The 230,686-nt window shown below is 60.7% G+C and carries 174 protein-coding genes and 2 riboswitches (1 of these 176 cut by a window edge); of the genes, 102 read left to right on the top strand and 72 right to left on the bottom strand.

Translation table 11 applies throughout. The features are described from left to right. Both TX24_RS06090 and TX24_RS06085 read left to right on the top strand, forming a co-directional pair. Window positions 1-893: the 3' portion of an MFS transporter gene (locus tag TX24_RS06090; protein WP_003190917.1), read on the top strand. Its footprint begins 400 nt before the window's first position; the window shows 893 of its 1,293 coding nt (coding positions 401-1,293); its start codon lies beyond the left edge, outside the window; the stop codon is at window positions 891-893. Then, the gene (locus TX24_RS06085) at window positions 890-1,867 is read left to right on the top strand and encodes a bifunctional glyoxylate/hydroxypyruvate reductase B (protein WP_003190915.1); all 978 of its coding nucleotides are present in this window, start codon (window positions 890-892) and stop codon (window positions 1,865-1,867) included. The genes TX24_RS06090 and TX24_RS06085 overlap by 4 nt, the downstream gene beginning before the upstream one ends. Before the next feature lie 472 nt (window positions 1,868-2,339). Here TX24_RS06085 and TX24_RS06080 read toward each other — a convergent pair whose 3' ends face one another. Beyond that, window positions 2,340-3,965 carry a methyl-accepting chemotaxis protein gene (locus TX24_RS06080; protein ID WP_034135476.1) on the bottom strand — a complete coding sequence of 542 codons (1,626 nt, stop codon included), beginning with the start codon at window positions 3,963-3,965 and terminating at the stop codon, window positions 2,340-2,342. A 233-nt stretch (window positions 3,966-4,198) separates the two neighbouring features. Between TX24_RS06080 and TX24_RS06075 the strand changes: the two genes are divergently transcribed. Together TX24_RS06075 and TX24_RS06070 are read left to right on the top strand one after the other, a co-directional pair. Next, a complete protein-coding gene (locus tag TX24_RS06075) occupies window positions 4,199-5,629 on the top strand; it encodes a nucleobase:cation symporter-2 family protein (protein WP_003190912.1) in 1,431 nt (476 codons plus the stop codon). 12 nt (window positions 5,630-5,641) lie between these two features. Continuing rightward, window positions 5,642-6,103 (top strand): LEA/WHy family protein, encoded by a 462-nt coding sequence (locus tag TX24_RS06070; protein ID WP_057709905.1) that lies wholly within the window; start codon window positions 5,642-5,644, stop codon window positions 6,101-6,103. A gap of 56 nt (window positions 6,104-6,159) precedes the next feature. On the opposite strand, the gene TX24_RS06065 is transcribed toward TX24_RS06070, so the two are convergent. Further along, entirely contained in the window at window positions 6,160-7,086 is a 927-nt protein-coding gene (locus TX24_RS06065; RefSeq protein WP_057709904.1) for a carbon-nitrogen hydrolase family protein, read from the bottom strand. A 91-nt stretch (window positions 7,087-7,177) separates the two neighbouring features. On the opposite strand from TX24_RS06065, the gene TX24_RS06060 reads away from it, so the two are divergent. Continuing rightward, window positions 7,178-8,098: a LysR family transcriptional regulator gene (locus TX24_RS06060; RefSeq protein ID WP_057709903.1), complete on the top strand. Its 921-nt coding sequence runs from the start codon at window positions 7,178-7,180 to the stop codon at window positions 8,096-8,098. Here the strand turns inward: TX24_RS06060 and TX24_RS06055 are convergent. After that, window positions 8,070-8,324 (bottom strand): hypothetical protein, encoded by a 255-nt coding sequence (locus TX24_RS06055; RefSeq protein ID WP_003190904.1) that lies wholly within the window; start codon window positions 8,322-8,324, stop codon window positions 8,070-8,072. The genes TX24_RS06060 and TX24_RS06055 overlap by 29 nt on opposite strands. 164 nt (window positions 8,325-8,488) lie before the next feature. Here TX24_RS06055 and TX24_RS06050 point away from each other — a divergent pair, with 164 nt between their 5' ends. Beyond that, window positions 8,489-8,809 carry an ElaB/YgaM/YqjD family protein gene (locus TX24_RS06050; RefSeq protein WP_019817806.1) on the top strand — a complete coding sequence of 107 codons (321 nt, stop codon included), beginning with the start codon at window positions 8,489-8,491 and terminating at the stop codon, window positions 8,807-8,809. Between the two features lie 33 nt (window positions 8,810-8,842). On the opposite strand, the gene TX24_RS06045 is transcribed toward TX24_RS06050, so the two are convergent. Beyond that, a complete protein-coding gene (locus tag TX24_RS06045; RefSeq protein WP_057709902.1) occupies window positions 8,843-9,880 on the bottom strand; it encodes an Ldh family oxidoreductase in 1,038 nt (345 codons plus the stop codon). A 170-nt stretch (window positions 9,881-10,050) separates the two neighbouring features. Here TX24_RS06045 and TX24_RS06040 point away from each other — a divergent pair, with 170 nt between their 5' ends. Beyond that, the gene (locus TX24_RS06040) at window positions 10,051-15,192 is read left to right on the top strand and encodes a dermonecrotic toxin domain-containing protein (RefSeq protein ID WP_057709901.1); all 5,142 of its coding nucleotides are present in this window, start codon (window positions 10,051-10,053) and stop codon (window positions 15,190-15,192) included. Between the two features lie 19 nt (window positions 15,193-15,211). On the opposite strand, the gene TX24_RS06035 is transcribed toward TX24_RS06040, so the two are convergent. Continuing rightward, window positions 15,212-15,481 carry a PepSY domain-containing protein gene (locus TX24_RS06035; protein ID WP_003190899.1) on the bottom strand — a complete coding sequence of 90 codons (270 nt, stop codon included), beginning with the start codon at window positions 15,479-15,481 and terminating at the stop codon, window positions 15,212-15,214. A 148-nt stretch (window positions 15,482-15,629) separates the two neighbouring features. Between TX24_RS06035 and TX24_RS06030 the strand changes: the two genes are divergently transcribed. The 7 genes from TX24_RS06030 (at window position 15,630) to TX24_RS06000 (ending at window position 21,635) form a co-directional block, all read left to right on the top strand. Beyond that, window positions 15,630-16,628, top strand: a complete 999-nt coding sequence (locus tag TX24_RS06030; protein ID WP_057709900.1) for a FecR family protein — start codon at window positions 15,630-15,632, stop codon at window positions 16,626-16,628. Window positions 16,629-16,942: 314 nt separating this feature from the next. Continuing rightward, a complete protein-coding gene (locus TX24_RS06025) occupies window positions 16,943-17,401 on the top strand; it encodes a hypothetical protein (RefSeq protein WP_003190896.1) in 459 nt (152 codons plus the stop codon). Then, window positions 17,401-17,952, top strand: coding sequence for a hypothetical protein (locus tag TX24_RS06020; RefSeq protein ID WP_003190894.1), 552 nt, complete (start codon window positions 17,401-17,403; stop codon window positions 17,950-17,952). The genes TX24_RS06025 and TX24_RS06020 overlap by 1 nt, the downstream gene beginning before the upstream one ends. Before the next feature lie 68 nt (window positions 17,953-18,020). Further along, window positions 18,021-18,755, top strand: coding sequence for a hypothetical protein (locus tag TX24_RS06015; RefSeq protein ID WP_003190893.1), 735 nt, complete (start codon window positions 18,021-18,023; stop codon window positions 18,753-18,755). A gap of 61 nt (window positions 18,756-18,816) precedes the next feature. After that, on the top strand, window positions 18,817-19,497 hold the full coding sequence (locus TX24_RS06010) for a C39 family peptidase (RefSeq protein WP_057709899.1): 681 nt from the start codon (window positions 18,817-18,819) through the stop codon (window positions 19,495-19,497). Window positions 19,498-19,534: 37 nt separating this feature from the next. After that, window positions 19,535-20,278 (top strand): hypothetical protein, encoded by a 744-nt coding sequence (locus tag TX24_RS06005; RefSeq protein ID WP_057709898.1) that lies wholly within the window; start codon window positions 19,535-19,537, stop codon window positions 20,276-20,278. 49 nt (window positions 20,279-20,327) lie between these two features. Beyond that, window positions 20,328-21,635 (top strand): coiled-coil domain-containing protein, encoded by a 1,308-nt coding sequence (locus TX24_RS06000; RefSeq protein WP_057709897.1) that lies wholly within the window; start codon window positions 20,328-20,330, stop codon window positions 21,633-21,635. 626 nt (window positions 21,636-22,261) lie between these two features. On the opposite strand, the gene TX24_RS05995 is transcribed toward TX24_RS06000, so the two are convergent. Next, entirely contained in the window at window positions 22,262-23,584 is a 1,323-nt protein-coding gene (locus tag TX24_RS05995) for a sigma-54 dependent transcriptional regulator (RefSeq protein ID WP_003190886.1), read from the bottom strand. Between the two features lie 344 nt (window positions 23,585-23,928). Here TX24_RS05995 and TX24_RS05990 point away from each other — a divergent pair, with 344 nt between their 5' ends. Beyond that, the gene (locus TX24_RS05990) at window positions 23,929-24,189 is read left to right on the top strand and encodes a hypothetical protein (protein WP_003190885.1); all 261 of its coding nucleotides are present in this window, start codon (window positions 23,929-23,931) and stop codon (window positions 24,187-24,189) included. 66 nt (window positions 24,190-24,255) lie between these two features. Here the strand turns inward: TX24_RS05990 and TX24_RS05985 are convergent, their stop codons facing one another. The 3 genes from TX24_RS05985 to gnd are packed head-to-tail and all read right to left on the bottom strand — an operon-like array spanning window position 24,256 to window position 27,580. Further along, window positions 24,256-25,080, bottom strand: a complete 825-nt coding sequence (locus tag TX24_RS05985; protein WP_057709896.1) for a Cof-type HAD-IIB family hydrolase — start codon at window positions 25,078-25,080, stop codon at window positions 24,256-24,258. Next, on the bottom strand, window positions 25,077-26,600 hold the full coding sequence (gene zwf / locus TX24_RS05980) for a glucose-6-phosphate dehydrogenase (protein WP_003190883.1): 1,524 nt from the start codon (window positions 26,598-26,600) through the stop codon (window positions 25,077-25,079). The genes TX24_RS05985 and zwf overlap by 4 nt, the downstream gene beginning before the upstream one ends. Beyond that, entirely contained in the window at window positions 26,597-27,580 is a 984-nt protein-coding gene (gnd, locus tag TX24_RS05975; protein ID WP_003190882.1) for a phosphogluconate dehydrogenase (NAD(+)-dependent, decarboxylating), read from the bottom strand. The genes zwf and gnd overlap by 4 nt, the downstream gene beginning before the upstream one ends. Window positions 27,581-27,839: 259 nt before the next feature. Between gnd and TX24_RS32110 the strand changes: the two genes are divergently transcribed. The 4 genes from TX24_RS32110 to TX24_RS05960 all read left to right on the top strand — a co-directional run bounded on the left by TX24_RS32110 (window position 27,840) and on the right by TX24_RS05960 (window position 32,637). Beyond that, window positions 27,840-28,016, top strand: a complete 177-nt coding sequence (locus TX24_RS32110; protein WP_153475996.1) for a DUF6026 family protein — start codon at window positions 27,840-27,842, stop codon at window positions 28,014-28,016. A gap of 157 nt (window positions 28,017-28,173) precedes the next feature. Next, window positions 28,174-29,916 (top strand): phosphoethanolamine transferase CptA, encoded by a 1,743-nt coding sequence (locus tag TX24_RS05970; RefSeq protein WP_003190879.1) that lies wholly within the window; start codon window positions 28,174-28,176, stop codon window positions 29,914-29,916. Window positions 29,917-30,044: 128 nt separating this feature from the next. Beyond that, window positions 30,045-32,282 carry a TonB-dependent siderophore receptor gene (locus tag TX24_RS05965; protein ID WP_057709895.1) on the top strand — a complete coding sequence of 746 codons (2,238 nt, stop codon included), beginning with the start codon at window positions 30,045-30,047 and terminating at the stop codon, window positions 32,280-32,282. Window positions 32,283-32,424: 142 nt separating this feature from the next. Next, window positions 32,425-32,637, top strand: a complete 213-nt coding sequence (locus TX24_RS05960; protein ID WP_034135463.1) for a hypothetical protein — start codon at window positions 32,425-32,427, stop codon at window positions 32,635-32,637. 101 nt (window positions 32,638-32,738) lie between these two features. Here the strand turns inward: TX24_RS05960 and TX24_RS05955 are convergent, their stop codons facing one another. The 4 genes from TX24_RS05955 to TX24_RS05940 all read right to left on the bottom strand — a co-directional run bounded on the left by TX24_RS05955 (window position 32,739) and on the right by TX24_RS05940 (window position 37,092). Continuing rightward, entirely contained in the window at window positions 32,739-33,230 is a 492-nt protein-coding gene (locus tag TX24_RS05955) for a GNAT family N-acetyltransferase (protein WP_057709894.1), read from the bottom strand. 165 nt (window positions 33,231-33,395) lie between these two features. Beyond that, window positions 33,396-34,502, bottom strand: a complete 1,107-nt coding sequence (gene zapE, locus TX24_RS05950) for a cell division protein ZapE (RefSeq protein WP_057709893.1) — start codon at window positions 34,500-34,502, stop codon at window positions 33,396-33,398. Window positions 34,503-35,014: 512 nt separating this feature from the next. Beyond that, window positions 35,015-36,418, bottom strand: a complete 1,404-nt coding sequence (locus tag TX24_RS05945) for an MFS transporter (protein ID WP_057709892.1) — start codon at window positions 36,416-36,418, stop codon at window positions 35,015-35,017. Between the two features lie 143 nt (window positions 36,419-36,561). Continuing rightward, complete coding sequence (locus tag TX24_RS05940; RefSeq protein ID WP_057709891.1) at window positions 36,562-37,092, bottom strand: GNAT family N-acetyltransferase; 531 nt, start codon at window positions 37,090-37,092, stop codon at window positions 36,562-36,564. A 323-nt stretch (window positions 37,093-37,415) separates the two neighbouring features. On the opposite strand from TX24_RS05940, the gene proP reads away from it, so the two are divergent. Continuing rightward, on the top strand, window positions 37,416-38,918 hold the full coding sequence (gene proP, locus TX24_RS05935; RefSeq protein WP_003190871.1) for a glycine betaine/L-proline transporter ProP: 1,503 nt from the start codon (window positions 37,416-37,418) through the stop codon (window positions 38,916-38,918). A gap of 53 nt (window positions 38,919-38,971) precedes the next feature. Further along, window positions 38,972-39,478 (top strand): GAF domain-containing protein, encoded by a 507-nt coding sequence (locus TX24_RS05930; protein ID WP_020302594.1) that lies wholly within the window; start codon window positions 38,972-38,974, stop codon window positions 39,476-39,478. Here the strand turns inward: TX24_RS05930 and TX24_RS05925 are convergent. Next, window positions 39,453-40,376, bottom strand: a complete 924-nt coding sequence (locus TX24_RS05925) for an AraC family transcriptional regulator (RefSeq protein WP_003190868.1) — start codon at window positions 40,374-40,376, stop codon at window positions 39,453-39,455. The two genes, TX24_RS05930 and TX24_RS05925, sit on opposite strands and share 26 nt — an antisense overlap. A 163-nt stretch (window positions 40,377-40,539) precedes the next feature. Here TX24_RS05925 and TX24_RS05920 point away from each other — a divergent pair, with 163 nt between their 5' ends. Both TX24_RS05920 and TX24_RS05915 read left to right on the top strand, forming a co-directional pair. Continuing rightward, window positions 40,540-41,562: an alpha/beta hydrolase gene (locus tag TX24_RS05920; RefSeq protein ID WP_003190867.1), complete on the top strand. Its 1,023-nt coding sequence runs from the start codon at window positions 40,540-40,542 to the stop codon at window positions 41,560-41,562. Next, a complete protein-coding gene (locus TX24_RS05915; protein ID WP_057709890.1) occupies window positions 41,559-42,749 on the top strand; it encodes an MFS transporter in 1,191 nt (396 codons plus the stop codon). Before TX24_RS05920 ends, TX24_RS05915 begins: the two co-directional genes overlap by 4 nt. Here TX24_RS05915 and TX24_RS05910 read toward each other — a convergent pair. After that, window positions 42,742-43,563: an AraC family transcriptional regulator gene (locus tag TX24_RS05910; protein ID WP_034135456.1), complete on the bottom strand. Its 822-nt coding sequence runs from the start codon at window positions 43,561-43,563 to the stop codon at window positions 42,742-42,744. The two genes, TX24_RS05915 and TX24_RS05910, sit on opposite strands and share 8 nt — an antisense overlap. A 102-nt stretch (window positions 43,564-43,665) precedes the next feature. Here TX24_RS05910 and TX24_RS05905 point away from each other — a divergent pair, with 102 nt between their 5' ends. Beyond that, the gene (locus TX24_RS05905; protein WP_003190861.1) at window positions 43,666-44,877 is read left to right on the top strand and encodes an MFS transporter; all 1,212 of its coding nucleotides are present in this window, start codon (window positions 43,666-43,668) and stop codon (window positions 44,875-44,877) included. Between the two features lie 122 nt (window positions 44,878-44,999). Here TX24_RS05905 and iolG read toward each other — a convergent pair whose 3' ends face one another. Together iolG and TX24_RS05895 are read right to left on the bottom strand one after the other, a co-directional pair. Further along, window positions 45,000-46,004: an inositol 2-dehydrogenase gene (gene iolG / locus TX24_RS05900; RefSeq protein ID WP_003190860.1), complete on the bottom strand. Its 1,005-nt coding sequence runs from the start codon at window positions 46,002-46,004 to the stop codon at window positions 45,000-45,002. Between the two features lie 43 nt (window positions 46,005-46,047). Further along, on the bottom strand, window positions 46,048-47,073 hold the full coding sequence (locus tag TX24_RS05895) for a LacI family DNA-binding transcriptional regulator (RefSeq protein WP_057709889.1): 1,026 nt from the start codon (window positions 47,071-47,073) through the stop codon (window positions 46,048-46,050). A 123-nt stretch (window positions 47,074-47,196) separates the two neighbouring features. Between TX24_RS05895 and TX24_RS05890 the strand changes: the two genes are divergently transcribed. Genes TX24_RS05890 through TX24_RS05880 form a run of 3 tightly spaced genes read left to right on the top strand, consistent with a single transcriptional unit; the run spans window position 47,197 to window position 50,132 of the window. Continuing rightward, window positions 47,197-48,042: an SDR family oxidoreductase gene (locus TX24_RS05890; protein ID WP_057709888.1), complete on the top strand. Its 846-nt coding sequence runs from the start codon at window positions 47,197-47,199 to the stop codon at window positions 48,040-48,042. Then, the gene (locus tag TX24_RS05885) at window positions 48,042-49,166 is read left to right on the top strand and encodes a phytanoyl-CoA dioxygenase family protein (protein ID WP_057709887.1); all 1,125 of its coding nucleotides are present in this window, start codon (window positions 48,042-48,044) and stop codon (window positions 49,164-49,166) included. Before TX24_RS05890 ends, TX24_RS05885 begins: the two co-directional genes overlap by 1 nt. Window positions 49,167-49,208: 42 nt before the next feature. Beyond that, a complete protein-coding gene (locus TX24_RS05880; RefSeq protein WP_003190856.1) occupies window positions 49,209-50,132 on the top strand; it encodes a sugar ABC transporter substrate-binding protein in 924 nt (307 codons plus the stop codon). Between the two features lie 50 nt (window positions 50,133-50,182). Here the strand turns inward: TX24_RS05880 and TX24_RS05875 are convergent, their stop codons facing one another. After that, window positions 50,183-50,497 (bottom strand): DUF2834 domain-containing protein, encoded by a 315-nt coding sequence (locus TX24_RS05875; RefSeq protein ID WP_057709886.1) that lies wholly within the window; start codon window positions 50,495-50,497, stop codon window positions 50,183-50,185. A 191-nt stretch (window positions 50,498-50,688) separates the two neighbouring features. Between TX24_RS05875 and TX24_RS05870 the strand changes: the two genes are divergently transcribed. Then, a complete protein-coding gene (locus TX24_RS05870) occupies window positions 50,689-52,398 on the top strand; it encodes an amidase (RefSeq protein WP_057709885.1) in 1,710 nt (569 codons plus the stop codon). Between the two features lie 654 nt (window positions 52,399-53,052). Here TX24_RS05870 and TX24_RS05865 read toward each other — a convergent pair. Continuing rightward, window positions 53,053-54,378 carry an aminotransferase-like domain-containing protein gene (locus TX24_RS05865; RefSeq protein ID WP_057709884.1) on the bottom strand — a complete coding sequence of 442 codons (1,326 nt, stop codon included), beginning with the start codon at window positions 54,376-54,378 and terminating at the stop codon, window positions 53,053-53,055. Between the two features lie 86 nt (window positions 54,379-54,464). Here TX24_RS05865 and TX24_RS05860 point away from each other — a divergent pair, with 86 nt between their 5' ends. From TX24_RS05860 to yghX, 3 genes are read left to right on the top strand one after another with little or no spacing between them, the layout of a single operon-like run. After that, window positions 54,465-55,355 (top strand): DMT family transporter, encoded by an 891-nt coding sequence (locus TX24_RS05860; protein WP_057709883.1) that lies wholly within the window; start codon window positions 54,465-54,467, stop codon window positions 55,353-55,355. A 47-nt stretch (window positions 55,356-55,402) separates the two neighbouring features. Continuing rightward, on the top strand, window positions 55,403-55,897 hold the full coding sequence (locus TX24_RS05855; protein ID WP_034135447.1) for a PaaI family thioesterase: 495 nt from the start codon (window positions 55,403-55,405) through the stop codon (window positions 55,895-55,897). Window positions 55,898-55,941: 44 nt separating this feature from the next. Next, window positions 55,942-56,829, top strand: coding sequence for a YghX family hydrolase (gene yghX, locus TX24_RS05850; protein WP_003190845.1), 888 nt, complete (start codon window positions 55,942-55,944; stop codon window positions 56,827-56,829). A gap of 161 nt (window positions 56,830-56,990) precedes the next feature. Here the strand turns inward: yghX and TX24_RS05845 are convergent, their stop codons facing one another. Then, window positions 56,991-57,863, bottom strand: coding sequence for a LysR family transcriptional regulator (locus TX24_RS05845; RefSeq protein WP_057709882.1), 873 nt, complete (start codon window positions 57,861-57,863; stop codon window positions 56,991-56,993). 129 nt (window positions 57,864-57,992) lie between these two features. Between TX24_RS05845 and ampC the strand changes: the two genes are divergently transcribed. The 3 genes from ampC (at window position 57,993) to TX24_RS05830 (ending at window position 60,329) form a co-directional block, all read left to right on the top strand. Further along, window positions 57,993-59,135: a class C beta-lactamase gene (gene ampC, locus TX24_RS05840; protein ID WP_057709881.1), complete on the top strand. Its 1,143-nt coding sequence runs from the start codon at window positions 57,993-57,995 to the stop codon at window positions 59,133-59,135. A 115-nt stretch (window positions 59,136-59,250) separates the two neighbouring features. Further along, window positions 59,251-59,814 (top strand): nicotinamide riboside transporter PnuC, encoded by a 564-nt coding sequence (gene pnuC, locus TX24_RS05835; RefSeq protein WP_003190841.1) that lies wholly within the window; start codon window positions 59,251-59,253, stop codon window positions 59,812-59,814. Next, window positions 59,811-60,329: an AAA family ATPase gene (locus tag TX24_RS05830; RefSeq protein WP_003190840.1), complete on the top strand. Its 519-nt coding sequence runs from the start codon at window positions 59,811-59,813 to the stop codon at window positions 60,327-60,329. The genes pnuC and TX24_RS05830 overlap by 4 nt, the downstream gene beginning before the upstream one ends. Window positions 60,330-60,446: 117 nt before the next feature. On the opposite strand, the gene TX24_RS05825 is transcribed toward TX24_RS05830, so the two are convergent. Both TX24_RS05825 and TX24_RS05820 read right to left on the bottom strand, forming a co-directional pair. After that, a complete protein-coding gene (locus TX24_RS05825; protein ID WP_057709880.1) occupies window positions 60,447-61,724 on the bottom strand; it encodes an ATP-binding protein in 1,278 nt (425 codons plus the stop codon). Beyond that, complete coding sequence (locus TX24_RS05820; protein WP_057709879.1) at window positions 61,725-62,432, bottom strand: response regulator; 708 nt, start codon at window positions 62,430-62,432, stop codon at window positions 61,725-61,727. 157 nt (window positions 62,433-62,589) lie between these two features. Here TX24_RS05820 and TX24_RS05815 point away from each other — a divergent pair, with 157 nt between their 5' ends. Then, window positions 62,590-63,789 carry an MFS transporter gene (locus TX24_RS05815; RefSeq protein WP_057709878.1) on the top strand — a complete coding sequence of 400 codons (1,200 nt, stop codon included), beginning with the start codon at window positions 62,590-62,592 and terminating at the stop codon, window positions 63,787-63,789. On the opposite strand, the gene TX24_RS05810 is transcribed toward TX24_RS05815, so the two are convergent. Then, entirely contained in the window at window positions 63,745-64,347 is a 603-nt protein-coding gene (locus TX24_RS05810) for a MiaE family protein (RefSeq protein ID WP_032892116.1), read from the bottom strand. The genes TX24_RS05815 and TX24_RS05810 overlap by 45 nt on opposite strands. 151 nt (window positions 64,348-64,498) lie before the next feature. Between TX24_RS05810 and TX24_RS05805 the strand changes: the two genes are divergently transcribed. Continuing rightward, a complete protein-coding gene (locus TX24_RS05805; protein ID WP_057709877.1) occupies window positions 64,499-65,362 on the top strand; it encodes a universal stress protein in 864 nt (287 codons plus the stop codon). Window positions 65,363-65,496: 134 nt separating this feature from the next. On the opposite strand, the gene TX24_RS05800 is transcribed toward TX24_RS05805, so the two are convergent. Further along, entirely contained in the window at window positions 65,497-65,964 is a 468-nt protein-coding gene (locus TX24_RS05800) for a DUF1289 domain-containing protein (protein ID WP_003190830.1), read from the bottom strand. A 396-nt stretch (window positions 65,965-66,360) separates the two neighbouring features. Here TX24_RS05800 and acnB point away from each other — a divergent pair, with 396 nt between their 5' ends. Next, complete coding sequence (acnB, locus tag TX24_RS05795) at window positions 66,361-68,970, top strand: bifunctional aconitate hydratase 2/2-methylisocitrate dehydratase (RefSeq protein ID WP_003190828.1); 2,610 nt, start codon at window positions 66,361-66,363, stop codon at window positions 68,968-68,970. Window positions 68,971-69,576: 606 nt separating this feature from the next. On the opposite strand, the gene TX24_RS05790 is transcribed toward acnB, so the two are convergent. After that, the gene (locus tag TX24_RS05790) at window positions 69,577-70,854 is read right to left on the bottom strand and encodes a serine/threonine transporter (RefSeq protein WP_003190826.1); all 1,278 of its coding nucleotides are present in this window, start codon (window positions 70,852-70,854) and stop codon (window positions 69,577-69,579) included. A gap of 415 nt (window positions 70,855-71,269) precedes the next feature. On the opposite strand from TX24_RS05790, the gene TX24_RS05785 reads away from it, so the two are divergent. From TX24_RS05785 to TX24_RS05765, 5 genes are all read left to right on the top strand, one after another. Next, window positions 71,270-71,770, top strand: a complete 501-nt coding sequence (locus tag TX24_RS05785; RefSeq protein ID WP_057709876.1) for a DUF4822 domain-containing protein — start codon at window positions 71,270-71,272, stop codon at window positions 71,768-71,770. A 53-nt stretch (window positions 71,771-71,823) separates the two neighbouring features. Continuing rightward, window positions 71,824-72,270, top strand: coding sequence for a hypothetical protein (locus TX24_RS05780; RefSeq protein ID WP_003190820.1), 447 nt, complete (start codon window positions 71,824-71,826; stop codon window positions 72,268-72,270). Window positions 72,271-72,449: 179 nt separating this feature from the next. Continuing rightward, window positions 72,450-73,403 carry a 2-hydroxyacid dehydrogenase gene (locus TX24_RS05775; protein WP_057709875.1) on the top strand — a complete coding sequence of 318 codons (954 nt, stop codon included), beginning with the start codon at window positions 72,450-72,452 and terminating at the stop codon, window positions 73,401-73,403. A 129-nt stretch (window positions 73,404-73,532) separates the two neighbouring features. After that, window positions 73,533-74,600 (top strand): phosphotransferase family protein, encoded by a 1,068-nt coding sequence (locus TX24_RS05770; protein ID WP_057709874.1) that lies wholly within the window; start codon window positions 73,533-73,535, stop codon window positions 74,598-74,600. 21 nt (window positions 74,601-74,621) lie between these two features. Continuing rightward, on the top strand, window positions 74,622-75,389 hold the full coding sequence (locus tag TX24_RS05765) for an SDR family oxidoreductase (protein ID WP_003190816.1): 768 nt from the start codon (window positions 74,622-74,624) through the stop codon (window positions 75,387-75,389). A gap of 42 nt (window positions 75,390-75,431) precedes the next feature. Here TX24_RS05765 and TX24_RS05760 read toward each other — a convergent pair whose 3' ends face one another. Next, entirely contained in the window at window positions 75,432-77,174 is a 1,743-nt protein-coding gene (locus TX24_RS05760) for a hypothetical protein (protein WP_057709873.1), read from the bottom strand. A gap of 24 nt (window positions 77,175-77,198) precedes the next feature. After that, window positions 77,199-80,519, bottom strand: coding sequence for a calcium-binding protein (locus tag TX24_RS05755; protein WP_244175820.1), 3,321 nt, complete (start codon window positions 80,517-80,519; stop codon window positions 77,199-77,201). A gap of 239 nt (window positions 80,520-80,758) precedes the next feature. On the opposite strand from TX24_RS05755, the gene pdxR reads away from it, so the two are divergent. Beyond that, a complete protein-coding gene (gene pdxR / locus TX24_RS05750) occupies window positions 80,759-82,192 on the top strand; it encodes a MocR-like pyridoxine biosynthesis transcription factor PdxR (protein WP_057709871.1) in 1,434 nt (477 codons plus the stop codon). A gap of 84 nt (window positions 82,193-82,276) precedes the next feature. After that, on the top strand, window positions 82,277-82,678 hold the full coding sequence (locus tag TX24_RS05745) for a cupin domain-containing protein (RefSeq protein ID WP_034135435.1): 402 nt from the start codon (window positions 82,277-82,279) through the stop codon (window positions 82,676-82,678). A gap of 127 nt (window positions 82,679-82,805) precedes the next feature. Here the strand turns inward: TX24_RS05745 and TX24_RS05740 are convergent, their stop codons facing one another. Continuing rightward, window positions 82,806-83,435, bottom strand: a complete 630-nt coding sequence (locus TX24_RS05740) for a DNA-3-methyladenine glycosylase I (protein ID WP_003190809.1) — start codon at window positions 83,433-83,435, stop codon at window positions 82,806-82,808. Window positions 83,436-83,650: 215 nt separating this feature from the next. Here TX24_RS05740 and TX24_RS05735 point away from each other — a divergent pair, with 215 nt between their 5' ends. The 3 genes from TX24_RS05735 to TX24_RS05725 all read left to right on the top strand — a co-directional run bounded on the left by TX24_RS05735 (window position 83,651) and on the right by TX24_RS05725 (window position 86,539). Further along, window positions 83,651-84,976 carry a C4-dicarboxylate transporter DctA gene (locus TX24_RS05735; RefSeq protein WP_169855370.1) on the top strand — a complete coding sequence of 442 codons (1,326 nt, stop codon included), beginning with the start codon at window positions 83,651-83,653 and terminating at the stop codon, window positions 84,974-84,976. A 158-nt stretch (window positions 84,977-85,134) separates the two neighbouring features. Then, complete coding sequence (locus TX24_RS05730; RefSeq protein WP_034135434.1) at window positions 85,135-85,836, top strand: FadR/GntR family transcriptional regulator; 702 nt, start codon at window positions 85,135-85,137, stop codon at window positions 85,834-85,836. A gap of 16 nt (window positions 85,837-85,852) precedes the next feature. Continuing rightward, window positions 85,853-86,539 (top strand): GntR family transcriptional regulator, encoded by a 687-nt coding sequence (locus TX24_RS05725; RefSeq protein ID WP_003190805.1) that lies wholly within the window; start codon window positions 85,853-85,855, stop codon window positions 86,537-86,539. Window positions 86,540-86,722: 183 nt separating this feature from the next. Here the strand turns inward: TX24_RS05725 and TX24_RS05720 are convergent, their stop codons facing one another. Further along, window positions 86,723-91,591, bottom strand: coding sequence for an NAD-glutamate dehydrogenase (locus TX24_RS05720; RefSeq protein ID WP_034135432.1), 4,869 nt, complete (start codon window positions 91,589-91,591; stop codon window positions 86,723-86,725). A gap of 482 nt (window positions 91,592-92,073) precedes the next feature. Between TX24_RS05720 and TX24_RS05715 the strand changes: the two genes are divergently transcribed. The 7 genes from TX24_RS05715 (at window position 92,074) to TX24_RS05685 (ending at window position 99,549) form a co-directional block, all read left to right on the top strand. After that, the gene (locus TX24_RS05715; RefSeq protein WP_057709870.1) at window positions 92,074-92,427 is read left to right on the top strand and encodes a hypothetical protein; all 354 of its coding nucleotides are present in this window, start codon (window positions 92,074-92,076) and stop codon (window positions 92,425-92,427) included. 279 nt (window positions 92,428-92,706) lie between these two features. Next, window positions 92,707-93,666, top strand: a complete 960-nt coding sequence (locus tag TX24_RS05710) for an AAA family ATPase (protein WP_003190801.1) — start codon at window positions 92,707-92,709, stop codon at window positions 93,664-93,666. Window positions 93,667-93,671: 5 nt separating this feature from the next. Further along, complete coding sequence (locus TX24_RS05705) at window positions 93,672-94,604, top strand: DUF58 domain-containing protein (protein WP_034126021.1); 933 nt, start codon at window positions 93,672-93,674, stop codon at window positions 94,602-94,604. After that, entirely contained in the window at window positions 94,601-95,095 is a 495-nt protein-coding gene (locus TX24_RS05700) for a DUF4381 domain-containing protein (protein ID WP_003190798.1), read from the top strand. Before TX24_RS05705 ends, TX24_RS05700 begins: the two co-directional genes overlap by 4 nt. Further along, on the top strand, window positions 95,088-96,176 hold the full coding sequence (locus tag TX24_RS05695; protein ID WP_003190797.1) for a vWA domain-containing protein: 1,089 nt from the start codon (window positions 95,088-95,090) through the stop codon (window positions 96,174-96,176). The genes TX24_RS05700 and TX24_RS05695 overlap by 8 nt, the downstream gene beginning before the upstream one ends. Beyond that, window positions 96,173-97,912: a tetratricopeptide repeat protein gene (locus tag TX24_RS05690; RefSeq protein ID WP_057709869.1), complete on the top strand. Its 1,740-nt coding sequence runs from the start codon at window positions 96,173-96,175 to the stop codon at window positions 97,910-97,912. The genes TX24_RS05695 and TX24_RS05690 overlap by 4 nt, the downstream gene beginning before the upstream one ends. Next, on the top strand, window positions 97,909-99,549 hold the full coding sequence (locus TX24_RS05685; RefSeq protein WP_003190795.1) for a BatD family protein: 1,641 nt from the start codon (window positions 97,909-97,911) through the stop codon (window positions 99,547-99,549). Before TX24_RS05690 ends, TX24_RS05685 begins: the two co-directional genes overlap by 4 nt. A 155-nt stretch (window positions 99,550-99,704) precedes the next feature. On the opposite strand, the gene TX24_RS32275 is transcribed toward TX24_RS05685, so the two are convergent. Further along, complete coding sequence (locus TX24_RS32275; RefSeq protein ID WP_236202761.1) at window positions 99,705-100,022, bottom strand: hypothetical protein; 318 nt, start codon at window positions 100,020-100,022, stop codon at window positions 99,705-99,707. A 562-nt stretch (window positions 100,023-100,584) separates the two neighbouring features. On the opposite strand from TX24_RS32275, the gene TX24_RS05675 reads away from it, so the two are divergent. The 4 genes from TX24_RS05675 (at window position 100,585) to TX24_RS05660 (ending at window position 106,492) form a co-directional block, all read left to right on the top strand. Further along, window positions 100,585-100,836, top strand: a complete 252-nt coding sequence (locus tag TX24_RS05675) for a DUF6124 family protein (RefSeq protein ID WP_003190791.1) — start codon at window positions 100,585-100,587, stop codon at window positions 100,834-100,836. 189 nt (window positions 100,837-101,025) lie between these two features. Next, window positions 101,026-102,267, top strand: coding sequence for an exonuclease SbcCD subunit D C-terminal domain-containing protein (locus TX24_RS05670; RefSeq protein WP_034135427.1), 1,242 nt, complete (start codon window positions 101,026-101,028; stop codon window positions 102,265-102,267). Next, complete coding sequence (locus TX24_RS05665) at window positions 102,264-105,902, top strand: AAA family ATPase (protein ID WP_003190787.1); 3,639 nt, start codon at window positions 102,264-102,266, stop codon at window positions 105,900-105,902. The genes TX24_RS05670 and TX24_RS05665 overlap by 4 nt, the downstream gene beginning before the upstream one ends. Continuing rightward, a complete protein-coding gene (locus tag TX24_RS05660; RefSeq protein ID WP_057709868.1) occupies window positions 105,899-106,492 on the top strand; it encodes a glutathione S-transferase in 594 nt (197 codons plus the stop codon). Before TX24_RS05665 ends, TX24_RS05660 begins: the two co-directional genes overlap by 4 nt. 110 nt (window positions 106,493-106,602) lie before the next feature. Here TX24_RS05660 and TX24_RS05655 read toward each other — a convergent pair whose 3' ends face one another. The 3 genes from TX24_RS05655 to TX24_RS05645 all read right to left on the bottom strand — a co-directional run bounded on the left by TX24_RS05655 (window position 106,603) and on the right by TX24_RS05645 (window position 108,397). After that, the gene (locus TX24_RS05655) at window positions 106,603-106,782 is read right to left on the bottom strand and encodes a hypothetical protein (RefSeq protein WP_003190784.1); all 180 of its coding nucleotides are present in this window, start codon (window positions 106,780-106,782) and stop codon (window positions 106,603-106,605) included. A 156-nt stretch (window positions 106,783-106,938) separates the two neighbouring features. Continuing rightward, window positions 106,939-108,114, bottom strand: a complete 1,176-nt coding sequence (locus TX24_RS05650) for a lactonase family protein (RefSeq protein WP_057709867.1) — start codon at window positions 108,112-108,114, stop codon at window positions 106,939-106,941. Further along, window positions 108,101-108,397, bottom strand: a complete 297-nt coding sequence (locus TX24_RS05645; protein ID WP_003190781.1) for a DUF5629 family protein — start codon at window positions 108,395-108,397, stop codon at window positions 108,101-108,103. Before TX24_RS05645 ends, TX24_RS05650 begins: the two co-directional genes overlap by 14 nt. Window positions 108,398-108,685: 288 nt before the next feature. Between TX24_RS05645 and TX24_RS05640 the strand changes: the two genes are divergently transcribed. Then, window positions 108,686-113,683, top strand: a complete 4,998-nt coding sequence (locus TX24_RS05640) for a dermonecrotic toxin domain-containing protein (RefSeq protein WP_082628753.1) — start codon at window positions 108,686-108,688, stop codon at window positions 113,681-113,683. Between the two features lie 128 nt (window positions 113,684-113,811). On the opposite strand, the gene TX24_RS05635 is transcribed toward TX24_RS05640, so the two are convergent. Together TX24_RS05635 and TX24_RS05630 are read right to left on the bottom strand one after the other, a co-directional pair. Further along, window positions 113,812-116,187, bottom strand: coding sequence for an efflux RND transporter permease subunit (locus TX24_RS05635; RefSeq protein WP_003190777.1), 2,376 nt, complete (start codon window positions 116,185-116,187; stop codon window positions 113,812-113,814). A gap of 18 nt (window positions 116,188-116,205) precedes the next feature. Then, window positions 116,206-117,243 carry a WD40/YVTN/BNR-like repeat-containing protein gene (locus tag TX24_RS05630; protein WP_003190775.1) on the bottom strand — a complete coding sequence of 346 codons (1,038 nt, stop codon included), beginning with the start codon at window positions 117,241-117,243 and terminating at the stop codon, window positions 116,206-116,208. A 430-nt stretch (window positions 117,244-117,673) separates the two neighbouring features. Between TX24_RS05630 and TX24_RS05625 the strand changes: the two genes are divergently transcribed. Both TX24_RS05625 and TX24_RS05620 read left to right on the top strand, forming a co-directional pair. Next, the gene (locus TX24_RS05625; protein ID WP_057709866.1) at window positions 117,674-118,789 is read left to right on the top strand and encodes a Gfo/Idh/MocA family protein; all 1,116 of its coding nucleotides are present in this window, start codon (window positions 117,674-117,676) and stop codon (window positions 118,787-118,789) included. Window positions 118,790-119,167: 378 nt separating this feature from the next. Beyond that, window positions 119,168-121,234 carry a M10 family metallopeptidase C-terminal domain-containing protein gene (locus TX24_RS05620; protein ID WP_057709865.1) on the top strand — a complete coding sequence of 689 codons (2,067 nt, stop codon included), beginning with the start codon at window positions 119,168-119,170 and terminating at the stop codon, window positions 121,232-121,234. Window positions 121,235-121,257: 23 nt separating this feature from the next. Here TX24_RS05620 and TX24_RS05615 read toward each other — a convergent pair whose 3' ends face one another. The 10 genes from TX24_RS05615 to TX24_RS05570 all read right to left on the bottom strand — a co-directional run bounded on the left by TX24_RS05615 (window position 121,258) and on the right by TX24_RS05570 (window position 134,865). Beyond that, on the bottom strand, window positions 121,258-122,961 hold the full coding sequence (locus TX24_RS05615) for an AMP-binding protein (RefSeq protein ID WP_057709864.1): 1,704 nt from the start codon (window positions 122,959-122,961) through the stop codon (window positions 121,258-121,260). Window positions 122,962-122,992: 31 nt separating this feature from the next. Continuing rightward, window positions 122,993-124,291 (bottom strand): acetyl-CoA C-acetyltransferase, encoded by a 1,299-nt coding sequence (locus TX24_RS05610; RefSeq protein ID WP_057709863.1) that lies wholly within the window; start codon window positions 124,289-124,291, stop codon window positions 122,993-122,995. Next, window positions 124,288-125,178 (bottom strand): MaoC/PaaZ C-terminal domain-containing protein, encoded by an 891-nt coding sequence (locus TX24_RS05605; RefSeq protein ID WP_057709862.1) that lies wholly within the window; start codon window positions 125,176-125,178, stop codon window positions 124,288-124,290. The genes TX24_RS05610 and TX24_RS05605 overlap by 4 nt, the downstream gene beginning before the upstream one ends. A gap of 3 nt (window positions 125,179-125,181) precedes the next feature. Continuing rightward, window positions 125,182-126,525 carry a 3-oxoacyl-ACP reductase gene (locus TX24_RS05600; protein ID WP_003190767.1) on the bottom strand — a complete coding sequence of 448 codons (1,344 nt, stop codon included), beginning with the start codon at window positions 126,523-126,525 and terminating at the stop codon, window positions 125,182-125,184. Window positions 126,526-126,678: 153 nt separating this feature from the next. Beyond that, on the bottom strand, window positions 126,679-129,189 hold the full coding sequence (locus TX24_RS05595; RefSeq protein WP_057709861.1) for an acyl-CoA dehydrogenase: 2,511 nt from the start codon (window positions 129,187-129,189) through the stop codon (window positions 126,679-126,681). 263 nt (window positions 129,190-129,452) lie between these two features. Further along, on the bottom strand, window positions 129,453-130,910 hold the full coding sequence (locus tag TX24_RS05590) for an outer membrane protein transport protein (protein ID WP_003190765.1): 1,458 nt from the start codon (window positions 130,908-130,910) through the stop codon (window positions 129,453-129,455). Between the two features lie 132 nt (window positions 130,911-131,042). Further along, the gene (gene praB, locus TX24_RS05585) at window positions 131,043-131,537 is read right to left on the bottom strand and encodes an alkane oxidation protein activator PraB (RefSeq protein WP_003190764.1); all 495 of its coding nucleotides are present in this window, start codon (window positions 131,535-131,537) and stop codon (window positions 131,043-131,045) included. Window positions 131,538-131,671: 134 nt separating this feature from the next. After that, complete coding sequence (praA, locus tag TX24_RS05580) at window positions 131,672-132,166, bottom strand: alkane oxidation protein activator PraA (RefSeq protein ID WP_057709860.1); 495 nt, start codon at window positions 132,164-132,166, stop codon at window positions 131,672-131,674. A 125-nt stretch (window positions 132,167-132,291) separates the two neighbouring features. After that, window positions 132,292-133,572, bottom strand: coding sequence for an alkane 1-monooxygenase (locus tag TX24_RS05575; RefSeq protein ID WP_034135415.1), 1,281 nt, complete (start codon window positions 133,570-133,572; stop codon window positions 132,292-132,294). A gap of 294 nt (window positions 133,573-133,866) precedes the next feature. Further along, on the bottom strand, window positions 133,867-134,865 hold the full coding sequence (locus TX24_RS05570; RefSeq protein ID WP_057709859.1) for an alpha/beta fold hydrolase: 999 nt from the start codon (window positions 134,863-134,865) through the stop codon (window positions 133,867-133,869). Between the two features lie 287 nt (window positions 134,866-135,152). Between TX24_RS05570 and TX24_RS05565 the strand changes: the two genes are divergently transcribed. The 3 genes from TX24_RS05565 to TX24_RS05555 are packed head-to-tail and all read left to right on the top strand — an operon-like array spanning window position 135,153 to window position 138,451. Continuing rightward, complete coding sequence (locus TX24_RS05565) at window positions 135,153-136,691, top strand: flavin-containing monooxygenase (RefSeq protein WP_057709858.1); 1,539 nt, start codon at window positions 135,153-135,155, stop codon at window positions 136,689-136,691. Next, a complete protein-coding gene (locus TX24_RS05560; RefSeq protein WP_034135412.1) occupies window positions 136,688-137,578 on the top strand; it encodes an SDR family NAD(P)-dependent oxidoreductase in 891 nt (296 codons plus the stop codon). The genes TX24_RS05565 and TX24_RS05560 overlap by 4 nt, the downstream gene beginning before the upstream one ends. 15 nt (window positions 137,579-137,593) lie before the next feature. After that, window positions 137,594-138,451 carry a metal-dependent hydrolase gene (locus tag TX24_RS05555; protein ID WP_047710675.1) on the top strand — a complete coding sequence of 286 codons (858 nt, stop codon included), beginning with the start codon at window positions 137,594-137,596 and terminating at the stop codon, window positions 138,449-138,451. A gap of 167 nt (window positions 138,452-138,618) precedes the next feature. Here the strand turns inward: TX24_RS05555 and pepN are convergent, their stop codons facing one another. The 6 genes from pepN to TX24_RS05525 are packed head-to-tail and all read right to left on the bottom strand — an operon-like array spanning window position 138,619 to window position 145,119. Then, window positions 138,619-141,276, bottom strand: a complete 2,658-nt coding sequence (gene pepN, locus TX24_RS05550; RefSeq protein ID WP_034135410.1) for an aminopeptidase N — start codon at window positions 141,274-141,276, stop codon at window positions 138,619-138,621. A 13-nt stretch (window positions 141,277-141,289) separates the two neighbouring features. After that, window positions 141,290-142,120 carry a DUF2797 domain-containing protein gene (locus tag TX24_RS05545; protein ID WP_032892171.1) on the bottom strand — a complete coding sequence of 277 codons (831 nt, stop codon included), beginning with the start codon at window positions 142,118-142,120 and terminating at the stop codon, window positions 141,290-141,292. After that, window positions 142,117-142,377 (bottom strand): YeaC family protein, encoded by a 261-nt coding sequence (locus TX24_RS05540; protein ID WP_003190750.1) that lies wholly within the window; start codon window positions 142,375-142,377, stop codon window positions 142,117-142,119. The genes TX24_RS05545 and TX24_RS05540 overlap by 4 nt, the downstream gene beginning before the upstream one ends. Before the next feature lie 14 nt (window positions 142,378-142,391). Continuing rightward, complete coding sequence (locus TX24_RS05535; protein WP_003190748.1) at window positions 142,392-143,261, bottom strand: rhomboid family intramembrane serine protease; 870 nt, start codon at window positions 143,259-143,261, stop codon at window positions 142,392-142,394. Further along, window positions 143,258-144,232: a metallophosphoesterase gene (locus tag TX24_RS05530; protein WP_420865809.1), complete on the bottom strand. Its 975-nt coding sequence runs from the start codon at window positions 144,230-144,232 to the stop codon at window positions 143,258-143,260. The genes TX24_RS05535 and TX24_RS05530 overlap by 4 nt, the downstream gene beginning before the upstream one ends. Continuing rightward, window positions 144,229-145,119: an NAD(+) kinase gene (locus tag TX24_RS05525; RefSeq protein ID WP_003190745.1), complete on the bottom strand. Its 891-nt coding sequence runs from the start codon at window positions 145,117-145,119 to the stop codon at window positions 144,229-144,231. The genes TX24_RS05530 and TX24_RS05525 overlap by 4 nt, the downstream gene beginning before the upstream one ends. 145 nt (window positions 145,120-145,264) lie before the next feature. On the opposite strand from TX24_RS05525, the gene TX24_RS05520 reads away from it, so the two are divergent. Next, window positions 145,265-146,212, top strand: coding sequence for a DUF1853 family protein (locus tag TX24_RS05520; protein ID WP_057709856.1), 948 nt, complete (start codon window positions 145,265-145,267; stop codon window positions 146,210-146,212). Window positions 146,213-146,326: 114 nt separating this feature from the next. On the opposite strand, the gene TX24_RS05515 is transcribed toward TX24_RS05520, so the two are convergent. The 5 genes from TX24_RS05515 to TX24_RS05495 all read right to left on the bottom strand — a co-directional run bounded on the left by TX24_RS05515 (window position 146,327) and on the right by TX24_RS05495 (window position 154,663). After that, on the bottom strand, window positions 146,327-146,929 hold the full coding sequence (locus TX24_RS05515; RefSeq protein WP_032900580.1) for a vWA domain-containing protein: 603 nt from the start codon (window positions 146,927-146,929) through the stop codon (window positions 146,327-146,329). A gap of 53 nt (window positions 146,930-146,982) precedes the next feature. Continuing rightward, a complete protein-coding gene (locus TX24_RS05510) occupies window positions 146,983-147,987 on the bottom strand; it encodes a magnesium chelatase ATPase subunit I (protein ID WP_057709855.1) in 1,005 nt (334 codons plus the stop codon). Between the two features lie 125 nt (window positions 147,988-148,112). After that, window positions 148,113-151,874, bottom strand: a complete 3,762-nt coding sequence (cobN, locus tag TX24_RS05505) for a cobaltochelatase subunit CobN (RefSeq protein WP_003190739.1) — start codon at window positions 151,872-151,874, stop codon at window positions 148,113-148,115. A 2-nt stretch (window positions 151,875-151,876) separates the two neighbouring features. After that, window positions 151,877-152,938: a cobalamin biosynthesis protein CobW gene (gene cobW / locus TX24_RS05500; RefSeq protein ID WP_020301551.1), complete on the bottom strand. Its 1,062-nt coding sequence runs from the start codon at window positions 152,936-152,938 to the stop codon at window positions 151,877-151,879. Window positions 152,939-153,031: 93 nt separating this feature from the next. Next, window positions 153,032-153,231, bottom strand: a riboswitch (cobalamin riboswitch). A gap of 64 nt (window positions 153,232-153,295) precedes the next feature. Next, window positions 153,296-154,663: a M10 family metallopeptidase C-terminal domain-containing protein gene (locus TX24_RS05495; protein ID WP_057710004.1), complete on the bottom strand. Its 1,368-nt coding sequence runs from the start codon at window positions 154,661-154,663 to the stop codon at window positions 153,296-153,298. Window positions 154,664-154,854: 191 nt separating this feature from the next. Further along, a riboswitch (cobalamin riboswitch) is annotated at window positions 154,855-155,066 on the top strand. Window positions 155,067-155,162: 96 nt separating this feature from the next. Here TX24_RS05495 and TX24_RS05490 point away from each other — a divergent pair. The 4 genes from TX24_RS05490 to cobM all read left to right on the top strand — a co-directional run bounded on the left by TX24_RS05490 (window position 155,163) and on the right by cobM (window position 157,273). After that, window positions 155,163-155,351: a CbtB domain-containing protein gene (locus TX24_RS05490; RefSeq protein ID WP_003190735.1), complete on the top strand. Its 189-nt coding sequence runs from the start codon at window positions 155,163-155,165 to the stop codon at window positions 155,349-155,351. An 11-nt stretch (window positions 155,352-155,362) separates the two neighbouring features. After that, a complete protein-coding gene (locus TX24_RS05485; protein WP_034135405.1) occupies window positions 155,363-156,067 on the top strand; it encodes a CbtA family protein in 705 nt (234 codons plus the stop codon). Beyond that, complete coding sequence (locus TX24_RS05480) at window positions 156,064-156,456, top strand: cobalamin biosynthesis protein (RefSeq protein ID WP_032892183.1); 393 nt, start codon at window positions 156,064-156,066, stop codon at window positions 156,454-156,456. The genes TX24_RS05485 and TX24_RS05480 overlap by 4 nt, the downstream gene beginning before the upstream one ends. A 70-nt stretch (window positions 156,457-156,526) precedes the next feature. After that, window positions 156,527-157,273 (top strand): precorrin-4 C(11)-methyltransferase, encoded by a 747-nt coding sequence (gene cobM / locus TX24_RS05475; protein WP_003190729.1) that lies wholly within the window; start codon window positions 156,527-156,529, stop codon window positions 157,271-157,273. 209 nt (window positions 157,274-157,482) lie between these two features. Here cobM and nfuA read toward each other — a convergent pair whose 3' ends face one another. After that, entirely contained in the window at window positions 157,483-158,067 is a 585-nt protein-coding gene (nfuA, locus tag TX24_RS05470) for a Fe-S biogenesis protein NfuA (protein WP_003190728.1), read from the bottom strand. 215 nt (window positions 158,068-158,282) lie between these two features. Between nfuA and TX24_RS05465 the strand changes: the two genes are divergently transcribed. Both TX24_RS05465 and TX24_RS32785 read left to right on the top strand, forming a co-directional pair. Then, window positions 158,283-162,464 carry an SET domain-containing protein gene (locus TX24_RS05465; RefSeq protein WP_244175817.1) on the top strand — a complete coding sequence of 1,394 codons (4,182 nt, stop codon included), beginning with the start codon at window positions 158,283-158,285 and terminating at the stop codon, window positions 162,462-162,464. After that, entirely contained in the window at window positions 162,356-162,637 is a 282-nt protein-coding gene (locus tag TX24_RS32785; protein ID WP_338059757.1) for an SET domain-containing protein-lysine N-methyltransferase, read from the top strand. Before TX24_RS05465 ends, TX24_RS32785 begins: the two co-directional genes overlap by 109 nt. A gap of 21 nt (window positions 162,638-162,658) precedes the next feature. On the opposite strand, the gene TX24_RS05460 is transcribed toward TX24_RS32785, so the two are convergent. Both TX24_RS05460 and TX24_RS05455 read right to left on the bottom strand, forming a co-directional pair. Next, the gene (locus TX24_RS05460) at window positions 162,659-163,684 is read right to left on the bottom strand and encodes an acyltransferase family protein (protein WP_057710003.1); all 1,026 of its coding nucleotides are present in this window, start codon (window positions 163,682-163,684) and stop codon (window positions 162,659-162,661) included. An 82-nt stretch (window positions 163,685-163,766) separates the two neighbouring features. Then, on the bottom strand, window positions 163,767-166,058 hold the full coding sequence (locus TX24_RS05455) for a fatty acid cis/trans isomerase (protein WP_057709854.1): 2,292 nt from the start codon (window positions 166,056-166,058) through the stop codon (window positions 163,767-163,769). A 166-nt stretch (window positions 166,059-166,224) separates the two neighbouring features. Between TX24_RS05455 and metH the strand changes: the two genes are divergently transcribed. After that, window positions 166,225-169,935: a methionine synthase gene (metH, locus tag TX24_RS05450; protein WP_057709853.1), complete on the top strand. Its 3,711-nt coding sequence runs from the start codon at window positions 166,225-166,227 to the stop codon at window positions 169,933-169,935. Window positions 169,936-170,057: 122 nt separating this feature from the next. Here metH and TX24_RS05445 read toward each other — a convergent pair whose 3' ends face one another. After that, on the bottom strand, window positions 170,058-177,230 hold the full coding sequence (locus tag TX24_RS05445; protein ID WP_057709852.1) for an NEL-type E3 ubiquitin ligase domain-containing protein: 7,173 nt from the start codon (window positions 177,228-177,230) through the stop codon (window positions 170,058-170,060). A 194-nt stretch (window positions 177,231-177,424) separates the two neighbouring features. Here TX24_RS05445 and TX24_RS05440 point away from each other — a divergent pair, with 194 nt between their 5' ends. Then, on the top strand, window positions 177,425-182,257 hold the full coding sequence (locus TX24_RS05440; RefSeq protein WP_057709851.1) for a coiled-coil domain-containing protein: 4,833 nt from the start codon (window positions 177,425-177,427) through the stop codon (window positions 182,255-182,257). A 61-nt stretch (window positions 182,258-182,318) separates the two neighbouring features. After that, window positions 182,319-182,537: a DUF2970 domain-containing protein gene (locus tag TX24_RS05435; protein ID WP_003190718.1), complete on the top strand. Its 219-nt coding sequence runs from the start codon at window positions 182,319-182,321 to the stop codon at window positions 182,535-182,537. Here the strand turns inward: TX24_RS05435 and TX24_RS05430 are convergent. Continuing rightward, window positions 182,534-183,601, bottom strand: coding sequence for an ABC transporter substrate-binding protein (locus TX24_RS05430; protein WP_034135398.1), 1,068 nt, complete (start codon window positions 183,599-183,601; stop codon window positions 182,534-182,536). The genes TX24_RS05435 and TX24_RS05430 overlap by 4 nt on opposite strands. 425 nt (window positions 183,602-184,026) lie before the next feature. Here TX24_RS05430 and TX24_RS05425 point away from each other — a divergent pair, with 425 nt between their 5' ends. The 10 genes from TX24_RS05425 (at window position 184,027) to poxB (ending at window position 197,283) form a co-directional block, all read left to right on the top strand. Beyond that, window positions 184,027-185,685 (top strand): nitrite/sulfite reductase, encoded by a 1,659-nt coding sequence (locus TX24_RS05425; protein ID WP_003190712.1) that lies wholly within the window; start codon window positions 184,027-184,029, stop codon window positions 185,683-185,685. Beyond that, on the top strand, window positions 185,669-186,163 hold the full coding sequence (locus TX24_RS05420) for a DUF934 domain-containing protein (RefSeq protein WP_003190711.1): 495 nt from the start codon (window positions 185,669-185,671) through the stop codon (window positions 186,161-186,163). Before TX24_RS05425 ends, TX24_RS05420 begins: the two co-directional genes overlap by 17 nt. A gap of 222 nt (window positions 186,164-186,385) precedes the next feature. Further along, window positions 186,386-187,609 carry an NADH:flavin oxidoreductase/NADH oxidase family protein gene (locus TX24_RS05415; RefSeq protein ID WP_057709850.1) on the top strand — a complete coding sequence of 408 codons (1,224 nt, stop codon included), beginning with the start codon at window positions 186,386-186,388 and terminating at the stop codon, window positions 187,607-187,609. Between the two features lie 277 nt (window positions 187,610-187,886). Next, on the top strand, window positions 187,887-188,618 hold the full coding sequence (gene icmH, locus TX24_RS05410) for a type IVB secretion system protein IcmH/DotU (protein WP_407071383.1): 732 nt from the start codon (window positions 187,887-187,889) through the stop codon (window positions 188,616-188,618). 36 nt (window positions 188,619-188,654) lie between these two features. Further along, the gene (locus tag TX24_RS05405) at window positions 188,655-191,021 is read left to right on the top strand and encodes a type VI secretion system Vgr family protein (protein ID WP_057709849.1); all 2,367 of its coding nucleotides are present in this window, start codon (window positions 188,655-188,657) and stop codon (window positions 191,019-191,021) included. Next, window positions 191,021-191,896, top strand: coding sequence for a hypothetical protein (locus TX24_RS05400; protein ID WP_057709848.1), 876 nt, complete (start codon window positions 191,021-191,023; stop codon window positions 191,894-191,896). Before TX24_RS05405 ends, TX24_RS05400 begins: the two co-directional genes overlap by 1 nt. A 2-nt stretch (window positions 191,897-191,898) precedes the next feature. Next, window positions 191,899-193,455, top strand: coding sequence for a type VI immunity family protein (locus TX24_RS05395; protein ID WP_057702845.1), 1,557 nt, complete (start codon window positions 191,899-191,901; stop codon window positions 193,453-193,455). Window positions 193,456-193,465: 10 nt separating this feature from the next. Next, entirely contained in the window at window positions 193,466-194,344 is an 879-nt protein-coding gene (locus TX24_RS05390) for a hypothetical protein (RefSeq protein ID WP_057709847.1), read from the top strand. A 1-nt stretch (window position 194,345) separates the two neighbouring features. Beyond that, window positions 194,346-195,422, top strand: coding sequence for a type VI immunity family protein (locus TX24_RS05385; RefSeq protein WP_082628750.1), 1,077 nt, complete (start codon window positions 194,346-194,348; stop codon window positions 195,420-195,422). 136 nt (window positions 195,423-195,558) lie between these two features. Then, window positions 195,559-197,283 carry a ubiquinone-dependent pyruvate dehydrogenase gene (gene poxB, locus TX24_RS05380; RefSeq protein WP_057709846.1) on the top strand — a complete coding sequence of 575 codons (1,725 nt, stop codon included), beginning with the start codon at window positions 195,559-195,561 and terminating at the stop codon, window positions 197,281-197,283. A 122-nt stretch (window positions 197,284-197,405) separates the two neighbouring features. Here poxB and TX24_RS05375 read toward each other — a convergent pair whose 3' ends face one another. Further along, window positions 197,406-197,963 (bottom strand): NADPH-dependent FMN reductase, encoded by a 558-nt coding sequence (locus TX24_RS05375; RefSeq protein WP_003190705.1) that lies wholly within the window; start codon window positions 197,961-197,963, stop codon window positions 197,406-197,408. Window positions 197,964-198,190: 227 nt separating this feature from the next. On the opposite strand from TX24_RS05375, the gene TX24_RS05370 reads away from it, so the two are divergent. Then, complete coding sequence (locus TX24_RS05370) at window positions 198,191-198,427, top strand: hypothetical protein (protein WP_032900575.1); 237 nt, start codon at window positions 198,191-198,193, stop codon at window positions 198,425-198,427. Window positions 198,428-198,476: 49 nt separating this feature from the next. On the opposite strand, the gene TX24_RS05365 is transcribed toward TX24_RS05370, so the two are convergent. Next, on the bottom strand, window positions 198,477-198,815 hold the full coding sequence (locus TX24_RS05365) for a hypothetical protein (protein WP_057709845.1): 339 nt from the start codon (window positions 198,813-198,815) through the stop codon (window positions 198,477-198,479). A 183-nt stretch (window positions 198,816-198,998) separates the two neighbouring features. On the opposite strand from TX24_RS05365, the gene TX24_RS05360 reads away from it, so the two are divergent. Next, on the top strand, window positions 198,999-199,907 hold the full coding sequence (locus TX24_RS05360) for a LysR substrate-binding domain-containing protein (protein ID WP_003190700.1): 909 nt from the start codon (window positions 198,999-199,001) through the stop codon (window positions 199,905-199,907). Between the two features lie 99 nt (window positions 199,908-200,006). Here the strand turns inward: TX24_RS05360 and TX24_RS05355 are convergent, their stop codons facing one another. The 5 genes from TX24_RS05355 to TX24_RS05335 all read right to left on the bottom strand — a co-directional run bounded on the left by TX24_RS05355 (window position 200,007) and on the right by TX24_RS05335 (window position 205,923). After that, the gene (locus TX24_RS05355; protein WP_057709844.1) at window positions 200,007-200,582 is read right to left on the bottom strand and encodes a GNAT family N-acetyltransferase; all 576 of its coding nucleotides are present in this window, start codon (window positions 200,580-200,582) and stop codon (window positions 200,007-200,009) included. 8 nt (window positions 200,583-200,590) lie between these two features. After that, the gene (locus tag TX24_RS05350; protein ID WP_057709843.1) at window positions 200,591-202,846 is read right to left on the bottom strand and encodes an Orn/Lys/Arg family decarboxylase; all 2,256 of its coding nucleotides are present in this window, start codon (window positions 202,844-202,846) and stop codon (window positions 200,591-200,593) included. A gap of 588 nt (window positions 202,847-203,434) precedes the next feature. After that, complete coding sequence (gene dnaQ, locus TX24_RS05345; protein ID WP_164692278.1) at window positions 203,435-204,175, bottom strand: DNA polymerase III subunit epsilon; 741 nt, start codon at window positions 204,173-204,175, stop codon at window positions 203,435-203,437. Between the two features lie 121 nt (window positions 204,176-204,296). Then, window positions 204,297-204,869, bottom strand: a complete 573-nt coding sequence (locus TX24_RS05340; protein WP_047710654.1) for a nuclear transport factor 2 family protein — start codon at window positions 204,867-204,869, stop codon at window positions 204,297-204,299. Window positions 204,870-205,008: 139 nt separating this feature from the next. Then, complete coding sequence (locus tag TX24_RS05335; protein WP_057709842.1) at window positions 205,009-205,923, bottom strand: AraC family transcriptional regulator; 915 nt, start codon at window positions 205,921-205,923, stop codon at window positions 205,009-205,011. Between the two features lie 112 nt (window positions 205,924-206,035). On the opposite strand from TX24_RS05335, the gene TX24_RS05330 reads away from it, so the two are divergent. After that, window positions 206,036-206,986 (top strand): glycerophosphodiester phosphodiesterase family protein, encoded by a 951-nt coding sequence (locus TX24_RS05330; RefSeq protein ID WP_057709841.1) that lies wholly within the window; start codon window positions 206,036-206,038, stop codon window positions 206,984-206,986. 1 nt (window position 206,987) lies between these two features. Here the strand turns inward: TX24_RS05330 and rnhA are convergent, their stop codons facing one another. Both rnhA and TX24_RS05320 read right to left on the bottom strand, forming a co-directional pair. Beyond that, window positions 206,988-207,440 carry a ribonuclease HI gene (rnhA, locus tag TX24_RS05325; RefSeq protein ID WP_003173571.1) on the bottom strand — a complete coding sequence of 151 codons (453 nt, stop codon included), beginning with the start codon at window positions 207,438-207,440 and terminating at the stop codon, window positions 206,988-206,990. Window positions 207,441-207,471: 31 nt separating this feature from the next. After that, on the bottom strand, window positions 207,472-208,230 hold the full coding sequence (locus TX24_RS05320) for a class I SAM-dependent methyltransferase (protein WP_003190694.1): 759 nt from the start codon (window positions 208,228-208,230) through the stop codon (window positions 207,472-207,474). Window positions 208,231-208,295: 65 nt separating this feature from the next. Here TX24_RS05320 and gloB point away from each other — a divergent pair, with 65 nt between their 5' ends. From gloB to TX24_RS05275, 9 genes are all read left to right on the top strand, one after another. Continuing rightward, a complete protein-coding gene (gene gloB, locus TX24_RS05315) occupies window positions 208,296-209,063 on the top strand; it encodes a hydroxyacylglutathione hydrolase (RefSeq protein WP_057709840.1) in 768 nt (255 codons plus the stop codon). Window positions 209,064-209,161: 98 nt separating this feature from the next. Continuing rightward, window positions 209,162-210,562 (top strand): transglycosylase SLT domain-containing protein, encoded by a 1,401-nt coding sequence (locus TX24_RS05310; protein ID WP_057709839.1) that lies wholly within the window; start codon window positions 209,162-209,164, stop codon window positions 210,560-210,562. A gap of 221 nt (window positions 210,563-210,783) precedes the next feature. Further along, window positions 210,784-212,613, top strand: a complete 1,830-nt coding sequence (locus TX24_RS05305) for an extracellular solute-binding protein (RefSeq protein WP_057709838.1) — start codon at window positions 210,784-210,786, stop codon at window positions 212,611-212,613. Further along, entirely contained in the window at window positions 212,610-214,448 is a 1,839-nt protein-coding gene (locus TX24_RS05300) for an extracellular solute-binding protein (RefSeq protein ID WP_034135394.1), read from the top strand. Before TX24_RS05305 ends, TX24_RS05300 begins: the two co-directional genes overlap by 4 nt. Further along, window positions 214,449-215,522, top strand: a complete 1,074-nt coding sequence (locus tag TX24_RS05295; protein ID WP_034135393.1) for a microcin C ABC transporter permease YejB — start codon at window positions 214,449-214,451, stop codon at window positions 215,520-215,522. A 1-nt stretch (window position 215,523) separates the two neighbouring features. After that, window positions 215,524-216,543 carry an ABC transporter permease gene (locus TX24_RS05290; RefSeq protein ID WP_003190688.1) on the top strand — a complete coding sequence of 340 codons (1,020 nt, stop codon included), beginning with the start codon at window positions 215,524-215,526 and terminating at the stop codon, window positions 216,541-216,543. Between the two features lies 1 nt (window position 216,544). Continuing rightward, on the top strand, window positions 216,545-218,146 hold the full coding sequence (locus TX24_RS05285) for an ABC transporter ATP-binding protein (RefSeq protein WP_057709837.1): 1,602 nt from the start codon (window positions 216,545-216,547) through the stop codon (window positions 218,144-218,146). Window positions 218,147-218,270: 124 nt separating this feature from the next. Further along, window positions 218,271-221,729 carry a hypothetical protein gene (locus TX24_RS05280; RefSeq protein WP_057709836.1) on the top strand — a complete coding sequence of 1,153 codons (3,459 nt, stop codon included), beginning with the start codon at window positions 218,271-218,273 and terminating at the stop codon, window positions 221,727-221,729. Between the two features lie 66 nt (window positions 221,730-221,795). Continuing rightward, complete coding sequence (locus TX24_RS05275; protein ID WP_003190684.1) at window positions 221,796-222,671, top strand: AraC family transcriptional regulator; 876 nt, start codon at window positions 221,796-221,798, stop codon at window positions 222,669-222,671. On the opposite strand, the gene TX24_RS05270 is transcribed toward TX24_RS05275, so the two are convergent. Next, window positions 222,613-223,200, bottom strand: coding sequence for a LysE family translocator (locus tag TX24_RS05270; protein ID WP_003190682.1), 588 nt, complete (start codon window positions 223,198-223,200; stop codon window positions 222,613-222,615). The genes TX24_RS05275 and TX24_RS05270 overlap by 59 nt on opposite strands. A 265-nt stretch (window positions 223,201-223,465) precedes the next feature. Between TX24_RS05270 and TX24_RS05265 the strand changes: the two genes are divergently transcribed. From TX24_RS05265 to argE, 4 genes are read left to right on the top strand one after another with little or no spacing between them, the layout of a single operon-like run. Continuing rightward, entirely contained in the window at window positions 223,466-224,797 is a 1,332-nt protein-coding gene (locus TX24_RS05265; protein ID WP_167348418.1) for a flavin-containing monooxygenase, read from the top strand. A 23-nt stretch (window positions 224,798-224,820) separates the two neighbouring features. Continuing rightward, a complete protein-coding gene (locus TX24_RS05260; protein ID WP_057709834.1) occupies window positions 224,821-225,231 on the top strand; it encodes a RidA family protein in 411 nt (136 codons plus the stop codon). Window positions 225,232-225,242: 11 nt separating this feature from the next. Continuing rightward, entirely contained in the window at window positions 225,243-225,920 is a 678-nt protein-coding gene (locus tag TX24_RS05255) for a DUF1028 domain-containing protein (RefSeq protein ID WP_057709833.1), read from the top strand. Beyond that, entirely contained in the window at window positions 225,917-227,062 is a 1,146-nt protein-coding gene (gene argE / locus TX24_RS05250) for an acetylornithine deacetylase (protein WP_057709832.1), read from the top strand. The genes TX24_RS05255 and argE overlap by 4 nt, the downstream gene beginning before the upstream one ends. A 123-nt stretch (window positions 227,063-227,185) precedes the next feature. Here the strand turns inward: argE and TX24_RS05245 are convergent, their stop codons facing one another. After that, entirely contained in the window at window positions 227,186-228,097 is a 912-nt protein-coding gene (locus tag TX24_RS05245) for a LysR substrate-binding domain-containing protein (RefSeq protein ID WP_034135386.1), read from the bottom strand. Between the two features lie 250 nt (window positions 228,098-228,347). Here TX24_RS05245 and TX24_RS05240 point away from each other — a divergent pair, with 250 nt between their 5' ends. Then, window positions 228,348-229,763, top strand: a complete 1,416-nt coding sequence (locus TX24_RS05240) for a purine-cytosine permease family protein (protein WP_057709831.1) — start codon at window positions 228,348-228,350, stop codon at window positions 229,761-229,763. A gap of 286 nt (window positions 229,764-230,049) precedes the next feature. Continuing rightward, window positions 230,050-230,343 (top strand): hypothetical protein, encoded by a 294-nt coding sequence (locus TX24_RS05235; RefSeq protein ID WP_057709830.1) that lies wholly within the window; start codon window positions 230,050-230,052, stop codon window positions 230,341-230,343. Window positions 230,344-230,686 lie beyond the last annotated feature (343 nt).

The raw sequence follows: 230,686 nt of genomic DNA, 5'->3' as shown, positions 1-230,686 counted from the left end.
CCGAACGCTCGCGGGCCAACACTTTCCTGATCCTCGGCAACCCGGTGACCATGCTGTGGATGTCGGTGGTGTCGGGCTACCTGGTGCAGCATTTCAGCTGGCGCTGGATGTTTATCATCGAGGGCCTGCCGGCAGTGTTGTGGGCGTTTATCTGGTGGAAGCTGGCCGATGAGCGTCCTAAGGATGCCACGTGGCTGAGCGACGCCGAAAAGCACAGCCTGGAAACCGCCCTCGCCGCCGAGCAGGTGGGGATCAAGGCCGTGAAGAACTACGCCGAGGCGTTCCGTTCGCCCAAGGTGATCATTCTCGCCTTGCAATTTTTCTGCTGGAGCATTGGTGTGTACGGCTTCGTGCTGTGGTTGCCATCGATCCTCAAGGCCGGTTTGCAGATGGACATGGTCGAAGCCGGCTGGCTCTCGGCGCTGCCGTACCTGGCAGCGGTGATTGGCATGCTCGTGGTGTCCTGGGGTTCGGACAAGCTGCAAAAACGTAAGCGTTTTGTCTGGCCGCCGCTGTTGATTGCGTCGATTGCCTTCTACGCGTCCTACGTGCTGGGCGCCGAACATTTCTGGTGGTCCTACACCCTGCTGGTGATCGCTGGGGCGTGCATGTATGCACCTTACGGCCCGTTTTTCGCCATCGTCCCGGAGATACTGCCGGCCAACGTCGCCGGTGGCGCCATGGCACTGATTAACAGCATGGGCGCCCTGGGCTCGTTCGGCGGCTCGTACCTGGTGGGTTACCTCAACAGCAGCACCGGCTCGCCCGGCGCTTCTTATCTGCTGATGAGCGGCGCGCTGCTGCTTTCCGTGGTGCTGACGATTTTCCTCAAGCCCGGCGCCAGTGACCGCTCGCCGGCGCCAACCCTGGAATTGAAGGTAAAAACCTCATGAAAAAGTCTGTCGTGCTGTACAAAAAACTCTCCGCCCCGCTCATGGCTCGTCTGCATGAGCAGGTCGAGGTCACGCTGATTGACGCACTGGATGAAACCGGCCTGGCCAAGCTGCGCGATGCCCTGCCTACCGCCCACGGCCTGCTGGGGGCAAGCCTGCGCCTGGACGCCCGGCTACTCGACCTGGCGCCCCAGCTGGAAGCCGTGGCCAGCGTCTCGGTGGGCGTCGACAACTACGATATCGACTACCTGACCGAGCGCGGCATCCTGCTGAGCAACACTCCGGATGTGCTTACCGAAACCACTGCCGACACTGGTTTTGCGCTGATCCTGGCCACCGCGCGGCGCGTGGTGGAACTGGCTGACATGGTGCGTGCCGGCCAGTGGAACAAAAACATCGGCCCGGCGCATTTTGGCAGCGATGTACATGGCAAGACCCTGGGCATCATCGGCATGGGCCGCATCGGCGAAGCCCTGGCCCAGCGGGGGCATTTTGGCTTCGGCATGCCGGTGATCTACCACAGCCACTCGCCCAAGCCGGCGGTTGAGGCACGCTTTGGCGCGCAGTACCGCAGCTTGCAGGGCTTGCTTAAAGAGGCGGATTTTGTCTGCCTGACATTACCGTTGACGGCTGAAACCGAGAAGTTGATTGGCGCCGAGGAATTCGCGCTGATGGGGCCAGAGACGATTTTTATCAATATCTCGCGAGGCAAGGTGGTGGATGAGGCGGCGCTGGTGCAAGCGTTGCAGCAACGCACTATCCGCGCGGCGGGGTTGGATGTATTTGAGAAGGAGCCGCTGGATCATGCGTCGCCGTTGTTGCGGTTGAATAATGTGGTGGCTACGCCGCATATCGGCTCGGCCACTCATGAGACGCGGGAGGCGATGGCTAAGTGTGCGGTGGATAATCTGCTGGCGGCACTGGCTGGCGAAAAGCCGGTAAACCTGGTGAATCCAGGGGCATGGGGGCGCTGACACAACACAAGAGCAAATGTGGGAGCTGGCTTGCCTGCGATGACGGCGTGAAAGCCAACGCCTATCTACCAGACAAACCACGATCCAACTGTGCGGGCTTGCTCGCGAAGGCGGCCTGGCGGTCAACACAGTTGGATTGTGTACATATCCATTCCTGCGGTAACGGCTACTTAGGGTTCCGCCCTGACGGCGGCTCACTTTGCAAAAGCGGCAAAGTAAGCAAAACGCTCTTGCCCCACCACTCGGCACCTCGCTTAGGCTCGGTGTGCCCGTAATCCGCCAGTGATTTGGGGGGCCGCCTAAGATCAAAAGCAGATCAAAAGCAAGATCAAGAGCGGCTCGCTTCGCATCGTGGTTACCATTGAGCGCTACAGATACCTATGGTGCGATAACGATAAGCCAACCCATGATGTGCTGACTGTTCGTTTGCTATCGCAGGCAAGCCAGCTCCCACAGGGTTTTGTGGCAGCTGTTAGACCACGAACCTGGCCACCATCCCATTCAAGTCCACCGCCAGCCTCGACAGTTCATGGCTGGCCGCGCTGGTCTGGTTGGCGCCCGCCGCCGACTGGGTGGCCAGGTCACGGATGTTGACCAGGTTGCGGTCCACCTCGCGGGAGACCTGGGCCTGTTCTTCCGACGCGCTGGCAATCACCAGGTTGCGTTCGTTGATCAGGCTGATGGATGCCGTGATCTGTTCCAGTGAGGCGCCGGCTGCGCGTGCCATTTCCAGGGTGGTCTGGCTGCGCTGGTTGCTTTGTTGCATGGACTGCACCGCCTCACCGGTGCCGTTCTGGATGCCGGCGACCATTTTCTCGATTTCCTGGGTCGACTGCGCGGTGCGATGGGCCAGGGCGCGCACTTCATCGGCGACCACCGCAAAGCCGCGTCCGGCCTCGCCGGCACGGGCGGCTTCAATCGCCGCGTTGAGCGCCAGCAGGTTGGTTTGCTCGGCAATCGCGCGGATCACATCCAGCACCTTGCCGATATCCCGGCCCTGAGCGGCCAAGCCTTCAATCATCGCGGAGGTATTCTGTACGTCCTGGGTCATGGTCTGGATCGCGCCGACGGTTTCCATCACCCGATCACGGCCTTCCCGCGCCGCCTGGTTGGACTGCCCGGACGCCTCGGAGGTGGAAACCGCGTTACGCGCCACCTCCTCCACTGCCGCCGTCATCTCATTGACAGCCGTGGCGGCCTGGTCGATTTCATTGTTCTGCTGTTGCAGGCCACGGGACGCTTCCTCGGTGACCGCGCTCAACTCTTCCGCCGCCGAAGCCAGTTGCGTGGCCGAGCCGGCGATGTGCTGGATGGTCTGGCGCAGGCTGGCTTGCATGGTCGACAGCGCACTGAGCAACCGCGCCGGTTCGTCCTTGCCATCGTCCTCGATGGTTTTGCTGAGGTTGCCGGCGGCAATGGTTTCAGCCACTTCCACGGCCTTGCGCAGCGGGGTCACGATGCTGCGGGTCAGCAACCAGGCCAGCAGCACGGTGAGCAACGCCGCCACTATAGAGACCGCCACCACACCGGTGATCGCGCCCTCGTAGCTTTGCCCGGCATCTACGTCGGCTTGCTTGGCGTCGGCCGCATTGATGGCGATCAGCTTGTTCAATTGCTCGCCCATCTGATCGGTGCCTTCCTTGATGCGGCTGTTGATCAGTGCGCGCATCTCATCGACCTTGCCTTGTTTGGACAATGCCACCATCTCAGCCTGGGCCTTGAGGTAATTATCCAGGGTCACGCCAAAGGTCTTGTATAGCGCTGCCTCCTCCGGGCCGGCAGGCAGCGTGGCGTATTTGGCCTGCGCGGTCTTGACCTTGTCAGCCAATACGCCAATACGGGTTTCGGCTTCCTGCAAGGCGGCAGGCTCGCGGTTGACCAGCACGCGAAACGACAGGATGCGCATGCGCAGCACGTTTTCGGTGATGGTGCCCAGGTGAGTCATGCTGGGCAGTTGGTTGGCGCTCATGTCCTGGGAGGCTTGGCGCATTTGCGTCATACGGTTGACCGCAAACACGCCCAGCAGCACCACCAGAACCGCAATGAAGGCAAAACCGATAAACGCGCGAGGGGCAATATTCAGGTGACGGAGGGACATAGGGCTGCTCTCAGAAGTAGTGTTTGCGAGCGTCCTTGCCGCGAAACGATCCGTCAGCGTCAACGCGCTGCCCAGACCTTGGTCACCACTGTTGTCGTTGTAGTGTGGGCCTATGCTTGATATCGGCTGGGCCATGGCTTTAGCGCAGGGTCTTTATAAATATTTTTTTACACTTCAGGCGCCTGGCACTTTCTGGCATCCTGCGCCTCCATTTTCTGACCCGAGCCATCATTTTGTCTGACGCTCAAGCCCCCCGCCCGCGCTATAAATCCGACCTTATGTACGGCCTCGAAGACCGCCCGCACTTCACCGCCGCGATTTTTGCCGCGTTGCAGCATGTGTTGGCGAGTTTTGTCGGCATCATCACGCCCACGCTGATCGTGGGCGGCGTACTGGGGCTGGAAAGCGAAGTGCCGTACCTGGTGAGCATGGCGCTGTTCGTGTCGGGGCTTGGCACCTTTGTACAGGCACGCACCTTCGGGCCGGTGGGCTCGGGGCTGTTGTGCCTGCAAGGCACCAGCTTTTCCTTTATCAGCGTGATTTTGAGCGCAGGCTTCATGGTCAAGGCCCGGGGCGGCGGCACCGATGAGATTCTCTCGACAATCTTTGGCATCTGCTTTTTCGCAGCGTTTATCGAAGTGGTGCTCAGCCAGTTCATCGGCAAGCTGCGCAAACTGATCACCCCGGTGGTGACCGGCACCATCATCACCTTGATGGGCTTGTCGCTGATCAAGGTGGCGGTCACCGACATGGCCGGCGGCTATGGCGCCAGCGACCTCGGCGCGGCGGGCAACATGGGCCTGGCGGCGTTGGTGCTGCTGACCATCGTGGTGCTCAACCGCTTCAACAACCCGTTCCTGCGCCTGGGTTCGATCGTGATCGGTTTGACCCTGGGCTTTGTAGTCGCGTGGTTGCTGGGCCGCGTCGACATGGCCGCTCTGCCCCAGGTGCCGCTGATCAGCGTGCCCGTGCCGTTCAAGTACGGTTTCTCGTTCGACTGGGTGGCGTTTATCCCGGTGGCGGTAATCTTCCTGATTTCGCCCCTGGAAGCGGCCGGTGACCTGACCGCCAACTCGATGATTTCCCAGCAACCGGTCAAGGGCCCACTGTATATCAAGCGTATCAAGTCTGGCCTGCTGGCCGACGGTCTCAACTCTGCGATGGCGGCCACCTTCAACAGCCTGCCGATGGTGACCTTCGCCCAGAACAACGGCGTGATTCAATTGACCGGCGTGGCCAGCCGCTACGTGGCCTACTTCATCGCCGGCCTGCTGGTGCTGCTGGGGCTGTTCCCGATGATCGGCGCGGTGTTGCAACTGATGCCCAAGCCGGTACTGGGCGGCGCGACCCTGATCATGTTCGGCACCGTGGCCGTGGCTGGGATCAAAATCCTCGCCGAAGCAGGCCTGCATCGGCGCAATGTGCTGATCGTGGCGATTTCCCTAGGCATGGGCCTGGGCGTCGCCGCCGTGCCGGAAGTGCTGCGCGAGCTGCCCAAGGCGCTGCACAACATCTTCGAATCGCCGATCACCGTGGGCGCATTCTGTGCAATCCTGCTGAACATTTTCCTGCCCGAAGAGTTCATAGAGCTGGAAGAAGATGAATTCGAGCCGGAGTCCTCTACCCTCAAGGTCATGCAGGACCCGGACGTCACCCCAAAGTAGGAGCATTTCTTTATGCGCAAGCTCATGGTTCTATCGCTGTTGCTGCTGACCTTGAGCGCCTGCGCACTGTTCCCCAACCGCGACCCGGTGAACATCAATGTAGTAGGCATCGAGCCGCTCCAAAGCCAGGACCTGGAAGTACGCTTTGCCGTGAAACTGCGGGTGCAAAATCCCAATGAAGCGGCAATCGACTACAACGGCGTGGCCCTGGACCTGGAGGTCAATGGCCGGCCACTGGCCGCAGGCGTCAGCGATCAGGCTGGCAGCATCCCACGCTTCTCCGAGACCGTGCTGATGGTGCCGGTCAGCGTTTCGGCGTTTTCGGTGTTGCGCCAGACCCTGGGCCTTAGCCAGACCCAAAGCCTGAACAACCTGCCCTACGTGCTGCGCGGCAAATTGGCGGGTGGCCTGTTTGGCACCATGCGTTTTGTGGAGCGTGGCACCCTGGACTTACCGAACACTGCCACCTGGTAAGTGGCTGAAAACCACATGTGGGAGCTGACTTGCCTGCTCCCACAGGTTGATTGCGTTCAGTCAGTGATATAGCGAACGCCTGGCTTGGCGCGCTCGTCGATCACCAATTCAAAAATATCCGGCCTGGCGTAATGCCCCACTACGTCGTAGTCGTAGCGGGCCCGCACCAACTGATCAGTATCGATCTGCGCCGTCAACAAACCCGCTTCGCCCACCAACGGCCCCGCCAGAATATCGCCCATGGGTCCAACGATCACGCTGCCGCCGGCAATCAACGGACGGTCCACCGGCCAGTTGGCAACCTCCACACCCAAGGCTTCAGGCGATGCCTGCACCTGGCAGGCGCTGACCACAAAGCAACGCCCTTCATGGGCAATATGGCGCATGCTCACCTGCCACATGTCGCGCTCGTCCACGGTGGGTGCACACCACACCTGGACGCCCTTGGCGTACATCGCGGTGCGCAGCAACGGCATCATGTTTTCCCAGCACACCGCGCCGCCGATACGCCCCACCGCGGTATCGATCACCGGCAGGGTCGAGCCGTCGCCCTTGCCCCAGATCAGCCGCTCGGTGCCGGTCGGCATCAGCTTGCGATGCTTGGCCACCAGGCCGCCCGAGGGTTCGAAATACAACACTGTGCAATACAGCGTACTGCCACTGCGTTCGATGACGCCCAGCACTAGGCTGGCACCGGTACGCGCCGACAACCCGGCCAGCGCCTCGGTCTCCGGCCCCGGTACGTCGATGGCATTGGCAAAATACCGCGCAAAGGCTTCCCGGCCTTCGGGCAGGCGATACCCCAATTGCGTGCCAAAGCTTTCGCCCTTGGGATAGCCACCCAGCAACGCCTCGGGCATGACCACCAAGTGTGCGCCACTGCGCTGGATTTGCTCCTCATAGGCCAGGATCTGCGCCAGGGTGTCAGCCTTGCCGCCAGGCAAGGCGCCGATTTGCAGGGCTGCGACAGTCGATACAGGCATCAGGCTCACTCCGATAGATAGGGGTTGCCCATTCTCCGGCCAGACTCGATCATGAATAAAGCCCACCTCAGTGCTAAATGATATGAGCCAAATGAATATCGCCCAGGTTGACCTGAACCTGCTCAAAACCTTCGAAGCCCTGCACGACGAGTCCAGTGCCAGCCGTGCGGCGCTGCGCCTGGGTGTGACGCAGTCGGCGATCAGCGCGGGCTTGCGGCGCTTGCGTGAGCTGTACGGCGACCCTTTGTTCGTGCGCACCGGACGCGGCCTGGCGCCCACATTGCGGGCCAACCAGTTGAAACCGGTGATCAGTGAGGCATTGGATCGCTGCCGCCAGAGCCTGGCGATGATCAGCCCTCAAAACCTGCACTACGAGGGGCGCTCGGTGGTGCTGGGGCTGTCGGATGACTTCGAGATTGCCTATGGCCGAAGCCTGATGGAGGCCATCGCACTGCGCCTGCCCAAGTTACGGGTGATCTTTCGCCAGACCTACAGCCAGATCGTCGCCGCCGCCCTGCTCGACCGCACGCTGGACCTGGCCATCACCGCCGGCGGTTTTACCGAGCGCCGGCTGAGCCGACAGGTGCTGGGGGAAGGTGACTATCGTTGCCTGGTAGACCCCCATAGCCTGGCGCCGGGCCAGGAGGTCATCGACCTGCAGGGGTTTGTCACACGCGAGCATGTACTGGTGTCGTCAGGCGGGTTTATCGGCATTACCGATGAAGGCTTGGCGGCGCACGGGTTGCGCCGCCACGTCTGCGCGTCCACCAGCCACTTTGCCGCGCTGCCGTATCTGCTCAAAGGCAGCACCGCAGTAGCAACCATTCCCGGGCATGCGGCCCACGCCATTGCGCAAATGGCCGGCCTGCGCGTGCTGCCCTGCCCGCTGGCGCTGCCGCATTACCCGGTGGAGTTGGGCTGGCGTACCCAAGCTCAGCTGGACCCGTTGCTGCTCAAGGTGCGCGAAGCGATTGTGGCGTGCTTTACTTCGCCGCCGCCATCAGCTTGTTGACTTCACTGCGCACCATGTTGGAAAACTCCGGCGGCGACATGCCGTCGAGTTCGGCACGTACCCATTCGGCCCACTTGCCCTTGCGCTTGGCGCGCTCACCGAACAAGCGTGCGGCTTCGCCCTTGGCCTTGCCCAGGTTGGTTTGCCACAGGTCGTAGAGGCGCGACTTTTCATCTTCCAGCTCGGCGCGTTCGGCGAGGGTCTTGTTGGCGAGATTGAAGCTCATGTTGAATTACCTGCTGCACAAATAGGTGACATCTTACACTGTAGGCCCAACGTTCCCGATCCGGATTTTGCCTCGGATGAGCGCATGGGGAAAAAAACTGCAACTTTTGCCTCCCCCCGATACTCCATTGTTCACTGCCACATCCACCTGCAAGGAGTCACTCAATGGCCCGCAAAACCGCCGCCCAAGCTGTCGAAGATCAAATCAAGGACCAAGCGTTCAGCGAACTGAGCGCGTTGATCGAAGAGTCGGACAAACTGCTCAAAAGCAGCGCATCCCTGGTGGGCGAGGAAGGTGAAACCCTGCGCGAGCAGGTTGCCATCAAACTCAAGCAAGCCCTGGAATCGGTGTCCAATGTGCGTGAACGCAGCAAGCCGGTCGTGGATGCCACCGAGACTTACATCGGTGGGCACCCATGGCAGACCGTGGCCATTTCCGCAGGCTTTGGCCTGGTGGTCGGCCTGTTGCTGGGTCGCCGTAACTGATCCATTCAGGCTGCGCCCCCCGCGCAGCCTGTTTCACCCCGCCGCCAACGCCCTCAACTCGCGCAACGCCTGCGCGTCCAGTTCGATCCCGGTTTCCTGCGACTTCGCCCGCGTACGATGGCGTCGGTCCCCCGGCAATCGACGCAACCCCGCCGCATGCATCTGCCGCACCAGCTCCTGGCTGCGTTTGGCGAAGCTTTGCCCAGCGGTTTTACTCGGGTCGATCACGATCAGAAGCTGGCCTGTCCACGGCGTGCGCGCGCCTGGGTGGTCCGTCCAATCGAATTCAAAAGAGAAGTTGCCGCCCGTCAACGCTGCCGCCAGCAACTCCACCATCATCGACAGTGCCGAACCCTTGTGCCCGCCAAATGGCAACAGTGCGCCGCCTTCCAGAATGGCTTTAGGGTCCTGGGTCGGCTGCCCGAGGCTATCGACGCCCATGCCCGGTGACAACCGCTCGCCTTTGCGCGCGGCGATTTGCACGTCGCCATGGGCGATGGCGCTGGTGGCCAGGTCAAACACAATCGGCGCACCGTCGGCCCGGGGCGCCGCAAACGCGATGGGGTTGGTGCCGAACAACGGACGATCCGCGCCGTGGGGCACCACGCAGGTCATGCTGTTGACCACGCTGAGTGCCACCAGCCCCTCCTCGGCAAACGGCTCGACGTCCGGCCACAGGGCAGCAAAGTGATGGGAGTTATGGATTGCCAGCAACGCGATGCCGGCGCTGCGTGCCTTCTCCACCAGCAACGGGCGCGCCGCCGCCAGGGCCGGCTGGGCAAAACCATTGCCCGCATCGACGCGCACAAAGCCTGAGGCCACATCGGTCACGCTGGGGACGGCGGTGCCGTTGACCCATCCACTGGCCAGCGTCGAAAGGTAACCGGGGATGCGAAAAATACCGTGACTGTGGGCACCGTCACGCTCGGCACTTGCGCAGTTGTGCGCAAGAATCGCAGCAACCTGCGCCGATGTGCCGTGCCGAACGAACACCTGATGAAGTAACTCCTCCAGTTCAGCGAAGCGGATCGAGGCACAAGCGGTGGCAACTGTCGGGGACTGCGCAGACATTTGAAGCTCCGTTTTTATGATTGGAAGGGGCAACGAATGGGACATCCAGACCCTCGATTAAACACCACGCACGCTCTGCGTTGTCAACGTGCGCAGCGCTGAATATTTACCGCCTTGCACCACGGACGCCTGCCTACCCTGTGCTTTTCCTGGCACGCCGGAGACAGGCTGTGGTTCGCTTAACGCCCCCGTATTTCTTCCCTGAGTTTCTCAAACCCCAAGGCAAAGCCTCGCCCACTGCTCGTGAACGTACGCTGGGGCTCACCGCCAAAGACCTTGATTGGCTGTACAACCTTTACCTGGCTACCGACGAGTCTCGGCAGGACACAAGCCGGCATGATCACCCCATGCGTGTTGAAAAGGTCCTGATCAACATTTCCGGCAAGCCCCCCATTCCCCTTGCCGGCGCGTTCGCGATCAGCCCGACACCCGACGCCGCCAAGGCATTGCTCTACACCCCGGATAACGGCATACAGGTCTATGACAGCCACGCTGCCCTGCTGAGCGAATTGATCGAGCAATTGGAAGACCCACTGCAGAGCGCCCCTTTGCTGAGCTACCTGTCGATGGACCAACGCAATGCGCTGGGCGCTGAAACGCCCATGGTGTTGACCACTCAGCTCATCGAAGGTGAAGTCATGCCGGAGCAAGCACGCATGCTCCAGGCCTGCCAGCTGGATAACGTCAAGGCCATGCTCGTCCACCTGCAAAAAACCCCGACCTTGCCTGACATGCTCGACACGCTGCTGAGCGTCATGGCCCGCCCCCATTTCAAACACCTGGATCAACGGGACACACGGGTCAATGTCTTAACCCGCGAAGCTGAGCAAGCAACGCCACGTTGGGTCAACTCGCAGACCTTGAGCGAAGCGCTGCTGCAATTTTATGTGCGTCACAGGTGGCCCAAAGGGCAGATACGCGAATACTCGAACCCAAAACATGACACCACTGGCTTCACTGCCTCCGAACAGGAAGAAGATCACCGGCGTTGGGAGGCCTTGATCGAACAAAGCTCCAGTACTTTCTCGAAGCTGTTGGAAAGCCTGTTGCAGACCTACTGGAATGAAGATATCGACAGCGGCACCTCGCGCGTGGATTTTTTTGCTCAAGGCGTGGCGCAGAAGTTTCGCCTCGATGTGTTGCTCAAGCGCCAGGGCGAGATTATTACCGCCGAGGAAAGCCACGCACTTCAGGCCCTGTTCCTCAGCGACCAAAGCGCCCGCAGCGCCCATGCCGAAAACCTCAGCGTGGAAAAGGTGCGCCTTTATGCCCCTCATCAACATTACGTTGAACCAGCGAGCACCTTGATGATCACCGAGCACCACGCGTACCTCTACACCCAATCGCGCGGGTTACAGGTGCTGGAAAACCTCGACGACCTCAAAGACCGGTTACTGAGCATGCTCAAGGCCGAAGGCTACGAGGACGAATGGCTCAACTTCCTCTCATTGGATGAGCGCGACACGCTGCTCGGCCTGGACCCGATCACCATCGCGGCAAGGCCGATACCCGGCAATGTGTTCGTGACCTTGGTACAAGACATTGCGCGCAAGCAAACGGACAACCTTAACCACGCCCTGGAAATCTACCGGCGCAGCGATGGCCAAGTGGACCTCACAGCCCTGCTGGACAGTGCCCTGGACGTACGTGCCTTGCTGGACAATCAACTGGCCACACTAGAGACCAACGGGCGCTGGAGCTTGCATCCGGTCACCCGTGGTAATGGCCGCCCTACGACCGTCAAGGCCGAGCGCGCCCGGCTGCAGCTTCAGAACCTGCGGGCGATTGAGCGTGCGCTGGCGATGGAGCGCGCGCACCACCCGACCTTACGTAGCATCGTCGCTGACACGCTCAACGCTGAACTGCAACTGCAGCAACAGTCAGTCAAAGCCGAAGAGGTGTTTATCAATACCTACGCCACGCGTGCCCAGGAGCGTGAAGAGCGTGCGACAGTGCAGTCATTGAGCATGCTTGAGCACTTCATTGAACGTCTGGCCCAAGAGGCGCCTGCGGTGCCCTTCTCGTCCAGGACGAAGTTCTATACGCGGGGCGAAGGCAATGTCTTCGTGCAATTGCCAAGCATGACGCTCAAGACGTTCAACACCGTCATCGAGCGCGTCCTGCTGCTGTTTTCCAAGCACGCCATGCGCCAGCAACCCCATGAGTTTCTGGTCAAGACTCACGCCAAACACGCCCACTCGATGCTGGTGGGGTTACGCAGCGAAGCCGAGCTGAGGTCGCTGGATAAAACCCTGGCGCCCACAAGCCAGGCCATTCTCGACACGCTACTTCAGCCCGACAGTCTGTCGCGCTTGACCCGCCATGGCCTTAACGGTTTTTTGCCGGATGCCTATGGCTTGACGCTGGACCTGAACGCCGTCGATACGCCACAACCGCTGGCCAATATTTTTGTCATCACTGAGCGCGGCGGTCTCGACCCGCAGCGCTCGGGCCAGGCGCTGCTCTGGACCCCGCGCCTGGGCTACGAAGTCTTTGCCTGCGTCAGCGACCTGCGCGATGAAATCACCCAACGCCTGGCGCACCCGCTCAACAGCTTGAGCCTGCTGGAGAACCTGCCGTTCTGCTTGCGCGAGCCCCATCAGGCCTTTCGCCAGGGGCCGCTGCAACGTATCGATCAGGACCTTTTGAATGACCGAGTAAACAGCTACAACGACGCGGTCATGGCGGGCGTTGATCACTTGCTATCCATGGGCCTTGGGGCCCGCGCCTTGCAAGACCGGTTGGACGCCGTCATCGAACAGCCGCCGCCCACCAACCTTGGCAGGGCGATCACGCTGGCCGATGCCATGGTCAACCAGCAGGCACTGCCGGTGTGGCTCGGCATGGCGCCGCCTCAGGAGCAAATCCACCAGGCCGAGCTTCTGGAGCAGTACTGCAACAACGCCGGCGAGGAGCACGACTACCTGCATGACATCCAACCCATCCGCGCGTATGCCTTAACCACGCTGACGGCGCTGCTTGAGGCGCGCTTTCCCGGCAAGGGGCTCAACCCCGATGACATCCTGATCCCCACCCATGCGGTGCTCGATGTGAATGTCGACAACCTGACCGACTTTGCCTTGCGGCACTGGCCAAACCTGACGGCGCAACACATCCGCCCGCGCTCACGCACCGCCAAGCCATTACCAAAAGCCCTGGACGCCAGTGCGGTGATACAAATGGTGCGACAGCTGGACCTCAAAAGTGCTTATCAACAACGGGTGCGAAGCCAGCTTGAAACAAAAACCGACGATGCGCGCCAACGCAGACGCCTGTTTTGCCGCCAATTGCCTTGGCAAGCGTTGCAGTGCGCCCACGAACACAGCTTGCAGGAACGCCTTTCCACCCAGGCGTTAAGCCTGGTGCAACAGATTTTCGATATGCCGGACGCCGTGGCCCGCGCCTCACTCAGTGGCGCCAAGGCGATGATTCGACCGCTGGAACTGATCGCCACCGAAGGCGCCAGTACCGCCAAAGTGCTGGGCGTGTACCTGATCGGCCCGCAGAGTCCCGGCGATGGACCATGGGTGCTTTACGCGCCGTACAGCGAACAACATGTGTTCAAGGAATATACGGATGAAACGGCCCTGCTCGATGAGATACAAAGGCCGGGCGCACTGCAGGACTGGGTGCTTATGCACCTGGAAGATCCGCACCAGGCCACTTACCGCCACTTGCTCAAAGACAGTCGCCATCGCCCCTCCGATATCAGCCTGGCCGCATCGCCAGTGGCGGGCAATGTGCTGCATTACCTGTTCAGTGAAAATACATTGATGTTGCTCAAGTTGCTGGGAAGCCAATTCGAAGAAGGCGCCAAGACCTTGTGGGACCATGCGACCCGCTTGTTCGGCAAGGAAATCCCCACGGCGGTACAGTTCATGGCGGGCAAACTCGCCTACCCGCTGGTGGTATGGCGCAGCTACACCTTATTCAAGCGCTCGGCCGACGCCTTGCAACTGCACCAGTGGAAGGCTGCGCTCAAGGATTTCGTCAGGGGCGTGGCGCAGATGGCCGCCCTGCGCAGTGCGCTGGACGGCACCGCCCTTGCACCGCCCACCGAAAAGGAGCGCTCGCTGGCCGAGCTGACAGACACGTCACTGCCCGCCGCCACCACCCTCGACACCTGGCATATCACCAGCCCTTCGCGCACCCGGCTGCAGCCGTTCGAGGCACAGGATGTGGCATTGCAAGACCTGAAAAAAAGCAGGCTCAGCCAGGTGTATGAAGACCGCAAAGCCTCGAAATACTACGTGCCGCTGGCCGGCAAGGTGTATAGCGTCAAGAAAGCCGCACAACGCTGGCGCCTCGCCAACGATGAGCAGGTTGGGCCGTACATCGGTCGCAATACGCAGGGCATATGGGTACTGGAGCTGGGCGACCAAGAGCCGCGCTTCGGCAGGGCTCAGTCATACCTCAAGACATGGCGAAACGAAGCACGGGATATCAATATTGAAGCGGTGGGCATCCGCGATATCGGTGCGTTGACCTACTGGAAAGCCCAAGCCATCACCGAAGCGCTGAACTTTGCGACTTATTACGCGCTGAACTGCCGCCGCAACGTCGCGCAATTCGCCACACAACGCGATCCGAACAGCCGGGTTGGGCGCTTTTTGGGAGAAATGTTCGGTGTCGTCACCCTGACGCCGGACCAGGTTTCGAAAGTCACCAAAATAATCGACGAGATAATCAATGAGCTCACCGACCCCAGCTTGACCGGTCCAAATTCCATGCGTTTTGTGGTGGGCACCAGCCGACAGGATCCCGCATCGGATTATGCGTTCATGATTCCCGCCGACAGAGAGCGAAAACTGTATCTGCTGAGCCGCTTCTTCGACCCCAATCTGGACGTTTATCAGAACCGCTTGCTGGAAAATGTGGCCTTCAACATATCGACGCACGCCAGGGCCAGTACGCTGATTCACGAATTGACGCACTTGAAGCTGGACACCGTAGACATCGCCTACCTGGAGAGCATGCGGCCCTTCCCGGACTTGATCAATATCCAAAGGCCCGGCGCCGCAGTGCTTAAAACCACCCTGGAAGATCTGCGCAGCACGGCGTTATCGACGATGACGCCTGCAACCATGCTGTTCAAGACTCAAGACAGTCTCACCGAGCTGTGGGAGGATTTCCAGCCAGGCTCGGCAATTGAAAAGAAAATTTTCAAGGCGACGGGCGCCAAGACCTTGCAGGACGCCAGGGTCATCTTCATGTCGGTACCTGACAAACGCATTGATACCATCCTGGCCAACGCAGACTCAGTGACATACCTGATCACCCACCTTGGGCGCTACCTGGAGCCGGGAGCCTGAGCGGCCCCCGGCAGGAACATCAGTCTTTCTGGTCACGCAGCACATTGCCAGAAGCGCCATCGATGCGGGCTTCATATACGGTGCCATCGGATTTGCGGCCTTTGACTTCCCAATAGCCATTGTCATCGGCTTCAGCGGCGTAGACTTCAACGTAGCCGGCCTTGGTTTTCGCCACCTCGATGGCTTTTTCAATGGTGATCCAGCCTGCACCCGGCTTGTCGGCCATGGCGGCGCCAGCGCTCAACAGCGCGGAAGTAGCACACAGGGCGATCAAGGTTTTCTTCAACATTTTCGTACTCCATAGTGGACGACAGGTTAATTCCTGATTTTTTAGGCGCACGCAAACAAGAATAAGTTCCAATTGATGTGCAATCGCCATGATGCGGTTCTCGCCGTCTACCTTGGGAGGTTAGAATGTGGGAAATCAGGATGAGTTAATGAGCGAAAAGCCCCTTTCAGAAACCGAATATGACGCCATCACCGACGCCGCTGCGCATTGGTGCATGCGCCTGCATGCTGCAGATTGCACAGCGGGCGAACGTCAGGCTTTTACCCAGTGGCACGATGCTCATCCGCTGCACGCCTTCGAATATGCGGCCATGCTCGAGATCTGGGACGTGGCCGATCTTCTGCCTCGCGAAAAGCCTGACGCGGTGGTGGTGCCCCTCAAGAAGCCGCGCAGCCGCCTGCGTACCTACGCGGTAGCCGCAGCGGTGTGCCTGGCGGCATTGCCGCTTGCCGCCTTCACCGGCTGGGAAGCGGGCTGGTTGCCCAGTTCCTATGAACGCTTCGAAGCCGCCAATGGCTTGAAAAAAGTCACCTTGGGCGATGGCAGCCAAGTGGAGTTGAACCTGGGCACCGAGTTGGTCTACAGCCATTACAAGGACCAACGCCGGGTCACCTTGAAAAAGGGCGAAGCGTTCTTCAAGGTCGCCCACGACAGTAACCACCCGTTTATCGTACGGGCCGGCGAAGGCCAGGTGCGAGTGACCGGCACGCAGTTCAATGTCTGGGAATATGAAGACCAGGTGCGGGTGCTGTTAGTGGAGGGCTCAGTGCAGATTTCCAGCGACGGCGAGCATGCCAGTGTGCCGCTGAGCCCCGGCATGCAAGCCAGTTTCCGCCAGGGTGACGCCACCCCGCAGGTCGCCGCTATTAATCCCGATGACACTGCGCTGGCATGGCGCCAGGGCAAACTGGTGCTCGACAACCTGACCCTGACGGACGCCCTGCCCCTGATCAACCGCTACCTGAAAAAGCCGGTGATGCTCGCCGACGCCAGTACTGGCGCGATTCGCATCGGCGGTATCTACAACATCAACGAGGTCAACAACCTCGTGCCCTCCCTGCCCAAGGTGTTGCCGGTCTACCTGACCCAAAACCAGGACGGCAACCCGGTGCTCAATTCCATTCCGCGTAAAACTCCCAAGGGCTGAGCCCGCTCGCACGAACGGGTACGTTTGGGCCGCGGGTGTCCATTTTTGAAACACCTGCCTCGCCTGCATCGCACGCCGTGTGCGGATTCATGGTTCTGTCACAGGCAGTGTTACATCGCTGAGACAGCGTGAGGTGAGTACAGGCATATCTCAAGCGCTCAGGGCTGTTTCAAAGCTGAAACAGAGTTGCCATCACTTTGCCTCGACTTAAGCCCAACCCCTTGAATAACAACATCTAATAAAAAGCGGCACGCCTCCTGCTCCTTCCCTGATAACGCTGTTTAGGGTCAGCGTGAAGAATAAGGACTGCCGCCGTGAACACACTCACACACGCCTCGTCGATAAACGTACTTCTGATCAGCTGTGTGCTCAGTGCCGGTGTCAGCCTGACGAGCCAGGCAGGTGACGGCGTGATCGTGACCGGGCGCACCGTGCAAGGCCATATGTATGGGCGTACCTCGCTGCCCGACCCCTACCCCAACACTGCCAATGCCAACCCCAGCAAAGAGATCAACAGCGCCCTGACCGGCGAACTCAGCGACAGGGACATTGGCGGCATCAGCAGTGGTTCCAGCCTTGCCCGCACCCTTCAGCCCAATGGCAGCTTGTCGGGCCTGGGCGCCACCCAAAACAGCATGTCGACAATTGGCGCTGGCGCAGCGGCCGGCCACGGTGCGGGCAGCGGCAGCAGCATGGGCGGGCAGATCAGCGACTCGATCCAGCGTGGCATGGCGCCGCTCAACAATCTCGGCAGCATGATGGGGGGCAAGTGATGAAGCGCGCCCTGTTGATAGTCGCCCTGCTGGGCAGCGCCACGGCCATGGCCGACAACACTGCCGTGATCAACAACAGCGGCCAGCAGTACGACGGTGTGCTGTCGGTCAACCAGGCCGCCGGCAACCAGCAACAAATGTCCAACAGTCGCGCCATCGCGCTCGGTGGCCAGGCCACCAACGTCGACATTCAGCGCGTCGACGGCAAGGTCGACCCGTCCCTGAACGCCAAGGCAGCGATCCAGGGCAACTCATTCAGCAGTGGCAACGGTGTGCTGGGCATCAACCAGGCGGCCGGGGCCAATAACCAATCCATCAACGCTGTGCGGATCAGCCTCAACCCTGGCCCGCAGAGCATCGATGACAGCGTCCTGTTGCAACAGAACACGACGACGCTGGCAACCGACTCAGGGCTCACCCCCACCACTGGCAGCCGCCAGGTCGTGACCAGCGACCAGGCCTTCACCGGCAGCCGAGGAGTGACACAGGTGAACCAGAGTGCCGGGGTGGGGAACCGAGTGGCTAACACCCTGGGCATCACTATCAAGTAACCGCTTGGTAGACGTTCGTTAGACCGTACCAACACTTAACCAACTAATTAGAAGCAAGGAGAAACACCATGAAACCTCAAATGGCTCTGAAACCAATGGTTTTCGCTCTCGCCGCACTCATGGCTGCTGCTGCTCAAGCGGGTGGCTGGCATCCAACCCCACAACCCACCGGTACCGTGGCCGCTGTCGTCACCGATGTGCAAAAAAGCGAACACAACAAATTCGACGACACCAACACCGAGAACAACGCATCAGCCGACAACTCGGTAAATAGCAACAGCGGTAATGTCGGGGTCAACGCACAATCAGGTTCCGGCAACCAGGCTGACAACGCCGGCGCCATCTCCAGTGCCAAAGGCGACTTCGCCACCGTGTTTGCCGTGATTGATGTCGACCAAGGCAGCTCGCATAACAACTTCGTCAATAAAGGCACGCAAAACAACGCCTCCCTGGACGGCTCCATCACCGGCAACTCCGGCAACGTGGGTTACAACGGCCAGGCCGGCCAGGGCAACCAGGGTAAAAACAACCTGGCCATCACCACCGCTGACGGCAAGAACATCGCAGCGGCCTCCAACACCGAGCAGAACTCTCTCAACAACAGCTACCTGAACACGGCCGCCAGCAGCCATGGTTATGGCAAGCCTCAATACGTGTCCAACAACGCAAGCCTCGACAACTCGGTTAACCGCAACTCCGGCAACGTAGGTGTCAACCTGCAATCCGGTGCGGGCAACCAAGGCAGCAACAGCCTGTCGATCGGCCAAGGTTGCAGCGTCTGCGCCAGCGGCGTGCGCTTCTGATCCAACGGGGCCTTGGCGACAAGGCCCTTTTTTTTTCCAGTGTCCAACAGGTCATTCGATCATGCGTATCGCGACCCTCACCCTCTTGATGTTGCTCACCGGCACGACCTGGGCAGGCACCATGGCGGTTTCCGCCATGCCCGGTGGTGCGGTGATTTTCAAGAAGGTCGAGAGCATCCGTGAACGCAGGTTCGCCAACCTGGTGGAACAGAAAACCGATTTCAGCTGCGGTGCCGCGGCACTCGCCACCATCCTGCGCCAGGCCTATTGGCTGGACGTCGACGAAGCACACATCATCAAAGGCATGCTGGTCACCGCCGACCAGGACCTGGTACGAACTCAGGGTTTTTCCATGCTCGACATGAAGCGCTACCTCGAAAGCATCGGCATGCGTGCCCGGGGCTACAAGATCGCGCCCGAGACCCTGCTGACCGTGAAAATCCCCGTGGTGGTGCTGCTGGAAATCCGCGGCTACAAGCACTTCGTGGTGTTGCAACGGGCCGACAAGGACTGGGTGTACATCGGCGACCCCGTATTGGGCCACAAGCGCTATTCCCATGACGATTTCGTCAAAGGCTGGAATGGCATTGTCTTCGCCGTACTGGGCGAGGGTTACGACAAGGCCAACGTGTTGCTCGACCCGCCCCTGCCGCTGACCGCCAAGAGCCAGATGAATGAGTTCCGGCCCGTGGGCGATGCCGAGCTGATGGATTTCGGTTTTATCCAGAGCGACTTCTTCTAGAAGCGCAATAAGGGGCAGGACGCCCCAGGAGCAGCAGATGAACACTTCCCGTTGGCTGACGGTCTTGTGTCTGGCCGCCTCAATGCCTGCTTATGCGTCCTCGGGGTTCAAGCCCATCGAACTCAAGGACGCCGAAATGGCCGAGCTGCGTGGCCGTTACGTGATGCCGGGGCGCATCATCAGCTTTGGCATTGTCATGAGCAGCACCTGGACCAATGCCGAAGGTAGCAACATTACCGGCACGGCCAACATGCAGATCGATAAAACCACCATTACTCCTCAGTTCTATGTGCAAACCACCGGCTCGACCGGTACCGGTACCCCTCCCAACACGGGCACCGGCAATGTGGTCGGGGGTGCCGGCCTCGGCAGCGGCCAGGGCGTGACCCAAAGTGTGCGCACCGCCGGCGATGGCAACGCCGCCTACAACAATGTGGGCATCAACGTCGAGAATGGGGTTACCCCCGCCAATAACCTGCAGTCCGGCCAGGTGCTGGTGGCTGGCGGCACAGTGACCGGCGACAGCGCCGCGGGCCGTGTCAGCGTTTCGGCCAACAGTGGCGGCGTGCAGATGGCCATCCAGGCCAATCACAACCAGGGCAACAGCCTGCAACAGATCGGCGCGGGGAACGTGCTGCAGGGCACGGTTTTGACCGGCGATAGCAACCTTGTCAGAAACATCACCCAGATCAATGTCGTGATGAACAATAACGGGCTGAACAACGCCGCGTTGAACTGCAACCTGGATCAACTTAAAGGCCTACGCACGCTCGGTTATTGAACTACGCTGACCCTCGACACTTACGCATTAGAAAAGGACGGCTTATTTCATGCATCGATCGTTATCGCTACGTGCGGTGGTTTGTTTGAGTACGCTCTTGCCCGCATCCGTACTGTATGCCGCGCCAGACGCTGACATCGAAACCCTGAAGAAGGAACTGCTGGAACTCAAGCAACGTTACGACGTGCAGCAAAAAGCTCTGGCGGTGCTGGAGCAACGTGTGCGCCAGGTCGAGGACCAACCGGCAACGCCTGCCCCCAGGCGCCTGGCTAAATCACCTGCCGACTTCAAGAACGGCGCTAACGCTGTCGCGGCCAGCGGTACGGGCGCAGCCGCGGCGTCCGGAGGCGCTGGCGGAGGTGGCAGCTCCTACGGCCAGGCCCTCAAGGACGACTCGGCCCCTGCGCAAAGTGTGAGCAACCTGTACAACGAAGCCAGCGGCTTTTTCGGCAACGGCAAGTTCAGCGTGGAAACCGGCATCACGTATGCCCGTTATGACGCGCGCCAGTTGACGCTCAATGGTTTCCTGGCGCTGGACTCGATCTTCCTGGGCAACATCAACCTGGACCGGATCAAGTCCGACAGCTGGACCCTGGACCTCACCGGGCGCTACAACGTCGACAACCGCTGGCAGTTCGACCTGAACGTGCCGGTGGTGTACCGCGAGTCCACCTACCAGTCGGGCGGCGCCGGCAACGACGCCACGGCCACCTCCGAAGGCTCCGTGACCCGCGACCCGACCATCGGCGATGCCAACTTTGGCGTGGCCTACAAGTTCCTCGACGAAACCCCGACCTTGCCGGATGCGGTGGTGTCCGTGCGCGTCAAGGCACCGACGGGCAAGGAGCCTTTCGGCATCAAACTGGTCAAGCAACCGAACAACGACAACCTCTACGTGCCCGAAAGCCTGCCGACGGGTAACGGGGTCTGGTCTGTTACGCCGGGCATTTCCCTGGTCAAGACCTTCGACCCGGCCGTGTTGTTCGGTTCGTTGTCGTACACCCACAACTTTGAAGACTCTTTCGATGACATCAGCAGTGAAGTCAATCAGAAGGTGGGAGGCAAGGTGCGCCTGGGCGACAGCTTCCAGTTCGGGGTCGGCGTAGCGTTTGCCTTGAACGAGAAGATGAGCATGTCGTTCTCGGTGTCCGACCTGGTGCAACGCAAGAGCAAGCTCAAGCCGGATGGCGGCGACTGGCAATCGGTGGTGTCCAGCGATGCCAACGCCGGCTATTTCAACGTGGGCATGACCATTGCCGCCTCGGATAACCTGACCATCGTGCCGAACCTGGCGATCGGCATGACCGATGATGCGCCGGACTTTACGTTCAGCCTGAAATTCCCGTATTACTTCTGATTGGCTTGCCCGCAGGCGTTGTGTCAGTTGCTGCATCTGTGACTGCACTACCGCTTTCGCAGGCAAGCCAGCTCCCACATTGGCCATGCATTGCCCACAGAATCAGCGCCTGGCACAGATCCCCTGTGGGAGTGGGCTTGCTCGCGAAAGCGGTGTGTCAGTCACTGAATATTTAACTGAACCACCGCTTTCGCAGGCAAGCCAGCTCCCACATTGGCCATGCATTGCCTGCAGAATCAGCGCCTGGCACAGATCCCCTGTGGGAGCGGGCTTGCTCGCGAAAGCGGTGTGTCAGTCACTGAATATTTAACTGAACCACCGCTTTCGCAGGCAAGCCAGCTCCCACATTGGCCATGCATTGCCCACAGAATCAGCGCCTGACACAGATCCCCTGTGGGAGCGGGCTTGCCCGCGAAAGCGGTGTGTCAGTCACTGAGTATTTAACTGAACCACCGCTTTCGCAGGCAAGCCAGCTCCCACATTGGCCATGCATTGCCCACAGAATCAGCGCCTGGCACAGATCCCCTGTGGGAGCGGGCTTGCTCGCGAAGGCGGTATGTCAGCCACTGAAGCTTTAACTGAACCACCGCTTTCGCAGGCCTGCTCCCACGTTGGGTCTACCCGCCCTAGCGGATCTGGTGTTTGTGCAGCAACCGGTAGAATGTCGGCCGGGAAATCCCCAGCACGCGGGCTGCGACACTGAGGTTGTCGCTGTGCCGGTTGAGCACATCGCACAGCGCTTGGCGTTCGGCGCGGTGTTTGTAGTCTTCCAGTGTTGCCATCGGTGCCGAAATAACCTGCTGGCCTTGCAGCCCCAGGTCAACCGCTTCGATCTGCCGCCCTTCGGCCAGCACCAGGCCGCGGCGCACGCGGTTGGCCAGTTCACGCACATTGCCCGGCCACGGGTGTTGCCCCATCGCCACCAAGGCCTCTTCGCTGAAACTGCGCGGGCGCCGCCCGGTTTCCTGGCTATAGAAACGTGAAAAATGGTTGGCCAGCATCGCCACGTCGCCATGGCGTTCACGCAACGGCGCGGTGACCACTTGCAGGACATTCAGGCGGTAATACAGGTCTTCGCGAAACGCGCCCTTCTCCACCGCGGCCTCAAGGTTGACGTGAGTGGCGGCCAACACGCGTACATCCACCGGTATCGGCTGGCTGCCGCCGACGCGTTCGATGTGCTTTTCCTGAAGAAAGCGCAACAAGTTGGCTTGCAGCTCCATCGGCAGATCGCCAATTTCATCGAGGAACAGCGTGCCGCCGTTGGCCGCTTCAATACGCCCGATCTTGCGCTGGTGAGCGCCGGTAAACGCGCCTTTTTCGTGGCCGAACAGCTCGGACTGGATCAGGTGCTCAGGGATAGCGCCGCAATTGATCGCGACAAACGGCTTGGCGTGCCGTTGGGATTGGCGGTGCAAAGTCTTGGCCACCAACTCTTTACCCGTGCCACTGTCACCGCGGATCAACACCGGGGATTCCGTCGGCGCCAGCTTGGACAACAACTTGCGCAACTCACGAATGGGGCGGCTCTCGCCCAGCAATTCGTGGGGCTCATCCACCGGCGCGTAGCCCTTGCCACGCAGGCGCGCCATGCCGAACGCACGGCCCAGGGTCACCTGCACCCGGGACACATCGAAGGGCAAGGTGTGGAAGTCGAAGAACCATTCGCAGACAAAATCGCCGACGTTCTGCAAACGCAGTACATCCTGGCTGAGCACGGCGATCCACTCGGTGCCGCTGCGACCAATCAACTCCTTGACCGCTTCGGGGCGTTCCAGGTGGTCACGTTGCAAACGCAGCAGGCCCACATCGCAGGAGCGCTCACCCACCGCCTCCAGGGCACAGCTGTCCACTTCCCAGCCGGCGGTGCGTAAACCGGGCAAGAGCCCGTGGCAGTCGTCACAGGGGTCGACCACCAGTAAGCGGCGTTGGGGGGGCGTCGCAATCATGACTATTCCTTGGCGCCAAGATTGTTAAAGTTATTTAGAAACAACAGTTTGTGGCGACTGCTGGTAACCCTAGCAAGATCTTGACGCTGACCTTGTACCATTTCGCTATAAGTGTGGGCAAAAAGCCATGCCTGTTTCGTAGCGCGCCCGAAGTTGCCCGCCAGTGAAAGGCTTATTGCGCTTTCAAAACAGCCGCTTACATGACGTCAATCAGGGAAAGTTAAAATTTCTTGCCCTAGCATGTGACCCGCACCCCACCATCGTGCATCAGTACAAGTAACCCACCGCACGGTCAGCCCAACCGCCGGTACTCACTTGAATGGGCATACAGAGAGAAGACCCAAATGAACGCTCCGCTGCGCATCAACGAAGCTCTTTTGATTGCAGACCGTGCTTTCCAGCCCTTTCAGTGCGTGGCCTGGCACGATGGCGTTGGCGCCCTCAGCCTGAGCGTCATCGACCGTACCAACACCCGCATCGGCAGCAAACAGCTGTCCTCCACTGCGTATACCGACCCGGCTCAACTTGAAAACCTATTGTTGCAGGCCCGTGCCGAGCTCGATAAAGAGGGCCACCAGTTGCAACAGTGGGCAATGCCGAAGTAATTGCATGCAGCAACTTCCAGCCCAAGTAAAACTTGAGCTGGAAGTTGTGCAGTCATACGTCAGTCATTAACGTGCGGTGAGAATAAAACGCTCGAACGCCTCGGCAGCGCCGTCCTCGACATTACTGCCGGTGACCACATTGGCCTGGCGCTTGACGGTTTCTTCGGCCTGGCCCATGGCAATCGACAACCCCGCCACATGAAACATCGCCGGGTCATTGCCACCGTCGCCAATCGCGGCCGTTTGCGCAAGCGGCACGCCCAGGTGCTCGGCCAGGGTTTTCAAGGCTTCGCCTTTGTTGGCCAGCATCGCGGTCACGTCCAGGTACACCGGTTGCGAACGCGACACCTGGGCCAACCCCTGCACTTTGGGCTGCAATTGCGCTTCAAGCTCCACCAACAACTGGGTGTTGTTGCTAGCGGCGACGATCTTGTCGACCCGGTCCAGGTACGGCTCGAAACTCTCTACCACCACCGGCCCATAGCCCAAGCCATCAGCTTTGCGCTGCACCATGGGCCCGGGCGGATCACGGCGCAGCCAGTCACCATCGGCAAACACCCAGACTTCCACGTCCGACTCGGCCGAAAACAGCGCCAGGGTGATCAGTGCCGCTTCCGCCGGCAGATGGTGGGCAACCAGGATGCTGCCATCCGGGTTGACCAACGTGCCGCCATTGAAGCCCGCCACCGGCACATCAATACCGAAGGTTTCGATCAAATGCCGCATGGCCTTGGGCGGACGCCCGCTGGCCAGACTGAAAAGCACCCCGGTCTCGCGCATCGCGCGAATGGCATCGGCGGTGCGTTGGCTGAGGCTGTGGTCGGGATGCAATAGCGTCCCGTCCACATCACTGAGGACAAACCGGATGGGATGAATCGTCGCGTCACTCATCCGAGGCTATGCCAAGCGCGGCCATCGCGGGCCAGCAAGGCATCGGCCGCCGCCGGACCATCCTCACCCGCCTTGTAAGCCTGGATACCGTCATCTTGCTTCCACGCATCCAGGAACGGCTGCACTGCACGCCAACCGTTCTCGATGTTGTCGGCACGCTGGAACAGGGTCTGGTCGCCGGTCATGCAGTCATAGATCAGGGTTTCGTAGCCCGTCGACGGCTGCATTTCGAAGAAGTCCTTGTAGTCAAAGCCCAATTCGATATTGGCCATCTCCAGGGTCGGCCCAGGCTGCTTGGCCAACAGGTCGAACCACATGCCTTCGTTCGGCTGGATCTGAATCTTCAGGTAAGTGGGCTTGAGCTCATCGACTTCGGTATCGCGAAATTGCGCATACGGCGCCTGCTTGAAGCAGATCACAATCTCGGTGTCGCGGATGCTCATGCGCTTGCCGGTACGCAGGTAAAACGGCACACCGACCCAACGCCAGTTATCAATCATCACTTTCAGCGCGACGAAGGTCTCGGTGCTGCTGTCGGGCGCGACGTTGGCTTCTTCGCGATAACCGGGCAATGGCTTGCCGGCAATTTCTCCGGCGGTGTATTGGCCGCGCACCGAGTTGGCCCGCGCATCTTCCAGCGACCAGGGGCGGATCGCACCGACCACTTTGGCCTTCTCACCCCGCACCGCGTCGGCACCAAAGGCTGCCGGCGGTTCCATGGCAACCATCGCCAGCAACTGGAACAGGTGGTTGGGCACCATGTCCCGCAGCGTGCCGGTCTTCTCGAAGAAGTTGCCCCGGGTTTCCACGCCGACGGTTTCAGCGGCAGTAATTTGCACGTGATCGATGTAGTGGTTGTTCCAGAACGCTTCGAACAGCACGTTGGAGAAACGGCTGACCAGGATGTTCTGCACCGTCTCCTTGCCCAGGTAATGGTCGATGCGGTAGATCTGCTTCTCGCTCATCACCTTGAGCAGGCAGGCGTTGAGCGCCTCGGCGGTGGCCAGGTCGGAGCCGAACGGCTTCTCGATGACCACGCGGCGAAAGCCATCGTCGGTTTCATTCAACAAGCCGGCACTGCCCAGGCGCTGCACCACCTCACTGAAGAAGCGCGGTGCAGTGGCGAGGTAGAACACTGCATTGCCGGTGCCGCTGTCAGCGATCTTGCTGGCGATATCGGCATAGGTGCTGTCGTCGAGGAAATCGCCCTCGACGTAGCTGATGCCCTTGGCCAATTGCGCCCACAACGCAGGGTCGAGGGCGTTTTCGGCATTGCCCCGGACCTTGCTGGAGGCTTCGGTACGAATAAAGTCTTCGAGTTTCTTGGCAAAGTCCGCATCGCTGATGGCGTTGTGATCAACGCCGACAATACGCAGGCCATCGCCCAGCAACCCGTCGCGGCTCAGGTTGTACAGCGCCGGCATGAGCAGGCGCTTGACCAGGTCGCCATGGGCGCCAAACAGAAACAACGTGGTGGGTGGAGCAGGTTCGGCCTTGGGTTTTTTGCCGTTGGCGGTCATTTTTTGGAAGTCTCCACATGGCCACCAAAGCCGAAGCGCATGGCAGACAGCATTTTGTCACCGTAGGTGCTCTGCTGGCGGGAACGGAAACGCGCGAACAGCGAGGTCGACAACACTGGAACCGGCACCGCCTGCTCCATGGCCGCTTCGATAGTCCAACGGCCTTCACCGCTGTCGGCCACGGAGCCTGAGTAGCCGTCGAGTTTCGGGTCGGTGGCCAGGGCGTCGGCGGTCAGGTCCAGCAGCCAGGACGACACCACGCTGCCACGACGCCAGACTTCAGCGATGTCGCCAACGTTGAGGTCAAAGCGCTGGTCTTCTGGCAGGTTCTCCGAGTTCTTGGTCTTGAGGATGTCAAAACCTTCGGCAAACGCCTGCATCATCCCGTACTCGATGCCGTTGTGGATCATCTTGACGAAGTGGCCCGAACCCGCTGGGCCGGCGTGGATGTAACCCTGCTCGGCACGTGGGTCGGCAGAGGCCGAACGGTCCTTGGTGCGCGGGATGTTACCCAGGCCCGGCGCCAGGCTTTTGAAGATCGGGTCGAGGCGATTCACGGTCTCGGTGTCGCCACCGATCATCATGCAATAGCCACGCTCCAGGCCCCAGACGCCGCCTGAGGTGCCCACGTCCACATAGTGCAGGCCCTTTTCAGCCAGGGCCTTGCCGCGACGCACGTCGTCCTTGTAGTTGGTGTTGCCGCCGTCGATGATCACATCACCGTCTTCCAGCAGTTCGCTCAGCACGTTGATGGTGTCTTCGGTGGGCGCGCCCGCCGGCAACATCACCCAGACAGCGCGAGGCTTTTGCAGGCCGGCCACCAGCGCTTTCAAGTCGGCGACGCCGGTGGCGCCCTCCTCGCTCAGGGCTTTGACGAAGGCTTCGTTACGGTCGTATACAACGGTGGTATGCCCATTGAGCATCAGGCGCCGCGCAATGTTACCGCCCATGCGGCCTAGTCCGATAATCCCCAGTTGCATGTGCTGATGCTCCTAACTTCTAAAAAATGTGTGACATAGTTTATAGCGCAATGAGGCTAATGAGGGTTAGTCCAGAGCGGATCCGTGTAGTTTCATGACAAAAAAGTTGCCATCGTTTCACCATCACCCCGGCAAAAGTCACACGACCACCAAAAATAAAAAAGTTCCCTTGCAGCGAAAAAGAATTCAAACTTGCTTCCGACTGTTGCCAAAAACCTGTTTTGGCACCGCGATCTACCGGCTATTTGCGAGGTAAGCAATGAGCACAGCACAGATGACCCGTCCGCCACAGACCCTCTACGTCACTATCCGTCGCGATGAACTGCGCCAGTTGAAAGACGAGCGTGATCAGTTGCAACAGGAAGTCCTGCGCCTGCGTTCACACCTTCAAGCCCATCTCGATCAGCCGTCGGATGCCAAGCCTGCGCTGTGCTGAAGCCCGCGCCAGTAGCCTTGTAAGGCAATACCTACAGAAAACTCACAAAGTTTTCACACTCCCCTCTTGATACTCCCGTTCCGCGATGCCGCTCACTTCCTGGGCGGCCCGATGTTGCGCGCCTGTGCGCGACAATCTTTTTCTGATGGGGCGCTGGATGGCGATGTTCAAACGCAGCACGACGACTGCGAAAGGCTTTGATTGGGCCGGCCTTGGCTGGTTATTCCTGTTTTTCTGGTATTTCTCGGGTATTACCCAACTTCTTATCCAACTGACCGGCACCTCCGGCTTCAGTGGCTTCCGCCAGGCCTTCTTCATGAGTGCGCTGTGGCTGGCGCCGATGTTGCTATTCCCGCGTCGTACGCGCCTGCTCGCCGCCTTGATCGGCGTGGTGCTGTGGGCTTGCTCTATGGCGAGCCTGGGTTATTTCTTCATTTACCAGCAGGAGTTCTCCCAGAGCGTCATCTTCATCATGTTCGAGTCGAACATCTCTGAAGCCGGCGAATACGCCACCCAATACTTTGCCTGGTGGATCGTGCTGGCGTTCATTGCCCACACCGCCTTCGCCATCTTTCTGTGGACGCGCTTGCGCCCGGTGTACCTGCCGCGCGGTCAGTCGATCGTGGCAGCCATTGCCATCGTCCTGGCAGTGGTGGGCTACCCACTGGTCAAGCAGATCGCCACCAGCGAAACCATGGAATTGGCCATCGACCGTTTCGAAACCCGCATCGAGCCTGCCGTGCCTTGGCAGATGATCGTCGCCTACCGTCGCTACACCGAGCAGTTGGACAACATGCAAGGCATGCTCACCAGTGCGAGCAAGATCCCACCCTTGAACAACCTCAAGGACAGCATGGCCGGCCAGCCGTCCACACTCGTATTGGTGATCGGCGAGTCCACCAACCGCCAGCGCATGAGCCTCTACGGCTACCCGCGCAACACCACGCCGGAACTGGACAAGCTGCGCGACCAGTTGGCCGTGTTCGATAACGTCATCACCCCGCGCCCGTACACCATTGAAGCACTGCAACAGGTGCTGACCTTCGCCGACGAAGAAAACCCGGACCTGTACCTCAAGACGCCGTCGATTGTCAGCGTGATGAAACAGGCTGGCTACAAGACCTTCTGGATCACCAACCAGCAGACCATGACCAAACGCAACACCATGCTCACGACCTTTTCCGAACAGGCCGACGAGCAGGTGTACCTCAACAACAACCGCAACCAGAACGCCCGTCAGTACGACGGCGATGTACTGGCGCCGTTTTCCAAGGCCCTGGCCGATACCGCCGAGCGCAAGTTCATCGTGGTGCACCTGCTGGGCACCCACATGAGCTACCAGTACCGCTACCCGCCAACCTTCGACAAGTTCACCGACCGCCAGGGCGTGCCGGCGGGTGTCAGCGATGCGCAGTTGCCGACCTACAACAGCTATGACAACGCCGTGCTGTACAACGACTTCGTGGTCTCCAGCCTGATCAAGGACTACGCCAAGACCGACCCCAACGGCTTTTTGCTGTACCTGTCGGACCACGGTGAAGACGTGTTCGACTCCGCCGGCCATGACACCTTGGGCCGTAACGAAGGCAAGCCGACTGCGCCGATGTACACCATCCCGTTCATGGCCTACGCCTCGCCAAAATGGCGCGAAAGCCACGACTGGAGCTTTGCCGGCGACTTGCAGCGGCCTTACAGCAGTTCGCAGTTGATCCACACCTGGGCCGACATGGCAGGCTTGAGTTTCGACGAACTGGACCACAGCAAGAGCCTGGTGAGCGACAGCTTCAAGCCACGCCCGCTGTTGATCGGCAACCCTTACGAGACCAAGCAGAAGGCGCTGATCGACTTCAGCCTGATCAAGCCCAAGAAGGCCGACGGCGCCGAAGTGGTGGCCAAGTAAGCCAGGGCCTTGTAACAGAAAGATAACAATCATTCTCGTTTGAGCCTAAAGTTCCGCAGCTCCTTTCGTCTTTGAACCATGCCCTCCCTGCCTGGGGAGGTATCAAAGACGACAAGGAGTCTGCAGTGATGTTCGCGCCCTTCACCCGTTCCATGACCTTCACCCTCGGCCTGTTCAGCCTGGCACTGAGCCCGGATTCGCTGGCCGACACCACCCCCGAAACAGCCCCTACCCAAGCCTTGGAACTGGGCGCGACCACTATCAGCGCCGACGGCCTGGGCTCCACCACCGAGCATACCGGCGCCTACACCACCGGTTCGATGAGCACCGCCACGCGGCTGAACCTCTCCGTCAAGGAAACCCCGCAATCGATCTCGGTGGTCACACGCCAGCAGATGGACGACTTCAATCTTAATACCCTGACGGAGGTGTTGCGCCAGACCACGGGCGTCAACGTTCAGCATTACGACTCCGATCGTGTCTACTACTCCGCCCGAGGCTATGGCATCAACAACTTCCAGGTTGACGGCATGCTCAACACCTTCGGCTACATGAAGACCGACGCCGACACCATCATCTACGACCGCATCGAAGTAGTGCGCGGCGCGACGGGCCTGACCACGGGCGCAGGCGACCCTTCGGCCACCGTCAACATGGTGCGCAAGCGCCCTACCGCGCAGTGGCAGGCCAAGACCGGCATCAGTGGCGCCAGCCATGACAACTACTACAGCTACGTTGATGTGGGCGGCCCGCTGGCGTTCGACGGCAAGCTGCGCGGGCGCAGCGTGCTGGCCTACCGCGACAGTCGGTCCTTTCGTGACAACTATGGGCTGCAGCGGGCAGTGGGCTACGGCATCCTCGAGGCTGATCTTTCCGACGATACCGTGCTGGCCGTCGGCTTTGATTACCAGGACAAACAGGTACAGGGCACCTCCTGGGGCACCGTGCCCTACTGGAACAGCCAGGGCGGCAAGGCCAGGCTACCCCGCTCCACCAACATGGCGGCGCACTGGAGCTCCTGGCCACTGACCGACAAGACCACCTTCGCCACCCTCGACCATCGGCTCGGCGGCGACTGGCACTTGAAGGCCGCCTACACCCATCGCCAGAGCGACACCGATGGCAAGGTGTATTACGGCGGCGCCGGTTTCCCTAACCCCGACCGCAGCGGCATGACAGCCTGGGCCAGCCATATGCGCGGCACCTCGCGCATGGAGGCCATCGACCTCAACCTGGCCGGCAACTACACGCTGCTGGGCCGCGAACACGCGCTGATGATGGGCTATGGCGAAGCCGCCCAACGGGATGTCTCGCCCTTCATGCGCAGCGACCTGCCAGCCAGCTACTACCCCATCCAGGACTGGAAACACATGGGCGACATCGGCAAGTTCACCGACCAGGTGACCGACCTGAAGGGTGAGCACAGCAAGAAGCAACAGAAAGCCGGTTACCTGGCCACGCGGCTGAGCCTAACAGACCGCTTGCACGCCGTGCTGGGCAGCCGTTACGGCAGTTGGGAGCTGGAAAGCGCAGAGCCCAAATACAATGCCAACGACCAACTCACCGCGTCGGGCAAAACCAGCCAGACCCACAATGATATGTGGACGCCCTACGCCGGCCTGCTCTACGACATCACGCCGCAATACACCGTTTACGCCAGCTATACCGACATCTTCAAACCCCAGAACAACCGCGATGCCAACAAGAAGTACCTGGAGCCCGTGGTCGGCAGTAACTACGAAGTGGGCCTCAAGGGCAGTGTGCTGAACGAGCGCTTGAACCTGGCCGCTGCGTACTTCTGGAGCACCCAGGACAACGTCGCCGAGCGAGATGACTCAGTACCGCCCAATCCGGTCACCGGCGAGGAATACTACAAATCCGGCGGCAAAGGTAACAAGGTCAACGGCTTCGAGCTGGAAGCCGCCGGGGAAATCACGCCAAACTGGAATCTGACCGCCGGCTATACCTACACCCATTCGGTCAATGGCTCAGACAAACGCACTAACACCAGCCAACCCTTGAACCTGCTGAAGATCTCCAGCGCCTATCGCCTGCCGGGCGCCTGGCGCAATCTGACGGTCGGCGGCGCCGTGAACTGGCAGAGCGAAACCTACGACTTCAGCAACCGCCCGACCGGGCAGCGCAACAGCGACGGCCGGCCGATCACCACCCGGGCGAAAATCACGCAGCAGGGCTACACCGTGGTCAACCTGATGTCGCGCTACCAGTTCGATGAACAGGTTTCGGCGTCGGTCAACGTGAACAATCTCTTTGATAAGAAATACTACGAGCGCGTTGGTTTTTATAACGGTGTGTATTGGGGCGAGCCGCGTTCCGTCACGTTGGCGCTGGATTGGAAGCTGTAGCCGCGCACATTGAAGTTAACGAAACTGTTAACTTCAACTGCACTTTCAGTTAATTCCCACTTAATAAGATAACGCCATAGTCGCTCCATGATCTGATCACGGAGCGACCGGACACCTATCACTTTTAATTGGGAATACCGCGATGAAAATGTCGACCTTGATGCTGGCCAGCCTGATCACCCTGACCTCCGCCGCCGCCTTTGCAGAGGGCGGTGCAGAACGCTCCAAGGAGTTCTACAACAACTTCAGCTTTATTCAGGAAAAAACCCACGGCAAGGCTGAACAGCAAGTTGCCAGCGCCGATGGCAAGTCGGTTAAATCGGAGACTGTCGATCAGGCACAACCGAACAGTTGATTTAATGCTTACTTAATCCGTAGCACCCTGCGCCATTCTGCTCCGTTGGCGAAGGCTTATTGGGCGCCATTGAATGGCGCCCTTTTTTTGCCGGTTATTTATTACAACGGTTTATGCCAGAACAGCATCCGCCCATGGGCGGGATCAAACACTGAGTCGTCAAACCCGAACTTGCGGTATGCCGACTGCGCCAATTCATTGCCTTCCAGTACCTCGAGGGTGATCTTGCAGCAACCACGCTGCCGGGCGATTTCCTCGACCTTTTGCAGCATCTTCTGACTCAAGCCCAAGCCGCGGAATTGCTCCTTCACCACCACATCGTGGACGTTGACCAAGGGCCGGCAGGCGAAGGTCGAGAAGCCTTCAAAGCAATTGACCAACCCCGCTGGCTCACCTGCGACAAACGCCAGCACGCTGAACGCGTGTGGGCGCTTGGCCAGCTCGGCGGGCAGTTGCTGCAAGAGATCGGCTGGCAGGCTGTGGCCGCCGCCCATCGGATCTTCAGCGTAATGGTTGAGCAGCAGGCCAATGGCGTCGGCGTGCACGGCGTTGGTATAGCTGGCTTGCAGCACCAGGATGTCTGGGGTGTCCATGTCCTTCCTCGATAGCGACAACCAGGGAATCGTTTCCCTTTGAGAGGGGCGATTGTAAGCGTGGAGTCGGCAGTAGATGAAGGAGATACGCGACAAATAGCTGACAGAAAGTGCGAAGGTTGCGCGCACCAAAGCGCGCAATGAGCCCGCAAGCGGCGATTTTTCCTAGGTGGCGAAGCGTTGCAGTTGCATCTCCTGCAGCCGGCTCAGGGTGCGACGGAAAGGAAATTCCAAGTAACCATCGGTGTACAGGTGCTGCAGCGGCACACGGGCTTCGATAAAGAGCGGCACCTTGCGGTCGTAGCATTCGTCTACCAAGGCGATAAAGCGCCGTACGCTGTCATCGTGCACCGACAACTGCGGCAACTCTCGATCCCCAGCCACCACGCGCTCGGCGCCGTCTTCAGTGCCACGGGCAATTCGGCCCGGGCGTTTCTGTGCACTGAGGTTGGGGACGTCTCCCAGCAGGATGGCGCGGAAGCGATCACACAACAGCATGAAATCCATGGCGGCCAGGGGCTGCTCGCACAAGTCGGCATAACGGCACCAAAGCACGGTGTCACTGGCCTGCACCGTCATGATGGAGCGGTGCCCTACGCTTACTGCCCCGCGGATCACGGTTTGCCCTTGGCTCAATTGTTGAAACACCGCCGCCAGTGCCTCGGATTGATTCACCCAATAGCGCTGCATGCCAGCGCCGGGATGCAAGCGATGATCCTCGCCACCGTCCACCGCCACCACCTGCATATGCTGCTTGAGCGCATCGATGCCCGGCAGGAAACGCTCACGGTTAAAGCCATCGGCATACAACTGGTCGGGCGGCTGGTTGGACGTACACACCATCACCACGCCTTCCTCGAACATCACCTGGAACAGGCGGCCGAGAATGATCGCATCCCCGATATCATTCACAAACAGCTCATCGAAGCACAGCACGCGCACGGCCTGGCTCAGCTCCCGGGCCAGCGCCTGCAAGGGGTCATGGGTGCCCGTGAGCTGGAATAAGCGCTGGTGCACCCACGCCATGAAGTGGTGAAAATGCTGGCGCCGCGCCGGCACGCGCAGGCTTTGGTAGAACTGGTCCATCAGCCAGGTCTTGCCGCGCCCCACGGGGCCCCACAGGTACACGCCGGCAATCGGTGAACGCCCTTGGTGCAAGGCCTCGTGACAGGCTTGCAGGGCTTGGACCGCCCGGCGCTGGGCGTCATCGGCGACGAAACCTGGCTGGGTGATGGCGTGTTGATAAGCGGCGAGAGGCGAGTCGAAAGTCATGCTTGCCAGTATGACTGATACACCGGATATGTACTCAGCTTGATCCCGCGACGGCCTGCCAACCGACACCTATCTACCTGGCCCCCCACGATCCAACTGTGGGAGCTGGCTTGCCTGCGATAGTGGCCTGACAGCCTATACCTATCTAACTGACACCCCCGCGATCCAACTGTGGGAGCTGGCTTGCCTGCGATGACGGCCTCACAGTCGACACTGTTATACCGAGTACATATCCATTGCTGCGCTAACGGCTACTTAGGGTTCCGCCCTGACGGCGGCTCACTTTGCAAAAGCCGGGATGCCGGCCCAGGCCAAAGTAAGCAAAACGCTCTGGCCCCACCACTCGGCACCTCGCTTAGGCTCGGTGTGCCCGTAATCCGCCAGCGTGGTTTAACGGGGCGCCTAAGATCAAAAGCAGATCAAGATCAAGAGCGGCTCGCTTCGCATCGTGGTTACCGTTTGCTGCTACAGCCCAAACAGTTGTATCGGGAGCAAGCAGCGTCGCATTAAAGCTACAGATCAGTGATTTCCTTGTGGCGCGGCACCAGCGTCTTCATCACGCTCCAGGCCACCAGGTAAGCCAGGGCGCAGATGGCGAACATGATCATGTAGCCGGTATGGATGTCGTTGATGGACTTGTAATAGTCGAACACCCAACCGCCGATCTTGGTCATGAGCACGCCGCCCAAGCCACCGGCCATGCCGCCAATGCCGACCACCGAGGCCACTGTTTTCTGCGGGAACATGTCGGACACGGTGGTGAATATATTGCATGACCACGCCTGGTGTGCCGAAGCGCCCACGCCGATCAGCAGCACCGGCACCCAGAAGCTGAGGTAACCCAGCGGCTGCGCCAGCAACACCACCAGCGGGAACAGCGCAATCACCAGCATGGCTTTCATGCGCCCGTCATAGGGGGCATCGCCGCGTGCCATGAAGTAGCTGGGGAACCAGCCGCCGCCAATGCTGCCGACCATGGTCATGCTGTACAGCACCGCCAATGGCATCACGATATCGGCGCCTTTCATGCCGTATTGGGCAGACAGGTAGGTGGGCAGCCAGAACAGGAAAAACCACCACACGCCGTCAGTCATGAACTTGCCAAAGGCAAACGCCCAGGTCTGGCGGTAGGTCAACAGTTTGAACCAGGAGACTTTCTTCCCTGAGGTGCCCGTCGGCGCCGGGGTGAACGGCTGTACGGCCTGGTCGCTGCGGATGTAGGCCAGCTCTTCAGGCGACAGACGTTTTTGCTCTTCCGGTTTTTCGTACACGGCGGCCCACACGCCTACCCACACAAAACCCAGCATGCCGATGACCATAAAGGCCGCCTCCCAGCCCCACAGGCCGGCAATCAAGGGGACACAGATGGGCGCCAGGATCGCGCCGACATTGGCGCCGGAGTTGAAGATGCCGGTAGCCAGGGAGCGTTCTTTCTTGGGGAAATATTCGGCAGTGGCCTTGATCGCGATCGGGAAGTTACCCGCTTCGCCAATCGCCAACACCGCCCGTGAAAGCATGAAGCCGGCGATCGACACCGGGATCACCGCCAGGCCAATGGCGCCGCTGACGGCTGCAATACCCTCGCCCATCGGCACCGAAAACGCATGCATGATCGCGCCGGTGGACCAGATACCAATCGCTACTACATAAGCGGCCTTGGTGCCGATCTTGTCGACGAAGCGCCCGGCAAACAGCATGGAAATGGCGTAGACAAACTGGAACACCGCCGCGATGTTGGCGTAATCGGTGTTGCTCCAGCCAAACTGCGTCGAGAGTTGCGGCGCCAACAGGCTGAGCACCTGGCGGTCGAGGTAATTGACCGTGGTGGCGAAAAACAACATCGCGCAGATCGTCCAGCGATAGCTGCCGACCGCCTGGCCGACACGAAGGGCACTGATGGGCTCGTTCAGATTCATGGCATCACTTTTTATTTTTGTTAGGTAGGACATATGTAACGTCATATGTCGTCGTACAACTACGAGTTTTATAGCGAGACGCCCGCGCAGTGTCAATCGCAAAGATTGCCGCTTATCGAGGATTTACGTGGAATAGGAAAATGTCAGGCTTGTACAGTTGTAGGATGACAAACCCGGAGCACCAGGCTGGGCGCTTGACCGGGGACATCCTCCAGCAGGCCAAAACGTTGCATGCCGAGTTTCTCCAGTACGCGGATCGACGCAGCATGATCGGGCCGCACCAGGCCGAAGACTTCTGGTAAAGACAGGGTGTCGAACGCCAGCGCCAGTGCATCCCGCCCCAGCTCAGTGGCATACCCCTGCCCCCAGGCCTCGACGGCCAGGCGATAACCAAGGTTGATGCGCCGCTGCGTCAGGTAGTTAAGTGGCGCAATGCCGCCAAATCCGATGATGTGTTCGGGGCTCTCTTTCCGGGCAATTGCCCACCAGCCGTAACCCTGGGATGCCCATTGCTCCAGCCAGTGATCCAATAGCCGTTGTGCCGCCTCGATGTTGGGCAGCGGGCCGGCAGGATTGAACAAATTGGTCTGTGCATCACCGAAGATCGCGAACAATCGCTGAACGTCTGCGTGCCGTGGTTGGCGGTAGGTGAGCCGCGAGTGGCTGCTGGGCATATGACTGACTTCCCTGTTCTATCTAACAATGACAACCCCCTGTGGGAGCGCTCGAGCTTTAGCGAGGCCGCGATGGCGATAGTTCACGCAACATAAATGCCAACAGTACCGCCGCCTTCGTAGCCTCGCCGGGGCTCGACAACTCCCACATTTGATCTGTTTTGCCGCTAGTTATGCATAGGCCTCGAAAACCGAAGGTTTCATCCCATGCGAGAAAAAATACACAAAGCGGTGAATTATTTCGTGTCCACTTGTATCTGAACTGACAGAGCGGTGCCATCGTAGCGATGGCACCTCCCCTGTTCAGCTTTTGAGTGGCCCGCATGAAACTACGTAAAAAACGCGTCAAACCCATCGGATTGAAAGACATCACCATTGTCGACGACAACAAGATGCGCAAGGCGATCACCGCTGCCGCACTTGGCAATGCCATGGAATGGTTCGACTTTGGCGTCTATGGCTTTGTCGCCTATGTGCTGGGCAAAGTGTTCTTCCCCGATGCCTCCCCCAGCGTGCAGATGATCGCTGCACTGGGCACCTTCTCCGTCCCCTTCCTGATTCGCCCGCTGGGCGGCCTGTTCTTCGGCGCACTGGGCGATAAGTACGGGCGGCAAAAAGTCCTGGCCGCCACCATCGTGATCATGTCCCTGAGCACGTTCGCCATCGGCTTGATCCCCGGCTATGCCTCCATTGGCATCTGGGCGCCGATACTGTTGCTGCTGTGCAAAATGGCCCAGGGTTTCTCGGTGGGCGGCGAGTACACCGGCGCGTCGATTTTCGTGGCTGAATACGCTCCGGACCGCAAGCGCGGCTTTCTTGGCAGTTGGCTGGACTTCGGCTCCATCGCCGGTTTCGTGCTCGGCGCGGGTGTGGTGGTGTTGATCTCCACCGTGCTCGGTGAAGCAGAATTCGAGGCCTGGGGCTGGCGCCTGCCGTTCTTCCTCGCCCTGCCCCTGGGCATCATCGGCCTGTACCTGCGCCACGCACTGGAAGAGACCCCAGCGTTCCAACAGCATGTCGACAAACTTGAACAGGGTGACCGCGAAGGCTTGAGCCACGGCCCTAAAGTCTCGTTCAAGGAAATCGCCACCAAGCACTGGCGTAGCCTGCTGACCTGCATCGGTATCGTCGCGGCCACCAACGTGACCTACTACATGCTGCTCACCTACATGCCGAGCTACCTGTCCCACAACCTGCACTATGCCGAAAACAGCGGCGTGCTGATCATCATCGCGATCATGGTCGGCATGTTGTTCGTGCAGCCGTTCATTGGCTTTGTCAGCGACAAGATCGGCCGCAAGCCGTTCATCATCGCCGGCAGCATTGGCCTGCTGTTCCTGTCGATCCCTGCTTTCATGCTGATCACCAGCGGCAAGACCGGCCTGATCTTCGGCGGCCTGTTGATTCTGGCGGTGGTGCTGAACTTCTTTATCGGCGTGATGGCGTCGACCTTGCCAGCAATGTTCCCCACCCACCTGCGCTACAGCGCCCTGGCCAGTGCCTTCAACGTCTCGGTACTGATCGCCGGTGTCACGCCCACTGCGGTGGCCTGGCTGGTGGAGAGCACCAACAACCTGTACATGCCCGCTTATTACTTGATGGTGTTCGCGGTGGTTGGCCTGATCACGGGCCTGACCATGAAGGAAACCGCCAACAAGCCCCTGCGCGGTGCGGCCCCGGCGGCTTCCGACATGGAAGAAGCCAAGGAGCTGCTGCAGGAGCATCACGACAATATCGAGCAGAAAATCGAAGACATTGACGCCGAGATTGCCGCGCTGCAAACCAAGCGGGAAAACCTGGTACAGCAACACCCGCGTATCAATTAATAACCTGACTGTGCGTGGTCGCGACCTGCGACCACGCCATTGGAGCGTTAAGCATGGTTTCAAGCGTCACCGCCGCACACAGGTTACTCAGCGCAGACGAGCGCGCCGCCATTGCCGAAATTGAAGCAACCACCAACATCCTCAAGCTGGTCACTCGTCTGACCGGGATGAGATTCGCCGGCATCGCCAAGTTCACCGACCAGGAATGGGTGGTGTGTTCGGCCTACGACCCGCTGCAAATGGGCATCAACGTCGACGACGTACTCGACCTTGAAACTACCCTGTGCAGTGAGTTCTGCATCAACCCACACACCCTGTTCATTCCCCAGATCAGCCAGAACGGCCGTTTCGCGTCACGCCCGGTGGTCAAGCAATACGCCATCGAAAGCTACGCCGGCGCGCCGATCTTCCTGCCCGATGGCCGCCTGTTCGGGGCGCTGTGTGCGCTGGACTCACGGGCCATGCTGTTCGACGACCCGAACCTGCCGGAAACCCTGAGCCTGTTCGCCCGGCTGATTGGCTGCATCTTCTACGCTAATTTGACCCCGGCGGATCACTGACACCCGCCCTGCCCCGCAGTGTTGCCATGTCGCGCTTGGGCGGCACCCCGAACAGCCGGCTGTACTCACGGCTGAATTGCGACGGGCTCTCATACCCGACTTTGAACGCGGCACTGGACACATCCTGGTGCTCGTTCAACATCAACCGACGCGCTTCATTCAAACGCAGCCATTTCTGGTATTGCAGCGGGCTCATCGCGGTCAGTTGCCGGAAATGATGGTGGAAGGTCGCCGCGCTCATTTGCACCCGCGCTGCCAGCTCTTCCACCCGCAGGGCGGCGTCGAAATTCAACTTCAGCCAGTCAATGGCCTTGGCAATCCGATAGCCCTGCCCGTCCACCGAGCAGATCTGGCGCAGTCGGCCGGCCTGGTCGCTTTTCAATAGCCGGTAATGAATCTCGCGCTGGATCAATGGCGCGAGTACCGGAATCGCTTCGGGTTCATCCAGCAACGCCACCAGGCGCGCGAATGCGGCCAGCATGCCGTCGGTGACCGTGCCGATCCCCACACCCTTCATGACCGCACGCTCACGCACCGGCGGCAAGCCACCCTGGGCGATCAGCTCGGCGAGCATGCGCAGGTCCAGCTTGAACGTCAGCCCCAGGCACGGCTGCTCGGGGCTGGCCGCCAGCACCTCGGAATTGGCGGGGATGTCCAACGATGTCACCAGGAACCGGGACGTGTCGTAGGGATAGCCCTCGCCGCCCACCCACAACTGCTTCTCGCCCTGGGCCACCAGCACGATGCACGGCTCAACCATGCACACCACCGGCGCAGCGGGTTGCTCACGCCGATAAAAGCCCAGGCCGGGGATCGGCATGGCGTAGTCGCCGGGCGACGGCGTGCGCGAACCAATCGACTGGATCAGCGCGTTCAATGGGGTGGGAGTGGACGTCATGACAGACCCTTTCAATGCTTCATTGCACTTTACCCGCGCAAGTCACGGGCGTCGTCATCTGGCGCTGAAACTCAGAGGATCAGGCAAGTAATCCACTCAAATGCACTACAGAAGCCCTGCCGTCACCCGGAAAATGTGCGGACACTTCACAAGGAACATCCCTATGAAACGCCTCTTGCTCGCCCTGGGTTTGCTGGTGACTTCTCTTTCTTCATTTGGAGCCGATATGTCCAACGGTGCGGATAACTTCTACAGCAGCAACACAGTGACGGCCGAACCTGTCACCTTCAACAATCAATACGGCATGCAGGTCGCAGGCACGCTGTTCGTGCCCAAGCACCTGGCCCCGGGCTCAAAGCACGCAGCCCTTGTCGTCGGCCACCCGATGGGGGCCGTCAAAGAGCAAAGCGCCAACCTCTACGCCACCAAAATGGCTGAACAGGGTTTCGTGACCCTGTCCCTGGACCTGTCGTTCTGGGGCCAAAGCGCCGGCACACCACGCAACGCGGTGTTGCCCGACCTCTACGTGGAAGACTTCAGCGCCGCCGTGGACTTTCTCGGCACTCGCCCACAGGTCGACCGGGAACGCATCGGCGCCATCGGCATTTGTGGCAGCGGCAGTTTCGTGATCAGTGCGGCGAAGATCGATCCGCGTCTCAAGGCAATCGCCACGGTCAGCATGTACGACATGGGCGCGGCCAACCGCAATGGCCTCAAGCACGGCATGACCTTGCAACAGCGCCAGCAGATCCTGCGCCAGGCTGCCAACCAGCGCTATGTAGAATTCCAGGGCGGCGAGACCCTCTACACCGGTGGCACGCCGCAGAGCCTCACGGGCGATCCGATCGGCGACGAGTTCTACGACTTCTACCGTACCCCGCGCGGCGAAGTCACCCCAGCAGGCGCCTCATCGCAAACCACCACCCGGCCGACGCTGACCAGCAACGTCAAGTTCATGAACTTCTACCCCTTCAACGATATCGAGACGATCTCGCCACGCCCGCTGCTGCTGATTACCGGGGCCGACGCGCACTCCCGAGAATTCAGTGAAGACGCCTACCAACGCGCCGCCGAGCCCAAGCAATTGCTGATCATCCCCAACGCCGGCCATGTAGACCTTTACGACCGCGTCGAACTGATCCCGTTTGACACGCTCTCCACCTTCTTCCAGAGCCACTTGCAGTGAGTTCCGTTACCCCTCAACCGCAACGCTGGGGCGCGGTGCTGGCGATGTCGCTGGCGGCGTTTGCCTTGGTCGCCTCCGAGTTCATGCCGGTCAGCCTGCTGACACCGCTGGCGGCTGACTTGCAGATCACTGAAGGCCAGGCCGGCCAGGGCATTTCCGTGTCCGGGGTGTTTGCCCTGCTCACCAGCCTGGTGATCGCGGCGGTTGCCGCGCGGATGGATCGCAAGCGCCTGCTGATGGCCCTGACCCTGCTGATGATCGTCTCGGGCAGCGTGGTGGCGTTCGCACCGAATTACGCGGTGTTCATGCTCGGGCGCGCGTTGATTGGCCTGGCAATTGGCGGCTTCTGGTCACTGTCGGCGGCCACGGCAATGCGCCTGGTCGAGCCCGCCCAAGTGCCACGGGCCTTGGCCATCGTCAACGGTGGCAACGCCCTGGCGACGGTGATCGCGGCGCCGCTGGGCAGCTTTCTTGGCGGCCTGATTGGCTGGCGCGGCGCATTCTTTTGCGTGGTGCCAGTGGCCGTGATTGCGCTGGCCTGGCTGTGGCTGAGCTTGCCGGCGCTCAAGCACAGCGGCACAGCGGCCACCGGCAATGCGCTGCGCCTGCTGAAAAACCCCAAGGTGACCTTGGGCATGTGCGCTGTCAGCCTGTTCTTCATGGGCCAGTTCATGCTGTTCACTTACCTGCGGCCGTTCCTGGAAGGCGTGACCCGGGTCGAGGTGTCCACCCTGTCGCTGATGCTGCTGGTGCTCGGCCTGGCCGGCCTGGCGGGTACGGTGTTGATTGAGCACTTGCTCAAGCGCCACCTGTACCCGACGCTGATTGCCATCCCGCTGATCATGGCCGGCATTGCCCTTGCGCTGGTGGCGTTCGGTGGTTCAGCGATTGTCACCACCGTGCTGTTGGGCTGCTGGGGCCTGGTGGCCACTGCTGCGCCCGTTGGCTGGTGGACATGGCTGGCCCGCGCCTTGCCCGACGACGCCGAGGCCGGCGGGGGATTGATGGTCGCCATCATCCAGCTGGCGATTGCCGCCGGCGCCACCGTCGGTGGTGTGGCATTCGACGTGAGCGGCTATCAGGCCACCTTCGAGCTGAGCGCCGCCTTGCTGGTGATCGCCACGCTGCTCGCTTACCTGGCATCGCGCCGCCCTGCTCATGCGCGCATGGCGAGCGGCACTACTTGAAAAAATGACTCGGCGTTTTGCCAAACTGTTTCTTGAACATGCTGGTAAAAGCGCTGGGGCTTTCATAGCCCAATTCAAACGCCACATCGATGATCTTCTGCCCCACCGCAATGCGTTCCAGCGCCAGCAATAGCCGCGCTTGCTGGCGCCACTGGCCGAAGGTCATGCCGGTTTCCTTGCGGAACAGGCGCTGGATGGTGGTTTGGTCCAACCCCAACCGCGCACTCCAGTCGGCGACGGTGGAGGCATCACTCGGCTCGTCCTGCAACGCCAGGCAGATCGGGCTCAGGCGTGGGTCGGCAGGCTGGGGCAAAGACAGCGGCAAGGCCGGCAGGATAGCCAGTTCATCAAGAATCAGGTGCATGATCCGCGCGTCGCGTGAATCCTCGGCATACGGCGGTTTCAGGCTCACCGAGGCCTTGATCAGTTCACTCAGCAACGGCGAGACCGTCACCGTCTTGGGCTCGGCCGGCAGGTTGGGGAAGCTGTCCGGGCGCACGAACACGCTGCGCATCTGCAGCGTACCCACGCAGCGCAGCGAGTGAACTTGACCGCAAGGCATCCAAAAGCCACGATTGGGCGGCACCGTCCATTGCCTCAGGGCCGAGTACACCACCATCACACCGCCAATGGCGTACAGCAGTTGGTGCTTGTTGTGGCTGTGTTCGGGGATCACCCAGTTTTCGGGGTAATCGGTGGCCGAGCTGATGACGGCCCAGTCGCCCTCATCGATTTCTCGCAGAAATTTATCCAGTGATTTGATCATTTCGCCCTTTTTGCGATGGTTTCTGCCCGAATTGCGCGAGACAGGCATTGGCGCCGAATCTAGCATAAACGCCGAGTCCAGATGGAGTGGCGGTTCACATCACCGCCGCCCACCTCCACGCCTGTCAGCTGCCTTGTACGGAATGCCCGCATGTCCACAGTCACAGCGTCACCCGCCGCACCTTCGACCAGCCCGCAAGTAAGCCCCTTAGTCATGCGCGTCCTGGGCGCCTGTGCCCTGGCGCACCTGATCAATGACTTGATCCAGGCGGTACTGCCGTCGATCTACCCGATGCTCAAGGCCAACTACGGCCTGAGCTTTACCCAGGTCGGCCTGATCACCCTGACCTTCCAGTTGACCGCCTCCCTGCTGCAACCGTGGATCGGCTACCACACCGACCGCCACCCCAAACCCTGGCTATTGCCGGCGGGCATGGTGTGCACCTTGATCGGCATCTTGATGCTGGCCTTTGTCGGCAACTTCCCAGCGATATTGCTCGCGGCGGCGCTGGTGGGTGTGGGCTCATCGACCTTCCACCCGGAAACCTCCCGCGTCGCACGCCTGGCTTCCGGTGGGCGCTACGGCCTGGCGCAATCGACCTTCCAGGTCGGCGGCAACACCGGCAGCGCCTTCGGCCCGTTGCTGGCGGCGGCGATCATCATTCCCTACGGCCAAAGCCACATTGCCTGGTTCGGCCTGTTTGCGGTGTTCGCCATCCTGGTGCTGTACGGTTTGAGCCGCTGGTACCGCCACCACCTCAACCTGTTCAAGCTCAAGCAAGGCAGCCAGGCGACTCACGGTTTGTCCAAAGGCCGCGTGACCTTCGCCCTGGTGGTATTAGCTGTGCTGGTGTTTTCCAAATACTGGTACATGACCAGCCTGACCAGTTACTTCACGTTCTACCTGATCGAGAAGTTCCAGCTGTCGGTAGCCAGCTCGCAGATGTACCTGTTCCTGTTCCTCGGCGCAGTGGCCGTGGGCACCTTTGCCGGTGGCCCCATCGGCGACAAGATCGGCCGCAAAAAAGTTATCTGGTTCTCCATCCTCGGCGCCGCACCATTCACCCTGGCCCTGCCCTACGTCGACCTGTTCTGGACCGCCGTACTCAGCGTGGTCATCGGCTTTATCATCGCCTCGGCGTTCTCCGCCATCGTGGTGTTTGCCCAGGAACTGGTGCCAGGCAATGTGGGCATGATCGCCGGGATATTCTTCGGCCTGATGTTCGGTTTCAGTGGGATTGGCGCGGCGCTGCTCGGGATGCTCGCCGATCATCACGGCATCGAGTACGTGTACAAGCTGTGCTCGTTCCTGCCGTTGGTGGGTATCCTCACGGTACTGTTGCCGTCGACCAAAGGCGTTTGATCGGTTGCTGTAGGAGCGAGCTTGCTCGCGAAAAACTGACAGACGCCGCGTATATCAGGACACACGCGTTATCGTTGACGTTTTTCGCGCGCAAGAACAAGAACTAGGCGTGCCCCTCGCTCCTACAGGTTATGACTGACCCTCACACTGCGCCCGGTCTTCACCGACTCCAGCGCACAATCAGCCAGATGCAACGCATACAAACCATCACGCATACTGGTGGGCAACTCGCGCCCCTCATTCAGCGCATCGATGAACTGCGTCAGCTCATTGCGATACGCATCCGCGTAACGCTCAAGGAAAAAATGCTGCAACGGTTCCAACGCTTCGGTGTGCTCAGCGCTCCAATGGCGCACGGTGCTGGGCCGGTGATTGTCGGTCAGCAGCACGCCGCTGGCGCCGGAAACTTCTACGCGCTGGTCGTAGCCATACACCGCCTGGCGGCAGCAGTTGATATGGCATTGTTTGCCCGAAGCGGTGCGTAGCAAGACCATGACGCTGTCGTAGTCGTCGATCTGCTCCAGGGTCGGGTCCACCAGGCGGCTGGCGAAGGCGCTGACTTCCACGGGTTCCTCGCCGAGCAAATGGCGAGCAGTGTCAAAGTCATGGATGGTCATGTCGCGCAGGATCCCCCCGGAGTGTTCCAGGTAGTCACGCGGCGCCAGGCCAGGGTCGCGACTGGTGATGATCACCTGGCGCACGGCGCCGATCTGGCCGGCGTCCAGCGCCTGGCGCAGGCGCAGCATGTCGGGGTCGAAGCGCCGGTTAAAGCCAAGCATTACCTTGCCGCCCTGGCGCTCTACGGTTTGCGCAGCGCTGCGCGCCTTGGCGATGTCCAGGTCGATGGGTTTTTCGCAGAGCACCGCCTTGCCCTGGGCCACCGCAGCCAGTAACAGGTCGATGTGGGTGTCGGTGGGCGTGCCGATCACCACCGCATCGATGTCCTCGCGGCTCAGCACGGTGGCGCAGTCATACGCGGCCTCGCAGCCCAACTGGGTGCTCAAGGCATCGACACCTGCGCGCCAGGGATCGGCCACCAACACCAGCGTGGCATTGGGATGGGCGGCAACGTTGGCGGCGTGGATCTTGGCGATGCGCCCGGCACCTAGAACGGCGATACGTAGCATGGTCGAACTCCTGGATTATTATTGGATAGGGTGTTTCAGCGCTTCAGTCCGGCAGGTTGAACGGCGTGACGATCTGCACCTGTGACGGCGCAATCGGCCCGGCCTTCCATAGCCGGTGGTATTGCAGGATGTGCAGGAATACGTGGCGGGCATCGATCTGCAGGTTGTGATCAATGATCGCCGCGACTTTTTCTTCGCGCAGCAGTTGGCGGTTTTCTTCGTCAAGGTCGTGGCCGATGAATACCTCCAATGAACGGTCCTGCGCGGCAAACGCGTCGACAATTGCGCGGTTGCCACCGCCGACGCTGTACACCGCCTTCAGCCCGGGGTGCTGGTGCAAGGCTTGGGTCACTCGTTCAAAGGTGCGCTCATACACGCCGTAGCCGCCGCTGATATCCAGTACCCGCAGGTGCTCGGCGCGGCCACGCAGCCAGGCACGAAAACCCATCTCGCGCTCTTCTTCGCCGCGGAACAACTCGCTGCCGATCACCACCGCCACGTCCTGAGGATCGCTCGGCAGCCAGCGCGACATCAGGTAGGCAGCGGTCTGGCCAGCCGTGCGATTGTCCATGCCCACATAGCCGATGCGCTCGCTTTGGGGCAGGTCGGTGACCAAGGTCACCACCGGAATGCCGGCCGCAATCAGCTGCTTGACGGCCAGGTTCACCGCCGGTTCATCCGCAGCCTTGAGCACCACACCCTGGCTGCCCGTGTCGAGGCAGCGCAGCAGTTGGTCGTGCATGGCCTGGGGCTCGATCTCCTCGAACAGGTGAAAACGTGGCGCGATGCGAAACGGTGCCAGGCTGGCCAATTGGCCAACGATCGCCGCCTGCACCGCGGCGCTGAAACGCTGGGGCGTGTGCATGATTACGTCCACATGGAAGGTGCGCCCCACGGCCAAGCCATTTTTTTCCTGGGATTCCAACTCCTCCAATGCCTGCTCAATCCGCCGCCGGGTCTGGGCATGCACGCTGCCGCGCTGGTGCAGCACGCGGTCCACCGTGGCCTTGCTGACGCCAGCCTGGGTGGCGAGTTGCTTGATGGAAAAGTGTTTTGCGCGTTCGAGCATGGGTTTCGCCTGAGGTGTTTTTGAGGTCTTTTTTGGGCGTTACTGAGGTTTCGCAATGCTAGTCTCAGTTTTGCCTGGCGTCGAGCCAGGTCAGCAAAACAATAAAAATCCAGGAGAACCCTCATGCCCCACTCCGATCTTGCGACCTCGTTCAGCGGCCAATACTTTGTCGTAACCGGCAGCACCCAGGGCCTCGGCGCGGCGGTGGCCCATACCCTGGCTCGCCGTGGTGCGGCCGGATTGATTATTTGCGGACGTCGCCGTACCGAGGGCGAAGAGCAGGTGCGCCAACTGGCACAGCTGGATTGCCAGGCATTTTTTGTCGAGGCCGACCTGGAAAAGATCGAGGACTGCCGCGCAATCATCGAAGCGGCGCGCGTCCATTTCGGCACTTTGCACGGCTTGGTGAACTGCGCCGGCATGTCTGACCGTGGCACCATTCTCGACACCTCGCCGGAACTGTTCGAGCGCTTGTTTGCGGTGAATGTGCGGGCGCCGTTTTTCTTAATGCAAGAAGCGCTGAAGCTGATGATCAGCAGCGGTGTTGGGGGCGCGGTGGTCAATATCCAGAGCGTTACCGGTCATGGTGGGCAGTCGTTCTTGAGTGCTTATGCGGCGTCCAAGGGCGCGCTGGCGATCCTGACCAAGAACGTCGCATTCAGTGCCTTGCGCAACCGCATCCGCGTGAATGGCCTGAACATCGGCTGGATGGACACGCCCCACGAGGATCAGATCCAGCGCCAGTACCACGGCGCCCAGGACGGCTGGCTGGCCGATGCCGAACGCACCCAACCGTTTGGGCGCCTGCTCAAGCCCGAAGAGGTAGCGCGCAGCGTGGCATTTCTGCTGTCCACTGAGTCGGGAATGATGACTGGCGCAGTGATCGACCTTGAACAAGGTGTGGTCGGCTGCACCGACAGCAGCACCCCACAACCTCACCAGGCCCTGAGCCTTCCAGGAGGTATGTGATGTCGGCTTTCGTAACCGGCGACGCGGTGCGCCTGGCCGACTTCAGCCGGATCTGTGCGCAGCGCACCAACGCCAGCGACTACCCGCTGTGCCTTGAGGTACAAGGCAATGTGCCGATCTATCAGGCCCACACCTTGCGCAACAGCGACCGCCTGGTCGTCATGAACGAACTGCATCACCTGTTCCGTGACGGGCCCGGCGTAATGGTGGTGCGCCAAGCCTATGAAGACCTGGAAGTGGTGGACCGCCACAGCCAGGTCTTCGACGCGATCTTTGCCCATGAAGCCGCCCAGGGCGTAGCCGCCGATCACTTTGCCAAGGCCGGCAGCAATGGCAGGATCTGGAACGCGCTACAGAAGGCGGCCTTACAGTCCCCCGAATCCTTTGCCGAGTACTACGCCAACCCTCTGCTGGGGTTAATTGCCGAAGCCTGGTTGGGGCCGGGTTTTCAAGTCACGGCGCAAGTCAATGTGGTGCATCCAGGTGGCCAGGCGCAGCAGCCGCACCGAGACTATCACCTGGGTTTCCAGACCAACGATGTGGTCGAACGTTTTCCGCTGCCGCTGCATGCGCTGTCCCAACATCTCACGTTGCAAGGTGCTATCGCACATTCGGATATGCCGCTGGAAACCGGCCCCACCCAGCTGCTGCCCTTTTCCCAGCAGTATGCCTTGGGGTACCTGGCGTGGCGTCGCACGGAGTTTATCGACTACTTCCAGCACCACGCGGTGCAATTGCCGCTGAACAAGGGCGACTTGCTGTTCTTCAACCCGGCACTGTTCCATGCCGCCGGCACCAACCGCACGGCCGATCGCCAGCGCATGGTCAACCTGCTGCAAATCTCCTCGGCATTCGGCAAGCCGATGGAAGCCATCGACCGCGACCGCATGATGCTGGCGGTGTATCCGGTGCTGCTCGCCAACCCCAACCTGGATTCCCGCGCCGTGGTCGCCTGTACCGCAGACGGGTACTCCTTCCCCACTAACCTCGACACCGACCCACCCTTGAGTGGCCTGGCCCCGCAAACCGGGCAACAACTGATGCTGAAAGCCCTCGACGAACGCTGGCCGTGCTCGGACTTCGCCGCCGCCGTGGCGCAGCTGCGGGCCAAACGCCAAGCGTGAACCGCCCTGCTTTGACAACAACAAAAACAACGGAGCACAACCATGAAGAAGCAACTCCTTGCGGCACTGTTAGTCCTTGCGTTCAGCCCTTGGGCGCTGGCGGACATTCGCATCGGCGTGAGCATCGCCCAGGTAGACGACGTATTCCTCGCACAAATGCGCGACTACATGGCCGCCCACGCCAGGGAACTGCCCGATGTCACCCTGCAATTCGAAGACGCCCAGGGCGACGTGGTGCGTCAACTCAACCAGGTGCAAAACTTCACAGCCCAAGGCATGGACGCGATTATCGTCAACGCGGTGGACACAGCGGCCACCCAGAAGATGACGCTCAATGCCCAGCAGGCCAAGATCCCGCTGGTGTACGTCAACCGCCGTCCGGAGTTCAAGGAGGTGCCAGCGGGCGTGGGCTATGTCGGTTCGGACGAGATCAAGGCCGGCGAAATCCAGATGCGCTACCTGGCCGAGAAAATGGGCGGCAAGGGCAACCTGGCGATCATGCTCGGGCTGCTGTCCAACAACGCCACCCATAACCGCACGCTGGGGGTGAAGACCGTGCTAAAGGACTACCCAGACATCAAAATCGTCGAAGAACAAAGCGCCGAATGGCAGCGCGGCAAGGCGATTGACCTGATGAACAACTGGATCGTATCCGGGCGCAAAATCGATGCCGTCGCCGCGAATGCCGATGAAATGGCGATTGGCGCGGCCATGGCTATCAGCCAGGCAGGCATGCAGCCAGGCAAGGACATCCTGGTGGCCGGCAGCGACGGCGGCGCAGCTGGATTGGACGCGGTGAAAAAAGGCCAGCTGTTGGTCACGGTGTACCAAGACAACAAGGGCCAGGCAGTGGGTTCCATCGACCTGGCAGTGAAGATGGTCAAGCAGCAGCCGTACACGGCGGAGCTGACGATTCCTTATCAGCAGATCACCAAGGACAACTACCAAGCGTTCCTTAATCCCTGAAGACCGCGCACTACTCATGGCAAGGGAGCTAGCGCCCTTGCCATACAGGCTTAGTTGAGCGTTCGCCGAGAAAACCCATTAACCACGATATAGAGCAACGGCCCCACCGACACAAACACCGCCGTCAGCACAAAGTACGGCAACACCGAGCCTATCGACCGCCCTCGCCCACGCGCATCCCGGTACATCCACACACACGCCAGCACCGCCATCAGATACAGGTCAATTACCACCTGAGCCGTATCGGGCCGGGACATCAGTTCCCATCCAAATGCCAGCAGTGATTGCTCGGCCGTGAGCATGGTCGCCACCGTATAGACGGTAAATCCCAGCAAGGCCGCCAGGGCGATATAAGGTCTGTGCATGGTCTCTTCCTTGAAGTGCAACGTTAATCAACGCGGCCACCTTAGCGATAAGAGGCTGCCGCTCGCAATCCTGCTGACGTCTTTCCCGAGATGTCCTGCGCGCCGCCTACACGAAGTATGCCGCGCTGGTTTTGTGAAATATCTGTACGTAGACTGCCGCCATACCCCCACTTGAAGGCGGCGAAAAAAACGTGATGCAAGTTACTGAAGTCTCCATTGCCCAATTGCGCGCTGCGCTTGAAGCCGGCCAGACCACGGCGCTTGAACTGGTGCAGGCGTACCTGGCGCGGATCGACGCCTACGATGGCCCGCAAACGGCCACTGCGCTGAACGCCGTGGTAGTACGCAACCCCGATGCGCTCAAAGAAGCCCAGGCTTCCGATGCGCGCCGCGCCAAGGGGCAAACCCTCGGGCCGCTGGATGGTATTCCCTACACCGCCAAAGACAGTTACCTGGTCAAGGGGCTGACGGCTGCATCCGGCAGCCCGGCGTTTGCCAAGCTGGTGGCCCAGCGCGATGCCTTCACCATTGAACGCCTGCGGGCCGGCGGCGCCATCTGCCTGGGCAAGACCAATATGCCGCCGATGGCCAATGGCGGTATGCAACGTGGCGTGTACGGCCGCGCCGAGAGCCCCTACAACGCCGACTACCTCACCGCGCCGTTTGCGTCGGGCTCTTCCAACGGTGCCGGCACCGCCACCGCCGCCAGTTTTGCCGCCTTCGGTCTGGCTGAAGAAACCTGGTCCAGCGGTCGCGGCCCGGCCTCCAACAATGGCCTGTGTGCCTACACGCCTTCACGCGGGGTGATTTCCGTGCGCGGCAACTGGCCGTTGACCCCGACCATGGACGTGGTGGTGCCCTATGCGCGCACCATGGCCGACCTGCTGGAGGTGCTCGACGTCGTGGTGGCCGAAGACCTGGACACACGTGGCGACCTGTGGCGCCTGCAACCCTGGGTACCGATCCCCAGCGTCGCCTCGGTGCGCCCAGCGTCCTACGCGGCCCTCGCCGTCAGCAGCGAAAGCCTGGCCGGCAAGCGCTTTGGCGTGCCGCGCATGTACATCAACGCCGACCCGGAGGCTGGCACCAGCGAAAAACCCGGTATCGGCGGCCCGACCGGACAAAAGATCCACACCCGAGCCACGGTGATCGAACTGTGGCAAGCCGCACGCCAGGCACTGGAAGCCGCCGGTGCCGAAGTGATCGAAGTGGATTTCCCGCTGGTGTCCAACTGCGAAGGCGACCGCCCCGGCGCACCGACGGTGTTTACCCGTGGCCTGGTTTCCAAGGAATTTCTCCACGACGAGTTGTGGGAATTGTCGGCCTGGGCCTTCGATGACTTCCTGCGCGCCAACGGCGACCCGCACCTGAACCGCCTGGCCGATGTGGACGGGCCGAAGATCTTCCCCCACGACCCCGGCACCCTGCCCAACCGTGAAGACGACCTGGCCGCCGGCATGGACGAATACGTGCGCATGGCCCAACGCGGCATCTCCCCATGGGACCAGATCAGCACCGTACCCGATGGCCTGCGCGGCCTGGAACAAACCCGGCGCCTGGACCTGGAAGACTGGATGAACTCCCTTGGGCTCGACGCCGTGTTGTTCCCCACCGTGGCCGATGTAGGCCCGGCGGATGCCGATGTGAACGAAGCGTCTGCCGATATCGCCTGGAGCAACGGCGTATGGGTCGCCAACGGCAACCTCGCCATCCGCCACCTGGGCGTGCCCACCGTCACCGTGCCAATGGGCGTGATGGCAGACATCGGCATGCCAGTGGGGCTGACCTTCGCCGGGCGCGCCTATGACGATTCGGCGCTGTTGCGCTTCGCCTCGGCGTTCGAAGCCACCGGCAGCAAACGCATGATCCCGCCGCGTACGCCACCGCTGGCAGCCCGCTAAACGCGGTCAACCTGTGGCTGGCTTGCCTTAATGCCAGTCAGTTAAGGCTTTTTTGTAGGAGCGAGCTTGCTCGCGAAAAACTCACTGGCGCCGCGTTCATTCAGCAAACACGGGTTATCGTTGACGTTTTTCGCAAGCAAGCTCGCTCCTACAGAATTGGCCGCAGCGCCGACTCCATGTGGGAGCTGGCTTGCCTGCGATGGCGGCCGTTCAATCGACAGAGATGTCACATGTGCGGCAGGTAACCACGATGCGAAGCGAGCCGCCCTAGATCTTGATCTGCTCTTGATCTCGGGCGCCCCGTTAAACCACGCTGGCCGGAATTCGACAGGGATTTGGGGGGTAAACCGGCAGGGATGCCGGTTTAGCCGCCCCGCGCCATGGATGGCGCGTGGCGGCGGCCCCCCAAATCACTGGCGGATTACGGGCACACCGAGCCTAAGCGAGGTGCCGAGTGGTGGGGCAAGAGCGTTTTGCTTACTTTGCCGCTTTTGCAAAGTGAGCCGCCGTCAGGGCGGAACCCTAAGTGGCCGTTACCGCAGCAATGGATATGTACTCGGTATTACGGTGTCGACTGTGAGGCCGTCTTCGCAGGCAAGCCAGCTCCCACACTTTGCCCCTATTTCAAATCAAGCCCTGTGGCCGGGTGTTCGCTCACCACGCCACCACCTTGCGTACTTTCACCAGCGCCTCACGCAACGCCGCCATCGGCACCGAACCCAGGGCCAGGCGCAGCGCGTGGGGCACCTGGGCCGAAACCGCGAACGGTTCAGCGGTTGAAACAGAGATGCCCGCACGCTGCAAGGTCATGGCGACCTGATCGGCGCGGGCATCTTCCGCCAACGGCAGCCACAGAAAGTAGGAGGACGGGTGACTGATGGTCTCCACGCCCCTCAGCACCTGTGCCGCCAACGCCTGGCGAGCTTGGGCATCCGCGCGCTTTTGCGCCTCCAGTTGCGCCACTGTACCGTCTTCGAGCCAGGCCACCGCAATCGCACTCATCACCCCTGGCACGTTCCAGGTGGTGGCCATGATCGTGCGTTCCAGGCCGTTTACCCAAGCCATAGGCGCAGCGATAAAGCCCACACGCAACCCGGTGGCGACACTCTTGGACAGCCCGCCGATATACACCGTGCGCTCCGGTGCAAGATTCGCCAAAGGTGGCGGTGCTTCTTCGGCGAGAAACGCATAGGCGCCATCCTCGATGATCATCAGGTTGTGCTGCCGGGCGATTGCCACCAAGCGCTCGCGCTGCGCCAGGCTCATCACCCAGCCCAGCGGGTTGTGCAGGGTCGGCATGCTGTACACCGCTCGCACCGGGCGCTGGCGACACAGGCTGTGCAGGTGGTCCAGGTCCGGGCCGCAGGGAGTGACCGGGATGGCGACGAGTTCCAGGTGCAGGGTTTCGGCCAGCACCTTGAAACCCGAATAGGTCAGCGCATCCACCGCCACCACATCCCCGGGCTTGAGCAAGGTCATCATGCTCACCGCCAGGCCATGCTGGGCACCGCTGACCACCAGCACCTGCTCGGCTGGCACCGTCAGCCCGCGGTTCAACAAGTGCCGTGCCACGGCGGCGCGCTCGTGCACGCGACCGCCATGGGGCTGGTAGCGCAGCAGCGCCTCCAGATCGCCAGACAGGGCGAGCTGGCGCAACGCCGTGCGCAACAGCTCGGCCTGGCCCGGCAAAGACGGGTAGTTGAAATTCAGATCGAGCACACCCGCCGTAACCGTCATCTGCCCGCTGCCCTGCCCCGGCGGTAAGGCGATTTCACGCACGAAGGTGCCGCGCCCGGTCTCGCCACTGACCAGGCCCATGGCTTCCAGCTCGCTGTACACCCGGCTGGCGGTGACCAGCGCCAGGCCATGCTCGGCGGCCAATTGCCGGTGGGTGGGCAGCCGTGTACCGGGCAGCCACTGGCCGCTGCGGATGGCCTCGGCGAAGGTATCGACCAGCGACTTGTAGCGAGCACGGGGCATAAGGATGTATCCATGACAATTTTTTGATTGTCTTAATCTTCAATCCTAGGATGCCCAGCACGCAACTGCCTTTTCAGGACGCCCCCATGGAACGCACTTCTCCCCTCGGCACTCTGGACAACAGCACCCAGGGTTGGATCAACGGCTTTATCGGCGTGGTGATTTTCAGCGGCTCGCTGCCGGCCACGCGCCTGGCGGTGATGGAATTCGATCCGGTGTTCCTGACCATGATCCGCGCCACCCTCGCGGCGCTACTGGGGTTGTGCCTATTGGGGGTATTCAAGGAAAAACGCCCCACACGCCAGCAATGGGCCCCGCTGGTTATCGTCGCGATTGGCGTGGTGATCGGCTTTCCACTGCTGACGGCCCTGGCCCTGCAGTACGTGACCTCGGCCCATTCCATCGTCTTTATCGGCCTGCTGCCACTGGCCACGGCAGTGTTCGGCGTGCTGCGCGGCGGTGAGCGGCCGAGACTGGTGTTCTGGTTGTTTTCGATCCTGGGCAGCCTGTTGGTGATGGGTTATGCCGTTGCCCAAGGCTTGAGCGCCGCACCCGCGGGCGATGTGCTGATGCTGTTGGCGGTGCTGGTGTGCGGCCTGGGGTATGCCGAAGGCGCCAGGCTGTCGCGCAGCCTGGGCGGCTGGCAGGTGATCTGCTGGGCGTTGGTGGTGTCGCTGCCGGTGGTGGCACCCTTGAGCCTGGTGCTGGCGCCTGCCACCCTCAGCGGTATCAGCCTGCCGGCGTGGCTGAGCCTGGGCTACGTGGCGTTGTTCAGCATGTTGATCGGCTTTGTGTTCTGGTACCGAGGCCTGGCCCAGGGCGGGATTGCCGCAGTCGGCCAGTTGCAGTTGCTGCAACCGTTCTTCGGCCTGGCGCTGGCGGCGGGTTTGCTGCATGAACAGGTCAGCCTGGGCATGGTGCTGGTGACGGTGGCGGTGATCGGCTGCGTGGCCGGGGCGAAGAAGTTTGCTCGCTAACCCCTGGCCTGCTAAATAGAAGCGTCGCCAAACAACAAGGACTCTGCATGCACAGCGCTTCTCTCCAGGACACCACGGCGCCGGAAGGCATCTGCTACGGCTGCGGCAGCAACAACCCCCATGGCCTGCACATCAAGAGCCGCTGGGATGATGATGGCGTACACGTCATTGCCGAGCACCAACCCGAGGCCAAATACAGCGGCTGGCCGGACCTGGTCTACGGTGGCCTGATCGCCATGCTGGTGGACTGCCACTCCAACTGGACCGCCATGGCCTACCACTACCGCGCCGAACAGCGTGAACCCGGCAGCCTGCCGCGCATCGACTGCGTCACCGGTAATCTGGGGATCAAATTCATCAAACCCACGCCCATGGGCGTGCCCCTGGTCCTGCGGGCTCGGGTCGAAGGCGAAGTCGGCCGCAAAAGCCGGGTGGTCTGCGAAGTGTATGCAGGCGGCGTGCTCACCGCCGTCGGCGACTCGGTGTTCGTGCGCGTCGACACCGGGCAACTGGCCGCTGCCGCCCATGGCCGCGAGGTTTGATCTTGGTCTACAGTGACGGCAACCGCTAATCGAGGACTGCACCGATGACTCGTCTGACCGCGAAAGACTTTGCTCCCGAACTGCTGGAACTCTACGACGGCTACGCCCATGGCAAGATCAACCGCCGCGAATTTCTCGACCGCGCTGCACTGTTCACCCTCGGTGGCCTCACCGCTTCGGCCTTGCTCACGGCCCTGAGCCCCAACTACGCCTTGGCCGAACAGGTGAAGTTCACCGACCCGGACATCGTCGCCGACTACATCACCTACCCCTCGCCCAAAGGCAACGGCACCGTGCGCGGCTACCTGGTGCGCCCAGCCAAGGCCGCAGGCAAGCTGCCCGCCGTGGTGGTGGTGCATGAAAACCGGGGCCTGAACCCCTATATCGAAGACGTTGCCCGACGCCTGGCCAAGGCCGGCTTTATCGCCCTGGCCCCGGACGGCCTGACCTCGGTGGGCGGCTACCCTGGCAATGATGAAAAAGGCGTGGCACTGCAACAGACGGTCGACCCGACCAAACTGATGAACGACTTCTTCGCCGCCATCGAATGGCTGATGCACCACGACAGCAGCACGGGCAAGGTCGGCATCACCGGGTTCTGTTATGGCGGCGGCGTGACCAATGCAGCGGCGGTGGCCTACCCGGAACTGGGCGCGGCAGTGTCGTTCTACGGGCGCCAACCCGACGCCAAAGACGTGCCGCGCATCAAGGCGCCGATCATGTTGCATTTCGGTGAGCTGGATACCCGCATCAATGAAGGCTGGCCGGCGTATGAACAGGCATTGCAGGCGGCGGGTACCACGTATGAGGCATTTATCTACAAGGGCGCCAACCACGGTTTTCATAATGATTCGACGCCGCGTTATGACGAGGCAGCGGCGAACCTTGCCTGGGAACGCACTTTAGGGTGGTTCGGCAAATACCTCGCCTAGCCAAGCGCTAACTGTGGGAGCTGGCTTGCCCGCGAAGGCGGTGTATCAGTCGCTGCACCTGTTACTGCACGACCGCTTTCGCAGGCAAGCCAGCTCCCACATTGGGTCTTCGTTGCTTTGGGCATGGCGTTCGCTTAACTGATTGGAAAATCCCTCGCACATCAGGCAACACTCGTCTGCAGCCACCCTTTGAACGCCAACATCGCGGGTGTTTCAGCCCGCGACTGCAAGCGCGTCAGCCAATAGCTGCCGGTGGTGATCCCCACCTCGAACGGCTGGCGGATCACATCGCTCTCCAATTGCCGCGAGAACATCAGGGCTGGCGCCAGTGCTACCCCAGCCCCTTGCAGCGCGGCCTCCATCATCGCCAGCGAGGAGTCGAACACCACGCTGCGCGGCACCCGGGTATCGCCGGGCAAACCGGCGGCCTGGAACCACAGGTTCCACTCATCGGCACGGTAGGAACGCAGCAAGGTGTGCTTCAACACGTCAGCCGGGCTACGCAGTTGTTCGGCAAGCTGCGGCACACACAACACCGTCAACGGTACCTCAAGCAAAGGGCAGGCATCGGTGCCGTGCCAGGCGCCGGCGCCAAAGCGGATGGCATAATCCAGGCCCTCGGCGGCGACATCCACGCGGTTGTTGTGGGTGGACAAGCGCAAGTCGATCAACGGGTAGCGGCTATGAAAATCCGCCAGGCGCGGCAACAACCAGCCCACCGCAAAGGTACCGACCGCCCCCACGGTCAATACTTCACGGTAATGCCCGCCTTCAAACTGATCCAAGGTCAGGGCAATACGGTCGAAGGCGTCACGCAGCACGGGCAGCAGGGATTCGCCTTCGCTGGTGAGCATCAAGCCCCGTGGCAGGCGCTTGAACAGCGTGACGTTGAGTTGTGCTTCGAGGCTTTTGACCTGATGACTGACCGCCGCTTGGGTCACGCATAACTCGATGGCCGCACGGGTAAAGCTCAAATGCCGCGCCGACGCGTCGAAGGCGCGCAAGGCATTGAGCGGCAGATGGGAACGCAACATGACTTGGCCCAAATTTTTCTAATGGCTGGTGCGAGATATCATCGTTTGCCCGCTCCCGGAAATCCACCTACATTTGCCACGCCTGCGCAGGCTCCGATCGTCACTGCCTTACTTACATGGAAGCGAAGCATGAAACACACCCTGAAAAAATATGCGATCTCAGCCTTGTTGCTTGGGGCTGGCAGCTGCATGGCCGCCACCGATATGCGCCAGGTCGTGGACAGCCACGTCACCCCTCTGATGAAACAGCAAGGCATCGCCGGCCTGACGGTCGCGGTCGTCCAACACGGCAGGGTGCAATACTTTAATTACGGCGTCGCCGCCAAGGACACTCAAGCACCTGTCACCGAAAACACCCTGTTCGAAATCGGCTCAGTGAGCAAAACCTTCAACGCCACCCTTGGTGGGTATGCCCAGGCTATCGGCAAGCTCAAGCTGTCGGACATGACCAGCCAACACCTGCCCGTGCTGGCTGGCAGCGCGTTCGATCGCATCAGCCTGCTGCAACTGGCGACCTATACCCCCGGCGGCCTGACGCTGCAGTTTCCGGACGCCGCCGACAGCGCCACCACCATGATGGAATATTTCCAGCATTGGAAACCCACTTATGCGCCGGGGGAACAGCGCCTGTATTCCAACCCCAGTATTGGCCTGTTCGGTTACGCGACAGCAAAAAGCCTGGGCCTGCCGTTCACCGTCGCCATGGAAAAAACCCTGCTGCCCAAGCTGGGCTTGACCAACACCTATACCCGCGTGCCCGCCGACAAGGCCGGCCTCTACGCCCAGGGCTATGACAGCCAGCAGAAACCAGTACGCGTCAACCCCGGCGCCCTGGACTTCGAAGCCTACGGTATCAAGAGCAGCAGCCAGGACCTGGCCCGCTACGTGATCGCCAACATGCACCCGCAAACCCTGGAACAACCGGTGCAGCAGGCCATTGCCACCACTCACGCCGGCTACTACACCGTCAACGGCATGACCCAGGGCCTGGGCTGGGAACGCTACCCCTACCCCATCGCCCTGCAAGCGTTGCTTGACGGCAACTCCACACCGATGGCGATGGAGCCGCACAAGGTTAACTGGCTCAAACCTGCCCAGGCGCAGCCTGCCAACGTGCTCTACAACAAAACCGGCTCCACCGGCGGCTTTGGCGCCTATGTGGCGTTTGTGCCAAGCAAGGACATGGGTGTGGTGATCCTCGCCAACAAGAACTACCCGAATGCCGAGCGGGTGAAAGTGGCGTATGCGATCTTGAGTGCGATGGATAACTGAAGCCGGCAATACCCCCGATGGGCGGGGGCTGACCTTAGCGTTGGCGGTGCACGTTTGAAGATCGCCGGCCTCTAGGTACAATCACCGCCCTCTCCCACTCCCCCAAGGATCCGCCATGTCCGGGCTTGAACTGTTCGCCGCCGCCCTGGGGGTGATCGCCGTCTGGCTGACGGTCAAACAAAACCCTTGGTGCTGGCCCATCGGCTTGGTGATGGTGCTGCTCTACACCTGGGTGTTCTTTGAGGTCAAGCTCTACTCCGACATGCTCCTGCAAGTGGTCTATGCGGCCTTGCAGGTGTATGGCTGGTGGCAGTGGACCCGCGCCGGCGAGGTCAAGCAGGGCCGCCAAGTCACGAGCCTGGGCGTGCCGGCGATCATGGCCAGCCTGGCTGTGGGTGCCGTCGGCAGTCTGCTGCTGGGCGCCGCCATGGCCCACTGGACCGACGCCGCCCAGCCTTGGCTCGACGCCGCGCTCACCGGTTTCAGCCTGGTGGCGCAAATGTGGATGGCGCAAAAACGTGTGCAGTGCTGGGCCTTGTGGATCGTGGTGGATGTGATCTTCGTCGGCCTGTTCCTTTACAAAGGCCTCTACCTCACCGCCGCGCTCTACGCACTGTTTACCGTGATTGCCGTGCAAGGCTGGCGCGAGTGGCGCGCCGACCCGGCGTTGCGCGCATGAAGGTGGTGGTATTGGCAGGCCCCGAATCCAGCGGCAAGAGCTGGCTGGCGGCGCAGTTGCACGCGCACTTCGGCGGGTTGATGGTAGGGGAATATGTGCGCTACTTCATCGATCAGCATCAGCGCGACACCACCCTGGCGGATATCCCGGCCATTGCCCAAGGCCAGTTGGCCTGGGAGGATGCCGCCCGCGCCAAACGCCCCGCGTTGCTGATCCTCGACACCCACCTGCTCACCAACAGGCTCTGGAGCCAGACCCTGTTCGGCGACTACCCCGGCTGGCTGGATGACGAACTTCTGGCGCGGCATTACGACCTGCACCTGCTGCTCTCCCCCGAAGACGTGGAATGGAGTGCCGACGGCCAGCGCTGCCAGCCGGAACTGGCGGATAGGCAGGCGTTTTTCCAGGCCAGTCTGGAATGGATGCAGCAGCACCAACAGCCACTGGTGGTGATTCGCGGGGGCTGGGAACAACGGCGCCAGGCGGCGTTTGCCGCGGTAACGCAGTTGCTGTAGGAGCGAGCTTGCTCGCGAAAAACGTCAACGATAACGCGTGTTTTCTGGATAAACGCGGCGCCTGTGAGTTTTCGCGAGCAAGCTCGCTCCTACAGGATGACATTGGGGCAAGCCCCTTTACTCGGCATACGCCCACGTCATCCGAAACGACGCCCCGCCCCATTCCGAATCCAGCACCTCAACTTGCCCGCCATGCCACTGGCTGACACGCTTGACCAGCGCCAGGCCCAGGCCAAACCCGCCTGTGCGGCGGTCGCGGCTGGCGTCGAGGCGCAGGAAGGGTTCGAATATCTTGGTGCGCCCCTCCAGCGGCACCCCCGGTCCATCGTCGTTGACCCGCACTTCGTAACCGCTGCCAAACTTGACCAGCGACACTTCCACGCGGCGGTCGGCATAACGAATGGCGTTGCGCAGCAGGTTGATCACGGCCCGCGCCATAAAGCGTGGCTCGATCTGGATAACGTCCACCTCGCAGGTGCGCAACGACAGCTGCACCCCTTGCGCCTCGGCCTCCAGGGCCACGGCGCCTATAACACTGTCGAGCCAACTGTGGGCCTCGATATGCTCACGGGTGACCTGGGTGGCGCCCGGCTCAAGGCTGGCATAGGTCAACAGCTCGGAGACCATTTCTTCCAGCTCACCGAGGTCGGCGTACATGTCGTTGATCAGCGCTCGGCTTTGCCGTGGGTCGCTTTGTTGCCTGAGTTGATCAAGCTCGAATGACAACCGCGCAATCGGCGTGCGCAATTCATGGGAGACCGCGTTGGTGAGTTCGCGCTGGTTGGCGATCAAACCCTCGATGCGCTCGGCCATCTGGTTGAAGTGCCCGGCCAGGGAACGCACGGTGGAACGGCTCGGCAGCAGGATGCGCGAGCCCAGGTCGTTGTCACCGAAACGTTGCGCCGCCAGGCGAATGTGCTCCAGGTCGCGCCAGTGTGGGCGCACCCAGAAATACAGAACAATGGCCAGGCTCACGCCCAGGAAGCCGTAGGCCCACAGGTACAACCACTTGGGCTCTTCCGGCAATTTGATTTCGAGCAATTGGGGGCCGTCGTCGATAGGCGCGAGAAACTTCATGAAGTCTTCGCGCACCACCACCTGGCCAGCCGCGAGGAGTTTGTGTTCGCGCTCGCTCAAATCCTGGTTATCACGCTGCACCAGTTTGAGCCGCAAGCCGTAATGCGGTTGCAGTTCGTCCAGGCGTGCCTGGCGGGCCTCTGCCGGCACGGGGCGCAGCTGTTCCACCAAGGCCCACGCCGGTCCGCGCAGGGCTTCACGGTTATAGGTTTCGTTGGACTCGGGCATGTAGGTGTCCAGGCCGAAGTTCACCAGCCAGATCGACCCGGCCAGGCCGAGCGCAAGTATCACGTAAAGGCGCAGATACAAGCGCAGCATCTACACCTCCCACGCGAACGGATTGAACAGGTAGCCCTTGCCCCAGATGGTCTTGATGCACACCGGCTCGCGGGGGTTGTCATTGAGCTTGCCGCGCAGTTTGCTGATGTACACGTCTACGCTGCGGTTCAGCCCATCAAAGGCAATGCCGCGCATGCGGTTGAGGATATCGTCACGGGACAGAACCTTGCCCGAGCTGCTGGCCAGCAACCACAGCAACTCGAACTCCATGGTGGTGAGGTCAATGGTCTCGCCGCCCAGGCGCACCACCCGGCAACTGCGATCAATCGACAAGCGGCCGAACTCCAGAGCGCCGCGCATCGTGGGCTCGGGCACCTGGCGGCGCTGCAACGCACGTAGGCGCGCCAACAATACCGGCGGTTTGATCGGCTTGATCACGTAATCGTCAGCACCGGACTCAAGACCAAGGATATGGTCCAGGTCATCTTCCTTGGCGGTGAGGATCACGATGGGCGTGTCCGACACGTTGCGAATCTCGCGGCAGACATGCAGCCCGCTCTGACCCGGCAGCATCAGATCGAGCACGACGATCTTCGGCTTGAAATCCACGAACGCCGCCAGGGCTTCATCACCCCGGTACACCACCCGTACCTCGAAACCATGCTGCGACAGAAAATGCGAGACCAGCCCTGCCAGCTTTTCATCGTCCTCAACGAGCAGGACCTTGCCCAGACCCAGGTTTTCCATAAGTTCTCAGTGTGGATGCGCGGATTGAAAAAGGGCCATTATAGGTGGCAAGCTGGCCGACAGAAGCCGCTGGCCAGTACCCAGCGAAGAAGCTTCATGCTTTTAAGAGTTTTTAACAAATAGCCTGCACTTTTTAACGCCATTGACAGGGAGTTCCATGCGCAAGGATTACCTGGCGTTCTTCATTTCGCTGTTCCTTTCACGGCTGGCCGACCAGATTTTGCTGTTTATCGTGCCCTTGATCGTGTTCCAGACCACTCAAAGCGTGTCGTGGGCGGGTTTGGCGTTTTTTGTCGAGTCACTGCCGCGCTACCTGGCGTTTCCGGTATGCGGCGCGCTGTGCGACCGGTTTTCACCGGTGCGTATCCTGCATATCAGCCAGGTGTATCGGGCCTTGGCGTGTGTGGTGGCGATGGCGTGCTATGGGCTGTTCGACGGCATCCATTGGCTGGTGATGCTGTCCGCGCTTTGCGGCGTGTTGACCACCCAGGGCATCATGGCGCGGGAAGTGGTGATGCCGCATATCTTCGGGCAGTACACCTATGCCAAGACCTTGTCCTATTCGCAGATCGCCGACCAGGGCGGACTGGTGCTCGGGCCGTTGGTGGCGGCGCTGATGCTGGAAGTCTGGGCGTGGCCATGGGTAGTGCTGGGCGTCGCCGCGCTGTTTGTGCTGGCAGACCTGGCGATGCTGATCTGGCAGCGCAACACCACGGTGGACCTGCACATCCATGAACAACAGCCGGGTAACTGGCTGCAACCCCTGCGCACCGCTTTTGGCCACATCCTCAACCGGGTGGAGTTGAAACGCATCATCGTCCTGGCGGTCGGTGTGAACCTGATGGTCGGCGTGACGCTGGCTACCTCGGCTGCCATGGTCACTGGCCACTACGCAGCGGGCAAAGACGCCTATGCCCTGCTGCAAGCCGCCGGGGCGCTGGTGACAATCGCGATTCTGTTCTACCTGGCGCATTCATCACTGAAGCTGAAGGTACTGGGCGGGTTGTCGTACTCGATGATCACCGTCGGCGCGCTGATCACAGCGCTCAGCCCCGGCGTGTGGGCCTACACGGTGGGGTTCCTGCTGCTGACCGGCTTCGACAAGATGTTCAACGTGTACCTGCGCAGCACCCGCCAACGGGTGATTCCGGTGCAGGACTTCGGCAAGACCGTTGGCGTGATGACCTTGCTCAACAACCTGGCCCAGCCCTTGGCGGGCTTGATGATTGCCGTGTTGGCAGCGCCTTTGGGCACGCCAACGGTGATCCTGCTGCTGGCGGGGATCACCGCCTTGATCGGTGTGGCCGTGGCCTCAGGCTGGCACGCCACTGTGAAAGCGGAACTCGACGTCGGGTGATTCGATCAGGTCCTGCTCGGTGGCCCGCACCCGCTCGATCACCTGGGCGATGTCCTTGGCGTCGCCGTACTGGTAAGCCAGCTTCAAGTAACCCTGGAAGTGCCGCGCCTCGCTTTTGAGCAAGCCGAAATAGAACTTGCCGAGTTCTTCGTCCAAATGCGGCACCAGCGCTTCGAAACGCTCGCAACTGCGCGCTTCGATAAAGGCGCCCACCACCAGGGTGTCTACCAGCTTGACCGGCTCATGGCTGCGCACCACCTTGCGCAAACCCGAGGCATAACGCCCGGCGTGCAGTTGACGCAGCTCGACCTTGCGCTTTTTCATCAGGCGCATGACCTGCTCGTGGTGCACCAACTCTTCGCGGGCCAGGCGCGACATCATGTTGATCAGGTCAACGTGGCCGTAGTACTTGGCCATCAGGCTCAAGGCAGTGCTGGCGGCTTTGAATTCGCAGTTCTTGTGGTCGATCAGCAGGGTTTCCTGGTCGGCCAACGCGGCCTGGACCCAGGCATCAGGGGTGCGGCAGCCGAGGAATTCATGGATTTCGGGCAGGTTCATCGGGCTCACGGGCAAAGGATCACAAAAGGGCGCCGATTATACCGACCCCGCCGCAGACCACCAGCCACCGGCCTTGATGTGTATCAACATGACGGTTGCCGACCAGCAACTATAGTTATTCAACGCCCGCCCTTTTCAGGAGAACCCGACCATGCAAGCCATCCGCAGCATCCTGGTGGTCATCGAGCCCGAGCACTCCGAAAGCCTGGCACTCAAGCGTGCCAAGCTGATTGCCGGGGTGACCGACGCGCACCTGCACTTGCTGGTCTGTGACAAGAAACACGAGCATTCGGCGCTGTTGAGCCTGCTCAAGCAAGGCTTGACGGAAGACGGCTACAGCGTCACCACCGAGCAAGCATGGAACGACAGCCTGCATGAAACCATCATCGATGTGCAGCAAGCCGAAGGCTGCGGCCTGGTGATCAAGCAGCACTTCCTCGACAGCCCGCTGAAAAAAGCCCTGCTGACCCCGGCGGACTGGAAGTTGCTGCGCTATTGCCCAACGCCCGTGTTGCTGGTCAAGACCGCTACTCCCTGGGCGGGCGGCGTGATCCTGGCGGCCATCGACGTGGGCAACACAGACGGCGAACACCGCTCGCTGCACCATTGGATCATCGACCATGGCTTTGATATCGCCAGCCTGGCCAAAGCCAAATTGCATGTCATCAGTGCCCACCCGTCGCCCATGCTGTCGGCGGCCGACCCGACCTTTCAGCTCAAGGAAACCATCGAGGCGCGCTATCGCGAGCAGTGCAAGGCCTTCCAGGCCGAGTTCGACGTGGACGACAGTCACCTGCATATCAAGGAAGGCCCGGCCGATGTGCTGATTCCACACATGGCCCATCAGTTACGGGCGGCGGTGACCATCATCGGCACGGTGGCCCGCACGGGGATTTCCGGCGCGTTGATCGGCAATACCGCAGAAGTGGTGCTGGATGCGGTACAAAGCGATGTGCTGGTGCTCAAACCGCAGACGCTCATGGACCATCTGGAAGAGCTGGCGACCAAGCCCTGACACCGACCTTCAGGCAATGTAGATCAAATGTGGGAGCTGGCTTGCCTGCGATGGCGGTGGGTCAGCTGGCGCATTTGCTCCTGATACACCGCCATCGCAGGCAAGCCAGCTCCCACATTGACCTCGCCAGTCAGTTAACCCAGCGCATCTTTCAAGAACCCCGGCGCGATATAGCGCTGGTAATGCGCCTCGGACAAGATAAAGAACTCGCGATCAATGGCATCGCGCAGTTCAGGCAGCGCCCAGTCGCGAAACTCCGGCAACAGCACCATGCCATAGGCCTCCAGGTTATTGATCACCCGGGCCCCACGGGCGATCAACTGGTAGGCCCAGCAATACTCGGACTGGTGTGGCACAAAGCGAATCTTGCGTTGCTCCAACTGCCCGCGCAGGGTCTTGGGGTCGAAAACCTCCACTTTGCCGGCCATGACCTGCACCAACAGCTGCTCAAGCCTGAGCCAGACCGCGCGCTTTTCTTCTTCGTTATAGCCGTTCCACTGGATCACTTCATGGTGGAAGCGCTTGCATCCACGGCACACGAGATCGCCGTAGACCGTGGAACACAGGCCGACGCAGGGAGTCTTGATGGTTTGGTTGGGCATGGGCAATGACACGCAAATCCGCGAAACAGTGCGCCATGTTAGCCCTTTGTCTAAGGTTGATCACCCAGCAAACTTGAGCAGGCAACTTACCTTTAGATTTTTTTTGCCGTAGAATCACCCGGCCTTGTAAGGCGCCAATAATCCGCTGGAAGCTGTTTTCAAAGCGTCACGAGCACAGTCGTTCCTTCAGAACGGTGTTGGCGCAGGTTCGACCCGGTAGGTCAGAGCCCGCGCCAACCCTCATCAGCTCCGTTCTGCAGGCGTAAAACTTTGAAAGCAGCTTCTGTAAAGAAATGGCGGCAGCGCTGGCTTTGCGGCCCAAAAAGCCCCCGAGCGCATGCGTGCCGTTCATTTCTGGATGAGCGTCCCGTGGGACCACTGATGAGGGTAATAACTGTGCTTGAAGCCTACCGCAAACATATCGAAGAGCGTGCAGCACTGGGTATCGTTCCCCAGCCGCTTAACGCCGAACAAACCGCAGGCCTGGTCGAGCTGCTGAAAAATCCTCCGGCTGGCGAAGAAGAATTCCTCGTTGACCTGATCACCAACCGCATTCCACCAGGCGTTGACGAAGCCGCTTACGTCAAGGCCGGTTTCCTGTCTGCCCTGGCCAAGGGCGAAGCCACTTCCCCCCTGATCGACAAGAAACGCGCTGTTGAACTGCTCGGCACCATGCAGGGCGGCTACAACATCGTGACGTTGGTCGAGCTGCTGGACGACGCCGAACTGGCGCCCGTCGCGGCCGCCCAACTCAAGCACACCCTGCTGATGTTCGATGCGTTCCACGACGTCGCCGAAAAAGCCCGCAACGGCAACGAGCACGCCAAAGGCGTGATCCAGTCCTGGGCTGACGGCGAGTGGTTCCGCAACCGCCCTACCCTGGCCGACAAGATCAGCCTGCGCGTCTTCAAGGTCACCGGCGAAACCAACACCGACGACCTGTCGCCTGCGCCTGATGCCTGGTCCCGCCCTGACATCCCGCTGCACGCCCTGGCCATGCTGAAAATGGCCCGTGAAGGCATCGTGCCGGACGAGCAAGGCAAGACCGGCCCGATGAAGCAGATCGAAGAAATGCGCGGCCAAGGCTTCCCGATCGCCTACGTGGGCGACGTGGTCGGTACCGGTTCGTCGCGTAAATCGGCGACCAACTCGGTGCTGTGGTTCTTCGGCGACGACGTGCCGTATGTGCCGAACAAGCGTGCCGGCGGCTTCTGCTTCGGCAGCAAGATCGCTCCAATCTTCTACAACACCATGGAAGATGCTGGCGCACTGCCAATCGAATTCGACGTCACCAACATGAACATGGGCGACGTGATCGACCTGTACCCGCATGCTGGCAAAGTCTGCAAACACGGCACCGACGAAGTCCTGACCACGTTCGAAATGAAGACTCCGGTGCTGTTGGACGAAGTCCGCGCCGGCGGCCGTATCCCGCTGATCATCGGCCGTGGCCTGACCGACAAGGCACGCGCTGAGCTGGGCCTGGGCCCTACCGACCTGTTCAAGCTGCCTGAAGCGCCTGTCGACACCGGCAAGGGCTTCACCCTGGCGCAGAAAATGGTCGGCAAGGCCTGTGGCCTGCCAGAAGGCAAAGGCGTTCGTCCAGGCACTTACTGCGAGCCGAAGATGACCACCGTGGGGTCCCAGGACACCACCGGCCCAATGACCCGTGACGAACTCAAGGACCTGGCGTGCCTGGGCTTCTCGACCGATCTGGTGATGCAGTCCTTCTGCCACACCGCGGCTTACCCGAAGCCGATCGACGTGACCACCCACCACACCCTGCCTGACTTCATCATGACCCGTGGCGGTGTATCGCTGCGTCCGGGCGACGGCATCATCCACAGCTGGCTGAACCGTATGCTGCTGCCGGACACCGTCGGTACCGGTGGCGACTCCCACACCCGTTTCCCGATGGGCATCTCGTTCCCGGCCGGTTCTGGCCTGGTCGCGTTTGCCGCCGCCACCGGCGTCATGCCGCTGGACATGCCGGAATCGATTCTGGTGCGCTTCAAAGGCAAGATGAAACCTGGCATCACCCTGCGTGACCTGGTGCATGCCATTCCTTACTACGCGATCCAGGCTGGCCTGCTGACCGTAGAGAAGAAAGGCAAGAAGAACGCCTTCTCTGGCCGCATCCTGGAAATCGAAGGCCTGAACGACCTGACGCTGGAACAGGCTTTCGAGCTGTCCGACGCCTCGGCTGAACGTTCGGCTGCCGGTTGCACCATCAAGCTGTCCAAAGAGTCCGTCACCGAGTACCTGAACTCCAACATCACCCTGCTACGCTGGATGATCGGCGAAGGCTACGGCGATGCACGCACCCTGGAACGTCGCGCTCAAGCGATGGAAGCCTGGGTCGCCAACCCGGAGCTCATGGAAGCCGATGCCGACGCCGAATACGCCGAAATCATCGAAATCGACCTATCGGAAATCAACGAGCCGATCCTCTGCGCGCCAAACGACCCGGACGACGCCCGCCTGCTGTCCAGCGTCGCTGGCGAGAAGATCGACGAAGTGTTCATCGGTTCGTGCATGACCAACATCGGTCACTTCCGCGCTGCCGGTAAACTGCTGGAGCAGGTCAAGGGCCAGCTGCCAACCCGTCTGTGGCTGTCGCCGCCGACCAAAATGGACGCGCACCAACTGACCGAAGAAGGCTACTACGGCATCTACGGCAAGGCTGGCGCACGCATGGAAATGCCAGGCTGCTCGCTGTGCATGGGTAACCAGGCACGCGTTGAGCCAAACTCCACCGTGGTGTCGACCTCGACCCGTAACTTCCCGAACCGCCTGGGTGATGGTGCCAACGTCTACCTGGCGTCGGCAGAGCTGGCGGCCGTGGCCTCTACCCTGGGTCGCCTGCCGACCGTCGAAGAGTACATGGGCTACGCGGCGAAACTGGACACCATGGCCAGTGACGTCTACCGTTACCTGAACTTCGACCAGATCGCTGAGTTCCGTAAGATCGCAGCGAGCGCCAACATCCCGGTGATTCAAGCTTAACGGTGTGTTGATGTGAAAAACGCCGCGTATCGCAAGGTACGCGGCGTTTTTTTATGCCTGGAACTAACCATTACTGCCAACACAAAACAAATGTGGGAGCTGCGGCCCCTGTGGCGAGGGAGCTTGCTCCCGTGACGGCCTGACAGACGATGCTGATCTAACTGACGCACCGCGATCCAAATGTGGGAGCTGGCTTGCCTGCGAAGACGGCCTGCCAGCCGACACCATCCACCTGGCCGCCCCCCCCCCCACAATCCAAATGTAGGAGCGGGCTTGCTCGCGAAGGCGGCCTCACAGTCAACGCAGCTGGATTGTGTACATATCCATTGCTGCGGTAACAGCCACTTAGGGTTCCGCCCTGACGGCGGCTCACTTTCGAAAAGCGCGAAAGTAAGCAAAGCGCTCTTGCCCCACCACTCGGCACCTCGCTTAGGCTCGGTGTGCCCGTAATCCGCCAGCGCGGTTTAACGGGGCGCCTGAGATCAAGATCACAAGCAGATCAAGATCAAGAGCGGCTCGCTTCGCATCGTGGTTACCGTTGGCTGCTACAACCTACAAAATTGTGTAGATACCTATGCTGGACAGTCAGATAGACCGCATCAGGGCTCAGGCAAGCAGCGAATACACCAACGCCGTAATGGCAACCAAACCAACCGCAGTCACAAACACATTCGACGCCTGCCCACGGTACTTGGCCATGGCCGGCACCTTGCGGATGGCGTACATCGGCATCAGGAACAGAATCGACGCGATCACCGGCCCACCCAGGGTCTCGATCATGCCAAGGATACTCGGGTTGAGCGTGGCGACGATCCAGCACACCACCAACATGAAGGCTGCGGTCATGCGGTCCAGGGTCTTGGGTGCCGGGCGGCGGCCAGTCTTGACCACCAGGCCCTTGAGGCCCTCGCTGGCGCCGATGTAGTGGCCCAGGAACGACTTGGCAATCGCCACGAACGCAATCAACGGTGCGGCAAAGGCAATCGTCGGGTTATCGAAGTGGTTGGCCAGGTACGACAGAATCGACAGGTTCTGCGCTTTCGCTTCGGCCAACTGTGCGGGCGACAGGGTCAGCACGCAACTGAACACAAAGAACAGCACCATCGCCACCATCAGCAGGTGCGCGCGGGAGAGGATCTGCGAACTGCGCTCCTCGGCGTTTGCGCCGTACTGGCGCTTCTGGTCCACCGCGAAGGCCGAGATGATCGGCGAGTGGTTGAACGAGAACACCATCACCGGAATCGCCAGCCATAGCGTATTGAGCAGCGCCGACGGTGCCGGCACCTCACTGGCGGTGCTGAGAATGCCACCATTCCAGTGCGGCACCAGGTACACGGCCAGGAACAGCAAGGCCACAATAAACGGGTACACCATCAAGCTCATGGCCTTGACGATCACTTGCTCACCGCAACGCACCACGGCCAGCAAACCCAGGATCAACACAAACGCCAGGATGGCCCGGGGCGGCGGCAGGATATGCAGCTGGTGCTCCATGAAGCTGCTGACGGTATTGGTCAGCGCCACGCTGTAGATCAGCAGGATCGGGAAGATCGCAAAGAAGTACAGCAAGGTGATCAGCGCACCGGCCTTGATACCGAAATGCTCTTCAACCACGTCGGTGATGTCGGAACCTTCACGGCCGGACAGCACGAAACGGGTCAGCCCACGGTGGGCAAAGAACGTCATCGGGAAGGCCAGCAACGCCAGGATCACCAGCGGCCAGAAGCCCCCCAGGCCCGCGTTGATAGGCAAGAACAAAGTACCGGCGCCAATGGCGGTACCGAATAGCCCGAGCATCCAGGTAGTGTCCTGGCGGCTCCAGCTTGTGAGCGTTGCAGGTGTCGTTGCATAGCGTTCGTCGACGCTATTGGCCTGATCATTCATCCGGTCGGATCTCCGCATTCACACGGCCAGGACGAGTCAGAAAAACCTGACAGGCAGCGCCCTGACCATAACAAGGGCCGGATTGTCCGGGATTCTCTTGGAGAAGCAAAGACTTAGCTGAGGAATGGTTAGGCGGTGCATCTGTTCAAGGGCGGCTATTCGTAAAGGATCTGGATGACCGAGGTGCCGTACGAACAGCCCTGCTTTTTCCTCTAACACGTCAAACTTACAAGAAGATTCCGACAATAAGTTCAGAACTTGCCCGCTTAAAAGTCATATTCTTAACCCTACAACACCTCAACTGTTTCAGAACCATACACAGGTATTGAGCCTGCACAAATTCACACACTAATATCTTCGCGCACCGATCAAAAATACGACAACACCACTGAATCCACGTTTAAGGAGTTTGATGATGCGAAAACTCACCGCTACTTTTGCCGGCTTATTTTTTGCGGGGTTATTAGGCGCCCAGTCAAGTCACGCGACACCTGTTGATCCCGAGGTGGACATTCGTGCCTTGGCCTCTTCGCCTCAATGGCTGACGACTAAGGTTTATATAGAGGGCGAACCACAAAACGACGTCAAAGCCAAGTACCCCGGCGTGGTTGGCATTTCCATGTGGGACCCACAACGCAATCGTTATGAGTTCTTCTATACCGATACGGGGCGCTCGAAACACCCTGACGGTGGGGGCGGCTATTTTATGGTCACTGGCGACAAACAGACCCACATCCTGGTACCCGACCTGGGCCCTCACCGCACCATCGTCAGAAGGTTGGAAAAACTGGATAACACTGAATTTACTTATTCTCGCGAAGTCCCGCGCGACATGGTAGCAACTAACCCGCCCGTTCGAATCTACGTGGTGCACGCGCCTTACAGCGGGCCGATAAAGACTCAGATGTCAAACTAATCAATTCACTTATCGCCAACCATAAAAATCAATAACAAACGAGGCACTTCAATATGAATATACACACGCACCTGAAGTCAATGTTAATACCCGCACTGTTGGCGGCCACGCTGTTACCCACTGCATCCGAGGTACGTGCTAATGCGGCCCCGACAGCAAAAAATGTCGCCGTCACCTCCGATAACGCAGTGATGTTGACCGTCTTTCTTAAACACGATCAATCCCGACCGCTGAGTGAATTAAAAGCCCAACTGGCCAAGCAGGAATTTCACAAGGTATTCCCGCCCGCAGGTGTAGAAGTCGTCAGCTGGAATATCACCATGGGCATCGGGCAAGTCATCGTGTTGCGCCTGCCGGCGTCGCGTCTGGCGGCGGTCAACCTCGCCATCGAGAACACGGCGTGGGGTGCATACAAGACAGAGTTCTTCCCCACATACGATTTCATGCCGATAGCCCATAGAGAGCAAGCCCAGGCACGGCAGGCGGGGACGGCTGAATAATGGGTGCCCTCAGCTAAGCCACCGAGCTTCCCACGCTTGGATTGCGCAGCTCGCCGCGTATGGCGTTCTGCGCAATAGCCAGTGTTTGACTCATCCAGCATTCTTGCGGGAGGTCAGCGCAATAACGGGTAGGTTCGGTGCATACTCATGCTCTCAAACCCCTCAGGAAGAGCCTTGCGATGCCCACCACTGTTCTGGTCCTGGTTGAAACCATCAACGAATACCTGCAAATCATCGAAAGCAGCGACTTCCATGTGATCCTGGCGCCGACGCCCGCTGAACGTGCCCAGGCGATCAAGACCCATGGTGGGCAGATCCAGGCCGTGCTGACCCGTGGCCCATTAGGGCTTTACGCCGAGGAAATCGCCGCGCTGCCCTTGCTGGAGATTATCTGCGTGATCGGCGCCGGCTACGAGCATGTAGACCTGCAGGCGGCGAGCAACCGTGGGATTGTGGTCACCAACGGCGCCGGCGTGAACGCCCCGTCGGTGGCCGATCACGCCATGGCACTGTTGCTGGCGCTGGTGCGTGGCATTCCCCAGACAGATGCGGCGGTACGGCGCGGCGAATGGCCGAAGGTGATGCGCCCTTCCATCAGCGGTAAACACCTGGGGATTGTCGGGCTGGGCGCGGTGGGCATGGAGATTGCGCGGCGCGCCGCCCTGGGGTTCGGCATGGAGGTGAGTTATCACAACCGCCAACCCCGCGATGACGTGGATTACACCTACTGTGCGACGGCCGTGGAGCTGGCGCGCACCTCGGACTTCCTGGTGCTGGCCACGCCCGGCGGTGCCAGCACTCGCCACCTGATCGACCGCCACGCTCTGGACGCCCTGGGGCCGCACGGTTTTCTGATCAATATTGGCCGCGGCAGCGTGGTGGTGACCGCCGACCTGGTCGCCGCGCTGGAACAGCGACGCATCGGCGGCGCCGCGCTGGACGTATTTGACGATGAACCCGCAGTGCCCGATGCCCTCAAGCGCCTGAGCAATACCGTGCTGACGTCCCACGTGGCCGGGCTGTCCCCGGAAGCGGTCCATGACACGGTGCAGCGCGTCGCTGACAACCTGGTGGAATACTTTGCCGGCCGCCCCGTGCTTACACCGGTAGCCTTGCCAGCGCCGGCAAAATGACCGATCAGGCACGCTGATCACGCTTCAACACGCTAACCTATTAAGCCGCCCCGACCTTGTCGCTGGGCGGGTGTGCGCATTAGATTAGGAAATAGTCCAAGGCCTTTAGAATAAGCAGAAGGGATAAGCATGGCGCTGAACGACCAATCGACCCAGATTCGCCCAGGCGAAGAACTTGATGCCAGCCTGATCGATCCCTACCTCAAGGCCCATATCCCGGGCTTGGATGGCACGCCCACCATCAGCCAGTTTCCGGGCGGTGCGTCGAACCTGACCTACCTGCTGGAATACCCCGGCCAGGAATTTGTGCTGCGTCGCCCACCGTTTGGCCACAAGGCCAAGTCTGCCCACGACATGGGCCGCGAATACCGCATTCTCAACCAGCTTAAAGATGGCTTCCCGTACTGCCCCAAAGCCTATGTGCACTGCACCGATGAATCGGTGATTGGTGCCGAGTTCTATGTGATGGAGCGCGTCAACGGCATCATCCTGCGGTCCGACCTGCCGGCTGAACTGGACCTGGACGCCACCCGCACCGAAGCCTTGTGCAAAAGCTTTATCGACAAATTCGTCGAACTGCACCAGGTCGACTACACCGCCTGCGGCCTGGCCGACCTGGGCAAGCCCGAAGGCTACGTGGCGCGGCAGATTCGCGGCTGGAGCGAGCGCTATGAAAAAGCCCTGACGCCCGATGCACCAAAGTGGGAGGCGGTACGCGCCTGGCTCAACGACAAGATGCCAGCCGATCACCCCACCTCCAGCATCGTGCACAACGATTACCGCTTCGACAACGTGATCCTCGACCCGCACAACCCGATGCAGATCATCGGCGTGCTGGACTGGGAACTCACCACCCTGGGCGACCCGCTGATGGACCTGGGCAACACCCTCGCCTACTGGATCGAGGCCGCGGACCCGGCCCCAGTGCAACTGATGCGCCGCCAGCCGAGCAACGCCCCCGGCATGCTCACCCGCCGCCAGTTTGTCGACTACTACGCCGAGCGCTCCGGCATCCAGATCGACAATTTCGATTTCTATTACACCTACGGCCTGTTCCGCCTGGCCGGGATTGTGCAGCAGATTTACTACCGCTTCTTCCATGGCCAGACCCAGGACAAACGCTTCGCGCAGTTCATCCACATGAACAAACTGCTGGAGCAGATGAGCCTGAATGTCATCGGCAAATCAGCGCTCTGAGTGCAACTACAAGGAACCCTCATGTCCAAGACCAACCTGTTCGACCTCGACGGCAAGATTGCGTTTGTTTCCGGCGCCAGCCGTGGCATCGGTGAGGCCATCGCCAAGTTACTGGCCCAGCAAGGTGCCCATGTGATTGTCTCCAGCCGTAAGCTGGAGGGCTGCCAGCACGTGGCTGATGCGATCATCGCCGACGGCGGCAAAGCCACGGCCATTGCCTGCCATATTGGTGAAATGGAGCAGATCACCCAGGTGTTCGCCGGCATCCGCGAACAGTTCGGCCGCCTGGATATCCTGGTCAACAACGCCGCCACCAACCCGCAGTTCTGCAACGTACTGGACACCGACCTGGGTGCATTCCAGAAGACCGTTGATGTGAATATCCGTGGCTACTTCTTCATGTCGGTGGAAGCCGGCAAGCTGATGCGCGAGAACGGCGGCGGCAGCATCATCAACGTGGCCTCGATCAACGGCATCTCGCCGGGCGTGTTCCAGGGCATCTACTCGGTGACCAAGGCCGCCGTGATCAACATGACCAAAGTATTTGCCAAGGAATGTGCCGCCTTTGGCATCCGTTGCAATGCCCTGCTGCCGGGCCTGACCGATACCAAGTTCGCCTCGGCGCTGGTCAAGAACGATTCGATCCTGAAAATGGCCTTGGCGCAAATCCCGCTCAAGCGCGTCGCCGCCCCCAGCGAAATGGCCGGTGCGGTGCTGTACCTGGCCAGTGACGCGTCAAGCTACACCACCGGCGTTTCGCTGAATGTGGACGGTGGTTTCTTGTCCTGAAGCCAGGCGCCGCCGGTGGCAGACGGGCTGGCCCGTTTGCCATCAGGCACGCACAGCGCTCATATCGATCTTGAACAACACCAGCTTGCCGTCTGGCAAGGTTGCACCAATCACTTTGAACAGCCGTTGACGCCTCAGCGCCTCCTCGACCACCTGTCCGGCGCCTGGATCATTTGCATCCAGCCTGCTTAAAACCCTCGCAACCCAACCATCTTCCATCTGGTAATCAGGATTGACCTTGGCCATGCTGGTGCTGCCGCTTTTGGCATGCTTGACCTCAAGCACATAAACATCATCCGCTGGCCCTTTGAACACCAGATCAAAACCATTCTGACCACCGCCATAAGTTCCACCAGGAATGATTCGATAGCCATCGTTTTCAAGCAGCGCTTGGTACATTTTTTCGTTGGCCTGCCCCCGCAATATATTTTCATCGGTGGTATTCAGGGCCTTCCATTGATCAAGCAGCTGTTGCTCATCTGGGGTCCTCTGCCGTTGGGGATAGTAAAGCTGGTCGTTCTGGAGAACGGCGCCCACATTGATCCCTCCCTCTCGTCGTGGGGCAACGGTGGCCATGCCCTGAAAGGGATCGAACTGCACGATGCCCAGGGGTAATGCTGTGCGCTCGGCCCTGGCGCGCATCCCGAGCAGCAGACGGTCATAGGGATAACCATGGCGCCAGATGTGCGCATCGATCAAGCGATCTCGATACTGCACCGGCGCGTTGCGAATATGGGCGTTGTCGAATGCAATCATCTGCCGCGCATACTGGCGCATGTAGCAGTACGTCTGCTTGTCCATGGTCGACATCAAGCCCTGGCTCATGTCACTGGTAACAGCGCTGTAACCCAGGCGCTTGCGCGCAGCGCTGATGATATCGCCAATACTGTCCAGGCGCATTTCGGGTACCCACGACGCCCGGCTGCCACCGGTATCCAGAAAAATACCGGGCAGGCCGCTTTGTGCGGCAGCGACTAGATGATACTTATTTCTGGCGCTATCGACCTGGATGCGAGCCAGTACATTGCCTATATACAGATAGGTGGCAGCCGGGTCGCCGTGGATCTGAACCATGCCGTCTTCGGCAATGGCGCCACTCACCACCCACTTGCCACGGTCATTAAACCGGTGGAGTTTGCTCATGCCCACCCGATAGTAATCCAACGAAAATTGCGTATCGCCGTAGTAGGTCTGCCCGCCAATGAGATAGTTCTTTTTTCCCGGGATGACAGCCCCTTGCGTTGCGCCCGCACCACTGGCGTCATAGCTGTGCAAATCCCACTGTGGGTCCAGGCGCACGCTTGCAGGCGTGGGACTGGGCATCGACATGGCGCGGGAATGTGTTGCAGGCGTCGAACTTGTCCAGGTGCAAGCTCCAGCCATCCGCTGCACAACAGCAGAGCTGGCCGCCAACTGATAAGGCAAACGTGGGTGATAACCCCCACTTGCCGGGTCGTAGACCACTTGCACTGTTTCTCCGGTGGTCAGGTCGACATAACTGCGACCACCCGCATGACGAACGCCCTCGGCATCCGCGGCGCCAAGCGTATCGCCGGTCACCAGCACAGCCTGCGGCGGCGTAGGCCCTGGCACATCCAAAGCACTTATTTGCGGTATCCCGTACCTATCGGCATCGACGAATTGCGCACGTAGCGTGCCTTGATTAACCGCTGCGGCACTGCGACTCGGCGCGCCGTAATCCCTGACCATAAAGGTGTCGGCACCCGAGCCCACACGCGAGGAAGAACCTGAGGCAGTTCGGGGCGAGTTAGTATTCTGTTGCATGAAAAAGTCCTTTTGAATTGATGCTCACGCAACCCGCGTGAACCGCAGGTCCGACGACGTAACGTTACGCTGGGGTTCCAGGTCCGCTCCCCAACAGTCGCGACCTGCGTCGTAATGAATGCCCGATACCGTACCGTCCTTCAGCGCCAGGCCGATCACACGCAGCTGGCGCACCATCAACGTCGCCCACTGGCGAGAGCGGCGCAGCGCGCCGAACACTGCGTCTACGGTTGCGTATGGCGCAGCGTCCAGTTGCGCCAGATAAACAGCGCCCAGGTCCTGTCGGATGTCGTACTGCTCGCCCTGTTTGGTGTGCACGCTGACCTGTTCCAGCGGCACCGAAGGGTCTGTCATCGGTGGCAGGCTCACAGTCACACTGCCGACCTTCAATGTGTCGTTGGTCAGTACGATATGCCGTTGCTCGATCAGTTCGCCAAGGCTTGCAGTGTTGATTCGCCAAAACGATGCATTCGACTGTTTCGCCAGTGCGCCCGGCGTGGACAGGCAAATTGTTGAACCGGTGCTGGGCACCACTTCATAAGTGGAGGCCCGCCCCAGCAACGCGTACGACTTCTGGTAATGCGGCGGTGCCGGGATCACGATTTTCTGAGGCACCGACTGCAACCAGACACCTTTGGCGCTGTGCGGCCGAAAAAACGGATGGGTGCCTACACGCTTGACCAGAGCCGAACGGCCGTCGAAGGTATTGAAACCAGGCGAAGCACGGTCTTGGGCGTAAGTTTGCTGAGCAGCCTGAACCCGATAGGAGACGCCATCGTTCATGACCAGTTCGAATCGACAATCAAGCTTCAAACTGACCGCAATGATGTTGGACGTCACGTTGGTGCGCGTCGAAGATCGATCGCTGGCGTAGTTGGCGAGAACCAATTGCCCGCCATCGGTGAATGTGAGGGTCAACCTCACATCGCTGTAGGTCAGCGAATCGAAATGACCAACCCGGCGCAAGGTCACACGGTATTCGGCCAAGGCTTGCAGCAGCTCGCGCGACGAGTAATCCACGTACAACATGCAAGCCGTGGTGTCGCCTTTGAGGCGAACAGCCACCTCCTTCCTGCTCGGCCCACGCTCAATGAAACAGCGGCTCGAACGCCCATAGGGCACCACGAACTCTCCGGCGCTCAGCACCTTGTCAATAGTGAGATCCTGGCCACCTCCTCGCACGGCAACCGCGACGCTGACATCTTCCTCGCCAGCCAATACAGGTGTGAGGATCGGCTCAAGCATGTAGCCGTCTTGCGTGACAAACAGCAGGTTGTGCGTGTTCAACCGCCGCTGGCTGTCGCTGCGCGTATACAGCTGCTCAAGCCTGATCACGTGCTGTGGCAGTTCGCCGTCCTCGCCGCGCCAGACTACAATAACCAGCGCGCACTCTTGGATACGCCAACTGGCGATCGCAGCCAATGGCCAGCGCATTTCAATCACAGCACCTTCCGCCCAGTCCTGATCCTTAAGGGTCACGGTGCCGCGGTTGCTGGCAATGACGTAGCGATCCTTGCCCGCGCCCCCATCGACCCACGCGTTGGCGCCCAGCACTACCACCGTATCATTACCATCTCCTGCCTCGACACGATCATTATCACCCTCGGCGATCACCGTATTGGCCTGGGCCGAACCTTTGACATGGTTGGCAACGCCAGCCGGAGTCGAGACGTTTTCAATCGAATCCAGGCTAATCGAGTGATGAGGCGTCGGGGTGCCGAGGTCTTTGCGCCGAGCAACAGTGCCTGCCTGCAGATCAATGGCATAACCCTGCGCCCCTTCCTGATAGGTTGCCGAGTTGGACAAATTGAGCGTATCGCTGCCGGCCCCGCCATACAGTTCACTGACCGGGCCATTCGCGAGCGCTGCATCCAGTGTGCCCGCCGGTATCTCATACGTGAACACATCAGCTTTCGCGCCGCCGGTGAGTTGCTTGTGGCCTGCGCCGAACTGAAAAATATTCGGGTTGTCGGTCAAGCCTTTGACCTTGTCGTTACCGCCCCCCAGTCGCCAGAGCACAGCAGCATTCACCCATTGACTGCCAGACACCACGCCTGGAATCTGGTCAACCGGGGTGTTTGAAGCATCCACATCGTCATCCAGGTCAACGACCGTTGGTTCATTGGTGTCGATGTAGGCATCCTCGCCCTCGGCTTCATTCCATCGACGCTTCCAATGGCGTACCGGATTCAGGCGTACCTCAAACCGGCCATTTACCACCGCCTGCACGGTGCCCTTGAGCGCACCCATCAGCCAGGCTTCGGCCTGGCTTGTCAGTTGCTGCGCATGCTGCTTTTGCATTTTTGCCAGAACGTACCGGTCACGCACGTCTCGCTGCGGCTCCCGGCCTTGAAACGCCAACCACCCGGCCTGCAGGCGCTCAACGATACTCAGCTCGATGTAATCATCAATTTCATCCACCTGACGAACCGCAGAATAGAGCTGCATCCCCAGCATCAACACCACAGCTGCAGCGATACCCAGCGGGCCGGCAACGCTGAAACCGGCCGCTGCTGCAACACTGAGGATCACGCTGATGCTTGCCCCCAGGATAGTGAAGCCGGCGCTCACGTAATGGTCCAGTGCTTCTTTGCCGGTACTTTTCGCCGCTTTGGCAAGCGATGTCTGGGCACTGATGATGTCAAAAGGCAGGGTCAGTACCAAGGCAAACAGGTTCGCGCCCCGCTGCATGATCTTGCCCAACGTACTGGCGTTAAAGCCCGCGAACACCTTCCGACCGTTTTCCAGCATCCGCTTGCCGAACCGCTCAAGCGCCAGCTCCAGTGCCTCCCCCGTCAGATTGGCGAACAGCTCAGCACCGGTGACTACCGTCTCGTCGATGTCGCCAGTCTTGATCGCATCGGTCAACGCGCTGATTGCACTGTAATACCCGTAAACCCCAAGCCCGGCGCCTATCAACGCCAGGCTTCGGCTTTTCTTCGGCTCTACCCATTGAGGCATCCCTTCCAACTGCGACACTTGGTTGAGGTTGGTTTTTTGCACCTTGCACAGCAGGCTGTCGAGCTTGTCCATTGCCCCCGAATGCTCGCCACCCGCCTCAGGCAGCAGCAATGGCGGGGCCTGTACCGAGCGCAACGCCGCGAACTCGAATAATAGAGCAGCGCTGCTGCCGCTGACCGAATCTGCGGTGCTTAGATAGCGCTGCAGCTCAGGCACCGAGAAACGGATCGAATCAAGCAGCGTCTGATCGGCCTCGCGCACGTCCAAGTGTCTGGCTCTCAGGGGCTTGCCCGACATGCTGGCGCCCATGGCGGCCAGGTCCGCGCGCTGAAGAGTCAGCTCTCCAACAATCAGCGGGCCCAAGCGCTGATCGAGCGCGAGCAAAGTCGGATACCTTTTCTTTGCAGGTGGTTCGCTTGTCGCCATGAGTCTTATTCCCTATGCCATACCATTGAATAACGCTGGCTGCAGGCATCCAGAGCCTGCAACAGGGACATGATCGCGGCCAACGCGCTCTTTGCAGCTGTAGATGTCTATGCGTGCGGACGATTTACACAGATACCCTTTTGAGCCCGCATTACGAGCGAGTAACCTTGGCGCCGAGCCAAACCTTGGGAGCAAACATGGAACTGCACGTAGTCATCAATGGCCGCAAGGACCTGGCCGAACAGCTCTACCAGCAGTTGCGCGAAGCCATCGCCACCGGGCGGCTGTCGGCAGGCGCCCAGCTGCCCCCCAGCCGACTGCTCGCCGAACAACTGGGCATCTCGCGCAAGACGGTGTCGGATACCTACGCCACCTTGACCTATGAGGGCCTGCTGGTTGGCAAGATCGGCCGCGGCACTTTCGTCAATGCGTGGGCGCCGCAACCCGACCGCGTGCAAACCGCCACCGACCTGGCGTGCGCCGCCAACCTGGGCAAATGGGCCGCACTGCCCTCGCCCATGGGCCACCCCGCCCGTGACGATATCCTGCGCTACGAATTTATCGGCGGTGCGACGACACGCCACCACTTCCCCCAGGACGAATGGCGGCGTTGTACGCAGGATGCGTTGCGTCGTATCGCCCAGAACAGTGGTTTTTACAGCCAGCCAGAAGGCGTGCCCGCCCTGCGCGAAGCCATCGCCGGGCATATTGCGTTTTCTCGCGGGGTCAAATGCGGGGCCCGCGATATCGTGGTCACCAACGGGGCACAGCAGGCGCTGGACCTGATTGCCCGCGTGGTGCTTGAGCCCGGCAGCCTGGTCGCGATGGAAGACCCTGGCTACAGCCCCGCACGCCAATTGTTCGTCGCGATGGGCGCCAATGTTGCCAGTGTGGCCGTCGACAAAGAGGGCCTGCAGGTCGACCAGATCCCGGATGGCACCCGCTTGATCTATGTGACGCCGTCCCACCAATTCCCCCTTGGCATGCCCATGAGCCAGGCGCGGCGCGAGGCCCTGCTGGACCGCGCCATTGCGCTCGGCGCGATCATCATTGAAGACGATTACGACAGCGAATTCCGCTACGAAGGCCGCCCCACTGACTCCCTGCAAAGCATGGATACCCGAGGCGTGGTCACCTACGTCGGCACCTTCTCCAAAACCCTGTCGCCGGAGTTACGCCTGGGCTATGCGGTGCTGCCGCCGGCCATCTACGGCGCGGTGCTCAAGGCCAAGAAACTGACCGACCAGCACAGCGCTACCTTGCCGCAGTGGGCACTGGCCAAGTTCATCAGCGAAGGCTACCTGCTCAAGCATATTCGTCGCTGTCACAGCCTCTATGCGGGGCGTCGCGAACGCATATTGCAGCGTCTGGCGGGCGATCTGTCACCGTGGTTCGAGGCCGTGCCTACGGTGGCCGGCTTTCACCTGGCGGCCCTGTGCAAGGTGCCGGTGAATATTCCCTTACTGATGGAACGGGCGCGTGAGGTCGAGGTGGGGTTGTATCCCCTGGACGTGTTCTTTCACGACCTGCCGGTGCGCTCGGGGCTGATTCTGGGGTTCGGTGCCATCGAGACCCTGGACATTGACCCGGCGCTGGACAAGGTCCGCGATATTCTCTTGCAGATTGGCTAGGCGGTTTTCCGGCGCATTGGTCATTGGTGGCAGGCCCTCTGCGGCGTAGGGTGAAGCGGTCTTGAACCCGATGGAACCCTCCTCATGAAACGCTTATTCGCTGCCACACTGATGCTCGCCTCCCTCAGTGCATTTGCCCACGACCCGGTCTACAACCAGGAAACGCTCAAGGTGCTGCAAGAGCACGCCTTGACCAACGTGCCGGGCAAGAAAACCATCATGCTCACCGTGGACTACGCCCCCGGCCAAGCCACCGTGCCCCACAGCCACACCGGCACCGCCGTGGCGTATGTGCTCGAAGGCCAGATCACCTCGCGGGTCAATGATGAAAAGGCGATCACCTACAAAACCGGGCAATCGTTCTACGAGCCGGCCGGTTCGCGGCATTTTGAGTCAAGCAATGCCAGCCAGACCCAACCGGCCAAACTGCTGGTGGTGATGGTGCTGGATGACAAGGCTGAGGTACTCACCCCACTTCCCAAATAATCAGCAACACAACAAACCCCCTGTGGGAGCTGGCTTGCCTGCGATAGCGGTGGGCCAGTAAAAGATGAGCTGGCTGATACACCGCTATCGCAGGCAAGCCAGCTCCCACAGTTTCAACCGTGTCTGGTCAGGGACGTTTGAACAGGTTGCGCAGGTGTTCAATACGCGAGCGGCACTCGCAACCCTCCAAGTGGTCATTAACCATCCCCATCGCCTGCATCAACGCATACATCGTGGTCGGGCCGACAAAGGTCCAGCCGCGCTTCTTCAAGGCTTTCGATAACCGTACCGAAGCGGGTGACGTTGGATTGGCCGTCCAGTAAGCCATATCCACCACTGCCGGCCGCTCTTCTGCGCAGGGCTCAAACGCCCACAGCCAGCGCGCCAGCGAGCCGGTCTCCTCCACCAGTTCACAGGCCCGGCGTGCATTGTTGATGGCCGAGACGATCTTCGCGCGATTGCGCACAATGCCCGGGTCGCTCATCAACCGCTCGATGTCCGCCTCGCCGTACTGCGCCACCCGGCGAAAATCAAAGCCCTCGAACGCCTGGCGAAAGTTTTCGCGCTTGCGCAGGATGGTGATCCACGCCATCCCCGCCTGAAACCCCTCCAGGCAGATCTTCTCGTACAGCGCGATGTCATCCGCCACCGGCACGCCCCACTCGTGGTCGTGGTAATGCAGGTACGCAGGCGCTGCAGTGCGCCAGGCGCAATAGATGCGCCCTGCTTCGTCGGTTGTCAGCCCTGGTTGGTCCATCCATCACCTCGTATGCCGAAGGCGATGATACGCAAAAAAAATTAATCCCCGCCAACCGCTCAAGCATCGTGCTTATCGACCAACTGGTCAGACCGGGACCTGCCAACCGCCAAATATTTGCTTGTGATTTGAAAAAAACCGAGCGTAGACTGGCCCCGCACTGGACTTACCGGTAAGACCACAACAATTAAGCCCTGGAACCACCAGGGCACCGAATAGAGATCCCTCCCATGCTCAGATGGTGCTCGCGTTCGATTTTCCTGCAAGTCGTGATTGGCCTGATGCTCGGCATCGCCTGCGGCCTGGCCCTTCCCGAATTCTCCTCGCAACTCAAACCCTTGGGTGACGGCTTTATCAAGCTGATCAAAATGCTGATTGGCCTGATCGTGTTCTGCGTGGTGGTCAGCGGTATTTCCGGCGCGGGCGACTTGAAGAAGGTCGGGCGCATCGGCCTAAAGTCGGTGATCTATTTTGAAATGCTCACCACCGTCGCCCTGGTGCTCGGCCTGATCATGGCCTTCAGCACCGGCATTGGCAGCGGCGCCAATATTCACCTGGAGCAACTCTCTTCCGCCGGCTTGAATGAGCTGGCCGACAAGGGCCAGCACATCCGCGGCACCAGCCAGTTCCTGATGGAGTTGATCCCCAACTCGGTGGTCGGCGCCTTTGCCGACAACAACGTGCTGCAAGTGCTGTTGTTTTCGGTGCTGTTCGGCAGCGCGCTGAACCTGGTGGGCGAAGCGGCCAGTGGCATCTCGCGGCTGATCAACGAATTGAGCCATGTGATCTTCCGCATCATGGGCATGATCGTGCGCCTGGCGCCGATTGGCGTATTCGGTGCCATCGCCTTCACCACCAGCACCTATGGCCTGGACTCGCTGCAACACCTGGGCAGCCTGGTGGGGCTTTTCTACCTGACCTGCTTTGCCTTCGTGGCGGTGATCCTCGGGCTGGTGATGCGCCTGTCGGGCCTGCGCATGTTGCCGCTGCTCAAGTACCTGCGCGAAGAGCTGCTGATCGTGATGGGCACCGCTTCATCCGACGCGGTGTTGCCGCAGATCATGCGCAAGCTGGAACACCTGGGCATTGGCAGCTCCACCGTGGGCTTGGTGATTCCCACTGGCTACTCGTTCAACCTCGACGGTTTCTCCATCTACCTGACCCTGGCCATCGTGTTTATCGCCAACGCCACCGGCACACCGCTGTCGATGACCGACTTGTTGACCATCCTCCTGGTATCGTTGATCACCTCCAAGGGCGCCCATGGCATTCCAGGCTCGGCGCTGGTGATTCTGGCGGCAACGCTCACGGCGATCCCGGCGATTCCGGTGGTCGGCCTGGTATTGGTGCTAGCGGTGGACTGGTTCATGGGCATCGGCCGGGCGCTGACTAACCTGATCGGCAACTGCGTGGCCACCGTGGCAATTGCGCGCTGGGAAAAAGACATTGATATCCAGCGCGCCAACAAGGTGCTCGACGGCCAGCAAGGCTATGCCTTCCAGGCCAAGAAGCCGGTGCTGCCGGCGCATCAGGAGTTCTAGGACAACACCCATCCAATGTGGGAGCTGGCTTGCCTGCGATAGCGGTGGGTCAGCGTCAAATGTAGTGCCTGACACTCAGTCATCGCAGGCAAGCCAGCTCCCACTTTGGACCTTCGCCAGACTGAATACTGTATGAGCAACATCAAGGAGCCTTCGACGTGATCAGCACTTCAACCGTCGTCAATTCAGTGGTAGAAAAACTGCGCGCCGCCTTGGCGCGAGGCCAGTGGCGCCGCGGTGAAATGCTGCCCGGTCAACGCGAACTGGCCGAACAGCTGGGCATCAGCCGCCCGAGCCTGCGTGAAGCGGTGATCGTGCTGGAAACCCTCGGCCTGGTGCGCTCCATGCCGGGCAAAGGCGTGGTCGTGCTGGAAAGCAGCGTCAGCGAGCCGCAATCGAGCGACGCCGTGGCCGATGCCAGCCTCGAGGACATCCTGCAACTGCGCTACACCCTCGAACCTTTCATCGTCGGTTTGGTAGCCCAGTCCATCAGCAGCAAGGAAATCGGCCAACTGCGCCTGACCCTGATGGACATGCGCGAAGCCCTGGATGCCGGCGATGCCGAAGCGGGCATGAACGCCTATATCGACTTCCATGAGGAGCTGTTCGCCCTGACCTCCAATCCGATCTTCCAGAACGTGGTGCAGCAAACCAGCACCGCGCTCAAACAAAGCGCTCAGGTATTGCGCAACTCCCCTGAACACCTGGCCGAACGCCTTCAAGAGAACGAAGCCGTGGTCCGCGCCATCCGCAACAAGAACAGCGCCCTGGCCAGTGCCGAAATGCGCCGGCACATCCTTCAGGAAGGCCTGCGCATGGGCATTCGCTTGAATATCCCGGACGACCATCTGGGCAGTTGATTTTCGGAGACCGGCCATGAACGCTCACGCCCTGCAACGCAATTGCACCCTCACGTCCTTACGCTGGACGCCCGAAAAAAAGCCCTCGGTGGACGACATCTACCCACGCTTGTTCGACGCCATTCTTGAGCAACGCATTGCGCCCGCCAGCCGCTTCACCGAAGAAGGCCTGGGCGAGCTCTTTGGCGTGAGCCGCAGCGTGATACGCCGGGTACTCGCCAAGCTGTCCCATCAGCAAGTGGTCATCCTGCGCCCCAACCAGCGCGCCCAGGTCGCCGCGCCGGATGCCCAGCACACACGGCAGATCCTGGAAGCCCGGCGCCTCACCGAGATTACCGTGGTGCAACTGGCCTGCGCCCAGGCCACCGCGATGCAGATTCGCCAACTGCGCGAGCTGATTGCACAGGAGCGCGACGCCATTGAGCGTGACCAGCGTGGCCCGGCGATCCGGTTTTCGGGAGAGTTTCATCTGCAACTGGCGCACATGGCAGGCAACGCGCCGCTGGCACAGTTTCTCAACAGCCTGGTGCCGTTGACGTCGTTGATCATTGCGCAATTTGAAGCAAAGGCCTGCACCTATTGCGCGTGGCAGGAGCATGTGGCGATTGTGGATGCCGTGGAACAGCGCGACGCTCACACGGCCGTCGCCCTGATGACCCAGCATCTGGATCACCTGGAAACCCGACTACTCAAACACCACTGACTCCAAGTGAGTAAAGTTAAAACTGTGGGAGCTGGCTTGCCTGCGATAGCGGTGTACCAGTGACCAAATTATTAACTGACCCGCCGCTATCGCAGGCAAGCCAGCTCCCACATTGATCGCATTCCAGATCAAACAAAAAGCCCCCGCATCTCAGGATGCGGGGGCTTTTGGTTTAGCGAGGCATCAAGCCGGTTGCAACACCGACTGGCCACTCAACGCCAGGTCCAGCAACTCACGGTTGGCCACCGCGTACATGGCGTAGTCCGTGCCCACTGCAGCACGAATTTCCACCATCATGGCGCGCCAGCGATCAGCCATGTCCTGATGCTGCTCAAGCCACAGGGCCACGCGGGCTTCCATGTCTTGTGGCGCATCGGCCATTTGCAGGACGGAGATGGTGATCGCCCGTTGCTGCCAGTCCACGTCATCGCGGAAGGCTTCGCGGGCCTGGGCCTGCCAGTTGTTGGCCACTGGCAGATCGCTGATCTGCTGCAGGTACCACGGCAAGTCCAGGGCGCTGCCGACGGCGAAGTAGGCCTTGGCCACTTCGGCGGCGTCATGCCCGGTCACGTCGGCGGCTTCGATGATCGGCAGCAAGGTGTACAGGTGGGTAGTACCCGCAACCATGCGCGCCAACAACTCCGGTACGCCGGCCTGGGTGTAGGCCTGGTAGCGGTTCTGCCAGCCTTCGCGGGTCGGGCCTTCCAGCAGTTCGTCGAGCTTGAGGCCCAGCGCGGCCAGGTGCGGACCAAAGTGCGCGGTGTCACGCCCGGCGTCTTGCTCGTTGCGACGGCTGCGCAGGAACCAGCGCGTAGCGCGACGGCCCAGGCGCATCAGTTCATCCATCAGCTCCAGTTGCACGTCAGCGGAAACCTGGTGGTCCAGGGCTTCAATCTGACGGAACCAGTGTGGGAGATGGAAGATGTCCCGCACGATCACATACGCGCCCGCCACGTTCGCCGGGCTCATACCGGTGGACTCTTTGAGTCGCTGAACGAAGGTGATGCCCATGTGGTTGACCAGATCGTTGGCGATCTGGGTGCTGACGATCTCGCGCTTCAGACGATGGCGACGCATGGCTTCGCCGAACTTGGCCACCAGGCTCGGCGGGAACGCGGTCTCCATATCACGGGTCAGGTACTCGTCATCCGGTACCAGCGACTTGAGCAACGCTTCCTTGAGGTCGATCTTGCTGTACGAGATCAGCACCGACAGTTCCGGACGGGTCAGGCCCTTGCCGGCAGAGGCGCGTTCAGTAAGCTGTTCCTCGGTCGGCAGGTACTCGATGGCGCGGTCCAGCTTGCCACGGCCTTCCAGGTCGCTCATCAGGCGCTTGTACTCGGCGGCACGCTCGTAAGCCTTGCGCGCGGCGAGGGACAGGGCCTGGGTCTGCTTGTAGTTGTTGCCCAACACCAGGTTGCCGACTTCGTCGGTCATGCTCGCCAGCAGCTGGTTGCGCTGCTTGTCGGTCATGTCACCGGCCTGCACCACTTCGTTGAGCAGGATCTTGATGTTCACTTCGTGGTCGGAGCAATCCACGCCACCGGCGTTGTCGATGAAGTCGGTGTTGGAACCGCCGCCATTGAGGCCGAATTCCACACGGCCCAACTGGGTCATGCCGAGGTTACCGCCCTCGCCCACTACCTTGCAGCGCAGCTCGTTGCCATTGACGCGCAGTGCGTCGTTGGCCTTGTCGCCCACATCGGCATGGCTCTCGGTGCTGGCCTTGACGTAGGTACCGATACCGCCGTTCCACAACAGGTCCACCGGCGCCTTGAGCAAGGCGTTGAGCAGTTCGGTCGGGGTCAGCTTGTCGGCCTGGATGTCGAAGCGTTCTTTCATCTGCGGCGAGATGGCAATGCTCTTCGCGCTGCGCGAGAAGATACCGCCACCTTCAGACATGATGCTGGTGTCGTAGTCGGTCCAGGCCGAACGCGGCAGTTCGAACAAACGCTTGCGCTCGACGAAGCTGGTGGCCGGGTTAGGGTTCGGGTCGATGAAGATATGCAGGTGGTTGAAGGCTGCGACCAGTTGCAGTTTGTCCGACATCAACAAACCGTTACCGAACACGTCACCGGCCATATCGCCGACGCCCACCACGGTGATGCTGTCTTCCTGCACGTTGATGCCGCGCTCACGGAAGTGACGCTGCACACCCACCCACGCGCCCTTGGCGGTGATGCCCATTTTCTTGTGGTCGTAACCGGCCGAACCACCGGAAGCGAACGCATCGCCCAGCCAGAAGCCGTAGTCGATGGCAATGCCGTTGGCGATGTCGGAGAAGGTCGCAGTGCCCTTGTCCGCCGCCACCACCAGGTACGGGTCATCGTCGTCATGACGCACGACGTTGGCCGGCGGCACCAGGGCGCCGTCTTTCAGGTTGTCGGTGATGTCCAACAGGCCAGAGATGAAGATGCGGTAGCAGGCGATGCCTTCGGCCGCGATCTCGTCCCGGCTGCCGCCCAATGGCAGGCGACGCGGCAGGAAGCCGCCCTTGGCGCCCACCGGCACGATCACCGAGTTCTTCACTTGCTGGGCTTTTACCAGGCCGAGCACTTCGGTGCGGAAGTCTTCTTCACGGTCGGACCAGCGCAGGCCGCCACGGGCCACGTTGCCAAAGCGCAGGTGCACGCCTTCGACCCGTGGCGAGTACACGAAGATTTCAAACTTCGGCACGGGCTTGGGCAGCTCAGGGATGGCACGCGGGTCGAACTTGAAGCTGAAGTACGACTTGTTCTGGCCGTTGGCATCGGTCTGGTAGAAGTTGGTGCGCAGGGTGGCCTTGATCAGGTCCAGGTAGCGACGCAGGATGCGGTCTTCGTTGAGCACCTGAACGTCGTCCAGGGCGCTGAGGATCGCTTGCTCCAGGCGTTGCTGCTTGTCTTCCAGGTCGTCGGCAGTGAGCTTGCGCGCCAGGTAGAAGCGGGTCTTGAACAACCGGGTCAACTCGCGGGCGATGTCGGTGTGGTTGTTCAGGGTGCTGGCGATGTAACCCAGGTCGAAGCCCAGGCGAATCTGCTTCAGGTAACGGGCATAGGCACGCAGCAACGCCACGTCGCGCCATGGCAGGCCGGCGGTGAGGACCAGGCGGTTGAACGCATCGTTCTCGGCATCGCCATGCACGATGTGCACGAACGCATCTTGCAGGGTGTCGTTGAGCTGCTGGATATCCAGGTTCACGCCTTCGGCGGCGATGAACGCAAAGTCATGGATCCAGAACTCACGGCCATTGGCGTGACGCAGGCGATACGGGAACTCGCCCAGCACACGCAGGCCGAGGTTTTCCAGGATCGGCAGCACGTCGGACAGCGCCAGCGGCGTATCGGCGTGGTAGAGCTTGCAATGCAGTTCACGTTGGCCGGAGACCTGGCCCAGCGGCTGATAGAAGCTCATCACCAGCGGGTTGGCTTCGGTCAGGCTGTTGAGGTGCTGCATGTCGACCACAGCCGAATGCGCGGCGAAACGCTCGCGGTAGCCGGCCGGGAAGCCTTTGGGGAAATCCGCCAGCACGTTGGTGCCCTGGGCTTCGCCGAAGCTTTCCACGACCAGGCTGGCGTAGTCGTCCTGCCAGCTGCGGCAGGCCTGCACCACTTCTTTTTCCAGCTGCAGCGGGTCGATGTCCAGGCGGTTCTTGGGGTCAACCCGCAGAATCAGTTGCACACGGGCAAGGACGGACTCGGAGAAGAAGGTCCAGAACTCGCAGTCCGAGGCCTTCAGACGGTCCATCAGCACTTGCTGGATCTTCTGGCGCACTTCGGTGGAGTAGATGTCGCGTGGCACGTAGGCCAGGCAGTAGCAGAAACGACCGTAGGGGTCTTTGCGCAGGAACACGCGGATCTTGTTGCGTTCCTGGATCTGCACAATCGACATCACGGTGCTGAACAGCTCGTCGACCGGGGTCTGGAACAGGTCGTCACGGGGCAGTACTTCCACCACCTGGGCCAGCTCTTTACCCAGGTGCGCCTTGGCCTGGAAGCCCGAACGACGTTCGATCTCGGCCACTTTGCGACGGATGTAGGGGATGACTCGCACGCTTTCGCCGTACACCGAGGAGGTATACAGGCCCATGAAGCGGTGTTCCTTGATGACCTTGCCGTCGGCGCTGATCTCGCGGATCGACACGTAGTCCGGGTAGGCCGGGCGGTGCACGCGGCTTGGGTGTGCCGCCTTAGCGAACGACAGTACGGTCGGCTCGCGCAGGTAGGCCACAGCGTAGTCTTCGATGCGCAGGTCTTCGGCGGTGAGGCCGGCGCGCAGCAGCTTGGTCAGACCGAGGAAGGAGCTGGCGTCATATTCGATATGACCGCCGTCCGCCTCGTCACGTACCACGAACTCTTCGTAGCCCAGAAAGGTGAAGTGGTTGCCCACCAGCCATTCGAGGAAGTTCTTGATCTCGGTCTTTTCTTCGCCGTCGATGGCGAACGCACTGGCGTCGATACCGGCCAGCAGGTCCTGGACCTTGGCTTTCATCGGTTCGAAATCGGCCACGGCCACGCGCACTTCGCCCAGCACCTGCTCAAGCTCTTTGCTCAGCACGTTCAGCTCGGCGGCATTGGCGCAGCGGTCGATCTCCAGGTACATCAGCGATTCTTGCAGGATGCCTTCGCCCTGGGTGCCCTTGGGCAGGATTTCCAGCAGCTCGCCCTTGCTGCCACGACGCACGCTGAGCACGGTGGTTTGCAGGGTATGGATGCTGTAGCCACGGCGGTTCAGCTCGGTGCGTACCGAGTCGACCAGAAAGGGCAGGTCATGGTGCAGCACTTCGACCGCGGTGTGGGTCGATTGCCAGCCATGACGTTCGTAATCGGGGTTGTAGACTCGCACTTGCGGTTGGGTGTGATCAAAGCGCTCAAGCAGGCGCCAGGCAGACAGGGTGCAACCGGCCAGGTCGGAAAGGCGACGCTGGGTCAGTTCGTCCAGGGAAATGATGCCGAAAAATTGTTCAGCGAACAGCGCCACTTGTGGCAGTGCCTGTTCACTGAGGTGCTGCGCCAGTGCCGCTTGCAGTTGATGCTGGAAGTCGGCCTTGCTGGCTGCGGTGAAGAACGCCATCTGTGGTACTCCGCTTGGGCTTGTTATTGATGAAAGCGTCGCGTGTTATCCCCTTGCGGGGAGACCGTCAGCTCTGTTCGCTGGTGTGCTGACAAGCACCATAAACGAATCAGGGTGACAGGTGGGTGAAGCTGGACAGGACAGTCAGGTCACATACAACTTCCATACGGCATGCCCCTGGCCAGGTGACGATACGACGGGCAGGTCAGGCGCCTGGCACAGGGCACATCCGTTGCGCAGCTTAACGAGTGTGGGAAGAGCGCTGCTTGCGACGCTGCGACATATTCGGTCATCGGTAAGCAGGGTGCCGGTTGCAACTTGGGCAACCCCGGATTTTCGGTAGAAAATCTTGCTACTTTGAACACCTTCAGTACCAGAAATGACCGATCCGGGCCGTGAGGTCATGCTCAAGTTCCGACACAGGATGAAGCACAAAATTCGCCGCGGTGGCACAATTGCCCTCCCCTACACAGGATTGCCCCATGCTGCAGCTGAAAACCGACGCCCTGATGGCCACCCCGTGCGACGACGAAGAAGACAACATGGCCATGCTGTGCTGTCACGGCAAGAACGGCGAAATGTTCATGCTCACCCGTTATCCGGATGAAGATGAAGTGGAGCTGACCTGGGACTACGAACCTTCGACTCTCGATGGGCTGAAAGTGACGTTGGGCGACACCACCTTATTGATCGAACTGGCGGCCGGCGATGCCGATGCCCTAGGCGGTAAGGACCAGTTGGAGATCGCCCACAGCACCGCCGCGTCAGACATGGCCGAAGTGCAGGAAACCCTGCAGAACATCCTCACGGGCACAGGCACTTTCATTCGGATCTGAATGCACCGTAGATCCCATGTGGGAGCTGGCTTGCCTGCGATGCGGGCGGTGGGGTCTTTCAGCCAGACCGAGTTGAGGCCATCGCAGGCAAGCCAGCTCCCACAGTGATCGTGCTCTACCTACCCAGCCGTTATGCCTTGCGCACCGCAATCCTGTAAGTTTCGCCAAAAATACCCATCAAGCCGTTAGTCGCCACACCCCGCGATGCATTAAAGTAAACGCCCCAGGCCCGGTGTTCTGTCACAACACCCAGGCTCATCTTTCCAGGAACCGTCATCGATGGAACATCGTGAAGCGCTGCTTGCGCTGCGAACCTTTCTTTCTACGCAGATTCTCGGCCAGGAAAAACTCATCGATCGCCTGCTGATCGCCCTGCTCGCTGACGGCCATATGCTGGTCGAAGGCGCACCGGGGCTGGCCAAGACCAAGGCGATCAAGGAGTTGGCCGAAGGGATCGAAGCGCAGTTCCATCGTATCCAGTTCACCCCCGACCTGTTGCCCGCCGATATCACCGGCACCGAGATCTATCGCCCGGAAACCGGCAGCTTTGTGTTCCAGCAAGGGCCGATCTTCCATAACCTGGTGCTCGCGGACGAAATCAACCGTGCCCCGGCCAAGGTGCAGTCGGCCTTGCTCGAGGCCATGGCCGAGCGCCAGGTCAGCGTGGGCCGCAGCACTTACGAGCTGTCGCCGCTGTTTTTGGTGATGGCCACGCAAAACCCCATCGAGCAGGAAGGCACCTACCCGCTGCCCGAAGCCCAGCTCGACCGGTTCCTGATGCACGTCAAGATCGGCTTCCCGGACGCCGCCGTCGAGCGCCGCATCCTGCAGCAAGCCCGTGGCGAAGCACTCAATGGCGAAACCAAGCCCGAGCGTCGGGTCAGCCAGCAGGCCATCTTTGCCGCGCGCAAGGAAATCCTCGGCCTGTACATGGCCGATGCGGTGGAGGAATACCTGGTGCAACTGGTCATGGCCACGCGTACCCCTTCCAAGTTCGACGCGGAAATGGCCGAGTGGATCGCCTACGGCGCCAGCCCCCGTGGCTCCATCGCCCTGGACCGTTGCGCCCGCGCCCATGCCTGGCTGGCCGGTCGCGATTTTGTCAGCCCCGAAGACATCCAGGCGGTGCTGTTCGACGTGCTGCGCCACCGCATCATCCTGTCGTTCGAGGCCGAAGCCGCCGGGGTCGACCAGGACCGCGTGGTGCAACGCATTCTCGACGTCGTTGCCGTCGCTTGAAGTCGATGAACGCAAGCGATGGCATCCGCGTAACCCTCAGTGAATTGATTGAGATGCGCCACCGCGTGCGTGAGGTGCAGTTGTTCTCCACGCCTGGTCAACGTAGCCCGCTGGTGGGCCTGCACCACTCCAAGCTGCGCGGGCGTGGCGTCGATTTCGACCAGGTGCGCGTGTACCAGGCAGGCGATGACGTGCGCACCATCGACTGGCGCGTCACGGCGCGTACCCAGGAGCCGCACACCAAGCTGTTCCACGAAGAGCGCGAGCGGCCGATTTTCATCATGGTGGAGCAAAGTTGCCGGCTGTTTTTCGGCTCGGGGCAAATGTTCAAGTCGGTGCTCGCCGCCCAGGCCGCCAGCCTGATCGGTTGGGCCGCCCTGGGCCATAACGACCGGGTGGGCGGCCTGGTGTTCGGCGACAACGAGCACTACGAGATCAAGCCTCGGCGCAGCAAGCAAAGCCTGTTGCAACTGCTTAACCGGCTGGTGCGGGTCAACCAGAGCCTGAACACCGAGCGTCAGCCGGAAGCCGACGCCCTGGGCATGGCCTTGCGCCGTGGCCGCGAGGTACTGCGCCCGGGCAGCCTGGTGGTGGTGATCTGTGATGAACGCGCCCTCACCGAAGGCGCCGAGCAACAGCTGAGCCTGCTGGCGCGCCATTGCGACCTGCTGTTGTTGCCAATCTCCGACCCGTTGGACCACGCCCTGCCCGCCGCCGGGCTGCTGCGTTTCGCACAAAGAGGTGCGCAACTGGAACTGGACACACTGAACATCGACCTGCGCCAGGCCTACAAGGCCCAAGCCGAAGCGCGTATCGCCCGCTGGGAACTGCTCGCGCAGAAACTGCGGCTGTTGTTGATGCCCTTGAGCACCCAGAGTGAAATGGTCGAGCAACTGCGCGAATACCTCAACCCGCAACGCCCGGTTAAAAAACCATGAGCAGCCTGGACCAACTGCAACCACTGATCGCCCCGCCCGCCATTGGCTTCTGGCCACCTGCGCCGGGCTGGTGGCTGTTGCTGCTGGTGATCCCCCTACTCGGTTGGGGCCTATGGTGGCTGCGCCGTTTCCTGCCGGCCCGCCGCCCCGTGGCGCGTGCCGAACAACCGCTGGACCCGTTGCGTATCGCAGCCCTGGCCGAGCTGGCTTTGATGCCCAAGCCCTACGACGGCGCGCCGGCTGGCGCCTGGTTGCAGCAACTCAACGGCCTGCTCAAGCGCCTGTGCCGCAACGACTACCCTTATAGCCAGAGCCACACCCTCAACGGGCGCAAATGGCTGGCCTTCCTGGACAACCGCTGCCCCGCCGCCGGCCTGACGCGCTGGATGGTGTTGGTGGAAGGTGCCTACAAGCCCGAATGCAAGCTCGACGACAAAGCCATCGCTGGCCTGACCCAAGCCGTCGACACCTGGATTCGCAAACATGTTTGAGTTCGCCTGGCCGTGGATCTTCGCCCTGTTGCCACTGCCGTGGATCATGCGCCTGGTGCTGCCCGTGGCCGACAGCGGCGAACCGGCGCTGAAAGTCAGCTACCTCAGCGACCTCGAAGGCCTGGCCCGCCGCCGTGCCCGGGTCAACCTGCCCGGCTGGCGCCAGCAAGCCCCATTCGTGGTGCTGTGGTTGCTGCTGCTGACCGCCGCCGCCCGCCCGCAATGGCTGGGCGACCCCTTGCCGATTGCGGCCAGCGGCCGGGATTTGCTGGTGGCAGTGGACGTCTCCGGCTCCATGGATTTTCCCGACATGCATTGGCAGGACGAGGACGTCAGCCGCCTGGCCCTGGTCAAGCACCTGCTGGGAGACTTTTTGGAGGAGCGTGAAGGTGACCGCGTGGGCCTGATCCTGTTCGGCAGCCAAGCCTACCTGCAAGCGCCCTTGACCTTTGACCGGCGCACCGTGCGCACCTGGCTGGATGAAGCGCGCATCGGCATTGCTGGCAAGAACACCGCCATCGGCGACGCCATCGGCCTGGCCCTCAAGCGCCTGCGCCAACGCCCGGCGCAAAGCCGCGTGCTGATCCTGGTCACTGACGGCGCCAACAATGCCGGGCAGATCGACCCGTTGACCGCTGCGCGCCTGGCGGCTGAAGAAGGCGTGAAAATCTACCCCATCGGCATCGGCGCCGATCCCGAGCAAACCGGCTCCCTGGGCATCCTTGGCGTGAACCCAAGCCTGGACCTCGACGAACCGGCGCTCAAGGCACTGGCCGAGGCCACCGGCGGCCAGTATTTCCGCGCCCGAGACGGCGAGGAACTGCTGAAAATCAAGGACACCCTCGACACCCTTGAGCCCGTGGAGCAACAACCCACCCAGGCCCGCCCGGCCCAGGCGCTGTACAGCGGCCCATTGGCCTTGGCGTTGGTGTTGAGCCTGTTACTGGTGATCCAGGAACGCTGGCCGAACAACGCCTTGCAGCGCGGCTTCAACAGGCTGTCGAGCAAGGGCATCTTTTTGCAGCAGCATCCTGAATGGCGCCAGCGTTTGCAGCGCCTGCGTTTGCGGAGGCGTCGATGATCGCGCTGTGGCCGCACTGGTTGCGCCCCTGGTGGCTGTTATTGCTGCCCCTGCTTGGCTGGTTGCTGTGGCAGTTGTGGCATCGGCAAAAGCGCGCCGGGCGTTGGCAGATGATCCTGCCGCCGGCGTTCCATGCCGAGTTGCTCAGTGGTGGCAATGGCCGCGAGAGCAAATCGCCGTGGGTGGTGCTTGGCATTGCCTGGCTGCTGGCCGTGCTGGCGTTGCTGGGCCCCAGTTGGCAACGGGTTGAACAGGCCAGCCAGAAACCTTCCGACCCGTTGGTGGTGTTGTTGGAACTGACCCCGGAAATGCTCGCCACCGACAGCCCACCCAACCGCCTGGAACAGGCACGGCGCAAGCTGTATGACCTGTTGCAAGCGCGCACCGATGCGCAAACCGCCATCATCGTGTATGCCGGCAGCGCCCATACCTTGGTGCCGCTGTCCGATGACCTGGCCACCAGCCGTAACCTGTTGGAAGCCCTGCGCCCATCGATCATGCCCGAGCCTGGCCATCGGGCCGATCTGGCCGTGGAAAAAGCCCTGCGCCTGCTCAAGCAAGGCGGTCTCGGCCAGGGGCGCCTGCTGCTGATCGGCTCGTCATTGTCCAAACAGGAACGCCAAGGCATCCGCCTGCAACTGCAAAGTGCCCAGGCTCCGACGTTGTCGATCCTCGGCATCGGCAGTCGCGAAGGCACGCCGGTGACTCAGGAAAGTGGCGAGTTCCTCAAGGACGACCAGGGCGCGATTCTGGTGCCACGTCTCGACAGCCCGACCCTCAAGGCGTTCGCCAGCGAAATGGGCGGCCGCTACCGTGCGGCGCGCCTGGATGACAAGGACCTGCGCCAACTCGGCATGCTCGACAGCGCCCAAGCCCTGCGCGACGACGGCCAACGGCTGCGCCTGGACACCTGGGCCGACCAGGGTTACTGGCTGCTCTTGCCGTTATTGCTGCTGGCCGCGTGCGCCGGGCGTCGCGGCTGGTTGTTCTGCCTGCCCTTGCTGCTGATGGGCGCGCCGCAACCCAGCTACGCCTTTGGGCTGCAGGACCTGTGGCTGCGCCCCGACCAACAAGGCCAGTACCTGCTCAAGCACAAACGCCCGGCCGAAGCCGCCGAACACTTCCAAGACCCGCAATGGCAAGGCGTGGCGCTGTACGAAGCCGGCAATTACGCCGAGGCCATCAAGCGGTTTGCCCAAGGCAGCGACGCCTATTCCCACTATAACCGTGGCAATGCCCTGGCCAAGGCCGGTGAGCTTGAAGCGGCCATTGATGCCTATGAACAAGCCCTGGAAGCCCAGCCCGATTTGCAACCGGCACTGAAAAACAAAGCCCTGGTTGAAACCCTGATGCAGGAGCAAGCGCAGCCCGAGCAGGACCCGCCTGCAAAAAACGAAGATGACGAAACCGCCCAACCCGGCCAAACTGCGCAACCGGGCGCCAGCGCACAAACGGCACAGGGCGGCGAGCAATCGCCCCACGGCCAGGGCGAAGCGGGCACCGCTGAGACTCAGACAGCCGCCACGCCACAGCCTGGCGGTAATGAAGTACCAGGCAGCGAACTGGCCGACGAACAAACCACCACGCCGCCTTTGCGTCCTGCCGACACACGCCTGGAAGGCGAGCGCCGCCAAGCGCTGGAGCAATGGTTGCAGGAGATCCCGGATAACCCCGGCGAACTGTTGCGCCGCAAATTCTGGTACGAACAGCAACAACATCAGGACACCACTCGATGAGCCGCCGCACCACCCTTTTGCTCCTGCTTGCGTTGTCGGCAGGCCACGCCCAGGCGGCGGACCTGGTCGCCAGCGTAGACCGCAGCCGCCTCAACTCCGGGGAAACGGTAGAGCTGACGGTGCAATCAAGTGATGTGACCCAGTTTGGCAAACCGGACCTGTCGCCCCTGGACGCGCAGTTCGAAGTCAGCGGCACCCGCCAGATCAACCAACTCACCACGCTGGACGGCGACAACCACGCCACCACCCGCTGGATCATCACTCTGCTGCCCAAGGTGAACGGCAACGTGGTCATCCCGCCACTGCAAGTGGGCGCACTCAAGACCCAGCCGATCACCCTGCAAGTGGTGGAAAGCGCCAGCCAGAACACCAGCGCCGAACTGGCCCCGGTGTTCATCGAAGCCAACCTCGACCAGACCAGCGTATACGTGCAGGCCCAGGCACTGTTGACCGTTCGCGTTTACCACTCGGTGTCGCTGTATGACGACAGCAGCCTCACGCCTTTGCAGATACCGGACGCACGTGTCGAACAACTGGGCGAATCACGCACCTATGAGAAGGTCATCAACAGCATCCGCCATGGCGTGATCGAAACCCGCTACGCCCTCTACCCTCAACACAGTGGCGCCGTGGTGATTCCGGCACAGACCTTCAGCGCCACCCTGGTGGAATCGCGACCGCCCCAGGAGAACACCTTGCAGGGCACCAAGCCGGGCAAGATGATTCACGTCAGCTCCGCGCCCTTGCCCTTGACGGTCAAACCCAAACCGGACGCCTACCCCGCCGACGCCCCCTGGCTGCCCGCGCGCAGCCTGAGCTTGAGCGAAGGCTGGAACCCCACGCCGGACCACGTGCAAGTCGGCGATTCCCTGACCCGCAGCCTTACCGTGGAGGCCGAAGGCCTGTCCAGCGCACAGCTGCCAGCGCTGCCCGGCACCGAGGTCAACGGCCTGCGCCGCTACCCCGACCAACCGGTGATGGCTAACCGCACCAGCGACCGCGGCCTGACCGGCAGCCGTGAAGACCGCGAAGCCCTGGTGCCGACCCGCGCCGGCGAGCTGGAACTGCCCGCCGTGGAAGTGGTGTGGTGGAACACCCACGAAGATCACCTGGAACGCACCAGCCTGCCGGCGCGCACCGTGCAAGTGGCGGTGAACCCCAGCCTGGTGGTAGACACCCCGGCCACACCGACCATCATCACCGCGCCGGACGATGACCGCCTGTGGCTATGGCAACTGAGCACACTGATGCTGGCCTGCACCACCCTGCTAGGCTTTGGCCTATGGTGGCGCGCACGCCGGCAACCGGCCGTACAACGCGCAGCCCAAACCGGCCCCAGCCCACGCACCTTGCTCGACGACCTCAAGCGCGCCACCCAGGCCAACGACCCCCACGCCACCCGCCAGGCGCTGGACGCCTGGGCAAGGCAACAACCGGAAACCCTGGCCGACATGGCCGCACGGTTTGTGCCGTTGTCAGATGCCCTGGATGGCTTGAATGGCGCGTTGTACAGCGAAAGCGGCCAATACTGGCTGGGTGATGATCTATGGCGTGCGATCAAGGCCATCCCCGTGGCCGAACGCGAGCAAGACCCGGCCACCGACACCACCAGCTTGCCGCCTCTCTACCCCAAGTAACCTAGCCTCAACCAACACCACAAAACCCTGTGGGAGCTGGCTTGCCCGCGATGGCGGTGTAACAGTGGGCAGATGTGCTGGCTGATGCTCCGCCATCGCAGGCAAGCCAGCTCCCACAGTTGATCTGCATCGCCTGCTCGGACGCCTGCTTGCACTCAGTGATTACGACGCGGCACCTTCCATTCCCGATGGGGGAATTTGTACAGATAGTTCAGGTTATCCATATCGAACCGACGATCTTCTTTACCGGGCCCACCGAAGAAGCTGATGCCGATATCCAGCTTGCGCAGCAATTTAGGCCGTGAGAGCAACTCCTTGGCCGCGTGGTGGGCCTCGGGTGAGAACGTCCTGTCGGTGGCGATCAGGCCGGCGGCTTCTTTCAACTCATTGAAGTTCACATAGCTGTCTGTCGCCCCTGCGGCGAATTCGCGGAAGTGATCGCGAATCAACCCTATTAGTTGCCGGTCACTCACGCTTGCGTACGGGCGCAGGTCCGCGGCGCTGGCCTGGGTTTGAGCGCTTCGTGCCTGACGATGGCTAGCTTGGTTTGAGCGACTGTCAGCATCCAGCTGATCTGGTAGAGCGGTGAAAGCGCTAGTCGAAGGTGGGTTTACTGAAAATGACATGGTGGGCCTCTGATTCATTCAGGGATTGATTGAAAAATCCACCTTATGGGTGGTCGTCCCTCAACCTGCCGTTCCATCCATCACCGCCCGCTCGACATGCATTGTTAAAGGCCAGCAATCCATGTCCCTTTAATTTGCAGGACGTTTCCTAGACAATCCTTTGGCCTTGCGCCTGCTCATTTCGCTGGCTAGCCTTCGCTTCGTCGCTGCAAATCAGCGATCGGGTGTGGAAACCTGGGAATGAGTAGGCGTCATGATCGTATGCAAACGCTCAATGGCGGCTGTGCGCGGGCAGACTTCGGTCTGACTGGGTCCTACTCCCCGGTTTCCACCCCGCGTATGGCTGCCACCTAATTTGTCGTGTGGAAACGGCACAGGTTGGCGCCCCAATTGAGTAGGAGCTATACCCATGAGCAAAATCGTCCCCGACCCACCCTTCCCCATTTTCGTCGCCCACGAAGACCTGAGTTTCGAAGACGCTATCGCCAGCATCTCCTCGCTACTGCGCTGCGCCGCCACCACCGCCACCGAAACCGCCGAGGGCCTCAAAGGCACCCGGCGCGACATGGCCTGTTCCACCGCTCACCTGATCGACATGGCCCGCACCCTCGCCGACCGCGCGCTGGATTGCCTGCAACCCAACCCCACTAACGCCCCATAACCCCTGTGTAGGAGCGAGCTTGCTCGCGAAAAACTCACGGGCGCCGCGTTTATCCAGGAAGCCCGCGTTATCGTTGACGTTTTTCGCGAGCAAGCTCGCTCCTACAAATAACCATCGCGTCGGCCATGAGTCCGCGTGCACTTTTACAGGTAAACTCCCCTCCTTTTCATCTTCTCCACGGAGTTCGCCTTGCGTCTGTTTCATACCTCCGACTGGCACCTCGGCCAAAACCTCCACGGCCAGGAACGCGACTTCGAACACGCCTGTTTCCTTGAATGGCTGCTGGGCCAACTCAAGGCCCAGCGCCCGGATGTGCTGTTGATCGCCGGCGATATCTTCGACACGGTCAACCCGCCGCTCAAGGCCCAGGAGCGCCTGTATGACTTCATCATCAGCGCCCACGAACAGCAACCGACACTGACCATTGTGATGATTGCCGGCAACCATGACTCCGGCTCGCGCATCGAACTGCCGGCCCCGCTGATGCGCCGCCTGCGCACCCATGCACTGGGCCGGGTGTTATGGCTGGACGACGGGCAACTAGATGCCGACCGCCTGCTGATCCCGCTGCCCAATGCCAAAGGCAAGATCGCCGCCTGGTGCCTGGCACTGCCCTTCCTGCGCCCGGCGGAAGTCACCGGCGCACAGCTGGGCGATGATTACCTGCGCGGCATCGGTCAAGTGCATGAATGGCTGATCGCGGCCGCCAATGCCAAGCGCAACAAAGGCCAAGCATTGATAGCCATCAGCCATGCGCACATGGCCGGTGGGTCGGTATCCGAAGACTCCGAACGCAGCCTGATCATCGGCAATGCCGAGGCACTGCCTGCCACACTGTTCGACCGAAGCGTGGCGTATGTGGCCCTCGGCCATTTGCACAAGCCGCAAAAGGTCAATGGCGAGGAGCGCATTCGCTACAGCGGCTCGCCAATCCCCCTGTCGTTCTCCGAAATCGGCTACAAGCACCAGATTCTCGACGTGACGTTCCAGGGCGAAAGGTTGGTGGGCTGCGAACCGATCCTGATTCCCCGCTCCGTCAACTTGCAACGCCTGGAAGCCGCGCCCCTGGCCGATATCCTCAAGCAACTCGGTGAACTGCCCGACATCGACCTGCTCGCCGAAACCCAGCGCCACCCTTGGCTGGAAGTGCGCGTGCGCCTCGACGAGCCGCAACCAGACCTGCGTCAACAGATCGAAACCGCGTTGCAAGGCAAGGCCGTGCGCCTGGTGCGTATCGCCGCCGAATATGCCGGCACACGCGGCAGCGCAGAGGCAGACGATGCGCAACTGATCGAACTCGACCAGCTCACGCCCCAGGAACTGTTCAGCCGCGCCTGGCAGGACAGCTACGGCAGTGAAGTGGATGAACAGACCTTGAAGGACTTCGCCGTGCTGCTCCAGGAAGTGCAACAGGAGGGCGAACAGCCATGAAGATTCTCGCCATCCGCTTGAAAAACCTCGCCTCCCTGGCGGGCCCGTTCGAAATCGACTTTACCGCCGAGCCGCTCGCCAGTGCGGGCCTGTTCGCCATCACCGGGCCAACTGGCGCGGGTAAAAGCACCCTGCTCGATGCGTTGTGCCTGGCGCTGTTTGGCGCGGTGCCGCGCCTGGGTGACACCGGCCAGGCCAAGATGCCGGATGCCGACACGGATATTTCCATCGGCGACCCGCGCACCCTGATTCGACGCGGCACCGGTGGTGGCTATGCCGAGGTGGATTTTGTCGGTGTCAGTGGCCGTCGCTACCGTGCGCGCTGGGAAGCCAACCGTGCCCGCGACAAAGCCAGCGGCAAGCTGCAGAACAGCCGGCAAAGCCTGATCGACCTGGACAGCGACCAACTGCTGGCCAGCCAGAAAACCGAGTACAAGACCCAACTGGAATTGGCCCTTGGCCTGAACTTTGAGCAGTTCACCCGTGCGGTGCTGCTGGCGCAAAGCGAGTTCAGCGCCTTCCTCAAGGCCAATGACAATGAGCGCAGCGAACTGCTGGAAAAGCTCACCGACACCGCGCTGTACACCCAGCTCGGCCGCCGTGCGTTCGACAAGGCCAAAGAGGCCAAGGACGCCCACAAACAGTTGCAAGACCAAGCCACCGGCGTGGTACCCCTGGCCCCCGAAGCCCGCGCCGAGCTGGACCAAGAGTTGGCCCAAGCCCAGCAGCAGCTCAAGACCCAACAAGCCCAGCTCAAGCAGCTGGAGTTGCAGCACACCTGGCTCAAGGAGCTGCGTGAATGGCAGGAGCGCCATCAACACGCAGTGGAGCAACTGCAACGCGACGAACAGACCTGGGCCAGCCAAGGCCAGCAACGCCAGGACCTGAGCCTGCTGGAGCAGTTGGCACCGCAACGCCATCACTTCCTGCGCCAGGCAGAACTTGGCACCTTGCTGACGCCGCTGGCGGCACAAATTGCCCAGCACCTGGAGCAACAAACCGCCCTGCACTCCCGCCAGGAACAGGCGCAACACCAGCAAGTGGCCGCCCAGGCAGCACTGGCCGAGGCCCTGAAACACCAGGCCGACGCCGCCCCCCTGCTGCGCCAGGCCATCGAGGAGCAAAACACCCTCGCCCACGTGAGCCGCGAACTGGCCAAGCGCAACGAGGAAAAACACCAGCACGAAAGCGCCTGTACCGAAGGCCAGGCCCTGCTCGACGGCTTGCAACACACGCAGGCCCAAGTCACCGAGCGCCTGCAGCGCCTGGCCACCGAACTTGAGCATAGCGCCGCCCTCGCCCCGCTGAGTGATGCCTGGAACGCCTACCGTGACCGCCTGCAACAACTGGTGCTGATCGGCAATCGCCTCAACCAAGGCCAGGCCGAGCTGGGGCAACTCGAACAGCGCGCCAGCGCCGCCGCCGAACAGTTCACTCAACAGCGCGAAGCCCTGGATTTGCTCTACCACGAGGCCGGTGCCGAACCGCACGCGGTGGCCGAACAAATCCAATTGCTGGCCAGCCTGCTGCAAGACAATCGCAAGCAACAGCGCGCCTTCGAAGACCTGGCCCGCTTGTGGGACAGCCAGCAACAGTTGGATCAACAGGCAGGTGCGCTCACGCAAAGGCTCGCCGAGGCCGCGCAAAAACGCGAACAACTGAACCAGACCGGCCTGCAAACCAAGGCCGAACTTACCGTTGCCGAACAAACCCTGGCGGTGACCAAGCAACTGCTGGAGCGCCAACGCCTGGCCCGCAGTGCCAGCGTCGAGGAGTTACGCGAGCAGTTGCAGGATGACCAGCCCTGCCCGGTGTGCGGCAGCCACGAACACCCCTATCACCAGCCCGAGGCCCTGCTGCAAAGCCTGGGCCGCCATGATGAAAGTGAAGAGGCGGCGGCGCAGAAAGCCGTCGACAGCCTCAAGGAAAAACTCACTGAATTGCGCGGTGAAGTGGGCGGCCTGATCGCTCAGCAAAAAGAATTCCTGCAACAGCAGGAACAGTTGGCTACCCAGCAGCAGGGTTTGGCACCGAGCCTGCAAGCCCATCCACTGTGCGCCTCGCTGTTCAACCAGGACGTCGACAAGCGCAGCCCTTGGCTGGCCCAACAACTGGCCCAATTGACGCAAAGCATCAGCCAGGACGAACAACGCCAGGGCGCCCTGCTCAACCTGCAACAGAACGCCGGGCGCTTGCAGCAACAATTGCAAGCGGCCCAGGACGCCAGCCAGCAAGCCCGGCAATTGCTGGTGGACCAGCAGCGGCAGCTGGCCGGCGACCGCGAACGCCTAGAGGCGGAACTCAGCGCCTTCGCCAGCCTGTTGCCCGCCGAGACGCTGGAGGGCTTGCGCAGCGCGCCTGCGGCGACTTTCATGCAGCTCGACCAGCAGGTCAGCCAGCGCCTTGAGCAATTGGGCCATCAACGCGATGAGCAGGCCGAGCAGCAGGAGCGCCAACAGGCCATCGAGAAACAACATACCCACCAGCAGCATCGTCAGCAGCAACTCGACGCCTTGAATCTGCAAGTCGCAGAGCTGGCTGACCAGCAACACGCCGTCCAGGAAAAACTCCGTACCTTGCTAGGAGAGCACCCCAGCGCCGAACACTGGCAACAGCAACTGGAGCAAGCTGTCACGCAGTCCCGCCAGAGCGAGACCGACGCCAACGAGGAACTGCACGCTGTGCACACGGCCCTGGTACAGCTGGCCGCCGACCTCAACGCCCAGCAGCAACGCCAGCAGGCATTGGAGGCGGAACAGCAAGCCCTCGCGACACGCATCAGCGAATGGCGCGCCCTGCACCCCGAACTGGATGACCAGGGCCTGGCGCGCCTGTTGGCCTTTGATGAGGCCCAGGTCGCGCAGTTGCGTCAGCACCTGCACAGCAGCGAAAAGGCCGTGGAGCAAGCTAAGGTTCTGTTGCACGAGCGCGAACAACGCCTGGCCGAACACCGGGCCCTGCACAACGGCAACCTGGAGGCCGAGCAACTGGACGCCACCCTGGCAACGCTTAACCAGCAACTGATCGAGGGTGAGAAACACTGCGCCGAACTGCGCGCACGCCAGTCCGAAGACCAGCGTCGCCAAAACGCCAACCAGGCCCTGGCCGAACAGATCGCCAAAGCTTACGAGCAGTGGCAGCGCTGGGCCCGCCTGAATGCGCTGATCGGCTCGGCCACCGGCGATACCTTCCGCAAGATCGCTCAGGCCTACAACCTCGATTTGCTGGTGCACCACGCCAACGTGCAACTGCGCCAACTGGTGCGCCGCTACCGGCTTAAACGCGGCGGCAGCATGCTCGGGCTGTTGGTCATGGACACCGAGATGGGCGATGAACTGCGCTCGGTGCATTCCCTGTCCGGTGGCGAAACCTTCCTGGTGTCGTTGGCACTGGCGTTGGGGCTGGCGTCGATGGCGTCGAGCACCTTGAAGATCGAGTCGCTGTTTATCGACGAAGGCTTTGGCAGCCTTGATCCGGAGTCGTTGCAATTGGCGATGGACGCTCTGGATGGTTTGCAGGCCCAGGGCCGCAAGGTGGCGGTGATCTCCCACGTACAGGAAATGCATGAACGCATCCCGGTGCAGATCCAGGTGCAACGCCAGGGCAATGGCCTGAGCACGTTGGAGGTCAAGTGAGCGAAGCGCTGCTGTATTCGTTCCGGCGCTGCCCCTATGCAATGCGAGCGCGGCTGGCGCTGCGCTACTCCGGCGTGGCGGTGCGCATTGTCGAAGTCAGCCTGAAAGCCAAGCCGGCCGAGATGCTCGCGCTGTCGCCCAAGGGCACGGTGCCGGTGTTGAGCGTCGAAGGGCGAGTGATCGAGGAAAGCCTGGAGATCATGCAGTGGGCGCTGGCCCAGCACGACCCCGAAAACTGGCGGCTACAGGGCGATCCAGCGGTGTATGCGCTGATTGAAGAAAATGACCAGGTGTTCAAACATCATTTGAATCGATACAAGTACGCCGAGCGCTACCCGGAGCAACCGATGGAACACTATCGGGCCGAGGGCGAGGTGTTCTTGCGCAAGCTGGAAGATTTGCTGGCACACCGTGAGTATCTACTCGCCGATCACCTGAGCTTGGCAGATGCAGCGCTGGCGCCGTTTGTGCGCCAGTTTGCCCATGTGAATCGGGAGTGGTTTGCGGGCACGCCCTATCGGCGTTTGCAGGCCTGGTTACAGCGGTTTCTGGATTCACCGTTGTTTAGAGCAGTGATGGCAAAACCCTGAGGCCAATCCAATGTGGGAGCTGGCTTGCCTGCGATGGCATCGACTCGGTACATCAGCTATACCGAGTGGTCCGCATCGCAGGCAAGCCAGCTCCCACATTGGACCGTGGCTCAGTGCTGGGTCTTGTGATCCAGCGCCGCATAGAAATTGGCGCTCTGTTGCAGGTATTTCTGGGTATAGGCCGTGACATTGGATTTTTTGCCGGTGACTTCCACGCTGGCGGCGGCAGGCAATGCCACGGTGGCGGAAACAGCAGAAGCAGCAATGATCGAGAAGAGATTGAAATTCATGGCGGTAACCCTTGTGTGCGTTTGGTTGGGTGGCCTGGGAAGGCCTTGGAACCCAACTTACGCCCGAGGGTTGAACCTTAGAAATGCTTTGAAACAGTAGCCGTTATCACTGCGATTAATACAAAGGCTCAGGCCCCGCATTGCGGGGCCTGTGGCTTATTGACGCACCAGGAACTTGAGGTCGCTGGGGGCATCGATCGGCAATTTCTGCACGGTTTTACCCAGCAGGCCGGTCTTGGGGTCGCGTTCAACCACCACGATTTCATTGCTTTTCTGGTTGGCGATCAGCAGGAACTTGCCGCTCGGGTCGAGGCTGAACTCACGCGGGTGGTCGCCTTCAACAGAGCGGCGCTGGATTTCCTTGAGGTGCGCGGTGGCCGGGTCGATGCTGAATACCAGCATCTGATTGGCTGTGCCACGGTTACTCACATAAAGGAACTTGCCATCGCTGGAAGCATGCAACGCCGCGCCGGCCTTGTCGGACACCGGTTGGCCGGCGGCATAGTCGAGCAACTGGGTTTGCGTCAGCTTGCCCTCGTTGTAATCGAACACGGCCACCTGGGCGCTCATCTCAGTGGTCAGCCAGGCGTGCTTGCCGTCCGCACTGAACAGCAAGTGACGCGGGCCGCTGCCCGGGGGCAACTGCACCGACGCCGGGTTGGCCGCTGTCAATGGCAGTTCGTGATTGGCCTTGGGGTCGTAGCGGTAGGCAAACACCTTGTCCGCACCCAGGTCCTGCACGAATACGTACTTGCCGTCCGGCGACGACACCACCGAATGCACATGGTTGGACGCCTGGCGCTCCGGGTTCACACGGCTGGCCGGGTGCCCGCTCAACTGCACCGGCGCCGACAGCTTGCCACTGGCGTCCACCGGCAGGATCGCCAGGCTGCCACCCGGGTCTTCCACCACCGAATAGTTGGCCACGAACAGGTAGCGCCCATCGGCGGCCACGCTGGAATGGGTGGGCTCATTGCCCAGGCTCTGCACCTGATTGATCAGGGTCAACTGGTGGTTCTGCGGGTCGATGCTGTAGCTGCTGACACGCCCCACCGGGTCTTCCTGGCCCGGGCCGTTTTCATTGACCACGAACAACTGCTTCTGGTCTTTGGAAATCGTCAACCAGGACGGGTTGGCGGTTTTCGCCGCCAGCACTGGCTTGCCGCTGAACTGCCCGGTGCGGCTGTCGAACTGCAGGCGGTAAATACCCTCGCTGCTACCGGCGGTGTAGCTGCCCACCAGCAGTTCATGCAGATCGCTGGGCGCGGCCTGTACCGACATCGCACCGACACTGCCTGCCATCAGCAGGGGCCAGAATTTACGCATCATCATCCGCTTCGTCCTCATCGTTATTGTTGCCGGTGAAGGCGCTCATGCAGATCAAGCGGTGCTCGCCCGACTCACCGGTAAGGGTCCAGCTTTGCAGCGTCTCGTCAAATGTGGCAGCGCCCACCTGCGCCGAGCTGAAGCTCCAGCGTTTTTCGGCCCGGCCATCCATGGCAGTAATCACGAGCTTTAGTTCAGTCAACTCGAAATCAAAGGCATGCAGGCCGTCGATTTCAAGCATGTCGCTGGTTTCAAGCAGGGTGCGCAGGGGGGCGGATTCGGCAGTCATAACATCAATCGTTCAGAGGAAAGACCTCATGATAGGTCAAATGGTTGCTACGGCGTAAATCCTGACGTGACCTGCGCCGCGTTTACATGCCGCCATATATCCCTCGCCCTACTCCACCCCACGCAAAATCAAGCGCTAGCGGTAAGGGCATGCCAATGGAAATGGCTGTTTACCTATTGTTGATTTCACTCGAAAACCTGGCTCGGTAGTTTCCACTCGCCTGCTCGCATGACGCGAACAGGGTCACCTCCATGACGAGCATGACTGCAACCACAAGGAAGCTGCACGATGATTCAGGGAAACTACCCCCAGCGTTTTTTTGACCACCACCTGCCCGTTTCACTGCCAACCCCGGCTGCCGGCCAGGCGGTCGATACCCATCACGAAGCCTTATCGAATGCCGCACAAGACCAACCGCTGAACCGCCCCCGGCGTGCATCCGCACCGTTGCGCACCGCAGTGACCACCGCTCCCACCGACAACTCGCCGCAGATCACCGCAACGGCGGTCGCCCAGCAGTTCGACACTCGCCCTACGTTGCGTTCAGTGGTGTCGGGCATGCTAGAGGAGGCGATCAAAAGCCTGTACCCCACTTTAGCCTTCAATCTCGCCGAAACGGCAGTGGCCGAACCCATTTCAACCGACCCACCCCAGTACCGCCTGACCCCTTTGCTGGACATCGCCCTGAAGCACCTGACCACCGACGGCGACCTCGACTTTACCGACAAACATTCACTGCCCTGCACCCTGGTCGATCACGCCACCGGGCATAGCCTCAAGCCTGCGCCCTCCTCCAATGCCTTGATGCCGGGCATTGATATGCAGGCCATTGAACTGGCTATCCGCAGCCTGCGCGCGCCCCTCAAAAAAGCGTTCGAACAGGCCATGCTCAAGCACTTCGTCGGCAGCGCTGACGCTCACGCTCCCGGTGCCAACCGTTGGCGCTGGCTGAGCGACACACTGCGGGACACCTTGACCACCGGAGCCCTGAAGCAACCTGGGCTCAGCGCTCAACAACGCGAGACCCTCGACCAGGTCGTGACGTACCCGGATCGTGCGCAGCGCCAAGCGGCCAAAGGCGATGGTGCGGCACAGGTTTTCATCCTTGATTCTGCGGTGAGCCACGCCGGTGGCAGCGCCTCGCAACTCACCCCAAACCTGCTGATCACTCGTCAGGTCGATGGCCGCACGCAGGTACTGCACGCCACTGCCGCCGGCGTGGTGACGCCGTATGACTCCTTGCAGGCGTTCGGCAAAGCCTGGGGCAAAAAAATGGGCGATGCCTTCGTTTTCGACACCCTGAACTGGAAGCGCCAGGAGCCTGCGGGGAATATTTTCGATACCCAGGCGGCGGTCATCCTCAATGCCATGGTGGAGAACGTTGCGTCCATCGAGGTGCCCACCACCGGCTCGCTTGAGGCGCTGGAGCAGGCGTTCACCCAGGCCAGCGACCCGAGCCCCTGGTTTCTCGGGGCCTATGCACCCGACGCGCGCGAGCTTGAACGTCTGCATGAACAGTTGCCCACCTGGTTCGGCTCGGCAAGCGCCGCAGAACGCGACACCTATCGACAGCACGCACTGGCCCTGGCCAGCAGCGTGCGCCGCAACAATGGCCGCACCTTCCTCGACGGCATCCCCGATATCCGCACCTACGCCGAGCAACAGCTCGACCAGCATTTAGCCGGCAAGGGTTACACGGCCAAGAATGTGGAGGTGGTGTTCAAGGTCCCGGTGGGCGATATGGGCAGCAACTACCTGGAACGGGTGAGAATGAGCCTGGTGGACATGGCCCTGGAAAATCTGTCGGGCCTGCCCAAGGGTGAGATGGAAGTCCACCTGCATGGGCAGCGGGTCAGCGATGCCAGCCTGCCAAAAATGCTCAAGGACCTGATCAACACTGTGGACATTGGCGGCCACTACCCCGAGTTGCTCAAGCGTGAACTGCTGGACGACAGCCCGGCAGCCCGTGATCGGCTGGCACGTTTCATCGAGCAGGTACCCCTGCAGCTCGCGATGCAGGCCTTGGAACTCAAGCTCAAGGGCGAAGCCGGCATCACCGCCCAGGGCCACGCGTTTATCGAAGCAATCACCCAGCCCGGCGCGGGCGGCAAAAGTGCGGCAGGCCAAGAGATTACCGTGCGCCCCCTGGCATTTGTACGCAAACCAGGAGCGACGCCGGATGTGGTCGCCAATATGTTTATCATCGAACCTTTGTCCAGCGGTAGCGGCCCACATATCCTCTATCGTCCTCAATTGAAACCGGCACTGCTGGAATTCGCCAGCCGCGACGCGCTGCTGGAGGCCATCCGCGAACCCGGTGCGCTGCAAGACAGCGTGCTGGCCTGGTTGCCGGATGACAAAGCACGGGCGGTGTACGGTAATGGCGGTTTTCACACGCCCAATATTGCGCGTTTTAGCGTATTCAATGAGTTTGACCCGCCTGCTACGCCCAAGCCGACCACCCTGGCTGTCGACGGCTATGCCGCTGCCACCACGCTACGCCAGGACCTGCTCAACGGCGACCTGGCCAAGCACTGGTTCCACTCCAATGCCAACAGCCTGGTCACCCTGGCTGAAGGCCAATCGACCTCCGATGCTGAAAGTCGTTGGGCGTCCTACAAGGAGCTCGGCTGGCTGTTGTTCAACACCCTGCTGCCGTTGATGCGCGGGCCGGGTGCGATGGCGGGCTGGTTGCTGCAACTGGTCAATGCCGAAAACGACATCAAGCGCTTGTCCACCGCCAACGATCCGGACCCGGCCGGGGCAATGGTCGATCTGCTGGTCAACCTGGGCATGACCTTGACCCATGTACCCGTCGCCGAATCCAAGCCAGCGCGCACCTTTGAGCCATTTAAGCCAGGAGCCGATGCCAGCGACCCTGCACCCCGCCCCCGCCAGAGCAACGACCCCATGCGCCCTGCGCCTGCCATCCACCAAGACCCGAGCGCACCGGTCACCCAAGGCTTCGGTGGTGACGGCACGGCCATTGATATCAGGCTGTCGAGCCCACGCGGATTAACCCCCGAGCTGCGTGCACACATCGACTCGTTCACAGTGCCCGCTCCAACAGCCCCCGACACTCCAATCGGCGAAGGCATCAGGAAGGGCCTGTATCAAGTGGATAACCGCTGGTACGCCTGCATCGACAACCATTGGTTTCGCGTCGCAACCGACCTGGACGGTCCCTACGTAATCGACGAACACAACAAGGCTCGTACGGCGCCGCCGATAGCACGCGATGCCCAGGGCAACTGGCATTTTGACGTGGCGCCCAGACTCAGGGGCGGAATGCCCAAGAGCGCAAGCCTGCAGGAAACACTCGGGAAAAGCCGGCGCGCCAAGGAGCAAGCAGAAAAGAGCTACCAACGCAGTATGTTGGAGCGCATGAAGGTTTCAGCAAAACATGACACGGCAATCGAAACGATCAAGGACAGCTTCATCGAATATCAGAACGCCCGGAAAAAGCTCAAGACCCTGCGCAATCTGGTTACCGATGACACGTCCGCCAATCGCTTCGCTGCTGCGTACGCGCAACATCGCCAGGCCACACTGATGCTCAAGAGCCGCCTGGATCAACAACTTCAAGACCTCAAGCCGCTAACCCAGGCACTCAGGGCAGCCAGCGAAAAAACGATTGAAACCATAGCCCCAAAGAAAATAGGGGGGGTCGACGACCTGTCGACGTTCAAAGAGAACCGCTCTTTGGAATACCAATACACATTGCATACGCTGATTGGGATAGAGGACTTTTACGTCAAGCTGGTCACCGACGCCCTCCAGTACGGCATCAGTGGCGCCTCGATGGCAGAGCTGGAAAATACTGCGCATTCAGGCTCTCGGGAGGCCTACGACGAACTGACCAGCGTGTTTGAAATGGCGTACCACGCCACCGACAAGTTGCTGACGTCCAGCGAGGCGATCAGATCGGTGTTCGACCAATGGAAAAACGATTCGCCCTTCGCCAGTAAACGTGCCGAGGAGTACCTGAAGACGCGCTACAACCGGTCCCCCGCCACAGGGGTGTTCATGGCCAAGATGAACCAGTTGGTGCTGCTCAAACGCCTGGCCACCGAATGGACTGCGCTGTCCCCCGACATCGCCGAGCAATTTCAGATGAAGCGGTTCTTGAACGTCGACCTGAAAGCCGAATACCTGGCGTTCAATGACCTGCGCCAGTACGAGGGCTACAGCCTGAGCGAGCGCAAAGCCACGCTGACCACCATCATCGACAAATACAAACAGGTATTGAGTGACAGCGTCACGCTACAGGAAGAGCATCCGGAACACTTTCGCCGCGATTATCACCAGCAGTTTACCGAGACACTCAAGCACTTCATCGACGATGCAGAAGCCGAGCTAGTCCAGATCGTCAAGGAAGAACAACAACTGATTGCACCCACCCCTGCACGCAAGGACCGGCAGGCCAAACCGCAGAACAAGCGTGTATTCAAGACCGAGCATAAAGAAAGCCTGATCGGCACGCTGCGCCCTCCCGTACCCGGCCAAGCCGTGAACATTATCGACGTGGTCGACCCACAGAGCGGGCAACCGATCGCCAGCTACAGCGAACACCCTGGGGAGCGTGGCTGGGTGAAGATCGTCCAGGGCCAACCTACGGCGCCACGCCCTGTTTCATTACCCAAATCCTGGTCCAGCTACAAAAGCGAAGCGCAAAGCTTGATCGACGGCGTGACGAAGATAGAGCAGAGCATTCTTTTTCAGAAAAAGAAGCTCGACGACCCCGTGCGACGAGACACCGTCAGCCCCCGCGACTGGAACGACATGCTCGAAGCCCAGGCCAACCTGCTCATCGAAAAAGCGCAACAGGCGCAAGTCGCCCATGGCAGCAAACCGGAAACCGCCGAATGGGTGGCACGCTGGCGAGCAACGGCCGAGGACATCCTGCAAAAGGCCCGCCGCCATACCGCCGATGGCTATCTGGTACAGACGCCGACGGCGGAAAATGTCGATTACCTCTGGCGCCACGGTTTTGTTGATATCAACCTGGTACGACGCGACATCCCGACTAAAACTGGCGATGTCTTCACCGAATACGTGGTTCGCAAGAAAAACAAAATCGACGCGCTGTGGTACGCCCACTTCCACTATCCACAAAAGGGCTGGGCGCGTGATGACTACACAGCGGCGCATCTGAAGACACCGGCCCAGCGCACCAAGACCCAGAAGGACCTGATTGCCGAGGCCGGGAACAACGGGGTTGTGGAGCGCATCATCAAGGCCGGTATCACCAAGCCGCTGGATGAAAGACTGTTCTTGAAATTGTGAAACCCGGCGCCTGAGGATCAACAAAAAGCCGCACAGTGGGCTAATGCCGTTCAGTTAAGCGTATATCGCTCCTACAAAAAGCCTTAACTGAACAGCATTAGCATGATGTGCGGCTTTTTTACCCGGTTTTAATGCGCGAACAATGAGTTGCCCTTCTGCCCCGCCAACTTCTCGGGTTTGATCAGGAACCGTGCCAGGGCCGGTAACAGCCACAGCGCGCCAAACATGTTCCACAGCAGCATGAAGGTCAGCATCAGGCCCATGTCGGCCTGGAACTTGATGGCCGAGAAGATCCAGGTGCACACGCCGATGGCCAGGCACAGGCCGGTGAACAGCACGGCTTTACCGGTGGATTTCAACGTCTGGTAATACGCCTCTTGCAACGGCAGGCCGGCGCGCAGGAAGCTTTCCAGGCGGCTGTAGATGTAGATGCCGTAGTCCACGCCAATCCCCACGCCCAGGGCCACCACCGGCAAGGTCGCAACCTTGACGCCAATGCCCATGAACGCCATCAGCGCGTTACCCAGTACCGAGGTCAGCACCAGCGGCAGCACGATGCACAGGGTCGCCGCCCAGGAGCGGAAGGTGATCATGCACATGGTCGCCACACACAGGTACACCAGGATCAAGATGATCAGTTCCGATTCCTTGATCACCTCGTTGGTGGCCGCTTCGATCCCGGCATTACCAGCGGCGAGGATGAACTCCAGGCCCTCCTTGTTGTTTTCCTTGGCAAAGTCCTGCACCGCATGCACAGCGCGGTCGAGGGTTTCGGCCTTGTGGTCGTTGAGGAACACCAGCACTGGCGCCAGGGAGCAATTGTTGTTGTACAAGCCATCGGCACGGGCGATGGAGTTGTTCAGCACATCCGGGTTGCGCGACAGGGTTTCCCATTTCAGGTTGCCCTCGTTCATGCCCTTGATCATTTGCTTGGACACGGTCACCAACGAGATCGCCGACTGCACGCCCTCGGTGTTCTGCATCTTCCACATCAACTGGTCGATGGGCGCCATGGCTTCATAGCGCGAGCAGCCTTCGGCCTTGGTCTTGACCATCACCACCAACACGTCGGAGCTGGTGGAGTAATTGCTGATGATGAAATTGTTGTCTTTGTTGTAACGCGAATCCGGGCGCAGTTCCGGTGCGCCTTGGTCCAGGTCGCCGATCTTCAGGTTCTGGCTGTACCAGAGGCCGCCACCAAAGGCGATCAAGGCCAGGAACACAGAAACCGGCGCGACTTTCGGGCTTGCGAATTTGGACAGCAGGCGCCAGAAGCTATGTTCGCGGTTCGCGTCTTTCTTGCTCTTGGCGATGGCGCGCTTGCTGATGCCTACATAGGAAATCGCGACCGGCAGCAGGATCAGGTTGGTGAACACGATCACTGCCACACCGATGGACGCGCCGATAGCCAGTTCGCGGATGACGCCAATGTCGATGATCAGCAGCGTAATAAAGCCCACCGCGTCGGCCAGAATGGCGATCATCCCCGGCAGGAACAGTTGCCGGAAGGTGCGCCGTGCGGCGGTCAGGGCGTTGTCTGCCTCGCTGGATTGCAGGGCAATGCCGTTGATCTTCTGCACGCCATGGGAAATGCCGATGGCGAAGATCAGGAACGGCACCAGCATTGAATACGGGTCCAGCCCGAAACCGAAGAAGTGCATCAACCCGAGTTGCCAGACCACCGCCACCAATGTCGTACTCAATACCGCAATAGTGCTGCGCAGGCAGTTGGTGAACCACAGCAGCAGAATCAGGGTGATGACAAACGCAACGCCGAAGAACAGCACCACCATCACCAGGCCGTCGATCAGGTCGCCGACCTTTTTGGCAAAGCCGACAATATGAATCTTGACGTTGGGGTTCTGGGTTTCGAACTTGTCGCGGATCTTGTCTTCGAGTTCATGGGAGAACTTGCGGTAGTCCAGGGCCAGCAACTTGCCCTGGTCTTGCGGGTCCGGGTAGGACTCCAACAGCGGGATATCAACGATGCTCGACTTGAAGTCATTGGCCACCAGCCGCCCGACCTGGCCGGACTTGAGCACGTTATTGCGCAACTGGTCGAGGCTCTGGGGCGAACCGTTGTAGCTCTGCGGGATGACCTCCCCGCCGGCAAACCCTTCTTCGGTCACTTCGGTCCAGCGTACGCTGGGGCTCCACAGCGACTTGAGGCCCGAGCGGTCCACACCGGAGATGTAGAACACCTCGTCGTGGATCTGGCGCAGGGTCTCCATGTATTCCTGGGTGAAGATATCTCCGTCCTTGGCCTCCACCGAAATACGCACGGTGTTGCCCAGGTTGGCCAAATCGTTGCGGTGCTCCATCATTTTTTCGATGAAAGGGTGCTTGAGGGGGATCATCTTTTCAAAGCTGGTGGACGGGCGAATCAAGGTCGCCTGCCAGAACAGGAAGAGGCTCACCAGCAGGCAGATGACGATCACCGCCGGGCGATTGTTGAAAATCAGACGCTCAAGAAAGGTCGCTTTATCGTTGTGATGACTGCTCATTGAATCCCCGCCTTCTTATTATTTTGAGAGCTCTGCGCCGGCCGATGTGGCAACCCGCACGCCACCCTGCCCCGCGAGGATCAAATTACCATTGCCTGCCGCCGTGACCGCCGAGAGTGAAATACGGTCCGGGCGATTGAACACACTGAAGGTCTGGCCATCGTCATGGCTGACCACGACGCTGCCGCCGTTGCCGACCACAACGATGGAGCCGTCCTCCAGCAAGGTCGCACCCGACAGGCCAAACTCCAACGCACCACGTGCCGCGTTCAATTGGACCTGTTCCCAAGTGCTGCCGAAATCGGTGGAGCGGTAGAGGTTGCCGCGCAAACCATACGCCAGCAGGGTCTGCGCCTGTGCGGTGCTGATCACGCCAAACAGTGAACCCTCGTAGGGGCCTTCGAGTTTTTCCCAGGTCTGGCCGTCATCGCTGGAGCGAAACATGCTGCCTTGCTCACCGACGATAAACAGGCCGGCGCCCTTGACCTGGGCGATGGCGTTGAGGTGGTACTGGTCTTCGTTGTCCAGGCGATCGCTGACATCGTTCCAGGTTTTGCCGGCGTCGGTGGTCTCGATCAACGCACCGTAGGCCCCCACGGCCAGGCCGTGGTTGGCGTCGTTGAACCACACATCGAGCAATGGCGCTTCGCGTTTGAGGTCTTGATATTGCTGGGTCCACGTGGCGCCGCCATCGGTACTGGCAAGAATCTGCGCATCATGGCCGACGGCCCAGCCGTGCTGGTCATCGACGAAAAATACCGCCGTGAGCAGTTGCCGGGTGGGCACTTTGGCTTGGGCCCAAGTGGTGCCCTGATCATCGGAATAGAGGATATGCCCACGATCACCGACGGCCACCAGGCGCTTGCCTGCGTGAACCACGTCGATCATCAAGCCTTTGGCGGCCTTGGGGGACTCAATCGCAAAGACTGCGGCGGCGGGGCTATCGCTGGCGGCCAGTACCGGCGTCGACAATACGCTGCCAGCAAGCAGCGAGAGCGCTGTGGCCAGCAGCGCAACCCTGCGTGCGGCGCGTGGGCGGCAAACAACCCAACCCATGACAGGCTCACTCATAGACCTTTCTCCCATTTATTATTGTTAGGTCGTCTTCTCTGCCAGGACCTTGAAACCTGCAATCTAGAGCGCCTGGAGGAAGCAGGAGCCATCCTATCGGGCTTTGGAATCGTCTGACAATCGGCGCTACGTTATCTTTTGTTAACTGGCGGCTTTTGGCCATGTGCTGAATATAGCTGCATCAGCTGAAATGATGGCCCCACGTGATCGTTCCCATGCTCCGCGTGGGAATGCACCCCTGACGCTCTGCGTCCTCACCGCGCAAACAGCGGGGCGCAGAGCGCCCCGGGCGGCATTCCCACGCGGAGCGTGGGAACGATCAGGGAGAATGAATTTTTATTCCATCTATTGAATTTAGTGAATTTTTATTCCATTAATGGCGTTCCTGAAAACAATAATCCAAAGGACCACGGCTATGCGTGAACTCGGAATCGGCTTGATCGGCACAGGCTTCATGGGCCGCGCCCACGCGCTGGCGTTCAATAACGCCAGGGCGGTATTCGAACTGCCGGTACACCTCAAGCTGGCCGCCCTGGCCGATGCCGACACCGAACGCGCTCAGCGTTGTGCCAGCGCCTGGGGGTTTGCCCAGGCTCATGGCGACTGGCAAGCGCTGATCAACGATCCCAAGGTCGACGTCGTGGCCATCACCACCCCTAACCATTTGCATTACCCGATGGCCATGGCCGCGATTGCGGCGGGTAAAGCTGTGTATTGCGAAAAGCCCCTGGCCGTCAGCCTTGAACAAGCCGATGCCATGCGCCGCGCCGCGCATACCGCCGGGGTGGTGACTCGGGTCGGCTACAACTACCAGCACAACCCGATGATCGTGCTGGCGCAGCAGATGATTGCCAAAGGCGAGCTGGGCCAGATCATCAGTTTCCAGGGTGAGTTCAGCGAAGACTTCATGGCCGACCCGGCCTCCCCTTGGTCGTGGCGCTGCGAAGTGGAGCACGCCGGCGGCGCCCTGGCTGATCTGGGCAGCCATTTGCTGTCGATGGCCCGCTATCTGGTGAGCGATGTGACTCATGTCTGTGCCGATACCCAGACCGTGCACAACCAGCGCCCCGCCACCGCCGGCAGCCCGACCTCAAAAACCATTGCCGTGGATGACCAAGTGCACGCCCTGTTGCGTTTCGCCAACGGCGCCCGTGGCACGGTGAGCAGCAGTTGGCTCAAGCACGGCTACAAGAACCATCTGAGCTTTGAGATCAGCGGCACCCAAGGCACCCTGGCGTTTGACCAGGAACGCTTGAATGAACTGCGTCTGTGCCGCATCGGCCAGGACGGTTTCCAGCGTCTGCTGGCAGGCCCTGCCCTGCCCGGTTATGCGGCGTTCAGCCCGGCGGCGGGGCATCAGCTGGGTTACAACGAATTGAAGACGTTGGAAGTGCACGAGTTGATCATGGCGCTGGCCGGCCAAGGGGCGCAGGGCACAGACTTTGAGGCGGCGTGGGAGGTGGAGCGGTTGGCGACGGCGATTCGAGTTGCGGCTCAGGAAGAACGCTGGGTCAGGGTCGGCAAACTTTAACGCAAGCCGGTCCGTCCCGGTCAGCCGGATAAACGCCGCCCTCGCCTCCAGTGTGGGCATGCACTGTCCTTGCCACTCATAAGGACGCTCGCGAGGAAGGCTTGACAGCCTTCCCTCAAGGCTGGAGCAAATCGACGCATTCACACTTCAACCAGTAAACTTTCCCAACTTTAATCAGCCATCCCCCACCTGAAACAAACAAAACCTCATACAGCACCGTACAAACAACTCTCACCTCAAATACGCCTATTACTTACCATCACACATCGAAATAAATACCCTCTGGCCTTATACAAATAAATAAGCCACCTTATTTCACCACAAGAATTCAAGCACTTCTTAAAACCCAACCCAACGCAAACAATCCGAGACATATTCATGTCAGCCATTACAAATTATCATCCCTCGTACGTAAAACCTCAAACTTACCCGCTCTCGGCCGACGCCCCAACAGCCGATCCACTTGCACCTTCGTTATCGGACAAGGTTGCACGAGACCTTACTCGCGACAATTTGAAATTAAAAGATAAAAATGGCGACGGCAAACTAACAGTTTCATATAAATTTTTAGACCAGGGCGCAGGTGAGTTCAGCCAGGCCAGAAAGAAAGCGTTCAAGAGCGCCATCAAGGCTTGGGAAGACGTGGTCAAAGTCAAGTTCACCGAAAACGCCAAGGAGGCTGATGCGTTTTTTGTACTTCATGCCAATCAGGGCGTTGGTGGATATGCCGTCATGCCAAATGACCAAGGAACTGCAAGCATTGGCATCGGCGTCGGCGATAAGAACTCGCCCCTGCACTCTGCCATGATCCATGAGCTTGGTCATAGTTTGGGATTAGACCATCCAACCGGAGATTACCCAGAAAACAACCATACTCATACTGCCATGAGTTACAGTAACAAATGGTGGCTACCCACAGACAATCCTAGGCTTCGTATTTCGGACTATAACTTGACTCCAGCAATGCACGACATCGCAGGCATTCATCGCTTATACGAACCCAATTATGAAACCCGAAAAGATAATACAACCTACGGCTTTAACTCCAACACTAAGCGCGATCATTATACGTTGACCTCCGCCGACGACCTGACCAACTTTTGTGTCTGGGACAACGGCGGCGAAGACACGTTGGACTTTTCCGGCTTCAAGCAGAACCAAAAGATAAACCTGGCCGCCGAGACACTCTCGGATGTGGGCGGCCGCGTGGGCAACGTGTCCATCGCCAAGGGCGTTGTGATGGAGAACGCCATCGGTGGCTCAGGGCATGACGTACTGATCGGCAATCACGTCAATAACAGACTAACCGGCGGAGCCGGTCGCGACACACTGATAGGCGGCGGTGGTGCTGATACCTTTGTTTATAACAAAGCCAGCGACTCCACCCCTGGGAATCCGGACATACTTGAAGACTTTACCAGCGGCGTCGACAAGATCGACCTGTCCAAGGTGCTCAACGACGCCGGCATTGAAAAGCCGGAGCTGGTTAGCGTACTCACCGGTCGCAAAGGCGAGCTGACGCTCAGCTACGATGAAAATGCCAAGATGCACAAACTGGTTCTGAATGTGAGCGGCAAACCTGACTCTGCACTACTGATTCTGAGCAAAGGACCTATAGCGCTGGACGACATCCTGACCCACGCGGATTCAAAGCCCGAGCCTGGGCCCGAGCCAGAACCTGAGCCAGCCCCCAAACCCAGGCCTGAACCAGAACCGAAGCCCAGGCCCAAGCGTGAACCCAAGCCCAAGCCAGAACCAGAGCCCAGGGCCACCCCAGTATCATGCCCCCGACCCGACACGCGCGACACGGTCTATGGTTTCAATGCAAATACCGGACGCCCCAGTACAACCCTCACCTCTGCCTGCGACAAACCTTATTTCAGCGTGGACGACAGAAAAGGCAACGACACCGTGGACTTCTCTGGTTTCTATCAAGACCAACAGATTGATCTGACACCCGGTACTCGCTCCAGTGTAGGTGGGCTACGCGACAATGTGTTTATTACGCAAACAACCGTCATCGAAAACGCCATAGGTGGCAAGGGTAACGACCGTATCAGCGGAAATAGCGCCGATAACATCCTGATCGGTGGTGCAGGCGCGGACCATCTGACCGGCAATGGAGGCTTTAATACCTTCAGCTACCATTTTGCCTGCGATTCTCCACGCAACAACGCGGACACCCTCTTGGACTTCACCACGGGCAAAGACAAGATTGATTTGAGAAAAATGAGCGAAAATGCCCAAGTCAAACTCAACTATGTCAACCAGTACCGCAACCAGCCCGGCGACACGATCATCGTGCACAACCCGTTCACCGGCAGGTACTTCCTGGGCGTTGACCTGACGGGCGATGGCAAGACCGATTTTCTGATCAAGAGTACCCGCCCCATCAGCAACGAAGACGTGATCGGACTGAACATCCAGGATGACGGTTACCTGTAAGGGTGCTCACAGGCTAAACAGCCTCAACGCAACGCCCTGCGTAGCACTTTACCGACGGTGGTCTTGGGCAATTCCGTGGTGCGAAACTCAACATATTTAGGCAGCTTGTACCCCGTCAGGTACTCCCGGCAGTGCGCAAGAATCTGCTCCTGAGTCAGGTGCGGGTCCTTGCGCACGACGATGATCTTGACCTTCTCCCCAGTCACCGCATCTTCCACCCCAATGGCCGCCACTTCGGCAATCCCAGGGTGCATGGCCACCACGTCCTCGATTTCATTGGGGTACACATTGAAACCCGAGACCAGAATCATGTCCTTCTTTCGATCCACCAGGCGGATATACCCACGTGCGTCCATCACGCCGATATCCCCGGTCGACAGCCAGCCCTCGGCGTCCAGCACCTCGGCGGTTTCTTTTGGCCGTTGCCAGTAGCCCTGCATCACTTGCGGGCCGCGAACTTGCAACTCGCCCTGCTCGCCAATGTCCGCCAGTACGCCGTCTTCGCGTACGAAGCGCACCCAGGTCGAGGGCAACGGCACGCCAATGCTGCCGGTGAATTCCATCTCACGCATGCGTGAAATATCAATGGGGCTGATGCTCACCACGGGCGAGCACTCGGTCAGCCCGTAGCCTTCGATGATCGGCAGCCCGGTGACTTCCTTCCAGCGCTTGGCCACCGCGGTGTGGGTGGCCATGCCGCCAGCAATCACCAGGCGCAGGTCGGAAAAGTCCCGTGCACAGAACTCCTTGTTTTCCAGCAAGCCGTTGAACAACGTGTTCACCCCGGCAATGCCATTGAAGCGCTCCTTGCGCAGGATCATCTGCACGCGCTTCACGTCCCGGGGGTTGGCGATGAGGATATTGCGTCCGCCCAGGCACATGAACATCAGGCAGTTCACCGTCAGGGAAAAGATGTGGTACAGCGGCAGCAAGGTCACATTGGTTTCCTGCTTGTGCAGGTTTAACTGGTCACCGACCCAGGCCTTGGCTTGCAGCAGGTTGGCAATGATGTTGCGGTGGCTGAGCATCACGCCCTTGGCATCGCCGGTGGTGCCACCGGTGTATTGCAGGAAGGCCAGTTCATCGCGGTGCAGGCTGACCGGTAAATGGTGCATGGCCCTGCCCTGTTTGAGCACCTGGTTGAAGCGCAGCGCGCCGGGCAGCCTGAAGGCCGGTACCTGCTTCTGCACGCTGCGCAGGATGAAGTTCATTGCCGCGCCCTTGAAGGTGCCCAGCAAGTCGCCAATGGCCGCGACCACCACACGCTTGACGCTGCTGCCGACCATGGCTTTTTCCAGGGTATGCGCGAAATTTTCGAAGATCACCACGGTTTCGGCGCCACTGTCCTTGAGCAGGTGCTTGAGTTCATGGGCGGTGTACAACGGGTTGACATTGACCACCACCGCCCCGGCCAGGATTGTGCCCAGCAGGCAGATCGGGTACTGCAAGCAGTTGGGCATCATCAGGGCCACGCGATCGCCCTTCTTCACGCCCTGGTCCTGCAGCCAGGCGGCAAAGGCAATGCCCTGAGTGCGCCAATCGGCGTAGGTCATTTCGGTGCCGATGCTGACATAGGCCACCCGCTCACGAAATTTTTCCAGGTGCTCCAGGAACACTTCGCGCAGCGACGGGTAGTCCTCGATCCCAGCATCAATGTCCGCTGGCACGCCTGGCAAGTAAGTGTTCAACCAGATGCGTTCGGTGTGTTCCAGGCTGATAGCGTTCATGGCAGTGTCCTTATTGTTGTTTTTGATAGCGCTACTTTTCGACGATGGCGGTGATGCCCAACCCACCTGCCGCACAGATCGAGATCAGACCACGACCGCCACCGCGTTCGTGGATGGCCTTGGCCAGCGCCGCCAATTGCCGGCCACCGGTGGCCGCAAAGGGATGGCCGCAGCCCAGTGAGCCGCCGTTGACGTTCATCTTGGCGCGGTCGATGCTGCCCAGAGGGACATCAAGGCCGAGTCGTTCGCGGCAATATTGCGGGTCTTCCCACGCCTTGAGCGTGCACAGCACCTGGGCGGCAAACGCTTCGTGGATCTCGAAGAAATCGAAGTCGGCAAAACTCAAGCCTTCACGCGCAAGCATGCGCGGCACGGCGTAAGCCGGCGCCATCAGCAGGCCCTCGGTGCCGTCGACAAAACTCACCGCAGCCGTTTCGCCGGTGCGCAAGTAGGCCAACACCGGCCAGCCATTGGCGGCGGCCCATTCTTCACTGGCGAGCAGCACTACCGAGGCGCCATCGGTCAGCGGGGTTGAGTTGCCAGCGGTGAGCGTGCCGTTCTGGCGGTCGAAGGCCGGCGACAAGCCTGCGAGCTTTTCCAGACTGATATCGGCGCGCAGGTTGTTGTCCCGAGCCAAGCCGCGATAGGGGCTGATCAGGTCGTCGAAGAAGCCGCGTTGATAAGCCGCATCCAGGCGCTGGTGGCTGGTGAGGGTCAGTTCGTCCTGGGCCAGGCGTTTGATCTGCCAGCGCTTGGCCATTTCTTCGCAGTGCTCGCCCATGGACAGCCCGGTGCGCGGCTCGCCATTGCGCGGCAGCAGTGGCTTGAACAGCATCGATGGGCGTACTTTCAGCAACGCCTTGAGCTTGTCACCCATGCTTTTGGCGCGATTGGCCGCAAGCAAGGTATGGCGCAAGGATTCGTTGATGCCAATGGGCGCGTCGGACGTGGTGTCGGCGCCACCGGCGATGCCCACTTCAATCTGGCCTAGGGCAATTTTATTCGCCACCAGCAACGCAGCTTCAAGCCCGGTGCCACAGGCTTGTTGCACATCATAGGCAGGGGTTTGCGGGGACAACGTGGTGGACAACAGCGCCTCGCGAGCCAGGTTGAAATCCCGCGAGTGCTTGATCACCGCCCCGGCGGCAAACTCGCCCAGGCGTTGGCCGTGCAGGTTGTAGCGCTCCACCAACCCTTGCAGGGCGGCGACCAACAGGTCCTGGTTACTGTCGTGGGCATACACCGTGTTGGAGCGCGCAAATGGAATACGGTTGCCGCCGATAATCGCCACGCGGCGGGTCGGGGCTGGGGTAAAACTGTAGTCACTCATTGCTGGCTCTCTTTGCAAATGAATAGCCCGCGCATATGGGGCTTGTCCCCGGCGAAATTGCGCACTTCGAACTCGCGCCGTGGGCCGCTCACGGGGTGGCCCCATAGGGCAACCTGGCCGGGCAGGAAGATCGGCAATTTGAAGTCGCAATGGGCCTCGGCCTGGTCCAGCCCGCCGGGTGGCTGTTGCGCTGCCAATGCGCGGCCCAGGGTCCACATGCCATGAGCGATGGCGCGACGAAAGCCGAAGAGTTTGGCACCGATGATTGAGGTGTGAATGGGGTTGAAATCCCCCGAGACCTTGGCAAAGCGTCGCCCCAGGTCGGCGGGCAGCACCCAGCGTTGGGTGCGTAACAGGTCGTGTTCCTGCAACGGCAGCGGGTCGCTCCAGGGTTCACCCACCGGGTTGCTGACATCACGGCGCAAATACAGGCTGTCGCTTTCCCACACCAGGGTTTCCCTGCTGTAGGCGCGGGTGGCGATGCTCAGCGCCTGCCCCTTCGGATGGGCCACCCAGCGCTCGCAATACACCTCCAGGCGCAGCGCCTGGCCCTCGTGCATGCGCTGGTGCTGACGAATGCGATTGGCCAGGTGCACCATGCCACTGGCCGGGTAAGGGAAGCTCGGCCGGGTCAGCAGCATGAGGTGCAGGGGGAACGCCAGCACATGGGGATAGGACAATGGCACGCCCTGTTCGCGACGAAAGCCACACGCCCGTGCGTATGCGGCGATACCGGGCGGCGAAAGTTCCACCGCGCTGCGCACCAGGCGCGCTGTGGGCAATGGCGGCGCACCGTCGGGCTTGGGTTTGCGCAAGGCGCGCAGGCCGTCGAACAACAACTGCGTGCGCGACGGCGGTGGGTCGATAATCTGTGTCACGTAGTCCATCGGTCAGGCTCCCAACAGGCTTTGGCCGCACACCCGCACCACCTGGCCATTAACCCCGCCCGACGCCGGATGGGCCAGCCAGGCAATGGTCTCGGCCACGTCGATGGGTTGCCCGCCCTGGGACAACGAATTCATGCGCCGCCCTGCCTCGCGGATCATCAGCGGGATCTTGGCGGTCATCTGGGTTTCGATAAAGCCGGGCGCCACCGCGTTAACCGTGACCTGCCGGGCTGCCGCACGCGGTGCCAGGCCCTGTACCAGGCCGATCACCCCGGCCTTGGACGTGGCGTAGTTGCTCTGCCCCAGGTTGCCGGCTATGCCGGAAATCGACGACACGCACACAATGCGCCCGCCGGGGTTCAAGCCCTGGCTGTCGAGGAGGGCCTCACTGAGCTGCAACGGTGCTTCGAGATTGACCGCCAGGACACTGCGCCAGGCGACCTCGGTCATTTTGGCGATGGTCTTGTCGCGGGTGATCCCGGCGTTGTGCACCACCACATCAAAAGCGCCATATTGGCTGACATGGGTTTGCAACAGCGCGGCGGTGTCAGCGGCGGTGATATCCAGGGGCAGCGCCGAACCGCCCACGCTGGTCGCCGCCTGCTGCAGGGCTTGCTGCGCCTGGGGCACGTCCACGCACACCACATGGGCACCGTCGCGCGCCAGCACCTGGGCAATCGCCAGGCCTATGCCACGGGAGGCGCCGGTGACCAGGGCACGTTTGCCGGCAAAGGGTTTGTCCCAGTTGATGGCGGCATGGCCATCGACCGGTTTTTCCAGGCGCACCACCTGCCCCGAGACATAGGCGGAACGGCGCGACAGGAAAAACCCCAGGCTACTGTCCAGCGCGTCTTCCGCACCCGGCGCCACGTACAGCAATTGCACGGTGATCGCGCGGCGCAGCTCCTTGGCCAACGAACGCACCAAGCCTTCAAGAGCGCGTTGGGCGATGGCCTGGGGCAAGTCGTGGCAATGTTCGGGCGCGGTGCCGAGCACCACCACCCGGCCATGCTGGCCGAGGCGCTTGGCATTGCTGTGAAAGAACAGGTAGAGCTCGTCCAACTGTTGCAGGTCGGTCACGCCGCTGGCGTCGAACACCGCGCCTTGCACCTTGACCGTGGACGGTGCCTTGAGCGTCGCCGGGGTCGCGGCGACGGTGTCGGTGGCGCTGAAGATGCGCTGCACCGAAGCCAGCAGGCGCCCTGCCCCGGCGATGATCACAGGGTTAGCCAGGCCGGCCTGGCCGCTGCGATGCCGTTGCAGCGCCAAGGGTTGCGGCAAGCCAACGGCCTGGGCCAGGCGCCGGCCCCAGGGGGAATTGACGAACGAAAGGTAGCTGTCACTCATGGTAAGCACTCACTCACAACACATACGTGCCTTGTAAACCCGATCGAATGTGGGAGCTGGCTTGCCTGCGATGCAGACGACTCGGTGTGTCAGTCAAACCGAGGTGATGCCATCGCAGGCAAGCCAGCTCCCACAGGTGGACCGGGTTTTCTCTTAATTGACCGGGACGCTGCGCCGTTTGGCCACCGGCTCGAGTGCCTGCTTACGCTGCTGCAGAGCCTCCAGCAAACCAAAGTCCTGGGGAAAGTCATCCACCTGGATACCGTGGTCGGCGTATTCCACATAGCGCGCCAGCAAGGCGTCTTCGTCGTCGCTGATCAAGTCCAGCGCCCGCGCCTTGACGCGCCAGTCGGTGAAGGCCGTGGCAGAGATCGGCAGCGGGCCGAGCAAATCTTGCTTGATGGCGGGTTTGAGCCGCGCCTCGATCAACTCCACTTGGGGCAACAAACGGAACCCCAGTTCGCCATACGCCAGCTTGTCGATTTCCGGACGCGGGATGTAGGAATTGGCCAGCAACCGGTCGCGGGTCTCGCCAGGGGTCTGCACCACCTGCGCCACCTGCGCCAACAGACGGTCCGATGGTTTGCGCAGCGGGATGCCAAACGGAAAACTCAAGGTGCGCACCACCGCCGCAGCGGGTTTTGAGGGGTAGTTGTCGAGCACTTCGGCCAAGGCTTCATGGGCGCGCAGCAACGCGTCCTGGGCCGCCCAGTGCACCAGCGGCAAGTCCGCCTGGGGCCTGCCGTCATCCTCGAAGCGCTTGAGCACGCAAGACAGGATGTACAGCTGCGACAGGATATCCCCCAGGCGCCCGGTGATACTTTCCTTGCGCTTGAGGGCGCCGCCCAGCACGCCCATGGAAATATCCGAGATCAGCGCCAGCACCACCGACAGCCGATTGGCCTGGCGGTAGTAGGCCGCCAGCGCCGGGTCGGTCTTGGCCGGCGCCGAAATCAGGCGCCCGCCGGTCAGAGCATGCACCGCTGCGCGTACGGCGTTGGCCACGACAAAACTCACATGGCCGAACATCGCGCTGTCGAAGTCTTCCAGAGCCTTGCGCCGGTCGGGGTTGTGCGCCGCTTCCATCTCGCGGAACACGTAGGGATGGCAACGAATCAGGCCCTGGCCAAAGATGATCAGGCAGCGGGTCATGATGTTCGCGCCCTCTACCGTAATGGCGATGGGGCTTTGCTGGTAGGCACGGGCGAGGAAGTTATTGGGGCCCATGCAGATGCCTTTGCCGGCGACGATGTCCATGCCATCGTTGACGATGATGCGCGCACGCTCGGTGACGTGGTACTTGGCGATGGCCGAGATCACCGACGGTTTCTCGCCGGCGTCCAGGGACGCCACCGACACCTTGCGCACCGCATCGCAGGCATACAGATGCCCGGCCATGCGCGCCAATGGCGCCTGCACACCTTCGAACTTGCCGATGGGCAGGCCGAATTGCTTGCGCATCGCCGCATAGGCGGTGGTGCCGCGCACCGCCACTTTGCCCAGGCCGACGTTGGCCGAAGGCAGGGAAATCGCCCGACCTGCCGCCAGGCATTCCATCAACATGCGCCAGCCGTTACCTATTTGTTCGCGACCACCGATCACCCACTCCAAGGGAATGAACACATCCTTGCCGGTGGTTGGGCCGTTCTGGAAGACCGCATTCAACGGCCAATGACGCCGGCCGCTGTTTACGCCCGGATGAGAGGTGGGGATCAACGCACAGGTAATGCCCAGGGAACCTGGCGCGCCAAGCAAGCCCTGCGGGTCTTCGGCGCGGAACGCCAGGCCCAGCACCGTGGCAATCGGGCCGAGGGTGATGTAACGCTTGTCCCAGGTCACTTTGAAACCCAGTACTTCCTCGCCCTCATGCATACCTTTGCAGACAATGCCCAGGTCAGGGATCGCGCCGGCATCGGAGCCGGCATACGGGCTGGTCAAGGCGAAACAGGGGATGTCGTCACCGCGTGCCAGGCGCGGCAGGTAGTAGTTGCGCTGGGCGTCGGTGCCGTAATGCAGCAACAGCTCGGCCGGGCCCAGGGAGTTGGGGACCATCACCGAAATCGCTGCCGCCGAGCAGCGTGTCGACAGCTTCATCACCACTTGGGAATGGGCGTAGTGGGAGAAGCCTTTGCCGCCGTACTGCTTGGGAATGATCATGCCGAGGAACCCGGCATCCTTGGTGTACTGCCAGCCCTCGGGGGACATGTCCTGCCAGACCTGCGTGGTTTCCCAGTCGTTGGCGATGTCGCACAGGGTTTCGACTTCGTTGTCGAGGAAGGCTTGCTCCTCGGGGCTCAGGCTGGCCGGCGCGGCTTGCAGCAGACGCTGCCAGTTGGGTTTGCCGCTGAACAGCTCGGCATCCCACCACACCGTGCCGGACTCGATGGCCGCACGCTCGGTATCGGACATCGCCGGCATGATTGTACGAAACAGGCCCAAGGCCCTGGTGGTCAGCAGCTTGCGGCGCAGGGGTTTGATTGCCAGCACCAAGGCGGGCAGCACCACCAGCAAAGCCGCGACAGTAAGGCCCAGGCCGGCCACCGCGTTGAACAGGTAACCAACCGCCAGCCAGACGATGCCGGCGCTTAGCCACAGGGCGGCGGCGGCTTGTCGGTAAGCCAGGGCAATCGCTGCTGCGATACCCACCAATAACCAGATAAGCATGGGGGAGACCTCTACTTGATTCAGGGTGTGGCAAACGCGTGGGCAGCTCGACATGAGCTGCGGCTGAAAACCACACTACAAACTTCAAAGAGCAAATTCAAATTTTGTTTTGAAATTTTTATTTAATCGTTAAACCAAAAAAAACACGGCTGAATGCCTCAACCGGTCATCACCGACATAGACCACCGCCCTGTAGAAAGACGCAGCTCGGAGGAAGGCTGCAAGATGCGCTTGCCGCCCTCCGCCATCGCCCTCAGGCCCCGTCAGAACGCATAGGTCGCTGACAAACTGACCACATCACCCGAAGACTCGGCCTTGCCATCCAGGCTTGCGCCGCCCAGTCGGTCGATGTTTTTGGTCTTGAGATTGACCTTCTGCACGAACTGATGGGAATAGGCCACATCCAGGCTCAAGCCCTTGACCGCCTTCACATCGTAGCCAGCCCCCAGCGAAAGGAACGTACGATCGCCATCGGGGATGCGTGGATCGCGGGTGGAGTTACGTGTAGGCGTCTGGTCGATAGCCACGCCGGCACGCAAGGTCAGTTCATCGGTCGCACGGTAGTCACCGCCGAGGGAGTACATCCAGGTGTTTTTGTAGTTGTAGGGAATGGAGACAATGCGCATATCGCCGGAGTCGAGGGTCAAGTCCTTGAACGACGACCATTCGGTCCACGTGACGCTGGCACCCAGGGTCAGGCGATCGTTGAACTGATGCACCCAATCCAGGCCCGCAGTGGCAGGAATATCCAGTTGAACCTTGGCATGCGCACCGTTGGGGGCCAATTCCAGGCCAGGATAGGCGGTGTTGACCAACGTACCGGTGCCCCCGAATGGGCTGGGCTGAGTCATGAGGTTGTAGGAAAACTGATCGGCGTACAGGTTGTACTTACCCGTCATCTTGTTTTTGATCTTGGCGTGGTAATTCAGGCCCAGGGTGTCGCGCTCGGTGGGTTTCCACACCACGCCGGCAAACCAGCCAGTGGAAATATTGTCGACCTTGACCCGCATCAGCGCATGGCCCACGTCTGAGGGGAAGTTGATCCCGCCAAGCTCGGAGTCAGACACTGCCGCAGCGGACAACAGGTCGACGTTCTGGCTGACGAAGCCCTTGCTGTGCTGCACGATCATGCCGCCGCCCACGGAGAACTGGTCGTTGACTTTAAACGACAGCGAGCCCGTCAACCCGACGGTTTCGATTTTGGTATCCACGGCAAAGTCGCGCAGTTTGGAGTCTTCATTCCAGGTGGAGCGCATGCCCTGTGGCACCACTTGGCTCAAGCCGAAGGCAAACCGGTCGCCCAAGGGCATCACCATGAAGCCGGTGGGCAGCCAGGCCGTGAAGCCGCCCTGGCCACCGTCGTTGTTATTGACAGCGGTTGCTGCGCCATCGGGAAAACCATTCTCGTCCAACGGCGTACTGGAAATCGGGTTGCCGGCGTAATCCGAGGCACTGCCCTTGTACTTGATCTTGATGCGCGCATAGTCGACCGTGAATTGCGCAACATTGTGTTCGACAAACGCCATGGCGGCCGGGTTGTTATAAGCCGAGCTCGGGTCGTTCTTGAACAACGAGCCGCCGGCAAATGCCCTGCCCCAACCAGGTGCGCCGTAGGTCGGGGTAGAAAAACCGCCAGCCTGTGCAGGCGCGATGAAGGCGGTTACCCCTCCCATCAACGCCAGCCCCAGCAAAACCTGCACGTGTTGTTTCTTATTATTCATGCGGCACTCCTTTTTGTTATCCCTGTGAACCGGCCTCGCCCGTTCGTCTTGCTGCCCGGCACTGCCTGAACTGGCGCCTGGAAAAGGCGCCAGTCTTTCAGCAGGTGATCAACCCAGTGTTCCGACCGGCCATCAAGGCACGATGGTGAAGGTTGGGCTTGGGGTCACGCTCAAGCTCACCACGGTGCAGCTGCCGCTGAGCCCTTGGTTGGCCGCCGTCAGCACCCCACCGCTGTAGCCCACGGTGATGGTCGATGGGCCACAGTTAGAGGCTGGGTACAGGACAGAAGAGGCGATGGTATAGCCGACATTGGCGACCGAACCTGCCGCTGGGCCGGTGGCGGTCAATGTCCATGGCAACCCGGTGATTTTTGGCAATGCGCAAAGGCCGCTACCGCTCACCGTCACCCCGGTGATCTTGGCCACGCCAGTGGCGTCGACGTTGCCGGTAAAGTTGGCAGTGCAGTTAACGGTGGCCTGATAGGACGACGGTGATTTCACCGAAATAGTGCCAGGCGCCGTAAAGTTCGAATTAACCGGCGTGATGCTGTAGGCATTGGCCATGGAAGCAGCCCCCATGCAAACAGCCAAGGCAGAGAGCGACACGAGAGTTTTCAAGCTTTTCATTGTTTTTCCTCACATGTTATGGCGATTCATTTCGCCAGGGGTAATGGCCATGATCGAGAGGTCACGGTGAAACTGCAGAACTTCCCTTTCCAGCCAAATTTCAATGCATTTACCGCTACAACCGTTGGAACGCGTTATTCGACAACTTTGAAGTTGGGCGGCATCTTGATCGACACCGTCTTGATCTTGCAGTCTTCGCCAATCGCAACATCGGCGGCTTCCAACTTTCCGGTGGCGTTATCCCAAGTACCGTCGGCCGTCGACGGCCCACACTTGCCACCCAGGCCAAAGGCATGCACGTCCACGCTGATCTTCGACATGGAGCCGCTTTTTGTATCGTTGGCGATTAACACCCAAGGCAAGTTGATGGCTTCGACACGGCTGCACTTGAGGCCACCGTCGAACTCGACTTTGTCGACATTCACCGATGAACCATCGGCTGCAACCTTGCCGGCTACCTTGATGGTGCAGTCGGCACTGATGAGCTTGCCTTTGGAAAAGCTGATAGGCCCCTGTGCAGTGAAGGCACTGCCCGCGGGTTCGATACGCGCAGCCTGGGCCTGGTGATACACAATCAGGCCCATGGCCGCCAAGAAGATGTGGGCGGTGAACTTGGCAGAACTTTGCATGGTGTACGTCCTTCCCTTGAAATTATTGTTGTAGGGTCAAACCAGGTGCTTGCACTCAATACTCCGGGCGATCAGAACCTGCGCGATACACAGATCCCGAGTACACCCTGAAGGCTTACTTCATCTCAAAACGGCTTGGCACTACCGCTGTACTTTTCCAGGTACTTCAAGCGTTTTGACGGTTGAAGATTGGTCAGGTTGATATCACCGCCATAGTGATTCAGTACGCGATGGTCCATGCGACGCCGCCACAAATACGGCACATAAGCCCAGACAATCATGCTGGCATAGCCATATGGAAGTTGCGGTGATTCATCAAAGTGACGCAGCGACTGATAACTACGCGTGGGGTTGGCATGGTGATCGGAGTGCCGTTGCAACTGGAACAGAAAGATATTGGTGACAATCCGATTACTGTTCCACGAGTGACGCGGCGAGCATCGTTCATAACGGCCATTGGGCAACTTCTGACGCTTGAGGCCGTAATGCTCGACATAGTTCACCACTTCCAGCAACGAGAACCCGTAGATGCCCTGGATAATCAGGAACGGAATTACCGCCGCCCCCAGCCAGGCAATCATTGCGCCCCACAACACCACGCTGTACATCCAGGCGCTGAGCACCGCGTTCTTCCAGTGCAGGGCCGGCAGGCCGAGTTTGCGCAGGCGTTCGCGCTCCAGGTTCCAGGCCGACACGGCGCTGAACCACACCGAACGCGGCAGGAAAGCCCAGAAACTTTCACCCAGGCGCGAGCTGGCCGGATCTTCCGGAGTGGCGACCCGGACGTGATGGCCACGGTTATGTTCGGTATAGAAGTGCCCATAGAAGGTCGGAGCCAAGGTGACCTTGGCCAGGAACACTTCCAGGGGCTTGGGTTTGTGCCCCAGCTCATGGGCGGTGTTGATGGCAATGCCGGTGGCGGCACCGGTGGACATGGCCATGCCCACATAGGTCAACCAGCTGATTTCACCGTGAAGTTCAGTGCGTGCGGTGATGAACGCGGCGGTCCTGGCCAGCCAGTTCGACGGTTCCAGGGTGGCCGTGGCCTGCAACAGGCCGCCGTTGATGATCCAGTCGATACCGCCCGCAGCGAGCCAACCGGTGATGACCACCGAGGCAATCACAAACAGCACGCCGGTGTAGACGATCCAGCGGTAGTAGCGTTGGGATTCAAGGTGGCTGACCGCAGATTCGGGCGGGTTGCTGACGTCTTCGCCAAGCAGGCCGTCAATCAGCGGGATCAAGCCGAAGATCACCAGCACGCCCACCCACCACAGTTGTTGCACGCCTGTGGTGATGGCAAGGGCGCCGGAGAGTAAGGGAGTCGCCAGCGGCATAATGCCGAGCCACCACAGGTGGCGTTTGCCGTCGGCCCACACGGTCGCAGCTGCCAGCGTCTGGTTCATGGCAGCCTCCGAACACAGTCGGTAGGCGATGCGGCAGCGGTGCGCTGACTGCTGCGAAAAATCATGCATGCGATAAAAGGCGTTTTTTTCATTATTTTATTCGCTCTTAGGCATTTCAAAAATAATTTCAAATTACACATTGAAATATTTTTTTAAATAAATAGCGCGGAATCGTTAGGTCGTCAACTAGTTTCTCCAGCCCTTTTTTCCGTGACCGAGCAGTCTCTTTTCAGCCATTGGGTCAGGTACTCAGGGCAGGCATCAACGCTAATGAACCGCAGTCGAGTGGCACCGTTATTTGCTCGCCAAGGCTACAGACGGCTGTAACTGCCTAACGTTTTCACCGGGTCGAACCCGCTTGGCTACCTGCTCCACCAGCGCCGCCACGCGCTCGGTGGCGGTGATCGGCAACATATGCCCGCGGCCTTCGATCACCTGCATTTTCAGCCCTGGCACCTTGCTGGCCAGGGCCTGGCCGTGTTTCTGGAAGTCGAGCACCTTGTCTTGCCCGCCGTAGATCAGGCCGATTGGCAGCGTCAGTTGGGAGTAGCGCTTGACCATCTCTGGCAGGTGGTCGTTGACCCGGTTGATCTCGGTGGACGCGGCGTAGAAGTTGTCGGGGCGCATGCCCAGCAAACCGCCGCCACGGCTGGCGAAGTCTGGCGGCGCAGGGTCCGGGGCGAACACGCCCTTCACCACCGAGTCTTTGGTCAGCAGGCCGATGGGCAGGGTCAAGGTGTGGGCCACCCAGCGCCGCAGCCAGGCCGGGCGCACGGCCAGAGAAAGGAACACCAGCGGCAGCATGCGTTGGGGGTGAGTCAAGGGCGCAACCAGCACCAACCCGGACACCGCATGCGGATGGTCGAGGGCCAGCGCCAGGGCAATCGCGCCGCCCAGGGAGTGCCCCAGCACCAGCGGTTTGTCCAGATCCAGCGTCTTGATGAAAGCCGCGATTTGTCGCGCCTGGGCAGGCAAGTCTGCCGGCGTGCCGCTATGCCGGGTGGAATAGCCTGAGCCCGGCCGGTCGAGGCTGATGACGCGAAAATGCTCACGCAACTGGCCGGACAAGGCATAGGTCAGGTTGCGACTGCTGCCCATCAGCCCGTGGATCATCACCAGCGGCGGGCCCTTGCCCTCTTCGACATAATGAAAGCGCTCGCCATCCACCTCGACGAAGCGCCCGTTGATCGGCACGGTCGCTTCAATGCGCCGCGTCATCCAGGCACTCAAGCCCCATAACACCGCGCTGGCGCCCACCAGCACACCCGCAGCGACAACCCACTCCAAAGCCATAGCTCGGTCCTCTGCTTCCCTGCTGCTGGCGACCCGACCGGAATTGGCCTGGCCTCAGCCATCGTCCACACCCTGGACCTAAACTTCATGCATACCACGTTCGTCCGTCGGACAAATCGTTCATGCGCAACAAGGCCCTAGCGTAGGCGAATTTTTCAGGTAGATTATTTAAAATCTTTTTTAAAATAATTAATTCAATTTTCCTTTGCAATGGTGTTCTATCTAAAAGACAAAACAAAAACAGGAGCACATCCGATGCCCAAGCGCTTTATTGACGAGGCAGCCCTATGAATGCCCCCAGTGACTCAATCGACATCGCCATCATTGGCTCCGGGTTCGCGGGCCTGTGCATGGCGATCAAACTCAAGGAAGCCGGGCTCACCGACTTTTTTATCGCCGAACAGGCCGAGACCCTCGGCGGTACGTGGCGCGACAACCACTACCCAGGGTGCGCCTGCGACGTGCAGTCCCATGTGTACTCGTTTTCCTTTGCGCCCAACCCGAACTGGACGCGACAGTTCGCGGCGCAACCCGAGATTCGTGCCTATCTGGAAGACTGCGCCAGGCGCTTCGAGCTAGCGCCTTACCTGCGCTTTGGCATGGGCTTGCTACGTGCGCTGTTTGATGAACAGCAGCAGCGCTGGCAGCTGACCTTCAGCGACGGCCGCCAGGTCAGCGCACGGGTGCTGGTGTCGGGAATGGGGGGCTTGTCGCGCCCGGCAATGCCAGATATCCCTGGGCTGGAGAGTTTCAAGGGCAAGCGCTTCCACTCCCAGCAGTGGGACCATGAGTATTCCTTGAAGGGCAAGCGCGTGGCGGTGATTGGCACCGGCGCCAGCGCCATCCAGTTCGTGCCGCAGATCGCCCCGCAGGTGGCGCACCTGGACCTGTTCCAGCGCACGCCGCCGTGGATCATGCCCAAGCCTGATCGGCCGATTTCCGCTGCCGAACGCTGGTTGTTCAAGCATGTACCGCTTACCCAAAAGCTGGTTCGTGGTGCGCTTTACTGGGCACTGGAAGGGCGCGTGGTGGGCTTTGCCCTGCACCCACGCCTGATGAAAATGGTGCAGAAAATCGCCCTGCGTCACCTGCGCAAACAGGTGGCCCGCCCTTCCCTGCGCAAAACCCTGACGCCGGACTACACCATCGGCTGCAAGCGCGTGTTGATCTCCAACGATTACTACCCGGCGCTCTCGCGCAGCAATGTCGAGGTGGTCACCGACAGCGTGCTGCGCATCGAAGCCGACGGCGTGATCACCGCCGACGGTATCAAGCACCCCGCCGATTGCCTGATCTTCGGCACAGGTTTCCAGGCCAGCGACCCGTTGCCCCGTGGCTGCATCATCGGCCGGGACGGCATCGACCTGATGGACGCCTGGCGCGATGGCGCCCATGCCTATAAAGGCACCAGCGTGCCGGGCTACCCGAACCTGTTTCTGATCGTCGGCCCCAACACCGGCCTGGGGCATAACTCGATGATCCTGATGATCGAGGCCCAGGTCACCTACATCCTCGATGCCCTGAAACACATGCAGCGCCAGCGCATTACCACCGTAGAGGTCAAACCCGCCGTGGAGCACGCCTACAACCAGCAGTTGCAGGACAAGCTCAAGCGCACCATCTGGAACACCGGCGGCTGCCAGAGCTGGTACCTCGACCCGCGCACCGGCAAGAACACCACGCTGTGGCCCGGCTCGACCTGGCGCTTCAAGCAGGTCACCCGGCATTTTGCCCTCAAGGACTACAGCGTCAGCCAGGCGCCGGCGCCCGCCCTGCCGCGCGCGGTTGCAACGCCCCACTCCACCACAGAAGGCAGCCTGTCATGAAGTCATTCAACGGCCGCGTTGCGGCGATCACCGGCGCGGCTTCCGGCATGGGCCGCGCACTGGCCCTGGCGCTGGCGCGGGAAGGGTGTCACCTGGCGCTGGCAGACAAAAACAGCCAGGGCCTGGAACAGACCCTGGCACTGATCCGCACCTCGACCTTGGCGCCCGTCACCGTCACCACCCAGGTGCTGGACGTCTCCGACCGCCAGGCCATGCAGGCGTGGGCAGCGCGCTGCGCGGCCGAGCACGGCCAGGTCAACCTGGTGTTCAACAATGCCGGGGTGGCGCTGTCGAGCACCGTCGAAGGGGTGGATTACGCCGACCTGGAATGGATTGTCGGCATCAACTTCTGGGGAGTGGTGCATGGCACCAAGGCGTTCCTGCCGTACCTCAAGGCCAGCGGTGCCGGGCATATCATCAATACGTCCAGCGTGTTCGGCCTGTTCGCCCAACCCGGCATGAGCGGCTACAACGCCACCAAGTTCGCGGTGCGCGGTTTCACCGAAGCCTTGCGCCAGGAACTCGACCTGCAACGCTGCGGCGTGTCGGCCACCTGTGTACACCCCGGTGGCATTCGTACCGACATCTGCCGCAGCAGCCGCATCGACGCGAACATGACCGGTTTTCTCATCCACAGCGAGCAGCAAGCCCGCGCCGATTTCGAAAAACTCTTCATCACCGACGCCGACCAGGCCGCCAAAGTGATCCTGCAAGGCGTACGCAAAAACAAGCGCCGCGTGCTGATTGGCCGCGATGCGTATTTTCTCGACCTGCTCGCCCGTTGCCTGCCGGCGGCCTATCAGGCCCTGGTGGTGTTTGCCAGCAAGCGCATGGCGCCCAAGCCGCGCACGCCAGTGTTTGAAACCAACGACGAGCCTCGACTCTGAACAGGAGGACGCACCATGTTGCCGATCCGTCGCGATATCCGTTTTGCCTTGCCTGCCGAGCGCATCAAGAACTGGCACGAACAAGGGCCGGTGGTCAGCCATTTCTTCAATGCCCTGTCGTTGCTGTTTCCCCAGGGCGAGCTGTTCTTCATGGACAGCGTGCGCCACTACCGTGGGCAGATCGACGATGCCGAACTGAAAAAAGAGATCCAGGGGTTTATCGGCCAGGAGGCCATGCACAGCCGTGAACACGTGGCCTATAACGACTTGCTGCAAGCGGCCGGCCTGCCGGCGCACACCCTTGACCGACGCTTGAAGTTCTTCCTCGACCTGCAGAAAAAACACCTGCCGCCCTCGTTCAACCTGGCGGTGACCATCGCCCTGGAACACTACACCGCGATGCTCGCGGAGATCCTGCTGAGCGACCCGTCGCGCTTTGGCGACTCACTCAAGGGTTACCAGCAGATGTGGTACTGGCACGCCCTGGAAGAAACCGAACATAAAGCCGTGGCGTTCGATGTGTGGAACACAGTGATCAAGCCAGGGCCTGCGCGTTACCTGCTGCGCACCGGCACCATGCTGACCACCAGCGTGCTGTTCTGGGTGGTGGTGCTGGATTTTCACGTGCGCCTGTTGATTGCCGACCGCACTTCGGGTGGCACGCTGAAGGGGCTGTGGCGCATGGTTAAATTCTTGTATGGGCCCAAAGGCGTGTTTCCACGGATGTTCCGGCCGTGGCTGCATTACTTCAAGCCGGGCTTTCATCCCTGGGATCATGACAACCGGGCGCGGTTGGCGGGCATTGACCGGTTGGTCGAAGAGATAGAGCGTACGCGCCGCGGCTACGACGCTTATCAAACTGACGCGCCCTGACCTAACTGTGGGAGCGTGCTTGCTCGCGAAGGCGGTGGGTCAGTCACTGAATCTTTAACTGAACCACCGCTTTCGCAGGCAAGCCAGCTCCCACATTGGTCATGTACTACCCACAAAATCTGCGCCTGGCACAGATCCCCTGTGGGAGCGCGTTAGGGCTGTGAGGGTTACGCCAGGCTCTTGCTGACCACCTCAAACACATCGCTGGACAGCTCACCCGCGCCCAGGATGCGCTCCAGCTCCGCTTTCATCAGCGCCTGCCGTGCGCTGTCGTATTTACGCCAGCGGGTCAGCGGCGCCAGTTGGCGCGAGGCAATCTGCGGGTTCAAGGTATTGAGCTGGATCACCAGATCCGCCAGGAACCGGTAACCCGAGCCATCCGCCGCATGGAAGTTGATCAGGTTCTGCCCGGCAAATGCGCCCACCAGCGCGCGTACCTTGTTGGGGTTCTTGATGGTGAACGCCGGGTGCTGCATCAACGCCTTGACCCGCGCCAGCCCGCCCGGCAAGGTGCTGCCGGCCTGTACGCTGAACCATTGGTCCATGACCAGCGGGTTGTCCTTGAAGTTTTCGGCAAACACCGCCAAGGCCTGGGCTTTCTCTGCTTCAAACGGCGAGTTCACCAGCACCGCCAACGCCGTCAGGCGTTCGGTCATGTTATCGCTGGTGTCGAACTGATCCAGGGTGGCCGCCAATACTTCTGGCTTGCCGCTGAGCATCAAGTACGACAGCGCGATGTTCTGCAGCGCACGCCGGGCGAAGTGCTCGGCCTCTGCCACATATGGCGTTTGCTTGGACAGCTCGCGGTTGGCCTGGTAGCGCAGCCACAACCCTTCGAACAGGTTGTCGGCCAGTTGCTTGCGGGCAAACTCGCGGGCAGCGTGGATGGCGTCCACATCCGCCACTTCGCTGATTTCCGTGAGGTAGGCTTCGCTCGGCAGCGAGAGCATTTCGGCGACCATGGCCTGGTCCAGGCTTTCATCGCTCAACACCGTGCGCAGCGCGTCGATCAAGCGTTGATCGAGCTTCAGCGGCTGGCCCGCCTGATGCTGGCCGATCAGCTCCTGCAGCACCTGCACGGCCAATTGCTGGCCGGCATCCCAGCGGTTGAAACCGTCGCTGTCGTGCTGCATCAGGAACATCAGTTGATCACGGCTGTAGGGGAAGCTGAGCTTCACCGGCGCCGAGAAACCACGCAGCAACGAAGGCAAGGGTTTTTCAGCGATGTCGACGAAGGTAAACGTCTGCTCCGCTTCGGTCACCGAGATTACCCGCGAAGTGTCGCCCGCCGTCGCTTCACCGGCCAGGCGCAAGGCAATGCCGGCGCCCTGCCCGTCCAGCAAGCCCAGCTCCACCGGGATCACAAAGGGCAGTTTCTCGACCTTGTCCGGAGTGGGCGGGCAACTCTGGCGGAAGGTCAGGCTGTAGGTCTTGGCCGCTGCGTCGTAGGCCTCGCTGACCGCCAGGCGCGGGGTGCCGGCCTGGCTGTACCAGCGCTTGAACTGGCTGAGGTCGGCGCCATTGGCGTCTTCCATGGCCTTGATGAAGTCGTCGCAGGTCACGGCCTGGCCGTCATGGCGTTCGAAATACAGGTCACTGCCTTTGCGAAAGCCCTCGGCGCCGAGCAAGGTGTGGATCATGCCAACTACTTCCGAGCCCTTTTCATACACGGTCAGGGTGTAGAAGTTGGAGATCTCGATAAAGCTGTCGGGGCGCACGGCATGGGCCATGGGGCCGGCATCTTCAGCGAACTGATGGGTACGCAAGTACGCCACGTCCTGGATGCGCTTGACCGTGGCCGAGTTCATGTCGGCAGAGAAGCCCGAGTCACGGAACACGGTGAAGCCTTCCTTGAGCGACAGCTGGAACCAGTCGCGGCAGGTCACGCGGTTACCCGACCAGTTGTGGAAGTATTCGTGGGCGACGATGGCTTCGACGCGCTGGTGAGCGGCGTCTGTAGCGGTTTCGGCGCGGGCCAGCACGGCGCTGGAGTTGAAGATGTTGAGGCCCTTGTTCTCCATGGCGCCCATGTTGAAGTCGTTGACCGCGACGATCATGAAGATGTCGAGGTCGTACTCGCGGCCGTAGGTCTCTTCGTCCCAGCGCATGGATTTTTTCAGGCTGGTCATGGCGTGCTGGCACTTGTCGATATTTTCCGGCTCGACGTAGATGCGCAGCGCGACTTCGCGGTTGGTCATGGTGGTAAAGCTGTCTTCGACGCACCACAGGTCACCGGCCACCAGCGCAAACAGGTAGGCCGGCTTTTTGAACGGGTCTTCCCAGGTCGCCCAGTGCCGGCCGTCTTCACCAGGGCCGCTGGCGATCGGGTTGCCGTTGGACAACAGCACCGGATAGCTGTGCTGCTCGGCGATCACCGTGGTGGTGAACACGCTCATCACATCCGGGCGGTCGAGGTAATAGGTGATCTTGCGGAAACCTTCGGCCTCGCACTGGGTGCAGAACATACCGCTGGATTTGTACAAGCCTTCCAGTGCGGTGTTGGTTTCCGGGTGGATCTTGACCGTGGTGTCCAGGGTGAAGGTTTCACTCGGGGGCTGCAGGGTCAGGTGGCTGTCGGTCAGCTGGTAATCGGCGGCGGTCAGTTCCTGATCCGCGAGGGTGACGCTCAGCAACTCAAGCTGCTGGCCATCGAGCACCAGCGGTGGCAGGCCGGTACCACGCTCGGGGTTGCGGCGCATCACCAGCTGCGCGTGGACCAGGCTGTGGTCCTCGAACAACTCGAAGGTCAGGTGCGTCTCGTCGATCAGGTAGTCCGGCGCCTGATAGTCCTTCAGGTAAATCATCTTCGGTTGTTCGGTGCGCATGCTGGGGATCCTTCTACTGATGCACGGCGAGCTGGTAGGCCGTGTATTTACGAATGTTGATGACGCCGGTGTCGAAGATCAGGTATTGGCCCTTGATCCCCAGCAGCGTGCCTTCGGCAATCGGGTTCTTGTCCAGGTTGAAGCTGACGATCTTGGTCGGATACTGCTCGACCGGGTAGCGGATTTCAATCGGCTCGATGTCGGCAATGGTTTGGATGGCTTGCAGGCCAAAGCGTTCCTGCAAACCCAGCAAGCCCTCGGCGCAAGAGGCGAACAGCTCGTCACGCACCTGCTTGAGGTCCACCGATTGCGCATCGCCCTTGAGCAAAGCGCGCCAGTTGGTCTTGTCGGCCACCTGGCTGCGAAACAGGTCTTCGACGAAGCCCGATTGCTGGCGCGTCGCCACGCGCATGATCGGCAGCGCCTGGCTGGCGCCCTGGTCCAGCCAACGGGTGGGCAACTGCGTAGCCCGCGTAATGCCGACCTTGATCCCCGACGAGTTGGCCAGGTACACCACGTGGTCGGTCATACAGAATGTCTCGCCCCAGCCCGGATCGCGGCAGGTGCCGGCGTCGTAATGGCAACGCTCGGGGCTCATGATGCACAAGTCACACTGGGCCAGCTTGGTCATGCACGGGTAGCAATAGCCCTGGCTGAAGCTGGTCTTGGTCTTGCGCCCGCAATGGCTGCAATGGATCGCGCCCAGGTATTCCAAACGTACATGGGTACCGATCAACGGATTGACCGGCACCTCTGTGCTTCCTAAGCGAAAGGCGTATTGAACGGTCGGCTCACCGAGTTGCGCCGACATTTTGCTGACTGCACCGCGACCAATTTCAATCAATGGATCGCATCCGATTTGAACAGGATATTCGGTACTGGCGCGGATTTGGACGCGCACTCCTGCGGGCCCATATAACCGGTGCGCTGTTCTTCGGGCAGGTTCTGAATCTCCCAGGCGATCATCGCTTGCAGCGACAGTTCGCGCTGCTCGGCGGTGAGCTTGCGGCCATCGGACCATTTGCCGATCTCTACCGCGAGCTTGAGGCTCTCGTAGATGTCCGGGGTGATGTTTTCGATCATTTCAGCAAAAGAGGACATAAGGCTCTTCCTTATCAAAGAGACGCTTTGCGACGGTTGTACAAACCGCCGAGCAAACCCGTCAAGCAACCGATGACCAAGCCGCCCACATGGGCCGCGTTGGCGATTTCGCCGAAACCGATCATCGAGACCAGCCCCGACAGGCAGAGCAGCAACCACACCAGCATCATCACCAGCACCCCACGGGGCAGGCGATAGGCCGGGTTGGGCGACAATAATTGAAAGATCCAGCAATGCCCGAGCAGGCCATACAACACGCCGGACAAGCCGCCAAACAAACCGGGGCCGCCGTAGGCGTATTGCGCGTAGTTGGAGACCAGGCTGAACAACAGGGTCAGGCCCAGCAGGTTGATGCTGCCCTGGCGCGCTTCAATGCGCCGGCCCAGCTCCCAGTACCACATGCCGTTCATGGCCAGATGCAGGATGCCGAAGTGGATCAGCATCGGCGTCACCAGGCGCCACCACTGCCCCGAGGCCAGGGTGTCGGCCAGCGGCGTGAACTGGATGTACTCGCCCAGCACCCGAAACGGCAGGAAGGTCAGCCAGGCCATGGCTTGCAGGTTTTCACCCAGCAGAGTTACGGCAGCGACGATGAGACTGGCCAACAACACCAGAGCGGTGACCGGGCTGTGGCGCACCTGCTGAACAAAACCTGGCCGCGCAACGGGCGCCTGTTCGGGAATGTCCAGTTGCTGGTCCGGGTCGCCCGCGGGGAAGCGTTGATACAACACGCGCACATCGTCGCTGATGGCTTCGGGTACCCACAGCACCTGTTCACCCGCCTCTTCGCTGACGCGGTGCGGCACCTGCATGCGGTGCAGCAACTTGACGAAGCCCCCCAGGTCGACGCTCAGGGGCAGGCGCAATACAGCTACGGTACTCATGGAATGGCCTCTGGTCGCTCAACGTCGACCCATACGAATTTACGCGGATCCAGTTGGGTTTCCTGGTCCAGTCGATACGCCACCAGCTTGCCGTAGAGCACGGCACTGTAGTCCAGGCAGGCCAGGTTTGGGCGGATCGGCGCGGGTTTGCCGCTGCGCCAGTAGTGGCCGACGAACAACAGCGGTTCATCGACGCCATAGCGCAGCAGGGAATTCTTTTCAGTGGACGATAGCGGCGTGCGTGCCACCGGCTCCGGCAAAGCATCGGGCTGGAACACGATGTCGCCGTAGGTCTTGGGGTCGTCTTCCCAGAACTTGGTGCGAAAGAACGAACGTGTCAGGCCATCGCCACCGGTCAACGTCAGGCCGTCCGGCAGGCGCATATCGGTACCGCGCAACAAGCGATCGAACGCGTTGCAGGCGAAACTGCCCGGTACGGCAGCGGCTTGCAGGAAGTGCGGGTCGATGCAGCCATCCGGGAACGTCGCGCGCAGCGGCTGAATAAAACTGTCGTCCCAGCACGCGTGCACCACGCGAAAGCGCCCGGCGTCGACAAACAGCGGCATGTCGTAGAACCAGCCGAGGAAGTCGTGCCAATCGGCCGGGTGGTGTTCGAACTGGGTCAGGGTCTCGTGGATCAAGCGGGCGTGGCGCGGGTTGTGCTCACGCACAAACTGCTTGCCGCTGCCCAGAGGGGCCGGCGTGGTCCAGCCCAGCGCATTGAACTCGTGGTTGCCCATGATGCACAGCGCCTGGCCGGCCTCGGTCATGTCGTGGACGATATGCAGCGCCTCGCGGATGCGTGGGCCACGGTCGATGATATCGCCCAGGAACACGGCCATGCGTGACGGATGGCGCCAAGTGCCGCCCTGCTTGTGGTAACCCAATTGGTCGAGCAAGTGCTCAAGGGTATGAGCGCAACCGTGCACGTCACCAATCAGGTCGTAGCTACGCGCGGGATCGAGCATCAGTCGCCTCCACCTCCCAAGCGGCTGCCCCAGCCCAACTTGGTGCGGCACACTTCGTAGTAGTTGTGATCCAGCGGGTGGATCAAGCGCAACTTCTGTGCCTTCTTGCTCACGGTGATGGTGTCACCGGGGGCGCAGGTGAAATGGTTCTGCCCGTCGCAGGAGACTTGCGGGTAGATTTGCATGTCTTTGGACACCACGATTTTCAGCTCACTGTTGCCATCGACCACAATTGGCCGACTGGACAACATATGGGGGTACATAGGCACGATCACAATGGCATCGAGCTTGGGGTGCATGATCGGGCCACCGGCCGACAGCGCGTAGGCGGTAGAACCGGTGGGCGTGGCGACGATCAGGCCGTCGGCCTTCTGGCTGCAGACGAACTGGCCGTCGATGTACAGCTCGAACTCGATCATGCGCGTGGACTTGCCAGGGTGCAGCACTACATCGTTGAGGGCATCGCCCTGGCCGATCGCCTCGCCGTGGCGGCGCACTTCGGCTTGCAACAGGAAGCGGTTCTCCACCAGGTAATGGCCATCAAGCACCTTGGCCACTTCGACTTCCAGCTCATCGGGGCGGATGTCGGTGAGGAACCCCAGGCTGCCGCGGTTGATCCCCAGCACCGGCACGTTATGCCGCGCCAACGCCCGGGCAGCGCCGAGCAGGCTGCCATCGCCGCCGACCACGATGACCATGTCGCACACCTCACCGAGCATCTTGCGCGACGAGGTTTGCAGGCCGTGGCCGGGGAGGATTTCAGCGATGGTGTCTTCGAGGATCACATGCAGGTGGCGCTCGAGCAGAAACTTCTTCAGCCGGCGGACGGTGTCCAACACCTGGGTACTGCCCAGGCGACCGATAATGCCGATATTGCGAAAGTGCTCCATGGGGCTCCTGCGGGATCTGGGGGTGAGGCAAAAAGAGCGATTATGGGCGAAAGGCCGCCTCAGGCAAAATCCTTTGTCGCCGCCACGCCTTGATGACAATGGTTCTCAGGCACCTTGCGGGCGCTGAAAAGGCTATGCTCGGAGCATGACGCCATTCCCCGACTTGCACACCCTGCCCCGCCAACTGCGCCACCCCGAAGTGCGCGACCTGGCGTGGGTGATGCTCGCGCCGCCGATGCTGGCGCAAACGCCGTGGCCGCAGCGCCACCCGCTGGCCGGCAGTGACTGGGTGCAGGCCCCTCACCAGCTCGAAGCCTGGCTGCGCCAGCTGGACCAGGACAGCAGCGCGTTGCAGCAGTGGCTGAGCCTGTCACGTACCCGGCGCCTGGGCCTGTACTACGAACGTTTGTGGCAATTTGCGGTGCAGCATGCGCCGGGCGTGGAGTTGCTGGCCGCCAACCTGCCGATCCGCCGAGCCGGGCATACCCTGGGCGAGCTGGACATGCTGGTGCGCGACCGTGATGGCGTGCACCACCTTGAGCTGGCGATCAAACTCTACCTGGGCCCGCAGGACGGCAATGGCCAGGACACTGCGCAATGGCTGGGGCCTGGCTGCCATGATCGGCTGGACCGCAAGCTGGCGCACCTGGCCGAGCATCAACTGCCGATCTCCGCGCGGGCAGAAAGCCGCGAAGCCTTGGCGGCGCTGGATATCCAAGCGTTCGATGCGCATTTGTGGCTCGGCGGCTATCTGCTCTACCCCTGGCCCGGCGCGGCGCAATCCCCCCTCGGCGCTCACCCGCAGCACCTGCGTGGGCGCTGGTTGCATCAGCGCGACTGGACAGACTTTGTCAGCACTCGCCCGGCGGGTCGCTGGCAACCCCTGCCCCGCCATGCCTGGCTGGCGCCCGCGCATTACCCGGCTGATGAAGTGTGGAATGAGGTGCAGATGCAAGACTGGCTGGCAGAGCTGGACCCAATGGCGCCGGCGCAGTTGCTGGTGCGCATGGTGCCGAACGGTGAGGAGTGGGAGGAAGCCGAGCGGTTGTTTCTGGTGGCCGATCTTTGGCCGAATGTGCCGGGGACAGGCTGATACTGGTGTGGTGTGTTTGAGGGCGTCATCGCAGGCAAGCCAGCTCCCACATGGGATAGGCGGCGAGGTCAAAATGTGGGAGCTGGCTTGCCTGCGAAAGCGATAGCCCAGACGCTACAGCTTATCGATATGCTGATAACCCAACTGCAACCCCACCGCCAATTCCTCAGCCCGCCCCAACCTGATCGGCCCGCGCTCGATATCAATCAACATGCCTGGGCACTCCAATCGCGGCAGCGCGCCCATCGCCTTGAGCCGCCCATCGGTCACTACCAGCAACTTCTGCTGCTCGGCGGGATAGCGCTTGCGCCGTGCCGCCAACCAATGCCCCGCTTCGGTCAGCGCAGCCAGCAATGGCGTCCCGCCGCCCGCGCCCAACTGCGCCAACCAATCGGCCAAGCCTTTCGCCGCCTTCAAACCTTGCACCTGCCACTTCGGCGATTGCCCGCTGGCCGTCAACAACGCCATGCGCGCCCGTTGCCGATAAGCATCGTCAAACAGCTGGGCCAGCAGCCCCTTGGCGTCGGTCAACGCCCGATGGCGGCGCGTGGACGCCGAGGCATCGACAATCACCAGCCACAGCTCAGGGGCTGACCGGCAACGCAAATGGAACAACAGGTCCGCACGACATTGCGGCCGACCGCCGAGCAACGTGCCCGGCCAATTGATCGCCCCGCGCTGGGCGCTGCGGGCCTTGCCCTGCCGGCCGGTGTTCAATCGCCCCGCCTGGGGCCGGGCATCCGCCCCCGCGTCAGGACGGGGGCGGATGCCTAGGGCTTTTTTGGCCAGGTGGGTACATCGCGGCGTACGCCCGTGGGCAAGGCGGGTGCGGGCATATCGCCCCACTGGCCTTGGCCGGGCGAGGTGTCAGAGGGTGACGACGACGGCCCGTCATTCGGCTGGGGCGGCGAGCCTGGCGGAGTCTGTTGCTGACGACGATGGCGCAAGGCAAATTCTGCCACCGCATCGATATCTTCCTGCTCGATAGCGGCCGCACCACGCCACGCCGCATGGGCACGGGCGCCACGCAACCAGACCAGGTCGGCACGCAAGCCGTCGACCCCAGCGGCAAAGCAGCGCTCGGTGATGCGCGCCAACGCCTGGTCATCCAGGGCGATGCTGTCGAGCCGTGCCCGCGCCTGGGTGCAACGTTCGCGCAAGGCGGCTTGGGCTGGCGCCCACTGCGCGCAGAACGCAGCTGGGTCAGTGTCGAAATCCAGGCGACGCCGGATGATCTGCCCGCGCTCGGCGGGCAGAGTCTGCCCGCTCAACGCCACGTTGAAGCCGAAGCGGTCGAGCAACTGCGGGCGCAGCTCGCCCTCCTCCGGGTTCATGGTGCCGATCAGGACAAAGCGCGCCGCATGGCGATGGGAAATCCCGTCGCGTTCGATCAGGTTGGTGCCGCTGGCGGCTACGTCCAGCAGCAGGTCCACCAAGTGGTCGGCCAGCAGGTTGACTTCATCCACGTACAACACGCCGCCGTCGGCCTTGGCCAACACGCCAGGGGAGAATTGCGCGCGGCCTTCGCCCAGCGCCGCGTCCAGGTCCAAGGTGCCGACCAGGCGCTCTTCGGTCGCGCCCAGGGGCAAGGTCACAAACTGCCCGCTGGCCAGCAGGTCCGCCAGTCCACGGGCCAGGGTGGACTTGGCCATGCCCCGTGGCCCTTCGATCAGCACGCCGCCGATCTTCGGGTCGATGGCGGCCAGGCACAGCGCGAGCTTCAAGTCATCAGCGCCGACCACGGCGGACAGCGGGAAATGGGGAGTATCAGTCATAGTCAACTCTTAATAGCTCGTTCCAACGCTCCCGCGTGGGAACGCTTCGCTGGACGCTCGGCGTCCGTTCTTGTGACGCAGAGCGTCACGGGCTGCATTCCCACGCGGAGCGTGGGAACGATCACTCAGCTGTCTTCTTCTATGTCCAGCAACAGGTTTTCCAAGGCTTCGCGGTACGCCCCCGGTGCCTGCCACAAGCCACGTTGCTGGGCTTCGAGCATGCGCTCGGTCATGTCGCGCAGGGCATCTGGGTTGTGCTGTTGCACAAAGGCACGGGTGTCGGGGTCCAGCAGGTAGGCATCGGCGAGCAAGGCATATTGATGATCGTCAATCAGCGCGGTGGTGGCGTCGAAGGCGAACAGGTTGTCCACGGTCGCGGCCATTTCAAACGCGCCTTTATAGCCATGGCGCTTCACGCCTTCGATCCACTTGGGGTTGGCCGCACGGGAACGGATCACCCGGTTGAGCTCTTCCTTCAAGGTGCGGATTTTCGGCACGTCCGGCTGGCTGTGGTCACCATGGTAGCTGGCGGCCTTTTCGCCGCTCAGGGTTTCCACGGCGGCCAGCATGCCGCCCTGGAATTGGTAGTAGTCGTTGGAGTCGAGCAAGTCGTGCTCGCGATTGTCCTGGTTCTGCAACACCGCCTGCACCTGGCTCAACCGCTGGGCAAATTGCTCGCGGGCCGCAGTGCCTTCGTCAGCGCCACCGTAGGCATAACCCCCCCAGTTCAGGTAGACCTCGGCCAAGTCCTCGCGGCTCTGCCACAAGCGCCCGTCAATCGCGCCCTGCACGCCCGCGCCATAGGCACCCGGTTTGGCGCCGAAAATGCGCCAGCCGGCCTGCTTGGCCGCGGCACCTTCATCCAGGCCCGCCTCAAGCAATGCTTGGCGTTCACTGCGTACTTTGGCGGCCAGCGGGTTCATGTCGTCGGGTTCATCCAGGGCGGCCACCGCCTGCACCGCCGCATCGAACAGGCGGATCAGGTTGGCAAACGCATCGCGGAAGAACCCGGATACGCGCAGGGTCACGTCCACCCGCGGACGGTCCAATAAGCTGATCGGCAGGATCTCGAAATCGTCCACCCGCTGACTGCCAGTTGCCCATACCGGGCGCACGCCCATCAGTGCCATGGCCTGGGCGATATCGTCACCGCCAGTGCGCATGGTGGCAGTGCCCCACACCGACAGGCCGAGCTGACGCAGGTGGTCGCCGTGGTCTTGCAGGTGCCGCTCAAGAATCAGGTTGGCCGACTGGAAACCGAGACGCCACGCCGTGGTGGTTGGCAGGTTGCGTACGTCCACGGTAAAGAAGTTACGCCCCGTGGGCAGCACATCCAGCCGACCGCGACTCGGCGCACCGCTGGGCCCTGCCGGGACAAAGCGCCCACTCAAGGCATCGAGCAAGCCGCGCATCTCCGCCGGCCCACAGGCATCCAGGCGTGGCGCGACGACAATGCGCAGGCTTTCGATCACCGACTTCACCTCCTGCCAGCCGGGCTCTTCCAACTGTTCGATGGGGCCTTCCAACGCCTGCTCGATCAAGCGCGCCGCGTACAACTCCAGACGTTCGCGGGTATCCCCGGCCGTACGCCACAGCTGATCGTCAATCTTCTGCAACACCAACGGGCGCCGCCCCGTCCAGGGCTCGGCCAGTGCACAATCGAGCGGATCAAACCCCAGGTCGAATGCCTTGGCCAACACACGCAGCAGACTCGACTGCGGGCCCCGGCCATCGCCACGGGGAATGCGCAACAGCGCCAGCAAGGTGTCGATACGCAAACGGCCCTCGGGCGACTCGCCAAAGATATGCAGGCCATCGCGGATCTGCGATTCCTTCAAGTCGCACAGGTAGGTATCCAGGCGCGGCAGCCACACCGCCGCGTCCGCCTCACTGCCCAGTTCAAGCTCCTGGTCGATACGGGTTTCGCGCACCAGCTTGAGGATGTCTTTTTGCAGCTCCAGCGCACGGCGCGGGTCGAGCAATTGCGCCTCGTAATATTCGTCGGCCAATAACTCAAGGTCACGCAGCGGGCCGTAGGTTTCGGCGCGGGTCAGCGGCGGCATCAGGTGGTCGATGATCACCGCCTGGGTGCGCCGCTTGGCCTGGGCGCCCTCACCCGGGTCGTTGACGATAAACGGGTAGATATTCGGCAGCGGCCCCAGCAGTGCATCCGGCCAGCAGTGCTCCGACAGGCCCACGCCTTTGCCGGGCAGCCACTCCAGGTTGCCGTGCTTGCCCACATGGATCACGCCGTGGGCGCCGTAGGTATGGCGTAGCCAGAAATAGAACGCCAGGTAGCCATGGGGCGGCACCAGGTCCGGGTCGTGGTACACGGCGCTGGCATCCACCTGGTAACCCCGCGCCGGCTGGATGCCGACGAAGGTCAGGCCCAGGCGCAGGCCGGCGATCATCATGCGGCCATCGCGGCACATCGGATCGTTTTGCGGCGCGCCCCAACGCGCCAGTACGGCCTGGCGATTGGACGCTGGCAAACGATCAAACATCGCCTGGTATTCCACAAGGCCCAGGCTTTGATGGCAGGGCCGCAGGTCGAGGCTGTCGAGGTCGTTGGTGACGCCGCCGAGCAGTTCCTGGATCAGCGCGGTGCCACTGTCGGGCAACACATCCGCCACCGGGTAGCCTTCGGCTTGCAAGGCGCGCAGGATATTCAGGGCTGCCGCCGGGGTGTCCAGGCCCACGCCGTTACCGATGCGACCGTCGCGGGTCGGGTAGTTGGCGAGGATCAGCGCAATCCGTTTCTGGGCATTGGGCACCCGCGCCAACTCGACCCAACGGCGTGCCAGCTCAGCGACAAAATCCATGCGCTCGGGCGCTGCGCGGTAGCACACCACATCCGACTGGCTGCGCTCGCTGCGCCAGGCCAGGTCCTTGAAACTGATGGGCCGGCTGATGATGCGCCCGTCCAGCTCCGGCAAAGCGATATGCATCGCCAGGTCACGGGGCCCCAGGCCTTGTTCGCTGGCCTGCCAGCCGGGTTGGTTGTCCTGGGCGCAGATCGCCTGGATTACCGGGATATTGCGGCGAAACGGGCGCAGGTGCGGCGCTTCCGGGCTGGACTGGGCAAAGCCGGTGGTGTTCAGGATCACCGAGGCTTGCACATCGTCCAGCAGGTCCTCAACCACCGTGAGGCAGCCGGGCTCTTTCAGACTGGCCACCGCAATCGGCAACGGGTTGAGGCCCGCCGCTTGCAAGCGCTGACAGAACACATCAATAAAGCCGGTATTGGCCGCCTGCAAATGCGAGCGGTAGAACAGCACCGCAGCCACGGGCCAATCAGCGTGCCAATCGGCCTGCCAGTCATTGAGGCGGGCGTTGGCGTTGCGCGGGTGATAGATCGCCGTGCGCGGCAGGGTTTGCGGCTCGGCCCAGGCATAGTCGCGGCCCAGGTGGGCACTGGCCAGGCAGTGATAAAAATCCAGGGCATTGCCCAGGCCACCTTGGCGCAGGAAGTGCCACAGGCGCTCGCGGTGTTCGGCCGCAACGGTGCTCAGGCCGCTGAGTTCCGGGTCTGGGCGGTCGTCACCCGGCACCAGGATCAGGGTGACGCCGCGTTCGGCCAACTCCACCAGGCGCTCGATACCGTAGCGCCAATAGCCGATGCCGCCGTGCAATGACAGCAGGATGACCTTGGCGTGGCGCAATACCTCGTCGACGTACAGGTCGACCGAGGCATGGTTCTGCACCTGCATCGGGTTGGCCAGGCGCAGGCTGGGGTAATCCTCCGGCAATTGCTGGGCGGCTTCGGCGAGCAGCGCCAGGCTGGAATCACCGCTGCACAGGATCACCAGCTCAGCAGGGGTTTGGCCAAGGTCGGCAATATTGTCGTCCGCGACGAAACCACCGGGTTGGGTCCTGAGCAGGTGCATGGTTAAACGCTGAGGGCGGCGCGCAATTGCGCTTCAAGGCCCACGGCGTCCAGTTCCTGGCCGATCAGCACCAGGCGCGTGGTGCGTGCTTCGTCAGCGCCCCAGGCACGGTCGAAGTGTTTGTCAAAGCGCGTGCCCACGCCCTGGATCAGCAGGCGCATCGGTTTGTTGGGGATCGCGGCGAACCCTTTCACCCGCAGGATGCCGTGCTGCACCACCAATTGGGTCAGGGCGTCGAGCAGCAGCGCCTCATCGGCTTGGGGCAAGTCGATGGAGATGGAGTCGAAGGCATCGTGATCGTGGTCGTCTTCACCTTCGTGGTGATGGTCGTGATGGCTGTGACGCCCGTCGATATGTTCCTCGGAACCGGCGCCCAGGCCGATCAGCACGTCCAGAGGCAGGCGACCGCTGCTGGCTTCGATGATCTTCACCGCGGCCGGCAGTTCTTCGGCGACTTCCAGGCGTACGCGGGCCAGGTCTTCGGCGCTGATCAGGTCGCTTTTGTTGAGGATCACCAGGTCGGCGCTGGCCAGTTGGTCGGCGAACAACTCATGCAACGGCGACTCGTGGTCCAGGTTCGGGTCAAGTTTGCGCTGGGCGTCGACCTGGTCCGGGAAGGCGGCAAAGGTACCGGCGGCCACGGCCGGGCTGTCGACCACGGTGATCACCGCGTCAACGGTGCAGGCGCTGCGGATTTCCGGCCACTGGAAGGCTTGCACCAACGGCTTGGGCAGGGCCAGGCCCGAGGTTTCGATGAGGATATGGTCCAGGTCACCGCGACGGGCGACCAATTCGCGCATCACCGGGAAGAACTCTTCCTGCACGGTGCAGCACAGGCAACCGTTGGCCAGCTCGTAGACGCGGCCATTGGCTTCTTCTTCGGTGCAACCGATAGAACACTGCTTGAGGATTTCACCGTCGATGCCCAGCTCGCCGAACTCGTTGACGATCACCGCAATGCGACGGCCCTGGGCGTTGTCGAGCATATGGCGCAGCAACGTGGTTTTGCCCGAGCCAAGGAAGCCGGTAACGATGGTGACGGGAAGTTTGGCCAGTGTTTTCATCGGATGCCCTTTGGGGCGGGCATACGGGACGACAGGCCCTGCGGCGGCGCGCAGCAGCGGATTTCGTCACCGGATCACCCCGCCCGGTTGAATTGGAAAATCAGTGGCGAGGCAGGTCTCCTGGCTTGGGGTGTGCAGGTCTTGCGACCAACGCTGACTGCGCCTTCCCGCCCTATCGGCAGTGGCGTGGCAGTCAACTGAACCCTTCACAGTTGCGGGGGCAGCCGCGGCTTGAACCGCGTTCCCTTCTTAGCTTCGGCCTGGGCCGAAGAACCTCGAGGGTGCAAGGCTACGCAGTGCACGGCAGGCGGTCAATGCTCAAGCACCTACCGGCAAGTCGGTCCAGGCAGCGGCCAACTAGGCGTAGCGCTGCCTGCCAGGATTGGCGGTGATGATGTCGGGCACATTGATCGGGCCGTAAGCCTTGAGGAAAAAATCAAATCGGCCATTCCCTGTGAGGTCGATGGCCAGCCTAGACAGGTTAGTCGTACGGTTGTAATCCAGAATCGCTTCACCTGGTTTGCCCGTCAGCCGCCTGACGAACCTCAGGGCATCAACCCCCGCGTTGCCCAGCAGGTTCGACAGATCGATTCTGTCCACACCCGTGACAAAATCCATAATCTGATCGGGATATTCCGGCGTGGAGTCGCTGGCATTGTCGTAAGCGAAGGTGTCAGCGCCCCCCGCACCTCGGAGTCGATCCGCACCCGCCCCACCTTTAAGCACGTTGTTTGCTTGGTTACCAATGATCGAGTCATGCCCGGAGCCGCCGATTGCATTCTCCAGCGTAACCCCCTTGGCAATGGAAACATTCCCCACCAGGCCGCCAACATCCGAAAAGGACTCCGCCCGCAAATTGATAGTCTGGTTTTGGTGATACTTGGAAAAGTCCAACGTATCGACACCACCACCGTCCCATACACAAAACAAGGCCGTATCGTGACGCGAGTTCAACTCCAGATAGTCTCGTCCCGCATTGGAGTTGAAGCCATAGGTGGTATCTGAATTGCGCGTCGTGTTATTGGCACCATAAACCCGCTGCGCAGCGGCGATATCATCCATCATCGGCGCCGACGGTAACTTTCCATTGAAGTGTTTACCCGCTTCAGGTGCATCGAAGTAGCTCATCACGCTGTAAGCCCGCGTATCCTGAGCATATAAGGCGTGATCGCGGTAATTGGGATTACCAAAATTATAGGTGCCTGGGTGTAACAGGCCCAGGTTGTGCCCAATTTCATGGGTCAGGGTCATTCGCCCATGGTTGTGCAAGGCTGGATTAGTATTGGTGCCAAATCGGGGATTGATCAGCACTTTACCTTCCTGGCCCGGATACTGGCCGAAGGCGACCTCGTAGTCCGTGCTATTGGAGAACGCTAGAAGCCCCTCGGGGCGACGACTGCCTTCCTGGAATGAAACATTCGCGACATCCTCCCACGATTGCATCGAGCGCCGGGCCTGCTCTTTCTGGGTCGCATTGAACGCCGTGTGCCCTCTTGCGTGCTTGTTGAATGAATAGGAGATCTGCGTGATGCCGTCGCGATTGGCGTCAAACCAACGATGGCCGGTTCGAGTGATTTGACGCGCGGCCTGATCAACCGTGAAAGAGGGTTTATCAATGTTCGATTCAGAGGGGTCGTTGGGCCTTAGGGTCGCATCGGCCACCGCTGATTGCTGATCGCCAGCAAGCGGCGCATGAAAACTTTGCAGCGTATTGGAAAGTCGCATAAAGCCCACCGTTAATTTCAATGTTGCGCGGGGAGATAAACCGGGTTTCCTTCTGAGTTATCGAAAAAAGCGCAGGCGTTCCCAAACACTTCATACATCGCGTGTCTGCCTATTGCGTCTGCAAATACTTCATCGCCGTGTACTTCGTAGGTGTCCTCATCCAATTGACGCTGACCTGCACACCATGCTCTCCTACACACCTTGTTTCGGGTGCCCTTCACAGGGTGAAACGGGAAACCGGTGCGTCAAATCCAATGACAAGTCCGGTGCTGCCCCCGCAACGGTAAGCGAGCGAAGCGTCACGGCCACTGTGCTTTTGCATGGGAAGGCGATGCTTTCAGGAGGACTCTTTGATGAGCCGCCCCTCGCAAGCCCGGAGACCGGCCCGAAAAATTCAGATAACAAACCCGCGGTGGGCGGGCGCTGTTCGAACCCTGCGTGCCTGGCGCGTGGGGTTTTCATGCGCTCGTTTCACCCTGACACCTGAAAGGGACGCGCCATGTCGATCATCAGCAGCACTTCGCACACCGCCACTAGCACCGCCACCCTCAGCCAACGCCTGACCGCCGCCATCGGTGCATCGATCCTTGGCGCTTGCCTGGTGTATTTCGCCGGGTTCTCGCATATCGAGGCGGTGCACAACGCCGCCCACGATACCCGCCACAGCGCCGCGTTCCCGTGCCATTGAGAGCTGCCGACATGATCAAGCGTATTGCGCAAACCGCAGGGTTCACCGGACTTCTGGCTGCCTTGCTGCTGACCCTGCTGCAAAGCTTTTGGGTGGCACCGCTGATTCTGCAGGCGGAAAGCTTTGAAAAAACCCCGCCAACCGCCGAAGTGGTGCATGAGCACGCCGCTGGCGCCGCAGCTCACACCCACGACGCCCAAGCCTGGGAGCCTGAAGATGGCTGGCAGCGAGTGCTGTCCACCACCGGCGGCAACCTGGTAGTGGCGGTGGGATTCGCGCTTATGCTCGCCGGCCTCTACACGCTGCGCGCGCCAACCCGCACCGCCCAAGGCCTGCTCTGGGGCCTGGCCGGCTACGCGACCTTTGTACTGGCGCCCACCCTGGGCCTGCCCCCGGAGCTGCCTGGCACCGCGGCGGCTGACCTGACGTTACGCCAGACCTGGTGGATCGGCACCGCAGCGTCCACCGCCGCCGGCCTGGCGCTGATCGTGTTCGGTCGCAACTGGCTGTTGAAAGCGCTTGGGCTGGCGATTCTTGCCGTTCCCCACGTCATCGGCGCGCCGCAGCCGCAAGTGCACTCGATGTTGGCCCCCGAGGCGCTCGAAGCGCAGTTCAAGATCGCCTCGCAATTGACCAACGTGGCCTTCTGGCTGGCCCTGGGCCTGATCAGCGCCTGGTTGTTTCGCCGCAACCGCGACGACCACTACTCGGCATGATTCTGGTTGTCGGGCTTGGCTGCCAGCGCGGCTGTGAGGTTCACAGCCTGCTGGCATTGCTGGACAGCGCCCTGGCCGAGGCCGGCATTGAGCGCTCACGCGTGACCGCATTGGCAAGCATTGACCGTAAACGCGATGAGCCTGGGCTGCTGGCGCTGGCCCAGCGCTTGAACCTGCCCTTGCAGTGCTTCAGTGCCGAACAACTGGTGGGCTATGAGCATCGGCTGAGCCATCGCTCAGCGCTGGCCTTTGCCCACACTGGCTGTTACGGCGTAGCCGAAAGCGCCGCCCTGGCCCTGGCCGAGCACCTGTCCAATGGCCCCGCGCGCCTGCTGATCACCCGCCAGAAAAGCGCACAGGCCACCCTTGCATTGGCCTGCGCAGGTTAAAATCCCGATAATTGCCGCTTTCGATCATGAGCAATCTTCATGCTCGCCCGTTTTTCAACAGGACTTCTCCATGACCGTCTACTTTATCGGCGCCGGCCCCGGCGACCCGGAATTGATCACCGTCAAGGGCCAGCGGCTGATCCGCAGTTGCCCAGTGATCATCTACGCCGGCTCGCTGGTGCCCGCCGCCGTACTGGAAGGTCATCAGGCGCTCCAGGTGGTCAACAGCGCCGAACTGCACCTGGAGCAGATCATCGAGCTGATCAAGACGGCCCATGCCCAAGGCCAGGATGTGGCGCGGGTGCACTCCGGCGACCCAAGCCTGTATGGGGCGATTGGCGAACAAATCCGCCATTTGCGCGAGCTGGGCATCCCGTTCCAGATCATTCCAGGGGTCACGGCGGTCGCGGCGTGCGCGGCCTTGCTTGAAACCGAACTGACCCTTCCGGACATCGCCCAAAGCGTGATCCTGACCCGTTACGCCGATAAAACCAGCATGCCCCCCGGTGAAGACTTCGACAGCCTGGCGCGGCATGGCACCACCATGGCGATTCATCTGGGGGTCAATCACCTGGACAAGATCGTCGCCGAACTGCTGCCACACTACGGCGCGGATTGCCCGATTGCCGTAGTATACCGGGCCACCTGGCCGGATCAGGATTGGGTGGTCGGTACGCTGAGTGACATTGCCCAGAAAGTCGCGGCCAAGGGGTTTCGGCGTACGGCATTGATTGTGGTGGGCCGGGTGTTGGCCAGTGACAGTTTCAGTGAGTCGTCGCTGTACCGCGCAGGGCATGCGCACCTCTATCGGCCCTGAAGAAATGCAAACACCTATGTGGACCTGGCTTGCCTCAAGGCTTTTTGTAGAAGCGAGCTTGCTCGCGAAAAACTAACAGGCGCCGCGTTCATTCAGCAAGCACGCGTCATCGTTGATGTTTTTCGCGAGCAAGCTCGCTCCTACAGAAAAGGCATAAAAAAACGGCGCTCACGGGGCGCCGTTTTTTATGTTCGCAGTGAACACCTTACTCAGTAGTAGGCGTTTTCTTTCTGCGTGTGGTCAGTCACATCTCGTACGCCCTTGAGCTCAGGAATACGTTCCAGCAGCGTGCGCTCGATGCCCTCACGCAAGGTCACGTCCGCCTGGCCACAGCCCTGGCAGCCGCCGCCGAACTTCAACACGGCGATACCGTCATCCACCACGTCGATCAGGCTCACCTGGCCGCCATGGCTGGCCAGCCCAGGGTTGATCTCGGTTTGCAGGTAGTAGTTGATGCGCTCATTCACCGGGCTGTCGGCATTGACGTTCGGCACCTTGGCGTTGGGGGCCTTGATGGTCAACTGACCGCCCATGCGGTCGGTTGCATAATCGACCACGGCGTCGTCCAGGAAGGCTTCACTGAAGGCGTCAATGTAGGCGGTGAAGCTTTTGAGCCCCAGGGCGGTGTCTTCAGGTTTCTCTTCGCCAGGCTTGCAGTAGGCAATGCACGTCTCGGCGTACTGGGTGCCGGGCTGGGTGATAAAGACGCGGATACCGATACCCGGGGTGTTCTGCTTGGACAGCAGGTCAGCCAGGTAATCGTGGGCGGCGTCGGTAATGGTTATGGCAGTCATGGAAACTCCTCACAGGCTTGCTCGCAGTTTACGCCAAATTATTACGCAGGTACAAAGTCCGAGTATTTTTGTCAGGAAAGACCTGATCCTGCTGACCGAAGGCCCCCGCTGCACCGGCCCATTTGTGCAAAAACCTGTGCCTACCTATATAGCCCCCGCCGCAAAACCCGGCTCAATAGAGTGAATCCTCTTCCACTATGGATTGTGAGGATCGAATGAATAATGCGCTGCAGCGTTTCTATTTCAAAGGCTTGCCTGAACAGCAAGCGCATCTGGATCATCTGATTGACTTTGTAACGGAACAAAGCTCACTGGCAGTACCCTCCACCGAGCTTTATTACTTTCCCCCGTTGAACTCCGAGCTGAATCGCGAGTGCAAAGAAGCCGTTCGGGTCCTTGCAAAACTGGAGGCCGATGAAGACTTCCAGCAGTTCCTACGGGAAAAACCTGAACGGGATGACTCCATTCTGGGCCGGGACTTTCTTTATGACCTGCTCTCAACCCTGCTCAGCAGCGCCCGCTCGCCGATACCCGACCCTCCCGAAACGTTCAGCATTGCCGACCATTCGGTGATCCTGCGCCATATACCCACCTATTGGTACATCGACGCCGACGTGTTGCTGGATATCAACCGGCGTGTGGGAAACGGCGTCAAAAGCGACGGTTCGGTACGGTTCGACCTGGTGCTCAAGTACTACTCGATCCTCCCGGCGCAACCCAAGCCCCCCGAACAATGGAAAGCGGTTCTCCAGGGTTTGCAGGAACACCACACCCTGAGAAAACTGGGCCACGATGGGCAGCCCAGCGATTTGCAGCATGTGCTGGATGCCCCTGCCGACCAGAAGATCAAGGAGGTTATCCGCGAGATCGAAACACACACCCGACAATCGCTGTTCCGCCAGGTATTGCCCGAAACGTTCACCGCCTCACAGCAGGCCATGCTCACCACCACGCCAACCGTCCTGCTTGAACAGCTTCTCAATAGCCCCGACAACCTGGCGCTGGGCGAACGAATCGCCAAGGCACTGGACTGGTATGGCAGCCAGAAGGACGAAATCTGCCCCCAACCGGTGCGGGTGAAATTGCTGTGGCGAGCGCTGTGGCTCACGATCATGCCCAACACCGAGTCGCCGATGGATAACGAATTGAAGTTATTTATCGAGCCTGGGGCGTCTTACTCGTCGATCCGCCACTCCTTGATCAGCCGTTATGAACACAGCTTGTCGATCAGCCCTGCCGCGGCGCAATTGGCGGTGTGCGTCGTCAAGGCCAATGTGGCCAGCGAAGTGTGGGTGGCTGATATCCCCGATGACCTGCCGTACGCCGCCAGCAGTACCTGGGTCAATTTCAGAAGCGGTTTCCTGCTGGCCGAAGCGCTTGCACCCGGCTCATCGCGCCAGATGAGCTTCGAGCAGTTGCTCAACCTGGCGGCGGAACATTTTCGCGCCAGTGGCGATAACGTTGAACAGCAGGCCTTGGTCGCCGCCGCGAGGCTCGGCCCCACGGTCCAATGGGCGCAGGCCAATGGCTTGATCGCCAGCCGAACGTCAGGCCCTACCCGCGATGAGCTGACTCAAGCTGTCACCGCACTGGAGCAGCATGAATACGAAATGTTCAACGCGATTCAGGGCCTTGCGCTCGACCTGCCCGGGCGCTGGCGCTATGCGTCGGACTCGGAATACGACAAGACCTTCCGCGAGGCCCTCGAACAGCCGAAAAACGCCTATAAAACCCTGATCAAGTCATTGCTTGCGCACCTTGGCAGTGCGACCCTGGATGTGAATCAGGACGAGATCACCGTGTACTCCTTGAGAGAAGCGCTGGACAAGGTGCCTATCGAGTATGAAACCCAGCGCAAGACCGATGCCGTGCGTTACCGGGCAGGTTTCATCCTGCGCATCGTCAAGCCCCGCTCGCCCTTTCAAGCCACCTACATCGAAGTGTTCCCCTTCGCCGGCGTGATCCGTCACCGTAAAGACATCAAGACTCTGCCACTGAACGGCAAAGTGGTAGAGCTACGAGACGCAATGAGCTGGTGTAAATACAGATTGGCCACCGAAGTGCCCTTTGACCGGCAAGCCTACCGCGAGAACAAAGCGCCCACGCCAGGCAAAAAGGCTGAGTTGATCGTTGAGCAAGTCGGCGAGACCTTGCCTGGTATCAAAACCGCCTTGGCGCGCGCGTCATCGTTGCAGCCCAACACACTGTATGCGCCACGCAGTGAAAGGCTGGCGAGCATGATCGCCCGCGAGCTGTTTTTCTGTGACGAAGCAGCCCTGCTGGAAAAAACCCGTAACGCCACGCGGGAGGTGGACATCGGCGCTGAAGTGCTCGAAGACCTCGCCTTCTGGGGCAAGATTTTTCTGCCGTTCTGGGGCGGTATCGACGACATCGGCTCCGGCGACCCCCAGCGCATCAAGTCCGGCGTCGCCAGCCTGTTCATCGACATCGTGCTTTTCGCCTTGCCGGTCGGCCGATATGTGTCCGGCTCTGCCCGCCTGGCTATTCAGGCCGGTAAAACCGGGCTGCGCCTGGCGCTGCCAAAACTGGCGAAGCTCACGGGAAAGCTGGTGATTGCCACCCTGCAGGAACTCAACCCCTTGGCCGCCCTGCCCAGCCTGCTCAGACTGGCACGTTTCGGCCTGCTCAAGCTGGGCCGCGGCTTGATGCGCCAGGCACAACGCGGTATTGCCCAACTGCGGGATGGGACCATCGCCGCCCGGCACATGCGCTCGGTCGACCCTGGCACCTGGAAGCCACTGCAGACGGGGGACAAACTGTTTACCGTCGACGGCTTCGCCAACATCCCGATGCGCAACGTCGGCAGCCTCGACGCCCCCGACTATCGCTTGATAGATACGGCCTCCAATAAAGCCTTCGGGCCGCGCTATCGAGAGCCGATCACGGTGATCAGCAATAGCAGCCCGCTGATCCGTCGATACGCGGTCGACCCCGAGTTGATCCGTGGCCTTAAGCCCGACGCACGCGGGATCTTCTCCCGAGTGGACTACAACCAGAAATATATCTGCAATATTGATGATAAAGGCAAGATCGCGGTGTACCAGATCCGCGACAACTCCTATGGCTTTATCCAGGAAGCCGCCGCTGGCGCCGACAACAGCTTTTCCATTGTCCTGGTCAATCCCAAAACCAACCGGGACTTGTCGATCACGCTGTCCTCGGTAGAGCCCGGACATTGGTACTCAGGCCAGATAAAACTGACAGGCGGCGCGCCGGATGCACCCAGCGTGGTAACGCCATCGGTGCTGTTGAAATGGACCGAGGCCAGCGAAGACGCCCTGAAAAAAACCATGGACACCTTCGTCAATACTTACAACCTGGACCCCAACGCCTTTCGGCAGTTTGTCAGCACCCGCAACACCCTGACGCGCAGAGGGCAACAGATGCTCGACCGTGCGGGAACCGCCCGTACCAGCGTCACCTACGATCATCTGGAGCGCTGGAGCAAGGCATCCCAACGCGAGCGCAACAGTCTCACCCTCGAAGGATTTGCCGCCGATCATAATCTGGACCCGGTGGCCTTCGCCGAGTACGTAAACCTGGATGGCAGCTACCGAGCGCCGGGCAAAGTGCTCGCCAAATATGCGCGCGGCGAGGAATTCGACGACCTCAAACCCGAGCACCTGGATGCGTGGAACAAGCACTACAACGCCGCCAACTCAAAGGTATCCATGCGCGCGTTTGTCGAACAGAACAACCTCAACCCCGTCATCTGGAGCAGCTACGTCAACGACAATGGCAGCATGACCCGTGCCGGCAAAGACAGGTGGCTATTCGGACAAAGAAGCCCCCAGGACCAGCCGGTAGCCAGGAAACGCCCCGCGCCGCCCACGCCCGGCAGCTCAAAACGCCCACGCCTGGAAGAGGACGCGGTATCCACCCGGCGCCGCTCCAGCTCGATCACGGCGTCCTTTGATCATAAAATCAACAATAACGCACCGATCCTGCAGGACCCGACAGACATCAGGCGCAGTTTGACCCTTGAGCTTGAAGGCCCGCTGCACAGCATCGAGATTACCGACGCCAACCGTTTTTTTGACGAGTTCACCGGCCTGCAACATGTTGAAGTCAAGGAAGCCGCGACCAAAAGTATTCGTGAATGGATTTCCAAGGAGGGCAGCCATCATCGTCGGCTTGATCGCCTGGTGGAGGTCAGGAAACTGGCGGATGGCCCGGAGCGCGGCCTGTCGGTGGTGGCCAGAACCGATATTAAGCGTTTCGACGTGCTTGGGCCGTACACGGGCAAACTGCATCTGGATCAGCCCCCATCAATACCGAGATCCTGGAAAAAGGCGAGGCGGCTGTCGGTACGTATCTATTCCAGACCCACACTCAAGGCGCGACCATCAGCGGCCACGGCAACAGCAATACGCTGAGCCTGATCAATGCGGTCAAGGTGCCGAACCTGCCCGACGTGGGCATCGAAAATGTCGGCGCCCTGTATGTAGGCAACTACATGGTGTTTTTAATCGCTTGGCGAGATATCCCTGCCGGGACCGAGTTGCTGATGGACTACGGCAAGGCCTACTGGAAGTACATAAGGCCTTGAACCCCACCCCAGGCGGCAGTCCTAGTGCCTTTGCCTGGAAAAGGGCATCGACTCATCTAGGCCGAACCAATGCTTGATCCGGCGATGCGTGCCCTTCTCCAACACCTGGTAGCTGAAAAATGCACCGAGCGCGATGACGACGATGCAGACAGGCACCATGGTGTAGGGGCCTACCCCACGATGCTCGATGGCCCAGCGTCCAGCGCACAACACCAGTACATGAAGCAGGTATACCGAGTAGGAGCAGTCCCCCAGCATTTTTATAAAGCGCGAGCCGTGGAAGTACGGCTCCAGCGCCACACAACTGATCACCAGCACGGCGCTGGGCACGCCCCACTCCAATGCGCGGGGGACATCCGCGCCCTGATAAATCGCCGCCAGCGCCGCCACGATACCCAGCAACGCCAGCCACGGCCTGGCCCGACACAGGCCACGGCGGTACAGCATGCCGATCACCACGCCCATGAGGAACTCCAGCACAATGTCATTGCGGTAAAACCCGTCGGCCAAGTCAAAGAAGGGGCCAATGACATAACACACCAGGTACAACAACACGGCCACTACCCATAGCCGATAGGCTTCACGCACCAGCAGCGCAACAGCAAACAGACAGTAGAACAGCATCTCGAAATTCAGCGTCCAGCCAACATCCAGCAGTGGATAGACGCCATAGCCCGCCGGGTTCTGCGCGGGGATAAAGAGCATCGACAAAAGTACATGGCTCAGTTCGAGCTGAACGTCTGGAAACATCGAGGGCATGGCCATCACCAGCAAGGCCAACAGCAACGTATAGAACCAATAAGCCGGAGCAATCCTGGCCAGGCGCATGAGCATAAAGCGCCAAGGTGTCAGCGCTTTATCGGCACTTGCGAGGAAAATCACCAAGCCGCTGATGACGAAGAACACATCCACGCCAGCGCCGCCTTTTTCCACTAACAGGTCCTCCAGCGCGTTGTGGGCCTCAAAGTTGAAAAACAGCTGCATGACGTGGTGCCCCACCACCAGCCATGCCGCCAACGCGCGCAGCAACTGCACTGAAATCAACATCGGCATCCCCTTTCCAGTCCGTAGGTAGATATCCGACTGCTTCAGCCCCCGCGTGGAGAAATGACCGGATCAATAGCTGTAGTTATAGGTTCTCATAGCGGTTCATGTCCAATACGCCCTCTTCCACCGGCGTGGTTTCGTGGATGTATTGCGACAAGTCGTGGAAGTACTGCCAGAACAGCGGGTGACTGCGGCGCACACCCCAGCGGTCGACGATTTTCTCGAAGCTCTTGGCGTCCTTGGCCTGCTCCATCTGCGCGACAAACTCAGGCACTTGCCGGGCGGGAATATTGAACATGAAGTTCGGGTAGCTGCTGAGCACGCCAGGGTAAATGGTCACCGTGTCCAGGCCCGGCTGATAGCGATACGCCTCACCCAGCAGGAACGCCACGTTACTGTGGGCACGGTTGCGCAGCAGGCTGTAGACCTCGCGCTTGCCGCTGGCGGTTTCGATACGCAGCATGGTGGCTTCGGGCAATTGCTCGATCACCTTGAGCCCCGCCGCCGGGCGCGAGGTCAGGCGGCTCAGGGCTTGCTCGGCATCCTGCAAGGCCGGGTCAATGCCGTCGCGGGAGCAGAACGCGCCGCTGCAGCGGTTGATCGGGTCGGGGCTGGCGTTCAAATGGCCGTAGCGGGTCAGCAACTGGTCGGCGAAGTCACGCTTGGGGTCCTTCTCGCTCAGGTGCAAACCACTGGCCTTGTCATCGTCAATCGCCTCGTAGTCCAGCCACAACTTGAGCTTGCCGCTGTTCTGGTACCAGTCGTCCATGAAGTCTTCGCGGGTATCCGCTGGCATCAAGCGCAGGAAGTTCTGCTCGGCGCCGTTGCGGATCAGGTCGAAATACAGCCGGGTCTGGGCCTGGTGCGAGACGTTGCCGAACACATCGAAATTCACCGCCAACTGATAATAGGTGCGTTCCAGCAGTGGGTAGTCGAACAGCCACATCGTCTGCGGGACCTCGCCAATCAGGCCCTTGGTCACCGAGGCGCTGTCGAAATGGCGGAAAATACTCAACAAGGCGTTGTCATTGCCCGCCCACAGCGTTGACCAGCTCGGCGCCGGCAGGTCTGCGTAGTTGTCACGGCGCAGGGCTTCGTACTGGTTGCGCTTGTCGCGATAGGCCAGCCACAGGCTCAGCACGCTGCCCACATCGTCATTCTGCCCGGGCATGGCCAGCAACGGCGTGGCCTGGCCGCGATAGCGCGCATCGGTGATGTACAGGTCGTGGTCGGGGTCCTGGAACAGCGTCCAGAAGTTATCGCGGATCACATCCGTGGCGATCTGGCCACGGCACACCGGCCCGCGAATGAAGGTACGCACGAAGTACTCGGCGTTATCAAGCATGAATTGGTAGCGCGCTTTGGCCGGGATCGCTTCGAATGTCGCGAACGGGTTGGCACGGCTGCCAGGGCCGTAGCCTGGCAAGGCCGTGGCCTGCCAGTCGCCGGCGTAGAACAATGCCTTGATCCGCGCCATCTTCTGGGCACTGAACGGATAGGTGATGTGGGTTTTATGCACGATCACACCCTGCACCGGCCACAGGCGGTAATACACCTGGGTGCCCGGGTCGTCGTTGGGGCGACGGGTGGCGATCAGGTCAATCGGCTGGCCACTGGGCGTGCGCGAACGCACCCACTGGAAGTAATGCCCCGGCTCGCCGTTCTCGAAATAGATATGTGCCAGGAACAAATGCTCGAACAACCAGCGCGCCACCAGGCTTTGCCGGGCGCCCGGCTGGTTGAACAGGTTTTCCCACTGCTGCACTTGCAGGGCTTCCTTGGCGCTGGGTGCCAAGCCTTGCTCATCAATTGGCGCACCGGAGGCCAGCCAGCGTTGCAACGTCTGGTATTGCTGGTCGGTCAGGCCGGTAACCGCCAGCGGCATGCCTTCCTTGGGGTGAGCGCCGGCATAGGCATTGAACTCGCCGGGCGTCGCGCACATGTTTTCGCGGTTGAGCCCCAGCACAATGTTGTCGGGCAGCTTGGCATTGGGCGCCAGCGGCGCGTTGTGCCCCAGCTCCAGCATGCGCGCCATCAGCGCAGCCTGGCTGCCCTGGGCGTCCAGCACCGAATAGAAGCCCTTCTGCTGCCACGCCTGTTTACCGAATGCGTCATAAAACAAGCGGGTGGTGGGCGTGGCCTGGCTGCGCTCGCCGTCATACACCGGCATTTTGCTTGCACCCCGCGCTGCGCCTTCGGCACTGCCCAGGTTGAGCTGGCAGGCGGAGTCATAGCAGGCATGGCAGGCCACGCATTTTTCAGTAAAGATGGGTTGGATGTCGCGGGTGTAGGAAATCGCCGAAGCGGGACCTGCCGCCTGAGCGCTGCTGGCTATCAAGGCCAGGGCGGCGCTGACGATTAAACGAAGTGACATGTATCCGGTCCCGATTCAAGGCGTGCGGTGTTTGAAGTGGCGTGATTCTACCGGGCCATGCACCCCAGCAACATGAGCGATATTCATGCAAAACCTCTACATGCTCCAAAAGCCCGCAGGTTTGTTATGATTCACGCCCTCCGAAATGCCTGACCAGAGTAGTCCCATGTCCGACCGAAGCGTTCGTCTGCAAGCCCTTCACCACGCCCTCAAGGAACGTATCCTGATCTTGGACGGTGGCATGGGCACGATGATCCAGAGCTATAAGCTCGAGGAGCAGGACTACCGTGGCAAACGCTTCGCCGATTGGCCGAGCGACGTCAAGGGCAACAACGACTTGCTGGTGCTCACCCGTCCCGACGTGATTGGCGGCATCGAGAAGGCGTACCTGGACGCTGGCGCCGACATTCTGGAAACCAACACCTTCAACGCCACGCGCATCTCCATGGCCGACTACGGCATGGAAGAGCTGGCGTATGAACTGAACGTGGAAGGCGCGCGCCTGGCACGTAAAATCGCCGACGCCAAAACCCACGAAAACCCGGCCAAGCCGCGCTTCGTGGCCGGCGTGCTGGGCCCCACCAGCCGCACCTGTTCGCTGTCGCCAGACGTGAACAACCCTGGCTACCGCAACGTCACCTTCGATGAACTGGTGGAAAACTACACCGAGGCCACCCAGGGCCTGATCGAAGGCGGCGCCGACCTGATCCTGATCGAAACCATCTTCGACACCCTCAACGCCAAGGCCGCGATCTTCGCCGTGCAAGGCGTGTTCGAAACCCTGGGTATCGAACTGCCGATCATGATTTCCGGCACCATCACCGACGCCTCCGGCCGTACCCTGTCGGGCCAGACCACCGAAGCGTTCTGGAACTCCGTGGCCCACGCCAAGCCGATCTCGGTCGGCTTGAACTGCGCCCTGGGTGCCAGCGAGCTGCGCCCCTACCTGGAAGAGTTGTCGAACAAGGCCAACACCCATGTGTCGGCGCACCCCAACGCGGGCCTGCCCAACGAGTTCGGCGAGTACGACGAACTGCCGTCGCAAACCGCCAAAGTCATTGAAGAGTTCGCCCAAAGCGGCTTCCTGAACATCGTCGGCGGTTGCTGCGGCACCACGCCAGGGCATATCGAAGCCATCGCCAAGGCCGTGGCCGGTTATGCGCCACGCCCGATTCCGGAGATTCCAAAGGCCTGCCGCCTGTCGGGCCTGGAGCCGTTCACCATCGACCGCAGTTCGTTGTTCGTCAACGTCGGCGAGCGCACCAACATTACCGGCTCGGCCAAGTTCGCCCGCCTGATCCGTGAAGACAACTACACCGAAGCCCTTGAAGTTGCCCTGCAGCAGGTGGAAGCCGGCGCCCAGGTGATCGACATCAACATGGACGAAGGCATGCTGGATTCGAAGAAGGCCATGGTGACCTTCCTTAATCTGATTGCCGGCGAGCCAGACATCTCCCGCGTGCCGATCATGATCGACTCCTCCAAGTGGGAAGTGATCGAAGCCGGCCTCAAATGCATCCAGGGCAAGGGCATCGTCAACTCCATCAGCATGAAGGAAGGCGTGGAGCAGTTCATTCATCACGCCAAGCTGTGCAAGCGCTACGGCGCCGCGGTGGTGGTGATGGCTTTCGACGAAGCCGGCCAGGCCGACACCGAAGCGCGCAAGAAAGAAATCTGTAAACGCTCCTACGACATCCTGGTCGATGAAGTCGGCTTCCCGCCGGAAGACATCATCTTCGACCCGAACATCTTCGCGGTCGCCACCGGTATCGAAGAGCACAACAACTACGCCGTCGACTTCATCAACGCCTGTGCCTATATCCGTGACGAACTGCCCTACGCGCTGACCTCCGGTGGCGTGTCCAACGTGTCGTTCTCGTTCCGTGGCAACAACCCGGTGCGCGAGGCGATCCACTCGGTGTTCCTGCTGCATGCGATCCGCGCGGGCCTGACCATGGGCATCGTCAACGCCGGCCAGTTGGAGATCTACGACCAGATCCCCGTCGAGCTGCGTGACGCCGTGGAAGACGTGGTGCTCAACCGCACGCCGGACGGCACCGACGCCTTGCTGGCGATTGCCGACAAGTACAAGGGCGACGGCAGCGTCAAGGAAGCCGAGACCGAGGAATGGCGTGGCTGGGACGTCAACAAGCGCCTGGAACACGCACTGGTCAAGGGCATCACCACGCACATCGTTGAAGACACCGAGGAATCGCGCCTGTCGTTTGCGCGCCCGATCGAAGTGATCGAAGGCCCGCTGATGTCGGGCATGAACATCGTCGGCGACCTGTTTGGCGCCGGTAAGATGTTCCTGCCCCAGGTGGTGAAATCCGCCCGCGTGATGAAGCAGGCGGTGGCGCACTTGATCCCGTTCATCGAGCTGGAAAAAGGCGACAAGCCCGAAGCCAAGGGCAAGATCCTGATGGCCACGGTCAAGGGCGACGTGCATGACATCGGCAAGAACATCGTTGGCGTGGTACTCGGTTGCAACGGCTATGACATCGTCGACCTGGGCGTGATGGTGCCGGCGGAAAAAATCCTGCAAGTGGCCAAGGAGCAGAAGTGCGACATCATTGGCCTGTCCGGCCTGATCACGCCGTCCCTGGATGAAATGGTGCACGTGGCCCGCGAGATGCAGCGCCAGGATTTCCACCTGCCCTTGATGATCGGTGGCGCCACCACCTCCAAGGCGCACACGGCGGTGAAGATCGAGCCCAAGTACAGCAATGACGCGGTGATCTACGTCACCGACGCCTCCCGCGCCGTGGGCGTGGCCACGCAGTTGCTGTCCAAGGAGCTGAAGGCCGGTTTCGTCGAGAAAACCCGCCTGGAATACATCGACGTGCGTGAGCGCACCTCCAACCGCAGCGCACGTACCGAGCGCTTGAGCTACGCCGCCGCCATCGCCAAGAAGCCGCAGTTTGACTGGAGCGACTACACGCCAGTGGTGCCGACCTTTACCGGCGCCAAGGTGCTGGACAATATCGACCTCAACGTGTTGGCCGAGTACATCGACTGGACACCGTTCTTTATCTCCTGGGACCTTGCCGGCAAATTCCCGCGCATCCTTACCGATGAAGTGGTGGGTGAAGCCGCCACCGCGCTGTACGCCGACGCCCGGGCCATGCTCAAGAAGCTGATCGACGAAAAACTCATCAGCGCCCGCGCCGTGTTCGGTTTCTGGCCGACCAACCAGGTGCAGGACGATGACCTCGAAGTCTACGGCGACGACGGCCAGCCGATTGCCCGGTTGCATCACCTGCGCCAGCAGATCATCAAGACCGACGGCAAGCCGAACTTCTCCCTGGCTGACTTCGTTGCGCCCAAAGACAGCGGCGTAACCGACTACATCGGTGGCTTTATCACCACCGCCGGCATCGGTGCCGAGGAAGTCGCCAAGGCGTACCAGGATGCTGGCGACGATTACAACTCGATCATGGTCAAGGCCCTCGCCGACCGCCTGGCCGAAGCCTGCGCCGAATGGCTGCACCAGCAGGTGCGTAAAGAACACTGGGGCTACGCCAAGGATGAGCAACTGGACAACGAGGCGCTGATCAAGGAGCAATACAGCGGCATCCGCCCTGCCCCCGGCTACCCGGCGTGCCCGGACCACACCGAGAAGGCGCAGTTGTTCCAACTGCTCGACCCCGAGGCCCGCGAAATGCAGGCCGGGCGCAGCGGGGTGTTCCTCACCGAGCACTACGCGATGTTCCCGGCGGCGGCGGTCAGTGGCTGGTACTTTGCCCACCCGCAGGCGCAGTACTTTGCCGTGGGCAAGGTCGACAAGGACCAGGTGGCCAGCTACACCGCGCGCAAAGGCCAGGATCTGGCCGTGACCGAACGCTGGCTGGCGCCGAACCTGGGTTACGACAACTGACAGAGCGAGGCCGAACTCGGTCAAAATGTGGGAGCGGGCTTGCTCGCGAATGCGGTGCTTCAGTCAACTTATCAGTGACTGACACTCTGCTTTCGCGAGCAAGCCCGCTCCCACATTAGTTCTCAGCGGATACTGGCCAGGCGTTGTATCTCCATGCGCGACAGTTGCATCAACTTCAGGTTACGCGCGGTCGCCCGCTCCACTTCCAGGCGATTCAGCGCTTCTTCGTAGCGGCGCAGGCTCTGGGCATCGGCACGCTCGGCGTGCTCGTCCTCCAGCGCTTCATACTTCTGCGCAAGCTCCTTGTTCAGCGCATCGAATTGTTCGGGATAGCGCTCTTGCAGGTACCGAGCCCAATGATCCTGGGCGACCAGGTACTCGATGAACTCATCGGAGTCTTCCTGGACGATGATGCTGGCCTGGATCTGCGCGCGCCGGGTGCCCTCGATCGGGCGACCAAACGCCATGTACTCCGGTTGCCCCGGCAGTTCTAAACCGTCGGGCCAGCCATGGGTCAAGCCTATGCGATACCTCAAGCGCTCCTCGGCCCGGTCCAGGCCCGTGGCCGACGCTTCGGCCAATTGATCGACCCGGTTGAGCCGGAACAACTGCCGCGATAAATCCAGCAGCGCTCGCCCTCGAAGATCGGGCCTTTGCAACGGGATGCCGTGCAAGGCGCGGTGTTCGAATACACGTACCTCCATCTGACTGAAGGTGAGGATACGCCCGTCGATACAGGTGCCGTGGGTTTCGGCCTCGACGAACAACAGGCTGCGTAACTCCGCATTCGTGGTGGCCACCTCGATCACGTCCCACACCCGCTGCCTGAGACCGGCGCGGTTGAAGTTGAACTCCGAGGTCAGGCGCAGGCTCGACATCAACCAGAAAAACCGGTCGTGGCCAGGGGCTTGTGCCAGTTGCTCCCACAGCGCCGTGCGCTGCGCGATCTGCCTAGGGTTGGAACCCTCCAGCCAGGGCTCCAGCGACGCCGGGGCAACAGCGAGCTGCGGCTCGGGCAACGCCTCCACAGGCTCGACGCCAGCCCCCCCATCACCGTCCGGGTCTGAGTCGGAGCTCGAATCGGTATCGGAACTGGCGTCTGAATCCGTGTCGGCACCTGCCTCGAAGCGCCGGTGCCAACGGTCAAGTTCTGCCCTTGGCAACCCCATCAATTCAGTCAATTGGTGCCTGTCGGCGTAACGGTACAGGGCCTCGCGCGCGGCCGGCGTCAGAGTGTGGTTACCCGACAAGTCAGTGCCTGCTACCAACGCATCATGGGCGCCACTGAGCAGGCTGGGCGGCAAGTTGGCTAACACATTGCCACTCAGGTCCAAGTGGGTCAGGTGTGAGGCGGCCAATACCCCCTCGGGCCATGTTGAAAGGCTGTTGTAGCTCAGGTCCAGCGTTTCAAGGCGGCTGAACGCGCTGGCATCGAACGTCTCCAGGTCGTTGTGGCTCATGTCCAGCCAGCGCAGGCGCTCGGCGCCCACCTGAGTTGGCAGCGTGGGTGCCTGCGTGAACAGGTTGGTGGCCAGTTCCAGCCGTTCAAGTTGCGCCATGCCTGCGACCGCATCGGGCAGTACTGATAGTTGGTTAGCGCTGAGTATCAAACGGTTTGCCCGCGTGAAAGCGCCCAGAAACTCGTTACTGCCTTGGGCCGTCAGCCTGACACCGGTTAAATCGAGTGTGCGGACATGCTCGAAGGCCATGTTGAGCGCGGGCAGATCGCCGGTCTTCAGCCCCTTCAGGCTCAGTGTGTCCCCCGCCTCACCGGTGTGCCCCGCCGTCACGCCTTGCTGCCAGGACAAACGGATAGACTCTGCCGCTCGCGTACGGGTAAAAGCAATGGTGTCGCCATCGGCGACTCGGATTTCTCGGCTGAATACCCAGCCGTTCAAGGTTCGCGTGAGCACCTCAAAGGTCCGCTGCCATTGACTGAGCAGCGTATCGAGTTGCGTGTCGCTCATGCCGGCTTGGCGCAACTGCTCGATCCTTGCCGCCCCTTGCTCATCGTTCAGCCCGGCATTTACGCGCCGCAAACGCACGACGAAACTGGCAGTCTCCTCAGGGTTTTCAGGCATCTGCCGCCAGAACAGTAAATACCGTGATAACGACGCGGCCGTCTCCGTCGGCGGAAATGTCCAGGGCTCTTGTGCCAGCGCAAAACGGCTCAAGGCGCCCTGAGGCAGCCCCCTCTCCCGCTCGATGCGGTTGCGCGCCCTATTCAATGCCGCCTCGCCTTCAGCGCTCAACGGGTTACCCGCCAGTTCGGTGCGCAACAGCATATCCGGGTGGCTGAGGGCGCTGGGGGCAAGGCTCGTCAACGCGTTGTCACGCATATCCAGGCAGGCTAACTGCGCAAGGTTTTCGGCGCCAGTCGGCCAGGCCTGCAACCGCGTATCGCGCAGATTCAAGGCCGTCAGCTTCGTCATCGCACTGACATTCAATCCACCCAGCGGGTTGTACTGCAGGTTCAACACTTGCAGATTCTTCATCCCATCAAATTGAGCCTGCACCGCAGGGGTCACCACGATAAGGTTATCGGACAGGTTCAGGTGGGTCAGGGACGGCAGCACGTCGGCGGCGACAGGCACGTCGCTGAGGTAGCTGTAACGCACTTCCAGTTGCTCTACGCCACCAAACGCACGGACGAAACCTTTGAGCTGGTCGGCGGGCACATCCTCCAGCCAGCTCAGCTTGAGGGTTTTCACATGGGAAAAAGTACCGGCAGGCAACACGGGCAACTCGTCAATTTTCTCGCTGCTCAATTCGGCAGCGGTGGGCAGGTCAAAGGCCGGCAGTTCGAACACCGAACCATCAAAAGTATCGCCCTGCCCGCTGATCTCCTCGTCGAGCTTGACCCCGTAGCGCTTACTCACGGCCCAGGTCCAGCTTTTTTCAAGCGCCGTCAAGATGCGTGCGTTATACCCCGCCTCCCAGCGCTCTACACGAAACTTATGCCTGATGCCCGGAAGCGTTGATGGCTGATAAAACTGTTTGAAGATACCCAGGTGTTCTTCGCGCAGCGCCTGGAGCGCATTCATGCGTGTTTGCGGGGTCTTCCAGGTGCTCATGAGCGCGTCGGTCACTCGCTCGGCGACCGTCTTTTCGCCCATCAGCAACGCCAGTTCTCCCTGGGCGAAACCTTTGACCATTTCATCCAGATTCATGAGGTGCGGACCAGAGCTCCCCGCGTAATTCTTGACGTGTTCGTAGGCCGGTTTGAACGCTTCATAGCTCAGTTGCGACCAGTCCAGCGACAGCCCTCGCCACAGCCGTTCATACCCGGTGTAAAGGCTGTCTGGGAGCTTGAGCACTCTGGTTTGTGCCAGGTCCAGGCGCTCCAGCTGCGCCAGTTGATGTACATAGGCTGGCCATTGCAACGTCACATTGGGCGCAACGACTCTCAACGTTTTGAGCTGCTGCAGCGGAGTAAGGTCAAGGCTGTCGAGGCGCGCGCTCTGATAGCCAAAGTAGCCGACCTCCAAGCGCTCAAGGCCGGTCAATGTTGCCAGCCTGGCGGGAAATTGCTCCGCCAGCTCAGATGTCCTCAACGTCAGCCTCAGGTGCTTGAGCCCCTCCAGGCGCGCCAGCGAGACCGGCAAGTTGGTCAGCAAGGGACGTGGCACGCGCTCTGCGCGCAGGCCCTGGGTGGCTTCGATGGACAGGCTTTCAAGCTTGGGAAAATAGCGCAGAAACTCGTCGATATTGCCGTCATGCAAGGCGGCACCGCTGACGTTCAACTCGCGCACATGGGAAAAGTTCGCGGTCAGGGGCGGCAGCGGCGTATCCAGGTTCAGCGACAATACCTGCGCGCCGGGCACCTTGCCGGCCAGCACAGCCTGGCGCCAACTGCGCTTGAGGGCCTGGGCGGCCAAAAGGTGGTAATGGCGGTCGGCCGGCGCTGCGCGACTGATCCAGCCATCCAGAGTTGCCTGCATCTGGCGGTTTTCTTCAAACAACGCCCTGAGTCGATTCGCAATCGCCCGGACATCGTTGCCCGCCTGCCGCAGCTCAAGGATAAAGTCATCAACCTGGGCGTCCGTCAAATCAGGGTAGATCTTGCGCACCTCGCGGATAATCGCCTGGCGCGGGTCAGGCATGCGCCCACTGGCGTAATACCCCTTGAGTACGCCATTGACCCGCGCAGGCGCCTTGAACCACTGCGTCTTGGGCTCCAGCCACACGCCCGCTTGTAGACGATGCTTGTCGGCCTGCGCGATGATTTTCGCCTGCAGCGCCGCCTGCTGGCTTACCTGCGGCACCCCCAAGCTCTGGCGCGCATCATCGGGGAGCGCATGCATCAACGAAGCGAAAAAGTTATCGCCATTCCTGGGCAGACTATTGAGGGCCTCACCGCGTTCATCGAACGCCTGGTAACCGGGGCCTTGCTTGACCAGGTACTTTTTTGCGCTCGCCGCCTGCGGGCCGATACTGTCGAGCAATGCGCCGTCGATACGGCCGTCACGTACCTCCAGGCGTAACGTCGACGGCCAGCCCGGCAACGTCTCAAGGGTATTGAGCGCCAGCCGGCGACTGTCCGCCGTGGCGATGGCCTCACGGCGCAGCCCGGCATAGGCACGTACCAGGCGCCCTTGGCGGGCATACCAGCGGGCCTCCTCCAACATGTTCAAGGGCACACGCGGTGCGGTCTCGAAGGATGCCAGCTCGTCGGCACTGGCGTGCTCGAGCACAGCTTGCGCCGCCGAGTCACTGAGCCCCGGGCAGTTGCGCTGCAGCCGGCGGACACGCGGGTCCACCGCTTCGGTACCGGCATAGATACTGTCGAAAATCGCGGGCTTGCGTTGGCGCGCGTGGTCGGCAAGCTGCTTGTTGAACTCAAGCTTGCGCGCCTCGCGAACCCGCGCAGCCTCGGCGCCAAGCAATTGCACACGTTCGGACTCATCCAGGGCCTCCAGAATACGCTCGGGTAGCTCGCCGCCCAGGATATGCTGGCGGCTGACCTTGATGGTCGCACCTGTACGCGAACGCCCCACGCCGTACCTGACCGGTTTAGCCGTCAGTGCTGGGCCGTCGATGATTTCCAGCGCCCGCCCTTGTGGCCAGCGAGGCATTTCCACAATCAGCGGCAACGCATACAGGTACAACTCATCAATGGGTTTGGCGCCTTCCAGTTGTTCGATCACCGCGGCGGCGGCGGTGTCCGTGTTGAACAAACGCATTGCCTCCAGCAGCTCAGGAGGCGCGGGCGTACGCTCAACGTGCATCTTGCGCAGGGTGTTGTCGCTGACGCCACTGACATCGGCCAACGTGAGCAACGCCTGGTCGGTGAAAGCCTCGGTTGCATGCCCTATTCGCCGCAACAGCGTCAGGCGGTCCCACTCCAGCGGCCGCTCCAAGGTGTGCTGCCAGGCACCGTGGCCGTTGTGCTCAAGGAGCGGCTGGTAAGCCTGGGGATCGGTTGGGTGCTTGATCCGCCATTGTTGCAACGACGTGTCGAATGACTGCTCGTAAGCCTGGGCGCCCAGGCGGATATAAGTCTTGCCCTCTTTCGTATACTGGCCCAGGTCATTGGGGCTCAGCGTGGGCTCAAGCGTCACCGGGCTGGCATAGCGCTCCAGGCTGGCCCTCCACAGCCGGGTTCGACCATCGGGCAGCTTCACTTCATTCAATGCTTCGATCACAGGCTGCGCCTTGGCCGCCCGCCAGCGGCTGACTCCTGCGCCCACGCCGGCCATCACCGCGATCTGCGCAAGGTTCTCGGCGACGTCGATCAGGTGTGCCTTGGCCGCTTGCAGGTCACCTTCGCCCCATTCAACCGCGCCTTCCAGCGTCTCATACAGCAACTGTCCAGCCATCACAGTCATCATTACCTCGCCCAGCACCGGCACGAACATCGAGGCCATGTTCAGCCCGAGCATGCCGATCTCCAGCAGGTGCGCAAGCTTGGCCTCACGCGCCTTGGCATCCACATCGGCAGCAGGCACTGCGTGGGCGCGGGCGTCGGTGATCAACTGCTCGCGATGTTGCTCATAAAAGTACTTCCAGGGGTCGATGTTCGCCGCCCAGATGCCCTTGCCGGCCCGGGTACGTGTGGAAGGTGAAAGATACGGGTCGTTGTTGGGTTCCAGTTTGGCTGGCTTCTCGGGCGGCAACTCCTTGATGCCGGTGATGAAGTGCGGGGTGGTGAAGTCCAGGAGTTTTTTCCAGGGCGAGCGCCAGATGTCAGTGGGCGAATCGGCGGCTTTCTGGGTGAACTGACTGAAGTAATACGCTCTTTTTTCATAGGGTACGAACCGGCTGAAAAACGCCTGGTACGGCGTCGGTGTCGCATCAGCAGGTTTAGCCGCATCGCGCTCGGTGAACAGACGCTTGAATTGCGCTTCCATCTGCGCCCAAGTGTAGCGCTTGAGCGGGTGCACCGGGTCCTGGGGAATGTAGATGATCAGCTCATTGGGGTAGGTGTATTTTTTACAGATCAAAAACACCATGCAGCCGGTCATTCTGAGCTTCATCAGGCCCAGGGTCCTGAACCACACTTGTTTGTTGCCCATCCACGGATGAATTTCACCCTCGATCACCGACAGGATCATGCGCTGGTCGGCGGGCAGGATATCCCCGGTCAACACGGCCTGCTCGGCGGCGGCCTTCAATGCAGCCTTCTGGCTGGCGATAAAATGCTCGCGCAAGGTCGCTTGCGCCTGCCCCTCCTCAGGGTAAAAAAACGTCTGCAGATAAGCTTGGTACTTGACGCCGATATCCAGGCTCCGGCACAGGCTCAGGAACTGGCTGACTTTAAGGTTGACCGTGACTGAATGGTAGGTGCCGGGGGTGTCGGTTGCTTCCACGAACCCCGAAGTCTTGTGGTAAGCCCCTTCCTTGCACTCATCGGCCTCGAAATTGTGCAAGGCCGCATCCAGCATCGACAGTTTCAGGAACTGGAAGTCCGAGATTTCTGTCTGGAGAACCCCAATCGCCAGCGGCCGGCGCAGGCATAGCAAGGTTTTATCGACGTCGACCTCTACTTGGTACTGATCCTTCAGTGCCTTGAGCAACAAGGGCCTGGCGAAGTCGTTGACGTCCTGGAAGCTGGCCATGGTTTTGTCCAACTGCGTCTGTGCACTGAAGCTTTCCAGAAAGCTGGCCGCTACCGCCTCGCGTTGAGCAGGTGAGGCTTTCTCAAGCCAGGTGGGCGGCGATGTGGTGGCGTCCTTGAGCGCTTGCCTGCGCGCAGGCAGGGCGTCGATCAGCCACCGAGGGCTGGCGTGTTCGAGGAAATCGCCATGCAGGCTCTGCGTCGCAGCTGGCGAAGAAGGTTGGGTTGCATCAGCCATCGTGTCACTCCTTTGAAATGGAGTGTCAGCACATCACGCGGGCCGTCACCTCAAGAGGTGCATATGTCGCGCGCGCGGGGCCACGCAGTAGCGGCGGTATCCCTATACCGTCCGCAACGTGACGGAATTGGATTTGCTATCGCTGGTCGGCCCATAGAGCCGCCCCTTGAATCAATACAGACAAAGGACTTTGCATGCCCAACCCAACCCCCTCGCCCTTCACAGCCCTTGAGCAACTGCCCGCCCAAGCGGTCCATGCCCGCTTCGCCACGCGCCCGGCCTTGTATTCGGTGGTGTTCAATGCCCTGCGCAGGCGCATTCTGGAACACTACCCCACGCTGCAACTGGACCTGCGCGCGGTCAAGCTGGCCACCCCTCACCCTGAGGGGCACTACACCTACCCCTCGTTGATGGAAGTGGCGATAGCCCATGCATTGAACCCGCAACCGCTGGACCTGCACCCACAACGCGAACTGCCTTACTACCTGACCCAGCAAGCGCCCAAGATCCTCAAGCCACAGGCGCCGGCACTGATCGGCATGCAGGTCATCGCACGCATCCTCGATGACCTGCCCGAGTCGCTGTCCCTGCACTGGCAGCATGACCTGGCGGACTATTGGAGTGAAACCGACAGCCATGACAGCAGCCGCTGGCAATGGTTGGCCGAGTTTCTCAACGGCCAAATGACTGCGGCAGCAGCGCGCCAATCCACCTTGAATCAAACCCAACGCGACATGCTGGCGGTTGTCGCCGCCTGGCCGGTATTGCAGGAGCGCCTGCCCCGTTCTACCCCCGCCACCTATGTCTTCTTCATCGAAAACACCTTTCATAGCGCCGGCAAGGAAGCGCTCCTGCTGACACCCGACCTGCTGCTGATGCGCGATAAACAGGTGCTGCTGTACAGCCTGGCCGGGACCATCGAAGCCTTCGACTCGATCGACGCCTTCGGCGAAGCCTGGGCGACGAGGATGCGCGAGCGCTTTGCGTTCGATAGCCTGACCTGGCGGCGCAACGAACCGAACGGCAACGTCTTCGAACAACAAGCCGGCTTGATTCTCAACCAACACCTGGAAGACCTCGCGACGCTGACGTTCCAGGGGCAAGAGGAAACCGCCCTGGGCAGGCGTCTGGAAACCCTCACCGACCCGGCAGTTTTCTTTACCCAGGTGCGCGTCCCCGCCGCCCCGACGTTGCAAAATGTCAGCGACCGATTGCCGGACTGGCTCAGCCAGGCTGATAGCGCAGACCGCTTTGCCTACCACCGCCACCTGCAGGACATGGCTCAGGTGCTGCAGCAGAACCAGGGGCAATCGTTCAACCAAGGGATCGAGGACCTCTACAGCTTCAGCCGCACCACCTTGCGCAAACAGATGCAAACCGATCACGGCGACTGCGATCCCGACGAGGTCGTGCTCGACTTCATCGTCAGTGCCGGCTACCCGGGCGGTGCAGGTATTGTCGAACATGTGCGCCTGTCGCTGACCGAGCTGGCGGTAAAGAACCTGTCCGGCAAACCCAGTGGCACGTTGAAAATCCTGGCCAAAGGCGCCCAGGCTTTGCCGGTCTGGCTCACAGAAGACTACTTGCTGGGCACCACAGGACTGATCCAACGCGTAGATATCGGCACGGCCTATCCGCAGAAAATCAAGGACACGCTGCTATCCGACACCGCCGATGCGCGACGACGCGAAGCACTGTTTACCCGGGAGCTGAAGGTCAAACTGCCAATGCAGGCGCTTGAATACAAGATGCGCCGGCAGCATGGCGTCAGCATCGCGGGCTATCGCTATGTGAAGGCGTTGATGGGTGAAACCCCGCTGGATCGCTACGTCGACGGCCAGGAGATCGTCCTGCGCCCACTGGCGCTGTGCCGCAAGGCCGGCGCCACACCTGATGAAGTCTGCAATACGTTTATCATCGAACCGCGTGATACCCGTATCGGCCCGCACCTGCTCTATCAACCGCTGTACGCCGATACGCTGCATGAGTTCCCCACCCGCCAGGCGCTGCTCGATGCCCTCGCCAGCCCCGGCGCGTTGCAAGACAGCGTGCTGATCTGGCTGAGCGACACGGCCCGCCCGATCTACGACCACGGCGGTATTCGCGAACCTCACCTCATTCGCTTCCTGCCGGGAGATGAGTTCAGCGTGCCTGAAAAACCCGAGCCCGCCACCCTGGCCGTCGATGAAGGTGCCGATGAATGGATGCAGTCGCAGATCAACGGTCAGTTGCTCAACCACCTGTTCGGCAGCACGGCACGGGCGCTCGTGGACCTGGCCGACCGCGAGTCGGTGTCCAACCGCGAAAGCCGCTGGGCCATTGTGATGCAAGGCGCCTGGTTACTGTTCAACACCCTGTTGCTGCCACTGGTACGGGGCCCGGCGATGCTGGTGGGGTGGTTCATGGTACTGGTCAGCAGCCTTGCGCAAGACCTGGCAGGCCTGGACAGCGATGATTCGACCACCCGCGAGCTGGCGTTGATTGATCTGTTGCTCAATACCGCAATGATATTGCTACACGCCGCCTCGCCCTCGGCGCAACCGCTCCGGGAGCCTACTGCGCAGGACCACGCCCTGCACCTGGAAACCTGGCGGCGCCCTGCCGGCCTGCCACGAACGCAGAGTACCGTGCCGGTACGCAATGGCCCGGTCGCACTCCCCGGAGAGCCTCCGGCCACGGGCCATACCGCCCTTGACTTCAGCCGCTCGCTTGCCAGCCCCATGGCCAGCGCACAGTTGCTCAAGGCGCTGGTTCAAGTGCATGTGCCCTGGCCCGAAACCTTACCCGCGCCGCAGCCAGCCGGTGCGCTGAAGGGGCTTTACCGCATCGACGGGACCTGGCATGCCAGCGTCGGCGGCTTGCTGTTCCAGGTAAGCATTGTGCCGGGGTTTGGCGAGGTCTATCTGGTACATCCGCAGCACCCGCAGCGTCCGGGTTTCAGGTTGATCAGCGACGGTCAGGGGCATTGGCGCCTGGACCGGCATGCCAGGCTGGAGGGGGGCATGCCCAGGGAACGGCTAAGCGAGTGGCAAAAAAAACGCAGGGAAAAATTGGAGCAACTGAGTTCAGGATTGGAAGCCCTGAGCATTGATGCAAGTGCATTGACGCCTCAGGCGCAACAGCTCAAAGATGCCGTAAGTCGCGCCAGGACCCAACTCATCGAACACAAACAAGCCTTGCGAGCTGACTGGGAAAGGCTCGACAGCCCTGCATTACTTGCCGCCCTGCGCCCCAGAATCGTTGAGCGCCATGAGCAAAGGCAACGCTCGGCAGCACGTGCCGCAACCGATTGGAACATCGCCGTCGACAACTACCATGAAAACACACAAGTGTATTTTTCGACGCAGGAAAGCTCTCTGGCAATGGCCCGAGAACTGCTGGAACTGGACAGAACACAGGTTCAATACAAACAGGTACAAGATGTCGCGACCGAAAATATTTACGATCACTTACTATTTTCATATTCAACACTGCATCAGAAAATCCAAAACACGCTGCAAACCGGGCGCGGCGAAAGTCTTGCCGAGCTACTGCTACGGGTCGACGCAGAACTGCCCAACCACGTCACGGACGCCTATGAGCAGTTCATCAGCGGTGCAACACAGCGGCTGAAACTGCTCAAGGAAATGGCCAAGATTGCAGAAAAAACGGAAGCCATTTTGCGACAGACCAGCCCGACAATGAGGACTAAGCTCTCAAGCAAAATCACCTCCAAAAACACGATTTCTGCGCGTGTTATAGAGCAGCATCTGTTGTTGGCGTTTGTTGAGTTGATCATCGACCGCGCCCGCGACACCGATAGCCCGAAGGAGCACCCTTTCCTTGAAGTGCTCACCGATCGGCGAGCGAGCGCTTCCATACTCACTCATACCGAAGTGCTCGCCACCAGCGGTTACTCACCGGCTGAACAAATGGATGTACTCAGGGATGCACTCCAGCAGTACGGTCGCCTGGAAAACGCCGTTAATTCGTTATCTGAAATGGGTTCCGAACTTGTGCGAGAAGAATATAGAGCCTCGTTCCTGGAGCAGTTCAGCCTGGCCCGCACTGCGTTGGAGGCGCAACTGGCCGAGTTGATCCTGTCTGAAGAGGGCTTTGTCCCCAGGCGCCCCGCCAATCGCGCCGCCCGGCAGAGACCGGCCAGCCGCAGAGTCATCAGAACCCGTAACCAAGAGACGCTTGTGGGTGACCTGCGCCCGAGCGAGCCTGGTGTCGAAGGCAGTTTCGTTGACATCAAGAACCCCCTCACCGGGCAAACCGTCGCCACTTATCACGAACACGCCAATGAAGGTGTGTGGAACATCGTGGAACCTGCGCGACCGCCCCAGCCTACTGTGCCTGCGGTACGCACGCTGAGAATGATCAAGGCGCAGGGACAAACCGTCAGGGACGAACGCACGGGTATCGATGCAAGCATTCGCTTCCAACAGCGCAAGCTTGAGGATCCCAGCCGACGCGACGTACTCGACCCGCATGAGTGGGATGTGATGCTGAGCCAGCATGCAGCAAAGTTCCAAGCCCTTGCAGAGGAACTCACGCGTGATCACAAGGCCAATGACGAGGGTATGGCACTGCGCAATGCCTATCTGGCTGAGGCGAACGCCGCCACGCAGCAAGCCCGCACAGTGTGCGCCGAAGGGTATAAACAGCAGCGCCCCAAAGCCGCCAATGTCGCCTACCTATGGCGTCATGGCTTTGTCGATATCAACCTGGTACGCAGCCGTGTCAGTTTGAAGGCCGGTGACTTTTTGACGGAGTATGCAATCCGCGACAAAAACCGGATCAACGCGGGCCAACGGGGCGAAGAAACGGTGTTGTGGTACGCCCACTTCCACTACCCCGCCGCGGATACCCCGCCCTCCACACCGGCATTCGGCCATCTGAAAACCATCGCCGAGCGCCGCTTCACCCGCAGAGAACTGATCGAACAGGCGCGCTCCGACAACCGCGCGGTGGTGAACCTGGAAAAAGCCGAAATCAGGCCGCCGCTGGACCAGGAGCTGTTTCTTGGGCTGGAGGTACTGTGACATGAGCAGACGCCGTCGGGTTGTCTATGCTCTCTAGGACCACCTTGCAGACGAGGGCTGTATGGACGAGCCTACTGACAACAAACCACCCACCTTCTGGCAGATGGTGCACAGCGTCATGGCAGCGGCTTTTGGTGTACAGAGTGGCAAGAACCGCGCCCGCGACTTTACCCACGGCAAGCCCAGCCACTTTGTGCTGCTGGGTATCCTGTTCACCGCGGTGTTTGCCTTGACCCTGTTTGGCATCGTCAAGCTGGTGCTGCACCTGGCCGGGGTTTAACGCAGCAACAGTTGCAGGCTGAATGGGTAACGGTAGGACGCGGGCTTGCCCACCGCTGACAACGCGCGAAAATCCACCGATGGCAGGGGGCCCGATAGCCGGCGTGCCTGGGCGGCGTCGATCAACTGGAACAACGCCTGCTGGCGGTTGCGACCGCCACGGGCGCCGATATCCACCCCCTTGGCCTCATCATGGATCAACACCATTGCCCAGCCACCCAGGGTGAAATGTCCCGCCACCAGGGTACTCAGGCGCCCATCAAGGCGTGCCGCGAGGATCTGAGGTGAGCTGTTGGCCGCACTGAACAACACGTCTTTGCCGGGGACGCGGCCAGTGTCTTGCAGGGCCTGCATGGCACCCAGCGCCATTTCATCGTTGGCCGACCAGACCAGCGCGGTCTGCGGGTAGCGCTTGAACAGTTGGCTGGCCTGCTCGAATGCGCGCTGGCGGCTCCACTCACCGTACACCAACTGGCGCAGGCGCACTTCGGGGTGCTCGGCCAGGGCACGCTGCATACCCTGTACCCGCAGTTGCGCGACCGGCGTGGTCTTGGCGCCGGAAAACGCCAGCAGGTCAAGTGTGGTGCCCGGAGCGACCGGGCCGTGCTGGCGCATCAAGTCGGTGAGCATCAGGTAGCCCGCCTGCTCGTCGTCGGCAACCATCGTGCCGATCAAGCCGGTATCGTTGTAGGCGTCCAGTAGCTGCACCTGGTCGGGCGTCAGCGCGTTGCTGACGATCAGTAACTTCACTCCGCTGCCTTGGGCCATGCGCATGATCTGCGGGGCGACGTACTGTTCATTGACCAGCACCAGGTAATCGGGCCGTTCAGTGCCCAGCAGTGCCTCCCGCGCATGGGCCAGGGTGGTTTGGTTGTCGCGCTCGGAATAGCGCACGCGCAAATCCAGGCCGAGGTCCTTGGCACCGGCCTGCATGAATTGCGCGTAACTGACCCAGAAGGTTTCCGAAGACCGGCCAGGGTTGAGAAACACCACCGACGCAGCCTGGGCGATTGCCCCGTACGCCGACCCCAGCAACCACACACACGCCATCAGAACCTTCAACATGGTTGCCTGAACCTTGAATATAGAGCGCCATGATAGTGGCAATTAGATATTCAATCGACGCTCAATCAACCTGCTGCTTTACTGGTGGCTAACCCAGAACACGGCGGTTCCCACCACCAGGATGATCAAAAATAAAATGGCCCAAGCGTCCACGGTACTGTCGGGTTTACGGGCTTTGGTGGAATTGCTCATCGCATCGCCTCTTGTCGGTTTTATAGGTGACTGCACTCAGACTCGATCACAGTAAAGACCACACTTGTCCCCATGACAAATGTGGGTATGGCGATAACGGTTCTCATTAGTCAGTTTGGTTATTTACATATACCCAAACATCACTTTTGCGCATATACGCAAACTGGTATCGTGCGCCGGCTCCGTTGGGAGTGCGCGGCCGTGCGCGCAGATTTGCCGAGAACAGGACCTATATGTACGTATACGACGAATACGATCAGCGCATCATCGAGGACCGCGTCAAGCAGTTCCGTGATCAGACCCGACGCTACTTAGCAGGTGAACTGAGCGAAGAAGAGTTCCGCCCTCTGCGCCTGCAAAATGGCCTTTACGTTCAGCGCTTTGCGCCGATGTTGAGGGTGGCCGTACCCTATGGCCAACTGACGTCGCGCCAGACGCGGATGATGGCCAAGATCGCCCGCGACTTCGACAAAGGCTATGCCCACATCAGCACCCGCCAGAATGTGCAGTTCAACTGGCCGGCCCTGGAAGATGTGCCGGATATCCTGGCTGAACTGGCGACTGTGCAGATGCACGCCATTCAGACCAGCGGTAACTGCCTGCGCAACGTGACCACCGACCAATTTGCCGGCGTCGCTGCCGACGAGTTGATCGACCCACGGCCGTGGTGTGAAATCGTGCGTCAGTGGACCACCTTCCACCCTGAATTCGCCTACCTGCCGCGCAAGTTCAAGATCGCCATCAATGGCTCGACTTCCGACCGTGCGGCCATCGAAGTGCACGACATTGGCCTTGAGCCGGTGTACAACGCCGCCGGTGAGCTGGGCTTTCGCGTATTGGTCGGCGGTGGCCTGGGCCGTACCCCGGTGGTCGGCGCCTTTATCAACGAGTTCCTGCCCTGGCAGGACCTGCTGAGCTACCTCGACGCCATCCTGCGGGTCTACAACCGCTACGGCCGTCGCGACAACAAGTACAAGGCCCGGATCAAGATCCTGGTCAAGGCGCTCACTCCTGAGGTGTTTGCCCAGAAAGTCGATGCCGAAATGGAACACCTGCGCGGCGGCCAGACCACCCTGACCGAAGCCGAAGTACACCGCGTCGCCAAGCACTTCGTCGACCCTGAGTACAAGGCCCTGAGCAATCAGGACGCCGAGCTGGCCGCACTCGACCAGCAACACCCAGGCTTCGCCCGCTGGCGCACGCGCAACACCCTGGCGCACAAGAAGCCCGGCTATGTGGCCGTGACCTTGTCGCTCAAGCCTACCGGCGTAGCGCCAGGCGACATCACCGACAAGCAACTGGACGCGGTCGCCGACCTGGCCGAGCGCTACAGCTTCGGCCAGTTGCGCACCTCCCACGAGCAGAACATCATTCTTGCGGACGTTGAACAGAGCCAATTGTTCACCCTGTGGGGCGAGTTGCGCGAAGGCGGCTTTGCCACGCCGAACATCGGCCTGCTGACCGACATTATCTGCTGCCCGGGCGGCGACTTCTGCTCCCTGGCCAACGCCAAGTCGATCCCGATTGCCGAGTCGATCCAGCGCCGTTTCGACGACCTGGACTACCTGTTCGACATCGGCGAACTGGACCTGAACATCTCCGGTTGCATGAACGCCTGTGGTCACCACCACGTCGGCCACATCGGCATCCTGGGCGTGGACAAGAAAGGCGAAGAATTCTACCAAGTGTCCCTGGGTGGCAGCGCCAGCCGCGATGCGAGCCTGGGCAAGATCCTCGGCCCATCCTTCGCCCAGGAAGCCATGCCGGAGGTGATCGGCAAGCTGATCGACGTGTACATCGAACAGCGTACCGAAGATGAGCGCTTCATCGACACCTACCAGCGCATCGGCATCGACCTGTTCAAGGAGCGTGTCTATGCAGCGAATCATTAAGAACAACGCAGTCGTCGACGAAACCTGGCACCTGCTGCCCAAGGACGCGAGCTTCGACGGCATCTCCAACTGCGACGACCTGATCGTGCCGCTGGCACTGTGGCGCGAGCACGGCCACGCGCTCAAGGCCCGCGACGGCGGTTTGGGTGTTTGGCTGGACGCCGATGAAGAAGCCGAAGAAATCGGTGATGATGTGCAGCACTTTCAGGTCATCGCCCTGAACTTCCCCGCCTTCACCGACGGGCGCAACTACTCCAACGCACGCCTGCTGCGTGACCGTTATGGTTACAAGGGTGAACTGCGTGCCATTGGCGACGTGCTGCGCGACCAATTGTTCTACCTGCACCGCTGCGGGTTCGATGCCTTCGCCTTGCGCGCGGACAAAGACCCGTACGAAGCGCTGGAAAGCCTCAAGGATTTCTCGGTGACCTATCAAGCGGCCACCGATGAACCTTTGCCGCTGTTCCGCCGCCGCTAAGCTCCTGTCCCTGTAGGAGCGAGCTTGCTCGCGAAAAACCTGAACGATAACGCTGACATCCTGAATGAACGCGTTGTCCTCGAGTTTTTCGCGAGCAAGAACTAGGCGTCCCCCTCGCTCCTACAGCTCCATCGCCCGTCAATCCTGTGTGATCGACTCCCGCTTGACATTAAAGTTAACTTTAAGCTTAGCCTGAGACCTCCCCTGCTCAGGAGTTAACCCATGTCACCGTTCGAATCGCTGCAACTGCCCAACGGCCAAGTCATTGCCAACCGCATCGCCAAGGCCGCGATGGAAGAGAACATGGCGGATCTGCATCAGGCGCCGTCCCAAGCACTCAAGCAGCTGTACAAGACCTGGGCCGACGGTGAGCCCGGCCTGCTGCTGACCGGTAACGTGATGATCGACCGCCGCGCCATGACCGGCCCTGGCGGTGTCGCGCTGGAAAACGAACAACACCTGGCCAGTTTTCGTGAATGGGCCGACGTAGCCCGAGCCAAGGGTGTGCACTTCTGGGTACAGCTCAGCCATCCGGGCCGTCAGACCATGGCCAACCTCGGTCAACAAGCGTTGGCACCCTCGGCTATTGCGCTGGATGTGGGCAGTTTTTCCAAGATGTTCGCCAAACCCAAGGCCATGACCGAAGACGACATCCAGGACGTCATCAAGCGCTTCGCCACCAGCGCCCGCCTGGCCGAGCAAGCCGGGTTCACCGGCGTACAGATCCACGGCGCCCATGGCTATTTGTTGAGCCAATTTCTCTCGCCCTTGAGCAACCATCGCACCGACCGTTGGGGCGGCTCCCTGGAAAACCGCGCACGCCTGCTGCTGGAAGTCATCCGTGCCGTGCGGGCCAATGTCAGCCCTTCATTTTGTGTGTCGGTGAAGCTCAATTCCGCAGACTTCCAGCGCGGCGGCTTCGATGAGACCGATGCGCGCGCAGTAGTGGAGATGCTCAATACACTGCCGATCGATTTGCTTGAGTTGTCCGGCGGCAGCTATGAAGCGCCGGCCATGCAAGGTGAGGCGCGGGACGGTCGCACCTTGGCCCGTGAAGCCTACTTTTTGGATTTCGCCACACAAATGGCGCGCATCGCCACCATGCCACTGATGGTGACCGGAGGTATTCGCCGCTTGCCGGTGGTCCAGCAAGTATTGGACAGCGGCATCGCCATGGCCGGCATCGCCACCGCCCTGACCCTGGAGCCGCAACTGATCAAACAGTGGCGTGAAGGTCGCGACCTCAACCCACAACTGCGGCCCATGGAATGGAAGCGCAAACCCCTGGCCGCCCTCGCCACCCTCGCCGTGGTGCGCGACCAAATGCGCCGTCTGAGCCGCGGCCGTCTGCCCAACCCCAACGTTGCGCCCTGGCTGGCATTGGCCTGTGACCAGTGGTTTATCGCGCGGCGTACGCGGCAATACCGCGCAAGCATGAAGTCTTAGGCTGCGAGCGAAATCCTGCGTTGCCTGACTACCCGAGCACTATCGTTGATAGTTTCATTCAAAGAAAACCCAATTAAGCGCATTGAAAAAGAGATATTTCTTACATCCAAGAACCACGAAACGTAGCGAACCCGTCCGACATGACATCGCATAACCCCGAAGTTTCTAATAGCAGTACTTTTAGAACAGGGTTTGCCCAATGTCGTACACAAAAAATCCCCAAGCCCCACAGCCTCTTACTCCCCCCACCCAAGGAACCAGGCCGGAGACTCCGGCCTTGGTTGACGTCCTCTCGCAGTTATCGGATCCCGAATTCGACATGCGCGGCGTGGCCTGGAACCCGCTTTGCGATGCCGCCACGCCGCTGATAGGCCTGGTCATTCGAATACGCCGTCTGACCCAGCATGATGATGTACCTGCGCTGTACCAAGCCGTACGTAACCACATCACTGCAATCATGGAGGAAGTCAGCCAGCTCGACTACGACCCCGGCATGCTCAAGGCTTACTCCTACAGCCTTTGCTTGTTGGTGGATGAGGTGGTGATGGGCACGCCATGGGGGAGATCATCAGAATGGAGCCAAGACTCGCTGCTAAACGCCTTTCACCAGGAAACCTGGGGCGGGGAGCGATTCTTCATCGTGATGAACAACATGATTCCCGAAGCAGCCAGGTACCAGCATGTGTTGGAGTTCATGTACCAGTGCCTGATCTCAGGCCTTAAAGGCAAATACGGCGCCCATCCCAAAGGTGATGATGAAATCCAGAAAATCATCGACCTGTTGCACGGCCTGTTGCGCCCGCTGCGCGGCGAAACACCCAAGCGCCTGACCGACCCGCTGACCAACATCGCGCCGCGCAACTATCGGATCAAACGGGTCTGGCCGTTGTGGACGCCGTGGGCCATGGCCGCCGTGGTGCTGATAGTCGCCTACACGTTCTATTCCATGCGCCTGAACGCTCTCACTCAGGAAGTGCTGGTATCACTGAACAAGATCCTCGCGCTATAGCGCCCAACTCATCAATAGCCGATCAGGAAGGACGCCATGCCCCGTCAAAGCGACCTGCGTTTCACGTTCGAGCCCTTGAAAGGCGAAGCCTTCGATGTGGTGTCTTTCACGCTTGAAGAAAGCCTGTCCCAGCCGTTCAAACTGCAATTGGAACTGGCCAGCCACAACGCCGCCATCGACTTCAATAACGTGCTCGACCTGGCGGGGCTGTTCACGATCTGGCGCGGCGAAATGCCGGTGCGCTACGTACACGGCCTGGTCAGCCTGTTCACCCAGGGCGACACCGGCTTCCATCGCACCCGCTACACCGCCATCATCGAACCGACCCTGGCGCGTTTCGACCTGCGTTCCAACTGGCGCATTTTCCAGGGCCAGACCGTGCCCGACATCATCACCAGCGTGCTTGCCGAGCACCGACTGACCGACATCCGCCGCGAAATCTGCTTCGATCACCAACCCCGCGAATACTGCGTACAGGCCGGCGAAACCGACCTCGATTTCATCGCCCGCCTCGCCGCCGAAGAAGGCCTGCTCTACACCTTCGAACACCGCGACGACGGCCACACCCTCGTCCTCACCGACCGCGTCGGCGGCCTGGGCACCATCGGCACGCACAAAAATTGCCCCGTGATCTACCAACCCATGGCCGGCGGCGATGCCACAGAACCGGCCTTGACCCGTTTTCACTACACCGAACAAGTACGCACCGCCCGCCAGGTACAACGCGACTACACCTTCACCCACCCGCGCTACGACCAACAGCACACCGCCACCGGCGACCAGGACCTGAAAAACCAGCACAAGGACTACGAGCGCTACGACTACCCCGGACGCTACAAACGCGACATCGCCGGCAAACCCTTCACCAAAACTCGGCTCACCGCCCTGCGCAATGACGCCAAACTGGCGCACCTGGCCGGTGACGACGCGCGCCTGCAACCGGGGCTAGCGTTCGACCTCAACGAACATCCCCGCGAAGACTTCAACGACCGTTGGCGCACCATCGCCATCACCCACGAAGGCAAACAGCACACCAGCCTGGAGGAAGAGGCGTTCGGCAGCGACCACGGCACGTCTTATGAAATGACCGCCACCGCCATCCGCTGGACCTCGGACTGGAAAGCCCCGCTGCGCGACAAACCCTGCATCGACGGCCCACAGATTGCCACGGTGGTTGGGCCGCCAGGGGAAGAGATTTATTGCGATGAATGGGGCCGGGTGAAAGTGCAGTTTCCGTGGGATCGCGCTGACAAAAACAACGACCAGAGTTCGTGCTGGATTCGTGTGGCACAGGGTTGGGCCGGTGCGACCTGGGGCGCCATGGCCATTCCACGTGTGGGTCAAGAGCTGGTGATCAGCTATTTGGATGGCGATCCTGACCAGCCCATCGCCACGGGCCGTACCTACCGCGAGACCAATCTGCCGCCGTACCAGTTGCCCAAGCACAAGACGCGGATGACCATCAAGAGCCAAACCCATAAGGGTGCAGGCTTCAACGAGCTGCGATTTGAGGATGAGTTGGGCCATCAGGAGGTGTTCATCCATGCCGAAAAAGACAAAAACGTCCACATCAAGCACAACAACACTACCTTCGTAGGAAACGACCGAAGCGAACAAGTCGGGCATGACGAGCACATCGAAATCGGTCATGACCGCAGCGAACGAGTGGGCAACGATGAAGACATTGCTGTCGCTCAAGACCAGCATCTGCAAGTGGGCCGTGATCGTATACACACTGTAGGGCGCAACCACCACATCGACATCGGTGGAGACCGCGTCGAAGAAATTGCCAACAATCGGCATGACAGGATCGCCGCTGACCACCAGGTGCAGATCGGCGGCAATGCTGAACAATCAGTACGCAACCATTACCGCCTCTGCGCAGGACAGCGCATTGAGCAAAAAACCCGAGTGTTCGATGTTGCATCGAACGAGCGCCTTATTCTGCGAGCGCCCGGCGGCAGCATCACGATTGATGGCAATGGCATCACGCTCGATGGACTGGCCATCAGAATCAAAGGCCCTGTGACCACAGATCCGATCGGAACGGGTAACCCACTCGGCACTCCACAACTGCCTGCCCTACCGCCGGGACCGTTCCTGGGGCGCTACACGTTGCTCAAGAACGACCAACGTGCCTTCGCAGGCTATCGGTATCGCATCACCGATGGCACGGCGCTGCTTGCCGAAGGGCGCACCTGCCCCTTGGGTGGCACTGAGTGGACGGTGACGCCGGCAGCCAAACCCGTGCAGGCCCATAAGGCAATCATGCGCGACGATCAGCAAATCACCGAAACGTGGGCCCCCTACCTGATGGCCCTTGATGATCAAGGCACCCCCGTTGAGGCCAAGGCGATTTTCCCCGACGACTTTCTGGATCAACACAGTGGAGACCTCGACTGATGCCAGGCCCACTAGCTCCAGCCGTCGCGCGGATCATCGACGGTGCCTATCGCACCTATCGGGCAAACCAGGCTTTTGAGAACAGCAGAACCGCCGCCGAACTGGCCCAACTCGCGGTGGAAATTGCCGAGCGCAGGAAGCAGATCAAGGAAACCCTTCGCGTCACCATTGAAGCAATGACCCGCGAGATCGAGGTCAAGAGTTCCACCTTTGCCGTGGTGGATCGCGGCGGTAATAGCACAGTTTCTCGACGAGGCCAGGAGAACATCACGTTCAAGGAATACATCGAACGCAAAGTGCCCTTTCGCCCGGCGATCAGCCAAGTCTGCACCGTTGCGCTGCAAATGCCGATCAAGGTACCGCGCCGTATTCGCAAGAAAATTGCCGGCGATACGGTACCGACCACCATCGAGATCGCCCTCAAACAATTTACCGCCTCGTTGTTTTTTGAAGCCGTGGATGAGGCACTGGAGTGGCGCAGCCCGCTCAAGGCCGAACCCAACTACAACGGCAACAGCAAGAAGGCGTTGTTGGGCGAGCCGGTTACGCGGCCCAAACGGTTCGGCAGTGCCGTGCAGCCTTTTTGGCCACGGCCGAAGGGTTTGCTGGCGCCCGATCTGGTGGTGGTTGAGTACCGGCAAGAGCCGTTTGAAACCGAGAATGTGTTTGCGGCGGTGGAGATCAAGTTCCCGGGTGATTGGGCAGTTTCAAAACAAATGAAAAGGTACGTGACCCTCATGACACCTGAGACGGGAATAAATCCGGCGAAAATTGGCAAGGAAAAAGTGGCGTTGCTTAGGGTTCCGGAAGACTGCGTGGGTTTTAAAGCAGAAGAGAAGAATTCCTCGATGAAAGGTAATAAAAATAGGAGGTAAGCGTGAGCACTATTCATAGACTGTTTAACGAAGAAGAGCGTGATGAGTTTATTGCAGAGCTTAAGGAATGGCCCAACACCGATTGGGGTACAGATGAGGTCGCCCGGCATAGCGTAAGCCCGTTCATCAGCTTCTACTTCCCCCCCAACTCCGACAACCAAGTCGATATCGCCCTGCTGATGGTTGATATTCACGAAGCCTTCGAACGCCTGCTTGGTCATCCTTACACCATGACCATGCACGAAGACACAGATCGTCCGCACCCTTACCCCGAGGAGGAGTTCGACCTTCGCATGCAAGCGATGGATGTCGATGCAAACGATTACTTCGAATTCTGGTTTACCGACGAAGCAAACCATGCCAGTTCACCCACAACATCGGGCCATTTCTGGCGTAGCAGGCACGAAGGTACCGGGAAAAAATCGGCTTACTCCTGGGTTGTTTTCTATTACCGCTGGCAATGGTGGCAGGACAATCGCGATGCCTGGCGACAGTTCGTCCTCAAGACCATTGACCTGCTCAAGGCTCACCAGGTCTACAGCGGCTTCGCCATGGCCAATCCAATGGAATATGGCACCCGGGCGGAAGTCACTACCTGGGAGCGAGCGCTTATGCCAGCTTTCTACGGACTTGATATCGAATATGCCTATGGCATGGACGACGAATTGCCTAACGGCATCCGCCCGCCCACTTGGGCCTTCCTGCTCGCCGATCACTGGCGAGAAAAGCTCGACCTGACCCGCGAACAGGTACGTAGCGCACTCGCTCACCCCCGCATCAACGTCATCGAACTGCACAGCGGCCAGTGGATTGAGCTGGGCGAACAGCCCAAGTTGTACCCTGTCGAACTCGGCGTGCCGGAACTGCCCATGCTCTTGAACAGACTGCTCAAGCCCATCCGTTACGACGATCTGGGATTACTCGGCTTCGGCCAATGGGACGGTGATCCGAATGAGCGCTTTACCGACGCCGACAGCCGCCGCTGGATGGCACGTTTCGATACCGACAGCGACTGGCCCACGCCAGCATCGCGATTGGGCACACCCAAGCCAACGGCTCCCGCGCAAAACTCTGCGCCGCTGAGCATCATTGCGGGCATGCCATGCACCCAAGCCGGCTGGTGGCTTGTCCCGGGGGTCGCTGATTCACGTCGCGAATTCAAGCAAGGCGAAATCCTGCCCGTGCTCACCTCGCAACCCAGTGAAAGGCTGACGCTTTGGCAACGCGACTCCGACCAAACGCCCCCGGAACCCGCCCGGCACGCCAGCAGCCACGAAGCCGCTCCCCGCGCCGGCCGCTGGGAAATGGAGGCGGATCGCTGCGTGGAGTGCACCGTCCGGCTGAACGAACGGCTGCCGTTACATCAAGGCCAAAAGGTGCGCTGGTTATGGACGGTCAGCGGCATGCGCGCCCGTAGCGGGGAAACCTGCCCATATCCGGGGAAATGGGTGTGTGACTACAAGCCCGGTACCGAGCGGCTATTCGATTACGCCGCCCTGATGCCGCACGTGGACGGTGAAAAAGTTGTCTGGCGCTGGTTAGGGCTGGTGCAGCGATGAGTGTTGACTGATGCCTGGTCCTCTAGCCCCTGCCGTCGCGCGGATCATCGACGGTGCCTATCGCGCCTATCGGGCAAATCAGGCTTTTGACAACGCCCAGACCGCCGCCGAACTGGCCCAACTTACTGTGGAAATTGCCGAGCGCAGGAAGCAAATCAAGGAGACCCTTCGCGCCACCATTGAAGCAATGACCCGCGAAATCGAGGTCAAGAGTTCCACCTTTGCCGTGGTGGATCGCGGCGGTAATAGCACGGTTTCTCGGCGAGGCCAGGAGAACGTCACGTTCAAGGAGTACATCGAGCGCAAGGTGCCTTTTCGCCCGGCGATCAGCCAAGTCTGCACCGTTGCGCTGCAGATGCCGATCAAGGTACCGCGCCGTATTCGCAAGAAAATTGCCGGCGATATGGTACAGACCACCATCGAAATCGCCCTCAAGCAATTTACCGCCTCGTTGTTTTTTGAAGCCGTGGACGAGGCACTGGAGTGGCGCAGTCCGCTCAAGGCCGAACCCAACTACAACGGCAACAGCAAGAAGGCCTTGTTGGGCGAGCCGGTTACGCGGCCCAAACGGTTCGGCAGTGCCGTGCAGCCTTTTTGGCCACGACCGAAGGGTTTGCTGGCGCCTGATCTGGTGGTGGTTGAGTACCGGCAAGAGCCGTTTGAAACCGAGAATGTGTTTGCGGCGGTGGAGATCAAGTTTCCGGGGGATTGGGTGAGAGAAGAACAACTCGATCATTACGTGCTGCTCATGACTCCGCAAACAGGCATCAATCCGAACAAGGTTGGCAAGGAGAAGGTTGCGCTTTTAAGGGTGCCGGAGGATTGCGTTGGCTTTGACGCAGACAAGAAGAAATCTACTCCCAGTGAACAAGCAAGGAAAAAGAAATAAAATGAGTACAACACACCAATTGTTTACCGTTGAAGAAAAAGATCTCTTTATCGAGTTATTGAAAGAGTGGCCAAACTCCGAATCCGGCACTGAGCTAGCTTCGCACAGCGTCAGCCCCTTCATCAGCTTCTACTTCCCCCCTACCCCTGACAACCATCGAGATATCGCCCTGCTGATGGTGGATATCCACGAAGCCTTCGAGCAACTGCTTGGCTACCCCTACACCATGACGATACACCCGGAGGCAGAGCGCCCTCATGCTTATCCGGAAGAAGAGCCTGATCTTCGCAGGCAGGCCCTGGAGTCTCACCCAAGCGAGACCTTCGTTTTCTGGTTCACCGACGAACCGAATCATGCGTCTTCCCCTACGACCGCAGGCCATTTCTGGCGCAGGCGGTTCCAGGCTGACGGAGCTCGAATCAATTACTCCTCCATCTCATTCTATTACCGCTGGCAATGGTGGCTGGACAACCGCGATGCCTGGCGCCAGTTCGTCCTCAAGACCATTGACCTGCTCAAGGCTCACCAGGTCTACAGCGGCTTCGCCATGGCCAATCCAATGGAATATGGCACCCGGGCGGAAGTCACTATCTGGGAGCGAGCGCTCACGCCAGCTTTCTACGGGCTTGATATTGAGTACCCCCTTGGCATGCGCGACGAACTGCCTAGCGGCATCCGACCGCCGACCTGGGCCTTCCTGCTCGCCGATCACTGGCGAGAAAAGCTCGACCTGACCCGCGAACAGGTACGTAGCGCACTCGCTCACCCCTGCATCAGCGTCATCGAACTGCACAGCGGCCAGTGGATCGAGCTGGGCGAACAGCCCGAGTTATACCCTGTCGAACACGGCGTGCCGGAACTGCCCATGCTCTTGAACAGGCTGCTCAAGCCCATCCGTTATGACGACTTGGGATTACTGGGCTTCGGCCAATGGGACGGAGACCCAAATGAGCGCTTTACCGACGCCGATAGCCGCCGCTGGATGGCACGTTTCGATGCCGACAGCGACTGGCCCACGCCAGCATCGCGATTGCTCACAGCCAAGCAACAGCTCCCGCGTAATCCTTTGTGCCGCTGATCAGGGCTTATGAAGGTATGCATCACTGAGTGCAAGCATGACGCAATCTTCACATTAAAGGCGGAGCATTCGCCGTGATTGAACTGTCCCCTACTGATCAGCAGTTTTTCAACCTCACTGACGATTGGAGTTCCTCATGGCGAAAATCAACTTGGCGCAGCAGTTGGCGACCACCCTGGAACAAGCGGGTATCAAGCGTATCTGGGGGCTGACCGGCGACAGCCTCAATGGCCTGACCGACGCCCTGCGCAGCATGGACAGCATCGAGTGGATGCATGTGCGCCACGAAGAGGTTGCCGCCTTCGCTGCCGGTGCCGAAGCGGCGGCCACCGGCGAGTTGACGGTGTGCGCCGGCAGTTGCGGGCCGGGTAACCTGCATTTGATCAATGGGTTGTTCGACTGCCATCGCAACCATGTGCCGGTGCTGGCGATTGCCGCGCAAATTCCGTCCTCGGAGGTGGGCCTGAATTACTTTCAGGAAACCCATCCCCAGGAACTGTTCAAGGAGTGCAGCCACTTTATCGAGCTGGTGAGCAACCCCGCGCAGATGCCTCAGGTGCTGCACCGTGCCATGCGTTCGGCGATCCTCAACCGAGGCGTGGCGGTGGTGGTGATTCCGGGAGATGTGTCGCTGTTGGAGGTGGAAGATAAGCTCAAGCCGTGGCCGGCCTTGCACGCACCGCGCACCGTGCCGGTTGAGCAGGACTTGCAGCGCCTCACCGACATGCTCCAGAGCAGCGAGAAAGTTACCCTGCTGTGTGGCAGCGGCTGTGCCGGTGCCCACGATCAGGTGGTGGCATTGGCCGACGCCCTCGGCGCGCCGGTGGTGCATGCACTGCGGGGCAAGGAGCACGTGGAGTGGGATAACCCGTTCGACGTGGGCATGACCGGCCTGATCGGTTTCAGCTCCGGTTACCACGCCATGCTCGATTGCGACACCTTGATCATGCTCGGCACCGACTTCCCCTATCGCCAGTTCTACCCGACCGACGCCAAGATCATCCAGGTGGACCGCAACCCACAAGCCCTGGGGCGCCGTGCGACCTTGGACATGGGCATCGCCGCCGACGTCAGTGAAACCATCGCCGCGCTGCTGCCACGCTTGACCCGCAAGACCGATCGCAGCTTCCTCGACACCTCCCTGAAGCACTACGAAAAAGCCCGCCAAGGCCTGGATGACCTGGCGCAACCGTCCAAGGCTGGTAGGCCGATCCATCCCCAGTACGTGGCGCGCTTGCTCAGCGAGCTGGCCGATGATGATGCGATCTTTACCGCCGATGTCGGCTCACCCACCGTGTGGGCGGCGCGTTATCTGAAGATGAACGGCAAGCGTCGGCTGATCGGCTCGTTCAACCATGGCTCGATGGCCAATGCCATGCCTCAGGCTATCGGTGCGCAGGCGGCATTCCCTGGGCGGCAGGTGATCTCGATGTCTGGGGATGGTGGTTTCACCATGCTGATGGGAGATTTCATTTCCCTGGCGCAGCTGCAATTGCCGGTCAAACTGGTGGTATTCAACAATTCGTCCCTGGGCTTTGTTGCCATGGAGATGAAGGCGGCGGGTTACCTGGACACTGGCACCGAGCTGAAAAACCCGGACTTCGCGGCCATGTCCAATGCCATGGGGATCTTGGGCATTCGGGTGGAGCAATCCGAAGACCTGGAGCCGGCCCTGCGCCGTGCGCTGGCCCATGATGGACCGGTGTTGGTGGATGTGGTGACCGCCACTCAGGAACTGGTGATGCCGCCGAGCATCAAGCTGGAACAGGCCAAGGGGTTCAGCCTGTATATGCTCAAGGCGGTGATGAGCGGGCGTGGCGATGAGGTCATAGAGCTGGCACGCACCAACTGGCTTCGATAACCCCCTACTGTAGGAGCGAGCTTGCTCGCGAGGATCGTAACGACAACGCTGACATCCTGAATGAACGCGTTGTCCTCGAGTTTTTCGCGAGCAAGCTCGCGCCTACAGCTGCCGGGCTAATTTCAGCCTTTCTGTTTTTCTACCCACTTGCCATAGGCATCGATGAACGCCTGCAGGAACGGCTTGGTCTTGTCCGACACCTTCCCCGCCTCATCGAACACACTGCCCGCCCCGCCCAGGTAGGCTTCCGGCTGCTGCATGCACCACACATCCAGGAACACCAGGGACTGGCGCAGATGGTGGTTGGCGCCAAAGCCGCCGATGGCACCCGGCGAGACGCTGATGATCGCCCCCGGCTTGCCGCTCCAGGCGCTTTGCCCGTAAGGGCGCGAGCCCACGTCGATGGCATTTTTCAAGGCGGCTGGCACGGAGCGGTTGTATTCGGGGGTGACGAACAGCACCGCGTCGGATGAACTCACTTGTTTGCGGAAAGTACTGTAGGCTGCTGGCGGCGTTGCACCGTCGATGTCCTCGTTGTAGAGCGGCAAGTCGCCGATTTCAACAATGTTCAACTTGAGATTGGCAGGGGCCAGTTCGGCCAGGGCCAGCGCGACCTTGCGGTTGATTGACTCTTTTCTCAAGCTGCCCACCAGGACGGCAATCGTGTAGACCTTGCTCATTGAGGTTTCCCGACTTCTGAATAAAGGAGCTTGTAGTTATAGAGGCTTCGCAACGCGTTCACCAGAGGGTTATGCGGATTCCCTCGACGTTTTCCTTGCCAGCACTTGCGTAGGAAGCGTCTGAAAATATCAGCGAATAGTATTTTTTTCTTATAGGTAAACTACCCCGCTCCCTGACGGTCTACAGAACCGCAAATCGAGTGTTTATCTCCAGAGGTTCTAAACAGATGGCTGCAGTACTTGTTGGACAGTTTCATGCCAGAGACGCGGAAGGCCGCGTGTATTCGGTGCATGAGTTCCAGGAATCCAACCCGGCGCAAGGCGACCTGGCGGGATCGACGCCCACCACGACCTACAAGCTGGCCATTGGCGACCGTGTAGAAAAGCTGGAAGGTGATGAATTCAAACTGATCCAGTCGGGCATTATTCTCGTGCGCGAGTCCGCAACCACTCTGGCATCGTAAGCGCTTGCCTTGTTCACCTGCTCAGTCCTGGCGACTGGGCTGGGAACGCTCATGGGCGGCGGATCTGCGTTACCTCTATGCCCTGCTCGTCTTGCTTGAGCGTCACCAGCAACTGGCCGCGCTCCCCTTGCACCGTATACATCGAGCGCTTGTAACCCGGCGCGTTGTACGCGGGGTAAGCCTCGACCTCCCTGACCAGGGTAATCCCCACTACTGCGCCCACCTGCTCGCCCACCTGTTGCTGGGAGCGAATAAAGGCTTCCAGTGCAAGATTGTCCGGCGTCGGTTCATCCTGATGATTGAAGAAGTAAGCCGCCAGGCCTCCCACGGTCACCAGGACCACGAGTTGCTTGGCCGTTACCCCGAAGAACGTCGAGGGTAGAGGCATATGAGACCAGACCTGTTTTTTATTTTAAGTACCGGGAAACCGGCAGGGGTCGTTGCTGATCAGACCCGCCATTCTAATGGGGTCCTGGCTGAGCGCCATAAGCCGGGACGACCCCGGCAGTCTTTTTTGCGCACGAACGCCTGCGCCATTGAAACCCCTGCGCACTGCACATAGACTCCGGCCATGCGTTTACGTCATATCGAAGTGATTCAGGCCATCTTGCAGACCGGCCACCTCGGCACCGCCGCCGAGTGGTTGCAACTCCCCGTGGGCGACGTAGACGCCACCCTCAAGGATGCTGAGCAGCAACTGGGCTTCATGCTGTTCGCCAGCGTGCGCGGGCGCTTGCAGGCCACGCGGGAAACCCTGGAGTTGCAGGCACAAATCACAACTCTGTATGAAGCCCTGGAGCCGTTGCAACGCCTTGCCAGCCGCTTGAAACACCATCATGCTCCGCCCCTGCGCGCCCTCTGCACGCCGCCGCTGGCCAACCAACTGTTGCCGCAGAGCATTGCCGCGCTGCGTCGACGCTTCCAGGACATGCCGTGCAACCTGTCGAGCCAGCCAGTTGGCGAGATCATCAACAGCCTGCTGTTGCATGAAGCCGACGTGGGCCTGAGCCTGCATGACCCAGAACACCCCCATATCCAGAGCACGGTGCTGGCCCAAGGCAAATTGCAGTTGCTGGCCCCCCATGGCTGGCTCAAGCCCAAGCAAAAGTACATTGCGCTGCAGGAGTTGGCCGGCCAATCGTTGATCGGCCTTGAAGGCCATGATCCGCTCAGCCGTTTGCTGGACGCCAAGCTGCATGCCCTGCGGCCGATGCCTGTGGTGCAGACGCGCGTACAAACCTACCCGATGATGCGCGGCCTGGTGGAAGCCGGAGAAGGCCTGGCGATTGTCGACCCGTTCACCGCCTTGGGTGCACGCGAGTCCGGGCTTGATGCGTGCCCGGTGTCACCACCGATAGTGGTCAGCCTGTATGCGCTGACCTTGCAAGACGCTGCGGCCTCCCCTGCATTGAATGCGCTGCTGGAGATCGTCATCCAGAAAGCCGAAAGCCTGCTTGGTAACGACACCAAGCCCCTGTAGAAGCGAGCTTGCTCGCGAAAAACCCACAGGCGCCGCGTTACATCAGGATGAGCGTGTGATCGTTCACGTTCTTCGCGAGCAAGCTCGCTCCTACAGAGATCAGTCCGCTTCTGCTTTGAACAACCGATACCAGAAAATCGCGACCTCACGGGTTTGCGGGTCAATCCCGCGATAACGCAGTTGATCGATGCCGCCCATTACATAGCCACAACGCTCATACAGGCGACAGGCGCCGAGGTTGTTGTTCTGGGTCTCAAGCATCATGCCCGGCAGGTTCTTCTTGCGAGCCCAGAACTGCGCCACGTCCAACAGCGACTTGGCCACGCCATGTCGGCGCGCCGGTAACGCCACGGCCAACTCGTCAACATGGGCGAAACCGTTCCAGTTGGTGCTGACCACGATATGCCCCACTGCGCGGTCATCCAGATACGCCATGAAGATCGAGCTGTCGGCGGCATCACGAAAACTGGCGAATTCTTCCGGGTCGATGCCATAGCACTTGCGGTACGGCAGCACGCGCTCCACCGGCCATTGTTCGACGCGCTGGCCCATTTGCGGCACCCCATAGGCGCTGACTTCAAAACTGAAATCATTGCCCCATACATAGGCGTCAAAACCTTCATCGGCGACTCGCACACTGAGCCCTGGATACTTCGGGTTCATCACAGCTTGCATAAACTTCCTTAACCCTTGATGCAATCGACGGTGTAACGACGGCCACTGCCGTCATCTTCGTGTTGCAGCCCATGCACATCCGCGACAAAACCGGGGAAACTGCTATCGAACGTGCGGGCAAATGCCAGGTAATCGATGATCGAACGCGTTGACTCGGTGAAGCGTTCGCCAGGCATGATCAGCGGAATGCCCGGCGGGTAAGGCACCAGCATCACGGCGGCGATGCGTCCTGCCAAGGCATCGATAGAGACCGCCTCCACCTCGCCCCTGACCAACTGGTCGTAGGCATCCGCGGGTTTCATCGCGATTTGCGGCAATACCGTATACATACGCTTGAGGTGCCTGGCCGTGGCATTGCTACGGTAACAGCTGTGCAACTGGTCGCAAAGGTCGCGCAGCCCCAGCCCTTGATAACGCGCCGGGCCTTGGGCATACACCGACGGCAAGCAACTGGCCAGGCTGACATTGGCATCGTAGCTACGCTTGAACTCCAGCAGCTCGGTGAGCAAGGTGCTCCATTTGCCTTTGGTAATGCCCATGGAAAACAGCACGAGGAACGAATACAGCCCAGTCTTCTCCACCACCAGCCCGCGCTCCCAGAGGAACTTGCTGACCACTGCGGCGGGAATCCCGCACTCGCTCAAGGCCCCGCCAGCGTTGAGGCCAGGCATCACCAGCGTGACTTTGATTGGGTCCAGCAACACGTAGTCTTCGACCACGTCGCCAAAGCCATGCCACTCATCCCCTGGGTGCAACAGCCAATCCGCCGTGGCGACCCGGTCGATGCCCGCGACCGAGGGTGGCTGCCAGATGGAAAACCACCAGTCTTCGGCCGCGATATGCTGGCGCAAGTTAGCCAGGGCGCGACGAAAACTTAAGGCCTCGTCGAACATTTCCTGGAGCAGCGAGCGCCCGGCCGGGCCTTCCATCATCGCCGAGGCCACATCCAGCGACGCGATGATGCTGTATTGCGGCGAGGTGGAGATGTGCATCATGAAGGCTTCATTGAAGCGGTCACGGTCCAGTTGCCGTGCGCCGCCGTCCTGCACGTGGATCATCGACGCCTGGCTGAATGCGGCAAGCAATTTATGCGTACTGTGGGTGGTGAACACCAAGGGGCTGTCCGGTGTGCGCGAGGTGCCCATGCCATAGCGCCCGGCGAAGAACTCGTGAAAGGCGGCGTAGGCGTACCAGGCCTCATCAAAATGCAGCACCTCGACACTGCTGCCCAACTGCTGCCTGATCAGTTCGGCGTTGTAGCACAGGCCGTCGTAGGTGGAGTTGGTCACCACCGCCAATTTCACTTTCGGTGGTCGACCACGGGTCAAGGGGCTGGCGTCGATCTTGGCGCGGATCGACTCGGGGCTGAATTCGCTCAGGGGAATGGGGCCGATGATCCCCAGCTCGTTGCGCTCCGGGCACAGGTAGAGAGGGATCGCGCCGGTCATGATGATCGAATGCAGCACCGACTTGTGGCAATTACGGTCCACCAGCACCAGGTCATCGCGCCCCACCATGGAATGCCAGACGATCTTGTTGGCGGTGGACGTGCCGTTGATCACGAAGAACGTATGGTCGGCGCCAAAGTTACGCGCAGCGCGGGCCTCGGCTTCGGCCAACGGCCCGGTGTGATCGAGCAGCGAGCCCAGCTCGGGCACCGATACCGACAAGTCCGAGCGCAGAGTGTTCTCGCCGAAGAACTGATGAAACGCCTGCCCCACCGGGCTTTTGCGATAGGCCACGCCACCGCCATGGCCGGGGGTGTGCCAGGAATAATTGGAGTCGGCGGTGTGTTGCACCAAAGCCTTGAAGAACGGCGGTAACAGGCCATCCAGGTAGGTGCGTGCGGCGCGGGCGACTTGGCGCGCCAGAAACGGCACGGTGTCTTCGAACAGATATAGGATGCCGCGCAGCTGGTTGAGCTCGCTCATGGCATCGGCAGGGGCGTTTTCGAGGGTGACTTGCTCGCCCAACGCAAAGATCGGCAGGTTGGGTGCCCGCAGCCGCGCCAGGCGAATCAGCTCAACCATGTTTTGCAGCAGATGGGTGTTTTCCCCGGCGCCTTCGGCGGCGATCAGCATGCAGGCCAGACCGTGATGGGTGGAGGCCACCAGCCGCCCTTCGGCATAGTCCACCGCAGAAAAAATACTGAAGCCCTCCTGTTCCAACTCCCTGGCGATGCCTCGAACCCGGTCACCGGCAACGGTGTCGGCCTTGATGTCACGGTGCACGATCAGAACGGGGAACTTCAGGTCTTTGTACATGAGCACTCTTACTCTGGAGGCTTTGCACAAGGGTAGAAGCTGGAAGCAAAAGTGGCGAATGAAGATTTCACAGGCGGTCGAGAGGTATCTACATAACTTCGGTACGGGGCTGAACCTCTGGCGAGGGAACTTGCTCCCGTGACGGCCTGCGAGCTGGGCCATACCTACCTGACATCCCGCGATCAAACTGTGGGAGCTGGCTTGCCTGCGATGACGGCCTGCCAGCCGACATCTGTCTACCTGACACTCCGCGATCCAACTGTGGGAGCGGGCTTGCTCGCGAAAGCGGCCTGACAGTCAACATAGTTGGATTGTGTACATATCCATTGCTGCGGTAACGGCTACTTAGGGTTCCGCCCTGACGGCGGGTCACTTTGGAAAAGCCGGAATGCCGGCCCAGCCCAAAGTAACCAAAGGGCTCTTGCCCCACCACTCGGCACCTCGCTTGGGCTCGGTGTGCCCGTAATCCGCCAGTGATTTGGGGGGCCGCCATCGCAGGCAAGCCTGCTCCCACATTTGGATCGTGGGGCGTCAGATAGATAAGTGAACGCTGCCAGACCACCTTCGCAGGCGAGCCCACTTGAGCGGTTATTGCTGAGTGAGTTGCGTCCACAACGCCGGTGCACCCGCAGCCTTGGCAATCGCCTCCAGCCGCGCCGCATGTTCGGCCAGGTCCTGCTCGCTGGCGCGGATGATCGGCGTCGGCTTGCGATCAGCCGGCAAGCGGCGGATTTCCGAAGGTCGGTTGCCCGAGCCCTCCGCCGAACCGCTGCCATCGGACGCATTACCGGCCAGGGACAGGCTGGTCTGCCCGCCGGTCATGGTCAGGTAAACGTCGGCCAGGATCTCGGAGTCGAGCAAGGCGCCGTGGAGTTCACGGCCGGAGTTGTCGACACCATAACGCTTGCACAAGGCGTCGAGGCTGTTGCGTTGGCCCGGATGACGCTCGCGGGCCATCATCAGGGTATCGAGGATCGTGCAGTGCTGGGAGATGTCCGCACGGTCGGTCTGTCCCATCAGGGCAAATTCGTTATTGATGAAGCCGATGTCAAACGCCGCGTTATGAATGATCAACTGGGCGCCGTTGATGAACTCGAAGAACTCATCGGCCACTTCGGCAAAGCGCGGCTTGCCCTTGAGGAACTCATCGGTGATACCGTGGACGCCAATCGCGCCCTCGTCACTGTCGCGGTCCGGTTGCAGGTAGACGTGGAAGTGGCGGCCGGTCAGGCGGCGCCCCATCAGTTCGACACAGCCGATTTCGATGATCCGGTGACCATCGGTCACCGGCATGCCGGTGGTTTCGGTATCGAGTACAACAGATCGGATGGCCATCAGGGTTCAGCTCTCAACGGTTCGGTACAGTTCAAGGGGCGGGATATTAGCACGCTCTATAAGTGTGCGGACGAGCAACTCGCCCGCGCAACCCTGACCCTGTAAGCCGCAACGATCACTGGGTCTTTTTGATCAGGCCAAAATCCCGCAGGGCCACGTAGGGGTCCCAATACTCGCGCACCGCCTGGATTTGCCCATCCTTGGCCATTCGCAAAATAGCGATGAAGCGCTGCTGGTAGGGCTTGTTAGTGGCGCGAATCACCCCATCGCTGCTGTACTCAAACACGTAGGTGCCCTTTTGGGTGGTCTGAAGCAAGGTCCAGGTCTTGGGATCGCTATACCTCAAGTTGCCCAACTGCTTGCTGAAGTTGGTGAAGTAATCGGTCATTTCCTGGCGCCCTTTATTGGCACGCTTAAAGCCCACATTCGGAAAATCATCGACCGGCGCATAGGCCAGTGCATAAACGCCATCCTTCTGATAATACTTGGCCATTTCGGCTGGATGCTCCGACCAGCCATTCAGGCTACGCCAATAGAAATTCGCGACGTCAGCCGCGGTATACCCAGGTGCCAGATAGTAGAGACCGCCTCGCTCCTTGATGACGGGGGTAGCTTGAGCGTTGGCCCCGACGGAAAAAACCGCAGCCGCGACCCATGCACTCAGTGCCCACCTACGAAGAATCCCCATGCTTATTACCTCACGCTTACGAATGGCTTGAAGTCGATTACGGGGTAACCGACCGTTGAAGCCAGACTAACGAGCAGCTTCGCAGGACGCTTTACCTTGCCTGCTGTTGTGTTGACACATATTGCGCAATGTACGACGCCTAGGGGCGGCGCAACTGGCTGGCGGCCTGCCCCACGATGCGCCGGAACGCACGGGAAAACTGGCTGGCGCCGGCAAACCCGGTGTCCAGGGCAATGTCCAACAGGCTGCGGTCAGTGGTGGTAATCAAGTGCTTGGCCCGATTGACGCGACACAGCAAAAGGTACTGGTACGGTGACATACCGAACGAACGCCGGAAGACCCGAGAGAAATGATAAGGGCTGAGGTTGACGATGTTCGACAAGTCAGCCAGGCGGACTTCGTTGGCCAGGGATGCCTCGATATAGTCGATCAAACGCTGGCGCTGCACAGGCCCGAACTCACCGGTATTCACCGGCACAACCTCCGGCAGTTGTTGCAGCGCACGCACTTCCTGCATCAACAGCATCACCAGGGTTTCCAGGTACAGGGCATCGGTTTTGCCGCTACGCACGACCTGATCCAAGCGCTCCAGCAATCCCCGCAAAAAAGCATCATGGCAACTGATCAGCGGCTTGAGATCCGTTTGTACACGATAGGTCGGGCAGACTGCCGCCAATTGATCCTCATCAATCGACACCAGGGCATAGCCGACCCTGGCACGCTCACCCGTCCACCCTTCGAATAAGGCACCGGCCGGAATAAAATCGACGAACTGGTCCAGAGCCCTCGGCCCAGCCATGCGCAAGCCGTCGATGCTGACCTCGCCATCGCTGACCGAACCCTGCCGATACAGCGCAAACTGATGCTGCGCACGGCGCATTTCAAAGCGATGTGGGCGATGCGCCACCTGCACGCACTCAATCGCACCCCAAGGCGGCAACGTACGACGGATCATCTGTGAAATGCGTGGCGGCGTGTACGTCAGCCCTTGCGGCTCGCTCTCTACTGCTTCGTCAAGAAATGCCTGGACATCGGCATGAGGTAAAGAGGACATCCCGCACTCCCGTTAGCATTCAACCCGGTATTAATTAAATAATGGTGCCTTTCGTTTACCCATCAGGCCTGCCCGGCAGTATGCCGGACACCGCTGCCAAAGGTGCCCCTCAATGATTGAAGCTCGATACACGCCAGCGCTGCTATTGGCCAGCCTCCTGCTCGGTGGCTGTTCCACTGCGCAAGCTCCCGACATCGCAGGCCCCCAGCTGCCGCTGATCGTAGCCCATCGAGGTGGCACGGCGGACTTTCCGGAGAACACGCTACTGGCGATTCAGAACGCCTTGCACCATAACGTCGACATGCTGTGGCTGACCGTGCAACTGAGCCGTGACGACGTGCCCGTGTTGTACCGACCCGCCGACTTGAGTGCCAATACCCAGGGTAGCGGCGCGGTCGCAGAGAAAACCTGGGCGCAGTTGCAACAACTCAACGCTGGCTGGCAGTTCAAGCAAGCTGCAGCGGATGGCCGCGTGACCTTTCCTTATCGCACCCAGGCCGTAGCGTTGCCCTCATTGCAGCAGGCATTGGCGGCGATTCCAGCCAACACCCCGATCATCCTCGACATGAAAGCACTGCCGGCTGCGCCCCAGGCCGCGGCTGTCGCCCGCGTATTGGAGCAGCACCACGCCTGGGACCGCGTGTGGATCTACTCCACCGACGTCAGCTACCAGCAAGCATTTGCCCAATATCCCAAGGCCCGCTTGTTCGAATCCCGCGACCAGACCCGTGAACGCCTGGCCAATGTCGCCCTGGCAAACAGTTGCAAACCGCCTCCGCAACCCGGCGGTTGGGTAGCATTCGAGTACCAGCGCACAGTGGATGTGGTGGAAACCTTCACCCTCGGCGAGGCCCGTTCAGCGGTGAATGCCAAGCTGTGGACGCCCCAGGCTGTCGACTGTTTCCGCGCCAACGGCGAGTCGAATATTCTGGCGATTGGGGTCAACAACGATGACGATTATCGCGCTGCTGCCTGCCTGAAGCTCGATGCGGTGCTGGTGGACTCGCCACGCAAGATGGCGGCAGTGAAGCAGCGGCTCGAACGGCCGCTGCGGTGTCGCTGATTCAGCTCTGCTTGTAGCCGCGCACTTCATCCACGCCACGGTTGGCCAATTGGTCGGCGCGCTCGTTGCCAGGGTGGCCAATGTGGCCGCGTACCCATTTCCAGGTGATGTCGTGACGGTTGCACTGCTCATCGAGCAATTGCCACAGGTCGGCGTTCTTGACCGGCTCCTTGGCCGCCGTCTTCCAGCCGCGTTTTTTCCAGTTGACCATCCACTCGTTGATGCCCTTCATCACATACTGCGAGTCGGTCACCAGCAGTACGTTGCAGCGCCGCTTGAGTTCTTCGAGGCCGCGAATGGCGCCCATCAGTTCCATGCGGTTATTGGTGGTATTGGCTTCGCCGCCCCACAGTTCCTTCTCCACGCCCTTGCACACCAGCAAAGCGCCCCAGCCGCCTGGGCCCGGGTTGCCTTTGCAGGCGCCATCGGTGAAGAGTTCTACGCTATCGGTCATCGGTTATTCGGCCTGAAATCAAAAAGAGGTTTTACGGTTCGCGTTGTTCGCGGTTGACCTTGGCCAACGGCATCGGCACGAGCTTGCCGATCGGCTCGCGGCGTACTTGTTGCACCGGTCGCAGCCCGACCACGATCTTGCGTGCAACCAATAAATAGAAGCCGCCACCCGACAGCTGCCAGGCCCCTGCGCGGCGTTCCCAACCGGCCAGGCGGCCCTGCCACTTGGCAGTCGCAAGCGGCGGACGATAGCACCCGAAGCGGCGTTTCTCCAGCGCAAAGCCCAGCAGGTTGAGCCAGTCACCCACCCGTGATGGCGCGATGCAACGCGCCTGACGCAACCCGTCATGGGCGAACACACGGCGCAGGCCCCAACTGCTCCAGGGGTTGATGCCGACAATCAGCAAATGGCCACCAGGGCGCACGCTGCTCGCCGCTTCGCGCAACAAACCGTGGGGTGACAGGCAGAAATCCAGGCCATGCTGCAACACCACCACATCGGCGGCGTGTTCGCTCAAGGGCCAGGCCTGTTCCTCGCAGACGATTTCCACCCCCGGCAACGGCGCGCCCAGGCGCACATTGCGTTGCACCTGCGGCGCCGAGGGCGGCGTGTCGGCTGACGGGCCGTAGTGCACCAGGTAGCCACCAAAGAACCGGCCCAGCTCGTCTTCGAGCATGCGCCGCTCTTCTTCCAGCAAAAACTGCCCAATCGGCCCGGACAACCATTCGCGGGCCGCGCTGATCAGGGCCAGCCACTCAGGATCGGCCTGGGCGAACGCTTTATCAGTCATTGCATTCTCCAACTCGCCTAGACGTTCTAAGATGCACCAATGTGTTCAGCTTGGCGAATCGAAGAGTGATACAGATCAGTGCCCTACCCGCCTTCACCGACAACTACATCTGGTTGTTACAGGACCCCACCACCCAACGCTGCGCGGTGGTCGACCCCGGCGATGCCGCGCCCGTGCTGGCCTGGCTCAAGCAGAATGCGGCGTGGACCCTCAGCGACATCCTGGTCACCCACCATCACCATGATCATGTAGGCGGTGTCGAGCAACTGAAAACTGCCACCGGCGCCAAGGTCTACGGCCCGGCCAACGAAAAGATCCCGGCGCGGGATGTGGCCTTGCACGACAACGACCACATCAACGTGCTGGGCTGGGACTTCGACGTGTACGCCGTGCCAGGCCATACCCTCGGCCACATCGCCTTTTACCACCAAGGCGTGTTGCTGTGTGGCGATACCTTGTTTGCTGCCGGCTGCGGTCGCCTCTTCGAGGGAACGCCCGAACAGATGTACAGCTCCCTGGAACGCCTGGCCGCCCTGCCCGCCGATACGCAGGTGTACTGCACCCACGAGTACACACAAAGTAACCTCAAGTTTGCCCAAGCCGTGGAACCGCACAACGCCGACATCACCGAACGGGTGGAAAATGTCGCCCAACTCCGCGCCCGTGGCGAGATGACGCTGCCATCCAACCTGGCCCTGGAAAAACTTACTAACCCATTTTTGCGCACCGCTGAAACATCCGTTAAACAAAAAGCGGACGAACGGAACGGCCGCGACAACCGCTCTGGGGCCGAGGTGTTTGCTAGCTTGAGGGCTTGGAAAGATAAGTTCTAACCAGATGCAATCTGATACGTAATTTCTGAATGGTTGACCGGAACCAAAGCGCTTTCTAGAATCGCCCGACATTTTTGCCCGGAACTTACTTCCAGCCAATGTCGTCATCTATTCGTAAATCCATTTCTTCAGACGCATTGACCCGCCTGGCTCAAGCCGTGGCGGTGGCCGTTTCCGCAACTCTGGCGGGCTGCCAATCGACCCATTACGCTGCACAATCCACCGTGCAACCCAAACCGAATCTTGCTGCCAAGATCAAGCAAAAACCTATTTGGCTATCAGAGAAGCCCAGCCCCGAAGTGCCCCAGGATGTCTGGGAACGCATGCGTCGGGGCTTTCAATTGCAGGACGGTGTCGGCGTCAACCCGCGCATCGAGCAACAGCGCCTGTGGTTCGCCAGCAACCCCTCCTTTCTGGAGAATGCCGGCGAACGCGGCAGCCTCTACATTCATTACATCGTCGAACGCCTTGAAGAACGCAACATGCCCCTGGAGCTGGCGCTCCTGCCAGTGATTGAAAGTGCCTACAACCCAATGGCCTATTCGCGCAGCGATGCGGTCGGCTTGTGGCAGTTCATTCCCTCCACCGGGCGCTACTTCAACCTGCGCCAGACCCGCGCCTACGACGGCCGCCGCGACATCACCGCCTCCACCACCGCCGCCCTGGACTATCTGACGCGTCTGCATGACATGTTCAACGGCGACTGGCTGCTGGCCCTGGCGGCCTATAACGCCGGCGAAGGCACGGTCAGCCGGGCAATCGAGCGCAACGAGAAGCTCGGCCTGCCCACCGACTACTGGAACCTGCCCCTGCCTCAGGAAACCAAGGACTATGTGCCCAAGTTCCTGGCCTTGTCCCAGGTGGTACTGGCGCCCGAAGCCTACGGCGTCAACCTGAACCCGATTGCCAACACGCCGTACTTCGAAGTGGTTGAAGTCAAGCAAAGCATGGACCTGTCACGGGTTGCCGCGCTGGCCGAGATCGACGAAGACGAACTGTTCCAGCTCAACCCGGCGTTGAAACAACGCACCACCCTGGACGGCCCCCAGCATCTGCTGGTACCGACCTCCAAGGCCCAACTGCTGACCAGCACCCTTTCGACGATGAAGCCGGAAGAATTGCTGAGCATGCGCCCGAAAAAGCCGGTGTTCGACGAAGTCGAGACCAAGGCCGTTGCAGGGCGCACCCGCAGCTACAAGGTACGCAATGGCGACAACCTCACACTGATCGCCAAGGCCAACAAGGTCGATGTGCATGACCTGCAGCGCTGGAACAAGCTCAACGGCCAGGCTCTCAAGGTCGGCCAGACCCTGGTGATGCAGGACACGCGCAAAGTTGCGGCGAAAAAACCGGTGCAGTACAAGGTCAAGAAAGGTGACTCGCTGTACATGGTGGCCAAACGCTTTAACGTCGAGATGCAACATCTCAAGCGTTGGAACCCGCGCACCGGCCAGGCACTGAAGCCAGGCCAGATGCTGGTGGTTTCCGGGCCAAGATAAATCAATGTAGGAGCTGGCTTGCCTGCGATGCAGACACCTCGGTGTATGTCCCAGGCACCGAGTCGATGCTATCGCAGGCAAGCCAGCTCCCACATTTGACCTTCATACCGCCCAATAGCTCGCAGTCCGCAACATGGCCTTCCCGACAGCCTTTTTCCAACCGGAACAAGCTGTTACTGTACCGATCATAAAGCCCAAGCCGCCCGGATCGGATCTCTGACTTGAAGCGTCCCCTCCTTTTACTAATAAGCCTGGCCTTGAGCTTTGCGGCGAACGCGACGATCACCGAGAGCCACGGTTATGCGCAGTTCGGCACACTCAAGTACCCGGCCAAATTCACCCATTACGATTGGGTAAACCCTGCAGCGCCAAAAGGCGGCACATTGCGGGTAATGGCATTTGGCACCTTCGATACGCTCAACCCCTATACCTTCAAGGGCTCAAGCCCGGTTTCCACCGCCAATTTCCTGCAGTACGGCGTCAACGAGCTCAATGAACCCTTGATGGTGGGCACCGGGCAATACGCGCCGTCCGGAGATGAACCCACCTCCAGTTATGGCCTGATCGCCCAGTCGGTGGAATACAGCGAAGACCGCAGTTGGGTGGTATTCAACCTGCGCCCCGAAGCGCGCTTTCACGACGGCAAGCCGATAACCGCCGATGACGTAGCGTTCTCCTATCGCACCCTGCTGACCGAAGGCCACCCGCAGTACCGCACCAACCTGCAGGAAGTGGCCCGGGTCGACATTCTCAACCCTCACCGTATCCGCTTTGTGTTCAAGCGCGCCGGCAACCCCTTGCTGATCCTGCGCCTGGGCGAGTTGCCGGTGCTGCCCCAGCACTATTGGAAAAACCGTGACTTCAAGGCCACCACCTTCGAGCCGCCCCTGGGCAGTGGGCCTTATCGCATCACCAAGGTTGCGCCTGGGCGGCAACTGGTGTTTGAACGGGTCAAGGATTACTGGGGCAAAGACCTGCCGGTCAACCAGGGTTTCTATAACTACGACAAGGTCGAAGTGGAGTTCTATCGCGACAGTGACGTGGCCTTTGAAGCCTTCAAGGCCGGTGAATTCGATATTTATATCGAGCATCAGGCCAAAAACTGGGCCACAGGCTACACCTTCCCGGCGGTCAACCGCGGCGATGTGATCAAGGCGCAGATCGCCCATCAGATCCCCACTCAAAGCCAGGGCCTGTTCATGAATACCCGGCGACCGGCGTTCAGCCAGGCCAAGGTGCGCGAAGCCCTGGGGTTGATGTTCGATTTTGAATGGACCAACCGCACGCTGTTCAGCAGCGCCTATAAGCGTTCGGTGAGCTATTACCCCAACAGTCAATTCTCGGCCACCGGCCTGCCCGTGGGCCATGAGTGGTTGATGCTCTCGCCCTACCGCGACCAACTGCCGGCCGCGCTGTTTACCCAGCCGTTCAACCTGCCGCACACCGACGGCCGCGGCATCCCCCGCGAAACCCTGCGCCAGGCCCTGGCCCTGCTCGGCGAGGCCGGCTGGAAACTGTCGGGGCAGCGCCTACTGGATAAGGACGGGCAACCGCTGCGTCTGGAAATCCTGCTGGTCAACCCGAACCTTGAGCGCATCCTGCAACCTTATGTCGAAAATCTGACCCGCATCGGCATCGACGCCCGCTTGCGCACCGTTGACCGCGCACAGTACAAACAGCGCCTCGATCAATTCGATTTCGACATGATTCTGATGACCCTCAACCAGACCTTGAGCCCCGGCCTTGAGCAGTGGCAGTACTTCCACTCCAGCCAGGCCGCAATCAAGGGCAGCAAGAATTACGCCGGTATCGCCAACCCGGTGGTCGACCACCTGCTGGACCAACTGCTGGCGGCGCAGACCCGCGAAGAACAACTGGCCGCCGGCCGCGCCCTGGACCGGGTGCTGCTGTGGCAGCACTACAGCATTCCCAACTGGTACCTCAACTATCATCGCCTGGCGTACCGCAACCGGTTCGCCTTCGTCACCACGCCGCCCTATAGCCTGGGCCTGAGCGCGTGGTGGCTGAAAGCTTCGGAGAAAGCCCAATGATGTCCTTGCGTACTACCCTGCTCGCCAGCCTGTTGCTGTGCACCGCGGCGCACGCCGCGCCACAACATGCGCTGACCCTCTACAACGAGCCCCCCAAGTACCCCGCCGACTTCAAGCATTTTGACTACGTAAACCCCGACGCCCCCAAGGGCGGCACCTTCCGCGAATCGGCCATGGGCGGCTTCGACAGCCTCAACCCCTACATCAGCAAGGGCGTGCCGGCGGATAACCTGCCGCTGATCTACGACACCCTGGCCATGCAGAGCCTGGACGAACCCATCACCGAATACGGCCTGGTGGCCGGCAAGATCGAAAAAGCCCCGGACAACAGCTGGGTGCGCTTCTACCTGCGCCCCGAAGCGCGCTTCCATGACGGCCACCCGATCCGCGCTGAAGACGTGGTGTTCACCTTCCAGACCCTGATCAAGGAAGGCAACCCGCTGTACCGCAACTACTACGCCGACGTCGATGAGGTGGTGGCCGAAGACCCGTTGCGCGTGCTGTTCAAGTTCAAGCGCACCAACAACCGCGAGTTGCCGCTGATCCTGGGGCAGTTGCCAGTGCTGCCCAAACACTGGTGGGCGAGCCGGGATTTTTCCAAGGGCAACCTGGAAATCCCTCTGGGCAGCGGGCCTTACCAGGTGGCCGAGGTCAAGCCAGGCCGTATGATTCGCTACGAGCGGGTCAAGGATTATTGGGCCAAGGACCTGCCGGTCAATAAGGGCTTCTACAACTTCGATACCCGCATCACCGATTACTACCGCGACAGCACCGTCTCCCTGGAAGCCTTGAAGGCCGGGCAGTTCGACTACTGGCTGGAGTTCAGCGCCAAGAACTGGGCCAATGCCTACAACATTCCAGCGGTGAAAGAAGGCCGCTTGATCAAGGAAGAAATCCCCAACGGCAACCCCACTGGCATGCAGGGTTTTGTGTTCAACATGCGCAAGCCGATGTTCCAAGACGTGCGGGTGCGCAAGGCCATCAGCCTGTTGCTGGATTTCGAATGGAGCAACAAGCAGTTGTTCAACGGTGCCTACACCCGCACCCGCAGCTATTTCGAAAACTCGGAAATGGCCGCCACCGGCCTACCCGGCCCGGATGAACTGGCGATCCTTGAGCCGCTGCGTGACAAGATCCCTGGCGAAGTCTTCACCCAGGCCTTCGAACCGTCCCACACCGACGGCAGCGGCATGATCCGCACCCAACAGCGCGAGGCCTACCAACTGCTGCAAGAGGCAGGCTGGAAGATTGTTGACGACAAAATGGTCGACAGCACCGGCAAGCCCGTGACCATCGAGTTCATGCTGGCCCAGACCGAGTTCGAGCGCATCCTCCTGCCGTTCAAGCGCAACCTGGCAGACCTGGGCATCGACCTGGTAATTCGTCGCGTGGACGTCTCACAGTTCGTCAACCGCCTGCGCTCGCGCGACTTCGACATGCTGGTGGGCAGCTTCCCGCAATCCACCTCGCCGGGTAACGAGCAGCGCGAGTTCTGGAAATCCTCCAGCGCCGACAAGCCCGGCAGCCGCAACTACATGGGCCTCAAGGACCCCGCCGTCGACCAGTTGGTGGAGGAGTTGATCGACGCCGGTTCGCGCCAAAGTCTGATCGCCCACGCCAGGGCGCTGGATCGTGTGCTGCAGTTTGGTTACTACGTGATTCCCAACTGGCACATCAAGACCTTCCGCGTCGCGTACTGGGACCACCTGGGCCACCCCAAGGTCTCGCCACGCTACGACGTCGGCACCGCGACCTGGTGGGCTAAACCCGACGTCAAACCAGCGGTATCCCTCGACACCACACAGAACGCCGATGCGGCGAGCGGAGGCAATTGAATGCTGGCCTATATTGCTCGCCGCCTGTTGCTGATCATCCCCACACTGTTCGGGATCTTGCTGATCAACTTCGTCATCATCCAGGCCGCGCCCGGCGGCCCGGTGGAGCAAATGATCGCCAAGCTCGAAGGCTTCGACGGCGCCACCAGCCGCATTGCCGGCGGCGGAGCCGAAGTCGCGGTGGCCGGCTCCAGCTACCGTGGCGCCCAGGGCCTGGACCCGGCGCTGATCAAGGAAATCGAAAAGATGTACGGCTTCGACAAGTCGGCGCCGGAACGCTTGTGGATCATGGTCAAGAACTACGCCCAGCTGGATTTCGGTGACAGCTTTTTCCGCGACGCCAAGGTCATCGACCTGATCAAGGAGAAGATGCCGGTGTCCATTTCCCTGGGGTTATGGAGCACCCTGATCATGTACCTGGTGTCCATCCCCCTGGGGATCGCCAAAGCCACGCGCCACGGCAGCCATTTCGATGTGTGGACCAGCTCGGCGATCATCGTCGGCTATGCGATACCGGCGTTCCTGTTTGCGATTTTGCTGATCGTGGTGTTTGCCGGTGGTAGTTATTTCGACTGGTTCCCGTTGCGCGGGCTCACGTCCAACAACTTCGACGAGTTGAGCTGGGGCGGCAAGATCCTCGATTACTTCTGGCACCTGGCGCTGCCCGTCACCGCCCTGGTGATCGGCAACTTCGCGACCATGACCCTGCTGACCAAGAACAGTTTTCTCGACGAGATCAACAAGCAGTACGTGGTCACTGCCAAGGCCAAGGGCCTGACCAACAGGCGCGTGCTGTATGGCCACGTGTTCCGCAACGCCATGCTGCTGGTGATCGCCGGTTTCCCTTCGGCCTTCATTGGCATCTTCTTTACCGGCTCGTTGCTGGTGGAAGTGATCTTCTCCCTCGACGGCCTGGGCCTGATGAGCTTTGAAGCGGCGATCAACCGTGACTACCCGGTGGTGTTCGGCACGCTGTTTATCTTCACCCTGCTGGGGCTGATCGTGAAACTGATCGGCGACCTCACCTACACCCTGGTCGATCCGCGTATCGACTTTGCCAGCCGGGAGCATTGAGATGAACCTGTCCCCCCTCAATCGCCGCCGATTCGAGCGGTTCAAGGCCAACAAGCGTGGCTGGTGGTCGCTGTGGCTGTTCCTGGTGCTGTTCGTGCTGAGCCTGGGCGCCGAGTTGATCGCCAACGACAAGCCCCTGGCGGTGCACTTCGACGGCGGTTGGTACTTCCCGGCGCTCAAGCGCTACCCGGAGACCACCTTCGGCGGTGAATTCCCGTTGGAAGCCAACTACAAGAGCCCCTACATCCAAGAACTGCTCAAGGCCAAGGACGCCTGGACCTTGTGGGCGCCGATTCCATTCAGCTACCAGAGCATCAATTACGACCTGAAAGTCCCGGCCCCGGCGCCGCCGTCCTCGGTCAACCTGCTGGGCACCGATGACCAGGGGCGCGATGTGCTCGCGCGGGTGATCTACGGCTTTCGCGTGTCGGTGCTCTTTGCCCTGACCCTGACCATACTCAGCTCGATCATCGGCGTGATTGCCGGCGCCTTGCAGGGCTTTTATGGCGGTTGGGTCGACCTGGCCGGGCAACGTTTCCTGGAAATCTGGTCCGGCTTGCCGGTGCTCTACCTGCTGATCATCCTGGCCAGCTTCGTGCAACCCAACTTCTGGTGGTTGCTGGGGATCATGCTGCTGTTTTCCTGGATGAGCCTGGTGGATGTGGTGCGCGCCGAGTTCCTGCGCGGGCGCAACCTGGAGTACGTGCGCGCGGCGCGGGCGTTGGGCATGCAGAACGGCGCGATCATGTTCCGTCACATCCTGCCCAATGCGATGGTTTCGACCATGACCTTCCTGCCCTTCATCCTCACCGGCGCCATTGGCACCCTCACCGCCCTGGATTTTCTCGGCTTCGGGCTGCCGGCAGGTTCGCCGTCGCTGGGTGAGCTGGTGGCCCAGGGCAAGTCCAACCTGCAAGCGCCGTGGCTGGGCATGAGCGCTTTCGCGGTGCTGGCGATCATGTTGAGCCTGCTGGTGTTTATCGGCGAGTCCGCTCGCGATGCGTTCGACCCGAGGAAATGAGATGAATCCGGACAATCTGATCGAAATCCGCGACCTCAGTGTCGAGTTCGTCACCGGCGAGCATCATCACCGGGTGGTCAACCACGTGAGCTTCGACATCAAGCGCGGCGAAACCCTGGCGCTGGTGGGCGAAAGCGGTTCGGGTAAATCGGTCACCGCCCATTCGATTCTGCGCCTGCTGCCCTACCCTCTGGCAAGGCATCCGTCTGGCACCATCGAATATTCAGGGCAAGACCTGCTGACGCTCAAAGAGAAGACCCTACGGCATATACGCGGCAATCGTATTGCGATGATCTTCCAGGAGCCGATGACCTCGTTGAACCCGCTGCACTCCATCGAAAAACAGATCAACGAAGTGCTCGGGCTGCACAAGGGCCTGACCGGCAAGGTCGCCACCCAGCGCACGTTGGAGTTGCTGGAACTGGTGGGCATCCCCGAGCCCCACAAACGCCTCAGGGCGTTGCCCCACGAGCTGTCCGGCGGCCAGCGCCAGCGGGTGATGATCGCCATGGCATTGGCCAACGAGCCTGAGCTGTTGATCGCCGACGAGCCGACCACCGCCCTCGACGTCACCGTGCAGTTGAAGATTCTGGAATTGCTCAAGGAGTTGCAGGCGCGGCTGGGCATGGCGCTGTTGCTGATCAGCCACGACCTCAACCTGGTACGGCGCATCGCCCACCGCGTTTGCGTGATGCAGCAAGGTTGCATCGTGGAGCAGGCCGATTGCGAGACGCTGTTCCAGTCGCCCCAGCATCCCTACACCCAGGAACTGCTCGCGGCGGAGCCCAGTGGCGGTCCGGCCAGTAATGAGGTCGGCCCACCGCTGCTGGAGGTGGACGACCTGAAAGTCTGGTTTCCGATCAAGAAAGGCTTTTTGCGCAACACCGTGGATTACGTCAAGGCCGTGGACGGCATCAATTTCAGCCTGCCCCAGGGGCAAACCCTGGGCATCGTGGGTGAAAGTGGCTCGGGCAAATCCACCCTGGGCCTGGCGATTTTGCGCCTGATCGGCAGCCAGGGCGGAATTCGCTTCGAAGGCCAGCAACTGGACCGCCTCAGCCAACAGCAGGTGCGCCCGTTGCGCCGGGAAATGCAGGTGGTGTTCCAGGACCCGTTCGGCAGTTTGAGCCCGCGCATGTGCGTCAGCGAAATCGTCGGCGAGGGCTTGCGCATCCACAAGATGGGCACGCCCGCCGAACAGGAAGCGGCGATTATCGCGGCGCTCAAGGAAGTGGGCCTGGACCCCGAATCCCGGCATCGCTACCCCCATGAATTCTCCGGCGGCCAGCGCCAGCGCATCGCCATCGCCCGAGCGCTGGTGCTCAAGCCACGCCTGATCCTGCTGGACGAACCCACCTCGGCCCTGGACCGCACGGTACAACGCCAGGTGGTTGAGTTGCTGCGCGGCTTGCAGGCCAAGTACAACCTGACCTACCTGTTTATCAGCCATGACCTGGCGGTGGTCAAGGCGCTGAGTCACCAATTGATGGTGGTCAAGCAAGGCCAGGTGGTGGAGCAAGGCGATGCCCAGGCTATTTTTGCTGACCCGCAGCACGCGTATACCCGGCAGTTGCTCAAGGCAGCCTTTCTCGTACCTGCCTGACAAAAGGCCAGCCCCTCGCGGTGCTGGCTGATACAAGCCACGGCCTTGCAGGAAACCCCTGCTACGAAGGTGCCGACCGCCACTGTCAACATCCGGCTTTACCCTCAAAACCGGAACCGTACTCATGGAAGACTTTCACGCCCTCGCCCTGACCTGGGATACCGCCCTGCCGGTCACGCTCAAACCTACGAGCACCTTTGTAAGTGAGCGCCAGGCCTTGCTTACGGAGGGTGACCGCAATCTGATCGAGCAACTGACCAGCCTGCTTTGCGCCCCCGCGAGCCAGGCCCTGGCAGCCCCCATACACCCCATACCGATTGCCCCCGGGTCATTGCTGGGTCAATGGAGCGCAGCCTTCGGCAAATCCATCAACGCCAAGGGGTTCAGGGCCTGGGCCGACGCTCAGGGCATTACCCCCAAGAGCCTGCGGGTCCAGAACAGCACCCTGAGCGCCACCGTGGGCAACCAACCCAAAACCTTCAAGATGGCCGACGCGTCCGGCTGGTGGGCCCACGCCAACCCGATTATTTTTATCAGCCAACTAATCGACCCGATGGGGCTGGGTTTGCCGCTGATCGACCCGCAGCCGCAGGCGATCACCCTGACCTGGCCGTTGAACCTGGTACTGGCCTTCCATGGCTTGCCGATGCCCGCCAATCACCTACAGGCCCAGACAATTGTCGAAGAACTCAGGACCCTGGGCCGTTTTCCAGGCTTTGACGATAATGGGCGCAGCAAGTCAATGATCTACGCTGAGTTGACCGAGCAGTCCCAGGACAGCCAGCAACTGGCCGATGCTCTGGCTCTGATTACCCTGGACAGCGAGGCCTATTCGCCTCTGGACATTTATCGCACGCGCCTGCAACTGACGTCCGATTCGCGACTGGCCAGGACCTTGAAACAAGCAGCGAGCCTGCTGCAGGCGATCATGGATGAAAACGATCTGGGCACGAACACGCAAGCAACAACCGGCGTTTACTTCAACTTCCAGCTCCAGCAACTGGCGGTGCCCCACATTGACAATGAGCAAGAGTGGAGCTTCCTTGACCCGGCCAATCACGATGCCCGCTGGGAAACGCTGGTGTCGTTGAGCAAACAGTTGGGGCTGGATCTTTATCTCAATCATAGCCTCAGCGTGGCTGCGGCATTGCAGGCCTACGCCATCGAGCGGCCCTGGAGCGTCTCGGCCATCAACGCCCTTGTCGGGCGCTTGCGCCAAGTGCCCAAACCGGCAGTACCGGTGGTACTCAACGCCAGGCGCTCCTTTGCCGAGCTGTACCGTTATCAACACTATGTCGGCGTGTTGAACGACCGTCATACGTTGCACACTGCACTGGCGAAGGCCATCGACGATGGCGCGATGCTAAGTCCCGACGGCCTTGACAGGTTGATCAGCGCCGATCCGGACGCCCTCGAGGCCACCGTGAAAAAAGCCTACGGGCAATTAACTGTCCTGACCGACGACTCAGCCTTCCTGGCCCTGCGCGTTAGCAAGCGCATCGATCCCTCCAGCCACATGATACTGAGCGCCACCGGCAGCCTTAGCGCCTGCGACCTGGACGGCAAATGGGTATCACTGACCGATGCCGTACTGGAACAACCCAGGCTGGCGACGCTGTTACGCCAACTTCAGGATTTGGCAGCCAAGACCGGTGGCTATCTGCGCACCGACAACACGGTGACCCTCGCCCAGGCGTTGAAGCTTTACCACTTCAGTTTGCCCCGCACATTGGAAGAAGCGCTCGTCACGTTACAGCGCCTGGAAGTCATCCAGCCCCTGTCAGTCAGCGATCGTGCCTGGTGGCGTGCTCTCAAACCGTCGACCGGCTGGCAGGCGACGGCGTGGCAGCTGTCGACGTCGGAACGCCAACAAGTCTTGACCATCAGCGACGCATTCATGACGGACAAGGACGGTCTGCTGTTTGAAGTGCTTGGCGGGGTCGACCTGGCCGGCAAGTCCGTCGCCGACGTGCACGCAGAAGCAGACTTTCTCCTGATGCGCGTGCTGGCGTCCTCCTTGGCGCAACAACTGGGTGAACGCCTGTCAAACGCCCTGCACTGGCACGGCGGGCATGCCGGTGAAAGCACCGAGAGCGGCAGTCGCAACGCACTGATCCTGGCCGCGTTGATTTTGAGCCTTGATCCCGAGCCGCACGTGCATCCCACCCGTATCAACTCCATCGACTGGCAGGATGATTACCACTGGGGCGAATCCGCATCTTTCACCCGCCACCAGATCGAAGCCAGCCTGCACGGGCTCAACGCACCGGTCGCAGCCTTGGCCACCCACCTGCTGCTCTGCGGAAAAAGCCCACACTTGCTGGTTCGCGACATTCCCGAATCCACCCCTTGCCAGAGCTCCCAGGCCTGGGTGCTGTTCCGCCAGTACGTAAGCTATATGGAAAAGGTCGTGCAAGGGTCGTCTCGTCAGTTGAGCTATCAGCAGATCATGAGCCTGGCCTACCTACCCCCCGAGGGGACGTGGAAAAACTTCCTGGAGAGTCACGAAGCAGCCGGCCCCGTCCTGGACTGGGCCGAGGCCAATGGCGTACTGGGCACCCAGGCACGTACCGGTTCCCTGGCGTTGAACACCGCACGCCAAGCGCTCAATTTTCAACGTGCACGCCTGGCGTCAACCCTGCGAACATTTGCCCAGCCCATCGTCACTTTGCGCCAGACCGCCCTGCAGGATCTGCGCAAGGTCTACCCCGGCAACCCCCTGCTCGAAACACCCCTGTTGATGTGGCTGCCGGAAAACTCGCCGTTTTCAGAAGAGGGTCGTTTCGAGGATGTACATACCGGCCCCAAGTATTCGTTCGTCGACTTGCACATGGCTGGCAGCCTGGACGCCGCCTCAAATCGCTGGCACTCCTCGAACCCGGCGATCAAATACCGGGAAATGGCCAAGCGCTTTCATCTGCTGGGGCAGATCAACAGCGTATTTTCCACCGCCTTTGACAAGAAGCTGCAGCAGTTGAAGGCCGCTTACGGGGAATCCATTCGTTATTGGCTGTCGCACCTGACCTTACCGCGGCGTGAAGCCATGGAATACGGCAATGTGCAGTTTTTCAGCGTGAGTCGACGGGGGCCGCGCGACTCTACCGAGGTGGGTCGATTGGCTGTGCTGGTGTATGTCGCATATTTCACTGAGCGGTACTTCTATGAATGCTTCCCCAGGCAGATGCTGATTCGCCCAAGACGCGAGCTGAACTACACCCAGGTCATGCGAGCCGTCGACACTGCCACTCACCAAGCCTGGATGCGCTTCGACTGGCAGGCATATGCACACGGAACGCCGCCGGCCAAGGTCGCTCTGACGGCTGTTGATACCAGCCTGGTGCTCAACATGCTCGACCATAAGCTGCCCAGCGCAGACAGCCTGGGCCGACGCGTCCCCCGCACCTTGGACTCACCACGCAGCTACGCCCTGACGAAGATTATTGTCGAACAGCACTTGTTGCACGACAGCTTGGCTTTGAGCCAGCAAGCCAAGTTGCCGATTAGCCTGCAGGCAGCTGCCAACGGCAGTGACCCCTGGGCCGACTATCTGCGCGACCTGGCGCTCGAACCTCAGGAGGCTTGAACAATCGCGTTTTTTATATAACGCTGCTGGCCTGCTCATTCGATTACCTTCCGGGAGCGCCCGTCCATGACCGCCGTTACAGCACCGTTTTTCTGGCGCGACGAACGCCTGCCGTTCATCGAGGCGCGCACCATTGCCGACGGGCGCAAGGTCACGTATACCCGGCATGCCCACGAGCACTTTTCCATCGGTGCGATCACCACCGGCTGCAGCTATTACCACTACGGCGCGCGCACCTTCGAAATCAGCGCCGGCACCGTGGTGCTGATGAACCCCGGCGATGTGCATGCCTGCAACCCCATCCATGACCAGCCCTGGTCCTATTACATGCTGTACCTCGACACGCCCTGGCTGACCGACCTGCAATACCAACTGGGGTTCAGTACCGACCAGGGCTACCGGCCATTCGACACGCCCCATACCCGCGACACTGCGCTGTACCACGGTTTGCTCGAACTGTACCGCACGCTAGTGGATGATCAGGCCGAACTGCTGCAAAAGCAGAGCACGCTGGTGAGTTACTTCACCGACGTGCAACAGCGCCTGAACCCTTCGCTGACGCCGGTACGCGAGGTCAACCATAAGCTGGAACGCGCCGCCGACTACATTCGTGCCTACTGCACACAGGCCTTGAAACTCGAAGACATCTGCCAGGCCGCCGACCTGTCGCCGTCTTACCTGATCCGCGCGTTCAAGCGGTATTATGGCTTGACGCCCCACGCTTTCATGGTCAACCGGCGCATCCAGTTCGCCCGCAGCCAACTGCGCAATGGCGCGCTGATTGCCGACGTCGCCCTGGCCGCGGGCTTTGCCGACCAGGCGCACTTCCAGCGCACCTTCAAACAACATTTTGCGGCCACGCCGGGGCAGTACCGCGAGAACCTCAAGCCATCAGCAAATAACCCACACTGGCCGCCAGCAACGCGGCCATTGAGCGGTTGAACAGGCGCACACCCTTCGGGTTGTTCAAATAGCGGCGCAAAAACGTCCCCGCATACGCCCAGCACGCCACCGAGAGGTAGCAGATCACCAGGTAAAGCGCGGCAAACAACCACACCTGCGCCGCATCGCCGTCAGCCACAAACAACCCCATGCCTGCCACACACGCCAGCCAGGCTTTCGGGTTGAGCCACTGCATGATCGCGCCATACAGCATCGACGGCGCGGTGTGGGCACCGTCAGCGTCCAGGCGGCCATCGTCCACCGCCAGCTTCCACGCCATATACAACAAGAACGCGACCCCGCCCCAGCGGATCAATTGGATCAGGATCGGCCAACGCACCAGCACTTCATGCAGCCCCAAGCCGATCAGTACCAACAACAAGGTGAAACCTACGGCAGCGCCCAACACATGTTTCTGGCTGGCGACAAAACCGAAACGCGCGCCGGCACTTAACGCGACCACATTGACAGGCCCGGGAGTGATGGACGTGGCCAGGGCAAAAGCGGCCATGGAGAGAATCAAGCTCATTACAATTCCTTGTGTGATGCCAACGATGTTGAGATCACGGTAACGCGCACAAAGACGAGAGGTATTGAAGAAAATGCCCCTTAGTCTGTCAGAACGAGCGAGGATCGTGGATATCAGGTAGATAGGTGTCGGCTTTGAGGCCGCCATCGCAGGCAAGCCAGCTCCACAGTTGGCTGGCCTTCTTCTCTTCTGCATCCGATATTTATGCTCACTTCCCAACTTAATAATATTTTATTAATAACTCCCTGCCCCCTAACTTGACGTCATGCCCAAGCTGAATCCAACTGCATTACGCAAGGATAGAGACATGACTGTAGCAATAACAAAAATAGACACGCTGGTGGTTGGCGCAGGTCAAGCTGGCGTGGCCATGAGCGAGCATTTGAGCAAGCAAGGCGTGCCGCACCTGGTGTTGGAGCGCAGCCGCATCGCCGAGCGCTGGCGCACCGGGCGTTGGGACTCGCTGGTCGCCAACGGCCCAGCCTGGCATGACCGCTTCCCCGGCCTGGAATTCGATGACGTCCCCGCCGATGGCTTCGCGCCCAAAGAGCGCGTCGCTGATTACTTCGAAGCCTATGCCCGTAAATTCAATGCGCCGATCCGCACCGGCGTGGACGTCACCTCAGTGGTCCGCAACATCGGCCGCCCCGGCTTTACCGTGCACACCAGCGAAGGCGTGATCGAAGCCAACCGCGTGGTGGCCGCCACCGGGCCATTTCAGAAGCCGGTGATTCCTGGCATAGCGCCCAAAAACACCGTGCTGCACCAGATCCACTCCGCCGACTATCGCAACCCTGGGCAACTGCCCGCGGGCGCTGTATTGGTGGTGGGCGCTGGCTCGTCCGGGGTGCAAATTGCGGACGAATTGCAGCGCTCCGGCCGCCAGGTGTACCTGTCGGTTGGCGCCCATGACCGCCCGCCTCGCGCCTATCGCAACCGCGATTTCTGCTGGTGGCTGGGCGTATTGGGCGAGTGGGACCAGGCGGCGATGAAACCCGGCCGCGAGCACGTCACCATTGCCGTGAGCGGCGCTCACGGCGGCAAGACCATCGACTTTCGCGAGCTGGCCCAGCAAGGCATGACCCTGGTCGGCCTGACCCACGCTTTCAACGGCACGGTGGCAACGTTCCAACCCAACCTGGTGGAAAACCTGGCGCGCGGTGATGAGAACTACCTGACCCTGCTGGACGCGGCCGACGCCTATATCGAGCGCAACGGCCTCGACCTGCCCCTGGAGCCCGAGGCACGTCGCGTGTTCCCTGACGCTGAATGCATCAAGCAGCCGATCCTGGAGCTGGACCTGGCGCAAGCCGGCATCACCTCGATCATCTGGGCCACCGGATTTGCCGTGGACTACAGCTGGTTGCAGGTAGACGCCTTCGACGCCGCCGGCAAGCCGCAACACCAGCGCGGTGTCTCCAGCGAAGCGGGCATCTACTTCCTCGGTTTGCCGTGGCAATCGCGGCGTGGCTCGTCGTTTATCTGGGGCGTGTGGCACGACGCCAAATACGTGGCCGACCATATCGCCATCCAGCGTCAGTACCTTGAGTACCGCGAAGCCGCCCCGGTTGGCCGCCAGTCCCCTGTCAGCGCCTGATCACTTTTCCCTGGAGTTTTTTGATGCCTACCCACACTCGCATTCGCATGTTCAACACCAAAGCAACCTATCCCAACCAGGGCCTGGACAACGACCTATGCCAGGCCGTGCGCGCCGGCAACACCGTGTACGTACGCGGCCAGGTGGGCACTGATTTCGACGGCAACCTGGTCGGCCTCGGCGACCCACGGGCCCAGGCCGAGCAGGCGATGAAGAACGTCAAGCAACTGCTGGAAGAAGCCGGCAGCGACCTCAGCCATATCGTCAAGACCACCACCTATTTGATCGACCCACGCTACCGCGAGCCGGTGTACCAGGAAGTCGGCAAGTGGCTCAAGGGCGTGTTCCCGATTTCCACCGGGCTGGTGGTCTCGGCCCTGGGCCAGCCGCAGTGGCTGATGGAAATTGATGTGATCGCGGTTATTCCAGAGTAAGGAGGCTAGCCATGACCTTTTCCATCGTCGGCCGTTGTGCAGAGACCGGCCAACTGGGCGTTGCCATCAGCTCATCGAGCATCGCCGTGGGCGCCCGCTGCCCGTGGCTGCGGCCCGGCGTGGGCGCAGTGTCGACCCAGAACATCACCTTGCCGGCTCTCGGCCCGGACGTCCTCGACGGGCTGGAACAGGGCCTGGCCCCCGCCGCCGCCGTCGACAAAGCGCTCACCCGCAACGGCTACAGCCAGTACCGGCAACTGACGGCAATTGACCATCTGGGCCGCAGCGTGCATTTCAGCGGCAGCCAGACCCTGGGTACCCATCACGCGGTTTCGGGCGAGCAATGCGTGGCGGCGGGCAATATGCTCGCCGCCCCTGAAGTGATCACCGCGATGGTCACGGCTTTCGAACAGGGCGAAGGCCAGCTCGCAGACCGTCTACTGGCCGCGATGCATGCCGCCATCGCCGCCGGTGGCGAAGCCGGCCCGGTGCACTCCGCCGCGCTGGTGGTGGTGGGCGAGTTGACGTGGCCGATCATCAACTTGCGCGTGGATTGGGCCGACGATGCGCCGATTGGCGAATTGCAAAAACTCTGGGACGCCTACCGCCCACAGGTGCAGGACTATGTCGACCGCGCCCTCGCCCCCGACCGCTCCCCCGGCTACGGCGTGGCCGGAGACGACCGATGAGCCGCAGCCGCGAACTGCTGGAAACCCTGGTGGGCTTCGACACCACCAGCCGCGAGTCCAACCTGCAATTGATCGAGTATGTGCGCGATTACCTGGCCGGGTTTGGCGTGGCCAGCGAGCTGGTCTACAACGCGCAACGCAGCAAGGCTAACCTGTTTGCCAGCATCGGCCCGGTGGAACTGCCAGGTATCGTACTGTCGGGGCATACCGACGTGGTGCCGGTGGACGGGCAACCGTGGACCCTGCCGCCGTTCACACTGACCGAGCGTGATGGCAAGCTGTTCGGACGCGGCACCGCCGACATGAAGGGGTATATCGCCTGCGTGCTGGCGTTGGTGCCGGCGTTGGTCAAAGCGCCGTTGCGCCTGCCGGTGCATATCGCCCTGTCCTACGATGAAGAAGTCGGCTGCCTGGGCGTGCGCTCGCTGCTCGCGGTTCTGGAACAACGTCCGGTCAAGCCGATGCTGTGCATCATTGGCGAGCCGACCGAACTCAAACCGGTGCTGGGCCACAAGGGCAAGTTGGCGATGCGCTGCGATGTGCAGGGCCAGGCGTGCCACTCGGCCTATGCGCCCTCGGGTGTGAATGCGATAGAACACGCCGCCGAATTGATCGGTGAACTGGGGCGCATTGGCCAGCGGTTACGCGCACGGCAGGACCCACGTTTTGACCCGCCGTTCAGCACGGTACAGACCGGCATGATCAACGGCGGCAAGGCTTTGAATATCGTGCCGGCCGACTGCCGCTTTGACTTTGAAGTGCGCGCCCTGCCCTCCATGGACCCGGGCGAAGTGGCTGAAGAGTTGCAGGCCTACGCGCTGCAGCGGGTGTTGCCGCGCATGCAGGCGGTCAGCACACAGAGTTCGATTCGGTTCACCGAGTTGTCAGCCTACCCAGGGCTGGTCACGGATGAGCGCAGCCAGGCGGCGCAGTTGATTGCGGCGTTTTGCGGCTCGCGGAACTCCGGCACCGTGGCGTTTGGTACCGAGGGCGGGTTGTTCGATGCGGCGGGAATTCCCACCGTGGTGTGCGGGCCAGGCAGCATGGACCAAGGGCATAAGCCCGATGAGTTTGTGAGCCTGGAGCAGCTTGATGGCTGCGATGCCATGTTGCAGCGGTTGTTAGGCTTTATCACAACCTGAAGACTCGGTCATCACCCTCTGTAGGAGCGAGCTTGCTCGCGAAAAACGTCAACGATAACGCGTGCATCCTGGATAAACGCGGCGTCCATGAGTTTTTCGCGAGCAAGCTCGCTCCTACCCTATTCAGCCGAGCAAACGTGCAAGCTCTTCGCGGCAGTAGTCGACAAACAACTGCACCGGTTTGGTCAAAGGTGCGCGGCGTAGCCAGACGGCCGACAACCCCGACCCCGTGACCGTTTCCGCCAAGGGAATGCACACCACTTTCTGCCCATCATAGGTGTACTCACTGAACGGTTTGGTCACCAGGATCGAGAACCCGAACCCACGCCCCACCATGCCCCGCACCATTTCGATGGAGGGCGAGCTGAACACGATATTCGGCGTCAGCCCGCGCTCTTCGAAGATGCTCACGAAGTAGGTACGGCTGGGCAACACGTCCAGCAAAATCATCGGCTCCAGCACCAGGTCGGCCAGGGACACCTTGGCCTGCTGGGCAAAGCGGTGATCGGCGGGCAGCAGCGCATAGGGCTGTTGGGGCGGCATCAGCGGCGTGGTCTCGATGGTGCCGCCCAGGTCGTGCTCAAACAGCATCGCCACGTCGATACTGCCCGCCGTCAGTGCCTGCACCAGTTCCTGCTGCTCGCCATCGCGGATGCGGATCTCCACACCCGGCCAGCGCGCCTTGAAGCCGGCGATCAAGCGTGGCAGGTACAACGGTGCCACAGTTTCAAAACAGCCAATGTCGATCTGCCCGGCCACCACATCGTTATCGGCCAGGGCGTTCTGCTCGAACTCATGGGCCACCCGCAACAACTCCAACGCCTTGCGATAAAAGCGCGCGCCGCTGGGCGTGAGGGAAACGCCCTGGGCGTGATGGCGGATAAACAGCTGCACGCCAAAGCTATCTTCCAGTTGCTTGATCGCCGTGGACACCGACGGCTGGGCGATATACAGCTTGCGCGACGCCTCGGCAACGCTGCCGCATTCGGCCGTGGTCACAAAATATCTGAGCTGACGCAGGTTATAGACTGCCATCGGCACCTCCCTAAACGTGGTGTTTTGCCCCAAACAAGTGCGCAGAAACACCGGTTTTTCAAGCCATTGACGTGCATGCAACATACCGGAGCAAAAAATCTCACGAGATACTTTTTTTAAGGTCTATAGCAACAAACTTACTAATTTACCTGCCTGCGCCCATTGCAGATGATCACTCCAACAACAAAGCGGCGCCCATGCGCCGCACAGCGAAGTACGCCCACGTACTCACCTTGCCTTGGAGCTCGTCATGGTTACCACTGCAACATCCAGCGCCCCGCTCATCGAAAAACACACGATTGGATACGTGCCCCCGCAAGATCGCCATGGAAAGGTAAGAGATCTGTTCACCCTGTGGTTCGGCGGCAACATCGCGCCGTTGCCGATCGTCACTGGCGCCCTGGGTGTACAACTGTTCCAACTCAACCTGGTGTGGGGCATTGTCGCCATCCTTGTCGGCCATTTGGTCGGCGGTGTGTTGATGGCATTGCACTCGGCCCAGGGCCCGCAGATGGGCATTCCGCAGATGATCCAGAGCCGCGCGCAGTTCGGCTCCCTCGGCGCGTTGCTGGTGGTGGTGATTGCCGGGGTGATGTATATCGGTTTCTTCGCCTCCAACATCGTGCTGGCCGGTAAATCCCTGCATGGCGTGGTGGACGCCGTGCCTGTGCCGGTGGGCATCGTTATCGGCGCCATCGGTTCCGGGATTATCGGCATCATCGGCTACCGCTTCATCCACGTACTCAACCGCATCGGCACCTGGGTGCTGGGCGCCGGCATTGTGCTGGGCTTTGGCTACATCTTCACCCATGTGCAGACCACCGATTTTCTAACCCGTGGCAGCTTCAACATCTCCGGTTGGCTGGCCACCGTTTCCCTGGCTGCGCTGTGGCAAATCGCATTTGCGCCCTACGTGTCGGACTACTCTCGCTACCTGCCCGCCGACGTGCCGGTGGCCGCCACCTTCTGGACTACCTACCTGGGCTCGGCGCTGGGGTCGAGCCTGGCCTTCATCTTCGGCGCGGTGGCGGTGCTCGCCACGCCGGTGGGCATGGACACCATGGACGCGGTCAAACTGGCCACCGGCGCCATCGGCCCGTTGATGCTGGTGCTGTTTTTGCTCAGCGTGATCAGCCATAACGCCCTCAACCTGTACGGCGCGGTGCTGTCGATCATCACCCTGGTACAGACCTTCGCCTACAGCTGGATCCCCACTGCGAAAAGCCGTGCAGTGATCTCCATCATCGTGCTGGCCGCCTGCTCGATTGCGGCGGTGTTTGCCTCCCAAGACTTCATCGGTCACTTCGTCGACATGGTGCTGGTGCTGCTCGTGGTGCTGGTGCCCTGGACGGCGATCAACCTCATCGACTTCTATGCGATCCATAAAGGCAAGTACGACATCGCCTCGATCTTCCGCGTGGATGGCGGCATCTACGGCAAGTACAACCCACAGGCGTTGCTGGCGTATGCGGTGGGGATTGCGGTGCAGATTCCGTTCATGAACACGCCGCTGTATGTGGGGCCGATTTCGCAGCACATCAACGGCGCGGACTTGTCGTGGGTGGTGGGGCTGGCGGTGACGTCGCCGTTGTACTTCTGGCTGGCGAGCCGGGACAGTGCGTATAAGCGCCGGATGGACAGTGGGAAGTTGGTGGGTGGGGTTTGATACATCCTGTCGGTTGCGCCTGTGCGGTGGTCACTTTATAGTTCGCTCCGTCGCTGGCATTGGTCGGCGATGGGGTTTCGCAGCCCTACAAAATCACTACTAGTACCGTCAAACATGACGCAGCAGATTTTCAGCTGCCTCTTGTTTTATGGCGGTTGTGCGTGGGAGACCTTCTGGTCTGCCGGGTGCTGGTAGTGGTCCCCCGGTCTGCGAACCCGCGCACAGCTGCCACCCATTTGTTTCGCAGCAAAACGGTGGTGTTTTTTCTTTTTTAAGGACCATTACTATGACTGATCAACACCCGCCCCGCCGCTTCACCCCCATGTCCCAAACCGCAACCGACTATCCGGTACTGCTGATCGACAGCGACGCACCGCTCAACGAGTTGCACGCCTGCGCCAGCGAACGCCTCAACGCCGCACTCGCCTACCTGCACTTGATGGCCTGCTCCAACGTATCGGACTATGCCGAGCACGATATCAACACCGTCGCCAATACCGCCCGGATCATGGTCCAGGATGTGGCGGATGTGTTTACGGTGATTGAAAAGCGCGGCCTTGATTCGCCTGCTGTGGCTTGATGGGCTGTAAGTTGTGAGAAACCCGCCTCGGCGGGTTTTCTGGTTTTTGCGAAGCTCAACCCTACCCGCATTGCCTTTTGTAGGAGCGAGCTTGCTCGCTCCTACAAAAGGCGGTAACCACGATGCGAAGCGAGCCGCTCTTGATCTTGATCTGCTTTTGATCTCAGGCGCCCCGTCAAACCACGCTGGCCGGAATTCGACAGGGATTTGGGGGGCAAACCGGCAGGGATGCCGGTTTAGCCGCCCCGCGCCATGGATGGCGCGTGGCGGCGGCCCCCCAAATCACTGGCGGATTACGGGCACACCGAGCCTAAGCGAGGTGCCGAGTGGTGGGGCAAGAGCC

The sequence above is a fragment of the Pseudomonas lactis genome (genome assembly GCF_001439845.1).
Lineage (GTDB): Bacteria > Pseudomonadota > Gammaproteobacteria > Pseudomonadales > Pseudomonadaceae > Aquipseudomonas > Aquipseudomonas lactis.
This window is presented reverse-complemented; position numbering and strand designations above follow the sequence as displayed.

Excerpts from the sequence above, each read along its gene's own strand:
- TX24_RS05885 (WP_057709887.1), top strand. The coding sequence starts at position 48,042 with ATGTCGGCTTTCGTAACCGGCGACGCGGTGCGCCTGGCCGACTTCAGC.
- TX24_RS05370 (WP_032900575.1), top strand. The coding sequence starts at position 198,191 with ATGGCTGCAGTACTTGTTGGACAGTTTCATGCCAGAGACGCGGAAGGC.
- TX24_RS05890 (WP_057709888.1), top strand. The coding sequence starts at position 47,197 with ATGCCCCACTCCGATCTTGCGACCTCGTTCAGCGGCCAATACTTTGTC.
- TX24_RS05350 (WP_057709843.1), bottom strand. The coding sequence starts at position 202,846 with ATGTACAAAGACCTGAAGTTCCCCGTTCTGATCGTGCACCGTGACATC.
- TX24_RS05275 (WP_003190684.1), top strand. The coding sequence starts at position 221,796 with ATGACCGCCGTTACAGCACCGTTTTTCTGGCGCGACGAACGCCTGCCG.
- TX24_RS05940 (WP_057709891.1), bottom strand. The coding sequence starts at position 37,092 with ATGCCCAGCAGCCACTCGCGGCTCACCTACCGCCAACCACGGCACGCA.
- TX24_RS05790 (WP_003190826.1), bottom strand. The coding sequence starts at position 70,854 with ATGAATGATCAGGCCAATAGCGTCGACGAACGCTATGCAACGACACCT.
- cobN (WP_003190739.1), bottom strand. The coding sequence starts at position 151,874 with ATGCACCTGCTCAGGACCCAACCCGGTGGTTTCGTCGCGGACGACAAT.
- TX24_RS05930 (WP_020302594.1), top strand. The coding sequence starts at position 38,972 with ATGGTTTCAAGCGTCACCGCCGCACACAGGTTACTCAGCGCAGACGAG.
- iolG (WP_003190860.1), bottom strand. The coding sequence starts at position 46,004 with ATGCTACGTATCGCCGTTCTAGGTGCCGGGCGCATCGCCAAGATCCAC.
- TX24_RS05540 (WP_003190750.1), bottom strand. The coding sequence starts at position 142,377 with ATGTCCTCTTTTGCTGAAATGATCGAAAACATCACCCCGGACATCTAC.
- TX24_RS05600 (WP_003190767.1), bottom strand. The coding sequence starts at position 126,525 with ATGAGTGACAGCTACCTTTCGTTCGTCAATTCCCCCTGGGGCCGGCGC.
- TX24_RS05685 (WP_003190795.1), top strand. The coding sequence starts at position 97,909 with ATGAGCCGCCGCACCACCCTTTTGCTCCTGCTTGCGTTGTCGGCAGGC.
- TX24_RS06010 (WP_057709899.1), top strand. The coding sequence starts at position 18,817 with ATGCGTATCGCGACCCTCACCCTCTTGATGTTGCTCACCGGCACGACC.
- TX24_RS05460 (WP_057710003.1), bottom strand. The coding sequence starts at position 163,684 with ATGTTGATTTCAGTGCAGTTGCTGCGCGCGTTGGCGGCATGGCTGGTG.
- TX24_RS05490 (WP_003190735.1), top strand. The coding sequence starts at position 155,163 with ATGTCGATCATCAGCAGCACTTCGCACACCGCCACTAGCACCGCCACC.
- gnd (WP_003190882.1), bottom strand. The coding sequence starts at position 27,580 with ATGCAACTGGGGATTATCGGACTAGGCCGCATGGGCGGTAACATTGCG.
- TX24_RS05825 (WP_057709880.1), bottom strand. The coding sequence starts at position 61,724 with ATGCTGCGCTTGTATCTGCGCCTTTACGTGATACTTGCGCTCGGCCTG.
- TX24_RS06020 (WP_003190894.1), top strand. The coding sequence starts at position 17,401 with ATGAAGCGCGCCCTGTTGATAGTCGCCCTGCTGGGCAGCGCCACGGCC.
- TX24_RS05270 (WP_003190682.1), bottom strand. The coding sequence starts at position 223,200 with ATGAGCTTGATTCTCTCCATGGCCGCTTTTGCCCTGGCCACGTCCATC.
- TX24_RS05740 (WP_003190809.1), bottom strand. The coding sequence starts at position 83,435 with ATGGACCAACCAGGGCTGACAACCGACGAAGCAGGGCGCATCTATTGC.
- praA (WP_057709860.1), bottom strand. The coding sequence starts at position 132,166 with ATGCAAAGTTCTGCCAAGTTCACCGCCCACATCTTCTTGGCGGCCATG.
- TX24_RS05235 (WP_057709830.1), top strand. The coding sequence starts at position 230,050 with ATGACTGATCAACACCCGCCCCGCCGCTTCACCCCCATGTCCCAAACC.
- TX24_RS05785 (WP_057709876.1), top strand. The coding sequence starts at position 71,270 with ATGCGAAAACTCACCGCTACTTTTGCCGGCTTATTTTTTGCGGGGTTA.
- TX24_RS06015 (WP_003190893.1), top strand. The coding sequence starts at position 18,021 with ATGAAACCTCAAATGGCTCTGAAACCAATGGTTTTCGCTCTCGCCGCA.
- TX24_RS05650 (WP_057709867.1), bottom strand. The coding sequence starts at position 108,114 with ATGATGATGCGTAAATTCTGGCCCCTGCTGATGGCAGGCAGTGTCGGT.
- yghX (WP_003190845.1), top strand. The coding sequence starts at position 55,942 with ATGACTCGTCTGACCGCGAAAGACTTTGCTCCCGAACTGCTGGAACTC.
- zapE (WP_057709893.1), bottom strand. The coding sequence starts at position 34,502 with ATGACTTTCGACTCGCCTCTCGCCGCTTATCAACACGCCATCACCCAG.
- TX24_RS05895 (WP_057709889.1), bottom strand. The coding sequence starts at position 47,073 with ATGCTCGAACGCGCAAAACACTTTTCCATCAAGCAACTCGCCACCCAG.
- TX24_RS06080 (WP_034135476.1), bottom strand. The coding sequence starts at position 3,965 with ATGTCCCTCCGTCACCTGAATATTGCCCCTCGCGCGTTTATCGGTTTT.
- TX24_RS05745 (WP_034135435.1), top strand. The coding sequence starts at position 82,277 with ATGAAACGCTTATTCGCTGCCACACTGATGCTCGCCTCCCTCAGTGCA.
- TX24_RS05555 (WP_047710675.1), top strand. The coding sequence starts at position 137,594 with ATGTTGCCGATCCGTCGCGATATCCGTTTTGCCTTGCCTGCCGAGCGC.
- TX24_RS05715 (WP_057709870.1), top strand. The coding sequence starts at position 92,074 with ATGCTGCAGCTGAAAACCGACGCCCTGATGGCCACCCCGTGCGACGAC.
- TX24_RS05330 (WP_057709841.1), top strand. The coding sequence starts at position 206,036 with ATGATTGAAGCTCGATACACGCCAGCGCTGCTATTGGCCAGCCTCCTG.
- TX24_RS05985 (WP_057709896.1), bottom strand. The coding sequence starts at position 25,080 with ATGAGTGACGCGACGATTCATCCCATCCGGTTTGTCCTCAGTGATGTG.
- TX24_RS06000 (WP_057709897.1), top strand. The coding sequence starts at position 20,328 with ATGCATCGATCGTTATCGCTACGTGCGGTGGTTTGTTTGAGTACGCTC.
- TX24_RS05635 (WP_003190777.1), bottom strand. The coding sequence starts at position 116,187 with ATGAGCAGTCATCACAACGATAAAGCGACCTTTCTTGAGCGTCTGATT.
- TX24_RS05955 (WP_057709894.1), bottom strand. The coding sequence starts at position 33,230 with ATGGACACCCCAGACATCCTGGTGCTGCAAGCCAGCTATACCAACGCC.
- TX24_RS05445 (WP_057709852.1), bottom strand. The coding sequence starts at position 177,230 with ATGGCTGATGCAACCCAACCTTCTTCGCCAGCTGCGACGCAGAGCCTG.
- TX24_RS05455 (WP_057709854.1), bottom strand. The coding sequence starts at position 166,058 with ATGTCACTTCGTTTAATCGTCAGCGCCGCCCTGGCCTTGATAGCCAGC.
- zwf (WP_003190883.1), bottom strand. The coding sequence starts at position 26,600 with ATGACCGCCAACGGCAAAAAACCCAAGGCCGAACCTGCTCCACCCACC.
- TX24_RS05570 (WP_057709859.1), bottom strand. The coding sequence starts at position 134,865 with ATGGCTTTGGAGTGGGTTGTCGCTGCGGGTGTGCTGGTGGGCGCCAGC.
- TX24_RS05465 (WP_244175817.1), top strand. The coding sequence starts at position 158,283 with ATGAATAATGCGCTGCAGCGTTTCTATTTCAAAGGCTTGCCTGAACAG.
- TX24_RS05760 (WP_057709873.1), bottom strand. The coding sequence starts at position 77,174 with ATGCAACAGAATACTAACTCGCCCCGAACTGCCTCAGGTTCTTCCTCG.
- TX24_RS05845 (WP_057709882.1), bottom strand. The coding sequence starts at position 57,863 with ATGTTGCGTTCCCATCTGCCGCTCAATGCCTTGCGCGCCTTCGACGCG.
- TX24_RS05775 (WP_057709875.1), top strand. The coding sequence starts at position 72,450 with ATGCCCACCACTGTTCTGGTCCTGGTTGAAACCATCAACGAATACCTG.
- TX24_RS05400 (WP_057709848.1), top strand. The coding sequence starts at position 191,021 with ATGCCAGGCCCACTAGCTCCAGCCGTCGCGCGGATCATCGACGGTGCC.
- TX24_RS05640 (WP_082628753.1), top strand. The coding sequence starts at position 108,686 with ATGATTCAGGGAAACTACCCCCAGCGTTTTTTTGACCACCACCTGCCC.
- TX24_RS05830 (WP_003190840.1), top strand. The coding sequence starts at position 59,811 with ATGAAGGTGGTGGTATTGGCAGGCCCCGAATCCAGCGGCAAGAGCTGG.
- metH (WP_057709853.1), top strand. The coding sequence starts at position 166,225 with ATGTCCGACCGAAGCGTTCGTCTGCAAGCCCTTCACCACGCCCTCAAG.
- TX24_RS05875 (WP_057709886.1), bottom strand. The coding sequence starts at position 50,497 with ATGCACAGACCTTATATCGCCCTGGCGGCCTTGCTGGGATTTACCGTC.
- TX24_RS05265 (WP_167348418.1), top strand. The coding sequence starts at position 223,466 with ATGCCCAAGCTGAATCCAACTGCATTACGCAAGGATAGAGACATGACT.
- TX24_RS05925 (WP_003190868.1), bottom strand. The coding sequence starts at position 40,376 with ATGACGTCCACTCCCACCCCATTGAACGCGCTGATCCAGTCGATTGGT.
- TX24_RS05605 (WP_057709862.1), bottom strand. The coding sequence starts at position 125,178 with ATGGACTACGTGACACAGATTATCGACCCACCGCCGTCGCGCACGCAG.
- TX24_RS05360 (WP_003190700.1), top strand. The coding sequence starts at position 198,999 with ATGCGTTTACGTCATATCGAAGTGATTCAGGCCATCTTGCAGACCGGC.
- TX24_RS05770 (WP_057709874.1), top strand. The coding sequence starts at position 73,533 with ATGGCGCTGAACGACCAATCGACCCAGATTCGCCCAGGCGAAGAACTT.
- pnuC (WP_003190841.1), top strand. The coding sequence starts at position 59,251 with ATGTCCGGGCTTGAACTGTTCGCCGCCGCCCTGGGGGTGATCGCCGTC.
- TX24_RS05260 (WP_057709834.1), top strand. The coding sequence starts at position 224,821 with ATGCCTACCCACACTCGCATTCGCATGTTCAACACCAAAGCAACCTAT.
- TX24_RS05430 (WP_034135398.1), bottom strand. The coding sequence starts at position 183,601 with ATGTTGAAGGTTCTGATGGCGTGTGTGTGGTTGCTGGGGTCGGCGTAC.
- TX24_RS05615 (WP_057709864.1), bottom strand. The coding sequence starts at position 122,961 with ATGAACGCTATCAGCCTGGAACACACCGAACGCATCTGGTTGAACACT.
- TX24_RS05375 (WP_003190705.1), bottom strand. The coding sequence starts at position 197,963 with ATGAGCAAGGTCTACACGATTGCCGTCCTGGTGGGCAGCTTGAGAAAA.
- TX24_RS06055 (WP_003190904.1), bottom strand. The coding sequence starts at position 8,324 with ATGAGCTTCAATCTCGCCAACAAGACCCTCGCCGAACGCGCCGAGCTG.
- TX24_RS06060 (WP_057709903.1), top strand. The coding sequence starts at position 7,178 with ATGAATATCGCCCAGGTTGACCTGAACCTGCTCAAAACCTTCGAAGCC.
- TX24_RS06005 (WP_057709898.1), top strand. The coding sequence starts at position 19,535 with ATGAACACTTCCCGTTGGCTGACGGTCTTGTGTCTGGCCGCCTCAATG.
- TX24_RS05965 (WP_057709895.1), top strand. The coding sequence starts at position 30,045 with ATGTTCGCGCCCTTCACCCGTTCCATGACCTTCACCCTCGGCCTGTTC.
- TX24_RS05255 (WP_057709833.1), top strand. The coding sequence starts at position 225,243 with ATGACCTTTTCCATCGTCGGCCGTTGTGCAGAGACCGGCCAACTGGGC.
- TX24_RS05405 (WP_057709849.1), top strand. The coding sequence starts at position 188,655 with ATGCCCCGTCAAAGCGACCTGCGTTTCACGTTCGAGCCCTTGAAAGGC.
- TX24_RS05595 (WP_057709861.1), bottom strand. The coding sequence starts at position 129,189 with ATGCTTATCTGGTTATTGGTGGGTATCGCAGCAGCGATTGCCCTGGCT.
- TX24_RS05365 (WP_057709845.1), bottom strand. The coding sequence starts at position 198,815 with ATGCCTCTACCCTCGACGTTCTTCGGGGTAACGGCCAAGCAACTCGTG.
- TX24_RS05720 (WP_034135432.1), bottom strand. The coding sequence starts at position 91,591 with ATGGCGTTCTTCACCGCAGCCAGCAAGGCCGACTTCCAGCATCAACTG.
- TX24_RS05535 (WP_003190748.1), bottom strand. The coding sequence starts at position 143,261 with ATGAGTACCGTAGCTGTATTGCGCCTGCCCCTGAGCGTCGACCTGGGG.
- TX24_RS05970 (WP_003190879.1), top strand. The coding sequence starts at position 28,174 with ATGGCGATGTTCAAACGCAGCACGACGACTGCGAAAGGCTTTGATTGG.
- TX24_RS05665 (WP_003190787.1), top strand. The coding sequence starts at position 102,264 with ATGAAGATTCTCGCCATCCGCTTGAAAAACCTCGCCTCCCTGGCGGGC.
- TX24_RS05290 (WP_003190688.1), top strand. The coding sequence starts at position 215,524 with ATGAACCTGTCCCCCCTCAATCGCCGCCGATTCGAGCGGTTCAAGGCC.
- poxB (WP_057709846.1), top strand. The coding sequence starts at position 195,559 with ATGGCGAAAATCAACTTGGCGCAGCAGTTGGCGACCACCCTGGAACAA.
- TX24_RS05310 (WP_057709839.1), top strand. The coding sequence starts at position 209,162 with ATGTCGTCATCTATTCGTAAATCCATTTCTTCAGACGCATTGACCCGC.
- TX24_RS05855 (WP_034135447.1), top strand. The coding sequence starts at position 55,403 with ATGCACAGCGCTTCTCTCCAGGACACCACGGCGCCGGAAGGCATCTGC.
- TX24_RS05320 (WP_003190694.1), bottom strand. The coding sequence starts at position 208,230 with ATGACTGATAAAGCGTTCGCCCAGGCCGATCCTGAGTGGCTGGCCCTG.
- TX24_RS05245 (WP_034135386.1), bottom strand. The coding sequence starts at position 228,097 with ATGGCAGTCTATAACCTGCGTCAGCTCAGATATTTTGTGACCACGGCC.
- rnhA (WP_003173571.1), bottom strand. The coding sequence starts at position 207,440 with ATGACCGATAGCGTAGAACTCTTCACCGATGGCGCCTGCAAAGGCAAC.
- TX24_RS05675 (WP_003190791.1), top strand. The coding sequence starts at position 100,585 with ATGAGCAAAATCGTCCCCGACCCACCCTTCCCCATTTTCGTCGCCCAC.
- cobM (WP_003190729.1), top strand. The coding sequence starts at position 156,527 with ATGACCGTCTACTTTATCGGCGCCGGCCCCGGCGACCCGGAATTGATC.
- TX24_RS05565 (WP_057709858.1), top strand. The coding sequence starts at position 135,153 with ATGAATGCCCCCAGTGACTCAATCGACATCGCCATCATTGGCTCCGGG.
- TX24_RS05905 (WP_003190861.1), top strand. The coding sequence starts at position 43,666 with ATGTCCACAGTCACAGCGTCACCCGCCGCACCTTCGACCAGCCCGCAA.
- TX24_RS05765 (WP_003190816.1), top strand. The coding sequence starts at position 74,622 with ATGTCCAAGACCAACCTGTTCGACCTCGACGGCAAGATTGCGTTTGTT.
- TX24_RS05510 (WP_057709855.1), bottom strand. The coding sequence starts at position 147,987 with ATGACTGATACTCCCCATTTCCCGCTGTCCGCCGTGGTCGGCGCTGAT.
- TX24_RS05945 (WP_057709892.1), bottom strand. The coding sequence starts at position 36,418 with ATGAATCTGAACGAGCCCATCAGTGCCCTTCGTGTCGGCCAGGCGGTC.
- TX24_RS05300 (WP_034135394.1), top strand. The coding sequence starts at position 212,610 with ATGATGTCCTTGCGTACTACCCTGCTCGCCAGCCTGTTGCTGTGCACC.
- TX24_RS05860 (WP_057709883.1), top strand. The coding sequence starts at position 54,465 with ATGGAACGCACTTCTCCCCTCGGCACTCTGGACAACAGCACCCAGGGT.
- TX24_RS06030 (WP_057709900.1), top strand. The coding sequence starts at position 15,630 with ATGAGCGAAAAGCCCCTTTCAGAAACCGAATATGACGCCATCACCGAC.
- TX24_RS05240 (WP_057709831.1), top strand. The coding sequence starts at position 228,348 with ATGGTTACCACTGCAACATCCAGCGCCCCGCTCATCGAAAAACACACG.
- TX24_RS05805 (WP_057709877.1), top strand. The coding sequence starts at position 64,499 with ATGCAAGCCATCCGCAGCATCCTGGTGGTCATCGAGCCCGAGCACTCC.
- TX24_RS05440 (WP_057709851.1), top strand. The coding sequence starts at position 177,425 with ATGCCCAACCCAACCCCCTCGCCCTTCACAGCCCTTGAGCAACTGCCC.
- TX24_RS05695 (WP_003190797.1), top strand. The coding sequence starts at position 95,088 with ATGTTTGAGTTCGCCTGGCCGTGGATCTTCGCCCTGTTGCCACTGCCG.
- TX24_RS05590 (WP_003190765.1), bottom strand. The coding sequence starts at position 130,910 with ATGAATAATAAGAAACAACACGTGCAGGTTTTGCTGGGGCTGGCGTTG.
- TX24_RS05710 (WP_003190801.1), top strand. The coding sequence starts at position 92,707 with ATGGAACATCGTGAAGCGCTGCTTGCGCTGCGAACCTTTCTTTCTACG.
- TX24_RS06065 (WP_057709904.1), bottom strand. The coding sequence starts at position 7,086 with ATGCCTGTATCGACTGTCGCAGCCCTGCAAATCGGCGCCTTGCCTGGC.
- praB (WP_003190764.1), bottom strand. The coding sequence starts at position 131,537 with ATGAAAAGCTTGAAAACTCTCGTGTCGCTCTCTGCCTTGGCTGTTTGC.
- TX24_RS05620 (WP_057709865.1), top strand. The coding sequence starts at position 119,168 with ATGTCAGCCATTACAAATTATCATCCCTCGTACGTAAAACCTCAAACT.
- TX24_RS05385 (WP_082628750.1), top strand. The coding sequence starts at position 194,346 with ATGAGTACAACACACCAATTGTTTACCGTTGAAGAAAAAGATCTCTTT.
- TX24_RS05435 (WP_003190718.1), top strand. The coding sequence starts at position 182,319 with ATGGACGAGCCTACTGACAACAAACCACCCACCTTCTGGCAGATGGTG.
- TX24_RS05960 (WP_034135463.1), top strand. The coding sequence starts at position 32,425 with ATGAAAATGTCGACCTTGATGCTGGCCAGCCTGATCACCCTGACCTCC.
- TX24_RS05655 (WP_003190784.1), bottom strand. The coding sequence starts at position 106,782 with ATGAATTTCAATCTCTTCTCGATCATTGCTGCTTCTGCTGTTTCCGCC.
- argE (WP_057709832.1), top strand. The coding sequence starts at position 225,917 with ATGAGCCGCAGCCGCGAACTGCTGGAAACCCTGGTGGGCTTCGACACC.
- TX24_RS05865 (WP_057709884.1), bottom strand. The coding sequence starts at position 54,378 with ATGCCCCGTGCTCGCTACAAGTCGCTGGTCGATACCTTCGCCGAGGCC.
- TX24_RS05335 (WP_057709842.1), bottom strand. The coding sequence starts at position 205,923 with ATGTCCTCTTTACCTCATGCCGATGTCCAGGCATTTCTTGACGAAGCA.
- TX24_RS05625 (WP_057709866.1), top strand. The coding sequence starts at position 117,674 with ATGCGTGAACTCGGAATCGGCTTGATCGGCACAGGCTTCATGGGCCGC.
- TX24_RS05495 (WP_057710004.1), bottom strand. The coding sequence starts at position 154,663 with ATGCGACTTTCCAATACGCTGCAAAGTTTTCATGCGCCGCTTGCTGGC.
- nfuA (WP_003190728.1), bottom strand. The coding sequence starts at position 158,067 with ATGACTGCCATAACCATTACCGACGCCGCCCACGATTACCTGGCTGAC.
- TX24_RS05560 (WP_034135412.1), top strand. The coding sequence starts at position 136,688 with ATGAAGTCATTCAACGGCCGCGTTGCGGCGATCACCGGCGCGGCTTCC.
- TX24_RS05280 (WP_057709836.1), top strand. The coding sequence starts at position 218,271 with ATGGAAGACTTTCACGCCCTCGCCCTGACCTGGGATACCGCCCTGCCG.
- TX24_RS05415 (WP_057709850.1), top strand. The coding sequence starts at position 186,386 with ATGTCACCGTTCGAATCGCTGCAACTGCCCAACGGCCAAGTCATTGCC.
- TX24_RS32110 (WP_153475996.1), top strand. The coding sequence starts at position 27,840 with ATGAGCACAGCACAGATGACCCGTCCGCCACAGACCCTCTACGTCACT.
- TX24_RS05990 (WP_003190885.1), top strand. The coding sequence starts at position 23,929 with ATGAACGCTCCGCTGCGCATCAACGAAGCTCTTTTGATTGCAGACCGT.
- TX24_RS05820 (WP_057709879.1), bottom strand. The coding sequence starts at position 62,432 with ATGGAAAACCTGGGTCTGGGCAAGGTCCTGCTCGTTGAGGACGATGAA.
- TX24_RS05645 (WP_003190781.1), bottom strand. The coding sequence starts at position 108,397 with ATGACTGCCGAATCCGCCCCCCTGCGCACCCTGCTTGAAACCAGCGAC.
- TX24_RS05295 (WP_034135393.1), top strand. The coding sequence starts at position 214,449 with ATGCTGGCCTATATTGCTCGCCGCCTGTTGCTGATCATCCCCACACTG.
- TX24_RS05485 (WP_034135405.1), top strand. The coding sequence starts at position 155,363 with ATGATCAAGCGTATTGCGCAAACCGCAGGGTTCACCGGACTTCTGGCT.
- TX24_RS05575 (WP_034135415.1), bottom strand. The coding sequence starts at position 133,572 with ATGAACCAGACGCTGGCAGCTGCGACCGTGTGGGCCGACGGCAAACGC.
- TX24_RS05525 (WP_003190745.1), bottom strand. The coding sequence starts at position 145,119 with ATGGAGCACTTTCGCAATATCGGCATTATCGGTCGCCTGGGCAGTACC.
- TX24_RS05425 (WP_003190712.1), top strand. The coding sequence starts at position 184,027 with ATGTACGTATACGACGAATACGATCAGCGCATCATCGAGGACCGCGTC.
- proP (WP_003190871.1), top strand. The coding sequence starts at position 37,416 with ATGAAACTACGTAAAAAACGCGTCAAACCCATCGGATTGAAAGACATC.
- TX24_RS05725 (WP_003190805.1), top strand. The coding sequence starts at position 85,853 with ATGAACGCTCACGCCCTGCAACGCAATTGCACCCTCACGTCCTTACGC.
- TX24_RS05520 (WP_057709856.1), top strand. The coding sequence starts at position 145,265 with ATGACGCCATTCCCCGACTTGCACACCCTGCCCCGCCAACTGCGCCAC.
- TX24_RS06035 (WP_003190899.1), bottom strand. The coding sequence starts at position 15,481 with ATGTTGAAGAAAACCTTGATCGCCCTGTGTGCTACTTCCGCGCTGTTG.
- pepN (WP_034135410.1), bottom strand. The coding sequence starts at position 141,276 with ATGCGCACCGAACAACCGAAGATGATTTACCTGAAGGACTATCAGGCG.
- TX24_RS05705 (WP_034126021.1), top strand. The coding sequence starts at position 93,672 with ATGAACGCAAGCGATGGCATCCGCGTAACCCTCAGTGAATTGATTGAG.
- TX24_RS05420 (WP_003190711.1), top strand. The coding sequence starts at position 185,669 with ATGCAGCGAATCATTAAGAACAACGCAGTCGTCGACGAAACCTGGCAC.
- TX24_RS06045 (WP_057709902.1), bottom strand. The coding sequence starts at position 9,880 with ATGTCTGCGCAGTCCCCGACAGTTGCCACCGCTTGTGCCTCGATCCGC.
- TX24_RS05920 (WP_003190867.1), top strand. The coding sequence starts at position 40,540 with ATGAAACGCCTCTTGCTCGCCCTGGGTTTGCTGGTGACTTCTCTTTCT.
- ampC (WP_057709881.1), top strand. The coding sequence starts at position 57,993 with ATGAAACACACCCTGAAAAAATATGCGATCTCAGCCTTGTTGCTTGGG.
- TX24_RS05355 (WP_057709844.1), bottom strand. The coding sequence starts at position 200,582 with ATGCAAGCTGTGATGAACCCGAAGTATCCAGGGCTCAGTGTGCGAGTC.
- TX24_RS05690 (WP_057709869.1), top strand. The coding sequence starts at position 96,173 with ATGATCGCGCTGTGGCCGCACTGGTTGCGCCCCTGGTGGCTGTTATTG.
- TX24_RS05630 (WP_003190775.1), bottom strand. The coding sequence starts at position 117,243 with ATGGGTTGGGTTGTTTGCCGCCCACGCGCCGCACGCAGGGTTGCGCTG.
- TX24_RS05815 (WP_057709878.1), top strand. The coding sequence starts at position 62,590 with ATGCGCAAGGATTACCTGGCGTTCTTCATTTCGCTGTTCCTTTCACGG.
- pdxR (WP_057709871.1), top strand. The coding sequence starts at position 80,759 with ATGGAACTGCACGTAGTCATCAATGGCCGCAAGGACCTGGCCGAACAG.
- TX24_RS06085 (WP_003190915.1), top strand. The coding sequence starts at position 890 with ATGAAAAAGTCTGTCGTGCTGTACAAAAAACTCTCCGCCCCGCTCATG.
- TX24_RS05340 (WP_047710654.1), bottom strand. The coding sequence starts at position 204,869 with ATGGGGATTCTTCGTAGGTGGGCACTGAGTGCATGGGTCGCGGCTGCG.
- TX24_RS06050 (WP_019817806.1), top strand. The coding sequence starts at position 8,489 with ATGGCCCGCAAAACCGCCGCCCAAGCTGTCGAAGATCAAATCAAGGAC.
- TX24_RS05810 (WP_032892116.1), bottom strand. The coding sequence starts at position 64,347 with ATGAACCTGCCCGAAATCCATGAATTCCTCGGCTGCCGCACCCCTGAT.
- TX24_RS05610 (WP_057709863.1), bottom strand. The coding sequence starts at position 124,291 with ATGAGTGACTACAGTTTTACCCCAGCCCCGACCCGCCGCGTGGCGATT.
- TX24_RS05800 (WP_003190830.1), bottom strand. The coding sequence starts at position 65,964 with ATGCCCAACCAAACCATCAAGACTCCCTGCGTCGGCCTGTGTTCCACG.
- TX24_RS05910 (WP_034135456.1), bottom strand. The coding sequence starts at position 43,563 with ATGCCTGTCTCGCGCAATTCGGGCAGAAACCATCGCAAAAAGGGCGAA.
- TX24_RS06070 (WP_057709905.1), top strand. The coding sequence starts at position 5,642 with ATGCGCAAGCTCATGGTTCTATCGCTGTTGCTGCTGACCTTGAGCGCC.
- TX24_RS05700 (WP_003190798.1), top strand. The coding sequence starts at position 94,601 with ATGAGCAGCCTGGACCAACTGCAACCACTGATCGCCCCGCCCGCCATT.
- TX24_RS05880 (WP_003190856.1), top strand. The coding sequence starts at position 49,209 with ATGAAGAAGCAACTCCTTGCGGCACTGTTAGTCCTTGCGTTCAGCCCT.
- cobW (WP_020301551.1), bottom strand. The coding sequence starts at position 152,938 with ATGAAAACACTGGCCAAACTTCCCGTCACCATCGTTACCGGCTTCCTT.
- TX24_RS05285 (WP_057709837.1), top strand. The coding sequence starts at position 216,545 with ATGAATCCGGACAATCTGATCGAAATCCGCGACCTCAGTGTCGAGTTC.
- TX24_RS05480 (WP_032892183.1), top strand. The coding sequence starts at position 156,064 with ATGATTCTGGTTGTCGGGCTTGGCTGCCAGCGCGGCTGTGAGGTTCAC.
- TX24_RS05390 (WP_057709847.1), top strand. The coding sequence starts at position 193,466 with ATGCCTGGTCCTCTAGCCCCTGCCGTCGCGCGGATCATCGACGGTGCC.
- TX24_RS05780 (WP_003190820.1), top strand. The coding sequence starts at position 71,824 with ATGAATATACACACGCACCTGAAGTCAATGTTAATACCCGCACTGTTG.
- TX24_RS05995 (WP_003190886.1), bottom strand. The coding sequence starts at position 23,584 with ATGATTGCGACGCCCCCCCAACGCCGCTTACTGGTGGTCGACCCCTGT.